The sequence below is a fragment of the Pseudomonas syringae KCTC 12500 genome (assembly GCF_000507185.2).
GTDB classification, from domain to species: Bacteria; Pseudomonadota; Gammaproteobacteria; order Pseudomonadales; family Pseudomonadaceae; genus Aquipseudomonas; species Aquipseudomonas syringae.
This window is the reverse complement of record NZ_AYTM02000002.1, coordinates 4138016-4368701: the sequence shown is the minus strand read 5'-3', so window position 1 is coordinate 4368701 and position 230686 is coordinate 4138016. Positions and strand designations below refer to the sequence as shown.

The window sequence follows — 230686 nt, the reverse complement described above, 5'->3', positions numbered from 1 at the left end:
GTTGTAGTTGATGCCCAGCACGTTGTTCAGCGTGTAACCCAGCAAGCCGATATCACCACGGCCGAAGATCTGCCAGATAGTGCCGACTACGTTCCACGGGATCAGCAGTGGAATGGTCATCACGATCAGGCACAACGACGACCAGCGCCCCTTGGTCGGCATGGTCAGGGCAATCGCGATGCCCAGCGGAATCTCGATCAGCAGCACGCATCCCGAATAGATGAACTGGCGCAACAGCGAGTCGTGCAGTCGCGGGTCCTGCAAGACCTGCCGGAACCAGTCGGTGCCGACGAAATAACGGCTGGACTGGTCGAAAATGTCCTGCACCGAATAGTTGACCACGGTCATCATCGGGATAATCGCGCTGAATGCCACCAGCAGAAACACCGGCATCACCAGCCACCAGGCCTTGTTGTTCTGAACCTTACGCATGGGACACCTCACTGGCAGGGCCGGCTTCGATCAGGTAATCATCTGCATAGAGCATCAGCCATTGCCCCGGAAAGCTGATCCAGGCCTGGCCTTGCGGCACCGGTTTGTCTTCCTGCAGACGCACCTTCAGCAGTTGTCCGGCCAGTTTCAGGGTGATGATCTTGTAAGTGCCGAGGTCTTCCACATAGGTCACGTCGGCGCACATCGCATCGTCGTAAGGCCCGTCCCAGACATGCACGAACTCAGGACGAATACCCACTTTCAGCGTTTTCCACGGCGTATTGGCGAGCTTCTGCTGCAACGACTCAGGCAGCGGCAGGTGAATATCGGCAAAACCGACGCCGCCCGGCTGCGGCGTGACATCAATCAGATTCATCCCCGGGCTACCGATGAAATAGCCGACAAAGGTGTGCGACGGCTTCTCGAACAGCTCCCGCGGCGTGCCGAACTGGACGATCTGTCCGCCATACATCACGGCGATCTTGTCGGCGAAGGTCGACGCCTCCAGTTGATCGTGGGTGACGTAGACCATGGTGATATTGAACTGCTCGTGGATCTGCTTGAGCTTGCGCCGCAGTTTCCACTTCAGGTGCGGGTCGATAACGGTCAGTGGTTCGTCGAAGAGGATCGCCGACACGTCATCGCGCACCAGCCCGCGGCCCATGGAGACCTTCTGCTTTTCGTCCGCGCTTAGGTTGCGCGCCTTCTTTTTCAGCAGCGGCTGCAGGTCCAGGACATCGGCAATTTCGTTGACCTTGATGAGAATCCGCGCCTCGTCCATGCCCTGATTGCGCAATGGAAAGGCCAGATTATCGAACACCGTCATGGTGTCGTAGATCACCGGAAACTGGAAAACCTGAGCGATGTTACGGCGCTCAGGAGGCAGCTCATTGACCACTTTCGAGTCAAAAAGCACCTGCCCCTGCGACGGACTGAGCAGGCCGGAAATGATATTGAGCAGGGTTGACTTGCCACACCCGGAAGGCCCGAGCAGCGCATAAGCACCGCCCTGCTCCCAGACGTGACTCATCTCGCGAATTGCATAGTCGTCAGGACCAGGCTTGGTGCTGTAGCTGTGCGCGAGGTTCTGCAAGCGGATCTCGGCCATCAGGCAACCCTCGCCATACGCAGGCCCGGCGCCTGAATCAGGCCGCCCTGCTGATCGAATACAAACAATTTGTGGGTCGGGATGTACACCCGGATCGCCGCATCGACGTCGTAGGCATGCACGCCCGGCAGATGCAGGACCAGTGAGAACAGCTCGTTGCGCACATGCAGGAAGGTTTCCGAACCACTGATTTCCGCCAGCTCGACAGTAACCGCCAGCTCCAGATCGTCATCGTTGGACGGCACCAGGCTTAAATGGCTGGGGCGCACACCGAAACGATACTCGCCATCGCCGACGGCACGCAGGTCGACGTTGAGCGGGAAGTGCACGAAATTGGCGAAGCTGACTTCATTGCCCTCTATACGGCCCGGCATTAGGTTGATCGGCGGTTCGGAGAACAGCTCGGCGGCCAGCACAGTCGCAGGTCGATGATAGACCTCGGGGGTCTTGCCGCTCTGCACCACCCGCCCTTCATGCAGGATAGTGGTGGTGCCGCCCAGCGCCAGCGCTTCATTGGGCTCGGTGGTGGCGTAGATGGCGATGGTATGGCGAGCGGCAAACAGCTCGCGCATTTCCTGACGCAGCTCTTCGCGCAGCTTGTAGTCGAGGTTGACCAGCGGTTCGTCGAAGAGGATCAGCTCGGCGTCCTTGACCAGCGCCCTGGCCATCGCGGTGCGCTGCTGCTGCCCACCGGACAGTTCGAGGGGATGGCGTTGCAGGAATTTTTCGATGCGTAGCATCTTCGCGGTTTCCTGCACCCGGCTGTGGATCACGTCTTTGGAAAGACCCGCCTGGCGCAGCGGCGAAGCGATGTTTTCGAACACCGTCATGCTCGGGTAATTGATGAACTGCTGATAAACCATCGAGACGTTGCGCAGGCGAACCGGACGATTGGTGACATCGACTCCGTTCATCAGCACTCGCCCGCTGTCCGGCTTGTCCAGCCCGGCCATCAGGCGCATGAGGCTGGTTTTGCCGGACAGGGTGCGCCCCAGCAGAACGTTGAATGATCCCGGCTCAAAGCTCAGGGAAGCGTCGTCGATCCAGACCTGGCCATCGACGGCGCGACTGACATGCTCCAGCGTGAGTGACATGGCGTGCCCTTTGTTGTTTTTTTCTTAAGGGTGAATGCGTGACTGTTTGCAGATAGCGACATTCGTGCCAGCTCAGGCAGATTGCCGGTGAGGCCCGAAACAGAGGGTTCGCCCCTATTCAGGGGACGAAACGGCTTTCACAGCTGAACAATAATGAACAGAAAATACTGAACACTTGAACAAAATGAACATTGACTTTGAACAAAACTGAACGACACTGGACGGACGTTGCGGGCAAGGATGGTCACGCCGACGGGACCTAAAAACAAAAACAATACGTCATATTCGCAGGCATCCTCATGTCTCAAACCAGCGCTTCGCTTGCTCACGACATCATCGTTCAGGATTCATGGACCCGTTGCCGGGACTTCGGCCTCAGTCATCAGACGCGCCCGTCATTCGGCCAATTACCGGGGGCGGAGGTTTCCAGGTTGCTGGAGCGCCATAACGGACTGGTACAGACCACCCATCAGGAGGTCCTGCCGGTCTACGAAAACATTCTCAGCAACTCCAGCTGTCTGATTCTGCTGGCCGACCCTCAAGGTCAGTTGCTCAAGTCATGGGGTGCGCAGCGCTTCGTCGAATCGTCCCAGGCTCAGGGCTTCATGCCAGGTGCCAGCTGGAGCGAGCGCGGCACGGGCACCAATGCCATCGGCACAGCGCTGGCGTGCGAGCAGGCCATTCATATCGAACCGGACGAGCATTTCCTCAAGGCCAACCGCTTCATGACCGGTTCGGCCTCACCGATCTTCGATGCTGATAGGCGCATCATTGCCGTGCTGGATGTGTCCAGTGACAGCTTCCTGCCACCCTCGCACACGCTGGGCATGGTCAAGATGATGAGCCAGTCGGTGGAAAACCGCCTGATCCTCGACCAGTTTCGCGACTCCCACTTCCAGCTGATCTTCAATACCGGTCTGAACAACCTCGACAGCCAGTGGGCCGGCCTGCTGATTTTTGACGAAAGTGGCCAGATCCTGTGCGCCAATCGGCGTGCCGACACTTTGCTGGGGACGGCTCCGGCCGGTGCCAGCATCGAGACGCTGTTCAAATGTCCGATCCTGCAATTGCTCAGCGAAACCGAAGCGCGTCCGTTTGCGCTGCATGCATTTGGCAACAATCGCTTTCAATGCCTGCTCAAGCGCCCGACTCGCAAACCACTGAAGCTGCATTGCGTCCAGGCTGCGCAGGTGCCTGCTGCACCACGAAACCTTGATCTGCAGGCGATCAGCCTGGGCGATGCGAAGGTCGAGAAGGCTGTGCGTCAGGCGCAGCGGCTGCTGGAAAAAGACATCCCGCTGCTCATTCATGGTGAAACCGGGGTCGGCAAGGAAGTCTTTGTCAAAGCCCTGCATCAGGCCAGTGCGCGCGCCAGCCAGCCGCTGATCGCGGTCAATTGTGCGGCGATCCCGGCCGAACTGGTCGAGGCCGAGCTGTTTGGCTATGAAAGAGGCGCCTTCACCGGGGCCAACCAGAAAGGCAGCATCGGCCTGATCCGCAAGGCCGACAAAGGCACGCTGTTTCTGGATGAGGTGGGCGACATGCCGATGCCGGTGCAGGCGCGACTGCTGCGTGTGCTGCAAGAGCGCTGCGTTCAGCCATTGGGCAGCAGCGAGTTGTATCCGGTCGATATTCGCCTGATTTCAGCCACCAACCGAGGCCTGCGCGATCAGGTCCAGGCGGGGCTTTTTCGCCAGGATCTTTATTACCGGATCAGCGGCCTGAGCATCGAACTCCCGCCCCTGCGCGAGCGGACGGACAAACATGCGCTTGTCCAGCGAATCTGGGAGCGGCACCGTGATGCTCATCAGCGCGCGGGCTTCTCCAGAGAAGTGCTTGAGTTGTTCGAGCGTCACCCCTGGCCGGGCAACCTGCGCCAGCTCAACAGTGTGATTCAGGTAGCACTGGCACTGGCCGACGAACAGCCGATCGGCACTGACCATCTGCCCGAGGACTTTCTGCTCGATGCTCACGCGGATGAGGAATGCCGTGCCCCGGTCAGGACTCAGGAGTCGGCCACGCGCCTTCACTCGAGCGAAGACCTCGGCCAATTGTTTCAAGCGGCAGGCGGGAATATTTCACGGCTGGCCAAACGTCTGGGCGTCAGCCGCAACACGCTGTACAAGCGGTTGCGGGAGCAGCGGATCGTTTAGTGTTTGACGCTCGGCAGGCAGCACATCATCGAGGACAGGACGCGGAGCGTCCAGAACAGCATGCCCACGCGGAGTGGGCACGATAGTGTTTCAGGAATAGTCCTTGATCAGTCCGCCAGACGCCAGGTGGTGCCGCCCTTGCCGTCTTCCAGCAGAACGCCCATGGCGGTGATCTGGTCGCGGATACGGTCGGACTCAGCCCAGTCTTTCGCGGCACGCGCAGCCAGACGCGCCTGAATCAGCGCCTCCACTTCAGCCGCATCGACCCGCCCTTCCGCGCCAGCGCGCAAAAAGTCGTCGGCTTCGAGTTGCAGGACACCCAGCACGCTGGCCAGTTGCTTCAAGCGCGCCGCCAGACCCGCCGCTGCTGCGATATCGGATTCGCGCAGACGATTGATCTCGCGAACCATCTCGAACAGCACGGCGCAGGCTTCAGGCGTACCGAAGTCATCGTTCATCGCCGTGCTGAAACGCTCGACGAACGCCTCGCCACCCGCAGGTTCGGCGACCGGCAGGCCCTTGAGCGCGTGATAGAACCGCTCCAGTGCCGCCTTCGACTCACGCAGGCTGTCTTCGGAATAGTTGATCGCGCTGCGGTAGTGGCTCGACACCAGCAGGTAACGCACCACTTCCGGGTGATATTTTTCCAGCACGTCGCGAATGGTGAAGAAGTTGTTCAGGGACTTGGACATCTTCTCGCCATTGATGCGAATCATGCCGCAGTGCAACCAGGCATTGGCGTAGGTCTTGCCGGTGGCCGCTTCGCTCTGGGCGATTTCGTTTTCATGGTGCGGAAACTCGAGGTCGCTGCCGCCGCCATGAATATCGAAGGTCTCGCCCAGGCAGCAGGTCGACATCACCGAGCACTCGATATGCCAGCCTGGACGTCCTGCACCCCAGGGCGACTCCCAGCTCGGCTCGCCCGGCTTGACGCCTTTCCAGAGGACGAAGTCCAGCGGATCTTCCTTGGACTCGTCCACTTCGATGCGAGCACCGATGCGCAGGTCTTCGATCTTCTTGCGCGACAGCTTGCCGTAACCCTGAAACTTGCCGACCCGATAATACACATCGCCATTACCCGGCGCGTAGGCATAGCCCTTGTCGATAAGGGCCTGGATCATGGCGTGCATGCCAGGGATATGATCGGTGGCACGCGGCTCCATGTCCGGCTTGAGGATATTGAGGCGCGCCTCGTCCTCGTGCATGGCATAGATCATGCGCGCGGTCAGTGCGTCGAACGACTCACCGTTTTCCCGCGCCCGGTTGATGATCTTGTCGTCGATATCGGTGATGTTGCGCACATAGGTCAGTTCATAACCACTGAAACGCAGCCAGCGCGTCACCAGATCGAACGCAACCATGCTGCGGCCATGGCCCAGGTGGCAGTAGTCGTACACGGTCATCCCGCAGACGTACATGCGTACCTTGTTGCCATCCAGCGGCTTGAAAACTTCTTTGCTCTTGGTGAGCGTGTTGTAGATAGAAAGCACGTGCTCCCCCTCAAACGTACAGCATCAGGTCCAGGAATCCCGCAACGTCACGGTGCGGTTGAAGACAGGTCGACCAGGTTTGGAGTCCTTGATGTCCGCGCAGAAATAACCTTCGCGTTCGAACTGGAAACGGTCTTCCGGTTGCGCTTGGCCCAACGAGGGCTCGGCGCGACAACCGGTCAGTACTTGCAGGGAGTCCGGGTTGATGTTGTCCAGAAAGCTTGCGCCCTCTTCGGCTTTTTCCGGGTTCGGCGAACGGAACAGGCGATCGTACAGACGCACTTCGCACTCTACGCTCTCGGCGGCTGGCACCCAGTGCACGACGCCCTTGACCTTGCGGCCTTCTGGGTTCTTGCCCAACGTTTCCGGGTCGTAGGAGCAATGCAGCTCGACGATGTTGCCGTCGGCATCCTTGATCGCTTCATCTGCGCGGATCACATAGCTGCCACGCAAACGCACTTCACCGTTCGGCTCCAGACGCTTGTAGCCTTTCGGCGGCTCTTCCATGTAATCGTCGCGGTCGATGTAGAGCTCCCGCGAGAACGGCAGCTCGCGCATGCCCAGGTCTTCTTTGGGGTGGCGCGGCAACTCCAGCTTCTCGATCTGGCCTTCCGGATAATTGGTGATGACCACTTTCAGCGGGCGCAGTACACACATGGCGCGCGGCGCGCTGTGGTCCAGGTCGTCGCGGATGCTGAATTCGAGCATGCCGAAATCGACCACGCCGTCAGAGCGGTTGGTGCCGATCATTTCGCAGAAATTGCGAATCGATTTCGGCGTGTAGCCACGGCGACGGAAGCCCGACAGCGTCGACATGCGCGGGTCGTCCCAACCACTGACGTGCTTCTCGTCGACCAGTTGCTTGAGCTTGCGCTTGCTGGTGATGGTGTAGTTCAGGTTCAGACGCGAGAACTCATACTGACGCGGTTTGCACGGCACCGGCAGGTTGTCGAGGAACCAGTCGTACAGCGGGCGATGGCTCTCGAACTCCAGGGTGCAGATCGAGTGGGTGATGCCTTCGAGGGCATCCGACTGACCGTGGGTGAAGTCATAGATCGGATAGATGCACCACTTGTCGCCGGTCTGATGGTGATGCGCATGACGAATGCGGTAGATGATCGGATCACGCAGGTTCATGTTCGGCGAGGCCATGTCGATCTTGGCGCGCAGTACACGCGCGCCATCCTCGAATTCGCCGGCTTTCATGCGCGCGAACAGGTCGAGGTTTTCCTCGACGCCACGCTCGCGGAACGGACTGTTCTTGCCCGGCTCGGTCAGGGTGCCGCGATATTCGCGCGCCTGCTCGGGGGTCAGATCGTCCACATAGGCCTTGCCTGCCTTGATCAGCTCGACCGCCCAGTCGTGCAACTGGTCGAAATACTGCGAGGCGTAGCGCACTTCGCCCGCCCACTCGAAGCCCAGCCACTTGACGTCACTCATGATGGCGTCGATGTATTCCTGGTCTTCCTTGGCCGGGTTGGTGTCATCGAAACGCAGGTGCGTATCGCCACCGAACTCCTTGGCCAGACCGAAGTTCACGCAGATCGACTTGGCGTGACCGATGTGCAGGTAGCCATTGGGCTCCGGCGGAAAGCGGGTCACGATTTTGCTGTGCTTGCCCGAGTCCAGGTCTGCCTGCACGATAGGACGCAGGAAATTGGTCGGTACGGCTGGACCTGCCTTTGAATGGGCAGCGGGTTCTGGAGTGGGCTTGCTCATAGGATCCTTGGACATACGTGCGCGGCCAGGGTAGGCCGACTAAATCAAAGCGCTTATCATAGCCGAAGCTGTCAAGTCCCTGACAACAGACTGCGTATTTGAAGGCATAAAAGCTGCAAAAGCGCTGAAAAATGTAACCTCGTCTGTAAACTGCGCGTCAGGGTCATAATCTGCCCATTCATGCATGACTAGAGAGCGACTTCCCAAATGCCTAATGTAAAGCTGACTACCAACCACGGCGACATCGTGCTGCAACTGAACGAAGAAAAAGCGCCGCTGACCGTTGCCAACTTCATCGAATACGTTAAAGCCGGCCACTACGAGAACACGGTTTTCCACCGCGTGATCGGCAACTTCATGGTTCAGGGCGGCGGTTTCGAGCCTGGCATGAAAGAAAAGAAAGACAAGCGCCCGAGCATTCAGAACGAAGCCGACAACGGTCTGCCGAACAAGAAGTACAGCGTCGCCATGGCCCGTACCATGGAACCGCATTCGGCCTCTGCGCAGTTCTTCATCAACGTCGCTGACAACGCCTTCCTGAACCACAGCGCCAAGACCGTTCAGGGCTGGGGTTACGCTGTATTCGGTGAAGTGATCGAAGGCACTGACGTGGTCGACAAGATCAAAGGCGTGGCGACTTCCAGCAAGGCCGGCCATCAGGACGTCCCGGTAGAAGACGTGATCATCGAGAAAGCCGAGATTGTTGAGTGATACTGCTGATCTCCGATCTGCACCTTGAACAGGAGCGCCCGGACATTACCCGGGCGTTTCTGGATCTGCTCGCAGGACGCGCTCGCGAAGCCGAGTCGCTGTACATCCTCGGGGATTTCTTTGAAGTCTGGATCGGTGACGATGCGATGTCGCCGTTCCAGCTTTCGATCTGCAAGGCCCTGCGCGAATTGAGCGACAGCGGCACACGAATTTTTCTGATGCACGGCAACCGTGATTTCATGCTCGGCAAGGGTTTCTGCAAGGCAGCGGGCTGCACGCTGCTGAGTGACCCCAGCGTCGTGCAGTTAAACGGTGAGCCGGTGCTGCTGATGCACGGCGACAGTCTGTGCACGCGCGATGAAGGCTATATCCGGATGCGTCGCTATCTGCGCCATCCGCTGACGCTGTTCATTCTGCGCCATTTGCCGCTGGGCACTCGGCACAAGCTGGCGCGCAAGTTGCGTAATGAGAGCCGTGCGCAAACCCGTATGAAAGCCAATGATATTGTCGATGTGACGCCGGACGAGGTGCCGCGGATCATGCAGCAGTTCGGTGTGCGTACGTTGGTCCACGGCCACACTCATCGTCCGGCGATTCATAAGTTGCAGATTGGCGATCAGGCGGCCAGACGCATTGTGTTGGGTGACTGGGATCGTCAGGGCTGGGTGTTGCAGGTGGATGAGCAGGGTTTCAATCTGAGTTCGTTCGACTTTGTGCCCGAGACGCTTGCGCTGTTGAATTGATGATGCGGGATCGCGTGAACTGACCCCGAAAAGCTGGATGGTTGACTATCGTTCCCATGCTCCGCGTGGGAATGCAGTTCGTGACGCTCTGCGTCACACAGCGGTTCTGCGTCGTCAGTGCAATCGCGGTTGAAAAAGCACTTTAGAGCAGTTTGGCCAAAGGCACGGTTCAGATAAGCGCACAAGAAACTAGTGCCCGCCCCCTGCCGCAGGCCCGGCCTTGGCGGCGAATGGGGGTTTGGCCAGCCAGACGAGCAGGATCAGTCCTGCGAATATCCAGCCCAGCAGGTAGAAGTAATCCACGGTGGACATCATGTAGGCCTGGGCGTTGAGGGTGCGTTCCAGTTGCGCGTAGGCTTGTGGGCTGGCGCCGCCCAGGCTGTCGAGGGCGTGGCGGGTGGCGGGGTCGAAGGTGCTGATGTTTTCGCTCAGGTAGGCATGATGCTGGTTGGCGCGGCGGATCCAGATCCAGGTGGTCAGCGAGGCTGCGAAGCTGCCGCCCAGGGTGCGCAGGAAGGTTGCCAGTCCAGATCCATCGGCGATCTGATTGGGCGGCAGGTCGGACAGCAGAATACTCAGAGTGGGCATGAAGAACAGCGCCACGCCGATGCCCATGAACAGTTGCACCATCGCCACGTGTTCGAAATCCACGTCGGTGTTGAAGCCTGCACGCATGAAGCAGCTCAGCCCCATCGCCAGGAACGCCAGCCCGGCCAGTAGACGCAAGTCGAACTTGTGCGCGTACTTGCCGACAAAGGGCGACATCAGCACCGGCAGGATGCCAATCGGTGCGACGGCCAGCCCCGCCCAGGTCGCGGTATAGCCCATCTGGGTCTGCAACCACTGCGGCAAGATCAGGTTGATGCCGAAGAAGCCGGAATAGCCGCCGATCATGACCAGCGTGCCGATGCGGAAATTGCGGTAGGCAAACAGGCGCAGGTTGACGATCGGGTGCTTGTCGGTCATTTCCCAGATGACGAAAAAGACTAGCGCGATCAGCGAAATCAGCGAGCCGAAGATGATGAAGTTCGACTCGAACCAGTCCAGATCATTACCCTTGTCGAGCACTATCTGCAGCGCGCCCACACCGATAATCAGCGCCAGCAGGCCAATGTAGTCCAGCGGTTGGCGGGCTGTGCTGACCGGCCTTTTGGCCATCTGGCTACGTACCACCAACACAGCGAACAGGCCGATGGGGATGTTGATGAAGAAGATCCACGGCCAGCTATAGCTGTCGGTGATCCAGCCACCGAGGATCGGCCCGGCAATGGGCGCCACCACCGTCACCATCGCCAGCAATGCCAGGGCCATGCCCCTTTTGGCGGGCGGGTACACCGCAATCAGCAGGGTCTGGCTCATCGGATACAGCGGGCCGGCGACCATCCCCTGCAGCGCCCGGAAGCCCACCAGTTCCGGCATGGACTGGGAAATGCCGCACAGAAACGAAGCGATCACGAACAGAATGGTGGCCCACAGGAACAGCTTGACCTCACCGAAGCGACGACTGAGCCAGCCGGTCAGCGGCAAGGCAATCGCGTTGCTGACCGCAAACGAGGTGATCACCCAGGTACTCTGCTCCGAACTGACCCCCAGGTTGCCGGCGATGGTCGGCAGCGCCACGTTGGCAATCGTGGTATCGAGCACCTGCATGAAGGTCGCTAGCGACAGACCGATGGTGCACAGCAACAGGCTTGGCGGGGTAAAAGAAGCGGGGGCGTTGTTGCTCATCGCGAATCCCTGAAGACGAATGCGACACCCCGACCGGAAGGCGGGGGCTCACGGATTAGCGGTTCAGCGCTGAACGGCAGTCTTGCCACCGGGCGCACTGTTCTCGTGAATCAGGCGGGCGATCAGCGCGTCGGCGTCAGCCAGCTGCTCGGTGTACACCTGAGTGCTGAAAGCGGCCTGCTTGCGCGGCTGTTGCGCCAGGACCGGGCCGCTCTGGTCGTGCAGGTTGACCTCAACCGTGGTCGACAGGCCGATGCGCAACGGGTACTTCGCCAGCTCTTCAGGGTTGATGTGCACCCGCACTGGCACACGCTGGACAATCTTGATCCAGTTGCCAGTGGCGTTCTGCGCAGGCAGCAATGCAAAGGCACTGCCGGTGCCGGCCCCCAGGCTGTCGATGGTGCCGTTGTACTTCACATCGCTGCCATACAGGTCGGAGCTGATCTCCACCGGCTGACCAATGCGCATCTTGCCCAGTTGGGTTTCCTTGAAGTTGGCATCGATCCACAACTGGTCCAGCGGAATGACCGCCATGGTTGCAGTGCCCGGTTGAATGCGCTGCCCCAACTGCACGGTGCGCTTGGCGACGTAACCGGTGACCGGTGCCACCAGCGTCGAACGCGCGTTGGCCAGGTAGGCCTGACGCAACTGCGCGGCGGCGGCCTTGACGTCCGGGTGCGAGGACACCACGGTGTCATCGACCAGTGCCACGCTAGTGCTCAACTGCTGCTGAATGTTGTTCAGAGCGCTCTGCGCGCTGGTCAGGCTGTCTCTGGCGTGCGACAGCTCTTCCTGGGAAATCGCCCCGCCGGCTGCGAGACTGCGACGACGGTTGTAGTTGTCCTGAGCGGTCTGCACCGCAGCACGCTGTGCGGCCAGCTGCGCTTTCATGCCATCGACGTTGCTGTAGAGGCCGCGCACCTGGCGCACAACCTTGCCCAGATTGGCCTCGGCGCTTTGCAGCGAAACTTCGGCATCGCTCGGGTCGAACTTGAGCAGAACCTGCCCTGCGTGCACCAGATCACCATCGTCCGCACCAATACTGATGACGGTTCCGGTGACCAGCGGGGTGATTTCGACCACATTGCCATTGACATAGGCGTCGTCGGTCTCTTCGCTCCATTGGCCGTAGATCTCGTACCAGGCCCAGATGCCCAGTGCGAGGATCACCACGACAATGGCAAGCCCGATCAGCATGAACTTGCGCTTGCCGGACTTCGGTTCCTGTTCAGGAGCCGGGGCAGATGTGTTTTCAGCGGCAGCAGTGGCCATGGCAGTTACCTTTAATCAGCGAAGCGACGGAACGACGGCGATCAGGCTCACGCCTGCCAATGCGTCGGCCGCTCAGCGTTTAGCTTTGGGGTTGAAGCTCAAACGAGTCAGGGTGATGTGGTCATCAGCCGCCACCAGCACCTTGGTGAGAATTCTTTTCAGGCTCTCGACCTCGTCACTGTCGAGCGCCGCGAACGTGTCGTTCATCGCGTCCGCGCCAATCTGCGGCAGCAGATCGCAGAGCGCCTGCCCCTGCTCGGTCAGTGCCAGACGCACCTGACGACGATCGGTCGCGGAGCGCTGGCGCACCACCAGCCCTTTCTGTTCCAGGCGATCGAGCATGCGGGTCATCGAACCGCTGTCCAGCGACAGGTGCCGACACAATTCCACCGGGGTATCGGTAGAAAACTGGGCAATGATGATCAGCACCTTGAACTGCGCGAACGTCACGTCATAGGGCAGCAGGTACTTGTCGAGCATGCGGTCTTTGAGCGCATTGGTACGACCGACCAGCAGCCCGATAAGGCTGGATTCAAAATTGTCGGGGCTGAAATGTTTCATGAACTGACCCAGATAGCTGCCTAAGCAGTGATTGCAAAATATTACTGCCTAGGCAGCCGTTGTCAAAGCATTTATTAGCTTGCTTACTAAATGCCCATAAAAAAACGACCGCTGGCAAGACGGTCGTTTTTGGAGGGAACGCGAGAGGAATCAGGCGGCGACAGGTACGCCACTGTGAAAACGGAACTCTTCGTCAGGGCTTTCGATCAGCTCACGCTCGGCCAGACGGATCTCCTCGATCTTGGCATCGACATCAGCCTTGTCGCCGTAGCTGTAAGCCAGCTTGAGGTAGTCCTGAAAGTGCCGCGCTTCGGACTTCAGCAAACCGCCATAGAATTTGGCCAATTCTTCGTCCAGATGCGGCACCAGCGCGGCAAAGCGCTCACAGGAACGAGCCTCGACAATGGCACCGACGATCAGCGCATCGGTCAGCCGGTACGGGTTGTGATTGCGCACCAGCTTGCGCAGCGCTCCGGCATAGCGGGCCGAGCTGATGTTGGCCATGGGGATCTGGCGCTTTCTGATGATGCTGATGACTTGCTCGAAATGGCGCAGCTCTTCCCGGGCCAGACGTGACATCTTGCTCAACAGGTCGAACTTGTCGTTGTACTGAAACATGAACTGGAACGCAGCCCCGGCGGCCTTCTTCTCGTTGTTCGCATGGTCGATCAGCAGGATGTCCAGATTGCGCAGCGCGGCCTGGACCCAGCTGTCGGGTGTGCGGCAAAGCAGAAAGGCTTCGATTTCAGGGATCGGGTACATAGGCTCACAGAATGACGGAGAGGCACGGCCGCGCATTATACGAGCAGCAACGATGCCTCGCGACACAAAAGCATGCCGGGTTTGTCAGGCGCCGAATGCGTCGCGCAGAAACCCTGGCGCGATATAGCGCTGATAGTGCGCCTCGGACAGCAGGAAAAACTCGCGGTCGATCGCATCGCGCAGTTCCGGCAGCGTCCAGTCGCGAAACTCCGGCAACAGCACGAAACCGTAAGCCTCGACCTGGCTGATGACCCGCGCGCCACGGGCGATCAACTGGTAAGCCCAGCAATATTCGGACTGGTGCGGCACAAAGCGGATCTTGCGCTGGGTGAGCTGCGCACGCAGCTTGTCGGCATCGAAGACTTCGAGCTTGGCAGTCATCACCTGGACCAGCAGTTGCTCCAGGCGCAGCCAGACGGCTCTTTTTTCGTCTTCGTTATAGCCGTTCCAGTGGATGACCTCGTGGTGGAAGCGCTTGCAGCCACGGCACACCAGATCCCCGTAAACAGTGGAGCAAAGGCCGACGCAGGGGGTTTTGATAATGTAATCGGGCATGTCAGGCAGGACTGGGGAAGGCGAAACAAGGGCTCATGTTAGCCCTTTGTCTAAGCAAGTTCACCCCCGAAGATGTAGGGGCTAACTTACCTTTGGCAAAGTTTTGGCGTAGAATCAGCGAGCCTTTTAAGGCGCCAATGTCCGTTGGAAGCTGTTTTCAAAGCGTCACGAGCACAGTCAAGTTAATCCCGCAGTGCGGCGTCGACAGGCCATTCCCTCATCACGAATGGCCGTGTCGACCGCTACTCCCCCCGCCCTGCAGGCGTAAAACTTTGAAAACAGCTTCTGTTAGGAATCACCGACACCCTGCCAACAAGGCTCAATAAGCCTTGCGTGGGTACGGGCGATTTCTGGATGAGCGTCCCGGACACCCATTTGGGACCACTGATGAGGGTTAATACTGTGCTTGAAGCCTACCGTAAACATATCGAAGAGCGTGCCGCCCAGGGCATCGTGCCCCAGCCGCTTAACGCCGAACAAACTGCAGGCCTGGTCGAGCTGCTGAAGAATCCTCCGGCTGGCGAAGAAGCTTTCCTTGTCGATCTGATCACCAATCGCGTTCCGCCAGGCGTTGACGAAGCTGCCTACGTCAAGGCCGGTTTCCTGTCTGCCCTGGCCAAGGGCGAAGCCACTTCTCCCCTGATCGACAGAAAACGCGCCACCGAACTACTCGGCACCATGCAAGGTGGCTACAACATCGTCACCCTGGTTGAACTGCTCGACGACGCCACCCTCGCGCCGGTCGCAGCCGAACAACTCAAGCACACCCTGCTGATGTTCGATGCCTTCCACGACGTGGCCGAAAAAGCCAAGAACGGCAATGCGCACGCCAAGGCTGTTCTGCAGTCCTGGGCTGACGGCGAGTGGTTCAAGAAGCGCCCGACGCTGGCCGACAAGATCAGCCTGCGCGTCTTCAAGGTCACCGGCGAAACCAACACCGACGACCTGTCGCCTGCCCCTGATGCCTGGTCGCGCCCGGACATCCCGCTGCACGCGCTGGCCATGCTGAAAATGGCCCGTGAAGGCATCATCCCTGACGTACAGGGCGCCATCGGCCCGATGAAGCAGATCGAAGAAATGCGCGGTCAGGGCTTCCCGATTGCCTACGTCGGTGACGTGGTCGGTACCGGTTCCTCGCGTAAATCGGCAACCAACTCGGTACTCTGGTTCTTCGGCGACGACGTCCCTTACGTCCCGAACAAGCGTGCCGGCGGTTTCTGCTTCGGCAGCAAAATTGCTCCGATCTTCTACAACACCATGGAAGATGCTGGCGCTCTGCCAATCGAATTCGATGTCTCGAACATCAACATGGGTGACGTGATCGACGTCTATCCCTACGCTGGAAAGGTCTGCAAGCACGACAGCGACGAAGTCATCACCACCTTCGAAATGAAGACCCCGGTGCTGCTCGACGAAGTCCGCGCTGGCGGCCGTATTCCACTGATCATCGGCCGTGGCCTGACCAGCAAGGCGCGCGCCGAACTGGGCCTGCCGGAGTTCGACCTGTTCAAGACACCTGACCAGCCAGCCGAAAGCACCAAGGGTTACACCCTGGCGCAGAAGATGGTCGGCAAGGCATGCGGCGTAGCGGGCGTTCGCCCGGGCACCTACTGCGAACCGAAGATGACTACCGTCGGCTCCCAGGACACCACTGGCCCGATGACTCGCGACGAACTGAAAGACCTGGCGTGCCTGGGCTTCTCGACCGATCTGGTCATGCAGTCGTTCTGCCACACCGCGGCCTATCCGAAGCCGATCGACGTCAAGACGCACCACACGCTGCCTGACTTCATCATGACCCGCGGCGGCGTTTCCCTGCGTCCGGGCGACGGCATCATCCACAGCTGGCTGAACCGCATGCTGCTGCCGGACACCGTCGGCACCGGTGGCGACTCGCACACCCGCTTCCCGATCGGTATCTCCTTCCCGGCCGGTTCCGGCCTGGTGGCGTTCGCTGCTGCAACGGGCGTCATGCCGCTGGACATGCCTGAATCGATCCTGGTTCGCTTCAAGGGCAAGATGCAACCTGGCATCACCCTGCGCGACCTGGTACACGCCATTCCTTACTACGCGATTCAGGCTGGCCTGCTGACCGTAGAGAAGAAAGGCAAGAAGAACGCATTCTCCGGTCGTATTCTGGAGATCGAAGGCCTCGACAACCTGAGCATCGAACAGGCTTTCGAGCTGTCCGACGCCTCTGCCGAACGTTCGGCTGCCGGTTGCACCATCAAGCTGGCCAAAGAGCCAATCATCGAATACCTGAATTCGAACATCACCCTGCTGCGCTGGATGATCGAACAGGGTTACGGTGATCCTCGCACCCTGGAGCGTCGTGCTCAGGCGATGGAAGCCTGGGTTGCCAATCCAGAGCTGCTGGAAGCCGACAAGGACGCCGAGTACGCCGAAATCATCGAAATCGATCTGGCCGACGTCAAGGAGCCTGTGCTCTGCGCGCCGAACGATCCGGACGATGCACGCCTGCTGTCTTCGGTACAGGGCGAGAAGATCGACGAAGTGTTCATCGGCTCCTGCATGACCAACATCGGCCACTTCCGCGCTGCGGGCAAGTTGCTGGATCAGGTCAAGGGCCAGCTGCCGACGCGTCTGTGGCTGTCGCCGCCGACCAAGATGGACGCTCACCAGTTGACCGAGGAAGGCTACTACGGCATCTACGGCAAGGCTGGCGCACGCATGGAAATGCCGGGCTGCTCGCTGTGCATGGGTAACCAGGCACGCGTGGAACCGAACGCGACCGTGGTGTCGACGTCGACCCGTAACTTCCCGAACCGTCTGGGTGACGGCGCGAACGTCTACCTGGCCTCGGCCGAGCTGGCGTCCGTTGCCTCTATTCTGGGTCGTCTGCCGACGGTTGAAGAGTACATGGGCTACGCCAACCAGATCGACACCATGGCAGCGGACGTGTACCGCTACCTGAGCTTCGATCAGATCGCCGAGTTCCGTGAAGCCGCTGCGAACGCCAACATCCCGGCTGTTCAAGTGTAAGCACGAAAGCAGGCATCAGAAGAACCCCATCCTCGTGATGGGGTTTTTTTTGCCCTCACTCGGCCTCGTACATATATTTTTCACATTCACATGGCTATAGTGGCGGCCCTTGTTGGGGAGTAGCCTGCTCGTGACTCCGGTCACAGAGCGTTCGTATCAACATTCTCGGCAGCATGCCGTGGTGCGAACACCTTCTGGTTGGCGAGACCAACGATGCATCCATGCCTAAAGTCGGGCGTGTGGTTGCGTCGTTGACTCATAGCCCGACTGGATATAACCGTGAACCCGATTTCCCTCCTCTTTCTCGCGCTTGCCATGTCCACGGACGCCTTTGCTGCGGCCCTTGGCAAAGGAGCAAGCCTGCATAAACCGCGCTTTCTCGAAGCGTTGCGCACGGGCCTTATATTCGGCGCCATCGAAACCATCACGCCGGTCATCGGCTGGGGCATTGGCCAGGTGGCTGCGCGCTTCGCCGAGAGCTGGGACCACTGGATCGCCTTCACCCTGTTGCTGGTGCTCGGCCTGCACATGATCTACAACGGCATCAAGCACGACGATGACGAAGAGCAGGAAAAGCCGGGGCAGCATTCTTTCTGGATTCTCGCCGTTACCGCATTCGCCACCAGTATCGATGCACTGGCAGTCGGCGTAGGCCTGGCGTTTGTCGACGTCAATATCGTGGTTGCCGCCCTGGCCATAGGCCTGGCGACCACGGTCATGGTCACCATCGGCGTGATGCTGGGCCGGGTGCTGGGCACCATGGTCGGCAAACGCGCTGAAATCATTGGCGGTATCGTGTTGATCGTGGTGGGGGCGACGATTCTTTACGAGCACCTGTCGGCGGCGCAGTAAGCGGCTGATCGAACCTATCAGTCACACATAAAAAAACCCGCATCTTTCGATGCGGGTTTTTTATGGGTACAGCTTTACAGCCTGGTTACACGGTAATGCCCTGCCCACTCATGGCCAGGTCCAGCAGTTCGCGGTTGGCAACGGCGTACATCGCGTAATCCGTGCCGCTTGCCGCACGCAGCTCGACCAGCATGGCACGCCAGCGCTCGACCATCAGCGTGTGCTGCTCCAGCCACAGGGCCAGACGCGCATCGATTTCCGAAGGACCGTCGGCCATTTGCAGAACCGACACGGTGATCGCCCGCTGTTGCCAGTCGACATCATCACGGAACGCTTCACGCGCCAGCGCCTGCCAGTTGTTTTCCACCGGCAGACTGCTGATCTGCTGCAGGTACCAGGTAATGTCCAGCGCACTGCCGACGGCGAAGTATGCCTTGGCGACGTCGGCAGCATTCTGCCCGGTCACGTCGGAGGCTTCGATGATCGGCAACAGTGTGTACAGATGCGTCGTACCGGCGACCATGCGCGCCAGCAGTTCCGGCACACCGGCTTCGACATACGCCTGATAACGCGTTTGCCAGATCTCGCGGGTCGGACCTTCCAGCAGCTCGTCAAGCTTGAGGCCCAGTGCAGCGAGGTGCGGACCAAAGTGTGCCACGTCACGACCGGCGTCCAGCTCATTGCGACGGCTACGCAGGAACCAGCGCGTTGCACGACGCCCCAGACGCATCAACTCGTCCATCAGCGCCAGCTGGACTTCGGCCGAAACCTTGTAGTCCAGTGCCTCGATCTGACGGAACCAGTGCGGCAGATGGAAGATGTCACGCACGATCACGTAGGCACCGGCCACCGCAGCAGCGCTCATGCCGGTCGACTCTTTGAGCCGCTGCACGAAGGTGATGCCCATGTGGTTGACCAGATCGTTGGCGATCTGCGTGCTGACGATCTCGCGCTTCAGGCGATGGCCGCGCATGGCCGTGGAAAACTTGGCGCCCAGCGAAGGCGGGAACGCGGTTTCCATATCACGCGCCAGATAGTCGTCATCCGGCACACGGGATTCCAGCAACGCTTCCTTGAGGTCGATCTTGCTGTACGAGATCAACACCGACAGCTCGGCACGACTCAAGCCCTGCTTGGCCGCAATCCGCTCGGCAATCTGCTCTTCAGCAGGCAGGAACTCGATGGCACGATCAAGCTTGCCACGCGCCTCCAGGTCACTCATCAGGCGCTTGTATTCGGCAATCCGCTCGTAAGCGCGACGGGCTGCCAGCGACAACGCCTGGGTCTGCTTGTAGTTGTTGCCCAGCACCAGGTGGCCGACTTCGTCGGTCATGCTTTCGAGCAGCTGATTGCGCTGCTTCTCGGTCATGTCACCGGCCTGCACCACTTCGTTGAGCAGGATCTTGATGTTCACTTCGTGGTCGGAGCAGTCCACACCGCCCGCGTTGTCGATGAAGTCGGTGTTGGTCGCGCCGCCATTGAGGCCGAACTCGACACGGCCCAGCTGGGTCATGCCCAGGTTGCCGCCCTCGCCCACCACCTTGCAACGCAGCTCGTTGCCGTCGACGCGCAGCGCATCGTTGGCCTTGTCGCCGACATCAGCGTGCGACTCATCGCTGGACTTCACGTAGGTGCCGATACCGCCGTTCCACAACAGATCGACCGGTGCCTTGAGCAGCGCATGCAGCAGTTCGGTCGGGGTCAGCTTGTCAGCCTTGATGTCGAAGCGCGCCTTCATCTGTTCGGTGATGGCGATACTTTTCAGGCTGCGCGGGAAGATCCCGCCGCCAGCGGACATGATGCTGGTGTCGTAGTCGGTCCAGGACGAGCGCGGCAGATTGAACAGGCGCTGACGCTCTGCAAAGCTGGTGGCCGGGTCCGGATTCGGATCGATGAAGATGTGCAGGTGATTGAACGCTGCGACCAGTTGCAGCTTGTCAGACATCAGCAGGCCGTTGCCGAACACGTCACCGGCCATGTCGCCGATACCGATCACGCTGATGCTGTCCTGCTGCACATTGATGTCGCGTTCACGGAAGTGACGCTGCACGCCAACCCATGCGCCCTTGGCGGTGATGCCCATCTTCTTGTGATCGTAACCGGCAGAACCACCGGAAGCGAAGGCGTCGCCCAGCCAGAAGCCGTAGTCGATGGCAATGCCGTTGGCGATGTCGGAGAACGTTGCCGTGCCCTTGTCGGCGGCCACCACCAGATAAGGGTCATCATCGTCATGACGCACGACGTTGACCGGCGGCACCAGCGCGCCTTCCTTAAGGTTGTCGGTGATGTCCAGCAGCCCGGAGATGAAGATGCGGTAGCAAGCGATTGCCTCGGCCTGCACTTCGTCGCGGTTGCCGGTGGTCGGCAGGCGACGCGGCACGAAGCCGCCCTTGGCACCTACCGGCACAATGACCGAGTTCTTAACCTGCTGGGCTTTTACCAGGCCCAGCACTTCGGTACGGAAGTCTTCCTCGCGGTCCGACCAGCGCAGGCCGCCACGCGCCACGTTGCCGAAGCGCAGATGCACGCCTTCGACACGCGGCGAATAAACGAAGATTTCAAACTTGGGCACCGGCTTGGGCAGTTCGGGAATCAGGCGCGGGTTGAACTTGAAGCTGAAATAGCTCTTGCTCTGCCCGTTGGCATCGGCCTGATAGAAGTTGGTCCGCAGCGTGGCTTTGATCAGGTCCAGATAACGACGCAGGATGCGGTCTTCGTTGAGCACCTGCACGTCGTCCAGCGCAGTCAGAATCGCCTGTTCCAGACGCAGCTGCTTGTCGTCGAGATCGTCGGAACCCAGCTTGCGCGCCAGATAGAAGCGGGTCTTGAACAGACGCGTCAGCTCGCGGGCGATGTCGGTGTGGTTGTTCAGCGTGGTGGCGATGTAACCCAGGTCAAAGCCCAGACGAATCTGCTTCAGATAACGCGCATAGGCACGCAGCAGCGCCACATCGCGCCACGGCAGGCCGGCGGTGAGCACCAGACGGTTGAACGCATCGTTTTCGGCATCGCCGCGCACGATGTGCACGAACGCATCCTGAAGGGTGTCATTGAGCTGCTGGATATCGAGGTTCAGTCCTTCGCCGTAGGTGAAGGCGAAATCGTGAATCCAGAACTCGCGACCGTTGGCATGGTGCAGGCGGTACGGGAACTCGCCCAGCACGCGCAGGCCAAGGTTTTCCAGAATCGGCAACACGTCGGACAACGCCAGCGGTGTGTCGGCGTGATACAGCTTGCAATGCAATTGCTGGCGGCCACCGGCCAGCGGCTGGTAGAAGCTCATCACCAGCGGATTGGCTTCGCTGAGGCTCAGTACGTGCTGCATGTCGACGACTGCTGAATGCGCCGCAAAGCGCTCGCGGTAGCCCGCCGGGAAGCCTTTCGGGAAGTCGGCCAGCACGTTGGTGCCGTGGGCTTCACCGAAGCTTTCGACCACCAGACTGGCGTAGTCGTCCTTCCACGAACGGCACGCCTGAATAACTTCGTTTTCCAGTTGAGCGACGTCGATGTCCAGGTTGATCTTCGGGTCTACGCGCAGAATCAACTGCACACGCGCCAGCACCGATTCAGAGAAGAACGTCCAGAACTCGCAATCGCTGGCCTTGAGGCGGTCCATCAGGACCTGCTGGATCTTCTGGCGTACTTCGGTGGAATACACGTCGCGCGGCACATAAGCCAGGCAGTAGCAGAAACGGCCGTACGGGTCCTTGCGCAGGAACACGCGAATCTTGTTGCGCTCCTGAATCTGCACGATGGACATGACCGTGGTGAACAATTCGTCCACCGGCGTCTGGAAAAGGTCGTCACGCGGCAGTACTTCGACCACCTGCGCCAGTTCCTTGCCCAGGTGCGCCTTGGCGTCGAAACCGGAGCGACGCTCGACCTCGGCGACCTTGCGACGGATGTACGGAATCTGCCGCACGCTCTCGCCATACACCGACGAGGTGTACAGGCCCATGAAACGACATTCCTTGATGACCTTGCCCGACGCGTCGATCTGCCGGATCGAAACGTAATCCGGGTACGCCGGACGGTGCACGCGGCTTGGATGCGCCGCCTTGGCAAACGACAGCAACACCGGTTCCTGCAGGTATTTCACCGCGTAATCTTCGATGTGCAGTTCTTCGCGGGTCAGGCCGGGGCGCAGCAGGCGGGTCAGCCCGAGGAAGGACGACTCGTCGTAGACCAACTGGCCGCCTTCGGCGTCGTTGCGCACTTCGAACTCTTCGTAACCGAGGAAGGTGAAGTGGTTGTCCACCAGCCATTGCAGGAAGACCTTGATCTCGGCCTTTTCCTCGACATCGGTGTTGGACTCGTTGGCATCGATACTGGCCAGCAACTCATGCAGACGCGCTTTCATCGGCCCGAAATCTTCGACGACGGCGCGTACTTCGCCAAGTACCTGCTCCAGCTCGCGCGCCAGCACGTTCAACTCGCTGACGTTGGCGCAGCGGTCGATCTCCAGGTACATCAGCGATTCCTGCAGCACGTCGTCGCCAGTGGTGCCCTTGGGCAGCAGCTCAAGCAATTCGCCAGCAGCCCCGCGACGCACGCTCAGCACGGTGGTCTGCAGGGTGTGGATGCTATAGCCGCGGCGGTTCAGCTCGGTACGTACGGAGTCGACCAGAAACGGAAGATCATGATGCAGCACTTCAACGGCAGTATGAGTCGATTGCCAGCCGTGGCGCTCGTAATCGGGGTTGTAGACCCGGACCTGCGGGTGAGCATGTTCGAAACGCTCCAGCAGGCGCCACGCGGACAAGGTGCAGCCTGCCAGGTCGGAAAGCCGCCGCTGGGTGAGTTCGTCGAGAGAAATGATGCCGAAGAATTGCTCGGCGAACAGCGCCACTTGTGGCAGTGCCTGTTCGCTGATGTGCTGAGCCAGTGCCGCTTGCAGTTGATGCTGGAAGTCGGCCTTGCTGGCTGCGGTGAAGAACGCCATCTGTGGTACTCCGCTTTGGCTTTTATTGGGGAGGCTTGAAGAAGGTGTTGAAACCAGGGTGCCCTTGCAGTCAATCGCGTGGGCATCACCTGATCGAGTGTAAAGCTAAAGTAGTAACGCGCGCTGTGTCAGGGTAGTCACATTTGTATAGCGCGGTGAAAAAACGCTACGCGCACCCGACACCGTACACCACTTGTCCGTCATGCAGCTTAACGAGAGCTGAGCGCACACTGCTTACGAGGCTGCGACATATTCGGTCATCAGGTCGCGATACACTGCGTACGATGGTGCCAATATCGCCCGACATTATTTGCCCGGGACTGGCAAAATTCACTCACGCCTTACCTGGACAGACCCGGAGCCACCCATGCAAATTAAGACCGCCAGCCTCATCGCCAACCCGTGCGACGACGAATACGACGACATGGCGCTGCTCTGCTGCCACGCAGAAAACGGCATGCTGTTTTCCCTGACCCGTTTCCCGGACGAGAACGAAGTGGAAATCACCGTCAGCGACGACAAGTCACTGAACGTGTCCAGCCTGAAGGTCAGCTTCAGTGCCGAGCGCCTGTTGGTGGAAATCGACACGCAGGACGCCAGGCAGCTCGATGGCCACCATCAGTATGAAATTCTCCACGCCACCGATGCAGGCGAGTTGCAGGACGTTCACCAGACGTTACAGATCATTCTCGAAAACGTCGGTGAGTACACCAGCACAATCAGCTGATGATCAAAAAAGCACTAGAGTGAGCACTTCGCCGAACAGGAGTCCGTCATGAACCGCATTTTCGACGCCCACTGCCACATCATCGACCCGCATTTCCCGCTGATCGCCAATAACGGCTATCTGCCGGAGCCGTTCGGTGTCGCTGACTACCTTGCGACGGTCCAGCCGCTGGGCGTTCACGGCGGTGCGGTGGTGTCCGGCTCCTTTCAGGGCTTTGATCAAGGCTATCTGCTTCAGGCGCTGCGCCTGTTGGGGCCTGGCTTCGTCGGTGTCACGCAATTGCCCGCCAGCGTCACCGATGCAGAGCTGGACACCCTGAACGCGGCAGGCGTGCGTGCGTTGCGCTTCAACCTCAAGCGCGGCGGCTCGGAGCAGCTCGACCAGCTGGAGGCACTGGCCGTGCGTGTCCATGAACGCGCAGGCTGGCACTCAGAGCTGTACATCGACTCGCGGGAACTGGCACCCATCGAAACACGCCTGCGCAAACTCCCGGCCATCAGCATCGATCACCTGGGGCTGAGTGCCGAAGGGCTGCCCGTGGTCCTGCGCCTTGCCGAGCGCGGTGTACGGATCAAGGCCTGTGGTTTCGGGCGAGTGGACTTTCCGGTGCGCGAGGCCCTCAGGGATATCCACGCCGCCAACCCGAATGCCCTGATGTTCGGCACCGACCTGCCGTCGACCCGCGCCCCCCGCCCCTTCCGGCCCGACGATATCGAGCTGTTGATCGACGCACTGGGCGAAAGCGGCGCTCGTCAGGCGCTGTGGGAGAACGCGGCGAGCTTCTATCGACTCTGACGCCTTGGCTCCGGGAGCCAGAGCCAACCTTCCTACATGCCCCCCCATAGATCACGTAGGACAATACCTGCATAAATGACAGGCACTTCTCTAAATGCAATAAAAAACGCGGGAGTCGTTAGTCGATACCTGCCTGGATGGATTAAAGTATCGCCCCCAGCTCAGCAGTCGTCAGACACAGCTGTTCGCCCTGCCAGGAACCGTCACCGATGGAACATCGTGAAGCGCTGATTGCGCTGCGAACTTTTCTTTCAACGCAGATCCTTGGCCAGGAAAAGCTGATCGAACGTCTGCTCATCGCCCTGCTTGCCGATGGCCACATGCTGGTCGAAGGCGCTCCCGGCCTGGCCAAGACCAAGGCCATCAAGGAGCTGGCAGAAGGTATCGAAGCCCAGTTCCACCGCATTCAGTTCACCCCCGACCTGCTGCCTGCCGACATCACCGGTACGGAAATCTATCGCCCGGAAACCGGCAGCTTCGTGTTCCAGCAAGGGCCGATCTTCCACAATCTGGTGCTGGCCGACGAAATCAACCGTGCGCCGGCCAAGGTCCAGTCGGCGTTGCTCGAAGCCATGGCCGAGCGCCAGGTCAGTGTCGGGCGCAGCACCTACGACCTGTCGCCGCTGTTTCTGGTCATGGCGACCCAGAACCCTATCGAGCAGGAAGGCACCTACCCGCTGCCAGAAGCCCAGCTCGACCGTTTTCTGATGCACGTCAAGATCGGCTTCCCGGATGCCGCCGTCGAACGCAAGATCCTTCAACAGGCGCGTGGCGAAGCCCTGAATGGCGAAACCAAGCCGGAGCGCCGCGTCAGCCAGCAGGCGATTTTTGCCGCACGCAAGGAAATCCTTGGCCTGTACATGGCCGATGCGGTCGAGGAATACCTGGTGCAACTGGTCATGGCCACCCGTACCCCGGCCAAGTTCGACCCGGAACTGGCCGAATGGATTGCCTACGGTGCCAGCCCGCGGGGCTCCATCTCGCTGGACCGCTGCGCCCGTGCGCATGCCTGGCTGGCCGGACGCGACTTCGTCAGCCCCGAAGACATTCAGGCAGTGCTGTTCGATGTCTTGCGCCACCGGGTCATTCTGTCGTTCGAGGCCGAAGCTGCCGGTATCGATCAGGATCGCGTGATTCAGCGCATCCTCGACGTCGTGGCCGTCGCCTGACCCCATGCAACCCTACCTGATCCCCCAGCCGGGCATCCGCGTCAGCCTCAGCGAGCTGATCGAGATGCGTCATCGGGTGCGGGAAGTGCAGCTGTTTTCCACCCCAAGCCAGCGCAGCCCGCTGATCGGCCTGCACCACTCCAAGCTGCGCGGACGTGGCGTGGACTTCGATCAGGTAAGGGTCTATCAGGCCGGTGACGACGTGCGCAGCATCGACTGGCGCGTGACGGCACGCACGCAGGAGCCGCACACCAAACTGTTCCATGAGGAACGCGAGCGGCCCATTTTCATTCTGGTGGAACAGAGCCGACGGCTGTTCTTCGGCTCCGGCCTGATGTTCAAGTCGGTACTCGCGGCTCAGGCGGCCGCGCTGATCGGCTGGGCGGCGCTGGAACACAACGACCGGGTCGGCGGGTTGGTGTTCGGCGATAACGAACACTACGAGATCAAGCCGCGACGCAGCAAACAAAGCCTGCTGCAGTTGCTCAACCGGCTGGTACGGGTCAATCAGTCGCTGCATACCGAGATTCCGCCAGACCGCGATGCGTTCGGTACTGCGCTGCGTCGCGCGCGGGAAGTGCTGCGCCCCGGCAGTCTGGTCATCGTCCTGTGCGACGAGCGCGCCCTGTCCGATGCCGCAGAACAACAACTGAGCCTGCTGTCTCGCCACAGCGACCTGCTGTTGCTGCCGCTGTCCGACCCGCTGGACCGGGCTCTGCCCGCTGCCGGTTTGCTGCGTTTTGCCGAACGCGGAGCGCAACTGGAGATCGACACCCTCAACCCCGAACTGCGCCGCGCCTACCGGCAACAGGGCGAGGAGCGCACGGCGCGTTGGGAGTTGCTGGCGCAGAAGCTGCGGGTATTGCTCATGCCATTGAGCACCCAGGCGGAGCTCGTCGAACAACTGCGCGAATACCTCAATGCGCGTCGTCCGGTGAAGCGCAAATGAATCCCCTCGATCAGCTGGAGCCGCTGATTGCGCCCGACGCCGTCGGCTTCTGGCCGCTTGCGCCGGGCTGGTGGCTGCTGCTGTTGCTAATCCCCGTGGCAGGCTGGGGCCTGTGGCGCTTGCGTAAACTGTTGCCGGTCAAGGCCCGCAAAGTGCGCAGCGAACAGCCGCTGGACCCGGTTCGCCTCGCCGCGCTGGCGGAACTGGCCAGCCTGCCGAAACCCTACGACGGCGCGCCGGCCGGTGCCTGGCTGCAGCAGATCAACGGCCTGCTCAAACGCCTGTGCCGTAACCATTACCCGCACAGCCAGAGCCATACCCTCAACGGCCGCAAATGGCTGGCGTTCCTCGACAACCGCTGCCCGGCTGCCGGCCTGACGCGCTGGATGATTCTGGTCGAAGGCGCGTACAAGCCCGAGTGCAAACTGGACGACAAGGCCATCACCGGCCTGACTCAGGCGGTCGATACCTGGATCCGCAAACATGTTTGAGTTCGCCTGGCCGTGGGTCTTCGCCCTGCTGCCATTGCCATGGCTGATGCGCGCCCTGCTGCCCATGGCCGACAGTGGCGAGCCGGCGCTCAAGGTCAGCTTTCTCAGTGAACTCGAAGGCCTGAGCGGTCGCCGCGCCAAAGCCAACCTACCGGTGTGGAGACAGCGTGCGCCGTTTCTGTTGATCTGGCTGTTGCTGCTGATCGCCACAGCGCGACCGCAATGGCTGGGCGAGCCACTGCCGGTAGCTGCCAGTGGCCGCGACCTGCTGGTGGCGGTCGACGTGTCCGGCTCTATGGACTACCCGGACATGCAATGGAAAAGCGATGAGGTCAGCCGGCTGGTGCTGGTGCAACAACTGCTCGGTGACTTTCTCGAAGGCCGCAAGGGCGACAGGGTCGGCCTGATCCTGTTCGGCACCCAGGCGTTTGTCCAGGCGCCACTGACCTATGACCGCCGCACTGTGCGGGTCTGGCTCGACGAGGCGAGGATAGGCATTGCCGGCAAGAACACCGCACTGGGCGATGCCATCGGCCTGGCCCTGAAACGTCTGCGTATGCGTCCGGCCACCAGTCGTGCGCTGGTGCTGGTCACCGATGGCGCCAACAACGCCGGTCAGATCGATCCGATCACCGCCGCACGGCTGGCTGCCGAAGAAGGCGTAAAAATCTACCCCATCGGCATCGGCTCGGACCCGGACAAGGACGCGCTGCAAAGCGTGCTGGGCCTCAACCCCAGCCTTGATCTGGACGAACCGACGCTCAAGGAAATCGCCAGCCTCAGCGGTGGCCAGTATTTCCGCGCGCGCGATGGCGACCAGCTGGAAAAAATCCGCGCCACCCTCGATGCCCTAGAGCCGGTCGCACAGCAGCCCACCCAGGCGCGCCCGGCGCAAGCACTTTATCAATGGCCACTGGCGACAGCGCTGCTATTGAGTGTGCTGCTGGTGCTGCGTGAGTTGTGGCCGAACAACGCAGTACAACGCCTCCTGACGGCGGTGCGTTCTATTAACTGGCGAGAGCGCTGCAAAAGCCTGTGGAGGTCGCGATGATCAGCGGGCTCTGGCCGCACTGGTTTCGCCCGGAATGGCTGCTGATCACGCCCTTGCTGGCGCTGCTTATCTGGCGACTCTGGCACCGGCAGAAACGCGCCGGACGCTGGCAAATGCTGCTGCCCACTCACTTTCATGAGGTGTTGCTCAACGGTGGGCGCGGCAGCAACAGCAAACTGCCATGGGTCGCGCTGGGGCTCGCCTGGTTGCTGGCCCTTTTCGCCTTGCTGGGCCCCAGTTGGCAGCGCGTCGAACAGATCAGCCAGAAGCCGGTCGATCCGCTGGTGGTCATTCTCGAACTCACCCCGCAGATGCTCGCCACCGATACGCCCCCTACCCGCCTGGAACAGGCTAGACGCAAGCTGCTGGACCTGTTGCAAAAACGCAGCGATGCGCAGACCGCCATCGTTGTCTATGCAGGCAGCGCACACACGCTGGTGCCGCTGTCCGATGATCTGGTCACCAGCCACAACCTGCTGGAAGCCATCAGACCGTCGATCATGCCGGTGACCGGCCAGCGCGCCGATCTGGCTGTGCAGAAAGCGCTGCACCTGCTCAAACAGGGCGCATTGGGTCAGGGGCGGATACTGTTGATCACCTCGTCGCTGAGCGAACAGGAACGTCAGGGCATCCGCGCCGCATTGCGCGGAAAATCGCCGCCGCTGTTGATTCTCGGGGTCGGCACGGCCGAAGGCGCGCCGGTCACGCAGGAAAACGGCAGCCTGCTCAAGGATGATCAGGGTGCGATTCTGGTGCCGCGTCTGGACAGTACCAGCCTCAACGACTTCGCCGATCAGGTCGGCGGCAGCTATCGTCAGGCACGCGGCGATGAAGAAGACTTGCGCAGCCTCGGTCTGCTGGCCAGCCCTCGACACATGAGCCGCGACGGCCAGGTCGTGCAACTCGACACCTGGGCTGACCAGGGCCACTGGTTGCTGCTGCCGCTTTTGCTGATCGCGGCACTGGCCGGTCGGCGCGGCTGGCTGTTCTGCCTGCCGCTGATGTTCATGTTTCCGCAGAACAGCCAGGCGTTCGAGTTTCAGGACCTGTGGCTGCGTCCCGATCAACAGGGCCAGCGGCTGCTGGAACAGCATCGGCCAGCCGAGGCAGCGCAGCGCTTCGAAGACTCGCGCTGGAAAGGCGTGGCGTTGTACCAGGCGCAAGACTACGCCAGCGCCGCCCGGCAGTTTGCCGAAGGCAACAGCGCCGCCGACCACTACAATCGTGGCAATGCCCTGGCCCGCAGCGGCGAGCTGGCAGCGGCACTGGATGCCTACGAGCAGGCCCTGGACCGACAGCCCGATTTCCCTGCGGCGCAAACCAATCGGGCGCTGGTGCAAAGCCTGCTGGATCAGGCCAATGAGCAGAAGCCTGCCCAAGACGAACAGAACAAGGCCGATCAGGGCGAAGAAGGTCAGCAGGCGTCGCAAGACCCCAATAGCAGCGCATCGCCTGCCGAGCAGAACCCGTCCCGATCGGATCAACCCGGCACCAGCGAAAGCCTGCCGCCGGACAACAGCGGCAAGGCCGCCTCGGGCGAGTCGACCGACGACGAACAGACTACCCGACCTGCGCTGCAGTCCGCCGACAGCCCCATGACCGGTGAGCGACGTCAGGAACTGGAGCAGTGGTTGAGGCAGATTCCGGATGACCCGGGCGAACTGTTGCGGCGCAAATTTCGCTACGAACAGCAACATCAGGAAAAGAACCGATGAGTCGCGTGTACACCTTATTGATCGGCCTGCTGCTGAGCCTGATCACCTTGTCGCTGCAGGCTGCGCAACTGACCGCCAGCGTTGACCGCACGCGCCTCAACGCCGGGGAGACCGTCGAGCTGACGCTGGAAACCGACGATGTGACGCAGTTCGGCAAGCCGGACATGAGCGCGCTGGAAAGCAGTTTCGAGGTGCGTGATACGCGTCAGCTCAACAGCCTGAAAACCCTGGATGGCAGCAGCCAGGCCACCACGCGCTGGATCGTGACCCTGCTGCCCCGCGAGACCGGAAGCGTGTTGATTCCGTCGCTGCAACTGGGCGAGCTGAAAAGCCAGCCGCTGACCCTGCAGGTCCTGCAGAGCGAGCCCCAGGAACAAAGCAACCATCTGGCATCGATCTTCATCGAAGCGAGCCTGGATCAGGACAGCGTGTATGTTCAGGCTCAGGCCGTGCTGACCCTGCGCGTTTACCACTCGGTGTCACTGTTCGACGACAGTAGCCTGAGCCCGCTGCAAGTGCCGGACGCGCGGGTCGAAAAACTGGGTGATTCGCGCACCTACGAAAAGCTGATCAACGGCGTGCGCCACGGGGTGATCGAGACACGCTACGCGATCTACCCGCAGCAGAGCGGCGTGCTGAAGATACCGGCGCAAGTGTTCAGTGCAACGCTGGTGCAGACGCCTGCCGAGGGTTCGCAAGCCCAGGACGCCAATCCGTTCGGCCCGCAGCCGGGCCGGTCGGTGCGGGTCAAGTCCGCCGAAGTGCCGTTGACCGTCAAGCCCAAGCCTGCCGACTACCCGGCCGATGTCGCCTGGCTGCCGGCACGCAGTATCAATCTGGAAGAAAACTGGAGCCCGGAGCCCGGCACTACGCAGGTCGGCGATTCGCTGACCCGCACCCTGACGCTCAAGGCCGAAGGGCTGGCCGGCGCGCAGCTGCCCCCCTTGCCGCCCACAGAAGTACCCGGCCTGCGGCGTTACCCGGATCAGCCACAACTGCGCAACCTGCCCAGCGAACGCGGCCTGATCGGCACGCGCGAAGAACGCGAGGCCCTAGTGCCCGCCCGCGCCGGCGCAATCGACCTGCCTGCGGTTGAAGTGACCTGGTGGAATACCCGCGAAGATCATCTGGAGCACAGCAGCCTGCCCGCGCGCACCCTGCTGATCAGCGTCAACCCAGGTCTGGCGGTGGACACGCCGGTGAACAACGACACAAACGGCGTGACCGTAATCGGCCCGCCAGTCTGGCCGTGGCAGATGAGCACCTTGCTGCTGGTCTGCACAACATTGCTCGGTTTCGGCCTGTGGTGGCGCGCCCGTGGACAGCCGGCAATCGCCCGGGCCGTGCAGACCGGGCCCAGCCCGCGTACCGTACTCGATGACCTCAAGCGCGCCTGCCTGGCCAACGACCCGCAGGGCACCCGTCAGGCGCTCGACGCCTGGGCACGTCAGCAGCCGGAAACCCTGGCCGAAATGGCCGCGCGTTTCGTGCCGCTGTCCGATGCTCTGGACGGTCTCAACGGTGCGTTGTACAGCGAAACCGGCAAGCTGTGGCTGGGCGAGGACCTCTGGCGCGCGGTGCGCAAGCTGCCCGCCGCCGAACATATTCAGGACCCGGCAGGTGATGCCGGGTTGCCGCCGCTGTATCCCAAATGATGCAGCTCAGGCAACACCCCTATACGACAAGGTAAACCAATGCGTCTGTTTCACACCTCTGACTGGCACCTGGGTCAGAACCTGCACGGCCAGGAGCGGGATTTCGAACACGCCTGCTTTCTGACCTGGCTGCTGGCCCGTCTGGCCGACCGTAAACCGGATGTACTGTTGATCGCGGGCGACATCTTCGACACCGTCAACCCGCCGGTCAAAGCGCAGGAGCGCCTGTACGACTTCATCGTCAACGCCCACGAACAGCAGCCGCTGCTGACCATCGTGATGATCGCGGGCAACCACGACTCCGGCTCGCGTATCGAACTTCCCGCCCCCCTGATGCGCCGCTTGCGCACCCACGCGCTGGGCCGGGTGATGTGGCTGGACGATGGCGTGCTGGATGCCGAACGCCTGCTGTTGCCATTGCCGGACGCCAATGGCGACATCAAGGCCTGGTGCCTGGCGCTGCCCTTTCTGCGTCCCGCCGAAGTCACCGGCCCGACCCTGGGCGATGACTACCTGCGTGGCATCGGCCGGGTGCATGAGTTACTGATCGCGGCGGCTGACCTCAAGCGCCAGCCCGGTCAGGCATTGATCGCCATCAGTCACGCCCACATGGCAGGTGGCTCGGTCTCGGAAGACTCCGAGCGCAGCCTGATCATCGGTAACGCCGAAGCGCTGCCGGCCAGCCTGTTCGGGCCGAGCATCACCTATGTTGCGCTGGGCCATCTGCACAAACCGCAGCGGGTCAACGGCGAAGAGCGCATTCGCTACAGCGGCTCGCCGATCCCGCTGTCCTTTTCGGAAATCAGCTATCAGCACCAGATTCTGGAAATCAATTGCGACGGCGAGACGCTGACCAGTGTCGAGCCGTTGCTGATTCCTCGCGCCGTCAACCTGCAACGCCTCGGGCCTGCGCCATTGGCCGACCTGCTGGTGCAGCTCAAGGCGTTGCCGGACATTGACCTGCTTGCCGACCCGGACCGCCAGCCGTGGCTGGAAGTGCGTGTGCGTCTGGATGAACCCCAGCCGGACCTGCGCAACCAGATCGAAAACGCCCTACAGGGCAAGGCCGTGCGGCTGGTGCGCATCGGTGCCGAATACGCCGGCAAAGGCAGCGCGGACGGCAGCGAGGGTGACGCCACGCTGATCGAACTGGACCAACTCACGCCTCAGGAACTGTTCAGCCGTGCCTGGCAGGACAACTTCGGCAGCGAGGTCGACGAACAGACGCTGACCGATTTCGCCACGCTGCTGCGTGAAGTCCAGCAGGAGAGCGAGCAACCATGAAAATCCTCGCCATTCGCCTGAAAAACCTGGCCTCGCTGGCCGGCCCCTTTGAAATCGATTTCACTGCCGAGCCACTGGCCAGCGCCGGACTGTTCGCCATCACCGGCCCAACCGGCGCGGGCAAAAGCACGCTGCTCGATGCCCTGTGCCTGGCGCTGTTCGGCGCGATTCCGCGGCTGAGCAATATCGGTCAGTCCAAGGTCCCGGACATCGACGGCGACATCACCACCAGCGACCCACGTACCCTGCTGCGCCGTGGCACGGGCAGCGGTTACGCCGAGGTGGACTTCATCGGCATTGATCAGCGGCGTTATCGCGCGCGCTGGGAAACCAATCGCGCGCGCGACAATGCCACTAAAAAGCTGCAGGCCAGCCGCCAGACCCTCACCGATCTGGACAGTGAGCAAATCCTCAGCAACCAGAGCAAACGCGAATTCGAGCAACTGATCGAAAACCGCCTGGGCCTGAACTTCGAACAGTTCACCCGCGCCGTGATGCTTGCCCAGAGCGAGTTCAGCGCGTTCCTCAAGGCGGATGACAAGGAACGCAGCGAACTGCTGGAAAAGCTCACCAACACCGCGATCTACAGCCAGCTCGGTCGCCGCGCCTACAGCAAAAGCAAGGAAGCCGAAGACGCCCTGAAAACCCTGACCGCGCAGGCCAGCAACATCATCCCGCTGGCCCCGGAGCTGCTGGCTGAACTGGAACAACGCCTGAGCGACGCGCAGCAGCAGCTCAAGGCCCATCAGACACAGCAACGGCAACTGGAAATCAAACAGCAGTGGCTCACCGAACTGCACCGCCTGCGTGATGAACAGCTCGCTGCCCAGGAAGCCCTGAACAGTGCGCAACAGGCCTGGGACGACCACAGCGGAGCACGCCAGACCCTCGGCCAGCTTGAGCGCCTGGGCCCGCAGCGCCATCGCTTCGCGCGTCGGGTCACGTTGAATGCTCAGCTTGATCCGCTGGCTGAACAGATTCGCCAGTATCAGCAACAGCAGACCTCGCTGCACGACCAGCAGCAACAGCTGGAAAGCCGCCGTACTCAGGCGCAGACCAGTCTGCTGGAAGCCCAGCAAGCGCACGGCAGCGCCAAACCGTTGTTGCTGCAGGCTTTCGAAGCACAGAACACCCTCAATCACCTGGCCCAGGAACTGGCCAAGGCGTCCGACCTGCACCAGCAAAGCGAGCAGCTCTGCGTTCAGGGCCAGACCAGCCTACAAACCCTGCTCGATCAGCAACAGCAGGTAGCGCAACGTCTTGAGCGTATTGCCGGGCAACTGCAGCACAGCAGCGAACTGGCGCCACTGGCTCAGGCCTGGAGCGCGTGGCGTGACCGCCTGAAGTCCCTCACGCTGATCGCCAATCGTCTCAAGCACGGCCACAGTGAGCTGCCTGCGCTGCAGCAACGTGCCAACGCTGCCGATCAGCAGCTGACCGAGCAACGCAGCGCGTTGGAGTTGCTGTACCGCGAAGCCGATTGCGAAGTGGAGGCAGTGACCGAGCAGGTGCAGATTCTCGGCAGCCTGTTGCAGGACAACCGCAAACAGCAGCGTGCCTTCGAGGAACTGGCCCGTCTGTGGGCCAGTCAGCAGGACGTCGACCGGCAGCTTGCCGACCTCACCCAGCAACAGCAGAGCGCCCAGCAGCAACGCGAACAGCTCAACAGCGAAGGCCTTCGCGTTCGTGATGAACTGACCGTCGCCGAGCAGACCCTGACCGTCACCCGGCAACTGCTGGAGCGCCAACGCCTGGCCCGCAGCGCCAGTGTCGAGGAGTTGCGCGTGCAGTTGCAGGACGACCAGCCCTGCCCGGTCTGCGGCAGCATCGAACACCCCTGGCATCAGCCGGAGGCGCTGCTCGAAAGCCTCACGCAACACGACGACAACGAGCAGGCCAACGCGCAGAAAGCCGTGGACCTGCTGACCGAGCAACGCAATCAGTTGCGTGAACAGGTCGGCGGCGTGATCGCCCGGCAGAAAGAGCTGCTGCGCCAGCATGAGCAGCTCACCGCGCGCCATCAGGCTTTGGCACCGGACCTGGAGTCACATCCCCTCACCGCCCAATTGCTCGACCGCGACGCCGACAAGCGCGACGGCTGGTTGAGCCAGCAATTGAGTCAACTGAGCGAAGTCATCAGCCGTGACGAGCAACGTCAGCAAGCCTTGCTGGCCCTGCAAAAAGACGCTGCCCGCCTGCAGCAGCAGCTTCAGGCAGCGACCGAAGCCAGTCAGACCGCTGCGGGCCATGTTGCCGAGCAGCTCAAGCAACTGGAGGCCGATGGGCAGCGACTGGAAGAGGAACTGACGGCATTCACGCCGCTGGTATCGCCGCAGGTGCTTGAAGGGCTGCGCAGTGATGCATCGGCGACCGTGCTGCAGCTCGAACAGCAGGTGACCCAGCGTCTCGATCAACTGGAGCAGCAACACGAAGAGCAGCAGGAGCAAACCGAGCGCCAGCAGAAGATCGAGAAGCAGCAGGTCGAGCAGCAGACTCGCGTGCATCGCCAGACCGAACTGGCGCAGGAAGTCACCCGACTCGGCGAGCAACGGCTGAACAGTCAGCAGACGCTTGCCGGTCTGCTGGGCGAACACGCGAGCGCAGAGCAATGGCAGCAGGCGCTGGAGCAAACCATCGAGCAGGCCAGACAGGCGGAAAGTCTGGCGGCGCAGGCGCTGCAGGACATCCACAATCAACTGATTCAACTGGCTGCCGAACTCAAGTCCGGACAGCAACAGCAGCAGGCCCTGCAACAGGAACTGGCTGAACTTGATGTGCAGATCAGCGAATGGCGCGCTCAGCATCCGCAGCTCGACGACAGCGCGCTGGATACGTTGCTGACCTACGACGATGCGCATGTCGAGCAACTGCGTGTGCAATTGAGCAGCACCGACAAGGCGCTGGAACAGGCAAAAGTATTGTTGCAGGAACGCGATCAGCGCCTGCAACAGCATCAGGCGCAACACAGTGATCTGACCGACAGTGCGCAACTGGAAGCAGCGCTGCAACAGGCCCATGAACAGTCGGCGCTCAGTGAGCAGCACTGCGCCGACTTGCGTGCCGAGCTCAGTGAAGATCAGCGTCGCCGCAACGCCAACAGCGAACTGCAGGCGCGCATCGCCGATGCCAACAGCGAATACCTGCGCTGGGCACGTCTGGCGTCGTTGATCGGCTCGGCAGAAGGCGACAGGTTTCGCAAAATCGCCCAGGCCTACAACCTGGATCTGCTGGTCCACCACGCCAATGCGCAGCTCAGGCAACTGGTGCGCCGTTACCGCCTGAAACGCGGCGGCAGCATGCTCGGCCTGCTGGTCATGGACACGGAAATGGGCGACGAACTGCGCTCGGTTCATTCGCTGTCCGGCGGGGAAACCTTCCTTGTCTCGCTGGCACTGGCGCTGGGCCTCGCCTCGATGGCATCCAGCACCTTGCGCATCGAGTCACTGTTCATCGACGAAGGCTTCGGCAGCCTCGACCCGGAGTCACTGCAACTGGCGATGGACGCCCTCGACGGCCTGCAGGCGCAGGGTCGCAAGGTCGGCGTGATTTCCCACGTGCAGGAAATGCACGAACGAATCCCGGTGCAGATCAAGGTGCGTCGTCAGGGCAACGGATTGAGCACCATCGAGGTGGGGCACTGAGAGACCTGTGACGCGGAACGTGAGGCACGGCAGTTGGTTGTCGTTCCTCACGCTCCGCGTCGGAATGCCGTTCTGGACGCTCTGCGTCCGCTCTTGAATGTTGTGCCACCAGCGCTTTCGCGAACAGGCTCGCCTGGCAGTCTTCAGCTTTTGATTCTGCCCGGGAGGGCGTAGGAGTGGACCGGGCGACGCTTCGCTTGTTCGCGAAAGGGACGTTAAATTCAGAGAAAATGTAGCGCCCGAAGTACCGCCTTCGCGAACAAGTTCGCTCCTACGCCCGCTGGGCAGAAGCCTTGTTTCCAGGCGTGGATATGCCGCCACCAGCGCTTTCGCGAACAGGCTCGCCTGACATTCCGTGCATGGTCTGCCACGCATTGGGCAGTAAGTCGCAGGGACCTGTGTGGGCGAACATGCTCGCGAAAGCGTGACGGCTGATCAATCACTGGGCGGATTTGTGTTCCAGCGCTGCGTAGAAATTAGCGCTTTGTTGCAGGTATTTGGTTGTGTACGTCTGAGTCGCATGAGCTTTCTTGTCGTTCACTTCGACACTGGCGCTGGCCGGGAGAGCGACGCTTGCCGAGATAGCAGATGCAGCGATGATGGAGAAAAGATTGAAATTCATGTCGGTCACCCCTCTTGCTTTACGCTGGTTTGAAGTCCTGACCGTTATGGCCGTGACTCAAACTTACGCCCGAGGGTGGTTCAGCAGAAATCTTTTGTAGCACTAACCCATATCATCAAGAATGATAACGGCTCCAGCCCTTATATCGTAAGGGCTGGAGCCGGGGCGGCTTACTTGTCAGTCAGAAAACGCAGGTAAGAAGGTGCATCTGCGTCGAATTTCTGTACCGTTTCACCGATCTTCCCGCTCTGCGGATCACGGCGAACGGTCACGATCTGGTTGCTCTTCTGATTGGCGAACAGCATGAACTGACCGGTCGGATCGAATGCGAACTCGCGGGGCTCCTTGCCTTCCAGGGAACGACGCTGAATTTCTTCAAGCTTGCCGCTGGCCTGATCGATGCGGAACACCACAACCTGATTCGCGTCACCCCGATTGGTCACGTACAGAAACTTGCCATCCGGTGAAGTGTGCAAGGCGCCACCACCGTTTTTCTCGTCCACGCCCTTGTTCTTCATGTCGACCAGTTGGGTCTGCTTGAAGGCGCCGTCATGGTAGTCGAACACCGCCACCTGAGCCGTCATCTCCAGTACCAGCCAGGCATGTTTGCCATCGCCACTGAAGAGGGTATGACGGGGTCCGGAACCGCCCGGCAACTGCACGAACGGTACCTTGGCTGGCTGCAACGGCTTGGCCTGGCTTGCGTCGTAGTGATACACGAACAGCTTGTCAGCGCCCAGGTCGGCAGTCACCACGTACTTGTCATCCGGGGTCGGTACGGCCAGGTGCACATGCGACGACATCTGCCGCTCACTGTTCACCTTGCTTCCAGGACCCAGCGGCAGCACCTGAACGGCTTCGCTCAACGTGCCGTCCTTGCCCACCGGCACCACGGTCAGCGCGCCGCCCGGGTCAGGGTTTACGGCGTAGTTGGCCACGAACAGGTAGCGGCCGTCGTAGCTAAGGCTGGAGTGCGTCGGTTCTTCACCGCGGCTTTGAACCTGATTGATCGGCGTGATCTGACGGGTTTTCGGGTCGATCGCGAAGCTGCTGACCTTACCGACCGCGTCTTTTTGTCCAGGGCCGTTTTCATTGACCGCGAACAGATAGCGCTGGTCTCTGGAGACGGTCAGCCAGGACGGGTTTTCGGCCTTGACCACTTGCAACGGCTTGGCATCGATCATCCCGGTTTTGCTGTCGAAGGCAAAACGATAGATCCCTTCACTCTTGCCTTGCGTGTAGGAACCTATCAGCAATTCAGTATCGGGCATGGCTTGGGCCTGCAGGGTAAATGCGCTCATGGCACTGGCAATCGCCAGCCACGGCAGAAATTTATGGGGCATGGGGGCATCCCTTGTTATCGAAGTTATTGATGCCTGTTACGGCACTGTCGGGGTCTATGACAGCGCCAGCCCGCATTTACTCAATCCTGCGCGGAATCATCTTCATCGGAGGGGGTAAAGGCATCCAGGCAGATGATCCGGTGATCGGCGTTGCCGTCATTGATCACCCAGCTTTGCAGGGACTCATCGAAGGTCGCAGCCTCGACTTGCGCCTTGGTGAAGCGCCATACCTTGCGCTCGCGGCCGTCCATGCATTCGACGTTCAGTTCCTCGCCCAGAGAGAAATCCCAGGCGTGCAGACCGTCGATTTCCAGCATGGTGGAGGCTTCGAGTGCGGCGAGCAGTGTGGTGGGTGTGGTAGTCATGAAATTCATCCAGCCAGCAAAAGCGCGAATGATAGGGCAAAAGGCAGGCGCAGATACAGTCGGAGCGCAAGTAGAGCCGTACCAGCGCCGAGCGCTGGTACGGTGGGCAATCAAACAGGTACGGCGCGTTTGTGCTTACAGCTTGCCGATGCCGCCCGGCTGGAACACTGGCTCGCTCGGTGCCAGGCCATTGACCAGCGGCTTACCGAACTCGGCCTGACTGATCTCGAAACGATCGCCGGGCTGTGTGCGTACGCCATCGGCAAACGACAGGGTCGCGGTGCCGAAGAAATGCACATGCACGTCACCGGGCCTGAGGAACTGTGCGTACTTGAAGTGGTGGTATTCGAGGTTTTCCAGGCTGTGGCACATGTTCGCTTCGCCACTGAGGAATTCTTTCTCCCACAGCACCTTGCCGTCGCGCCAGACCCGGCTGGTGCCCGACAGGCTTTGCGGCAAGTCGCCCACGCGCAACTCCGGCCCGAACGAACAGGCGCGCAGTTTCGAATGCGCCAGATACAGGTAGTTGCGACGCTCCATGACGTGATCGGAGTATTCGTTACCGATGGCGAAGCCCAGGCGATAAGGCTTGCGGTCATGACCGATGACGTACAGGCCGCTCAGCTCGGGCTCTTCCCCGCCGTCTTCGGCAAAGGGCGGCAACGAAAACGAATGTCCGGGGCGCACGACAATGCTGCCGTCACCCTTGTAGAACCACTCGGGCTGAACACCGGCCTGCCCCGCCGCCGGCTTGCCGCCTTCGACGCCCCATTTGAAGATACGCATGGTATCGGTCATCGAGGCTTCATCGCCGGACTGCTGGTGCATCTTGTCGCGTGCCGACGCACTGCCCAGATGGGTCAGCCCGGTGCCACTGACCAGCAGGTGCGCCGGATCAGGATGGTCGAGCGGCGGCAGGATCCGCAGCTCCTCAAGCAACTGTGAATAGTCATGCGTTTCGCCAACGCCCCGCTGCTCGACCTGATGCGCCAGCGCCGAACCCGCCTCGATCGCCGCCAGCGCCAGCTCGCGAACACTCTCGACGCCCTGGACCTCACGCACCTGGTCACCGTCGACCAGACCGACCCGACGCTGACCGTCGCTCAATTCAAACTGTACTAACCGCATGAAATTCTCCTTTCAGATAATGGGCCGCTGAAAACCTATCTCGCCTTGGCACTCGCCGCGAAGTCGGACACTGGCAGCACATGCTTGCGCTCCAGCACGTGATAAACGATGCCGGTCAGCAGCAGCCCGAAGACCATCACGCCCGACAGGAAATAGAGGCCCGATGCCAGGCTGCCGGTGATTTCTTTCAACGCACCGATCACGAACGGCCCAATGTAGCCGCCCAGGTTGCCGACCGAATTGATCAGCGCGATACCGGCTGCGGCACTGGCACCGGCAAAGAACCGTCCTGGCAAGGTCCAGAACACCGCCGTGCAGGAAAACAGTGCGAACGCCACGACGCACAATGCAGCCAGCTGCGCCACCGGCATGGTCAGCCAGGCGCTGCAGAACAGGCCGATGGCGCCCAGTACATACAGCACGGCCAAATGCCCGTAACGATCGTTGAGGCGATCGGAACTGCGCGGCACGATCAGCAGACCGATGATGCCGAAAATGTACGGCACCGACGACACGAAGCCAGTGGTCAGGTCACTCCCGCCAAACTGTTTGATCAGCGTCGGCAGCCACAGGCCCAGACCGTAGATGCTCAAGGTCACCGGCAGGTAGAACAGCGCCAGAAGCAAAACACGCTTGTCTTTCAGGGCATGCAACGGATTGCCGTGACGAGTCTGGCCGTACTCTTCAAGATCCTTTTTCAGCTCACCGGTCAGCCAGTCCTTCTCGGCCTGGTCCATCCATTTGACCTGCTGCGGACCATCCGGCAACCAGCGCAGCACCGGCCAGGTCAGCAGAATCGCCGGCGTGCCGATGACGATGAACAGCCACTGCCAGCCATGCAGGCCGAGTATGCCGTCCATGCCCAGCAAACCACCGGAAACGGGCCCGGTGATCATCATGGCGATGGGTTGCGAGAGGATGAAAAGGCCAAGGATCTTGCCGCGATGGCGCACCGGAAACCACTGGGTGATGTAGTACAGCACACCGGGGAAGAAGCCCGCCTCGGCAGCGCCCAGCAGAAACCGCATCACGTAGAAGCTGTGCGGCCCCTGGACGAAGGCCATGCCGATGGTGATCGCGCCCCAGGTGATCATGATCCGCGCGAACCAGCGGCGTGCGCCGAAACGCTCGAGCATCAGGTTGCTGGGGATCTCCAGCAGGAAGTAACCGATGAAGAACAGTCCGGCACCCAGCCCGTAGGCGGCGTCGCCGATACCGATGTCCGCGCCCATATGCAACTTGGCAAAGCCCACGGCAGAGCGGTCTACATAAGCGATCAGGTACAGCAGGATAAGGAAAGGAATCAGTTTCAGCGTGATGCGGCGTATAAGCCGCAGTTCCTGGCTCATGTAGGCGGTCTCCCATTGTTTTTGTTATGGAACCTGCGGGGATCGCCTCTGTGCCTGGGGGCTGAATAACACTGCACATGCGCCAGGATGATCCCTCGTCTGCGGCTGACTATATAGTAATACTATTTAAACTGACAACTCTTCCAATACGCGTTTTTTAGGCTTACCTTAGCCAGCAGTATCGCCATTAAGTCTTACAATAAGAGAGCCGATCATGTCTGACTCCGATAAAAAACCGACCCTCCGTTCTGCCCAGTGGTTTGGCACTGCCGACAAGAATGGCTTCATGTACCGCAGCTGGATGAAGAATCAGGGCATTGCCGACCACCAGTTTCAGGGCAAGCCGATCATCGGCATCTGCAATACCTGGTCGGAGTTGACCCCCTGCAACGCGCATTTCCGGCAGATCGCCGAGCATGTCAAACGTGGCGTGATCGAAGCAGGCGGCTGGCCGGTGGAGTTTCCGGTGTTCTCCAACGGCGAATCCAACCTGCGCCCTACCGCAATGTTCACCCGCAACCTGGCGAGCATGGACGTTGAAGAAGCGATTCGCGGCAACCCCATCGATGGCGTCGTGCTGTTGACCGGTTGTGACAAGACCACCCCTGCCCTGTTGATGGGGGCTGCCAGTTGCGACATCCCCGCCATCGTCGTTACCGGCGGACCGATGCTCAACGGCAAGCATGAAGGCAAGGACATCGGCGCCGGCACCATCGTCTGGCAGATGCACGAGTCCTACAAGGCCGGGACCATCAGCCTGGATGAATTCCTCTCCGCCGAAGCCGGCATGTCGCGTTCGGCTGGCACCTGCAACACCATGGGCACGGCGTCGACCATGGCCTGCATGGCCGAAGCGCTGGGCACTTCGCTGCCGCACAACGCGGCCATTCCGGCGGTGGATTCGCGGCGTTACGTGCTGGCCCACATGTCCGGCATGCGTGCCGTCGACATGGTCCGCGAAGACCTGCGCCTGTCGAAGATTCTCACCAAGGCAGCTTTCGAAAACGCCATCCGGGTCAACGCGGCCATCGGTGGCTCGACCAACGCCGTCATCCACTTGAAAGCCATCGCCGGACGCATCGGCGTCGATCTGGACCTGGATGACTGGTCACGCATGGGCCGTGGCATGCCGACCATCGTCGACCTGCAACCTTCCGGGCGCTTCCTGATGGAAGAGTTCTATTACGCCGGCGGCCTGCCCGCCGTGCTGCGCCGCATGAACGAAGCCAGGCTGCTGCCCAACCCGGATGCCTTGACCGTCAATGGCAAGAGCATTGGCGAAAACACCTGTAACTCACCGATCTATGGTGAAGATCAGGTGATCCGCGCGCTGGATAACCCGATCCGCGCCGACGGCGGGATTTGCGTGCTGCGCGGCAACCTCGCGCCGCTGGGTGCCGTGCTCAAGCCCTCGGCCGCGACACCGGCACTGATGCAGCACCGTGGCCGCGCAGTGGTGTTCGAGAATTTCGAGATGTACAAATCGCGAATCAACGATCCGGATCTGGACATTGATGCCAACTCGGTCATGGTGCTCAAGAACTGCGGCCCCAAGGGCTATCCGGGCATGGCCGAGGTCGGCAACATGGGCTTGCCAGCCAAGCTGCTGGCGCAGGGCGTGACTGACATGGTGCGCATTTCCGATGCGCGCATGAGCGGCACGGCTTACGGCACAGTGGTTCTGCATGTGGCGCCGGAAGCCGCAGCGGGCGGACCGCTGGCGGTGGTCAAGGAAGGCGACTGGATCGAGCTGGACTGCGCTGGCGGGCGTCTGCATCTGGACATCCCGGAAGCCGAACTGGCCGCGCGCCTCGCCGACTGGCAGGCTCCGCCTCAACTGCTGCTGGGTGGCTATCGCCAGCTGTACGTAGACCGGGTGATGCAGGCGGATCAGGGCTGTGATTTCGACTTCCTGGTCGGTTGCAGAGGCTCCGAAGTGCCCCGCCACTCGCACTGACAAAAGCGGCGGTTTGCCTGACTCAGGCAGCCGCCGCAAGTGTTACGCAATGGTATGATGCCCAGCAATTACCGCCAGGACCGACCAGCGTTCCCATGGATTATCGAAAGCCTTCCGACCGAAAAAGCATGCACGCCCGTATCGTCCAGGAACTGGGCATGCAAATCGTGTCCGGCCGTTTCAAGCCTGACGAAAAGCTGCCTGCCGAAGCGCTGCTCTGCGAAGAGTACGCCGTCAGCCGCCCGGTCCTGCGCGAAGCGACACGGGTTCTGGTGGCCAAGGGTCTGGTTTATTCGCGTCCGCGTGTGGGCACGGTAGTCAAGGCGCGTCGCGAATGGCATCTGCTGGACCCGGACGTGCTGCACTGGGTCATGCAAAGCTCGCCGCAGAATGAGTTCTTCCATCTGCTGACCAGCGTACGCGCGGTCATCGAGCCAGCGGTTGCCGCACTGGCAGCGCAGCATGCCACCGACGCAGAGATCGAGTCGATCCACGAAGCCTATCTGCGCATGGAAGCTGCGCCGACGCCGGAAGACCTGTTGCAACCCGACCTCGACTTCCACAGCCGCATCGCCGACGCCACCCACAACGATCTGCTGGCGCACTTGTGCAACATGCTGTCACTGGCGTTGCGCGAAGCGCTCAAATACTCCAACAAACGCCCTAACCTGCACGAACTGGCCATGCCACGCCACAAGGCGATCCTCACCGCCATCCAGAACCGCGACGCACTGGGCGCACGCCACGCTTCACTGGTGCAACTGGACGATGCACGCAATGCGCTGAGTGTGGTACTCGGCGGAGGCTGATGGGTTGCCAGCGCGAGGATCAACCGTTGCAGGCCGCTGATGTTCTCCCCCTCTGGATGCAGCCTATCGCCAGCACGTACATCAACAGGCTGACTACAAAGGGAGCGCCCAGCCACAGAACATGCTGGCCTGAGCCCAGGTTACCGGCAAATATCAGGGCACCAATCACTGGCGCCAGACCGCCCACCAGACTCAACAGGGACGTCAGCCCGCCTTGCAGCTCGCCCTGGTGCCCCGCCCTGGCATGACGCGAGAGCTCACTGCGCAGTGCCGGCTCGGCAATCAGCCCGACAGCATGGAAACACATCCCTACCACCGTCAGCCAGACGCTTGCAGCGGCCGTATAGAAACCATAACCCAGCAGGCAACAGGCATAACCTGTAACGATGATCCGCTGGTTGGACATGATCGGCGTCAGCTTGCGTACCAGCACGCGCTGCGCGAACGCCATGCCCAGGGCGAGCGCCGCCAATGCGTAAGACACTTCGAGCATGCTCCAGCCATAACGCATCTGATTAGCCAGCACAAAGCAGCTTTGAAATATCCCGTAGGCGAACCACGAGCACGTCGCAGCCAGCAGATACGGCCGCAGGCCTTGCGTACTCCATAGTCCTCGCAGGCTGCCAAACGGGTTGGTTCGCCGCCATTCGAAGGCACGCCGATGCTCGGCCGCAAGGCTCTCCGGTAATCTCATGTAGCCGTACAGCAGATTGATTGCCGCCAGGCCGCCAGCGACCAGAAAGGGCAAGTGCGGTCCATAAGACGCAAGTCCCCCGCCTATCACCGGGCCAAAAACAAGCGCTATGGCGATAACACTGCCCGCGGCACCGTAGAAATGCGTGCGCTGCTCGCCCTCACTGATGTCCGCAATATAGGCCATCGCAGTGGCAATATTGGCGGCAGTGATTCCTGCGATGGCACGGCCTATCAGCAAGACCGTCAGGCTGCCGGCGAAGCCAGCCATCAAATTGCCCAGGCACATGCCGGCCAGCGCCAGAAGCAATATCGGTCGGCGCCCATGGCAATCGCTCAGCGCCCCCAGCAGCGGCGCGCATAGAAACTGCATTGCCGAATAAAGTGTCAGCGCAACGCCCAGCGCCAACGAGACATGCTCGGCAGACGATGGCCAGATAGTCGCGATCAGCGTAGGCATCACAGGGATCGCCAGACCGATGCCAAGCACATCGAGCCCCAATATCAGAAGAATGAATCGCATGGGTGGACGGGTGTCACCTTTTGAGTAACCTCCAGGCATATGTAGACCTCAGACTGATTAATGTAGGCGAGCAGGCGGTGAGCCCGCTCGCCATGTTCGGCAAAGAACGGGTTATCGATCACACTCGGCAAGTTGCTCGATCAATACATCGGCAATTTGCTGGGCGTGGACGGACAGGCAAGTAAAGTGGTCTCCCGAGACATCGACCGTTCTTACCTTCGCCGCACTGAACGACTCCCAGCCCCAGGCATCCGTGTCGCGGATCTCGGGCAGGTTGATGCCGGAGGGCATCGAGTCGACCGCACGAAACAGCACCAGCGAGGCATCAAGCGCAACTTTGGGCGGGTCATAGCGCATACCGAAGGCGGCAGCAGCCTTGTACACGTTGAACAGCCCCCGGATGCTTCCCTCATCGCCACGTGCATCCAGCAACCCGTGACGTTCCAGCGTGTCTTTCAGGTAGCGGATCTTTTCCTCATCATCCAGATGCTCGAGCGCCAGCAACTCCTCGCGGCCAAGCTTGATCGGCTTGTCGAAGTAATGCCCGAAGATACTCAGCAACGAACCCAGTACCTGAGCATCAGTGGGCACCTGCATTTGCGTATACGGAGGTGCCGCCGAGTCGAACAGCGCCAGCAGGCCCACCTGGTCGCCACGCGCTTCAAGACGTCTGGCGATTTCATAAGCTACTTTTCCGCCAAGTGAATGACCTCCCAGCAGATACGGCCCGTGCGCCTGAACCGACTTCATGCAGCGAATATAGTGTTCGGCCATCTCCTCGACGCTGAAGTGAGGCTCAGTCTTGCCATCGAGCCCAAGGCATTGCAGACCGTAGAAAGGCCGCTGCATACCCATGGCCTTGGCCAACCCAAGCACTTGATTGACGTTGCCCCCCATGCCCGGCAGACAGAAGAATGGTCTCCCCTCGCCGTTTCGCTGCACCGGCACCAGACAGTAGCGGACGGCGGCTTCATCGGCATCGACGGGCGTATCGTCGGCGCCACTGCCCAACGAGCGAGCGATTCGCTCGATGGTCGGCTCATCGAGGAACTCGGCCAACGTCAGGCACTGCTGAAAGCGCGAACGAATTCGCGAAATCAGCTGGGAGCCCAACAGCGAATGTCCGCCCAGATCGAAGAAGTTATCCAGCACACCCGGCATATCACCGCCTAGCAGCTCTTGCCACAACTGCGCGACTTCCTGTTCCACAGCATTGCGTGGCGCGACACGCTCGGCCCCAGAGTCGAACAGCGCTGTTGCACGGCCAGCCGATGTCGTGCCGCCGCGCTGCAGTTGATTGATCAGTTGTTGCAGATCCTGCGCCTTGCTCACGACGATCTGGGCCGTGTTCTGCGCCAGGGCCAGCTCGAACAACTGGCAACCTTCTGCGTTGGTCAGCCCGCGCACTTCGTCAATCGGCGCCTGCTCGGGGTGCGCCCTGTCATAGGCAACACGCATACCTGCCTGCGCCCATGCATCCCAGTTGAGCGAAACCACAGGCATGCCCTCCTGACGACACGCATGCGCGCGAGCATCCAGATAAGCGTTGGCGGCGGCGTAATCCGCCTGGCCCAGACCACCCAGCACTGACGCCAATGAAGAACACAGGAATATGAACTCGACAGGTTCCTCGCGCAAAACCTCTATCAGCACATCGGTGCCGACTACCTTGCTGCCCATGACCTGGGCCCATGCATTCGCCTGGCTCAGTTGAATGAGACCGCTGGCTTGCACGCCTGCGGCGTGTATGGCTCCAGAGATACGCCCGTGCTGACGTCTGACCTGGTGCAACGCTGCGGTGAAAACCTCACGATCAGCACAATCGACCGCCATGTGTTGAATCCGCGCACCCTGCTGTTTCAACGCCTGCAGCGCTTGCCCGACCTCATCCGTGACCGTCGCAGAGCGGGACATCAGGACTAACGTGACGGCTTTTACCTTCGCAGCCAGATGACTGGCCAGCGCAAGCCCCATGCCGCCCAGACCACCGGTAACCACATAGGTCCCGCCCTCCTCGAACTGCTGCGGAGGTTGCAAGACTTGCAGCGCTCGCAGGCAAGGCTCATGGAACGTCTGTTTGCGCAACGCCAGGGTCGAAGCAAGCGGAGATGCCTGGTCTGGATCGATGTGCTGGAGTGCCTGAAGCAGCAGCGTCTCGTTCTCCGCCGCATTGGCCAGCGGCAGATCGAAATGACGGCACTGAATCTGTGGCAGCTCCCACGTAAGTGTGCGAACCACGCCAGACAAGGTCGCTACACAGCTGTTGACCGGCTCATCGTCATCCACCTGGCAGGCACCTTCGGTCACCAGTGACAACACTGTGGTGTTTGCGGCATGAGGAATGTACGCCTGTACCAGCGACATAAGATCGGTAAACAGCGTAATCGCAGCGTGTTCGCCTTGCGTCGGTTGCGCCCCACCAGCCATGTAAATGATCTGACTCGGCAAGGCCTCTTGCGCCACCAGTGTATTGAACAGTTGCTCATACGCCTGAGCATCGCCGCGAGCAATTATCGCGACCGCAGTGCCGGAATCACCGGCATCTGCTATGCAGACACTGTCCGGCGGCAGCGAGAAGAGCATGCTGTTATCGGCTGCAACGCCGCGCATCACAACCAGCCAGGGCCCTTGTAATGGCGAGTCGCTCCTTGGCGGCAATGCCGGGCGCCATGCAGGCGCCTGGCACCAGTCAAGGGGCTCAGTGCGCTGTGCCTCCGATGCCACTCGCTCCTCGCGCAAAGTGAAGCCTATGACCTCGGCCAGCAGCGCCCCGACTCCGCCGTCGTTGTCGACTTCGAACAGTTGCACATCATAGACATTCCTGCGGACCCGCCGTGCATGGCTGTAAAGCCGGGAGCGCAGTGGTGCATGAATAGTCAGGCGCTGGTAATGGAACGGCAATCTGCGGGTGCGGTTTTCCATGATCGAGAGAAAACCGGTCGCCATGTCGAGCAACGCCGGATGCAGCGCAAAGCGCTCAACATCATCGGCAAACGCCTGATCGAGCTCCAGGAGCGCCAACCCCTCATCCTCACTAAGCCAGATCGAACGAAAGCACTTCCAGCGAGGCCCGAACAAGCCGAGACGCGTGTTCAATGCCGCATGTTCGACTTCATCGGCAAGACAGTCGGCATGGTCGGCCTGAAGCTGCATCAGCGCTGTTGGTACGGAACGCTCCCGGTCGTGGCGCTTGATGAAGCCTTGGGCGTGCAGCATTGTGTGCTGCTGCGGACTGTTACCCTCGTCCGATACCGACTCGAGGAAAAACTCAGTGCTCTCGGCGTGATCCTTGAATGTAATCAGCACGCGTTGTGAGGCCTGCTCATCTTCCATCACCAGAGGGGTCGGGAAGTAAACATCACTCAGCTCGATCGACTCGATACCTTCCATACGCGCATAGGCATTGCGCACCAGTTCAACGCATCCGGTGCCGGAAAGCACTGGCCTTCCTTCGAAGACCCGATGTTCGTCCACCAGCCAGAGTTGTGGCGACAGGCTCAACCGGAATTGCCGGCGATTACCATGCATACGCTGCCAGTGCAGGAACAACGGTGCCTCGTGCTGCGCAGAAGAAGCCGTCCCGGCAGCCTCGATCCAGTGGCTGTCCCGCGCGAACGGATAGGTCGGCAGCGGCACGCGTGCGCCGTCTGTACACCCTGTGGCCTGCGCCCAACCGAAACGTGCCCCCTGCCTCCACAATGACGCGATGCCTTCCGCCAACGCCGCCTCGTCCGACCGGCTGTCCCGTGCATGCCGAGTGCAACCAAGCACACACAAGGGCTCAGCATAGGATTTCAGTGCACTCTGAAGAGCACGGCCAGGGCCGACTTCGAGAAAAATCGGGTCTTCCAGTTCGTCGGCAAGCAGCGCGATACCGTCAGAAAAGCGCACGGTATCCAGCAGATGAGACGCCCAATAATCACTCTGGCTGCTCGAATCGATCGAGAACCAACCACCGTTGTGGTTGGACACCAGCGCGATAGTCGGGGGCTGAACAGAGAACCCGTTAACAACTGCCTTCAACGCGTGCGCCGCAGGAGCCATCATGCGGGAATGAAAAGCGTGCGAGGTATCCAGTACACGCCCCACGAGCCCTTCATCGGCCAGTTGTCGCTCGACCCGCGCAATGGCATCAAAATCACCCGCCAGGACACATTGCAGCGGCCCATTGACGGCAGCCAGCTCCACGCCGTGCCCCAGAAAACGCGTGCAGTCTGCTTCCGAGAGGCCAACGGCAAGCATTGCACCGGGCGCTTGACGTTGCATCAGGCGGCCCCGTTCGACAACCAGCTTCAAGCTGTCCTCAAGACTGTAGACACCCGCAAAACAGGCAGCCACCAGCTCACCAAGGCTATGGCCTATGAGCGCCTGCGGTTGGATACCGCGGCCTTGCAACAACAGGGCGCACGCGTACTCGACCACAAAAAGTGCCGGCTGCGCGACCTCGGTCCGGCTCAGGGTGTCGCCTGTTTCGCCACCCGCTGGCGGGTACAGACAGGCCAGGATGTCGACGCCATAGCGCTGCAATATGACTGCACAGCGGTCAACTGTCTGCCGAAATACCGCCTCACTGTCGTAGAGGCCCTTGAACATGCCCGTGTACTGGCTGCCCTGCCCGGAAAACATGAACACGATCGGACGATCCTGTCTGCGTTCCATTAGCGCTGTGGACGAAGGCGCCTGCAGCGCGTGCAAGGCTCCGGCAATACTCTGGCTGACGACGCTGTCCCTGAAGGCAAATCGCGTGCGACCCTCTCCCAGCGTGAAGGCGATATCGCGTAGATCGGCTGCGGGATTCTGCAGGCAGGTGATCAGTTGCCGACGCTGATGATCCAGCGCTGCAGCGGAGCGTGCGGAGAACGGCAGTATGTACCAGCGTTCGCTATCGTCATGCGGGCGTACCGACGGCCGAGGAGGTTCCTCGACAATGACGTGCGCATTGGTCCCGCCGATGCCGAAGGAGCTGACGCCTGCCCGACGTGGCGAGGCCGCTGCCGGCCATGGTCTGGAGGTCGTGTTGACATAAAACGGGCTGTCGCTGAAATCGATTTCGGGATTGGCCCGCGTGAAGTTCAGGCTTGCAGGCAGGACGTCGTGTTGCACGGCAAGTATGGCCTTGACCAGCCCGGCGACGCCCGAGGCCGCATCAAGATGACCGATGTTGCTCTTCAATGAACCAAGGGCACAAAAGCCCGGCGTGACATGTGGCAAAGCGCTGGTATAGGCCTGCGTCAACGCACGGACCTCTACCGGGTCACCCAGACGAGTGCCGGTGCCATGCGCCTCGACGTAACCAATGGAATCTGCGCTGATATTCGCTGCATCGAGTGCAGCGCTCACCACTTGGGCCTGCCCATGAACACTGGGCGCGGTGTAACTGACTTTACTGGAGCCATCGTTATTGATCGCCCCGCCCTTTATCAAGGCATGAATATGGTCGCGATCTTCGATTGCCCTGTCAGCCAGTTTGAGGACCAACACTGCACAACCGCTGCCGCCAGTAGTGCCACTGGCCTGGGCATCGAACGGCCGGCAATGGCCATCGGCAGAAATGATGCTGCCCGGTGCCGCCTGGTAACCGTAGTATTGAGCTTCGACCGAAGCACCGCCGACGATCACCATGTCCGACTCGCCACGCAGCAAGCTTTCGCAGGCCATCTGGACTGCTACCAGTGACGAGGAGCAAGCCGTTTCGACGGTAATCGCAGGTCCCGCGAGATTGAGTTTGTAAGCCACACGCGAAGCCATGAAATCGCGGCCATTACCCAACAACCACTGGATGTTCTCCAGTTGCAGCTCCTGGCGCCTCGGGTAAACGTGATCGAGCAGGTAATGGCTGGTGCTCGCGCTTGCAAATACGCCCACGCGCAAATCGTTCAGAGCGCCGCCATAACCGGCGGCTTCCATCGCGGCCCATGCGCATTGAAGGAAGATGCGCTGCTGAGGATCCATCAACTGTGCTTCCCGCGGTGAGAAGCCGAAGAACTCGGCGTCGAACTTGTCGACGTCCTCAAGACGATTGCCACACTTGACAAAATCGTCACGCTCCAGCAGATCAGGGCTTACGCCATGCGCGAGCATGACTTCATCACTGAAGTAAAGAGTCGACTCCACCCCCTCGGTGAGGTTCTGCCAGAACTCGCTCAGGTCAGCGGCGCCCGGAAAGCGCCCGGCCATGCCAACCACCGCCAGCGTGCGGTTCCCAGGATCAATGACAGGTGATGCCTCGCTGGCTTGGCGAACCTCCGGCAAAGGCCCATGCAAGCGTTCCAGATGAGCGACCAGACCACGCAGCGTCGGGTATTCGAAAAGGTCTGTCATGGCCACGGGCGCCTGCAAAAGCTCGCTCAACCGTTTTTGCGTCTCGACAATGCGTAACGAGTGGCCACCGAGATCGAAAAAGTTATCGTCCGAATCGATTTCCTGGCAATCGAGCACTTCCTGCCAGATCTTTCTGACCGTGTTGTGCAGGCGTTTTCCAGCAGGCCTGACCGCGGCAGGAAGGGTCGCCGTCGTCCCGACTGCAGTACCTTCCTGAGCGCGCTGATCAACGCGATTTTCGAGCGACTTGCGATCGACTTTGCCAGTACGGCTAAGCGGTAGCTCGGGCAAGCAGATAAGACGCTCCGGCACCATGTGCGCTGGCAGCACCTTGCCCAGTTCTGCACGCACCTGCGCAACGCTCGGCTTGCCGACGTAATACCCCACCAGAACCTTGTTGCCCTGGTCATCCTGTTTGACGACCACGACCGCCTGCTCCAGCCCGGCTATCGCGTTCAAACGCGTTTCGACATCGCCCAGCTCAATGCGAAAACCGCGAACCTTGACCTGATTATCGATACGCCCGACATAACTCAGGCTTCCATTGAATTGACGCACGACAAAGTCGCCGGTGCGGTACAGACGCGCCTCGGGCAAAACGCCGTATGGGTCGGGAAGAAACACGTGCGCGGTGCGCTCATCCAGATTCAGATAACCCTGTGCCACCCCGCTTCCGCCAATGTAAAGCTCGCCGGGTACACCGCAGGGAAGAGGGTTCAGATACGGGTCCAGGACGTACATTCTGACGTTGTCCAGAGGCCGCAATACCAAGGCACCTCGTTCATCCCAGTAATCCCGGGCAGATGCATACACCGTCGTTTCGGTCGGACCGTAACCATTGAGGAAGCGTCTGCCCGCTGCCCACGTCTGGGCGACGTTGGCCGGACAGGCTTCACCGGCGCTGATGATGACTTTCAGTTCGGCAAGTTCGGCATGGGGGAGCAAGCGCAGGGCCGTCGGCGTGATCTGCAGATGAGTAATATGTTGCTCGCGCAGAAGCGTCACCAGGTCCGGCCCCGGAAGCAGCTGTTCAGACGCTGCAAATACCAGTGTGGCGCCGCTGATCAGCACCGGAAACACCTCGCCACAAACCCCGTCGAAGACTGGCGAAAAGTACTGCAGCTGGCGCGACTGACCAGTCAGTTCCAGTGTTCGCGCAAATGCATTCGCGGTGTTATCGATATTGCGCTGCGAAACCATCACCCCCTTGGGCTGCCCGGTCGAGCCAGAGGTGTAAAGAATATAGGCCAGATCCTGAAGCTCACGCTGGCAGGCCGGAGCAGACCATTCGCCCTGGGCACCTTCGAAGTCGTCGACCAGTAACGTGTCCAGCCCCAGAGCGGCAAGCTCGTGTGCCAATCCTCGATGACCCACCACGCGGTGCAATGCTGCGTCTTTGATCATGTAGCCCAGCGCACCTTCCATCGAATCCTGCGGATTCAAGGGGACAAAGGCACAGCGCGCCTTGAGGATCCCAAGCATGCCTGCCACCAGATAGGGATGCCGTCCAGTGAACAGGCCGATGTGCTCACCGGCTTGCACACCCTTCTTTATCAACGCGTGAGCGATGCCGTTAGCTAATCGGTCCAGCTCGGCATATGTCCAACAGCGTTGCTGCAACTGAAGGGCAATAGCCTGCGGAGTCTGACGTACACGCTGTTCGAAACGGCTGACGACATCGCCATCGCCAAAGTCGCGTGCAGTATCGTTGTACTGGCTAATCAGCCTCTGGTGTTCAGCTGCAGACAGCATCTTCACCTGAGCGACGGTCTGCTCGTCATTAGCCAGCATATTTTCCAGCAGACACTGAAAATGTCCTGCCATTCCCGAGATAACGGAGCGCTCGAACAGCGACGAGCGATATTTGAATACCCCACTCACCCCTTCGCCTTTGACAGCGCGCAACTCCAGCATAAGGTCCAGCTTCACCTCAGTGGAGGCCAGGGAGATTTCTTCCGATTTCACGTGCGGCAAGGCAAGCGGCACAGCCGTCGTGCTCTGCACCACCAGGCCTACCTGGAAAAAAGGATGCTTGCCCGGCAGCCGCTGCGGGTTGAGCACTTGCGCCAGGTAATCGATTGGCACCGAATGATTTTCCTCGGCGGCAAGCAGGGCCTGACGACTCTGCTCGATAACCTGCGCCACACGCAGAGGGCCTCGCAAACGCAGCCGTAACGGAAGCAGGTTAACGAAAAACCCGATCAGGTTCGCACTTTCATCATGGTCCCTTCCCGAGAAGGGCATGCCGATCAGAATGTCGTCCTGCCCGGTGTAGCGATGCAATAGCAGCGCGAACGCGGCATGCATGATCATGGCCGGCGTGCATTGCAGACGCAGGCAAAGCTGATCGAGCCTTGCCGAGCAGTCGGCAGGAAGAGTCAGCGCAACGTAGTCGCCAGCCAACGGATTTCCTTCTCGCGGACTGGAACGTACAGGCAATACCAGAGGCGGCGGCAAGTCCTGCAGCGATGACTTCCAGGCGTCGAGTTGAGTCGCGAAGGCCCCGGTTTCGAGTTGATTTCGTTGCCAGGCAGCATAGTCCTGATACTGAGCCTCCAGTGCGCTCAGTGTGAGGCGTTCACCTTGCGTCAAGTGCCGATAAAACACTGCCAGCTCCTGACGAAGCAAGGCGCTCGACCAGCCATCGTAGGCAATGTGATGCAGCGTCAGGCACAGAACGTACTCATCCGACGCCGTCTGCAGAAGCAACGCGCGTATCGGCAGTTCCTGGTCCAGCACGAACGGCGTGTGCACCTCCCGCTCCAGCGCAGCCGTGAGCGCTTCGCGAGCGATGGTTTGCTGCCTGAACGGTACACGCGCGGTGTCTGCGTGGCTTGTCACGACCAATGGCTCTTTCTGCGTGACGCCCCGAGCGTCTACAAACGTTTCAAGCTCTCGGGTGAAATGCGTGCGCAAGACTTCGTGGCGCTCAAGCAGCAGATTCAACGCACCTTCCAGCGCAGGAATATCCAGTTGGCCGGTCAGCCGGCATATTTCCGGCATGTTGTAGGCAGTGCCCGGCTCACTGTGCTGGGTCAACCATAGTCGGCGTTGGGCAAACGACAGACGTTGACGCTCGATACCGCTGCTGCGACCGATCGCGGCCGGTCTGGAAGCGACACTGGCCCCTTGGGAGATCTGGATCATACTCAGCATGATCTTTTCGGCGACCTGGGCGACGGTGGGCCCTTCGAACAGATTTGCAATGCTGAGCGCCACACCAAAGCGTTTTTTAATCTGCGCGATGACTTGGGTGACCAACAGAGAATGCCCGCCACTCTCGAAAAAGTTATCGTCAATGCCGATACGCGGAATGTTGAGCAGACCTTGCCAGTCTTCGACAAGTTGCTCTTCCAGACTGTTACGCGGTGCGGCATAAGCGCGTGAGTCCTGCGTCCAGTCGGGCTCCGGCAGGCTCTTGCGATCGATCTTGCCGTTTGCGGTCAAGGGCAGTGCCGCCAATACCACCAACAGGCGCGGCACCATATGGCCTGGCAGGCGCTCGCCAAGGTAGGCATTGAGTTGCTGCGCTGTAGCACGGGTTTGCACATAACCGATCAGCTCGGCCTCAGCGCCTGGTGACTGGCGGGTGACCACCGCGCATTCATTCACATCCGGATGGTCGGCAAGTACGCTCTCGACTTCACCCAGCTCAATGCGGAAGCCGCGAATTTTGACTTGGTTGTCACTGCGTCCAAGAAACTCGATGGTGCCGTCGCGCATGTGCCGACACAGATCACCGGTACGATAGAACCGCTGCTCGCCGACGCCAGGTAAAAACCGTCCGCTGGCCGAGAACGAACCTGTCAGGAAGCTCTTCTCGTTCAATTCAGGGCGATTCATGTAACCGGACGCCACTGCACCGCCACCAATCAACAATTCACCGGGGACAGTGCGCGGCACCAGATTCAGCGTTGCGTCGACCAGGTACAGGGACGTGTTAGGCAGCGGACCGCCAATTGGCAAGCTGCGCTCAGGGTCATACCACCCCGCGTCGGGCTCGAACGTAGCGCTTTCGCAAGTTGCCTCGGTGACTCCGTAAACACTGACAACCCTGGTTTGCGGTCCACACAGCGTCTGCATTTTCCGATACTCGTGGACGAACCAGACATCCGCGCCACAGGTCAGCGTACGCAGGGTATCCAGACGCCGTCCCGTCTCTTCCAGGTAACGTATCATCTGCCGCAGGACCGCCGGCACGAATTCGAGCAACGTCACCCGTTCAGCCGTGATCAGCTCATAGAGTTGCTCAGGGTCAGCCAGACTCTGCCGCGGGCACATTATCAACCGTGCGCCAACCGCCAGCGCGCGGACCACATCGCTCATGAATACGTCAAACGTGAAATTGGCCATCTGCAAAATGCCGGTCACACCTGGCTCGGTCTGACCATAGGTCTGCTCCAGCGCCTGGAGCAGACTTACCCAACTGCCGTGAGAGACACTGACGCCTTTGGGACGGCCGGTAGAACCGGAGGTAAAAATAATGTAGGCGATGTCCTCCGGCTGTGTGTTGCGCCCCTCGAATTCGTTCTCGTGCAGTGTGCCGGTGGCCTGCGGCAAATCATCCTGCAGAAGGCATGGATAACCCCTCAGTTGCTCCTGACAGGCGCTCAGTGTGAGCACCAGTCTGGGCTCGATGTCCTTGAGCAGATCAGCATGACGGGCATCGTCGATCGCCAGCGGCACATAAATGCCCCCGACCTGATGCACCGCCAGTAACGCGACGATGACCTCTGGCCCATAGCGCTGCACCACTGCGACCCGGTCACCACGCCGAACGCCGGCAGCATGCAGGTGACCCGCCAGTACCCGGGCCTCTGCATCCAGTTGCGCATAGCTGTAACGACGGTTTTCATAGACCAGCGCATCCGCCTCGCCCCATTGCGCGGCACTGCGTTTGAACCATTGATGAAAAGGTGCAAAGGGCGCTTGCGGCGCTGCTGGCTGATGATTGGCCAGGCGCAACGCCTGCTCCACAGCTTCGCACGTCAATAGCGAAAAATCGCCAATAGCCCCGTCCGGGTTGCGCGACACCTGCTCCATAATGATCAGCAGGCTATCGATCATCCCCTGCACTGCGCGCTCATCCAGCAATGCGGTGTCATACTCGATTGCGCCGCTCATGCCGCGCGCAGTCAGTGCCAGGGTAAGACTCAGGTCATATTTGGCGGTACAGGAGTCGAGCGTATAAACACGAGTGCGCAGGTTTTCCAGCTCGACCGAAAAATCTTCGTTGGCCATATCGAACAGCACCTGAAACACCGGCGCATGGCTCAGGGAACGCGGGGGCTGAATGGCCTCGACAATCTGATCGAAGGGCACATGGGCATGCTCGAACGTATCGAGTACCGAGGCACGAACTCTTTTGAGCAATTCGACGAAAGAGGGAGAACCCGATGCATCGATCCGGTTTGGCAGCGTATTGACGAAGAAACCGATCACGCCTTCCAGGTCATCGGATTGCCGATTCGACATCGGCGACCCGATGACCAGATCCGCCTCTTGCGTATAGCGATACAGCAGCACGGAAAAGGCCGCAAGCCCTACCATATAGGGCGTGACGCGACACTCCTTTGACAGGTTTTTCAGCGCGTCCGAGACGGCTGCAGGCACTTGAAAATGACAACGCTGACCTGCGTAACGCTGAATGGCCGGACGCTTGTTATCCAGCGGTAATGGCAGTACCGGCGGCGCGCCGGCCAATCGCTGCTGCCAGTGAGCGATATCGGGAGCCCGTTCATCGTTCGATGGGCTCTGACTCAAATAATCGCCAAAGTCGAAATTCAACGGCTCCGCGTTTACCTCGCTGCCCCGCACCAGCGCCGAATAGGCTGAGGCCAGTTCGGAGAGGAAAATCTGCATCGACCAACCGTCGAAAACGATGTGATGAACGTTGATCAGCAGAACATGCTCGTCGGTCGCACAGTGCAGCAACGTCACGCGCAGAAGCGCTTCATGCTCAAGATCGAAAACATAACGCGCTTCGCTTTGCTCGAACGCTTTCAGCGCGGCTTCGCTGTCCGGTTCGGCTCGCAGGTCAACCTTGCGAATCAGCAGTTGCTCATCCACAAGGCGAATGACCGGCTGCCCATCAATACAGGGAAAACGATAGCGCAGTGCGCTCTGGCGCTGATAAACGCTGTCCACTGCTCGCTCGAGGGCCGCGCAATCCAGCGCCCCGTCAATACGCAGTGCAAAAGGCACATTGTAAGTGGCGCTGGCATCTTCCATCTGGTGCATGAACCAGAGGCTTTTTTGCGCAGGCGATAAATTCAGGAAACCCCCGGCTGCCGGGGTCGGCATCCTGACAGCGGACTCGGTGGTTGAAGTGACCGGCTTTTTTTGAGACATGACCATCTCCACCTCGACAGCGACCGATGTCGCTGCGAGGAAGGGTAAATTGGGAGGCTGAGAGGTGAGAAAGCGCGTGGGGGTGCTGTTGCTACCCACCACGCGCCTGAAAAACGGTCAGGCCGTCAACGGCTCGGCCGCGCGTTCGATAGCACCTGCAAGCGTCTCGACGCTGGGATACTCGAAGAGCAGGTTCAGCGACAGACGAGTGCCAAATTGCTTGCTCAGCCTCGACATGATCCGCATACCGGCCAACGAGTGCCCGCCGATGGAGAAGAAGTCTTCATTTCTACCCACGTCCGGTACGTTGAGGATGTGCGCCCACACCTCGGCAATGGATTTTTCCAGGGCCGTCGACGGTCGCTCGCTGGTAACCCTTGCACGGCCGTTTTGAGTCGCCAGTTCAAGCAAGGCACGCTTGTCGACCTTGCCGCTCGCATTGACCGGCAGTTGCCCGATCACATGCACTTCGGCAGGCACCATGTAGTCGGGCAGGCACTCTCTCAACGCCACACGAATCTGTTGCTCATCCAGTGCAACACTTCCGTCCAGACTGACGAAGGCGACCAGCTGTTTGTCCAGGTTCAATGTGCGCAGAATCAGTGAGCACGCTGTGACACCCGGCAATTGACGTATCGCCTGCTCGACCTCACCCGGTTCTATGCGCAAGCCACGGATCTTTATCTGACTGTCACTGCGTCCAAGGAACTCGATGCCGCGGCTGGGGGTCCAGCGCGCCAGATCACCGGTGCGGAAGAGTGTTTTGCCGGGGAACCGCTCCAGCGTCACAAACCGCTCCCGGCTCAGTTCCGGACGCTTGAGGTAGGCACCGGTGATCCCTGTGCCGCCGATGAATAACTCCCCAGGAACACCGGGCTCGGCAAGCTGCCCGAAAATATCCACGATGTAGGCATCGGCCTGTGCAATCGGCCATCCGATCAGGGGCTTGTCAGTCACTTGTTCGACCTTGTCCATGCTGTAGGCCGTGGTAAAGACCGTGCCTTCAGTCGGGCCGTAACAGATGGTGAGCGTCCCGGTGGAGCGTGCCAGCAAACTGCGCATGCTTTGCGGCGAAACAACGTCACCGCCGGTCAGTACGTGCCTGACGCCAGCCATCGCCTGAGGATATTGATCGACCATCTCCTGGAACAAGGCGGACGTCAGCCAGAGCACACTGACCTGCTGATTTTCCAGTGTGTGTGCCAGGTCATCCAGTCCGCCGGCTTCGCCAGGCTGAACCACCAACTGCGCGCCGTTCAGCAAGGCGCCCCAGATTTCAAAAGTCGACGCATCGAACGCGAGGGGCGCGAAAAACAGGAAGCGGTCGTCACTCTTGATATCGATATAGTCCGTACCCTTGACCAGACTCACGACCGCGCGGTGGGTACTGGCCGTGGCCTTCGGAGTGCCCGTGGAACCCGATGTAAACATGTAGTAGCAGTGAGCATCCGCGCTGATGACAGGCTTGGCCAGGGGCGACACGCGTGGGTCGTCCTGCTCATTCACCAACTGACCTATCAACAGTGTTGAGGTTGCATCACGTAAAGCCGGAGCACTCTCATCGATCAGTGCCCACTTGACGTCCGCCTCCTCCAGAAGCCAATTACGACGCTCTGCAGGCAATGCACAGTCGATCGAGAGGTAGCATGCACCGGCCTTGAGCACGCCCAATAGCGCCGCAACCAGCAATTCGGAGCGCATCATGCAGATGCCCACGACGTCACCCGGCTGCACGCCCTTGCGAAGCAATGTATCGGCAACTTTGTCGGCGGATTCATTGAGCTGAGCGTACGTCAGCACTGCATCGCCGCACCTTACAGCGATGGCCTCGGGCTGTGTGGCCGCAAAGGCCTCGACGATGGCGTGCAGGGACGTTTCAGGATAGCTCGAGTCAAGCCCTTCACACTGTGTCTGAATGGCAGCCTGGTGCTGGGCCGATAGGCTTTGCGCCAGCGTTTGGTCCAGTGATTCGCTGGCTTTTTCCAGCAAATGGACGTAATGCCCGGCCATTGAAGTCGCTGTTTCCTGAGCGAACAGATCAGCGGCATAGGCGAGTGACAACGAGGCCTTTGTGCTGGAACGGTCCAGGACGAATTCGATGGGAGGGTGCAGACTGCCCGATTCACCTCCCTGCTCTGCACACGCGGAAATGCCGTCGCAGAATACCGACTGTATCAATGACTGCGGCGCTCTTCCCGACGCCGCAACACTGTCATCAAGCGCTTGTTCCAGACCTTGGGCAGAAGATGCGTGCCAGTGACGAGCCTGCTCGCAGTGCTGTTGTGCGCGCAGGAAGACATCGGCAAACGTGTCATGCGCAGCGAGCGTCAACTTGAGTGGCAACGGTGTGGCCAGACGCTGTCCATCGGCAGCAGTACCCAGACCGGCCACGACGGTTTGATGCCCGCCATAACGTGCCATGGTCACGGCATAGAGAGAAAAAAGCGCTGCTTCAGGTTCAATGTTGCGCTGCTCACACGCTTGAAACAGGCGCGCAAGGCTTTCATCCGAAAGAGGGATTTCATGACGCGCAAGCGGCCCGCTGACTGCGCGATTAAGCGCATGGTCAGGCAGAAGCCCCGAAGCTTCGAGGTCGAGTGATTGTTTCCAGAATTCCACACCGGGATTGACAGAAGAACTGCCTGACGGCGCGGCAAGAACAGCAGCCTTGCGTACATTGGCGAGACTTTCTGCAGGTTGCTCGAGCCAGGCGCCAGCCAGGTGAAGAAAATCGGCCATCAGCGCTCTGACATCTGCTTCTTTGGCGACAGCGGTGGAGTACTCAAGCATGAAGCGACCGCCAGCGGCCGGGTTCACTTCGTCATCGAAAACGCAAATGACGTTGAGGTCGAATTTCGCAGAACCGTTTGCCAGCCCTTCCACCACCTCGACATCAATGTCCGCGAAGTCCAGGGTACGGGACATGGAGTTATGAAAGCTGAAAGCAACCTGGATGTACGGCAATTGCTGAGTGACACGATCCGGACTCAGATCGGCAACCATTGTTGAAAACGGCACATGCGACTGCAGGCAAGCCGTGCGGATTTCTTCTTTCACGGCTGCCAGTAGAGGCGCCCAGGACGTATTCGCATCAATGTCGATGCGCAGCGGCAACATGTTGACCAGCATACCGATGGTGTTTTCGATGCCCGGCAAGTCACGGTTGGCGACGGCGGTGCCTATCAGCTGTTGCGTCTGACCCGAACGCGCCGCTACCACGCAGGCAAACAGCGAAAACATGGTCTCGAACAGGGTGGATTTATTTTCCGACCCATACGCCTGCAGTGCGCTGATCAACTTACCCGGCAGCGGCACCCACACCGAACTTCCGACAAAATCCAATGCGGCTTGCGCGTCCTTCTCTGCCGGAAACGGCGAATGCGTGTAGGCCGGCCAGGTTTCAAGACGTCCGTACCAGAAGTCTCGGCCTTGACGGCCTTCAGCAGAATCCAGCCAGTCGCGCTCCCATTGGCAGTAATCGATAAACTGGATCACCGGCTCAAGGGGCTCCTGATTCACGCGGCCCTTTTCTTCATTGTAAAAATGATTCAGCTCTTTGAGAAACAGCCGGAATGACCAGCCGTCATGAATGAGGTGGTGTTCGATATGCAGCAATACGTGGAATTGATCGCTGAATTTGAACAGTACCCAGCGAATCAGCGGAAGCTTCGCCACTTCGATCTTCTGGGCAATTTCAGCTTTCACAATAGAATTCATGTAGGTCTGCCGTACCGCTTCACTGCTGGCAGACAGGTCAACGATCGGAATATTCACGGGCCAGGCGTCCTGGATAGTTTGCCGCGGTTCTCCGTCAACCTCATCAAAAACAGTGGACAGTGACTGATGGCGTTCAACCACCCTGCTCAGCGCACGTTCAAGCACTTTGATATCAAGGTTGCCGCGAATGTTCAGCATGGCCTGAAAGTTATAAGCAATACTCTCTGGTACTAACGTCTCAAGAAACCAGGCCTGTTCCTGAGACATGGAGAGTGGCCCTTCGGTACCGGTTATATGCTGTGCGCCGGCCCGCATAGCGAGATCTTGAGAGCGTGACGGTGCGGTATTATCTTTCTCAAAACTGTTCATGACGGCCTCAGATAACATATTGATCAGGTGACATCAACCTCGTAAAAAAACCGGTGTATCCGTTTTTATTAGCGGTGATTGACTTCTTTAAAAAGACCACACGCCACTGCGAACTGTCTACCTGTAAAAAATATCAGCTTACGCTGCTCCCCGACCCTCTCTAGTCTATATAACGCCCTAATTACCAACGCATTGCAGAGCACAACCTGTCGAGGTAAACGATGCAGACCGTCCAAAGATTTCACTGTACAAATGCACTAAAACTTGAACTGACGTGTCTTTATAAAAAGAATAACTGGCGATGGCTACTGGGTTGGTCGGGGGATGTTCTTGTCATTGTTTGCGCTGTCGCACTCACCCAATGGTCATTGTATGCTTACCCCCTCAGTGTGCTGATTATCGGTTCACGGCAACGCGCCTTAGCCTCTCTCGTTCATGAAGCAGCCCATTTAACCCTGACCCAAAGCCGCCGCCTCAGTTATGCCATTGGCCACTACCTGACCGGATTACCCATCTTTCAGGATTACGAGGCTTATCGACATTCGCATGTGCACATGCATCACCATCATCTCGGTGACGCCGACAAGGACCCGGACTATCGTTACTATATTGAATCCGGGCTGCAGGCGACCGAAGATCGATTCGACTTCATGTTCAACCACCTGCTTAGAACCGTGCTGTTTCTGAATATATTCAGCTACCTGCGCTACCTCGTCATTCATCGGTTGGGCGCACTGTTGAAATCCCCTCGCAAAGCCCTGACACTGATCGCGGTACACGCTGTTTTATTCTCGCTTTTCTATGCCACCACGGGCGTGTACGGTTACCTGATGTTCTGGCTCGTTCCTTATCTGACGGCCTTTCAGGTCATCGGCTGGCTGTCGGAAGTTTCTGAACATTTTGGATTATTCGGCAGGGAGCAGGAGGCCTTGCGGATCACCCGCAACCGTTTTCCCTCCTGGTGGGAGAGGCTGTTTATCGGCATGCACGGGGACAACCTGCACCTGACCCATCACCTGTTCGCAGGCATCCCCTACTGGAACCTGCACAAGGCACACTCCATTCTCCTGCAAGACCCTGACTATGCCGAAGCCAATCTGGCCAAGGGTGGCATCATCTCGGGTCGTCGCGATACGCAATCGGTCATGCGCCAGATACTGAGTATTTATCGCCTGCAAAACAGACGTCATTCGCCGTACGGCACCGCACCGCAGACACTGTGCGAACAGTCGGCACGCGAAGGTACGCAGACCACGAATGGCGATGACCGATAGCCATCGCGCGGGCATCCAGATGGGGTCAATGAGCATTCCGATCGGCCTCGCGCTGTGTCGGAATCGCACAAGAAGAACCCAGGCTCACTCAACGCGTTGACTGCCTTGGCGCCCGCCACTCAACCCAGTCGTCATGGGTTCCAAAAACCCCTTACAAAATCCCCATCTTGGTCAGTTGTATGCAGGCCTGGAGTTTGGTTCTGACACCCAACTTCGAGATGACATTGGAAATATGAAAATCTACCGTTCTTTTGGATATATTTAGAATGACGGCAATTTCATTACAGGTCTTGCCGATGGCTGTCCATATGTACACCTCCTTTTCACGGTCCGTAATAGTGAAGTTTTCGTCCGACTCATTGACGCCCATGACCAGGCCCGTCAACTTATGATGAAACTCACGAACCAGCGACTTCACCTCTGCCGCAAGACTGTACTCGCCTTGCGTACTTCCTGTTCCGGTTTCTTTATTTGCAAACCGCAGTAAACTGAATGCCTTCTCTTCGCCGAGGTAGAACGCCCTCATCCCGTCAGAGGTGGTACCGGCGTCGATCATTTCGCCGCGGTCATTTGATGATGCCGGCCTGTTCAGTAAACCGGTAAATAGTGGCTCAGAGCAGGCAACGTCCCAAATCGCATCCGCGACGTCCTGCCGCTCTGCGCAATGACTATTATTTTTCCCTGCCTCCGGACCGCTGACCAGAACAAAGCCATGTTGCTGTAACGCTGGCGCGTGATGATAAAAAAAATAGGTATACTGATGAACACCCCGCTCACTTGCACTCTGTTCGAACTCCCATTCCAGCTTTTGTCTGCCGGTGCTTTTTTCATGGCCAAACGTATCACCGCGCAATGAAAGTGCCATCATTCTACTCCATGAACTACTTGAAATGGCTAACTCTCACGTGAGAAGCCCATGCAAATTATGATAACTATGCACCACCCTTCACGCAACTTAAGTAACTCTCAGACTTTAAATACCGGCCTATTGCCCGCACACTGACACTCGCTTTGCGCGATCATAGTATTTCTTACGACATCTTATTAAGCCGCACACTAACAGCCCCGCCCGACAGAACAATAGCCTGATATTTCTGATAGGCGTCTCATAAAAACCTTAACTCTATCACCCTAAAAACTCTATTTTTCGCCCTTTTTTTCACCCCGTTGTCCCCCTTTTACAGTGCAAGACAACCTTGACCTGCCACAAGCCGTTCAACAAAGCAACCGCGCGCTGCGAAACGTTCAGCACAGAGCGAAGACACGTCACCAAGAAGAGGATGGATAACCTCATGTGTGTCTCAATGCGAAAACAACGAGTTCCCCACCTTCCCCGCCATCTTCTCCGGCTTGATCAGAAACCGCGCCAGCGCGGGCAGCAGCCACAGTGCGCCGAACATGTTCCACAGCAGCATGAAGGTCAGCATCAGACCCATGTCGGCCTGGAACTTGATCGCCGAGAAGATCCAGGTGCACACACCGATGGCCAGACACAGGCCGGTGAACAGCACGGCCTTGCCGGTGGATTTGAGGGTTTCGTAATAGGCTTCCTGCAATGGCAGTCCGGCGCGCAGGAAGCTTTCCAGACGGCTGTAGATGTAGATGCCGTAATCGACGCCGATGCCCACGCCCAGCGCCACCACCGGCAAGGTCGCGACCTTGACGCCGATCCCCATGAACGCCATCAGGGCGTTGCCCAGCACCGAGGTCAGTACCAGCGGCAGGACGATGCACAGCGTGGCGGCCCATGAGCGGAAGGTGATCATGCACATCGCGGCCACGCAGAGGTAGACCAGCACCAGAATCACCAGCTCGGACTGCTTGATTACTTCGTTGGTCGCGGCCTCGATACCAGCGTTGCCGGCGGCCAGCAGAAATTGCAGGTCCGGCGTGCTGTTCTGTTTAGCGAAGTCCTGCACTGCGTGCACCGCACGGTCGAGAGTCTCGGCCTTATGGTCGTTGAGGAACACCAGCAGGGGCACCAGCGAACAGGTGTTGTTGTAAAGGCCGTCGGCGCGGGCGATGGAGTTGTTCAGCACGTCCTTGTTACGCGACAGGCTCTCCCATTTCAGGTTGCCCTCGTTCATGCCCTTGATCATCTGTCTCGACACCGTCACCAGCGAAATGGCCGACTGCACGCCCTGGGTGTTTTCCATCTTCCAGGCCAGCTCGTTGATCGCTGACATGGTTGGATAAGCCGAGCAACCTTCTGGTGGCGTCTTGACCATCACCACCAGCACGTCCGAACTGGTGGAGTAATGATTGATAATGAACGCGTTGTCCTTGTTGTAGCGTGAATCGGGACGCAGCTCCGGCGCGCCCTGGTCCAGGTCGCCGATCTTGAGGTTCTGGCTGTACCAGAGGCCGCCACCGAAGGCCAGCAGCGCCAGCACAATCGAGACAGGTGCAACCTTTGGGCTGGCAAAGTTGGACAGCAAGCGCCAGAACGGATGCTCGGAGACCGCATCCTGCTTGCTGCGATTGATCGCCCGCTTGCTGATGCCCACGTAGGAAATCGCCACCGGCAGCAGGATCAGGTTGGTGAACACGATCACTGCCACACCAATGGAAGCGCCGATGGCCAGCTCGCGGATCACCCCGATGTCGATAATCAGCAGCGTAATAAAGCCGACCGCATCGGCCAGAATCGCGATCATGCCGGGCAGGAATAACTGACGGAAGGTACGCTTCGCAGCCATCAATGCGTTTTCGGCCTCGCTGGATTGCAAGGCGATACCGTTGATTTTCTGCACGCCATGGGAAATGCCGATGGCAAAGATCAGGAACGGCACCAGCATCGAGTACGGGTCAATACCGAACCCCACGACGTGCATCAGCCCCAATTGCCAGATCACCGCAATCAACGTGGTGATCAGCACGGCGATGGTGCTGCGAAGACAGCGGGTGAACCAGATCAGCAGCACCAGCGTGATCAGAAAGGCGATGCCGAAGAACATCACCACCATGAACAGACCGTCGATCAGATCACCGACCTTCTTGGCGAAACCGACGATATGAATCTTGATGTTGGGGTTCTGTGCTTCGTACTTGTCGCGGATCTTCTCTTCAAGCTGGTGCGAGAACTGCTGATAGTCCAGCGCCAGCAACTTGCCCTGATCTGCCGGGTCGGGGTAGGACTCCTGCAACGGCACATCAATGATGCTGGATTTGAAATCGTTGGCCACCAACCGTCCGACCTGTCCGGACTTGAGTATGTTGTTGCGCAACAGATCCAGACTCTCATCCGAACCGTTGTAACTCTGCGGAATCACTTCGCCTCCGGCAAAGCCCTCCTCCGTCACTTCGGTCCAGCGTACGCTCGGGCTCCACAGCGATTTCAGGCCAGACCGGTCGACGCCGGGAATATAGAACACCTCGTCGCTGATCTGACGCAGCGTCTCCATGTACTGTCTGGAAAAGATATCACCATCCTCGGCCTCCACCGAGATACGAACGGTGTTACCCAGATTCGCCAGATCGTTGCGGTGTTCCATCATGTTCTGAATGAACGGATGAGACAGCGGGATCATCTTCTCGAAACTGGTGGACGGGCGAACCAGCGTGGCCTGCCAGAACAGAACAATACTGGCCAGCAGGCACAAAATGATCACGGCCGGGCGGTTGTTGAAGATCAGGCGTTCGAGAAAAGTCTCTTTTGCGCCAGAGTGCTGGGTGTGTTGAAGATTGCTCATGCCTGAATGTCCCCGCCCTGAAAGGTCTTATTGTTGGGTCGTCTCGGCGCCCGTTGGCGAGGCGATGCGAACACCGCCCTGCCCGACCAGAATCAGATTGCCCTGAGGGTTGCCGGTGACCCCGGCCAACGAGATGCGATCAGGTCGATTGAAGACCGCGAATGTTTCCCCGTCATCGGTGCTGCGCATGACACTGCCGCCATTGCCGACCAGCACCAGCGAGTCATCGGCCAGCAGCGTGGCGCTGGCGAGACCGAACTCGAGCGGCCCGCGCGCGCCCTTCAGTTCGATGGGCTGCCAGCTGTCACCAAAATCGCTGGAGCGAAACAAATTGCCGCGCAGACCATAGGCCAGCAGCGTGGACGGCTGAGCCGTGCCGATCACGCCGAATAACGAGCCTTGATACGGGCCGGCGATTTTCTCCCAGGTCTGTCCCTCGTCGCGGGAGCGAAACATGCTGCCCGCTTCGCCGACAATGAACAGGCCGGCGTCCTTAACTTGAGTGATGCCGTTCAGGTGGTATTGGTCTTCGTTGTCCAGCCGGTCGCTGACATCTTCCCAGTGCTGCCCGCCATCGGCGGTACTCAGCAGCAGGCCGTAGGCGCCGATGGCCAAGCCGTTGTCGAGGTCATTGAACCAGACGTCCAGCAGCGGAGCCTCGCGCTTGAGGTCCTCGAACTGCTTGTTCCAGCTCTTGCCCCCATCGCTGCTGGCCAGTACCTGCGCGTCGTGACCGACCGCCCAACCGTGCTGTTCATCCACAAAAAACACGGCCGTCAACAACTGCCGGGTAGGCACGCGGGCCTGACTCCAGGTGCTGCCCTGATCATCGGAAAACAGAATATGCCCATGGTCGCCCACTACGACCAACCGCGCACCCGCATGGGCGACGCCCAGTAATAACGTGCGTGAGGCTTTGGCCGACTCGATGGCATAAACAGGCGTGTCGGCAGCGGTGGCCATGGGTACCGCCTCGGAGCCAGCCATCGCAGGCAGCGCAAACAGAGATGAAGCAACGACAGCCAGGGACATGCCCGCGCATAACCGGCTGAGGCGATGGAAAGACTCATGCATGGACTTTTCCGCTCTTATTATTATCAGGTGGCTGTTATCGGGTGCGGGTGCCGGACAACTCATATCGATGTCGACGCCCGCAGCGCTATGGCGTTACCTGTCTGGAAGCTCGGCCATCCTAGGCAGCTTTGCAAATGCCTGACAATCGACATGTCGTTATCTTTTGTTAAGCGCGCGGGATGTGATTGATGAAACATAACGACGGTTGATCGGGCGGATTCACCAGGCGCCGGTCAGCGAATGCTCCTGCGTCGCAAGGCCGCTGGTTTGAAGGCGTTCACGCTGGGTACCGGCTGAGAGAAGTCACTGGTGCCAGGCTCCTGATTGTCGAGGTTCTGTACGTGATAACGCCGCGCCTGCAGGTCATGGAAAACGTCCAGTGCGGACCAGGTCGTCGGCAGTTCGTAATAGTTCTTCAGGTACGCCATGGAGACGCGCCACAACTGCCCCCGAGCGTCGTACTGATCGACGATTGCGGCCTGCCAACTGTCCTCGTCCAGGTACAGCGTGCGTCTTGAGTAGACATGACGCGCGGTCGGTTTGAGCGTGCCCTCCACCACCCATACACGATGTAGTTCATGGCGCGTATAAGCCGGGTTGAGATGACCCGCCTGCAATAATTGCCGATAGGTAATGTCGGGGCTGGAAATCCGGTAGTTGTTGTAGGGAATATAAATCTCGCGCTTGCCCAGCAACGCCCAGTCGTAACGATCCGGCGAGCCATTGAACATGTCGGTGTCGTCGGCCGTGCGCAAGCCTTCAGAGGCCGGAATAGGCATATCGTAAGCCAGACTCGGCGCGCGGCGTACCCGACGTTGCCGCACACTGTAGGCCCACGCCTGCCGCGGCTCCTGAATCTGGTCCAGTGTTTCATGGACCAGCACGGCAGAACCGGCCATGCGCGTCGGGCACTGGATAAACGACAGGTAATAGAACAGCACATTATCCAGACTGGCAAAGCTGCCCGCAGGATCGTAGAAGCGAAACAGCACTTCCTGACGCGAAGTGTTCAGTTTGAAACTGCCGTCGCGCTTTATAGCGACTTCCGAAGTGCGCCGCACCGCATAATGGCCGCGATACCGGACAATGTGATTCCACACGGCCTGAATGCCCTTTTCCGGAAGCGGAAATGGAATGCCGCCGTAGGCATCGACAAAACCGTTGCCGCCGCCGATCAATCGGGCTTTCTGCGCATTGCGGCGGGTGTTGTCGTACACCCATTGCGGTGCCGATCCGGAACGTCGCGTGGGGTATACCGACATCCGGTAGCTGTCGGGGTAGGTTTCGAACATCGCCACCTGCCCTGGCGTCAGGCGCGTGCGGTAGTGCTGCATGTTGGCGTGAGTGATGGTGAACAGGGGCTTGTCAGCCGCATACGGGTCGACATGCCGAGTGCCCGACCCCTTGTATCCGGACGGCGGTCGGGTGATTCCGCCCGTCCAGGGCGGAATGGTCCCCGTGGCATTACCTGCCATCTCGCCTCCCAGCGGGGTCAAACGACTCCCGAGTAACGTGGTATCGACTGCCTGGCAGGTGTTGATCGTGAACAGCAGCGCCAGCGCGCTGCCCAGCCGTTGTTTCATGAGCATGTGGGCTCTCCTTGCATGGCCACGTCGGGACGCATGTATGGCGTCCAGGCCGGGATTGGTTCCGTGTAAACGGCAGGTTATGAGGGCGAGACGGTTATTGACGCTCGGCCAATAACCGTATGTTGAACAGGCGAACTGAATTGCCCACGTATTCTTACCGCGAACAGGTTATCTATCGGGTATACGTCTGTAGGAAACTTCACAGAACAAGAAGAATGGACAACACGCTGTTAAACACCAATAAAACAGGCACCCGTAATAGCCCACAGTAATGCAACGCGAATGCCAATACGCGATAAAGAACAGATCACTACTTATATAAGGTACAGATCTGAACTATCGCGCACCCGCGTTATGACCAGCATTAAAAACAACGACAGCGTCTGTTTGATTGTCAGACACCGCACTCACAAGGCAACTCATTACGGCGACTTATTGGCGGGTATATGAACAGAGGGTAACAACAAGAGTGTTACGTGCTTGAGGCCAGTAACACCGGGTGACGACAGGCAAGGCTCAGTCGATGACAACGTGTGGCAGAAAGCGACTGGTATCCTTGGTGATCAGGCTGTCGTCTTCACGAATACCGATCCCTGACGCAAGATCGCCGATGACCCAGGAGCCGATCAGCGTGTAGCTGTCGCCGAATCGCGGAAGCGGCGAGTAGGCCTGCAGAATGTAGGGCGCATCAGTGTACGGCCCATCGACCGAGATGACCTGATCGCCGGGCGTGCGCATTTCAATGTTGGCGCCCTCACGGGAAAAGTACGGTTTGCGTACCCAGCCTTTGGGGACCGCTTTGTTCGGGTCCTGGTCGACGTGCGCAGGCAGCAGATTCGGATGGCCTTCGTTGAACTGCCACAACAACGGCAGAATCCCCTTATTGCTGAGAATCGCCTTCCACGCGGGTTCGACGAACTGGGTGCCAGCGGCTGACACGTGCTGGCCGAACTCCTCGTGAAAGATGTGCTCCCACGCATGCAGCTTGAACAAGCGCTCGATCCAGCGCCCGTCCAGATCGACAAAACGCCCGTCAGCGCCGAGCCCGATGTCTTCGATATCGATATGCCTCGCATCAATGCCGACGTGTGCTGCCATACGCCGCAGGAAATCGGTGGTGCCCCGGTCTTCGATGGAACCGGACATCGCCGAAAAGTAGAAGGGAGTCGTGCCGGGAAACTCGGCAAAGGCCCGAACCAGGTCCTCGGCAATTGAGTTGAACTGGGTGGCATGCGCAGGCAACACGCCGCGTGCCATCTGCTCTTCCAGCCAGAGCAGCTGCACCGCCCCCGCTTCCATCAGACTGGTCGGCGTATCGGCATTGATTTCGTACATCTTTGCCGGGCCCGTACCGTCGTAGGCAAAATCGAAGCGCCCGTACAGATGCGGATGTCCCTCCTTCCACGAGGTCTGGATCAGGTCGAAGAACGCTTCCGGAATCGCCAGTTGATGGAGCAGCGCTTCGCTGTCCACCACTCGCGCCACGGCGTCCATGCACATCTGGTGAAGCTCCTGGGTGGGCGCTTCAAGATCGCGGGTAATCTGCTGTTCGCTGAACAGGTAATACCCGCGCTCGTCCCAGTAACGCTCGCCGTCGATGGTGTGAAAGTTGAACCCTTCACGTTCGGCGGTCGTGCGCCAGTCCGGACGTTCCTCGATGCTGATCTTTTTCATGCCGCGAACCGTCAGCCTCCGAAACTGCCGCTGCCACTGCTGCTCTTGCCGCCCCAGCCACTGCGTGCCGAAGCCTGGCTGCCGAAGCCGCCGCGCGAGATGGTCGATGACACCGAGGACGAGCCGGAACCCGAGCTGCCCAGGTTGCGCCCCAAGGTGCTCCTGCCGTAGCTGCGATCCGGGCTGGATTGTGCCTGGGTCGAGCGCCCGAAGGTCTTGCCGCGATCGATCTGACTGGGCAGGGACGAGCTGTAATAACCGCCCCGGTCATCACGCGTCTGATAGATGGGCTGCGAGTAATAGCGGTTATTGCCGAAGCCGTTGCTGAGCAGATTGCCGATCAGCAAGCCGGCCATCAGCCCGGTGGTGCCACTCATGCCTGCCGAAGCAGACTGGTTGACTTCCTGATTGGCCCGGTCCAGCGCCTCTTTCGGCACTTGCCCGGAAAAGCCCAGTTCGAAGCCGCCGAGCTTGGGCATGTACTTGCCGTCAGAGGTGACCTGGCAATAATCCGGTACGAAGTCCGCGTCGCAAGAGGCCTTGTCGTCATAGGTCGGCGCAATGCGGCGATGATCGGACAGCGCCTGCATGTAGGCATCCGAACAGATATTAACCGGCACCTTGGCATCGGCGCATTCCTGCACCGAACTGAAGTTGGCCTTGGCGTTGACGGTGTCCTTTTGCTCGGACGGACCGCACCCGGCAAGGGCCAGCGGCAGCGCACCGGCGAGTACCAGTTTTACTGAACTACGTCTCATCGTGAGTCTCCTTGTTCAAGGCTGCCGTCAGACCGACGGGGTCATGCAGGCGGCGTTGAGAAGACCGACGCTGATCGCGACGCTGGCCGAATAGATGGCCGCCGCCATTTCACCCTTGGCGATACGCGTCGACAGGCCCTTGAGCACCAGGCTGGTAACGCCGAACGCCAGCAGTTGCACGACGGCGGCAATCACTGCCCAGACGACCACATCCAGGATGCTGATGCTGTAGCTGATGATGTTACTGGCCGGCAGCGCGAAACCGATCAGCGAACCACCGAGGGCAACTGCCGCTGCACTGTTATTCTCGCGAATCAGCGCAAATTCCTTGTGTGGCGTGATCCGGCTGTAGATGAACTGGAACAGCGCGAACAGAATCGCCGCCACCAGGATGTACAGGACGAAGCCGAACACAGCAGTGGCATTGAGCGACATACGCAGCGCGTCGATCATGAGGATTTCCTTGTCAAAGAACGTTGATATCAGTGGATTGCAGCGTGATGCCGACTGCCGTGGTGAGCGTGATGCTGCCCTCCTCGTCTTCCTCTACGGAAAACAGCAGAAACTCACGGCGGTTAATCAGTCCCGTCTCGCGGGCGTACAGCATGCTCAAGTGCTTGACGCGATAAGTCGCGTCAGGACTGACGATGTCTTCATCGAGTGGCGTCAGCTCGGTCTGGCCGGGTGAAGTCCCCCATTGCCGCTCGAAGACCTCGCCATCGTGCTCGTAGGTCGGCAGGCCGATCTTCGACGACGGGCCGGTCAGGCGCAGCAATTCATCCTTGCTGGTGATCGGCTCGGCACTGTAATAGCCGAACAGGATGATGTCCTGCACGTCTTCCGGGTTGGGGCCGTCGCTGACCACTTGCAGAAAGTAGTCCTCGTTATCGAGGTAGAAACGATGCAGCGCCATGGATTGGCCGAGATCGATATGCCCTACGGACCAGACCTTTTCATCGCCCGGGACGACCACTTCCGAGTGACCGTCGAGCAACAGTTTCAGTGAACTGTCCAGGCACAGCATGCGTCCGGACGCCAGCCCCAGCGGACTCACCTTGCTGACCGGTTGTGTGCTGTCACGGCCTGATGCCTTGGGCGCTTCCAGGCCCATTGCCCGTTTGAACCAACTCATAATCCATTTCCTTGCAGTGACGGGTGACGATATATAACGCTCTTCAAGCGCAACAGGCGCACTGCCTCCGCGCGTGAGACTGACTCACTTCTGCGCCAGCAACGCCCTGGAGTGCATCAACCAAGCCACACAAACGCCCGCAAATGCGCCAGCGATATGTGATTCGAACGACACGCCGGCCACCGGAACGAAGCCCAATACCAGCCCGCTGTAAGCAGCCAGCACCAGCAGCGCGATCAGCACGCTGGCGATACTGCGCTGATACCACGCCCGTGCCAGCAGATAAGCCCACAAACCAAAAATCAGACCGCTTGCGCCGACATGGACATTGCTGCGACCGAAGCTCCAGACCAGAAGCCCGCCCAGCAGGCAGATCAGCCCGGCGACCCATGCATAACGCCTGACACCCTCGGTCGCCACCAGCCAGCTCAGCACAATGAACGGCAACAGATTGCTGAGCAAGTGCTGAATGGACCCGTGCAGGAAGGGGGCAAACACAATGCCGCGCAACCCGATGAGGCTGCGCGGCATGATACCGAAATGGAGCAGACTATTGCCGGTGATCGAGTTGATTGCCTGTACCGCAATCAACACGGCCGACAGGACGAGGATGACCTTGAGTCGTCGGGAAAACGCCATGCACCACCCTCGCCTGCCTTGTTGCAGCGCTTACTGAGCCGGCGTCTGACTTTTGGCTTTCAGGCGCGCCAATACATCCTGCGCACCGCCGCTTTTGGCACCGATTCCGGCATCCTGCAGACGACGCTCCAGATCGCTGCCGCTGGACTGGCTGGCCAGGTCTTCAGCCGCTTCGAGCTTGGCGTCCTGTTCATCCTGACGCTGCTTGAGGCGTGCCAGCGAGCCAACTGCGGTTTCTACAGCGCCGCTGGCGCCACCGGTTGCAGTGGCCGTTGCAACGCGGGCCTTTTGCACGGTTTCACGGGCCTTGGCCATCTCGACCTGCTGCTTGAGGCTCTTGATTCGCGATTCGGCCTTGATCACCTGATCCTGCAACAAGTTGACCTGCTTGCTGAACTGATCGGCCAGCTCCTGCTCCTGATCACGCAGGGCTTCGATTTCGGCGATCTTGTTCGCGCATTCTACGGCCAGGGCTTCTTCACCCTTGTTCAGGGCCTGCATGGCGCGACCTTCCCAGTTGGCAATGCTGGTGGCGTGCTCTTCAAGACGCTGTGCCGAGAGTTTGTGCTTGGCCTTGATAGTGATCAGCCCGTCGCGGGCCTTGACCAGCGCGTTCTCGGCGTCACGAATTTCCTGGTCCAGGATGCGGATGGCATTGGCGTCGGCAATCGACTCGCCCACTTCGGAAGCACCACCACGAACGGCGGTGACCAGTTTTTTCCAGATACTCGTAGTCATGAATGTTCTCCGCCTGACAGCGCTGTTCAGTAGATGAAATGATCTTCAAAAGCATCGGCCGCACGGATCACGTTGTCCGCGAGGGTGAGGATTTCCTGCACGATTACGGTGAGCGACGAGGCAGCGCTCAGTGCGCCGAACAGGCAGTAGACTTCCTGATCGCCGCCCAGCTTTTCGATGCCGATCGAGGACAGTGGAAACAGGTCGCGACTGCGCAGCACAACGTCGTTGAAGGCCTGCACGTTCTTGATCTTGTTCACTTCGATCAAAGTCGCGTCGGCGAGAATCTGCTCGCCTTCCACGGCGATATAGATCGGCAGGTCGCCGTAGTCAGCCATGGTCAGCCTGATCCCCGAGGCATCGCCCTCGGTCACGTCGAGCTCGATCTTGCCGTTCGTCACCAGCTCCAGTTCGCTGAGTGCCTTCTGCAGAGAGCTGATGGTCCAGTGGGTATTCTCGGTCATGAAGTCCTCCAGTTTTATTCTGTCGCCCAAAAAGGGCTGTCTTAAGGCTTTTTCGATACCCCGCAGGGCATCGACATTTTCGGGCCGGATCCAGAACTCGCGCTTCACCAGCCCCGCCTCCTTGAGCCGTAGACGCATTTCACGCATGTAATCGGTGGAACTCTTGGAAACCTTGGCCGGGACCGCTGCGTTATCGCCCTGGGTTTTACGAGGCATTGGCGCTTCCCTCTGTTGCTGGCCGTGGATCAGGTGAGCAACGTAGCAGATGTTTCTGAAGATAGATATGTATCACATGTGAGATTTTTTATAGGAAGGACCGCCCTTTTTGGACAGCACTACGCCGCAGCGCTCTTTACGTGCTGATTGATCGCGAGGAGGTAAAGCCCTGACCGTGCAGCTGCTGACCGCAGGCACCCGTATTGGCGACTTATTTCAGCGCCAACGTCACTTGAAAACGCCCGAGCGGGCGGAATGTTCGAACAAGGTTAGAGACAGGAAGGCGGGGAAGAAAAGACCTTCCTGTCGATGGTGTGACGCAGCCTGGTCGTTAACGGACTTGGGGTATCCAGTCGTTGATAGCGGCATTCTTATTGTGAACCTGCATACCTACCGATTCGCCACGAATAAGAAATGCCTCGGCCCCCATAAGCGAGACGATATTATTCTTGAACGTGTTCAGTGCCTGCTGCCTCTCGTTGATGGAAGTGTTGGCTTTATCAAGAAAACCGCCGAGGTACATTTCAATATTACTCACGTACATTCCGGATACGCCATGCGGGGCCAGCCCGGCCAACTCTGTTGCGCTGTCACTGGCCATATCTGCCCGGACGAGGCTGACGCCTCCGCGATGCAGGCGCTGCTTTAACGAGTCGAATGACAGATGCTCCTGATTGCGTTGTATCAATAGTTCAAGATGATCTGCATAGCCGGACTTATGCTGGCGTTTCACCTCTCTCAACCACGCCTCTTGACTGCCAGATGATTGAGCAATTGCGAGGACTGATTGCACGCCGGCAAGGTGTGCCTTATCCAGGTCGGCGACAATAACATTACCGTGCCCTTGCCCCATCGCAGCAAGGACCGCCATTGAGTTTGCTACGGATATAACGTCGCCCTGGAACGTCGCGTTGCTTAGAAGGCAAGGAATCTGATTGGCGGCCTTGGTACCCACATAATCAGTGACCTTTGTGGTGTTGGCCCTTACATTTAAATTATCATGCAAACCATACGACTTTACGCCCTCAGAACCTTCAGAGGATGCGGAACTTTGAACGTTATATGACGACGATCCGGTATTGATCCTGAACACGTTTCACCTTATTTAAAGTTAGTTTAACGGGAGTGGGCGAACGTACTTTTTCCGCACCAGGCACCGCTGAAAACAGACCTCCGTGATCTTGATTACTTCCAAGACAGGACGGCCTCTACCGCGTTGCCAACACTGTGTGGCCGTGTCCCGAAGACGGTTCCATTACCTAAATTTCATCTAAAAAGACTTATATTTTTTGTCCATGAGCCATAAGAACTTTAGCGAGTGCAGAATAAGGTGTGATGCGCGGATAGCAGACAATCGCCCCCCCATCAACGGGACGCAAAAAAGGCGCTGTCCGCATCAGCAGACAGCGCCTTTATCACCCATGCAGCTCAGGCAACAGGCACAGCACAAACCCTTATTCAGCCAGGCTTTTGCTCACCACTTCATACACATCCGCCGACAGCTTGCCGGAGGCGAGGATGCGTTCCAGCTCGGCTTTCATCAACGCCTGACGGGCGCTGTCGTATTTGCGCCAGCGGGTCAGTGGTGCCAATTGACGCGAAGCGATCTGCGGGTTCAGCGCGTTCAGCTCGATGACCAGGTCCGCCAGGAAGCGATAGCCGGAGCCATCTGCCGCGTGGAAGTTGACCAGATTCTGCCCGGCGAAGGCACCGATCAAGGCACGCACCTTGTTCGGGTTCCTGATGCTGAAGGCCGGGTGTTTCATCAATTCCTGCACACGCTGCAGGCCGCCCGGCAGAGTGCTCGCGGCCTGGACGCTGAACCACTGATCCATGACCAGTGCATTGCTCTTGAAGTTCTCGGCAAACACGGCGAGCGCCTTGTCACGCTCGGCAGTGAACGGCGAATTCACCAGCACGGCCAGCGCAGTCAGGCGCTCGGTCATGTTGTCGCTGGTGTCGAACTGGTCGATAGTGGCCGCCAGTACCTCCGGCTTGCCGCTGAGCATCAGGTACGACAACGCGATGTTCTGCAGCGCGCGACGGGCAAAGTGAGCGGCTTCGGCCACATAAGGCGTGACCTTCGACACTTCACGGTTGGCCTGATAGCGCGCCAGCAGCCCATCGAACAACCCCTCTGCCAACTGCTGACGGGCAAAATCGCGAGCGGCGTGAATGGCATCGACATCGGCCACTTCGCTGATTTCGGCCAGATAAGCTTCGCCCGGCAACGAAAGCATTTCCGCGACCATCGCCTGATCAAGACCATCGTCCGCCAGCACGCTGCCCAGTGCAGTGATCAGACGCTGATCCATGACCAATGGCTGACCTTGCTGATGCTGGCCGATCAGTTCCTGCAATACCTGAACCGACAACTGCTGACCGGCATCCCAGCGATTGAAACCATCGCTGTCGTGCTGCATCAGGAACATCAACTGGTCGCGGTCATACGGGAAGCTCAGCTTGACCGGCGCAGAGAAACCGCGCAGCAGCGAAGGCAGCGGCTTTTCGGCGACATCGACGAAGGTGAAGGTCTGCTCGGCTTCGGTAACCGACAATACCCGCATGGTGCCGATCGCCGTCGTTTCGTTCGCCAGACGCAGGGCAATCTCGCTACCCTTGCTATCCAGCAGCCCCAGTTCGACGGGGATCACAAAGGGTTGCTTCTGATCGCCAGGCTGGCCCGGTGTGGTCGGGCAGCTCTGGCGGAAGGTCAGACTGTAGGTCTTGGCCGCAGCGTCGTACGACTCGCTGACCGCCAGACGCGGCGTGCCCGCCTGGCTGTACCAGCGCTTGAACTGGATCAGATCGACGCCATTGGCGTCTTCCATGGCCTTGATGAAGTCGTCGCAGGTCACGGCCTGGCCGTCGTGGCGCGCGAAATACAGATCGCTGCCCTGGCGGAAGCCTTCAGCGCCCAGCAGGGTGTGAAGCATGCCGACCACTTCCGAGCCTTTTTCGTACACGGTCAGGGTGTAGAAGTTGGAGATTTCGATGAAGCTGTCCGGGCGTACGGCGTGCGCCATCGGGCCTGCGTCTTCGGCAAACTGGTGGGTACGCAGGTAGGCAACGTCCTGAATACGCTTGACCGTGGCCGAGTTCATGTCGGCCGAGAAACCGGCGTCGCGGTACACCGTGAAGCCTTCCTTGAGCGACAGCTGGAACCAGTCACGGCAGGTCACGCGGTTGCCTGACCAGTTGTGGAAGTATTCGTGGGCGACGATCGCTTCGACACGCTGGTGTGCCGCGTCGGTCGCCGTCTCGGCACGCGCCAGCACGGCACTGGAGTTGAAGATATTGAGGCCCTTGTTTTCCATCGCGCCCATGTTGAAGTCGTTGACCGCGACAATCATGAAGATGTCCAGGTCGTACTCGCGACCGTAGGTCTCTTCGTCCCAGCGCATGGACTTTTTCAGACTGGTCATGGCGTGCTGGCACTTGTCGACGTTTTCCGGTTCGACGTAGATACGCAGGGTCACGTTCCGCTCATTCATGGTGGTGAACGTGTCTTCGATACACCACAGATCACCGGCCACCAGTGCAAACAGGTAAGCCGGCTTCATGAACGGGTCTTCCCAGGTCGCCCAGTGCCGGCCACCCTCTTCTTCGCCGCTAGCCACCGGGTTGCCGTTGGACAGCAGGATCGGGAAACCCTGCTTGTCAGCGCTGACGGTGGTGGTGAACTTGCTCATCACGTCAGGACGGTCAAGGTAATAGGTGATCTTGCGGAAGCCTTCGGCCTCGCACTGTGTGCAGAACATGCCACTGGATTTGTACAGCCCTTCCAGCGCGGTGTTGGATTCCGGATGGATGCGCACGGTGCTGTCGACCGTAAAGGTGTCAGCCTTTGGGTGCAGGGTCAGGTGGTCGTCGGTCAGTTGATAATCCGCAGCGCTCAGCTCGACATCGCTCAGCTTGACCGAGACCAGTTCCAGATTCTGGCCGTCGAGCACCAGCGCTGGCAGGCCTGCGCCACGCTCAGGGTTGCGGCGCATGACCAGCTGCGCGTGGACCAGCGAGTGGTCGTCGAACAGTTCGAAGGTCAGGTTCGTCTCATCAATGAGGTACTCGGGAGCCTGGTAATCCTTCAGGTAGATCATTTTCGGTTGTTCGGTGCGCATGCTGGAATCCTTCTACTGATGCACGGCCAGCTGATAGGCCGTGTACTTGCGGATATTGATCACGCCCGTGTCGAAAATCAGGTATTGGCCCTTGATCCCCAGCAGCGTGCCTTCGGCAATCGGGTTCTTGTCCAGATTGAAGCTGACAATCTTGGTCGGATACGCCTCGACCGGGTAACGAAACTCGACAGGCTCGGCGTCATGTAGCAATTGGATGGCCTGCAGCCCGAATCGTTCTTGCAATCCCTGCAGCCCTGCGCCGCAACTGTCGAACAGCGCCTGGCGAATGGCCTTGAGGTCGACAGGCTGAGCGTCACCCTTGAGCAAGGCACGCCAGTTGGTACGATCGGCCACCTGGCTGCGCAGCAGGTCTTCGACGAAGCCGGACTGCTGACGGGTTGCCACGCGCAGGATCGGCAGGGCCTGGCTTGCGCCCTGGTCAAGCCAGCGGGTCGGCAATTGCGTTGAGCGGGTAATACCGACCTTCACGCCTGAGGAATTGGCCAGGTAAACAATGTGATCGGTCATGCAGAACTGCTCGCCCCACGCCGGATCACGGCAGGTACCCTGATCGTGATGGCATTTCTCCGGGCTCATGATGCACAGGTCGCACTGCGCCAGCTTGAGCATGCACGGGTAGCAGTAACCCTGGCTGTAGCTGGACTTGGTCTTGCGCCCGCAATGACTGCAATGAATGGCGCCGAGAAACTCCAGACGCAGCGTCTTGCCGATCAGCGGGTTGACCGCGATCTCGGTCTCACCGAGGCGAAAAGCGTATTGCACACACGACGTGTCATCCTGACGCGCCGACATTTTGTTGACTGCTCCGCGACCAATTTCGATCAATGAATAGCATCCGATTTGAACAGGATATTGGGCACTGGGGCCGATTTAGAGGCGCATTCCTGCGGCCCCATGTAGCCGGTGCGCTGGTCTTCCGGCAGGTTCTGCACTTCCCAGGCGATCAGCGCCTGCAGCGACAGCTCACGTTGTTCCTGAGTGAGCTTGCGACCGTCGGACCATTTGCCGATTTCCACAGCCAGTTTCAGGCTCTCGTAGATATCCGGGGTGATGTTTTCGATCATTTCTATAAAAGACGACATGGCGCACTCCAGAAAATAGCGGGTAATTCTAGGCCTTGCGGCGCGCAATCGCACCACCCAGCAGCCCGGTGACACAACCGATGATCAGCCCGCCGACATGCGCACCGTTGGCGATTTCGCCGAAACCGAGCATGCTCACCAGCCCGGACAGGCACAGCACCAGCCAGACCAGCATCATGATCAACACGCCGCGCGGCAGGCGATAGACCGGGTTGGGCGCCAGCATCTGGAAAATCCAGCAATGCCCGAGCAAGCCATACAACACGCCGGACAGTCCGCCAAACAGGCTTGGGCCGCTGAACAGGTATTGCACGTAATTTGAAACCGACGAAAACAGCAAGGTCAGCAACAGCAGCGACAGGCTACCCTGACGAATTTCAATCCGCCGCCCCAGCTCCCAGAACCACATGCCGTTCATGGCCAGGTGCAGGATGCCGAAGTGGATCAGCATGGGCGAGATGATCCGCCACCACTGTCCGGACGCGAGGCTTTCGGACAACGGCAGAAACGTTGCGTACTCGCCATTGATGCGGAAATCCTGAAAGGTCAGCCAGCGGACGGCTTCGAGGTTATCGCCCAGCAGCGTCAGGCCGGCGACCAGCAAGGTGACCAGTAACACCAGGGCCGTCACCGGACTGCTGCGTAACTGCTCGATCAGGCCGGGCGGCTTGTAGGTGGCGCTTCCGGTGTCTTGCGTCAGTTGCACGTGCTCGTCACCTTCGGGGAAGCGCGTGTACAACTCGCGTACTTCTTCGACCAGTCGCGGCGCGTCCGGCACCCACAGGACTTGCTCGCCAGCCTCTTCACTGACCCGGTGAGGGATCTGCAAGCGCAGCAACAGCCTGACAAAACCGCTCAGGTCGGTGGTCAGCGGCAAACGCAGGACAGCTACAGGACTCATTCTCAAACCTCGGGACGCTGCACGTCGACCCAGACGAATTTGTCCGGATCGATTTGTGTTTCCTGGTCCAGCCGATAGGCGACCAGTTTGCCGTAGAGCACGGCGCTGTAATCCAGACAGGCCAGGTTAGGCCGGATAGGCGCAGGGATGCCGCTGCGCCAGTAATGACCGACAAACAGCAGCGGCTCATTGATGCCATACCGCAGCAACGCGTTCTTTTCCGACGTGGACAATGGCGTCTTGGCGACCCCTTCGGGCAAGGCGTCCGGCTGAAAGACCACGTCGCCATAGGTCTGCGGATCATCCTCCCAGAACTTGGTGCGGAAGAATTCGCGGGTCAGTCCATCACCGCCAGTCAGGGTCAGGCCATGCGGCAGGCGCATGTCGGTGCCACGCAGCAGACGGTTGAAGACATTACTGGCGAAGCTGCCGGGCACTGCCGACGCCTGGACGAAATGCTGGTCGATACACCCCGTACCATGCAGGCCACGCAGCGGATCGATCAGCGTCGCATCCCAGCAGGCATGCACGACCCTGAAGCGACCGGCATCGAGGTACAGCGGTAGCTCGTAGAACCAGTTGACGAACTCGCTCCACTCATCCGGATACGGCTCGAACTGTACCAGGGTTTCGCCGATCAGCCGCGCATGACGCGGGGTGTGCTCGCGCACGAACTGGTGACCGCTTTCGGACAGGGCCGGTGTCACCCAGCCCAGCGCATTGAACTCATGGTTGCCCATGATGCACAACGCCTGACCGGCCTGAACCATGTCGCGCACGATGTGCAGCGATTCGCGAATACGCGGGCCGCGGTCGATGATGTCGCCGAGGAAAATAACGATACGCTCGGGATGACGCCACACGCCAGCCTGCAGACGGTAACCGAGAAGCTCCAGCAAGTGCTCGAGGGTATGGGCACACCCGTGCACGTCACCGATCAGATCATAGCCACGCGCCGGATCGAGCATTAATCGCCCCCGCCGCCGAGCTTGCTGCCCCAGCCGAGCTTGGTGCGGCAGACCTCGTAATAGTTGTGATCCAGCGGATGGATCAGACGCAGTTTCTGCGGTTTCTTGCTGACCGTAATGGTGTCACCTGGCGCACAGGTGAAGTGATTCTGACCGTCGCACGACACTTGCGGGTAAATGGTCATGTCCTTGGACACCACGATTTTCAGCTCGCTGTTGCCGTCGACCACGATGGGCCGCCCCGACAAGGTATGCGGGTACATCGGCACGATGACGATGGCGTCGAGCTTGGGGTGCATGATCGGCCCGCCTGCCGACAACGCGTAGGCCGTCGATCCGGTCGGCGTGGCGACGATCAGGCCGTCGGCCTTCTGACTGCACACGAACTGACCGTCGATGTAGATCTCGAATTCGATCATGCGCGTGGACTTGCCGGGGTGCAGCACCACGTCGTTGAGCGCATCGCCCTGACCGATGGCCTCGCCATGGCGACGCACTTCGGCCTGGAGCAGGAAACGGTTTTCAACCAGGTAATGCCCGTCGAGCACTTCGGCACATTTGACCTCCAACTCGTCGGGACGGATGTCGGTCAGAAAGCCCAGGCTGCCTCGGTTGATGCCCAGCACCGGAACGTTATGCCGGGCCAGTGCCCGCGCCGCGCCCAGCAGGCTGCCGTCGCCGCCGACCACAATGACCATGTCGCAGACCTCGCCGAGCATCTTGCGCGATGAGGTCTGCAGGCCATGACCGGGCAGGACCTCAGCGATCGTCTCTTCGAGAATGACGTGCAGGTGGCGGTCCAACAGGAATCTCTTGAGTCGGCGAACGGTCTCGAGCACCTGAACACTGCCCAGGCGACCGATGATGCCGATATTGCGAAATTGCTCCATGAGGCTCCTGCTGCGGGTTCGAGACGACTTTAAAAACGTGATTATGGGCGAAAGGGCCTGATCGCAGCAAACCGGGGTTTAAAAAGGGTTTCGCGGACCTTGCAACAAGGTACGGGCAGCGCGATAAAGTCCGATGCCCGCCTACCGTGTCAGGGCGCGGGTTTTATCGCATTCCACACTGATGCCGCCCGCCTGATGGCCGCCTATCTGCGCACCTCGCCAGAATGCCCGGTCCTTGCCGCCCCGCTTGGCCTGATACAGATTGATGTCGGCGGTCTTGAGCACTTCCGAGCTGTCCGCTGCCGCAGGGATGTCGGCCAGCCCGGCACTGCAGGTCAACGGGCTGACAGCGAGGGATTTTCTGATGCACTCCAACAGGTTCAGCACATAATCCCGAGCGTCATCTTCACTGCACATTGGCAGGATCACGCCGAACTCCTCTCCGCCCATGCGTCCGAAGGCGAGACTGCCTACGGTCTTTTGCAGGCAGCCTGCCATAACACGAAGTGCCTGATCACCGGCGTCGTGACCGAATTGATCATTGATCGTTTTGAAGTCATCAATGTCGAGCATCAGAAAATAACCGGCCGAGTTATTCAGCACATGATTGTCCAGTGCCTGCATCAATGCCCGGCGATTCAATATAGCGGTCAGGTCATCGGTCAGCGACAGTTCGCGAAACTGATGTTCCAGACTCAATACCGTACGAAGTGTGCGCGTGTAAGTATGATTCATCACACTGCCCAGACTGACCGACGTGATAAAGAACAGCGTCATGAACACAGCCGCGACACTGTCGGTATCGCCCCCCTGAGCGGGAGAGAGAATACACCAGGCGAGTATCGCCACCACCAGATAATCCCGGGTATACACCACTAACAATGTCGAACACAGGATAATCATCACGGCGACCGAGAGTGACCAGTTGATGTCCGTGCCGGTGCGCAAATGCCCCGCCCTTGAAAAGCACAGTGCCACAATGATCACGAATGCCATGCCCACGCAGCGCCAGACTCTGAAGTCGACTGCGCGATATTGCCAGGCGCACGCCCCCAGCAGGCCAAGGGTCAGCAGTATTTCCGGCAGACCGAATTGCAGATACGGCGTGACCGAAAGAACAACCAGCCAACAAACGATGGCAATACATTGCACGCGCGCAATGGCGGGTGAGAGCAGTTGTTTTATACGGGTCTGCATGTCACCGTTCATAGAAAACTCCAGGCATCCGACTGGCCGAGTCAAATATCCGCCGCCTGAAGACCACCTATAATTAAGCAGCCCAAGCGTCGACCGACTGATTGAATGACGTTCACCACAAGGTGACCACAATTGAGACAGACCGGCCAATGAACATAATTGAGCAGTGCCTGAATTGTTTGACGCAAACAATATACTGGATATGAATGACCGTTTGCACAAAGAGAAGGCCACTGATAGTTTTCGATAACCTTTCGTTACTCGATGAACATCCTGTCGCACGTCATACGTCATACGTTGTCTTTGAAGCAGAAACACCAGCGCGAATATGCCGCTTGCCAAACATGCTGTCTGTCGGCGGCGACTCACGCTATCCTCGGCGCATGACTCTATTCCCCGGCCTGATCGATCTCCCCCACCAATTGCGGCATTCCGAAGTGCGCGACCTTGCCTGGGTGATCCTCGCGCCCCCCATGCTTGAAATCGCGCCTTGGCCGCAGCGCCATCCACTGGCGGGCAGCGACTGGGTAAAAGCCCCGCAGCAACTGACGGATTTTCTCCAGCAACTTGACCGCGACAGCCGCCCGCTCGAAGACTGGCTCGCGCAGGCCAGCACACGAAGACTGGGCCGCTATTACGAACGGCTCTGGCAATTCGCCGTGCAGCATGCCCCAGGGGTGGAAATAATCGCCGCCAACCTGCCGATCAGGCTTGGCAACCAGACCCTGGGCGAGCTGGATATGCTGCTCCGTGATGGTGACGGCGTGCACCACGTCGAACTGGCGATCAAGCTCTACCTGGGGCCGCAGGACGGCGATGGCCGCGATCCGGCGCACTGGCTGGGGCCGGGCTGCCAGGATCGGCTGGACCGCAAGCTGACTCATCTGAGCCAGCATCAGTTGCCGATGTCGGCACGTCCGGAAAGCCGTGCGACGCTGGCAGCGCTGGGGGTCGAGGCGTTCAGTGCGCGGTTGTGGCTGGGCGGCTACCTGCTGTATCCGTGGCCAGGCTCATGCCAATCGCCCGCCGGCGTTCATCCGCAGCACCTTAAGGGTCGCTGGCTGCATCAGCGTGACTGGAAGTCGTTTCAGGCGCAAAGCCACCCGGGACGCTGGCAGCCCCTGCCGCGCCATGCCTGGCTGGCGCCGGCACTCTACAACCAGGCCTGGAGCGATCAGCAGTTGCACGAATGGCTGAGTGAACTCGACCCGCTGGCCCCGGCGCAGCTATTAGTGCGCCTCAGGGAGAATGCCGAAGGCCACTGGGAGGAATCCGAGCGGCTGTTTCTGGTGTCGGACATGTGGCCGAACCTGGCCCAGGGTGTGTAAAAACGTCACGAGCGAAGGCAAGACAAGGCAAAAACAGGCGAAAAAGCGGAGTTTAGGTGTTCTAAATGAGCATTTTTCGCCTGTTTTTAACGCAGTATTGCCAAGCGCAGTAGTTTTTACACAGCCTGGGCCGACACCAGTCATCCGCTCAACTCAACCGCAATGCCAGCGCAGCCAGTGTGACCAGCAGTACAGGCACGGTCAGCACGATACCGACCTTGAAGTAGTAGCCCCAACTGATAGTGATGCCCTTGCGCTGCAGCACGTGCAGCCAAAGCAGCGTGGCCAGGCTGCCGATTGGAGTGATTTTCGGGCCGAGGTCGCTGCCGATCACGTTGGCGTAGATCATCGCTTCCTGGATGGCGCCGCTGGCATGACTTGCGTCGATGGACAGCAGCCCGATGAGTACCGTGGGCATGTTGTTCATGATCGAAGACAGGAACGCCGTCATCAGGCCGGTGCCCATCGCCGCGCCCCAGATGCCATAGCCCGCGAACCAGTCCAGCAGATTGGCCAGGTAATCGGTCAGCCCGGCGTTACGCAGGCCATACACCACCAGGTACATGCCCAGCGAAAAGACCACGATGTGCCACGGCGCTTCTTTCATCACCTTGCGCGTCTTGATCGTATGCCCTTTGGCAGCGATGCCCAGCAGCAACACTGCGCACACCGACGAGATCGCACTGATCGGGATACCCAGCGGCTCAAGGGCGAAACAGCCCACCAGCAGAATCAGCAGTACCGCCCAACCGGCCAGAAACGTGGCCCGGTCATGGATAACCGTTTCCGGCTTGTCCAGCTGCTCGGGCTCGAACTCGGCGGGAATATCCCGACGGAAGTACCACATCAGCACGGCCAGGGTGGCGGCGACACTGGCCAGATTCACCGGCACCATGACCGCTGCGTAACGGTTGAAACCGATCTTGAAGTAATCCGCCGACACGATGTTCACCAGATTCGAGACCACCAGCGGCAGGCTGGCCGTATCGGCGATGAAACCGGCCGCCATGACGAACGCCAGTGTCGAGGCAGGCGAGAAGCGCAACGCCAGCATCATGGCAATGACGATCGGGGTGAGGATCAGCACGGCACCATCGTTGGCGAACAAGGCGGATACCAGCGCGCCGAACAGCACGAACAGGGCAAACAGACGGCGTCCGTTGCCCTTGCCCCAGCGCGCCACATGCAGCGCTGCCCAGGCAAAGAAACCGGCTTCATCGAGCAGCAGCGTGATGATGATCAGCGAAATGAACGTTGCCGTGGCATTCCAGATGATGCCCCACACCACAGCGATGTCACTGACGTGCACGACGCCTGTCAGCAGCGCCAGGATCGCCCCAAGTACGGCGCTCCAGCCTACGCCCAGACCCTTGGGTTGCCAGATGACCAGCGTGATGGTGAACAGGAAAATCAGCGTTGCTATCAGCATTATTGGGTCCGAGGCAGAAGAATCGCGAGGATGCCGAGCAGCGGCAGGTAAGAGCACAGCGTGTAGACGAACAGGATGCCGTGGCTGTCAGCCAGATAGCCGAGCAAGGCAGCGCCAATGCCGCCGAAGCCGAACATCAGGCCGAAAAACAGCCCGGCGATCATGCCCACGTTGCCAGGCACCAGCTCCTGGGCGTAGACCACGATGGCGGAAAACGCCGAGGCCAGGACAAAGCCGATGATCACACTGAGTACGCTGGTCCAGAACAGATCGGCATAGGGCAGCGCCAGGGTGAACGGCGCAGCACCAAGAATCGAGAACCAGATCACTGCCTTGCGGCCAATGCGATCACCGATCGGCCCGCCGAAAAAGGTCCCCGCCGCCACGGCGCCCAGAAACAGGAACAGGTGCAACTGCGAGCTGGCAACCGACAGGTCAAATTTCTCGATCAGGTAGAAGGTGAAATAGCTGGTCAGGCTGGTCATGTAGAAGAACTTGGAAAACACCAGAAACGCCAGCACTGCCAACGAGGCGATCACGCGCTTTCTGGACAGACCATGTGTGGCGGCCTGACCGGCCTTGAGCTTGAACAGGTTGAGGTGCGCGCGATACCAGCGGCTGATTGCGTACAGCAGCCCCAGCGAGAACAATGCAAACAGGCCAATCCAGGCGACATTGCCCTGGCCGAACGGGATGATGATCGCCGCCGCCAGCAACGGCCCGAACGCCGTGCCTGTGTTGCCACCGACCTGAAAGGTCGATTGCGCGAGCCCGTAGCGACCACCGGAGGCCAGTCGCGCGATACGCGAGGCTTCCGGGTGGAACGTCGAAGAGCCGATGCCGATCAACGCGGCGGCCAGCAGGATCAAGGGGAAGCTGCCGACCATCGACATCATCACGATGCCGATCAGCGTGCAGATCGATCCGACGGGCAGTACCAGCGGGTTGGGATGGCGATCAGTGTAATAACCGACCCAGGGCTGCAGCAGCGAGGCTGTGATCTGAAATGTCAGGGTAATCAGGCCGATCTGGGTGAAGCTCAGGTCGTAGCTGGCCTTGAGCATGGGGTAGATCGACGGGAGGATGGCTTGAATCAGGTCATTGACCAGGTGCGCGAGGGCAACGGCGCCGATGATGCGCATCACCAGCGGGCTGGCTTGAGGGGTGGTCGAGGCCTTCGCCGTCGCGGGCGGAGCACTGGTCGCCATGGTATTTATCCGTAAAAAGGTTCGCGGGTCGCCCGGTACGGATGATTACAAGATGTGTCACGCGTACCGGGGCGCGCCAATGTGCCATTTTTCGGGGCGACTGTGCCACGTTTTGTTGCGTTTTTGCTGACGGGTCGGAAAGTGCTCTGCCGGGCATGGTTCTTTCCTGTTTCTGACTATCGTGCCGATGCTCCGCGCTCAGCGTTACACACACATCTGTTTTTGATTCTGGCCGAAGGCCGTGGGAGCGAACTTGTTCGCGAAAGCGCCGGTACAGTCACCGGAAATACATCGTCTGAACCGACGCCTTCGCGAACAAGCAAAGCGTCGCCCGGTCTGCTCCCATGCTCTGCGGGCAGGAGCCTGAAAGCGCCGTCCTCCCGGTTCTTCAGCACTTAAGTATAAAGATGAGCGTTCCGCGTGGTAATGCAGTTCGTGACGCTCCGCGTCACACAGCGTTCTGCGATGTGAGCGATGTTGTGGCCCTAGTCTTCAGGCAATTGACCCCACCACCGGCTCCTCGCTTGCAACAGGTACATCATGCAGCGAGATTTTCGAGGTTTCCGGCAGGGCCATGCCGCCGGCCATTGCCAGTGCTGCCACGGCGATGAGGTAGAACGCGGGCGACAGGTTGCTGCCGGTCATGCTGATCAGCCAGGTCGCCATCAGCGGCGCGGTGCCGCCGAACAGGGTGTAGGCCATGTTGTAGGTGATCGCCGAGGCGGTGTAGCGGGTACGGGTGGGGAAGGTTTCGGACAGCAGTGCCGCTGTTACCACGCCGCATAGCACTGCGCCCACGGCGAGCAGCATGACGCCGATAATCGAGGCGATGAAAGAGCCGGAGCTGGCCATCAGGAATGACGGAAACACCACGACCATTAACAGGATGCAGGCCGTTGCCATGGTGGCGCGGCGCCCTACCCGGTCCGAATAGGCACCGGCCAGTGGGCAGAGGGCGGCGGCGAAGGCCAGAGCGATCAACGAGACCAGCAGCGCCGTTGCCCTGCTCAGTCCACCGGCCACTTGCAGGTAGGTCGCGAAATAGGTGGTGAACATGTAGAACGACAACGCCGTTAATGACACGAATGCACCCAGACAGCACATCGCGGCGGCATGATGGCGCAAGGTGTCCTTGAGTGGCGAGTGAGCAACAGCGTGCTCTTGAGCCACCGCCTGAAACGCCGGGGTCTCATCGAGCTTCCAGCGCAGATACAGCCCGACCAACCCAAGCGGTGCAGCAATCAGAAACGGCAGACGCCAGCCCCAGTTACCCATGGCCTCAGTCGACAAAAACGACTCCAGCGCATAGGCCACCACTGCAGCGGCAGCGAACGCGGAGAACGTCGAAACCGGAACGAAGCTGCCATACCAGGCACGTTGCGTGCGTGGTGCGTGTTCCATGAGGTAGGCGCAGGCACCGGCATACTCCCCGCCGGCGGAGAAACCCTGCGCACAGCGAATGATGGTCAGCAGCACCGGCGCCATCACACCGATCGCGGCATAGGTCGGTAACAGGCCGATCAGTGTGGTTGCACCGGCCATCAGCAGGATGGTCATCGCCAGGGTTTTCTTGCGCCCGATCCGGTCACCCAGCATGCCGAAGAAAATCCCGCCCAGCGGTCTGAATGCGAAGGCCACGGCGAACACGGCAAAGGTTTTCAACAACGCTGCACTGCTGTCGCCGGTGGGGAAAAACTGCAATGCGATCGTCGTCGCCAGAAAGCCATACACGGCAAAATCGAACCACTCGACGAAGTTGCCGATGGCCGCAGCAACGATGACTTTTTTCAGCGTGGCAGGATCGACTTGCTCTACGGTAGTAGTTGTCATGGCGGGCCTCGGCGTCTTGATCTGGAATGGATCGATTATCGAGACAGCGACCCGGATGCCCCTCTCCAGAAGTGTCATCCACGTAGTCAGGGCCGACGTCTTGTCATCGAACTGCGCAGGATTCATGCCAAAGGCTCTGCCACGTGGCTTACAGGCACATGGCGCGTCGTCCCTGGAGGCCTCCGGTGTGAACGAAGACCAGGCGCGTGCCGGGCGCGAAACGACCGGCCAGCACCTCATCATGCAGGGCCAGCAACGCCTTGCCGGTGTACAGCGGTTCCAGAGGTATGCCGCTCTGTGCCTCACTGCCGGCAATGAAGTCGAGCAGCGCCGCGTCGGTTCTGGCGAAACCGCCGCGGCTGGCATCGAGCAGAACACAACCGGGGGGCAAGCACGGCTTGACATCGGCCTGAGCCTGCGCAGCGTCATTCAGCACCGCGATAATGTTTGGCGCGACCCCGTGATCCTCGGGCACAGCCATCGCTCCGTACACCGGACGGGCGCCCGCCTCTGCCAACAGCAAGCCAGCCAGCGTGGTGCCGGTGCCTGCCGCCAACCACCATCCGTGGTAATCGTCCCAGCCCAGATGCGCGAGCTGCGCGTCGAGCATTACCCGCAGCCGACCGCACCCCAACGCACCGGCAAACCCGCCACCGCCTTCGGCAATCGGATAAAGACCGGGATAGCGGGCCTGCCAGGGCGACCAGAAGCCCGCAGCATGCCGCTCACGATAACCGGCGTAACCCAGCCAGTGCAGTTGCATGCCGAAAGCCTGCAGATCGAGCACCGTCGGCGTCAGCTGCGCATGACCGCGCAACAGGCCGACCGTCGGGAAACCGAAGCGCTTGCCTGCTGCGGCAAGAGCATGCAGATGATTGGAGTGCGCACCACCGAGGCTGATCAATCCCTCGGCACCCGCGTCGACAGCCAGGCTCAGGTGCTCGCTGAGTTTGAACCATTTGTTGCCGCTGATCAGCGCGTCGATGAGGTCCAGGCGCAGAATCGCAACCTCGACCCCGGCTTTTTGCAGCCAGGGCAGGTTCAAGCGTTCCAGGGGAGCAGTGGGTTGCCAGCCAAGGGCATCGAGCATCATGCGCCGCAGTTTACAGCCAAGCCGTTTCCGGGTCTTCGCCGGTCAGCAGGCTGCGTTGCGAAACCCTTGATCAGGCGCTGTCTGTCACAGGGTGGCGGCCAGACGTGAGCCTTGGTCGATGGCCCGTTTGGCGTCCAGCTCTGCGGCAACATCCGCGCCGCCGATCAGGTGCACGCTTTGCCCGGCATTGAGCAGATCGTCATACAGTTCGCGTAACGGGTCCTGCCCGGCACAGATCACCACGTTATCCACCGCCAGCAGCTTTTCCTCGCCATCTTCGCCAATGCGAATATGCAGCCCTGCGTCGTCGATTTTCAGGTACTGCACAGCATTGAGCATTTGCACCTGTTTGTTCTTGAGCCCCGTGCGGTGAATCCAGCCGGTGGTCTTGCCCAGGCCGTCGCCGACCTTGGAACTCTTGCGCTGCAACAGAAACACCTGGCGTGCCGGCGCGTGGACTTCGGGCTTGACCCCGGCGACACCGCCGCGAGCCTGCAAGGTCGTGTCGATGCCCCACTCTTTCCAGAAAGCCTCGCGATCCAGACTGGTGGCCACGCCCTGATGCACAAGAAATTCAGACACATCGAAACCGATGCCACCCGCGCCTATTACTGCCACGCGGCGCCCGACCGGCTTGCGCTGCAATATGACGTCCAGATAGCTCAACACCATGGGGTTATCGATGCCGGGGATGGCCGGCGTGCGCGGCGCGATGCCGGTCGCCAGAATCACCTCGTCAAAGCCTGCGCCCAGCAAGTCTGCGGCCTTTACCCGATTGCCAAGACGTAACTGAACACCCGTCTCCTGCACTTTGTTGCGGAAGTAACGCAGGGTTTCGGCGAACTCCTCCTTGCCCGGCACGCGCTTGGCGATATTGAACTGGCCGCCGATTTCGCTGGCCGACTCGAACAGCGTCACCTCATGACCGCGCTGTGCGGCAACGGTTGCCGCGGCCAGACCGGCAGGACCGGCACCCACTACGGCAATTTTCCTGACCTGCAGGGTGGGCAGGTAATTAAGCTCAGTCTCGTGGCAGGCACGCGGATTGACCAGACAGCTGGTCAGCTTGCCGCCGAAGGTGTGGTCGAGGCAGGCCTGATTGCAGCCGATGCAGGTGTTGATGCGTTCGGCATGGCCCGCAGCAGCCTTGTTGACGAACTCGGGATCGGCCAGAAACGGACGAGCCATCGAGACCATGTCTGCATCACCTTCGCTGAGAATGCGCTCGGCGACTTCCGGGGTGTTGATCCGGTTGGTGGTAATCAGCGGGATGCTCACCGAGCCGCGCAGTTTGGCAGTGACCTTGCTGAACGCGGCGCGCGGCACCTTGGTGGCGATGGTCGGAATGCGCGCTTCATGCCAGCCGATGCCGGTGTTGATCAGCGTCGCACCGGCCTGTTCGACCGCCTTGGCCAGCTCGACGATTTCTTCCCAACTGCTGCCGCCTTCCACAAGGTCGAGCATCGACAGGCGAAAGATGATGATGAACTGCGCACCGACTGCCTCACGCACGCGCCTGACGATCTCGACCGCCAGACGCATGCGGTTTTCATAGCTGCCGCCCCAACGGTCGGTCCGGTGGTTGGTATGCGCGGCCAGGAACTGATTGATGAAGTAGCCTTCAGAGCCCATGATTTCGACACCGTCATAACCGGCGCTGCGGGCCAGTGCCGAACAGTTCACAAAGTCAGCGATCTGCTTTTCGATGCCTTCTTCGTCCAGCTCTCGCGGCATGAACGGGTTGATCGGCGCCTGAATGGCGCTCGGCGCGACCTGCTTGCGGCTGTAGGCGTAGCGACCGGCGTGGAGGATCTGCAGGCAAATCTTGCCACCAGCCTCGTGAACCGCGCGCGTCACGAGGCGATGGCGATCCGCTTCTTCGACGTTGGTGAGCTTTGCCGCGCCGTCATACACACCGCCCTCTTCATTGGGCGCGATGCCGCCGGTGACCATCAGCCCGACACCACCACGGGCGCGCTCGGCAAAGTAGGTCGCCATGCGCTCGAAACCGCCCGGCCGCTCTTCAAGACCGGTGTGCATCGAGCCCATCAGGGTGCGGTTGCGCAAGGTCGTGAAGCCCAGGTCCAGCGGGGCCAGCAGGTGCGGATAATGAGCAGCAGTCATGGCAAAGCTCCATCGAGTCAATCACGCAATAGCAAGGACCTCTGCGGGTCCTCTGGTTCATTGGTCACCAGTAAAGACGCATCCCGCCACACACTCAATGACCGAAAGTGACAAGTTATTGATCCAAACGCGCAGTGGCACTTGGCAAGCGCCCGACGCCGCCCTACCCTAGTCGACAATTTCCCGATGGCCGTCATTCGATCCTTTTTATGCGCAAACTCTTCGCCATCTGCCTGGTTCTGCTCAGCGTTGCCAGCCTCGTCAGCTACGCAATCTGGACCGATCAACGTCCGGCGGGTCACTACCTGTCCGATCTGCGCATTCGTCTGGCCATCAATGAAGGCCAGCCCGGTGAACGCGGCAACCTGCTGGGGATCGAGCCCGAACTGTTTCCGACTGATTACCAGAACATCGAGCGACTGCACCGCAAGCTCGCCGCTTATCTGCAACAGGCACGTGACAAAGGGCTGATCAACCCACGCACGGTGGTGGTACTGCCGGAACATATCGGCACCTGGCTGTTCGCCAGTGGCGAGAAGGATCAACTCTATCAGGCTGCCACGCTGGATGACGCCATGGACTGGCTGTCGTGGAGCAATCCGCTGCAGTTCATCAAGGCGATGCTCGATGCTGAAGGCAGGGGCCGTCTGGATGATGCCCACCTGCGGATCAAGGCACGATCGATGGCGCGGGACTATCAGACACTGTTTGGCGGCCTGGCCAGAGAGTTCGGCGTCACACTGGTGGCAGGCTCGATTGTGCTGCCCGATCCCAGCGTTGAAGGCGGTCAGCTGAAAGTCGGCAGCGGCGCCCTGTATAACAGCAGCCTGACATTTGGCAGCGATGGCCTGCCACTCGGTCAGCCGCAACGTCAGTTGTACCCCGAGCGCTATCAGAAGCGTTATGTGCGCACGGCAAGCGAGGCGCCGTTGAATGTGATCGACACCCCGGCCGGGCGTCTGGGTGTGCTGATTGGCAGCGACAGTTGGTACCCGGAGAATTACGCACGCCTGAACCAGAGCGGTGCGCAACTGATTGCGGTGCCGGCCTTTGTGATCGGCAAGACAGCCTGGTCCGAAGCGTGGCGCAAGCCCCGGCATTCAGACATCGACGTACCGACTGACACGCCTAGCGAGGGCGAAGCCTGGCATCACCTGACGTTGACCGGACGTGCTCCGCAAAGCACTGCGCAGTCAGGGATCAGTGTGTTCATGCGCGGGCAGTTCTGGAATCAGGGTGTGGCCGGACAAAGTTTTGCCAGCCACGCAGGACAAACGATCGCCGAGCCGCAGCAGGAAAATGCTGCCGCTGGCGGTGCGCGCCTGATCAACCTCTGGCTTTGACGATGCCGACCCTGACGCTGCGCCTCGGTGATCTGTCGGTGGGTTTCATCCAGAGCCTGACTGATGCGGTCAACAGTTTCGACAGGAACCCTGACGCGCTGCTGGAGCAGTACGGTCTTGACCCGATTCGCCTGAGCCAGGCGCGAGCGCGGCTGTCGATCCCGCGCTACATGCGCTTGGGGCATGCTGCCATCCAGCTGACCGGCCAGCCAGGGCTGGGTTTGCGCATGGGCCAGCTCAGTCGTTTCGCGCAGGCAGGTCTGGCCGGTATCACCGCGGCCCAGGCACCCAACGTGCGCGAGGCGGCACGTACCCTGATCCGCTTCGAACCCTTGTATGGCTCCAATTATCGCGGTCAGTCGAGCTTCCACGAGGACGCGGCCGGCGCCTGGATGCGCTTCTATTCAATCAGCCCCTATAACGCTTACAACAGGTTTGTGGTGGACTCGATTTTAGCTGGCTGGCTGGCTCAGCTTTCGACGCTGGCAGGAACAGAACTGCGCGCACAACGCGTCGAGATCGAATTCGAAGCACCTGACTATGCCGCGCAATACGCCGTGCTAAGTGATAACCCGGTGGTGTTTGGCGCGGCGACCAACCAACTGCGTCTGGACCAGACCAGCCTGGCATTGCGCAACCCGGACCATTGCCCAAGTACCTGGCGGCACCTGTTGCAGCTGTGCGAAGGTGAACTGGAGCAACAGACCCGCACCCGCAGCCTGCGTGAACGCATCATTCAATTGCTGGGGCCGTTATTGAACGGCGGAAGTGAACCGGATCTGGAGGAAGTGGCGGCAAGGCTCAAACTGCCGACCTGGACGTTACGCCGCAAGCTGGCCGAGGAAGGCACCTGCTTTCGCGCAGTGCTCAATGACACGCGGCGCGACTTGGCGATGACTTATATTCGCGACACTGAACTGGCGTTCGGGGAGATCGCCTACCTGCTGGGATTCGCTTCTGCCGAAGCCTTTCAACGCGCCTTCAAACGCTGGAACGGTCAGACTCCGGGAGAGTTCCGCCGCAGCCAGCGTCAAAGCGCTTGAAGCCGTTCACAGTTCGGTAGCGTCGTCGGCAGACTCTACCGGGTCCAGTTCCGATGCACGGTATTCAAGTAGTTCTTCCTGGTATTCGTCCATTTCTTCGCCCTCTTGGCTGAGTGAGTGGGGGTGATAATCAAAGCTGAAATAACTGACCGCAAGATCAACATTAAAGTGCCAATGTGAAATAAAAATGTTGATTCCTGTCAAACAGACGAAAAAGACCGTGGCTGATTCAGTATCCCTTCACCCCTGTAGCGGACGGGCGCTATTGACTTGCATGCCAGTGTCGACCTAATCTCGTGCTCATGAACCTCATCAAGCACAACTTCGGCCAAATTATTATTACCGTCATTCCAGTCATGGCGGGTTAGCCGACGTTTGCAAAAAAACCCGCCCTGGAGGCGGGTTTCTTCTGTCTCCCGGGCAACAATTGCCGAATCAGGAGTCAGACATGATCGCCATCCCTCGCTCTATCGCCCTTCTCGCCGCTCTGGACCTGATTATCGATCTGCCGCGCGCGTTCGCCAGGTATCCAGACACGACGTACGAAGAGGCGATGCGATGAGCCAGGACCCGCACGCTCTGCTCAACGACTACGCGCGCAAAATCCTCACCTCGCGCGTCTACGACGTTGCCATCGAAACGCCGCTGCAAGGCGCTCGCCAGCTGTCCGAACGGCTGGGCAATCAGGTGCTGCTCAAGCGCGAAGATCTGCAGCCGGTGTTCTCGTTCAAGATTCGTGGCGCGTACAACAAGCTCGCGCAATTGCCCGCAGAGCAGACCGCACGTGGCGTAGTGACGGCATCGGCGGGCAATCATGCTCAGGGCCTGGCGCTGGCGGCGCGTGAGTTGGGGATCAAAGCGACCATCGTCATGCCGCGCACCACGCCGGAGATCAAGGTCGAGGGTGTGCGCTCCCGAGGAGCAACAGTGGTGCTGCACGGCGATTCCTTCCCGGAAGCGCTGGCTTACTCACTGAAGCTGGTCGACGAACAAGGCTTCGTCTACATCCATCCATATGACGACCCTGACACCATCGCCGGGCAAGGCACGGTGGCGATGGAGATTCTTCGTCAGCAACCGGGCCAGCTGGATGCGATCTTCGTCCCGGTCGGGGGCGGCGGTTTGATTGCCGGTATCGCGGCCTACGTGAAGTACCTGCGCCCGGAGATCAAGATCATTGGCGTCGAGCCGGACGACTCCAACTGCCTGCAGGCGGCGATGGCCGCCGGGGAACGCGTGGTGCTGAGCCAGGTCGGGCTGTTTGCCGATGGCGTGGCGGTCGCACAGATCGGCCATCACACCTTTGAGGTGTGCCGGCATTATGTCGATGAAGTGATCACCGTCAGCACCGACGAAATCTGCGCGGCGATCAAGGACATCTACGACGATACTCGCTCGATCACCGAGCCGTCCGGTGCGCTGGGCGTGGCCGGGATCAAGAAGTATGTCGAGCAACGCGGCGTCAGCGGCCAGACGCTGGTGGCGATCGATTCAGGGGCCAACGTCAACTTCGACCGTTTGCGCCACGTGGCCGAACGTGCAGAGCTGGGCGAAGGTCGCGAGGCGATCATTGCCGTGACCATCCCCGAACAACCGGGCAGCTTCAAGGCATTCTGCGAGGCCATCGGCAAGCGGCAGATCACCGAATTCAACTACCGCTACCACACCGATCGCGAGGCGCACATCTTCGTCGGCGTGCAGACCCATCCCGAGAACGACCCACGCAGTGCGCTGATCGCCAGCCTGACCGGGCAAGGCTTCCCGGTGCTGGACCTGACCGACAACGAACTGGCCAAACTGCACATTCGCCACATGGTTGGCGGGCATGCCGAGCGGGTCAATGATGAAGTGGTGCTGCGCTTCGAGTTCCCGGAACGACCGGGCGCGCTGTTCAACTTCCTCAACCGCCTGGGCGGTCGCTGGACCATCTCGATGTTCCACTACCGCAACCACGGCGCTGCCGACGGCCGGGTGGTTGCCGGGCTGGTGGTGCCGGAGGATGAGCGGCATCTGGTCGGCGCTGCGCTGGATGAGATTGGTTACCGGTATTGGGACGAAAGCGAGAACCCGGCGTACAGACTGTTTCTGGGCTGAGGCCGTGGATATCTCTCGTTCCTCACGCTCCGCGTCACAAGAGGACGCAGAGCGTCCAGACCGGCATGCCCACCGGAGCATGGGCACGATAGGCTTCGTTACCGACGCTCCGCGCCACTCCTTACTGCGCCGGGGCGGGCTCGACTGGCGTGGGCGCGGTGCTTTCTGCAGGTTCTGCGGCCGGTGTTTCGACCGTTTCTGCCTTGAATGAAGCAGGTTCGGACGGCGCAGGCACAGGTTCGCTTGCAGCAGGCGTGACCGGTTCGGCAGCATGCTCGGCCTTAGGCGCGTTTTCTGACGACGCAGGCGCCAGCTTCGCAGGCTCGGCAGCCTTGGCGGGAGCCGCCGGGGCTACGGGAGCTATGTCAGGCACACCGAGATCGGCCTTGGGCTTCTCGACAATATGCGCAGCCTTTTTCACTTCAGGCGGCAGGAAGTTTTCCACCAGACCGAAAAAGCGCTCGTAGAACTTCGCTGACGAGACGGTCTCGCTGGCGACCTTGACCATCGAGTCGTCAGTCGAGCCTATCGGCATCGACACGGAGCCCAGCACGCCTACGCCGAGGCTGGCCGAGTTGTTGGTCTTCTTCAGCGCGTAACGGTCCTGCAGGGCGTTGGCAAACATGGTGGAATTGCCATCTTTAGCATCGGCGGCACACACCAGATTGAAGCTGATTTCGATATGCGTATCGCCGGTCTGCTGGAAGCTCTTGCGACCGGCAATCATCTTCGGGTCGCTGCTGGTGATGATATAGCCCTGACTCAGCAAGGCACGTCGCCCTGCCTCGCAGTAGGCCATGTCGGTCGCAGGGTAGCTTCGGGAGAAGGTCCCGGCGTCGTCGAAGTGTTCATGGTCATACACCGCCTGCTTGGGCGACGATGAGCAGCCGGCCGCCATCAGCACGGCGGAGATCCAGAAGGCGGTACGAACGTTCAGTAGCTTAAACATCGAAAATCCTGAGGAAGGAAAAGACTGCCAGCAAGACTGCGAACTGGGAAATGGCGGTAAGTCTGCAACAAGGCCGACGCTGGATCAACGTACAGTTCAAAAGGATTTGAATACAGTCCATGCTCAAGCGAACCCAATCTACCCGCAAGCACACAAAAACGCAGACAACAAAAAAGCGACCCTAGGGCCGCTTTCTTGTTTGCTTCAAGGAGTTCAAGGGCCTTGAAGCGGTGTATGGCGCAGCGGACGGGACTCGAACCCGCGACCCCCGGCGTGACAGGCCGGTATTCTAACCGACTGAACTACCGCTGCGTATCGCTGTAAACCTTTGAAACAAACTTTCGGTAGTTTGCTTCCTGTACACGTGACTGAAAGACCCTTGGGCTTTTCAATCGCAGACCCGGCGAACCCGATCTGTACAAATATGGCGCAGCGGACGGGACTCGAACCCGCGACCCCCGGCGTGACAGGCCGGTATTCTAACCGACTGAACTACCGCTGCGCATTGTGGACTTGCGTCCGTATAAGCTTTGTAAAATCACTTTTGAAAGCCCTCGTACTTCAGCTTTCAAACTCAACGATGGTGGGTGATGACGGGATCGAACCGCCGACCCGCTGCTTGTAAGGCAGCTGCTCTCCCAGCTGAGCTAATCACCCTTTGCTTCGTTGAGGCCGCGAAATTTACGCACCTAACGAACCTAAGTCAATAGCCTGATTGAAGTTTTTTTAAAAACCGCCTCAATCACAAACCCTCACCACACACCAAAAGCACAAGCAATAGCTCAATCGAAGCTCGCCCGCACAAACTACTCGGCGTACACCATCTTGCGTGTCATGCCACCGTCGACCACGAACTCCTGCCCGGTCACGAAACCGGCGTTTCTGGACAACAGCCAGGCAACCATCGCCGCAACGTCCTCCACCGTCCCTACCCTGCCCGCCGGGTGCTGGGCATGATCGGTCTCGGACAACGGCTCGGCTCTGCGCAACGAGGGGTCGCGCGCGTCGATCCAGCCAGGGCTGACAGCGTTGACACGAATCTCCGGCCCCAGGCTGATCGCCAGCGCATGCGTCAGCGCCATCAGACCACCCTTGCTGGCTGCATAAGCCTCGGTGTCGGCCTCAGACTGACGGGCGCGTGTGGAGGTCAGGTTGACGATGCTGCCGCAATGCGCACGCAGATAAGGCGCGCAATGCTTGGCCAGCAGCATCGGACCGCCGAGGTTGACTGCCAGCACACGGTTCCAGTGCGACAGCTCAAGGCTTTCCAGCGTAGTGTTGTGCGGATCGGCGACCGCGGCGTTGCACACCAGCGCATCAAGACGACCGAACTGCCGAAGCACCTCGGCCACGCCCGCTGCGACTTGTTCTTCACTGGCAACGTCCATGGCAATGAACAGGGCATTTTCACCCAGCGCACTGGCCACTTTCGAGCCACGCGCACGGTCCAGATCGGTCAGCACCACTTGCCAGCCTTCGGCAATCAGCCACGCTGCGATACCGAGCCCGATACCGCGAGCGGCACCGGTCACCAGGGCGACACGACCATTGTGGACGCTGGCAAATTTCAACGCCCACTCCTCGCCCGGCTTGCCGCTGGCCGGATTGCTGGCCTCGCTACTCACAACGCCGCCAGACCACGAGCCAGGTCAGCCTGCAGGTCAGCCACGTCTTCCAGCCCCACTGCAACCCGAATCAGGCTGTCGCGAATACCTGCGGCTTCACGCTCCTGAGGTGCCAGACGACCGTGAGAGGTGGTGCTCGGGTGAGTGATCGTGGTTTTGCTATCACCCAGGTTGGCAGTGATCGAAATCAGTCGTGTGGCATCGATGAAGCGCCATGCGCCGTCCTTGCCACCCTTGACCTCGAAGCTCACTACAGCGCCAAAACCCTTTTGCTGACGCTGGGCCAACTCGTGCTGCGGGTGACTCTTCAGTCCGGCGTAATGGACTTTTTCGATGCCGTCCTGCTGCTCGAGCCACTCGGCCAGTGCCTGAGCATTGGCACAGTGAGCGCGCATCCGCAGGTTCAGGGTTTCGAGGCCCTTGAGGAATATCCACGCGTTGAACGGGCTGAGTGTCGGCCCGGCAGTACGCAGGAAACCGACCACTTCTTTCATCTGCTCGCTGCGCCCGGCAACCACGCCGCCCATGCAACGGCCCTGGCCGTCGATGAACTTGGTGGCCGAATGCACAACAATGTCAGCGCCCAGCAACAGCGGCTGCTGCAAGGCCGGCGTACAGAAACAGTTGTCGACGATCAGCATCGCGCCCTTGGCGTGGGCGATCTCGGCCAGCGCCGCGATGTCGACCAGCTCAGCCAGGGGATTGGACGGCGATTCGACGAAGAGCATTTTGGTGTTGGGCCTGATAGCCGCGTCCCAGCCGCTCAGATCGGCGAGAGGAACGTAATCCACCTCGACACCAAAGCGCTTGAAATACTTGTCGAACAGGCTGATAGTCGAGCCGAAAACGCTGCGTGACACCAGCACATGATCACCGGCGCTGCACAGGCTCATCACCACTGCCAGGGTTGCCGCCATGCCGGTCGCCGTAGCGACGGCCTGCTCGGCACCTTCCAGTGCGGCAATGCGCTCTTCGAACGAACGCACCGTCGGGTTGGTGTAACGCGAGTAGACGTTGCCCGGCACTTCACCGGAGAAACGCGCAGCCGCGTCGGCGGCTGTGCGAAATACGTAACTGGAGGTAAAGAACATGGGTTCGCCATGCTCTCCTTCCGGTGTGCGGTGATGCCCGGCACGTACGGCTAGGGTATCGAAACCTACGCCTTCAAGGTCGCTGTCCAGCCGACCTGCATCCCATTCCTGAGTCATGCCGCCCACTCCTTGCCCAATTAGTTGTTGTACAGATCGATGATCGCGCTCACTGCCTGAGTCTTGATCTTGGAGGCGTCATTACGCGCGCTCTCGATCCGGTTCAAATAATGCTCGTCGATATCGCCGGTCACGTACTTGCCGTCGAAAACCGAGCAATCGAAGTTGTCGATCTTGATTTTCTTGCTGCCGCTGACCGCTTCGATCAGGTCATTCAGATCCTGATAGACCAGCCAGTCGGCACCGATGAGGTCGGCCACGTCCTGAGTGGTGCGGTTGTGGGCAATCAGTTCGTGAGCACTCGGCATGTCGATGCCGTAGACGTTGGGGTAGCGCACAGCCGGGGCTGCAGAACAGAAGTAGACATTCTTGGCACCGGCTTCGCGGGCCATCTGGATGATCTGCTTGCAGGTCGTGCCACGTACGATGGAGTCATCCACCAGCATCACGTTCTTGCCGCGGAACTCCAGCTCGATGGCGTTGAGCTTCTGGCGTACGGATTTCTTGCGCGCAGCCTGGCCCGGCATGATGAAGGTCCGACCGATGTAACGGTTCTTGACGAAGCCTTCGCGGAACTTGACGCCCAGATGGTTGGCCAGCTCCAGCGCCGCAGTACGGCTGGTGTCCGGAATCGGGATGACCACGTCGATATCGTGATCAGGGCGCTCGCGCAGGATCTTGTCGGCCAGCTTCTCACCCATGCGCAGGCGCGCCTTGTAGACCGAGATGCCGTCGATGATCGAGTCCGGGCGCGCCAGATAGACGTGTTCGAAGATGCATGGTGCGTATTTGGGGTTGGCCGCGCACTGACGGGTATGCAGCTTGCCGTCTTCAGTGATGTAGACCGCTTCGCCCGGCGCCAGGTCGCGAATCAGGGTAAAGCCCAGCACGTCCAGCGATACGCTTTCCGAGGCGATCATGTACTCGACGCCTTCGTCGGTGTGACGCTGGCCGAACACGATAGGACGAATGGCGTCCGGGTCACGGAAGCCGACGATACCGTAGCCAGTGATCATGGCCACGACCGCGTAACCACCACGGCAGCGATTGTGCACGTCGGTCACTGCCGCGAAGATATCCTCTTCGGTCGGCTGCAACTTGCCACGCACGGCCAGCTCATGGGCGAACACGTTGAGCAGCACTTCCGAATCGGAATTGGTGTTCACATGGCGCAGGTCGGATTCGTAAATTTCCTTGGCCAACTGCTCGACGTTGGTGAGGTTGCCGTTGTGCGCCAGCGTGATGCCGTAAGGCGAGTTGACGTAGAACGGCTGAGCCTCGGCCGACGTCGAGCTGCCCGCGGTGGGGTAACGCACGTGACCGATGCCCATATGCCCGACCAGACGCTGCATATGACGTTGATGAAATACATCGCGCACCAATCCGTTGTCCTTGCGCAGGAATAACCGGCCATCGTGGCTGGTTACGATACCGGCAGCGTCCTGGCCGCGGTGCTGGAGGACGGTAAGCGCGTCATACAGCGCCTGATTGACGTTCGACTTGCCGACGATACCGACGATGCCACACATGCGACACAACCCCTACTTAGTGGAACTGGATTTACCGAGCACATCCTGCGGCATTGTAGACGGCAGGATCTGCTCCTTGAACGGCATGTCAGCGGGTACGCTGATGCCGCTGGCGAGCCACTTGCTGGACATCCCGAGAATCAGGTTTTTCGACCAGTCAGCGACCATGAGAAATTGCGGCACCAGCCTGGACTGCTGCCACCATTGATCCTGTTGCACCGGCCCCAGGCTCAACAGCCCTACCGCCACAACGACAAGCAGGCCTCCGCGCGCTGCGCCGAAGACCATGCCGAGAAAACGATCGGTCCCGGAAAGCCCGGTGACGCGAATCAGCTCGCCTATCAGAAAATTGACCATGGCGCCTACCAGCAGGGTGGCGACAAAAAGAATGGTACAGCTCGCGATCACGCGGGCCGAAGGTGTTTCTATGTAGTTGACCAGATACTGCGACAGCCCTGCGCCAAACATCCAGGCCACAACACCTGCAATGATCCACGTCGTCAACGACAGTGCTTCTTTTACGAAGCCGCGCTTCAGACTGATCAGGGCGGAGATGGCGACAATTCCGAGAATTGCCCAGTCAACCGGAGTAAATGGCACGTTGCAGCCTGCAGACGGATAAGGCGGCGCATTTTAGCAGAGCGCCCGCCTGCCGGTAAGCAGCGATTACCGGCGCGAGGCATTTTCCTTTGTGCCAGGGGCACGAGGTGCCGAACGGTCAGCCACCCTGGGGCTGAAAGCGCACCACAATACCCTTGAGCTTTTGCTGTTTGTCGAGCTGATCGCGCAGGCGATCGGCCTCGGCACGCTCGATGAGCGGGCCGACAAACACCCGGTTCACGCCATCAGCGGTGCGAATGTAGGCGTTGTAGCCCTGGGTGCGCAGCGTCTTTTGCAGATTGTCGGCATTGGCACGATTGGACATGCTCGCCAATTGCACCGACCAACTGATCGACAGGCCGTTGGCGTCGACGCCAGCAGGTGCCGCAGGTTTGGCAGGCGCCGGTGTCGCTGCTGGTGCAGCAGCTGTCGCTGGCGCTGGCGCCGGAGCAGGTGCCGGCTTGGCAGCAGGTTTGGAGGCCGGAGCGGCAGGTGCGGTCTGAGCGGTCGGCGCAGGCGCTATCGGCATGGCAGGCGGCTGGTTGCTGCTCATGTCATCATCACCTGGCACAGGCTCCTGAGGCAGAACCTGAGGCTCCGGAACAGGTACCGGATCGACCCGCACCTGCGCAACTGCAGGCGCCTGAGGCGCGGCTGGGGCCTCGACCTGCACCTGACGTGTTTCATCTTCACGCGTGAAAAGCATGGGCAGGAAAATGACCGCCATGGCGATCAGTACCAATGCTCCAACCATTCGCTGCTTGAATACGTTATCCAGCAAAGCCATTTGCAGCGTCCTCGTCGGTGTACCGGGCCAACCATTCAAGGGCCTCGGCAACACAGTAAAATGAACCGAACAGCAGAATCTCGTCATCGGGCGTGGCATGCGCGCACTGAGCTTCCAGCGCCAACGCGATACTCTGATAGGACGTCACGCGGGCCCCAAGGTTCTGCAAGGCCGCCTGCAACTCTTCTGCCGGCCGGCTGCGCGAGGTCGGAAGCGGCGCAACGGCCCACTCTTCAATGACCGGCGCCAGGTGCGCGACCACACCGTCGAGATCCTTGTCGCTGAGCAGGCCAAACACCGCACGACGCTTGCCGCCAAATGGCTGCCGCGCCAGGCGTTGCCCGAGAAACCGGGCGGCGTGGGGGTTATGGCCTACATCCAGAAGCAGGTTGAGCGACTTGCCGTGCCACTTGACGACCCTGCGATCGAGACGACCGGCGAGCCGGGTTTCGGCAAGCACCTTGCCTGTCGTATCCGGTTGCAATGGATACCCCAGCAGGGCGAAGGCCTGAAGCGCCAGCGCTGCATTCTGCATGGGCAGGTCGAGCAGCGGCAGACCGCGCAGCTCGATCTGTTCGCCGTGAGCGATACCGCGCCAGTCCCAGCTGTCGTCACCTATGGAAAGGTCGAAATCCCGGCCACGCAACAATAACGGACAGTCCAGCTCGCGGGCTTTGGCCAGCAGCGGCTCAGGGGGTGCCGGGTCACCGCACAGCGCAGGACAACCGGCGCGAAAGATCCCGGCTTTCTCGAAAGCGACCGACTCACGGGTGTCACCCAGGTACTCGGCGTGATCGACCCCGATACTGGTGACCAGCGCCAGATCCGCATCCACGAGATTGACCGCGTCCAGACGACCACCCAGACCGACTTCCAGCACCACCGCATCAAGCCGGGCCTGCTCGAACAGCCAGAACGCCGCCAGCGTGCCCATTTCGAAATAAGTCAGGGTGACATCGCCGCGCGCCGCTTCGACCGCAGCGAAGGCATCGCACAGTTCCAGATCGGTTGCCTCGACGCCCTGCACTTTCACCCGCTCGTTATAGCGAAGCAGATGCGGGGAGCTGTAGACACCGACCTTCAAGCCCTGAGCCTGCAACAAGGCGGCGACAAAGGCGCAGGTCGAGCCCTTGCCGTTGGTGCCCGTCACCGTGATCACCTGGCGCGCCGGGCGTGTAAGCCCCAGTTGCAGCGCCACCTGTCGAGACCGGTCCAGGCCCATATCGATGGCCGACGGATGCAGTTGCTCCAGGTAGGCGAGCCAGTCGCTCAGGGACGTAGGGGTCATATCGTCGCAGGTGCCGGCGGGACGACGATTGGCTCGATAACGGGTGCGACAAAGCGAGGGGTTGGCAGGTTCATCATCTGTGCCAGCAGGTTACCCAGACGCGGACGAAGTTCGCTGCGCGAGACGATCATGTCGATAGCGCCGTGATCCAGCAGGAATTCGCTGCGCTGGAAGCCTTCAGGCAGCTTCTCACGAACGGTTTGCTCGATGACCCGCGGACCAGCGAAACCGATCAGTGCTTTTGGCTCGGCGACGATGACGTCGCCCAGCATGGCCAGGCTGGCGGAAACGCCACCGTAGACCGGGTCGGTCAGCACCGAGATGAACGGCAGCCCTTCTTCGCGAAGGCGCGCCAGAACAGCCGAGGTCTTGGCCATCTGCATCAGCGAGATCAGCGCTTCCTGCATGCGCGCACCACCGGAAGCGGCGAAGCAGACGAACGGGCAGCGATTTTCCAGCGCGTAGTTGGCGGCACGTACGAAACGCTCGCCGACAATGGCACCCATCGAACCCCCCATGAACGAGAATTCGAATGCCGAGGCCACCACCGGCATACCCAGCAAAGTGCCACTCATGGAAATCAGCGCATCCTTTTCACCGGTCTGCTTCTGCGCAGCGGTCAGACGATCCTTGTACTTCTTGCCGTCGCGGAATTTCAGACGATCGACCGGCTCAAGGTCGGCACCCAGCTCTTCGCGCCCTTCGACGTCCAGAAAAATGTTCAGGCGTGCACGTGCACCGATACGCATGTGGTGGTTGCACTTGGGGCAGACGTCCAGGGTCTTTTCCAGCTCAGGGCGATACAGCACCGCCTCACAGGACGGGCATTTGTGCCAGAGGCCTTCGGGAACCGAGCTCTTCTTGACCTCGGAACGCATGATCGATGGGATCAGTTTGTCTACCAACCAGTTGCTCATGCTTTATATCTCCAGTACCGGTGTGGCTCGAACGACTGACAAATCAAACACCAGTCGCATGCCCTCAGATAAATTCGTATATGGACGACGATGAAAGGATAACGATCGACTCACGGCCGGACCTGCACACCCCTCACCCCGATTTTTCACAACGACGGCGTTGCACAGTGGCCCCGCCGCTTACTTGATTCGACCCGCGTGCCTCTTGGCGCGGACAGGCTTATGGACGGCGGCCGATCAATAGCCGTCACATCAGGTGCCGTGCACCGCACTCATGAACGCCCGGATCTTCTCCCGATCCTTGATACCCTTGCTCTTTTCAACGCCGCCGCTGACATCCACGGCATAGGGCCGTACCTGAGCGATGGCCTGCGCCACGTTGGCCGACGTCAGCCCGCCCGCCAGAATGACGGGCTTGTCCAGGTCGTCCGGAATCAAGGCCCAATCGAAGGTTTCTCCGGTACCGCCCGGCACACCTTCGACGTAGGTATCGAGCAGCACGCCGCGTGCATTGCGATAGGTCCGGCAGACCCCGGCAATATCATCACCGGCCTTGACCCTCAGCGCCTTGATGTAAGGACGATGATACCCGTCGCATTCCTCAGGTGTTTCATCGCCATGAAACTGCAGCATGTCCAGCGCGACCGCATCCAGCGTCTCGTTGAGCTCGCAGCGACTGGCGTTGACGAACAGGCCCACCGTGGTGATGAACGGCGGCAGCGCGGCAATAATGGCACGCGCCTGCAATACCGTCACCGCGCGCGGGCTTTTCGGGTAGAACACCAGGCCAATAGCGTCGGCACCCGCCTCGGCGGCAGCCAGTGCATCTTCTATGCGGGTAATCCCGCAGATCTTGCTGCGAACGGCTGACATGTCGTGAGTAACCTCCGGTTTTTCGGAAAGTCCCGGATGTTAGCAAATGCTGCCAGGATCGTCAGCCGTCCAATTCCGCAAAGCCCGTAAGAAAATGAGGACCGATATAACGCTCTGGCAACGGGAATTCATCACGGTACTCGACGCCGACCAGGTAAAGCCCATAAGGATGGGCCGTGACACCGCCGGTGCGCCGAATCCGGCTTTCCAGCACCTCGCGCGCCCACTCCACAGGACGCTCGCCGGTACCGATGGTCATCAGCACACCGGCGATATTGCGCACCATATGATGAAGAAAGGCATTGGCGCGCACATCGATCACGATCATCTTGCCGTGGCGGGTCACGCGCAGATGGTGTAACTGCTTGACCGGCGACTTGGCCTGACACTGACCGGCGCGAAACGCGCTGAAATCGTGAGTACCCACCAGATATTCGGCAGCCTGCGCCATGCGCTCGACATCCAGCGGGCGGTGGTTCCAGGTAATTTCCTGGTTCAGGTGGGCCGGGCGGATCTGATCGTTGTAGATCACGTAACGATAACGCCGGGCAATGGCCTTAAAGCGTGCATGAAAGGTGGCCGGCATGACCCTGGCCCAAGTGACGCTGACATCGTGGGGCAGATTGATATTGGCGCCCATGACCCAGGCCTTCAGGGTGCGTTCGGCCTGGGTGTCGAAATGCACCACCTGACCGCAGGCATGCACGCCGGCGTCCGTGCGACCGGCACACATCAGTGAAACCGGTGACGCGGCCACTTTTGACAACGCGTCTTCAAGGGTCTCCTGCACGGTCAGCACGCCGGACGCCTGACGTTGCCAGCCGCAATAGCGCGAGCCCTTGTATTCAACGCCCAGCGCGATTCGGGAAAAGCCCTCGGCCGCCATCTCGGCGGCCGGGTTATCTATATTCGCCAAAGTGGTACAGCCTGTCGGTTCGCGAAAAGTCGGCCATTATACGGCCGCAAAAAAAACACGCTACTCAAGCCGGACATCTGAAATGCAAACGGCCGCATAAGCGGCCGTGTGCAGGTTGCCGGGGTTGAGTCAGGCCAGCCGCGAAAGCATTTCCCGCGCTTCGCTTTTCTGACCGTCATCGCCCTCGGTGACGACCTCATCAAGAATATCCCGAGCGCCGTCCGCATCGCCCATGTCGATGTAGGCACGCGCCAGATCAAGCTTGGTCGCCGCCTCGTCAGTACCGGACATGAAGTCGAAGTCCGGCTCGTCATCCAGCGCTGCCGCATCCTCCGCGGTGAATCTCGGCTCATCGAGCGGCGGATGCTCGAGATTTTGCGAAAGACGCTCAAGCTCGGCATTGACGTCATCGATTTCAGTCGCGAACGCCTGACTTGCCTGATCGGTTTCAATCTCGTCCGCCAGCGACAGGTCGAAATCCTCTGGAAGCTCCAGATCATCACTGACCGGCGGTACAGCAGAGGTTTCACCCAAATCCAGCGGATCCTCGCCAAGCCCAAGCAGGAAGTCATCTTCGCTCTTGAGCGCCGGGTCTTCCTCGGACAAATCGAGGTCGAAGTCGGCGAGGTCCTGCGGCGTTGTCGCTGCACGGGCCTCTTCCTGCTGCTGCATGACCGACTCGAAGCTCAGCTCTTCGTCATCCGCTACCGCCGAAACCTTGGGCTCGTCGAGCATCAGGTCATCGAGGTCGTTCACAGTAGAGACTTCAGGCACAGAAGGTTCTTCGAACTCGTCCAGGCTCAAGTCAAAATCGTTATCGAACGGGTCTGCCTCTTCAACAGGCTCTGCGGCCAGCGGCGCGGTTACTTCCGGCTCAGGTTCAGGTGTAGCAACAATTTCGGGCTCAGGCTCGGCCTCCTGCTCTGCCGCATCATCGGCCAGCAGCTCTTCAAGATATTTGGCATCGAGCTCTGCAACCAGTGCGGCTGTTGTAGCCGCCGCGGCGGCTGCAGCTACCGCTGGAGCAGCCGATGCAGTGGAGGTTTCCGAAGCCAGCGGCGCAGCAACAGGTGCCACCGGCTTCAGGGTCGAGTTAAGTTCTTCCCGCTGCTCGACCTCAGCTTCAAGCTTTCCCGCTGCCACCAGTTTACGTTCGTGGGCGGCATAGGCTTTGTTGTTACCCTGCTCGGCGTAGATTTCCATCAGTTTCAGACGGATATCGTCGCGCTTCGGGTCTTCGTTAACAGCTTCTTCCAGCAACTCTATCGCCTGATTCATACGACCGTAAGCGATATGGATCTCGGCCTGAACCAGCGGATCGGCAGGACGTTCACGACCGCCAGCGCCTGCTGCTGCGGCGCCTCCCATGCGCACATTGGGCGGCGGCACATCAAGCCCGTCGAAGCTGGCAGGCGGTGCATTCATGTCCATGTCCGAGACGAAATCCGACTCCTCGGCCAGCGCACGCGCCATGCGCTTGTGCTTCTCGGCCTCGGCCTTCGCCGCGCGACGACGCGCCAGGAACAACAGCAGCAAGGCCAGAATCAGCAATACCGCACCGCCGATCAGACCAAGCAACACAGGGTTGTTGATGATTTTCTGCAGCGCGTCCTCGTCTTCGTCTGCTGCAGCAACCGGCTCTACCGCCAGCGGCTGCTCTGGCGCCGGCGTTGCAACTTCGGCAGCTCCGGCAGGCAGCGCATCTTCAGGCGCGATCTCGCCGGCCGGTTTGACCGGGGCACCGTTGGCGTCGACCAGCGAGGCAGGCACCGCCGCGTTGGCAGGCGTCGCCGCTTCCGGGGTGGCGGCAGGAGGAGGCACAGCTGCGCCAGCGGCCTGCATCTTGGCCAGTTGACCGTTTTTCAGCTCGACCAGACGCTGCAACTTGTCGAGCTGGCTTTGCAGGTCGTTCATGCGGCTTTTCAGCTCGGCATTGTCGCGACGCGTAGTGTCCAGGGCTTCCTGAGCCACGGCCAGCTTGTTGCCGACATCGCTGTCGCCCGCCGCACCTTTAGCCGCAGGCTTGCCACTTGCCGACACCAGACTGAGGTTATCGGAGGTATCGACTTTGGAGGGCGCCGCGCCCGCACGGTCACGACGGGTAGCATCGACCTGACGTGTACCGGCCGGCAGACGGCGACCTTCACGCCAGGCGCTGTATTGCCGGGAAACTTCTGCCACTGCCTGTGATTGCGGCAGCGCGGTGGTCTGTTGCGGTGTTGGAAGGCGCAGCACCTGCCCTTTCTTCAGGCGGTTGATGTTGCCACCAATGAACGCATCCGGATTCAACGCCTGAATCGCCAGCATGGTTTGCTGGACAGTCCCGCCAGTGCGCACCTTCGCAGCGATTTCCCACAGGGTGTCGTTATTGGCGGTGACGTACTGCGACTGCTTGTCCGCGGCTGGCGGCGGCACTGCGGCTGGGTTGGCAGACGGTGCCGGTGCTGGTGCCTCGGCTGCCGGCGCTTCAGCCGACGGGGCTACCGTTGCCAGTTGCGCAGGCGCCGCGGGCGCTGCAGCGGGGGCCGGGGCAGCAGCCGCAGCGGCAGCCTCGGGAGAGAATTTCGGCGGATCGAGCAGAAGGCTGTATTCACGCAGCAACCGGCCATTGGGCCAGAGCACCTGAACCAGGAACTTCACATAAGGCTCGCGCACCGGCTTGCTGGATGTAATGCGCAGGACACTTTTACCGCTGGCATTGATAACCGGGGTAAAGGTGAGATCGTTGAGAAATGCCTGACGGGTCACGCCCGCCTGCGCGAAGTCGGCCGTGGTGGCCAGGCTGGGCACAACTTGCGTTGCGTTGAGTCCCTGAGCCTCGGTCAACTCGATTTCCGCTACCAATGGCTGATTCAGGGTCGACTTGACCGACAATTCCCCGAGCCCCAGCGCCTGCGCCATACCCGATGACAGCGCTGATGCCGCAGCGATTGCTAATACCAGTTTACGAACCTGAACCATAGCCCATCCCTTGTTTAAAGATTCCCCAAGATCCGGGGAGGTAGTCCTGCATTTGGGTGTAAGGCGTATCGCCGCTAAAACAATTATTCAAATTGTTGCCAAGTATCTTTTACACATAGTCTTTTATCAACAATTCGCCAACCTGCACAGCGTTGAGCGCCGCGCCTTTGCGCACATTATCTGAGGTCAGCCACAGATTGAGCTGCTCGGAATCGTCGGTTCCCGCCCTGACGCGTCCCACATAAACCACGTCCTGACCCACCGCATCGCCCACCGGTGTAGGGTAATCACCCGCATCGACCAGCTCGATCCCCTCTGCAGACTCGAGTGCAGCATTGACCGCTGCCACGTCGACCGCCCCGGCCGTGCGCAGCGCGACAGTGAAGCTGTCACCAAAGAACACCGGTACCTGAATGCAAGTCGCAGACACTTTGAGCGATGGCAGCGCAAGCAGTTCGCGCAATTCTTCGACCAGACGCCTTTCCAGCGGCAGGTGCCCCGACGCGTCTGGTGTACCCACTTGCGCCAGCAGGTTGAACGCCATCTGGCGATCAAAAAAACGTGCTTCCAGCGGGCGGACATTCAACAGTTCGGTGGTCTGACGTGCCAGCTCGCTGACGCCTTCACGCCCCAGTGCCGATACCGCCAGACACGCCGTTACCATCACCGACTGAATATCGATCAGGCCGCGCAACGGCGCCAGAGCCAGGGCAACCGCAGTGGCAGAAGCGCTGGGGCTGGCAACCAGACAAGGCGCGATACCACGGCTGTGCAAAAGCGTAGCATTTATTTCCGGCACCACATTCGGCGCCTGGGCTGACGTAAATGCGCCCGACAAGTCGATGACCGTGCAACCCGCTGCTACCGCTTTTTCGGCGTGACTGCGACTGACCGCAGGCCCCGCAGCGAAAAACGCCATGCGCACCGTGCTGAAATCGAACTCGTCGACTTCGCGTACGCGCACATTCTTGCCTCGAAACGGCACCGAGTGGCCTGCGGACTCGATGCTGGCCAGCAGGTACAGATTGCCCACCGGAAAATTGCGCTCCTCCAGAACCTGCACAACGGTTTCGCCGACAGTACCGGTTGCGCCGACTACGGCGATATCAAAGGACTGGCTCATGCAAAAACCTCAGGAAAATCAGGGAGCGGCACTTTAACCGCCGCACTGCCTACAGGCAATTCAAGCCGGCAATCAGGTGTGCATTTCAAGGCTCGAGCCCTATCGGGAAGAACACGCCATGGCTCCAGACGCCCAGCCAGCGCTGTCCGTCTATGTCGCGGGAGACGGCCAGCTCGACCAACTGATAGAAAACATTGCGGTGAATCAGCGCCTCAAGATTGGTTCGCACGTGAATGTACGGCGCCGGTTCCTGGGTGTCAGGGTCGGTTACAACCCGCAAAAGGTGTTCCGGTCCCGCTTCGCTTTGATCCTCTACATTGGTCAGAAAGCGCAATACCTGACCCTCGCCCTCCCCCAGCACCTCGAGGCTGACAGCGACAAAAGGCGCGTCATCAACTGTGATGCCGACCTTCTCGACGGGCGTGATCAGGAAATAGTCATCGCCATCGCGGCGCATGATGGTAGAGAACAGCCGGACCATCGGTTTGCGGCCGATCGGCGTGCCCAGGTAATACCAGGTACCGTCGCGAGCGATACGCATGTCGATATCGCCGCAGAAGTCCGGATTCCACAAATGAACAGGCGGTAGCCCTTTGGTTTTGGGGATCTGCGCGAACAGATCACCCGCCTTGTTTGAATCGGTCACTCAACTCTCCTGACACGGCTTCTAGCGTTCGACACCCAATAAGGTACGAGCGTAGTCCTCAAGAGGCGGACCCAGCAAATCCTCGGGGCTTTTGTCGTAAAGCGTCAGCAATCCGCCACGGCTGCGAATGCGTGCGCTGTCGATGAGGTAGCGGGTGCCGGTCTCGATCAGCATCAGCTGAATGACGCCGCTGTCGACGCCCAGACGATCCACCGCTTCCTGATCGGCCCATTGATCGCCATTGCCGATGCGGTCGTCAGCCTTGGCGAAACGCGCATAGAGCAAATAATGTGCGCCCGCAGCACGCGCCTCGACCATGGCTTCATCCAGCCCCAATGGGCCTCGGGCACGACGGACCATCGGGAAGTACTCGATAAAGCCCTTGAAAGCTTCTTCAGCCACCACGTTGGGCCGCGGATAGGCGTTGCCTGGCGGCACAAAGGCGCCCTGAGCGATGTAAATGAACGAGTCAGGCTGCACGCGCCAGTTGGCAGTACGCCGGGTTTCGCTATGGTCGAGCAGACCTGCGTCGCTGAATTGCTCGCGAACACCCTCGCCCATGTCACTGACTTTCATGCAGCCACTCAACGCCAGAAGCGCGAGCAGCATAACCAGGCTACGCATTATCCCCTCCCAAATACCGGTGACGGAAAACCGGCGAATGGTCGTCGGATGCAGCTTCCGCGCCATCTCTGACGCAGCCGGCGCCAAAGCCTTGAAGCTGATGCTCAAGGCCAGGCCGGCGCGTTATTCGGCGGCAGGATCTGGCGTGGGTTCGGCGTTGACTTCGCCGTCGCGCTTGCGCTTGTTGCCCATGCGTACGCCGATGTCCATGAGGAAGTGGAAGAAGCCCTCCTGGTCTTCCAGCACGTTGCTCCAGAATGGCGAGTGATACAGCGCAACGGCGCCATGCACCAGCGCCCAGGCAGCGCAGTAATGGTAGTAAGGCGGGACATCTTCAAGCTTGCCTTCGCTGATGCGGCCTTTGATCAGCAGCGTCAGGTGTTCGAAGTTGGAAGCGCGAATCTTGTGCAGTTCTTCGACCAGCTCAGGCACCTGATTGCCCTTGACCACCTTCTCTTCCAGGCGGTCGAACAGGCGATAGCGCTGCGGGTCACGCATGCGGAATTCGAAGTAGGCGCGCGAGAGCGATTCCTTGTCCTTGTCGACATCGGCCGAATGCAGCAGCTCGTTCAGATCCCGCTCGTAGTCGAGCATAAGGCGCAGGTAGATTTCCGCCTTGGACTTGAAGTGCTTGTAGATGGTGCCTTTGCCAATGCCGACGGCGTCCGCGATCATCTCGACAGTGACGCTGTCTTCGCCTTGCTCGAGAAACAGCTTTAGCGCGGTGTCGAGAATTTCCTGCTCACGGCGGCGAAATTCACGGACCTTACGAGGTTCTTTCTGCATAGAGAGGTCTGTCAGGATCGAAATCGAAGCCGGGTATTATGCCCAATCGGCGCTAAATTGCACGGTTCATCCATATTTGTCGACCTGCACGAATGATTCGGGCGGGAAATCCGCATCGGTCAGCCCGGGCGCCCGATACCGTTCCACTGCGGTGGCAACCTAGTGCGCTGGCAACGCTGGAGAGGCAACGACAAACTCCAGATAACCCGTGATCACCACATACAACGTGAAGTAGGCAAAGATCAGCGCCGAGGCAATGTACGACCAGCGCAACATTCGTTCGCCCATGAAACGCCCACCCTGATGAGCCAGCGCGCACAGCGAGATCGACCAGACCACGCCCGCAGCGACAAACCCGGCGAGAAAGGTCGAAGCGCTGACAAGATCAGAGCCTTGCCGGGCAATCAGCGCTCCGCCGACTGCGGCAAACCAGAGGATGGCGCTGGGTGAGGACATCGCCAGAAAGATCCCGCGCAGGAACAGCGCCAGGCTGGATTTTTCCGATTCAACCGCCTGACTGTCGAGACCGTTGCTGACGGTGGTAGCACTCATGATCATTCTGAAGCAGAACCAGGCCAGCACCGCCGTGCCGCCAATCCAGAGCACGTAGCGCACGGCTTCATATTGCAGCAGCACGGCCATGCCGAGCATCGCCAGGATTGCGTAGGCCAGATCACCGACGCAGGTTCCCAGCCCGAGCCACAGCCCTCTGGAAAAACCGCGCTGCATGGACAGCGTGATCATGGCGATGTTTGCCAGACCAATGTCCAGGCACAAGGACAGACTCAGCAGAAAACCGTTGGAAAACTCCACCCCACCACTCCACTACTGCAGCGCACCCGCATTTCGCCCGATACAAAGTGTTCATCGAGCACTCAAGGAGCGCTTTAGTATTCCAAAACTGTTTAAAAAACGATCAAAAGGCACTGGACGCTGCGCCGTCCTGAACAATACTTAAGCTGCTGCCGCGTCATCATTCCCCAAATGACTCGGCAGTAGAGGCGCCAAAGGACTAGCGCGCCTTTGTTTTACTCCTAATGGTCTTAACCCGGCTTCACCCCCCAGAATCCGGGTTTTTTTTGCCTGCGATTTGTCTGCCCGTGAACGTGTGCATCCGTCAGCGCTGAACGTGCGCCAGCGGAAACAGGCGAGCGAAATTGGCCGTGGTCTGCTCGGCAAAGCGCTCGTAGGACTCGCCTCGCAGCATTGCCAGAAACTCGGCCACCTCACGTACGTACTGGGGCAGATTCGGCTTGCCCCGATACGGGATGGGCGCGAGGTACGGGGAGTCGGTCTCGACCAGCAGACGATCGGCGGGCACCTGCCTTGCAACGTCGCGCAGGGCATCGGCGTTGCGAAAGGTCACGATACCGGACAGCGAAATGTAGTAACCCAGGTCAAGCGCGGCCTTGGCCATCTCCCAGTCTTCGGTGAAACAGTGCAGGACACCGGCGTGGGGCAAGGCCGCTTCATGCAGCAGGCTGAGGGTATCGGCACGTGCGCCCCGAGTGTGGATGACCACTGGTTTTTCAGTGATTCTGGCCGCCTCGAGGTGAACCCGGAAAGACGCCTGTTGCAGCTCGGCCGCTTCAGGTTCGTAGTGATAGTCCAGACCGGTCTCACCAATCGCTACCACCCGCGGGTGATCCAGCTCCTTGAGCAACCAGTCCAGGGGCGGCATTTCGCCGGGCTTCATGTCCAGCGGATGAATGCCCACCGAGCAATCGACATCCGCATAGCGTTCGGCGAGTGCCTTGACCGCACCCGCATTGTCGGCGCTGACACCGATGCAGAGAAAATGCCCGACCCCTCTGCCGCGGGCGGCGTCGAGTGCGGCATCCAGAGAGCCGTCGTGCTGGGCAAGGTCAAGGCGATCGAGGTGACAATGGGAATCTACAAGCATGGGTTAAAACACAACTACATCGTATGGGTTGGACGATCGGACTTGAGAGCGCCGACCAGGTGAGTTTCGATCAGATTGCGGGCGGTGTTGTCGCCGTCATTGAACTGCACGCCAACGCCGGCAGTGCGATTGCCCTGCGCGCCTTTCGGCGTGATCCAGGCAACACGACCGGCCACCGGAACCTTCTCCGGTTCGTCCATCAGATTGAGAAGCATGAACACTTCATCGCCCAGTTTGTAGCTTTTGCTGGTCGGAATGAACAGCCCGCCGTTTCTGATGAACGGCATATAAGCAGCGTAAAGAACGGACTTGTCCTTGATGGTCAGGGACAGAATGCCATTACGTGGACCTGTGCTCGGCGGCAGATTCATGACAACACCTCAACGGTTCCGGATAACGCAGAGTCTACGCCTGTCCCGGCAGGCCTGCCCACTGCACCAACAACGCTTCAAGCAGCAAAACCCGATTGAGGTTGGCCTTGGACATGACTTTCTGGCGCTGCGCCAGAATCCAATCCTGAATATCCAGCACTTTGGCGCGAGAAGACTTCTGCGCCAGGTATTGAATCACCTTGCGCATGTCACCCAGGCCAAGGCCCTCCTCGTCCTGCGTCATCTGATAGCGCAGGATCAAGTGCGACCAGTCACAGAACCAGTCGAACAGCAGTAACAGCGGAATATCCTTCCAGCCCTCGGCCAGCTGGGTAGCCGACTGTTGTTGCTTGAGCAGCTTCTTGACGCCGTCGACCACCAGCGCGCGCTGTTCGCGAACACCCTGCGTGTGCAGCGCCACCGCAGCCAGCGGCGACCCGGCGGCCAGCGTCAGCAACTCGAAGCGCTCGTCCTGCGTGCAATCGGGCAATGCGCCGCTCAGCCAGTCGAGACTCATCTGCTCGCCGGGCAACGGGCAGGCCTGCTGCACACAGCGGCTCTTGACCGTTGGCAGCAAGCGGCTCGGTTGATGGCTGACCAACAACAGAACGGTATTGCCTGAAGGCTCTTCCAGACTTTTCAGCAAGGCATTGGCCGCGTTGGCATTCATCGCTTCCACCGGCTCGACGAGCACCACCTTGCGCCCGCCCATCTGGGCGGTCTGCACTACGAAACTGACCAGATCACGCACCTGATCGACCTTGATCGGCTTGTCCGCCTCTTCCGGCTCGAGCACGTAATGGTCGGGATGGCTGCCAGCCGCCAACAGCAGACAGGACTTGCAGTGCCCGCAGGCATCAAGCCCGTCAGGCGTCTTGCACAACAAGCTGGCCATCAGCCGTTCAGCCAGGGCGCGCTTACCGATACCCGCAGGCCCGTGCAGCAGATAGGCGTGAGCGTGCTGGGCGCGACCGGCCATCTGCTGCCAGAGCGAAGCCTGCCAGGGATAGGCTTCAGCCACGTTGCAGCTCCAGCAACTGAGGCAGCAAGGTGTCGAGGGAAGCCTGCACATCGGCCAGGGTCTGTCCGGCGTCTACCAGGCGATAGCGCGCAGGTTCAGCCTCGGCGCGCTCCAGATAGGTGCTACGCACGGCGTCGAAGAAAGCCCGGCCTTCCTGCTCGAACCGATCCAGCCGACCGCGTGCAGCGGCGCGTGACAGGCCGATCTCTACCGGCAGGTCGAACACCAGCGTCAGGTCAGGGCGCAGGTCGCCTTGAACGAACTGTTCCAGCGCTGCGATACGCTCATGGGACAGGCCGCGACCGCCGCCCTGATAGGCGTAGGTGGCATCGGTAAACCGATCACAGAGCACCACCTCGCCACGCGCCAGCGCGGGACGAATGACTTCGGTCAAATGCTGGGCACGCGCGGCAAACACCAGCAGCAGTTCGGTGTCGGCGCTCATGGCCTCGTCGCTGGGCGCCAGCAACAACTCGCGAATACGCTCGGCCAGCGGAGTGCCACCTGGCTCGCGAGTCAGCAGTACCTGAACCCCCTGCGCACGCAATTGTGCCGCCAGGTAGTCGCGGTTGGTACTTTTACCTGCACCTTCCGGGCCTTCAAGGGTGATAAACAAGCCAGTCACAGGTCATCCTTAATCGTCATCATTGCGCATTCGGCTCGGACTGCGGGGCATCCGGAACATCCGCAGGCACGGCTTCCGAAGAGGGCGAGTCAGTTGCCGGTGCCGGTGCCGGTGTGGCAGGTGCCGGGCTGGAGCGATAATCCGTGCGGCGCTTGAGCTGATAGTCACGCACGGCAGCGTTATGGGCATCCAGATCGTCCGAGAACACATGGCTACCGTCACCCTTGGCCACGAAATACAGGCTGCTGCCGTCTACTGGATTGAGCGCAGCGTGAATCGCTTCGCGCCCCACCAGCGAAATGGGCGTCGGCGGCAGGCCGGCGATCACGTAGGTGTTATAGGGCGTCGCTTCCTTGAGGTTGGCGCGGGTCAGCTTGCCGTTGTAGCGCTCGCCCATGCCGTAGATCACGGTCGGATCGGTCTGCAACTGCATGCCCAGCTTCAGGCGACGCACGAACACGCCGGCTATCTGGCCGCGCTCCTGAGGCACACCGGTCTCCTTCTCGACCAAAGACGCCATGATCAGCGCCTGGTAAGGATTTGAGTAGGGAGCCTCTGACGAACGCGCATTCCATTCCTCGTCGAGTACTTCTTCCAGGCGGCTGTAGGCCTGCTTGAGCAATTCGACGTCGGTCATGCCGCGCACGTAGCGGTAAGTGTCCGGAAAGAAACGGCCTTCAGGAAAAACGTCGGGGTGGCCAATTTTCGCCATCAGCTCGCTGTCGGACAGACCTGCCAGCGTTTGATCGAGCTTGGGCTGTTTGGCAAGCGCGGCACGCACCTGGCGGAAATTCCAGCCTTCGACCAGCGTCAGGCTGTATTGCACGACTTCCTTGCGCTTCCAGACGTCGAACAGGCCCTTGACGTTCATGCCCGGCACCATGCGGTATTCACCGCTGTGCAGCGCCTGTCCGGACAGGTTGAAACGCCAGTAAAGACGCAGCCAGAAAGCGTCCTTGATCACGCCATCGGCCTGCAATCGATTGAGTACGCCGGTCGGCGTCGAACCGGCCGGAACGTCCAGCAGTTGCTCCTGAGCCACCTCAAGCGGTTGGTTCAGCGCCTGATACTGCTGCCAGAACGCAAAGCCGAGCAGCAAACCTGCCAGGACAACCGCTGTTTCCAGCAACACCAATATTTTTCGGATCAAAATCAGATATCCAGAAGGCTGCGGGCAATACCTTGCAGTTTACGGGTCAGCGGCCCGACCGGCCAGTTCAACGCTGCAAAGCTGCGAACCGGCCAGACGCCGTAAACGCTATTGCATAGAAACACTTCGTCTGCCGATTCCAGGTCAGACATGTGCAGGTCACGGATATCGACAGCCAACCCCAGCTTTGGTGCTTGGTCCAGCAGCTCGGCACGCATCACACCTGCGACCCCGCAGCGGCTGAGATCAGCAGTCAGCAAACGGCCCTGACTGACCAGAAACAGGTTGCTGTAGACACCCTCTATCAGTCGCCCGGACATATCACGCATCAAACCCTCGGCGTGCTCGCTGTCACTCCACTCGGAGCGGGCCAGTACCTGCTCCAGACGATTGAGGTGTTTGAGTCCAGCCAGAAGCGGCTGTTCCGCCAGTCGCGTCTGGCAGGCAAACAGGCGCACGCCCTGCTCCGCATGCGCACCGGGATAGGCTGGTGCAGGGCCGCCCTGCAGGATTCGACGCGATTGGGCATTGGGGGCCGGGGCGTAGCCGCGCTGGCTGTCGCCACGGGTAAGGATGAGCTTCATGACCCCATCACCAAGCTCTGCAGCGAAGCGGGTTATTTCTGCACGGATCAGCGCGTGATCGGTTGCGATCGACAAGCGTGCGCAGCCGCTTTCGAGACGCTGCAGATGGCGCTCCAGGAGCAAAGGCTGCCCGGCCTTGACGACGATGGTTTCAAACAGTCCATCGCCGTAAGCCAGCCCTCGATCCTTGAGGGACAAGGCGTCTGCGGGGCAGCCATCGACCCAGTCGGGCATTACTCGGCGAACCGACGGAATACCAGCGAGCCGTTGGTGCCACCGAAGCCGAAGGAGTTCGACAGAACGACGTCGATCGGCATGCGGCGCGCTTCGTGAGGCACGAAGTCCAGATCGCAGCCTTCACTTGGCTCATCCAGGTTGATGGTCGGCGGAGCCACCTGATCAACCATTGCCAGGACGCTGAAGATCGCTTCGACAGCACCAGCGGCGCCCAGCAGGTGGCCGGTCATCGACTTGGTCGAACTGACTGCCAGCTTGTAGGCGTGATCACCGAATACCGACTTGATCGCGGAAGCCTCGGCCAGATCGCCTGCAGTCGTCGACGTACCGTGTGCGTTGATGTACTGCACCTGATCGGGATTGACCTTGGCATCACGCAACGCATTGACGATGCAGCGTGCAGCACCGGCGCCGTCATCAGGAGGCGAAGTCATGTGATAAGCATCGCCGCTCATGCCGAACCCGACCAGCTCTGCATAAATGGTGGCACCACGCGCCTTTGCGTGCTCGAGCTCTTCGAGCACCATGGCACCGGCACCGTCGGACAGGACGAAGCCATCACGGCCCTTGTCCCAGGGGCGACTGGCGCGGGTCGGGTCATCGTTGCGGGTCGACAGTGCACGCGCTGCACCGAAGCCACCCAGACCGAGCCCACAGGCGGCCATTTCAGCGCCGCCGGCGATCATCACGTCCGCTTCGTCATAGGCGATGTTGCGAGCCGCCATGCCGATGCAGTGGGTTGCAGTCGTGCAAGCCGTCGCGATGGAGTAATTGGGTCCCTGTGCGCCCAGATGGATCGACAGGAAACCGGAAATCATATTGATGATCGAGCCAGGAACGAAGAACGGTGAAATCCGCCCCGGACCCTGCTCGTGCAGCAGACGACTGCTGTTTTCGATATTGGTCAGACCACCGATGCCCGAACCCATGGCAACGCCGATGCGCTCACGGTTTGCATCAGTGACTTCAAGGCCTGCATTACGCACAGCCTGAAAGCTGGCCGCGAGGCCATACTGAATAAAGAGATCGAGGCGACGCGCTTCTTTGGGCGCGAGGTATTCTTCGACGTTGAAACCCTTGACCGAGCCGCCGAAGCGGGTGGTGAAGGCTGACAAGTCCGTGTGCTCGATAAGGCCAATGCCACTGCGGCCCGCCAGAATGCCTTGCCAACTGCTGGGCACGTCATTGCCCAGTGGCGAAAGCATGCCCATCCCGGTGACCACGACGCGTCTACGCGACACAGGACTCTCCTTCTCTCTTGTTTACGGAACAATCACAGCGTTTTTTAAAGAAAAAACCGCACGCCGGTTAAAGCAGTGCGGTTTTCCCGTGACAGCAGTCAGCGATTACAAATCTTAAGCCTGATGGCTAGTGACGTAGTCGATTGCTGCTTGAACGGTAGTGATCTTTTCCGCTTCTTCGTCCGGGATTTCGGTCTCGAATTCCTCTTCCAGAGCCATTACCAGCTCGACGGTGTCCAGGGAGTCAGCGCCCAGGTCCTCAACGAAAGAAGCAGTGTTGACAACCTCTTCTTGTTTGACGCCAAGTTGCTCTGCAACGATTTTCTTGACGCGCTCTTCGATGGTGCTCATACCTAGTTTTAACTCCTAGTGGAAATGTTCAGGCATCTGGCCAGTGGGTAAGTGTATAGAAGAGGTTTTGCGAATTTCAAGCTTAACGCTCTCCCCTTATGCCCAACCGTACCTTTGCCCATTCATAGATTGCAGCTTTATAACGGATTTTAGACAGCTCGTATGACATTTTTTTGAAACAGGTCGTCACATTAGCTCATGTACATGCCGCCGTTAACAGGGATTGTGGCCCCGGTAACGTAGCCTGCGCCTTCGGACGCAAGAAAAGCGACTACGTGCGCAATCTCTTCGGCTTGTCCCAAACGGCCCAGGGGTATCTGGGTAATCAGTGACTCACGCTGAGCCTCAGGCAGCTCACGCGTCATGTCGGTATCGATAAAACCCGGTGCCACCGAATTCACGGTGACCGCCCGCGAGCCCACTTCACGGGCCAGAGCCCGACTGAAGCCTTCCAGACCGGCCTTCGCGGAAGCATAGTTTACTTGACCGGCGTTGCCCATGGCACCCACAACCGAACCAATGCTGATAATACGCCCCCAACGCGCTTTGGTCATGCCACGCAGAACGCCCTTGGAAAGACGGAAAAGGCTGTTCAGATTGGTGTTGACGACGTCATACCATTCGTCATCTTTCATGCGCATCATCAGGTTATCACGGGTGATACCGGCGTTATTGACCAGAATCAACGGTGCGCCGACGCGCTCCTGAATGGTGGACAGAACCGAATTCACAGACTCGGCATCGCAGACATCCAGCATCAGGCCAAAGCCTTCGATGCCGTTTTCCTTGAACGTCGCGCTGATGCGCTCGGCACCGGACTCTGACGTCGCGGTACCCACGACAACAGCACCGTTGCGTCCCAATTCCAGAGCAATGGCTTGACCAATGCCGCGACTTGCACCGGTTACCAGTGCCACTTTACCTTGAAGGCTCATGCAGGCTTCTCCTAATCAGGCCAGTGCCGCGCGCGCGGCGGCAAAGGCGTCCGGGGTATCAAGGTTGTAGGTCATCACGCCGTCGGCGCAACGCTTGTTCAGACCGGCCAGCACTTTGCCCGGACCGCACTCCACAAGCTGGGTCGCACCGCGACTGGCCAGGCATTGAATGGATTCGACCCAGCGTACCGGCTTGTACAACTGCTCCAGCAAATCACGCTTGAGCGTCGCCAGATCACTGACGGCACTGGCGCTGACGTTCTGTACCAGCGCAATTTCCGGCGCTTGCCATTCGATGGCTTCAACGGCCTCGGCGAAACGCTCGGCGGCCGGGCGCATCAGTTCGCAGTGCGATGGCACGCTGACCGGCAATGGCAAAGCGCGCTTGGCGCCACGGGCCTTGCACAGCTCCATGGCACGCTTGACAGCCTCGGCGGAACCGGCAATCACCACCTGGCCCGGCGAGTTGAAATTCACAGCACTGACGACCTCACCCTGTGCCGCTTCGGCGCAGGCTGCAATAACGTCGGCATCATCGAGCCCGAGAATGGCGGCCATGCCACCCTGACCCGCTGGTACCGCTTCCTGCATCAACTGGCCGCGACGCTCGACAAGCTTTACGGCGTCGGCCAGGCTCAGGCTTTGCGCGGCTACCAGTGCGCTGTATTCACCCAGACTGTGACCGGCGACGAATGCAGGAACCGCACCGCCCTCGGCCAGCCACACATGCCACAAGGCAACCGAAGCGGTCAAAATGGCCGGTTGGGTCTTGTCGGTCTGATTGAGCAGCTCGGCAGGACCGTTCTGAGTCAATGCCCACAGGTCATAGCCGAGGGCTTCGGAAGCCTGCTCGAAAGTGTCGAGGATCAGCGGATGTTGCGCGCCTTGTTCGGCGAGCATACCGAGCGATTGCGATCCTTGACCCGGAAAGACGAATGCGAGGGATGCAGACATTTGACAAGCCTCTGAATTATTGTCGCCAAAATGGGCGTCCGGACAGGCCGAACGCGGGAATTCTAATGTATATGACTGATCGGTTGGATGACTGACCAGTCTGATGCGTCACATTTTCAGCTTCGGTCGTCCTGGAACATCGTTTCAAGCCGCCCCTTCAAACGCTGTGGCAGGTTTTCACGGGACTCGACGAGCGCTCGCTGAATCGCACTCTGAAAGCCTGAAACACTTGCAGAGCCATGGCTTTTCACCACGACCCCCTGCAACCCGAGCAGGCTCGCGCCATTATGACGGGCGGGCGCCAGGTCGGTCTGCAAGCGCTTCAGCAAGGGCAACGCCAGCGCGCCGACCGCCCTGCTGAGCAGATTGCGCTGGAACAGCGTCTCGATCCTGGCCGCAATCATGGTCGCCAGCCCCTCACTCGACTTGAGCAATACGTTGCCGACGAAACCATCACACACCACTACGTCAGCTTCCCCCCTGTACAACCCGTCACCTTCGACATAGCCAATGTAGTTAAGCCCCGAGGCAGACTGCAAAAGACCGGCAGCACGCTTGACCTGCTGATTGCCCTTGATGTCCTCAGTGCCCACATTGAGCAAGGCCACTCTGGGCGTTGCGACACCGAGGATCTCGGCAAGCACCGAGCCCATTACTGCAAACTGATAAAGCGCCTCGGCACTGCAATCAACGTTCGCCCCGAGGTCCAGCAACTGGCAATGACCTGAGCGAGTGGGAATGGCTGCGATCATTGCCGGGCGATCAATCCCTGGCAAGGTCTTGAGCACAAACCGGGAAAGCGCCATCAGCGCACCGGTATTGCCGGCACTGACACATGCCTGGGCCTGACCGCTGGCCACCAGCTCGAGAGCTACGCGCATGGAGGAGTCAGGCTTGCCACGCAACGCCTGAGACGGACGCTCGTCCATCGCAATCGCTTCACTGGCATGAATGACACGCAGGCGCGAACGGTCCACAGCTTCATGAGCAGAGACGAGTTCTTCAATAAGGGAGGCTTGACCGACAAGGGCCAGGTGAAGCGAGGGAGTAGCTGTCAGGCACGCGAGGCTTGCCTGAACAATGTTGCGGGGACCGAAGTCCCCGCCCATTGCGTCGATCGCGATGATCGGAGCGGACAAGAAATTACTCGTCAGCGCCCTTGTCGATCACTTTACGACCACGGTATACGCCTTCTGGCGATACGTGGTGACGCAGGTGAATTTCACCAGTGGTCTTTTCTACCGACAGAGTGCTTGCCTCAAGAGCGTCGTGCGAACGACGCATGTCACGGGCAGAGCGGGATTTTTTGTTCTGCTGAACAGCCATAATTGATTAACTCCTAAACGTTTGGGTCACGCTTTAACTGCGCCAATACACTGAACGGGTTGGACCGCGTTACCTCGTCCACGCTCGGTTCGGGCTCATCGAGACCCGCCGGTTGCTGGCATTCTTCAGGATGATGAGCAGGCACAATGGGCAAGGCGAGCAAAAGCTCCTCCTCGATCAATGCCAGCAGATCCAAAGGATCTTCGCCCAGTTCCAGCACGTCATAACCTTTCGGTAACGACTGGGTATTCGCACCCTCCTTCACCACAACGTAACTGCATTCGCTGTGGATCGGCAGGGTCACCAGCTCAAGACAACGCTGGCAAACCATCTTGACCGGGACGTCTATCGAACTGTGGATAACCACAGAACGGCGTTCGTCACGCTCAAAAACGAATTTCGCCTGCACCGTACCGACAGTGTCGGCAAGCGGGTCGCAGAGTCTCTTCAGATCGCCCAGCAGCACTTCACCCTGAAGGGTAGTGCCGCGATCGGACAATTTGCGCGGGTCAACGTGAGATGGAATCGGGTCATTCAACATAGGCGCAGCATTCTAGGGATGCCCCCCGGGCATGTCAAAGGAAATTCAGGCCTGTTCGTCACTCCGGCCACTCTTTAGAATCAACGCTCAGCCTACGGAGAACCGCATGCCATCCCTGCTCCTCGCTTCCAGCTCCTCATACCGCCGCGACCTGCTCGCCCGCCTGCGCCTGCCATTCACTTGCAGGTCTCCGGATATCGATGAAAGCCGGCGACCGAACGAGGCCGCATTCGACCTCGTACAGCGCCTTGCCCGAGAGAAAGCCCAAGCGCTCGCCGCCGAGTATCCACACCACCTGATCATCGGCTCCGACCAGGTCGCCGTCCTTGACGAACAGGTCTTGGGCAAGCCACACAGCTTCGAGCGCGCACGGGAACAGCTGACGACAGCGAGCGGCAAAAGCGTGACCTTCCTGACCGGCCTGGCCCTGCTCAATAGCTCGACCGGCGAGTGCCAGGTCGACTGCGTGCCTTTTACAGTGCACATGCGCGAACTCGACCGGGCCAACATCGAACGCTACCTGCATGCCGAACAGCCCTATGACTGCGCTGGCAGCTTCAAGGCAGAAGGCCTTGGCGTCAGCCTGTTTCGCAGCACCGAAGGCAGTGACGCGACCAGCCTGATCGGCCTGCCGCTGATACGCCTGGTGGACATGCTTATAAAGGAAGGCGTCAGCGTACCCTGACCCTTACATATAAAGAACCCGGCCATTGGCCGGGTTCTTTATGTCTACATCAAGCCATCAACGCAGGCTTGGGCCGTTGAAACCGACCAGCATGGCAATTCGCTCGGCGATACTGGTGCCCAGCTTTTTCGAAAAGCGATCGAAAGGCGACTCTTCGACGGTGTACTCGACGATGTCCTTTTCCTTGATCACGTCACGCGCAACATAACTTGCACTGCCCAGACCATCCACCAGACCCAGCGCAACAGCCTGCTCGCCGGTCCAGATCAGCCCGGAGAACAGCTCTGGGTGCTCTTTGTCCTTCAATCGATCGCCGCGACCTTGTTTGACACTGGCGATGAACTGACGATGAGTCGTGTCCAGCACGCCCTGCCAGAACTGCGTTTCATCAGCCTTCTGCGGCTGGAACGGGTCAAGGAAGGCCTTGTGCTCGCCGGAGGTATAGGTACGACGATCAACACCGAGCTTGCCCATGGCACCGACAAAACCGAAACCTGCTGCCGTGACACCGATCGACCCCACCAGACTGGCTTTGTCGGCATAGATCTGGTCAGCGGCGCTGGCGATGTAATAAGCACCCGAAGCACCGAGATCGGTAATGACCGCATACACCTTGATGTCCGGCTTCGTCGCGCGCAAACGTCGAATTTCGTCGTAGACATAGCCCGACTGCACCGGACTGCCGCCCGGGCTGTTGATACGCAGAATCACACCCTTGGTCTTTTCATCCTCGAAGGCCTTCTGCAGCGCAGTGACAATGTTCTCGGCACTGGCCGCTTCCTTGTCGGCAATCACGCCCTGCACATCGATCAGCGCAGTGTGGCTGGAACGGCGCGAAGTGCCGCCCTCGAAATCCAGCATCGGTACGATCACTGCAACAAACAGGAACGCGAACGTCAGCAGTTTGAAAAAGATTCCCCAGCGACGTGCCCTGCGCTGCTCCTGAACACTGGCCAGCAGCGTCTTTTCAAGAAGCTTCCAGCTTTTTGCCTCTTCCCTGCCATTGATGCCCTCGTCCGCGCTTTGCGAAACGGGTGCCTTCCATTCGTCAGACATGTTCCAATCACTCCAACCCGAAAACTAGACGCCGCGCCCGTTCAACCAGGTGCGCAGCTCGGAAAAATGCTCGATAGCCAGCCGCGGCTCGAACCGACGCAGAGACTCCAGCGGCTGAGCGCCATAGCCCACCGCAACCGAATCCATACCCGCATTGCGAGCCATCAGCAGATCGAACGAAGCATCGCCAATCATCAGCGAACGCTGCGGGGTAACCTCACAATGCGCCATGATCTCGTTCAACATCAGCGGATCAGGCTTGCTGGCGGTCTCGTCGGCCGCCCGGGTGGCATCGAAGTAATCCTGCCAGCCATTGGCCTTCAGCACACGGTCGAGCCCGCGACGCGCCTTGCCGGTAGCGACCGCCAGACGATAGCCATCCTCGCGAAACGCCTGCATCGACTCTACAACACCGTCGAACAGCGGCGACGGCACGTTATCCATTGCCATATAACTGTCTGCGTAGCGCTGGCGAAAATCGATTAGCTGATTGCCGCTGATCTGCGGATACAGGGTTCGAATCGCCTCAGGCAGCCCCAGGCCGATAATCCCCTTGATCGCGGTATCGTCGCGAATTTCAAGGTCAGTCTCGATGGCCGCCGTACGCATGGACAGGATGATGCGCCCGATCGAGTCGGCCAGCGTGCCGTCCCAGTCGAAAATCAACAGGTCGTAATCACGGCGCACTCAAACGCTCCACTGTTTTGGCCCACATGTCATCGACAGGCGCCTGCACATTAAGTTTGCTGCCATCGGGCATCGGCACCGTGAGCATGTAGGCGTGCAAAAACAGACGCTTGCCGCCCAGATCGCGAATTTCGCGACTGAAATTCTCGTCACCGTACTTGGTGTCACCTGCAATGGCATGCCCTGCGTGCAAGGTGTGCACACGGATCTGGTGAGTACGCCCGGTGACCGGCTTGGCTTCGACCATGGTGGCAAAATCGCCGAAACGACGCAGCACCTTGAAAATCGTCAGGGCCTCCTTGCCCTCTTCATTCACTTCGACCATGCGTTCGCCGGAGCGCAGGTTGCTTTTCATCAGCGGTGCACGAACCTGCTTCAACGCTGTTGCCCAGTTACCGCGGACCAGCGCCATGTAGCGCTTGTCTACGCCGTCGCCGCGCAGGGCTTCATGCAGATGACGCAGCATGCTGCGTTTCTTGGCGATCATCAGCAAACCGGACGTGTCGCGATCGAGACGGTGCACCAGCTCGAGCTCCTTGGCATCAGGGCGCAACTGGCGGAACGCTTCGATCACGCCAAAGCTCAGGCCACTGCCGCCATGCACGGCGATACCTGCAGGCTTGTTGAGCACGATAAGCGCCTTGTCTTCGTAGACGATCGCAGCTTCGAGACGTTGCAACAATGCCTGCGCGACCGGCACAGGCTCGTCGCGTTCAGGCACGCGCACAGGAGGAATGCGCACGATATCGCCTGCCTGCAACTTGTACTCCGGCTTGATCCGCCCCTTGTTCACACGCACTTCGCCTTTGCGCAAAATGCGGTAAATCAAGGTTTTGGGCACACCCTTGAGATAAGTGATCAGAAAGTTATCGATGCGTTGACCGGCAAGTTCCGGGGCAACCTCAACCAGCTGGACGCCGGGGGTTGGAGGGGCAATATTCGTCATGCCGCAAATGATAACAATTTTTTATGGATTTGAAGCACTTAATGATTGCTGCTATAGTCGCGAACGCCGCCAAAAGCGGCCGGACAGCGGACCAACGGTTGACAACCGGCCCTGACCAACGCAATTCACAAGGACGGGAGGCCGTCCTACGCAGTGTTCGGTGACAACGGAGCACGCTGAAAACGTAACAAGCGCAGGTGACATGAGGCCGGAAACACGCCTGACAGCAGAGCAGACAGCTCGCGGCCAGTGCGGACAGTTCATGGCCAGTTCACAAAGTGCAGTCGCTTTCAGACGCTACGAGCGAATGCTTCGGGAACAACGCCTCAAGCCATGATGCGCGACCTTCCCTATCGAAGGTCGCGGTAAATGCCAACCCGCTGCGGATTCTGCGCGCGGCAGCACCCGAATTATCAGGGATACGTGTAGGGTGGAGACGCACAACCATCGGACTGTGTAGCACAAGGCTTGTTCTAGACGCTTCATCTCGTCCGCTACCGATGGTCGATTCCTCCTCCTGACAAAGCTTTTGCTGAAAGGGGTGTCTTATGCCACCACAGCAAGCAGGAAACGTCGTCGCGACCCTCCGCCCCCTCTGGGCGAGGACCTCGCTAGACACTGGAGTGTCCAACCACTCCTGACGTGCCCTGACACCGACCGTGAGAAGTCGTGTGTGCCGAACGCCGTTTCCGGCAGCCCGGAAACCGACGGTACTACATGAAAAGAATGCTGATTAACGCAACTCAACCCGAAGAGTTGCGTGTTGCACTGGTAGACGGCCAGCGCCTCTACGACCTGGACATCGAGTCAGGTGCACGCGAGCAGAAGAAGGCCAACATCTATAAAGGCCGAATCACTCGCATCGAACCCAGCCTCGAGGCTGCCTTTGTCGATTTCGGCTCTGAGCGCCACGGCTTCCTGCCACTCAAGGAAATCTCCCGCGAGTACTTCAAGAAAGCCCCCGAAGGCCGCGTCAACATCAAGGACGTCCTGAGCGAAGGCCAGGAAGTCATCGTTCAGGTCGAGAAAGAAGAACGTGGCAACAAGGGCGCAGCCCTGACCACCTTCATCAGCCTCGCTGGCCGCTATCTGGTTCTGATGCCCAACAACCCTCGTGCCGGCGGCATCTCGCGTCGTATCGAAGGTGAAGAGCGCAACGAACTGCGTGAAGCCCTCAACGGCCTGATCGCGCCAGCCGACATGGGTCTGATCGTTCGTACTGCCGGCCTGGGCCGCAGCAGCGAAGAAATGCAGTGGGACCTCGATTACCTGCTGCAACTGTGGACCGCTATCAAGGAAGCGTCCCTCGATCGCTCCGCCCCTTTCCTGATCTACCAGGAAAGCAACGTCATCATCCGCGCCATCCGTGACTACCTGCGCCAGGATATCGGTGAAGTCCTGATCGACAGCATCGAAGCCCAGGAAGAAGCACTGACCTTCATCCGTCAGGTGATGCCGCAGTACGCCAGCAAGATCAAGCTGTACGAAGACAGCGTTCCGCTGTTCAACCGCTTCCAGATCGAAAGCCAGATCGAAACCGCCTTTCAGCGTGTTGTCGAACTGCCTTCCGGCGGCTCCATCGTCATCGATCCGACCGAAGCCCTGGTGTCCATCGACATCAACTCGGCGCGCGCCACCAAAGGCAGCGACATCGAAGAAACCGCCCTGCAGACCAACCTTGAAGCGGCTGAGGAAATCGCCCGTCAACTGCGTCTGCGTGACATCGGCGGCCTGATCGTCATCGACTTCATCGACATGACGCCGGCCAAGAACCAGCGCGCCGTGGAAGAGAAAGTCCGTGAAAGCCTGGAAGCCGACCGTGCCCGCGTGCAGATCGGTCGTATTTCGCGCTTTGGCCTGCTGGAAATGTCCCGTCAGCGCCTGCGTCCATCGCTGGGCGAAAGCAGCGGCATTGTTTGCCCTCGCTGCAACGGCACCGGCATCATCCGTGATGTTGAATCGCTGTCGCTGGCCATCCTGCGCCTGATCGAAGAAGAAGCCCTGAAAGACCGTACTGCCGAAGTGCGCGCTCAGGTGCCGATTCCGGTCGCGGCCTTCCTGCTCAACGAAAAACGCAACTCGATCACCAAGATCGAACTGCGCACCCGTGCCCGCATCATCATTCTGCCGAACGATCAGCTGGAAACTCCGCACTTCGAAGTTCAGCGCCTGCGTGATGACAGCCCTGAAGCGCACAGCAGCCAGACCAGCTACGAAATTGCTGCTGCCGCTGCCGAAGTGGAAGAAATTGCACCACTGGCCGCCGCAACCCGCACCCTGGTTCGTCAGGAAGCAGCCGTCAAGACTGCCCCGGCTCGCGCCAATGCGCCGGTCCCGGTAGAAGCCGTAGCCCCTGCACCAACGCCTGCACCGGCACCTGTCGCTCATGAGCCAAGCCTGTTCAAGGGTCTGGTGAAATCCCTGGTCAGCCTGTTCGCGACCAAGGAAGAGCCTGTCGCTCCGGTCGTGGTCGAGAAGCCAGTTGCAGAACAGCGTCCAGCCCGCAACGAGGAACGCCGCAACGGTCGCCAGCAGAGCCGTGGCCGCAACAATCGCCGCGACGAAGAGCGCAAGCCTCGTGAAGAACGCGCCCCGCGCGAAGAACGTGCAGAGCGCGCACCGCGTGAAGAGCGTGCTCCACGTGAGGAACGTGCACCTCGTGAAGAGCGCACCGTTCGCGAACCGCGTGAAGCCCGCGAGGAGTCGGCTCCGCGCGAAGAGCGTCCAGCCCGTACCACCCGCGAGCGCAAGCCACGTGAAGCGCGCGAAGATCGCCCGGTTCGCGAACTGCGCGAGCCTCTGGATGCAGCCCCGGCGGTGAGCCTCGCTCGTGAGGAGCGCCCTGAACGCGCACCGCGCGAAGAGCGCCAGCCGCGCGCACCTCGTGAAGAACGTCAACCACGCGCCGAACAGGCCGCGGCTGCCGTGAGCGAAGAAGAGGAAGTGCTGCTCAACGAAGAGCAGACACATGACGAGAACCAGGAAGGCAACGACGGTAGCGAAGGCGACCGCCCTCGCCGCCGCTCGCGTGGCCAGCGTCGTCGCAGCAATCGTCGTGAGCGTCAGCGCGATGCCAATGGCAACGTGATCGAAGGCTCCGAAGAGAACGGCAACGAAGAAGAAGGCAGCGCCACCGACCTGTCGGCGGGTCTGGGCTTCACCGCCGCAGCTTCCGCTGCCAGCAGCGTGATCAGCGCGCCTGCCGAAGCCGACGCGCATCAGCAGGCCGAACGTGCCAACAGCAACGCAGCCGCTGCAGACGCCGAGCCTGTGCATCAGGAAACTGCTGCCGAAGCGCCTGTGACTGAAACGCCAGTAGCTGAAACGTCAGCCACCGAAGCACCGGTTGCCGAAAAAGCACCGACCGTTGCCGAACCGACTGTCGAAGCACCTGCCGTTGAAGCCCCTGTGGCAGACGATGCTCCTGTAGCACAGCCTGCTCCAGAGGTTGAAGTTCAGCCGGCAGCGGTCGAAGCACCTGCGATTGCTGCACAGTCCGAACTGTTCGAAGCACCTCACGCAGAACGCGTAGTACCGTTCAAGCCGACGCCAGAGCCAGCACCACAGGCGCCGGTCGAAGCAGCGGCTCATGAGGAAGTGCCAGCCACTGAATCATCCGAACTGCCAACGCCTGCGCCTACTGCTGTTGTCGAGCCGGTAGCGCTGAAAGAAGAGCCTGCTCCTTACGTCGCGCCTCAGCCGGTCGTTGAAGAACAGGCACCTGCCCCACAAGAGCAGGCACCTGCGGCTGAAGAAGCAGCGCCTGCACCAGTGGTCAGCAGCACGGGCCGCGCACCGAACGATCCTCGTGAAGTTCGTCGTCGCAAGCGTGAAGAAGAAGCACGTCGTCAACAGGAAGCCGCTGCTGCCAGCGCTCCAGTCGTCGAAGCAGCGCCTGCTGCCACTGAAGCAGACTCGGCCCAGCCTTCACCGGCAGCCGAGGAAAAGACCGAAGAAGCGGCAACTGAGCAACCAGCAGTTAAACCGCAACATGAAGCCGAGAAAGAAAACGAGCCTAAACCCCTCGTCTAACCCCGGCCCATGAAAAAGCCCCGCCTGTGCAAACAGGCGGGGCTTTTTCATGTCCGTTGGTTGAGGATTGCACCGCGTTCATCTTCAATACGCGGCGCTTGATCTGATCTCTTCGCGAGCGAGCCCCCACAAGAGCCCCTTTCCAGGCTATCAGTAGAGGTTCGGCTCCATCTCCAGCTCGATACCGAAACGTTCGGCGATATCGGTCTGGATACGGCGCGCCAGACTTAGCAACTGCAAGCCACTGGCCTGCCCATAGTTGACCAGCACCAGCGACTGCAGCTTGTGCACGCCAGCATCACCATCGCGATACCCCTTCCAGCCCGCTTGCTCGATCAGCCACCCGGCCGCCAGCTTCACCCGGCCATCGTCCTGCGGGTAGCCGACGACGCCTGGGTGCTGCTGTTTGATCGTTGCGTACAATTCGGCAGCGATTATCGGGTTTTTGAAGAAACTGCCGGCATTGCCCAGCACAGCGGGGTCAGGCAGCTTTTCACTGCGAATGGCGCAGATCGCACGGCTGACATCGAACGGCGTCGGCTGATCGATACCCTGCTCGTCGAGACGCTGACGAACCGGGCCATATTCGAGGTGCAAGCGAGCGACGCGACTGAGCTTGAAACGTACACGCAGGATCAACCAGCGCGCGACCTGATGCTTGAACACGCTGTCGCGGTAGCCGAACGCACAATCCTGCAGAGAAAACTCGCGCAATTCGCCCGTTTCACGATCCAGCGCCGTCAGGCTATGGAAAACATCTTTGATCTCGACGCCATAAGCGCCGATGTTCTGCATGGGTGCCGCGCCAACGGTGCCTGGAATCAGACTGAGGTTTTCCAACCCCGCCAGCCCCAGCTCCAGACAGGACTGCACGAACGGATGCCAGGGCTCGCCGGCCTCTGCCTCGACAATCGACTCGAGACAGTCCTCGTGCACGATGCGAATGCCGCGGCTGACCATGCGCACCACCAGTGACTGCACGTCAGCGCTGAGCAGCAGGTTGCTGCCACCGCCAATCACCAGCACTGGCACATCGTGCTCGGCCGAATAGGCCAGCGCCTCGCGAACGTCATCATCGCTACGCGCTTCGGCAAATAACCGGGCTTGCACATCAACACCGAACGTATTGAACGGCTTGAGGGAAATCGCGGACTGCACCTGCAAGGTCATACCCTCGCCTTCCCGAACCACTGGACGAAGCGCATCAACCCTCCAGCAAGCGCCTTACGCGCTCCAGGTCTTCAGGCGTATCGACGCCACCAGGTGGCGCCTCAAGGGCATCGGCGACGTGGATCCGCACGCCATTCCACAGCGCACGCAATTGTTCCAGGCTTTCGGTGTTTTCCAGCCAGCACGGCCCCCAACTGACGAAGTCATGCAGGAAGCCCGCACGGTAGGCGTAGATACCGATGTGCCGACGATAAGGCACGCCGGCAGGCAACTGGTCGCGGTTTGCTGCGAGCGCATCGCGCGCCCACGGCAAGGGAGCCCGGCTGAACGTCAGCGCCAGGCCGTTGATGTCCGTAGCTACCTTGACGATGTTGGGGTTGAACAACGCGGCCACGTCGTCGATAGGCTCGGCCAGCGTAGACATGCCGGCTTCGGGATGGGCGGCCAGATTGGACGCCACCTGGTCGATCACCGCTGGCGGGATCATCGGCTCGTCGCCCTGCACATTGACCACAATCGCGTCAGCCGCCAGGCCAAGTTGCGCGGCCACCTCGGCCAGACGATCGGTGCCGGAGTTGTGATCGTCGCGCGTCAGCAGCACTTCGGCACCAAAAGCCTGACAGGCTTCGACAATGCGTGCATCGTCGGTGGCAATCACCACACGCTCGGCGCTGCTCTTGCACGCCTGCTCCCAGACCAGCTGAACCATGGGTTTGCCGGCAATGGTTTTCAGCGGTTTGCCCGGAAAGCGGCTGGAGCCGTAGCGCGCGGGAATGACAACGGTAAACGCTGCGGTCATTTTTCCAGCCGCTCGTCGGTGCTCAGGGTGCGAGCTTCGCTTTCGAGCATCACAGGGATGCCGTCACGCACCGGATAGGCAAGACCTGCGCCCTTGCTGATCAGCTCGGTCTTGTCGGCGCTGAGCTTCAATGGTCCCTTGCAGACGGGGCAAGCGAGGATATCGAGTAGTTTGGTGTCCATAGGAGATCCTGAAGCAATCATGGAGAAAGACGTAGCAGTTGCTGGTCGAACCAACCGACAAAGGCATCGGAAGGTAGTGCATCCACTGCCAGATACCACCAGTCATCAGCGGCAAAGGCACGACATTTCACCGCATCCTTCTCGGTCATGACCAAAGGCAGCGCGGGTGTAAATGTCAGCGCCTCGGCACTGTAGACAGCATGGTCGGCGAATGCGTGAGTCACCGGCCGCCAGTGTAATCCTTCGAGGGTATTGAAGAAACGTTGGGGATTGCCGATTCCGGCGACCGCATGCAGCGCCTGACCGGCAGGGAAATAATCCACCGGCTGACGTTCGCCACTGCGCAGATTGATCAGTGCCGAAGGCTTGAGCCTGAAGGCATAGCCGTCGTCCCTGTCAGCTGTCGCGCCGTTATAAAGCAAGGCGTCGACACTGCTCAGCCGCTCGACCGGTTCGCGTAACGGCCCGGCAGGCAGACAACGGCGATTGCCCAGACCACGGGCGGCATCGATCAGCACCAGCTCCAGGTCGCGGGCCAGCCGGTAATGCTGCAAGCCGTCGTCGGAAAGAATCACATCCAGCGGTTCGGCAGCGAGCAAGGCCTGCACGGCGCGACTGCGATCCGGATCGATCATCAGCGGCACGCCGCAGCGCTGCACGATGAGCAGGGGCTCGTCCCCTGCCTCGCTGGCACTTTGTTCAGGCAGGACGCGCCACGGCAGGCTTGGCGGCGTGGCGCCGTAACCGCGGCTGACCACACCGACACGCAGGCCGCGACGGCGGCAGTGCTCGATCATCCAGAGAATCAACGGCGTCTTGCCAGTGCCACCGACGGTGATATTACCCACCACGATGACCGGCACCGGCGCGCGATAGATATCACCCTCGCCCGCCAGAAACCGCGCACGCTTGCGTTCTACGACACGCCGGTAAAGACCTTCGAGCGGGCGCAATAGCGCCAGCGCAGGGTGGCCGTTGTACCAGGCATCGAGCAAACGGTCAGTGAATGCCATCAGTTAGCCGGTGTGGCCTCGACGGTGGTCATGCGCAAATGACTGAAGCCCAGCTTGCCCGCCGCATCCATGGCCGTGATGACCGACTGGTGCGGGGTCTTGCCGTCGGCGCTGATCGACAGCGGCAGGCTGGTATCGCCCCCCGACTCGCGCTGAAGCGCCTCGATCAGCGTCGCCAGATCGTTTTTCGGCAACAACTGATTGTTCAGCGAGAAAATCCCGTCGGCGTTGATGGCAATGTCCAGCTGTTTGGCGCTGGCGTCCACGTCCGGCGTTCCGGTAACGGCCTGTGGCAGATCGACCCGCAACTGGGTTTCGCGAGTGAAGGTGGTCGTCACAATGAAGAACAGCAGCAGGATGAACACCACGTCAATCAGAGAGACCAGATTGATGTCGATGTTTTCCCGGGGTCTGCGACGGCGAAATTTCACTTCTTCTTGCCCCCGCCCGCTCTGGCCAGCGACTTGAGATCAATCTTGGCGTCGATCAGATCGACATCGCGGTCGCCCTGCACCACTTCAACCAGACGAATGGCCTGTTGTTCCATGCCGACCACCAACTCATCGACGCGGCTCTGCAGGAAGCGATGAAAGAAAATCGCCGGGATCGCGACGATAAGACCCGACGCCGTACAGATCAGCGCCTTGGAAATACCACCTGCCAGCACGCCGGCATTGGCGGTGGCCCCGGAACTGTTGAACGAGCCGAAGATATCGATCATGCCCAGCACGGTGCCCAGCAAACCAAGCAGCGGCGCCATGGCAGCGATCGAGCCCAGTGCGCTGAGGTAGCGCTCCAGCTCATGAATGACCCGGGCAGCGGCTTCTTCAATGCACTCCTTCATGATCTCGCGACCATGCCTGGAATTGGCCAGACCTGCGGCAAGGATTTCGCCCAGCGGCGAGTCAGCGCGCAGCTGCTTGAGTTTTTCGCCGTCCAGCTTCTTTTCCTGAATCCACTGCCAGACCTGCCCGAGCAGGTGCGGTGGCGTGATACGGCTGGCACGCAACGTCCACAGGCGCTCGATGATGATGCCGGCGGCGGCGATGGAGCTCAGAATAATCGGCAGCATCATCCAGCCGCCAGATTTGACCAGTTCCCACACAGTGATCACTCCCTCGAAAAATTGGCGCCACTCTACCATAGGGTCGCCAAGTGCCGAACGCCGAGATCGATATCCATTCACTCAATCACGCCAGAAGCGCCGTTGCGCACGCTCGGCCTGCGGCGCTCCGAACGTACCCAGTTGCAGACGCACAGCGCCCAGCTCGGCACTGTCGTAACTGGCGATGCCCAAGCCGCGATAGCGCGCCATGACCAACGGGTGTGGGTGACCGAACGCATTGTTGCGACCACGGGAAATCAGCACGCCGACCGGTGCGACGGCGCGAAGAAACGCTTTGGACGATGAGGTCCGGCTGCCGTGATGCGGCGACTGCAACCAGTGGGCACGCAGGTCGAACCCGCTGTCGATTGCCGCGCGCTCGGCGCTCACGTCGATATCGCCCGCCAGCAGCAGACGCTCGCCCCCGGCGTCAACGCTGAGGATGCAGGAGGCGGGGTTGCCGTCAGGCCCCTGCTCCCAGCGCCACGTGGAAAACACCACGCCATCCCACTCCCAGCGCGCACCGCTCTCGCACAATCGGGCGTCGAGTTGCGGGGCGAGTCTGGCCAGCTCGCCACCCAGCACCCGGCTCACCGGAAAGGCCTGATGAACCGCCGCCGCACCGCCGGCATGGTCTGCGTCGGAATGGCTGATCAACATCAGGTCAAGATGGCGGACGCCTGCCTTGCGCATGGCGGGCACGACCACGCGCTGACCGATATCGAACTCACCGAAACGCGGACCTGCGTCATACAGAAGTGTGTGATTGCGAGTGCGCAGGAGAATCGCCAGGCCCTGCCCCACATCCAGTTGCAACACGTCTACCTGGCCTTCAGGCACTGATTCGAGCGGCGGAAAAACGCACAGCAACAGCAACGGCCAGCCCAGCGGACGCATGGGCACGCCCTTGGGCAGTAACAAGAGCAAGGCCCCGAGCAGACTCGACCACCATGCCCAGACCGGCACCGCACTGGGCAACCAGGCCGGCAACGCTGCCGCCACCGCGTCGAGGAACACGAACAACCACTGCAGCGCCCCGCCAGCCAGCCATAGCAGACCTTCCCCGACCACAGGGACTGGCAGCAACAGCGTTCCGAGCAATGCCGGAGGCAGGACGATCACGCTGACCCAAGGCACGGCAAGCAAGTTGGCGAACGGCCCACTGAGGCTGATCGGCAAGTTCAGCGCCAGCAGAATCGGCAACAAGCCGACGGCGATCAACCACTGCGCCCGTGTCCAGCTTTGCCACCAGCGCCAGGCGCCGAGACGCCCACTGAAAATCAGGATCAGAATGCCGACCGCCGCGAAGGACAGCCAGAAACCCGGCTGCAGCGTCACCAGCGGCTCGAAGATCAGCACCGCGTTGAAGGACAGCAACAAGGGCCAGACCACGCCCAGATGGCGAAAACGCAAGCGCCACAGCAGCACCATCGCGACCATCACACAGGCGCGCCGGACTGGCACCTCGAAACCGGCCAGCAGCCCGTAGCCCAGTGCAGCGCTGAACGCCAGTGCACATGCCCACGGCAGCCAGGGCAAAGAGCGTGGCCACAGCCCCCAGCGCGCCAAGCCTGCGACCAAAGCGTAAATCACCCCGGCCAGCAAACCGATGTGCTGGCCGGAAATGACCAGCAGATGCACAGTGCCGGTATCCTGCAACACCTGCCAGTCGGTACTCGACAATCCTGAGCCATCGCCCAGCACCAGCGCTGCCAGACCGCCCTCCCGGCCCTGCGCATCGACCGCCAGCAGGCGCTGACGAAGGGCATCGCGCCAGGCGGCACGCGCGGGTGCCAACCGCTCACCATCCACCACCGTGCCGGTCGCACCGATGCGCTGCGCCAGCAGCCAGGCCTCATAGTCGAAAGCATCGGGATTGACCAGCCCGGCCGGCCGCTTGAGTTTGACCGCCATGCGCCATCGCTCCCCGCTGTTCACGGGCTGGCCGCCGTACCAGGCCACCCGTATTCGCGCGGGCAGTTTGGTACGTCGTGACCAGGCGCCTTCCAGCTCGAAACGCACCACACCTTCGGCGACACTCGGCAAACCGACCACCTTGCCCTGTACCCACAGCGTCTGACCATCGAGATGCGGCGCCAACCGGTCACTCAGCGCCCACTGCGCCGACACGCACGCCCACGTGAACCCGAGCAGGAACAACGCCAGTGGATAGGTACGAAACGGCAGCAGCATCAACGCCAGTGTCGGCATCAGCAGCAATAGCCAGGTCGGCGGCAGCGCCGGTAGAAAACGCAGGGCAAGCAGCCCGAGCGCGAGCGCGATCATCCCTGTGCGCATGACGGTTCCTTGCAGCGGAAAGCCTCAAGAATCAGCGCACTGGGGAAATGTCGGAAGAGGTGGTGTGTTGCAGAATCTGAACGGCCGGTCCCGGCCATCGCTCAACCCGCCAGCCTGGCGGGTCGAAGCCAATGTGTTACTGACGCATACCGCGACCGCTCACCAGCAACCTGGCGCAGCCGATATACAGCACGAAGGTCGCTACGATCATGAACGCCAGGGCGATGCTGATCTTGATGTCGGAGACGCCCAGAATGCCGTAACGGAAGGCATTGACCATGTGCAGGACCGGGTTGGCCAGCGACACGGTCTGCCAGAACGGCGGCAGCAGGTTGATCGAGTAGAACACGCCGCCCAGGTAGGTCAGCGGGGTGAGCACGAACGTCGGGATGATCGAGATATCGTCGAAGTTACGCGCAAACACTGCGTTGATGAAACCCAGCAACGAGAAGATCGTCGCCGTCAGCACGACCACGATGATGGTCACGCCCAAGTGGTGCACTTGCAGGTCGGTGAAAAACATCGACAGCATGGTGACGATGAAACCGACCATCAGCCCACGCAACACACCGCCCAGGGTGTAGCCGACCAGGATGGTGTGCGGCGAGACTGGCGACACCATCAGCTCTTCGATGGAGTGCTGAAACTTGGCACCGAAGAAGCTCGATACCACGTTGCCGTAGGAGTTGGTGATCACCGACATCATGATCAGGCCCGGCACGATGTACTGCATGTAGGTAAAGCCGCCCATGTCACCGATCTGGCGACCGATCAGGTTACCGAAGATGACGAAGTACAGAACCATGGTGATGGCTGGCGGCAGCAGGGTCTGCGGCCAGATCCGCATGAAGCGGTGCACTTCACGGTAGACGATGGTTTTCAGGGCAATCAGGTTGGGGCGCAACTCGCCGTTGGGTACGGTCATACCGCCACCTTCGCGAGGTTTTTTTCCACCAGGGACACAAACAACTCCTCAAGGCGATTGGATTTGTTACGCAGGCTCAAGACTTCGATGTTCTGGAAGGCCAACTGGCTGAACAGCGCCGTGATGCCGACGTTCTTGTCGACCTGCACTTCCAGCGTGTGGCTGTCGAGCAGGCGGCAAGGGAAACCGGGCAATTGTGGCGCGGTCTGCCAGGACGCCTTGAGATCGAGCACGAACGTCTCGACGGTCAACGTGCTGAGCAGTTGCTTCATGCCGGTGTTCTGCACGATCACCCCGTGGTCGATGATGCCGATGTTGCGGCACAGCTGTTCGGCTTCTTCCAGGTAGTGCGTGGTGAGGATGATGGTGATGCCTTTGCTGTTCAACTCGGTCAGAAAGGTCCACATTGAACGGCGCAACTCGATGTCCACGCCTGCGGTGGGTTCGTCGAGGATCAGCAAGCGCGGCTCGTGAATCAGCGCACGGGCGATCATCAGACGCCGCTTCATGCCGCCGGACAGCGAACGTGAAGGCACATCGCGCTTTTCCCACAGTCCCAGCTGCGTCAGGTACTGCTCAGCTCGCTCCTTGGCGATTTTCGCCGGGATGCCGTAGTAGCCCGCCTGAGTGACGACGATGTCCAGGGTCTTCTCGAACTGGTTGAAGTTGAACTCCTGCGGCACGACACCGATGCATCGCTTGAGCGCAGCAGGCTCGCGATCCAGGTCGTGGCCAAAGATGTTCACCGTACCGCTGGTCTTGTTGACCAGTGTCGAGATGATCCCGATGGTGGTGGATTTGCCAGCGCCGTTGGGGCCCAGCAAGGCGAAGAAATCACCTTCGGCGACGTCCAGATCGATGCCATTCAAGGCCTGGAAACCGTTGCCGTAGGTTTTGGTTAACTGCCGAATGGACAGAGCGGAAGACATATCGGGAAAGGTACTCATCAGAAAAAGGAATTGAAGATGACTGTCACCAGCCGCCTGCCGTGACGACCCAGCCGCGCAATGGTGCTCGGCTGCGCCGTTCAAGTACAGACACATCTGTTAATAGTAAATATCGAGCACCGGACATGCACCCGATCAGCCCTTTCTCCTGCTCACATCACATGCTCAGGTCAAAGGGGTCATGACCGCCTTGCGATAAGCCGGGCGCATCTTGAGACGCTCATACCAGGCTTGGAGGTGAGGCAGCGGCGGACGTTCAATCGGCATTTCAAACCAGCCGTAGGCGAAGCATCCCAAGGGAATATCGCCCATACCGAACGCATTGCCAGACAGATAGGGCTGTCGCGACAGCGCCTCGTCGGCCACCAGCAGCAGGCTGTGCAGCGTCTTGATGCCTTGCTCGATGGCCGGCCAGTCCTGTTTCTCGGCCGGCGTGCGTACTACGCCCCAGAACACCGGGCTAAACGGCGCGGCGATGGTCGAGGTGGTCCAGTCCATCCACTTGTCTGCATTGGCGCGGGCCTGCAGATCTGCGGGGTATAAATCAGAATCGGGGGCATGGCGGGCGGCCAGATAGCGCACGATGGCGTTGGACTCCCACATCACGAAGTCGCCGTCTTCGATCATCGGAATCCGGCCGTTAGGGTTTTTCGCGCGATAGGCCGCTTCGTTGACCAGGCCGAATGCACCACCGGCGTCCTGCGTCTCGTAGGGCACGCCCACTTCCTCGGCAATCCAGAGTGCCTTGCGCACATTACTGGAATTCTTCCGCCCCCAGATCTTGAGCATTGCGTTCCCCTCGCAGTCGCTGATAAATAAAGGCTCACAGTCTACCCCGAAGCGGCGGCAACTTACTCGTCAACCAGGGGTCACTATCGATGTCGCCCCACCACTGCCTGGCGACCAGTTCTTGATCGCTGCCACGGCGGCGGTCATCACGGAGGAATACTTATGCTGTTGTTGTGGATTGTTGTGCTGGTCGTCGGCATTGCCTGGCTGGCTCATCGGCGAACCGCCCCGCTCCCGGCGCTTGGCGTGGTAGCTGTCTACCTGCTGGCCATGGGTATTTTCAGTCACGCGCCAGGATGGCTGCTGACGGTGTTCTGGTTGCTCTGGCTGGCAGTGTTCATACCGGTAATGCTGCCCGATCTGCGCCGCAAGCATTTCACTGCGCCGATGTTCAGCTGGTTTCAAAAAGTCCTGCCGCCGATGTCGCAAACCGAGCGTGATGCGATCGATGCCGGCACGGTCTGGTGGGATGGCGAGCTGTTCAGCGGTCGCCCGGACTGGGACAAGCTGCTGGCCTACCCTAAAGTCCAGTTGACCGAAGAGGAACAGGCCTTTATCGACGGGCCGACCGAAGAACTCTGCGCGATGGTCAGCGACTGGGAAATCGGCCAGGCCATGGACCTGCCGCCGCAAGCCTGGGCGCACATGAAAGCGCACGGCTTCTTCGCGCTGATCATCCCCAAGGAGTTCGGTGGCAAGGGCTTCTCTGCCTATGCCCACTCACAAGTGGCCATGAAGCTGGCCACCCGCAGCGGCGACCTGGCCTCCACAGTGATGGTGCCCAACTCCCTTGGCCCGGCTGAATTGCTGCTGCATTACGGCACCGACGAGCAACGCAATCATTACCTGCCACGTCTGGCACGCGGTGAAGACATTCCCTGCTTTGCGCTGACCGGTCCGCTGGCCGGTTCCGATGCAGGTGCGATGACCGACACCGGGATCATCTGCAAAGGCCAGTGGCAGGGTGAAGAAGTCATCGGCCTGCGCCTGACCTGGGAAAAACGCTACATCACCCTCGGCCCGGTCGCGACCCTGCTCGGTCTGGCTTTCAAGGCCCACGACCCTGAGCACCTGCTCGGCGAAAAAGAAGATCTGGGCATCAGCCTCGCGCTGATTCCGACCGAGACGCCCGGCGTGGAAATCGGCCGCCGTCACCTGCCTCTGGGCGCGGCGTTCATGAACGGCCCCAACTCGGGCAAGGACGTGTTCATCCCGCTGAGCTACCTGATCGGTGGTCAACCGATGCTGGGCAAGGGCTGGATGATGCTGATGAACTGCCTGTCGGTGGGTCGTTCGATCTCGCTGCCGGCCGTCGGCACCGGCGCTGCGAAGTACACCAGCCTGGTCACCGGCCAGTATGCGAAGGTGCGTGAGCAATTCAATGTGCCTATCTCCGCATTCGAAGGCATCCAGGAAGCGTTGGCGCGTATCGGCGGCAACGCCTGGCTGATGGACAGTGCGCGCATGCTGACGGCCAATGCCGTCGACCTGGGCGAGAAGCCATCGGTGCTCTCGGCGATCCTCAAGTACCACCTGACCGAGCGTGGCCGCGAGTGTATCGGTCACGCCATGGACGTGCATGGCGGCAAGGGCATCATCATGGGCCCGAACAATTACCTGGGTCGCAACTGGCAAGGCGCGCCGATCTTCATCACTGTCGAGGGCGCCAACATCCTTTCGCGCAACCTGATGATCTTCGGCCAGGGCGCGATTCGCTGCCATCCGTTCGTGCTCAAGGAAATGGCCCTGGCCGGGCGTGAGGACAAACAGCAAGCGCTGATCGAGTTTGACAGCCTGTTGCTCAAACACATCGGCTTTGCGGTGAGCAATGCCGCCAGCACCTTCATCCTCAACCTGGGCTTCGGTCATTTCGAAAGAGCGCCGGGCAACGGCCTCAGCCAGAGCTACTTCCGCGCGCTTAACCGTCAGGCAGCCGCGTTCGCAATGCTCGCTGACTTGAGCATGATGCTGCTGGGTGGCGAACTGAAACGCCGCGAACGCCTGTCGGCGCGCCTGGGTGACGTGCTCAGCCATATGTACCTGGCCTCGGCAGCGCTCAAGCGTTATCACGACCTCGGATCACCGGACCACATGAGCCCGTTGTTCCGTTGGGCCATGGAAGAAAGCCTGGGGCATTCGGAACGTGCGATGGACGAGATCCTCAGCAACTTCCCCAACCGCATACTGGGCGGGGTGCTGCGTGCCGTAGTGTTCCCGTTCGGTCGCCGGCACAAGGGGCCGTCGGACAAACTGGATGCCGAAGTTGCTCAGGTACTGGGCCGCGCCAAGGGCGATCCGACGCTGGAAGAGCTGCTGGCAGGCTGCTATCGCCCGCAATCGGCAGACGATCCGGTCGGCGCGCTGCAACAAGCCATCGATCTGCTCAGCGCTGCGTATCCGCTGCACAAGAAGCTGCAAGTGGCAATCAAGAGTGGTCAGGTCAAGCCGGACGCTGGTGAGCCTGTCATCGACGCCGCGCTGCGCATCGGTGTTTTGCAGGCCGACGAAGCGCAGACCCTGCGTACCGCCGAGGCAGCGCGCCGCAAGGTGATCGATGTGGATGATTTCGACAAGGAAGAACTGACCCTGGCAGCCGGCAAGATTCGCTGATAGTCAGGTCGCACCACACAGCAGGCGCGTAGAGCTTTATACTCTCGCGCCTGTTTTTGTATTTGAGGATTACCCAATGGCCGACGCCACTCTCGATCACCAACTTGGCCTGCTGGCACACCTGCGCAGCATTCTGGTCGCGCTGGGCGAGGCCGAGCAGGTTCCGGAAGAAAGCCACGCGCTGTTCATGGAGCGTTTCGACGAACTGGTCGAGCTGTTGCCGCAGGATCCCATCGAAAGCCAGTACCTGGGTCAGGACATCCTCTGTCAGGTCATCCAGCGCTACCCGCAAATCGCGCACCTGGTACCGCGCGACCTGCTGTGGTTCTTCGCCGGTGACTGCCTGCATTTCATGCCGGATGATGAAATCGAGCTGTATCAGGCGCTGGAAGAACGCCGTTACGAAGCCGAGCAGAACGAAGAACCGTTCGACTGGAATCAGGAGAAACAGCTGCTGAGCATGTCGACACAGGGCAGCAAGCACTGAGCATCCCTGGCTCCAAGCCTGCCCCGGAGGTCATTCCGGGCAGGTGGCCAGTCAACCCGCGCCAATACGCCACACCGTGCCAACCATCGATTAATACGATAATTCTGTCCTGCCATTCGAATAAATTTATCGAATAAACAGGTATACCATGACACTTCGTATCACCTGATAAGGAGTGCTCTCTCTCCCATGACTCAATTTCGTAAAGTCCTGTCCATTCAAACGGGTCAACCAGCTTCCGATGGCGCGGGCGTCAAACTGACGCGTGTCTTCGGCGGGCGTGGCGTGGAGCAGTTCGATCCGTTTCTGATGCTGGACGAGTTCGGATCGGACAAGCCGGATGACTACATCGCCGGCTTTCCACCTCACCCGCACCGGGGCTTCGAAACGGTGACCTACATGCTTGAGGGCCGTATGCGTCACGAAGACCATATGGGCAATGTCGGCCTTCTGCAGGGCGGCGGTGTGCAGTGGATGACTGCGGCACGCGGGATCATTCACAGCGAAATGCCTGAACAGGAAGAAGGCACCATGCGCGGCTTTCAGCTTTGGCTGAACCTGCCGGGCAAGAACAAGCTGAGCGATGCCAGCTACCAGGACATCCAGCCGGAAAACGTTCCGAGTGTCACCACTCAGGCCGGTGTGCAGGTGGTGGTATTGGCCGGTCATTTCGACGATGGCCAGGTTCGCCAGGCCGGGGCGGTACAGCGCCCGGACACCGAGCCGTTGTACTTTGACTTTGACATGCCTGCCGGCAGCTGTATCAGCCCGCACGTACCCGAAGGGCACCTTGTGCTGCTGTACGTCTATGAAGGCAGTGTCGAGCTGGAAGGCAGCACCCAGCCGATCGGTAAACGCCAAATGGCACGCCTGTCCGACAGCGGTGAAGTGCAGATCAGCAGCGCCGCCGGTGCGCGGCTGTTACTGATTGCAGGCAAGCCGTTACGTGAGCCGATCGTGCAATACGGCCCCTTCGTGATGAACACCAAGGAAGAGATCGAGCAGGCGATTCGTGACTTCCGGGAAGATCGTCTGACGGCGTGACGACGTCGGTCACTGGGCCCTGCGCCCGCCGATCAACAGACAGGGGCCCCGCCTCTGTCTGGCCGCGTTAATCCAGACGCAAAAAGCGCTTAAGTTCGGCACCCTGAGCAATCGCATCGTGACGCCCCAGTTCGATCAATTCGCTGCAATAACCTGACTCGAACAGCAGATAGCTCAGCACACTGGCCCCGCTGCTCTTGGTCGCACCCGGCCCGCGCAGAAAGGTGCGCAGTGCGGGGGGCAGCTCGCGGCGGTGACGGGCGGCGATTTCATCCAGCGGACGGCTCGGCGAAATCACCAGCACTTCCACCGGCTCCATGCCCGGCTGCCGGGCCTGATCCTCGGGCAGCAACGCACTGGCGGTGTTCAAGCGTTCCAGCAGTTCGATATCGCTTTCCAGATTGTCGATGAAGGTGCTGTTGAGCATGTGGCCGCTGATCTGCGCCAGGCTTGGCTGAGCGCCGCGTGGCGCGCGGGGGGCCGGTCTTTCGGCCTTGAGGCCGCGCGGGTTGCCGCTGACGCCGACCACCAGCACACGATTGGCGCCCAGATGCAGCGCCGGGCTGATCGGTGCCGACTGGCGCACAGCCCCGTCGCCAAAGTATTCCTCGTCCAGCATCACGGGGGCGAACAGCAAGGGAATGGCTGAGCTGGCGAGCAAGTGATCCACGGTCAGTTGCGTCGGACGGCCAATGCGGCGATGTCTCAGCCAGGGTTCAATCGTACCGCGGCCCTGATAGAACGTGACCGCCTGACCCGATTCGTAACCGAAGGCCGTCACCGCCACTGCACGCAGATGATGAGCATCGATGGCCGCTTCGATTCCGGACAGGTCCAGACGATCATTGAGCAGGTCACGCAGGGGCGAACTGTTGAGCAAGGCGACCGGGATATTGCGTCCGAAACCCAACAGGCTGCGACCGAAAAAACGGCTGGCCTGATGAATCACCCCGGACCAGTCGCTGCGCAGCACCTGATGGCTGCGAAATGACTGCCAGAACTCGGTCAATTGATGGATGGCGATTCGAAAATGCAGCGCGCCACTGGCCAGTTTGACGGCATTGATCGCGCCAGCCGACGTACCGACGATGACCGGAAAGGGATTGGGCGAACCGGGAGGCAGCAGATCGGCAATGCCTGCCAGTACGCCGACCTGATAGGCCGCACGCGCCCCGCCACCCGATAAAATCAGCCCGGTTACAGGCTCGACACCGCTTACTGCACTGCTCGTTACTGCGCGATCCTGCATCTACGACTGACCTCGGTGATCAACGACGCTTTTTATCTATGCTTCTCGTATAGCTTCTGTTCACCGGCTGGTCGACTTTTAAAGCGTCGATGGGCCCAAAGATACTGTTCCGGACATTCAGTGACAGCCCTTTCTACCCATTGATTTATGCGCAGGCAATCGGCTTCGTCGCTCTCACCCGGAAAGTTGTCCAGCGGCGGATGAATCACCAGCCGGTAACCGCTGCCGTCTGCCAGACGCCGCTGAGTGAAGGGCACGACCTGCGCACGGCCCAGGCGGGCGAACTTGCTGGTGGCGGTCACGGTCGCGGCCTGGATGCCGAACAGCGGCACAAAAATGCTCTGCTTGGCGCCATAGTCCTGATCCGGCGCATACCAGATCGCCCGGCCAGCACGCAGTAACTTGAGCATGCCGCGCACGTCATCGCGCTCCACAGCCAGCGAATCAAGATTATGGCGCTCACGCCCGCGACGCTGGACGAAGTCGAACAACGGGCTCTTGTGTTCGCGATACATGCCATCGATGGTGTGCTGCTGGCCCAAAAGCGCAGCGCCGATTTCCAGCGTGGTGAAATGCAGCGCCATCAGAATCACGCCCTCGCCTTTTTCCTGGGCATTCTGCAAATGCTCGAGCCCTTCGACGTGGGCAAGCCTGGCCAGACGTTTTTTCGACCACCACCAGCTCATGGCCATCTCGAAGAAGGCAATCCCGGTGGAGGCGAAGTTTTCCTTGAGCAGACGCTTGCGCTCGGCCGCGGACAAATGCGGGAAGCACAGCTCCAGATTGCGTGACGCGATTTTTTTTCGATCAGTGGCCACACGGTACATGATGGCGCCCAGTGCCCGACCGATGACCAGCAGAACGCGAAATGGCAATTGGACAATCAGCCACAAGAGCCCCAGTCCCAGCCATAGCGGCCAGAAACGGGGGTGAAGGAAACTGGCTTTAAAGCGCGGGCGATCCATTTGGGCTTCCGTCAGAACAAAGGCCGCGCATTCTACAACGGTTCTAGCCGCTTGCGGCTCGCGGGCGTTCTCGCTATAAGTCTCGGCACTTTTAGCGACAAGCTGTTGTGTATATCAACCATGAGCCAGATTGAATCGCAAAACCCGGAACCTGTATTTCAGCTCAAGGGCAGCATGCTCGCCATCACCGTGATGGAGCTGGCCCGAACCAACCTTGAAGCGCTCGACAGGCAGTTGGCGGCCAAGGTTGCACAAGCCCCCAACTTCTTCAGCAATACGCCGTTGATCCTGGCTCTGGACAAACTCGCACCGCACGAGGGTCCGGTGGACCTCCCGGGCCTGGTGCGTATCTGTCGCCAGCACGGCCTGCGAACCCTGGCGATCCGCGCCAACCGTATCGAAGACATTGCTGCGGCGATTGCCGTCGACCTCCCGGTCCTGCCACCGTCCGGCGCACGTGAACGCGTGATCGAACCGGTTGAAGCCGAAGCACCGAAAAAAATTCCGGAAAAACCGCCCGAACCCCTGATCAAGCCGACCCGCGTGATAACCGCTCCAGTACGCGGCGGTCAGCAGATATACGCCCAGGGCGGCGACCTGGTGGTAGTCGCTCCGGTCAGTCCCGGTGCGGAACTTCTCGCTGATGGAAACATCCATGTCTACGGCCCGATGCGTGGCAGGGCACTGGCGGGAATAAAGGGCGATACCAAGGCACGGATCTTCTGTCAGCAGTTGAGTGCCGAGCTGATTTCGATTGCCGGGCAATACAAGGTGTCCGAGGACTTGCGCAGGGACCCGTTATGGGGCTCGCCGGTCCAGATCAGCTTGTCAGGTGATGTGTTGAACATCATTCGTCTTTAACGGATACTGCCGCAATTTTCAAAGCATCTCTGATTCGTCGCGAAATTGTCGTGAAGGCGGCAGGAAGTTCTAGAAAGCACTGCTTTTCAGCGGGTATATGAGTCGAAAGTAATAGCTTAGTGCTAGCTTTCCGGAATCAGACCCCAGGATTTCCAGAATGCTTCGGCGGGCGCGGCGTCAAGAGATGCCTTTCAGGGACTCAATGTCCTTTTCCTCTAGGGGTGATACACCTTGGCCAAGATTCTCGTTGTTACATCCGGCAAGGGTGGTGTGGGCAAGACCACCACCAGCGCCGCCATCGGTACCGGTCTCGCACTGCGCGGCCACAAGACAGTCATCGTCGACTTCGACGTCGGCCTGCGTAACCTCGACCTGATCATGGGTTGCGAACGTCGTGTCGTGTATGACTTCGTCAACGTGGTCAATGGCGAAGCCAACCTGCAACAGGCGCTGATCAAGGACAAGAAGATCGAAGGCCTGTTCGTGCTGGCCGCCAGCCAGACCCGCGACAAGGAAGCGCTGACCAAGGAGGGCGTTGAAAAAGTCCTCATGGAACTGAAGGAATCCTTCGAATACATCGTCTGCGATTCGCCGGCCGGTATCGAAACCGGTGCTCACCTGGCCATGTACTTCGCCGACGAAGCCATCGTCGTGACCAACCCTGAAGTCTCGTCGGTGCGCGACTCCGACCGCATGCTGGGCCTGTTGGCCAGCAAATCGCGTCGCGCCGAACGTGGCGAAGACCCGATCAAGGAACACTTGCTGCTGACCCGCTACAACCCTGAGCGCGTCAGCAAGGGCGAAATGCTCGGTGTGGAAGACGTCAAGGAAATCCTTGCCGTCACCCTGCTCGGCGTGATTCCCGAATCCCAGGCTGTACTGAAAGCTTCCAACCAGGGCGTGCCGGTCATTCTCGATGACCAGAGCGACGCGGGTCAGGCCTACAGCGATGCGGTTGACCGCCTGCTGGGCAAAACACTTGAGCACCGGTTTCTGGATGTGCATAAGAAAGGATTCTTTGAACGCCTGTTCGGGGGTAATTAATGAATATTTTTGACTTCTTTCGTGACCGCAAAAAAGGAAGCACGGCCTCGGTAGCGAAAGAGCGTCTACAGATCATCGTTGCTCACGAACGCGGCCAACGCAGTACTCCGGACTACCTTCCTGCGCTGCAGAAAGAGCTGGTGGAAGTGATCCGTAAATACGTCAATATCGAGTCTGACCAGGTACAGGTCGCTCTGGAAAGCCAGGGCAGCTGTTCGATTCTGGAACTCAATATCACCCTGCCCGATCGCTGATCAGGCAGTCGCTCGCGGCGGTATCGGTGTACTTCTACGGAAGCTGCGCCCTTGCCGCCGTTGGCGTTTTTAGCGTTTCGAGGCCGTTGCATGCCGTTGTCGAACATCCGCATCATTCATCAGGACGCCGCCGTTCTGGTGATCGATAAGCCTACCCTGCTGCTTTCCGTTCCCGGCCGTGCCGACGATAACAAGGATTGCCTGATTACCCGCCTGCAGGAAAACGGTTACCCCGAAGCGCGTATCGTCCATCGCCTGGACTGGGAAACCTCGGGCATCATTCTGCTGGCCCGTGATGCCGATACGCATCGCGAGCTGTCGCGTCAGTTTCATGACCGCGAAACCGAGAAAGCCTACACCGCGCTGTGCTGGGGCCAACCGTCACTGGACAGTGGCAGTATCGATCTGCCATTGCGCTATGACCCGCCTACCAAGCCCCGGCATGTGGTGGATCACGAGGGTGGAAAGCACGCGCTGACGTTCTGGAAGGTTGTCGAGCGGCATGATGCTCACTGTCGTGTCGAGCTCACACCGATCACCGGCCGCTCGCATCAGTTGCGGGTGCATATGCTGTCGATCGGGCATCCGCTGTTGGGTGATGGTCTGTACGCGCATCCGGAAGCGCTGGCGGCCTATCCGCGTCTGTGTCTGCATGCCAGCATGCTGAGCTTCACGCATCCTGGGACTGGCGAGCGAATGACCTTCGAGTGTGCTGCGCCGTTCTGATCTGAATGATGCGCTGACTATCTTGCAGATGCTCCGCGTCACGAAATGCATGCAACATAGAGCGTCGGCACGAGAGCCCGTCGGGCTTGTGTATCGCGATAAGCGCAACCCAAGGCAGCAAATCATCCAATACGGTAAACTCGCGCCATTGTTGTCTGGAGCTATTTATGCGCGCAGAGTTGAACAAAGGCCTCATTGATTTCCTGAAGGCCTCTCCTACCCCCTTCCACGCCACTGCCACACTCGTGCAACACTTCGAAGCCGCAGGTTTTCAGCGGCTGGACGAACGTGACACGTGGGCGGTAGAAACCGGCGGTCGTTACTTCGTTACCCGTAATGACTCTTCTATCGTCGCTTTCCGGATGGGTCGTCAGTCGCCACTCACTGGCGGCATCCGCATGGTCGGCGCACACACCGACAGCCCGTGCCTGCGGGTCAAGCCGCAACCGGAACTGCAACGTCAGGGTTTTTGGCAATTGGGCGTCGAAGTCTACGGCGGCGCTTTGCTGGCTCCCTGGTTCGATCGTGATCTGTCGCTGGCCGGTCGTGTCACTTTCCGCCGTGATGGCAAGGTGGAAAGCCAACTGATCGACTTCAAGCTGCCGATCGCCGTGATTCCCAATCTGGCGATTCACCTGAACCGCACGGCCAACGAAGGCTGGGCGATCAACGCGCAAAACGAACTGCCCCCCATTCTGGCGCAGGTTGCCGGTGACGAGCGAGCGGACTTCCGGGCGCTGCTGACCGACCAACTGGCCCGCGAACACGGACTCAATGCCGATGTGGTGCTCGATTACGAGCTGAGTTTCTACGACACTCAGGGCGCCGCCGTGGTCGGCCTCAACGGGGACTTCCTGGCAGGTGCACGCCTGGACAACCTGTTGTCGTGTTTCGCCGGGATGCAGGCACTGCTCAACACCGAGAGCGACGAAACCGCCCTGCTGGTGTGCACCGATCACGAAGAGGTCGGCTCGTCTTCTGCCTGTGGCGCAGACGGTGCGATGCTCGAGCAGATCGTCCAGCGCCTGTTGCCAAGCAGCGAAGACTACGTGCGCACGATTCAGAAGTCGCTGCTGATCTCAGCCGATAACGCCCACGGCATTCATCCCAACTACGCTGACAAGCACGACGCCAATCATGGTCCCAAGCTCAACGCCGGGCCGGTGATCAAGGTCAACAGCAACCAGCGTTACGCCACCAACAGCGAAACCGCCGGTTTCTTCCGCCATCTGTGCATGGCCGAAGAAGTCCCGGTGCAGAGCTTTGTGGTGCGCAGTGACATGGGTTGCGGCTCGACCATCGGACCGATCACTGCCAGTCATCTGGGTATTCGCACGGTAGACATCGGCTTGCCGACGTTCGCCATGCACTCTATTCGCGAACTGGCCGGCAGCCATGACCTGGCGCACCTGGTCAAGGTATTGAGCGCGTTCTATGCCAGCCACGAGTTGCCATAACGGCTGAGGCGATCACCGATAACGTGGGAGCGGCCTGCTGCTCCCGCATATTGGTGTTGACGCCCGCTAAAATGCCCATGGAAAGAAATAAAACGTTCTCTAATCACGACGATAAAAAAGATGCGTTTGCCTGCGTCATTTATAACCACCTGGTACGCAACAACAAGTCGTTAGTTTATAAAGGGACTTCATGTCCCGAATTCCATCGACGCACCCTGTCGATGATTCAGTCGTGGAGTGCTGGAATAACGCGGGCTACTCGACCTCTATCCAGTCGTCGTCCTCGTCGGGTTTATCGACAATATCGTCATCTTCGTTCACGTAATACGGTATGTCGGCTTCAACACCGTTCTCACCCGTTCTGGCAACCAGTTGCCTGTACCTCTTCCCGTCCCAGAGCCTGAAAATAAGGGTGGAGTCTTCTCCCGCCGAGAGCGTCGAGCCTTCACTGCCAATAAGCTTGCTACGCGCGCCTGCCGTCAAGATACTGTTCTTTCCAGCGGTCAATCTGCTTTGGTCTCCCGCCATCAAGGTGCAGTCATGTCCGCCGGTCAGTTTGCTTCGATCGCCGGCAGTCAGATAACTGTTATTACCGGCCAGTAGTTTGCTGCGGTCACCCGCGGTCTGATTACTGTCTGCACCGGCAATCAACCTGCTGCGATCACCCGCCAGTTGTACGCTGCCCGCACCGGCAATCAGCGTGCTGCGAAAACCTGCTGTCTGCGAGCTGCCCTTGCCGGCGATCAGCATGCTTTTATTTCCGGCGACCTGAATGCTTTCATGGCCTGCAATCAACGAGCTGCCGTAACTTGCAATCTGGTTACTGCCATAACCCGCAGTCAATGTGCTGCGAATGCCCGATGTAAGACTACTGCCATAACCGGCGATCAAAACGCTGCGAAGTCCGGCGATCAGCGTGCTGCCATAGCCTGCGGTCAGAAAACTCCTGATTCCGCTGGTCAGGGAGCTGCCATAACCGGCTATCAATGAACTGTCCTGCCCGGCCGTTGCAGTGCTGCCGTAGCCCGCAGTAAGCGAGCTTCCGTACTCTGCGGTCTGAGTACTGCCGTAACCGGCCGTAAGGGTACTTTTATAGCCGGCTGTCTGCGTACTGCCATAACCGGCGATCAGCGAGCTGGCAAAGCCGGCAGTGGAAGTACTTCCGTAGCCGGTGGTGAGCGAGCTGTTTTCCTGTGCGGTTTGCGTACTGCCGTAACCGGCGGTCAAGGTGCTCTCGTACCCCGCAGTCTGCGTACTGCCATAACCCGCAATCAACGAACTCGCGTAGCCAGCAGTGGAAGTACTGCCATAACCTGTCACCAGGTCACTGCGCTCCTGCGCGGTTTGCGTACTGCCGTAACCGGCGGTCAACGTGCTCTCGTAGCCTGCCGTCTGGGTACTGCCGTAACCTGCGATCAGCGAGCTGGAATAGCCCGCAGTAGAGGTACTTCCGTAACCTGTGGTGAGCGAGCTGTTTTCCTGAGCGGTTTGCGTACTGCCATAACCGGTCGTCAAGGTGCTCCCGTAGCCTGCCGTCTGCGTGCTGCCATAGCCGGCGATCAAGGAACTGGAATAGCCCGCAGTCGACGTGCTGCCGTAGCCGGCGATCAAGGAACTGGAATAGCCCGCAGTCGACGTGCTGCCGTAGCCTGCGACCAGGTCGCTGCGCTCCTGTGCTGTCTGTGTACTGCCATAACCTGCGGTCAGTATGCTTTTGAAACCCGCCGTCTGAGTGCTGCCGTAGCCGGCGATCAGCGAACTGTTTGACCCTGCCGTCGAAGTGCTGCCATAGCCTGTGACAAGGTCACTGTGTTCTCTGGCGGTCTGGGTACTGCCATAACCGGCGGTCAGCATGCTTCTGTAGCTCGCGGTCTGGGTGCTGCCATAACCTGCGATCAGCGAACTGCCTGAGCCTGCGGTCCCCGTACTGCCATAGCCCGCAATCAGGTCGCTACCGTCCCTGGCCGTCTGGGTACTACCATAACCAGCGGTCAGGATACTTTTGTGGCCCGCTGTCTGTGTACTCCCGTAACCCGCGATGATGAAGCTTTCATGCCCTGCGGTGCCTGTACTTCCGTAGCCGGTGGTGAGGTTACTGGCAGCCCCGGCCGTTTGCGTACTGCCATAGCCTGAGGTGAGTACGCTGCCCTGCTGTGCGGTCTGGGTACTGCCATAACCTGCCGTGAGCGAGCTTTCACTGCCCGAGGTTTGGGTGCTGCCGTAACCGGCGATCAACGAGCTGTCAGCGCCAGCTGTTCCCGTACTGCCATACCCGGCCGTCAGGGTGCTGCCTTCACGGGCAGTCTGGGTACTGCCATAGCCTGCGGTGAGCGAACTTTCGCTGCCTGATGTCTGCGTGCTGCCATATCCTGCGATCAGCGAACTGTCGGCGCCTGCCGTTCCAGTACTGCCGTAGCCCGCAGTCAGGTTGCTGCCCTCCTGGGCGGTCTGTGTACTGCCGTAACCTGCTGTCAGCGCACTGTCACTTCCCGAGGTCTGCGTGCTGCCGTATCCCGCGATCAGCGAACTGTCGGCACCTGCTGTGCCAGTGCTGCCGTAGCCCGCAGTCAGGTTGCTGCCTTCCTGAGCCGTCTGTGTACTGCCGTAACCTGCTGTCAGCGCACTGTCACTTCCCGAGGTCTGCGTGCTGCCGTATCCCGCGATCAGAGAGCTGTCGACACCTGCTGTACTCGTGCTGCCGTACCCCGCCGTCAGATTGCTGCCCTCCTGGGCCGTCTGCGTACTGCCGTAACCCGCCGTGAGCGAACTGTCGCTGCCCGAGGTTTGCGTGCTGCCGTAACCGGCGATCAGCGAGCTGTCGGAACCTGCCGTGCCGGTGCTGCCATACCCAGCAGTGAGATTGCTGCCTTCCTGAGCCGTTTGCGTGCTGCCGTAACCTGCGGTCAGGGCGCTGTCGCTTCCCGAAGTCTGTGTGCTGCCATAGCCGGCGATCAACGAGCTGTCGGCACCTGCGGTACCAGTGCTGCCGTACCCGGAGGTCAGGTTGCTGCCTTCCTGAGCAGTCTGCGTGCTGCCGTAGCCTGCGGTCAGCGAACTGTCGCCGCCCGAAGTTTGGGTACTGCCGTAACCGGCGATCAACGAGCTATCCGAGCCCGCAGTGCCGGTACTGCCATACCCTGCGGTGAGATTGCTGCCTTCCTGAGCCGTTTGCGTGCTGCCGTAACCCGCCGTGAGCGAGCTGTCTTCTCCGGAAGTCTGAGTACTGCCGTAACCGGCGATCAACGAACTGTCCGAGCCCGCCGTGCCGGTGCTGCCGTACCCGGCCGTCAGGTTGCTGCCTTCCTGGGCCGTTTGCGTGCTGCCGTAACCCGCTGTGAGCGAGCTGTCTTCTCCGGAAGTCTGAGTACTGCCGTAACCGGCGATCAACGAACTATCCGAGCCAGCTGTTCCCGTACTGCCATACCCTGCCGTCAGGTTGCTGCCTTCGCGGGCGGTCTGGGTGCTGCCGTAACCCGCCGTCAGCGCGCTGTCCCCTCCGGCGGTCTGGGTGCTTCCATAGCCTGCTACCAGCGAGCTGTCGGAGCCGGCGGTGCCCGTACTTCCATAACCGGCAATCAGATCACTGTGGTTGCCAGCAGTCTCGTTACTGCCATAACCGGCAATGAGTCGACTGTGGTTGTCGCCGCTCAACGTGCTGCCGTAAGTGGCGGTCTGCAAATTCTGCGGCGTCGTCACCGGCAGGGTATTTACCGGGGGGGCAGCCGCGCTGACCAACGCCACATCGAACACTTCATGACTGGCCTGTTCGGCCACCGGTAACGTGACATTTGCTGTCGCGGGCGTGGGTGGGGGCGTGGCCGCGGTCATTGGCGTTGGCGTTGATGCAGGGTCGGCCTGACGTGCCGAAATAAAGTGTGACGCGCTGATCCTGTCGCCGACATGAACCACCTCGGCCCGCGGAAACTTGACCATTCCCGGTTCTTCCAGACTGATGATGTCGGCAACGGCGACTTCACAGACAATCCATCGCGCATCGGCATGCACGCTTAGAAAAGCGCTGGTTCCAGCGCCCCACAGTAAACCGACCAGACCATTCTCATGCCGCCTGGTTGACTGCCAGTATTTGGATTCCACCGTGCCAGAAGCGGGCCATATAAGGCCGCAATGATCGGCCATGTTATTTGCACAGGTACGCAGCACCAACGCCTTGTCGAGATTCATTACAGCATCCTCATAGATCCTTTAAATAAAAGCAGCTGCACTTATCAAGCATTGCTTTACAGGACAACCGCCATGTCAGCCCTAATCCTAAAGTGGAACGATGGTACACATAACACCAACTAAGCAGTGCACCCCCTTCCACACTAAAAACCTACCACACCCTATTAAGAAGTATTAATTAAGATTGAGATTTTTCTTACAGCCCGCTAAAAATTAGAATAATTACTCTGGAAAATCTCATGAAAAAAACCAACTAATTTAACCCTGCACCGCCAGCAGCAATAGAATAACTCTCATTGATTTTTTTTGTTAATCAAACGCAGACCTTATACAAAACCTATTAAAGAGGCGGTGGACTGCGCAAGTTTTTATCAACGAGACGAGTATTTACTTATAAAAAACAGTCAACTAACGAGTTGCAGGTCAGCGCCCACAAAGCCGGTTTGCCACACCGGCATTCAGTCGCCATGCACCTCGGCGCGCACATGAATAGCATCATGACGCCAGTATTCGAGGTCACAGTCGATCAACCGATCTTTGCGATCGTAATTGACACGTGCAATGCGCAGGCCCGGGCTGCCAAGCGAAACCTTCAGGGCGGCAGCCGCGTCGGCATGCAACGCGGTCGGCACCATGTCGAAACGCACCTGCCCGTAATGCACGTCATAACTGCGAGCATAAAGTTCGGTGAGTGATTCGTTCAGATCATGCTCGAGAATGCCGGGGAACAACTCCGGTCTCAGGTAATGCTCGACGTAGAGCACTAGGCGCTGATCGATACGACGCGCACGGCAGATCTGGATCACGCTCGACAGCGCCGGCAGTTCCAGCATTTCGCAGATCAGCGCTGAAGCAGGTTGCAGGCGTGCTGACAAAAGCTGGGTGTGCGGCACCCGTCCCTGAGCACAGACCATTGCGTGGAAATGGCTGCGCCTGATCAGGTCATAGGCCAGTCGCGGCGGGGAGATGAACCAGCCACGCCGCTCTTCCCGATAGATCAGCCCCTGCGCCTCGAGCTGCAACAGCGCTTCACGCAAGGTGATGCGGGTGGTGGCGAATACCTCGCTGAGCTTGCGCTCTGCGGGCAACTTGCTGCCATGCGGCAACAGGCCATGTTCGATCTGCTCCTGCAGCGCATGGCAAATCGTTGTTACCGCCCGTGGCACATCTTCGCGCATTCCGGTATCCATCTGGACTAGACCAGCCCTGTTACGAGGCATACATCAGTGCGGCCGACGCCGTTGGCTCCTTTGCGATGAGCCTAGGCCGGGTAGATGACTGTCCTGTTACAGGACAAATCACGTTCCATGCCAACTGCGCCGAAAACAGCCCTGAAACCCCTGCTCAGCGGGCACGTTGCGATGGTCTACGCTTAGCGCCAGGCACTGCCGGAGCCCGTGAAAAACGGTTTTGTCCGCGTAACACGACACGAAAATGTCATGCAAAACGCCTAACTTGGCTCAGGTATTGCTGATCTAGACCAAACAATCCGCAACGAACACTTCTCTCAAGAAGTGCACTAGGAGCTCCGAATGAAACATCTTTTGTTGGCATCACTCCTCGGTTCAGCCATGGCAATGAGTTCTCTGGTCATGGCTGCGGACACAGATCTTAAAACGCTGGAGGCTGCTGCCAAGGCTGAAGGCGCGGTCAACAGCCTCGGCATGCCGGATGACTGGGCAAACTGGGGCGGCATCTGGAAAGACCTGGAAGCCAAATATGGCCTCAAGCACATGGACACCGACATGAGTTCGGCCCAGGAGATCGCCAAGTTTGAGGCGGAGAAAGACAACGCCAGCGGTGATATTGGCGACGTAGGCGCAGCGTTCGGCCCTATCGCCACAGCAAAAGGCGTTACCCAGCCTTACAAGCCAACCACCTGGGATCAGATCCCGACCTGGGCCAAGGACAAGGACGGCCACTGGGCGCTGGCCTACACCGGCACCATCGCCTTCATCGTCAACAAAAACCTGCTGCACGGCTCTGAAATCCCGAAAAGCTGGGCTGACCTGAAAACCGGCAAATACAAGGTTTCCATCGGCGACGTGAGCACTGCGGCTCAGGCTGCCAATGGTGTACTGGCAGCAGCCATCGCCATGAAAGGGGACGAAACCAACATCGCACCGGGCCTGGCACTGTTCACCGATCTGGCCAAACAGAAGCGTCTGTCACTGGCCAACCCGACCATTCAGACCATCGAGAAAGGCGAAATCGAAGTCGGTGTGGTCTGGGACTTCAATGGCCTGAGCTACAAAGCCAAGATGACCAAACCCGATGATTACGTGGTGCTGATCCCGTCGGATGGCTCGGTGATTTCCGGCTACACCACCATCATCAACAAATACGCCAAGCACCCGAACGCCGCCAAGCTGGCGCGTGAGTACACCTTCAGCGATGCGGGTCAGATCAGGCTGGCAGAAGGCAATGCACGCCCGATTCGCGTAGAGCACATCAAACTGCCTGAAGACGTTCAAGCCAAACTGCTGCCGCAAGACCAGTACAAGAATGCCAAGCCGATCAAAGAAGCGGATAAGTGGGAGGCAACCTCCAAAGCGCTGCCTCAGAAGTGGCAAGAACAAGTCATCATCGAGATGAACTGATCGCCACTGCGACTCAGGAATGGAGTCGTATGAAGCGGGCGAGTCACTCTCGCCCGCACTCTTTCGCCCGAGCGAGTCGCCCATGAAGCACAACGTCATCCTGATCGTCCTAGACGGCCTCAATTACGAAGTCGCCCGCCATGCGATGGGCCACCTGCAAGCCTGGCACGCTGCAGGCCGGGCCGCGCTCTACAAGATGGAATGCGAACTGCCCGCCCTCTCCCGCCCGCTTTACGAATGCATACTGACCGGTGTCGCGCCCATCGACAGCGGCATCGTGCATAACAACGTCTCGCGCCTGTCGAATCAGCGCAGCATCTTTCACTATGCTCGCGACGCCGGGCTGAGCACGGCAGCGGCGGCCTATCACTGGGTCAGCGAGCTGTACAACCGCACGCCGTTCGACCCGGCACGCGATCGCCACACCGAGGCCGCGGATCTGCCGATTCAGCACGGGCTGTTCTACTGGGCCGATCACTACCCTGATTCGCACCTGTTCGCCGACGCCGAAAGTCTGCGCCTTAGGCACGCCCCGAACTTTCTACTGATCCACCCCATGAACATTGACGACGCCGGGCACAAGCACGGCCTCGACACTGCGCAATACCGCAACAGCGCCCGCAGCGCCGACATCATTCTGGCTGACTACCTGCAACGCTGGCTGGACGCGGATTATCAAGTGCTGGTGACAGCCGACCACGGCATGAACAGTGACCGCTCGCACAACGGGCTGCTGCCGGAAGAGCGTGAAGTACCGCTGTTCGTCATCGGCGATGCCTTCAGCCTGAATGTCGACGCCGCGCCGCGCCAGACCGATCTGTGCGGCACCGTTTGCGAGCTGCTGGGTATCCCTCACGACAAACCGGTCTGCCGGGAGATTCTCAGTTGACGACCTTTTCCCGAGGCAAGTGGCTGGGGCTTTTGTGCCTGCTGCCGTTCGCCGTATTTTTCATCGTGTTTCAGATCGCACCGCTGCTGTGGGTCGCGATTCACAGCCTGCAAAGCGACGCCGGCTGGGGCTGGGAAAACTTCATCCGGGCGTTCAGCTCGAAGTTCTATCGGCAGGCCATTCAGTACAGCCTGGAGATCAGCTTCTGGTCGAGCCTGTTCGGCATCATCATCTCCGTTCTGGGCGCCTATTCACTGCGCAAGGTGGATTCGCGGCTGCGCGATTTCGTCAACTCGTTCGCCAACATGACCAGCAATTTTGCCGGCGTTCCACTGGCGTTCGCGTTCATTATCCTGCTGGGGTTCAACGGCGCGCTGACCCTGATCCTCAAGCAGACCGGGATCATCGATGACTTCAACCTGTATTCCAAGACCGGACTGATCATCCTTTATACCTACTTCCAGATCCCCCTCGGCGTGCTGCTGCTCTACCCCGCATTCGATGCCGTCCGCGAAGACTGGAACGAGTCGGCAGCGCTGCTGGGGGCCAGCAGCTATCAGTTCTGGCGCTACATCGGCCTGCCGGTGCTGACCCCGGCGCTGCTCGGCACTTTCGTCATTCTGCTGGCCAATGCGCTAGGCGCGTATGCCACGGTTTACGCGCTGACCACCGGCAATTTCAACGTATTGCCCATCCGTATCGCGGCGATGGTCGCGGGCGATATCACGCTGGATCCGAACATGGCCAGCGCGCTGGCGATGATTCTGGTGGGGCTCATGACCCTGGTCACCGTGGTCCATCAGTGGTTGTTGAGAAGGAGCTACCATGTCACGCGTTGAACGAGGGCCTGCGAGCATTTATCACAAGACGGTGGTCTACCTGCTGTTCCTGATCCTGTTGCTGCCGCTGGCCGGCACTTTCCTGTACTCGATCGCGACCAGTTGGTCGGCGACCATTCTGCCCAGCGGCCTGACCTTCAAATGGTACGTGGCGCTGTGGAGCGACCCACGCTTTCTGACGGCATTCGGCCAGTCATTGCTGGTCTGCATCGGCGCACTGGTTCTTTCGGTGGTGCTGATTCTGCCCCTGCTGTTCGTCGTGCATTACTACTTTCCGCGCCTCGACGGGCTGATGAACATCCTCATCCTGCTGCCGTTCGCCGTGCCGCCTGTGGTCTCCTCGGTCGGCCTGCTACAGCTGTATGGCTCAGGTCCCATGGCGATGGTCGGCACACCGTGGATTCTGATCGGCTGTTACTTCACGGTCGCCCTGCCCTTCATGTACCGCGCCATCACCAACAACCTGCAGGCCATCAACCTGACAGACCTGATGGACGCCGCCCAGTTGCTCGGCGCCAGCACCTGGCAGGCGGCGTTCATGGTCGTGCTGCCCAACCTGCGCAAAGGTCTGATGATTGCCCTGCTGCTGTCGTTCTCGTTCCTGTTCGGCGAATTCGTGTTCGCCAACCTGCTGGTCGGTACGCGTTATGAAACCCTGCAGGTCTACCTCAACAACATGCGCAACAGCAGCGGTCACTTCAACAGTGCGCTGGTGATTTCCTATTTCCTCTTCGTGCTGGTGCTGACCTGGGCCGCCAATCGACTGAACAAGGACAAAGACTGAGATGAGTTTTGTCAGCATTGAAAACCTGCAGAAAAGCTACGCCAGCACGTCAGTGTTCAGCGACATCAACTGCAGCATCGCGAAGGGCGAATTCGTTACCTTGCTGGGCCCGTCGGGCTGCGGAAAATCCACCTTATTGCGCTGCATCGCCGGGCTGACCCCGGTCAACAGCGGGCGCATTCTGCTCGATGGCAGCGACCTTGTGCCGCTCACGCCGCAAAAGCGCAACATCGGCATGGTGTTCCAGAGCTATGCGCTGTTTCCCAACATGACCGTCGAGCAAAACGTTGCCTTCGGGCTGCGCATTCAGAAAGTCAGTGCCGACGAGAGCGCAAGGCGCGTTGCCGAGATTCTGCGCATGGTCGAGCTGCACGATTTTGCCACGCGTTACCCACATCAACTGTCCGGTGGGCAATGCCAGCGGGTGGCGCTGGCGCGCTCACTGGTCACTCGCCCGCGTCTACTGCTGCTCGATGAGCCGCTGTCAGCGCTGGATGCGCGGATTCGCAAGAACCTGCGCGAACAGATCCGCGCCATTCAGCGCGAGCTGAGCCTGACCACTATTTTCGTGACCCACGACCAAGAAGAAGCGCTGACCATGTCAGACCGTATCTTCCTGATGAACCAGGGCCGGATCGTGCAGAGCGGCGACGCCGAAACCCTCTATACCGCGCCTGTGGACGTGTTCGCCGCAGGCTTCATCGGCAACTACAACCTGTTGGAAGCCGACGATGCCACTCGCCTGATGCAGCGCCCGATCAACAGCCGTGTGGCGATCCGCCCTGAGTCGATCCAATTGAGCCTGACGGGCGAACTGGAAGGCGAAGTACGCAGTCACAGTCTGCTCGGCAACGTCATCCGCTACCGGGTGCAGGCCCGTGGCGTAGACCTTGTGGTCGACGTACTGAACCGCAGCGCCGACGACCTGCACCCGGACGGAAGGCGTGTAACACTGAACATCGAACCGTCGGCGCTGTGCGCGCTTGACTGACGCAACCGCCGAGCTTTCGCTTGAAGCTTGAAGCTAACGTAACCAACACTGAGGATAAGCACACATGCCCCTGGCAATTTTCGACCTGGACGAAACCCTGATCGGTGGTGACTGCGCCACGCTCTGGAGCGAGCAGATGGGTCGCCTGGGCTGGGTTGACTCGACGTCGTTCATGCAACGCAACGACGAACTGATGGCCGCCTACAGCGCGGGCGAGCTCGCGATGGAAGACTACATGGCCTTCAGCCTGGAACCCATGGCTGGCCGTACCCCCGAAGAAATCGATCATCTGGTCGGCCCTTGGGTCGAGGACGTCATCGAGCCGATTATCTACAGCGACGCCTGCACGTGCATTGCAAAGCACCGCGCCAAGGGTGACCGCATTCTGGTGATCTCGGCGTCGGGCGTGCATCTGGTCAAGCCGATCGCCGAACGCCTCGGCATCGACGAGGTGCTGGGTATCGAACTGGACGTGCAGCATGGCGTCTACAGCGGTGCCACCGTCGGCGTGCTGACCTATCGGGAAGGCAAGATCACGCGCCTGATGGAGTGGCTGGATGCCGAGGGGGAAAATCTCGAGGGTGCGAGTTTCTATTCAGATTCGCGCAATGACCTGCCGCTGCTGCTCAAGGTTGACCACCCTAACGTGGTCAACCCCGATGCCGTGTTACTGGAACACGCGCAGAAAGCTGGCTGGCCGGTGCACGACTGGAGCTGAGTCCAGAGGCACCGCCTGATCAGACCAGGCTTTCGTCGATGACCAGCACGATCTTGCCGGACACCGTGTTGGTCGCCAGCTCTTCGAACGCCGCTTCGGCATCCTTGATCGCAAAGGATTTCGCCAGTTGCGGCTTGAGGCGACCTTCGGTGAACAGCGGCCAGACGTGCTGACCCAGATCGCTGAGCAGGTCGGCCTTGAACGTGTCGTCGCGGCTGCGCAAGGTCGAACCCATCAACTGGATACGCTTGCCCAGTACGTGAGCCAGGTCCACCTGCGCCTCGCGGCCGCTCATGATGCCGATCAGCACCCAGCGACCGTCCAGGGCCAGCAGTTTGACGTTGAGCTCGGCGTAGCTCGCCCCCACCGGGTCGAGAATGACGTTGAACGGTGCAAAATCGCTCAGCCCTTCAAGACTTTCGCTGCGTACCACACCGCCCTGCGCACCCAGTTCGACGCAATAGGCCAGCCGTTCGGCCGAGCCGACGCTGACCCACACCGGGTTGCCAAACGCCTTGCAAAGCTGAATCCCGGCTGAACCAACCCCACTTGCGCCAGCGTGCAGCAAAACCTTCTCGCCAGGCTTGAGCCCGGCGAGTTCGAACAGGTTCAACCACGCCGTGGCATAGACCTCAGGAATGGCCGCCGCCTCGTGCAGCGAAAGACCTTCCGGGACCGGCAGCACGTGTCGCCCATCGACCACCACTTCTTCGGCCATCGCCCCGCCCGCCAACAGCGCACAGACGCGGTCTCCGACCACCCAGGACGAACCCGGACCGACTTCGGCGATCACGCCGGAGCACTCCAGACCCAGTGTCTGAGTGACTCCAGGCGGCGGCGGATACTTGCCTTCGCGCTGTAACAGATCGGCACGATTCAAACCTGCAGCTGCCACTTTGATACGTACCTGCCCCACATCAAGGGCCGGACTCGGCTCCTCGACCCATTCCACATGTCCTTCAACGCCTTGCAATGCCTTCACGGTGCCTCCATAGTGAGTCCAGACTGAGCCCGTGGCTGTTTTGCCCGGGCTTTTGCATTATGCGGCCGGGTCCAAAGGAACCGGCGACCTCAAAGACGGCCTAATATGCGTTATCAATTGTCCTCGCGTCGAATCAGCATGAAGCAATTATTCCCCAGCACTGCCCTCGCACTGTTTGTCGGCCTTAGCGTTTTGCCGATGTCAGCCAGTACCTTTGCCGCCAACAGCTGGGATAATCTTCAGCCGGACCGCGACGAAGTGATTGCCAGCCTCAACATGGTTGAGCTGCTCAAACGACATCACTACAGCAAGCCGCCCCTCGACGACAAGCGTTCGGCGATTATTTACCAGAGCTACATCAAGCAACTGGACCCCTCGCGCAGCTATTTCATGGCCAGCGACATTGCCGATTTCGATAAATGGCAGTTCCAGTTCGACGACTTTCTGAAAAGTGGCGACCTGAACGCCGGCTTCATCATCTACAAGCGCTATCTGGACCGCGTCAACGCGCGTCTGAATTTTGCGCTGGGCGAGTTGGGCAAGGGCGTCGACAAGCTCGACTTCAACACCAAGGAAACCCTGCTGGTCGACCGCAAGGACGCCGCATGGCCCAAGGATACAGCCGAGCTCGACGAACTGTGGCGCAAGCGCATCAAGGATGAAGTCCTGCGTTTGAAGATTGCAGGCAAGGACCCGGCGAAGATTCAGGAAACCCTGACCAAGCGCTACAAGAATCAGCAGGCGCGTCTGAACCAGACCCGTGCCGAAGATATCTTCCAGGCCTACATCAACACATTCGCCATGTCCTACGACCCGCACACCAACTACCTGTCACCTGACAGCGCGGAGAACTTCGACATCAACATGAGCCTGTCGCTGGAAGGCATCGGCGCCGTGTTGCAGAGCGATAACGACAACGTCAAGATCGTGCGTCTGGTCCCGGCAGGTCCGGCGGCCAAGACCAAACAGGTCGCGCCGGCCGACAAGATCGTGGCCGTTGCCCAGGGCGACAAGGAAATGGTCGACGTGATCGGCTGGCGCCTGGATGAAGTGGTCAAGCTGATCCGCGGTCCGAAGGGCTCGGTGGTACGCCTGGAGATCATCCCGGCCAGCAATGCGCCGAATGACCAGACCAGCAAGATCGTTGCCATCACCCGTGAAGCGGTGAAACTTGAAGAACAGGCGGCCAAGAAGTCGATCCTGCACATCAAGCAGGATGGCAAGGACTACAAGCTCGGCGTCATCGACATTCCGGCCTTTTATCTGGACTTCAAGGCCTACCGTGCCGGCGATCCGGAATACAAGAGCACCACCCGTGACGTGAAGAAACTGCTCACCGAATTGCAGGCCGAGAAGGTCGACGGTGTGGTACTGGATCTGCGCAACAACGGTGGCGGTTCGTTGCAGGAAGCCACCGAACTGACCAGCCTGTTCATCGACAAGGGCCCGACCGTGCTGGTGCGTAATGCCGACGGCAAGGTCGATGTGCTTGAAGACGAAGCCAAGGGCGCGTTCTACAAAGGCCCGATGGCATTGCTGGTCAACCGTCTGTCTGCGTCGGCTTCGGAGATTTTCGCCGGGGCGATGCAGGACTATCACCGCGCGCTGGTGATCGGTGGTCAGACCTTCGGTAAAGGCACGGTGCAGACCATTCAGCCGCTCAACCACGGCGAACTGAAACTGACGCTGGCCAAGTTCTACAGGGTTTCCGGTCAGAGCACCCAGCATCAGGGCGTGGTACCGGACATCACTTACCCGTCGCTGATCGACACCAAGGAAATCGGCGAGAGCGCCCTGCCCGAGGCCATGCCGTGGGACAGCATCAAACCGGCGATCAAGCCGGCCATTGATCCGTTCAAGCCGTTCCTTGCCCAGCTGCAGGCACGTCACGAAGCACGCTCGGCCAAAGACGCCGAGTTCGTGTTCATCGAGGATCGTCTGGCATTGGCCAAGAAGCTGATGAACGAGAAGACCGTCAGCCTCAATGAAGCCGACCGTCGTGCCGAGCATGCCTCGATCGAAAGCAAGCAACTTGCGCTGGAAAACACCCGCCGCAAGGCCAAGGGTGAGGAGCCGCTCAAAGAGCTGAAGAAGGAAGACGAAGACGCGCTGCCGGTGGAAGACGAGAAGACCAAACCCGAGGACGATGCCTATCTGGCAGAGACCGGACGCATTCTCATCGACTACCTGGGCCTGAGTGCCGCTGTCGCGAAAAAGTAACGCAGGCTCATTGATGGCTATTTAGCTTCAACGTCATCAAACAGTCATGAAGCTGTCGTGAAATACGGGGCTGAACGCGAAATCGTTCAGCCCTTTTTCATTCTCTCCGAGACGACCATGACCATAACAGAGCAGCTGAGCGCACTGAGTTCCATTCTGGCTCGTGGTGATTTGCACAGTTTGTTCCAGCCCATCGTCTCGCTGTCGGAGCACCGGATTCTGGGCTATGAAGCCCTGACCCGCGGCCCCTCCAACAGCGCCCTGCACTCACCCTTGAACCTGTTCGCCATCGCCCGCCAGGCCGGTCGCCTGAGCGAGCTGGAGTTGAGTTGCCGGGACAGCGCCTGCCGACGTTTCAGTCAGCAGAAGTTACCGGGCAAGCTGTTTCTCAACGTTTCCCCCGAATCGCTGCTCGAAACCTCTCACCCTCCGGGCCGGACCCTGGAAATGCTGCGTCGCTACCAGATCGCGCCCAAGGACGTAGTCATCGAACTGACCGAGCAGATGCCCACCGATGATTTCGACCTGCTATACAACGCCTTGCACCACTATCGCGACATGGGTTTTTCCATCGCGCTGGACGATCTGGGCGCCGGTTATTCGAGCTTGCGACTCTGGTCGGAGCTGCGTCCGGACTACGTGAAAATCGATCGGCACTTCATCGACGGCATTCACCAGGATGCGGTGAAGCGCGAGTTCGTCGGCTCCATGCTGCAGATGGCCAAGGCCTCCAGGGCGACGGTGATTGCCGAAGGCATCGAATTGCCGGAAGAGCTGGCGACCCTGAAAGACATGGGCGTGAACCTGGTTCAAGGCTATCTGCTGGCGCGTCCTCAGGAGCGCCCGCCGCGCGACACCCGCGCCATGTTGCCAAAAACAGAGATCACAGTGGTGCCGCTCAACGAAGAAGCGGCCGATCTGTCTGCGCTGCTCAACCCACAGCCATCGGTCAGCCAGTCCACCCCCACGGCTGAAGTGCTGGAAGCGTTTCGCAGGCAGGCCAACCTCAACTCGCTGGCGGTGCTGGATGACGACGCCCGACCGTGTGGCATCGTCCACCGGCACTCGTTGTCCGAGGCGCTGCTCAAGCCCTTCGGCACCGAGCTGTTTGCCCGCAAACCAATCAGCCGCCTGATGAGCAGTGACTTTTTGGCCGTGGAAGTCAGCCAGTCGCTGCAACAGGTCAGCCGGCTGTTGACCAGCCGTGCCCGGCAGCGCATCGAGGAGGATTTCATCATCACCTCGAACGGCACCTATCTGGGGCTGGGCCGGGTGATCGACGTGCTCAAGCTGATCACCGAAATGAAGATCCAGCAGGCACGTTACGCCAATCCGCTGACCCTGCTGCCCGGCAATGTTCCGATTCAGCAATGCCTGACTCGGCTGCTGCAGCAAGGCCGTGCGTCGATGATCTGCTACGTGGATATCGACAGCTTCAAGCCCTTCAACGACATCTACGGTTATGCGCGTGGCGACGAGGTGCTGCTGTGTCTGGCGCAATGCCTGAACGACCGCATCGATCCGGCCAGAGACTTTGTCGGGCACATCGGCGGGGATGATTTTCTGATGGTGCTGGGCTTTGATGACTGGGAACGACGCCTGAAAACCCTGCTGGATGATTTTCCGAATCAATGCCGCCGTTTCTACCGCGCAGAACACCTGGAAGCCGGTTGCTTCATCGCCCTCAACCGACAGGGCCAACGCCAGGAATTCCCCCTGCTGTCGCTGTCGATTGGCGTGGTGCACTTGCATGAAGAAAGCTGCACGCTGGTCGATGCCAGCCAGTTGGCCGACCTCGCTTCACAGGCCAAGCACTTCGCCAAGGATGTCGCCGGCGCCAGCATTCACGTCATCGATTCGACGCGGCTGGATTTGTTGATGCAGGCGTGAGGGCCGGCGCCATACGCTTACTGCGCTTCAGCTTCAGGATAACTGTACTCAAAGACCCGAACCACTTCCGAGGCGTGCCATGAGGCTGCCGCGACGCCGTCCGAAGGTCCGGTGAAGCGGCCCAGCCGTTCAGCGCACTCGAAAAAACCGGGACGCGGCAGGCGGCTTGCGCCCTGGCTGATGACCAGCGAACTGCGCAAGGGCTGTTCAGCGCGGGCATCCATGGCGGCGAGGTGCTCAAGGGCGGCGGTCAGGGTCTGCATGGCCGGGCTGGGCAGTTGCAGGCGTTCCACCAGAGCGCGATAGGTCAGCAGATGCCGTTGGCGACGGGCCAGATCGAGCTCATTGAGCAGCCCATCCCAATGCTGACGACTGATGCGCACGCTCACGACTCACCTCGCCAGCCCGACACCCCAAGCTCCCACGCCAGGCTGCGCTTGATGGCACCGTCCGGCTCACGAGTACCGTTCTCGATCAGCTCCAGGTAGGACGGGCTGATGCCGACGGTACGCGCCAGGCTCGCCGCTTCAAGGCCTTTGGCCTCGCGCAGGGCACGCAATTCATCGAAGCCGGGAAGCTCACTGGCGGTGGTGCCGGAAGTCGATGCAGCCGGCTCGCTGGAAGGCTTGCCGGCCAGTCCGGCAGCCTTGAGCAGGGCTTGATACTGCGCCCAGGGCAGCACTGCGTATTCAGGCTCCCCGTCACGGGATATCACTTGAAGATCCATAGAGTCACCTTGTACTACACGACTGCAGACTGATCAGGCTTGATCCATAGGCAGGCATCTTAACAGCGGAACGCCAGGGCTTGTGTTCAATCCGTGAGACTTACACCTTGCCTCGCTCTTGCTCCAGCAGTGCCTGAGTCTTCGGCAGTTGCTCGACCACGATGAGTTTCTCGGGCGATTGCTGCGCGCGCCATGCACGAAAGGCGTCCAGCTCATTGCTCAGGTGCTTGGTAACCCACGCCAGCACGGCGATGTCATCGAGCATGCCGAGGCCGGGTATCCAGTCGGGGATCGCATCCAGCGGGCTGAGGAAGTACATCAGACCGGCGACGATGGACAGGATCGCTTTAGGGCTGATGGCGCGGTATTCGCCCCGCCAGTAAGCCAGGCACAAGGCCTGCAGCAAACGCAGGTCTTCCTTGAGTTTGCCCAGACGACTGCCTTCACTGTTGCCTTTACGCGCGACAGCGAACAGCAATCCTGGCAATCGTCCAGCGGCCAGCAGACGCCGGGCTCCGGGCAGATAACGGATAAAGTTCCACGGTGCTTTCATACCCACTCCCGTTCAGCAAAATGTCGTTCGATAAAGCAGATTCGCTGAACCTGCCTGGCCAGCGCCACAAGGTTATCCACAATAATTGTGGATAACCTTGTGAACAGTGGCTTTTTTCCAGCCTCAACACCCCGTTTTCGGGGGACCATAGTCAGATCGGGCGTTTTTTACTCACAAAAAAACTACAAACGTGTGAACCCGCCACCCTCGATGAAACGAGTGCCTTGATCTTGCCGGACTGTCGGACAATTCTTTTGCATGCATCCATGATAGTGGGACTGCCCGAATGGCCAAGCGTTCGGGAAATAAGCCGGACACAAAAACGCCCCGTCGAGACAGGGCGTTTTCTGTAGCCAGGTGGTGCGTTACTTCTTGGCCGGAGCCGAAGCGGCAGGAGCTGCCTCTTCTTCGTCGGCATCAGCACCAGGCGTTGGTGCCGCTGCAGGGTCCTTGATACCCAGCAGTTCAAGATCGAACACCAGTACCGAGTTGGCCGGGATCGCCGGGCTCGGGCTCTGTGCGCCGTAAGCCAGATCACTCGGGATGAAGAGTTTGATCTTCTCGCCGACGTGCATCAGTTGCAGACCTTCGACCCAACCCGGAATCACACCGCCAACAGGCAGGTCGATCGGGCTGCCGCGCTCAACGGAACTGTCGAAGACCTTGCCGTCGATCAGCTTGCCTTCGTAGTGAACAGTCACAACATCGGTAGGCTTGGGCTGAGCGCCATCGGCTTTCTTGATGATCTGATACTGCAGGCCGGAAGCGGTGGTGACCACGCCGTCCTTTTTACCGTTCTCTTCGAGGAATTTCTTGCCAGCGGCAGAAGCTTCTTCGCTCATCTTCGCCAGACGCTCTTCGGAACGCTTTTGCAGCGCGGAGAAGGCTTCAACCAGCTCTTCGTCCTTGAGTTTCTGATCTTTCTTGCCAACAGCGTCTTCGATACCCAGGGCTACAGCCTTGGAATCCAGATCATCCATACCTTCCTGAGCCAGGCTTTTGCCCATGTTCAGACCGATGCCATAAGACGCTTTTTGTGCTGGGGTTTTCAGCTCTACGGTGCTGGCTTGCTTGTCACAACCTGCGAGTACCAGACCGACCAGGGCAATCGCCGCTGCCAACCGATGCTGTTTCATGCTAATTCCTTGTTCATGCGCCAAAAGGGCAAACGAGTAAAGCCGCGAGCTTATCAGGCCGCCGCGATCAATGGCTACCGGCATGAGAGGCAGAAAACGCCGATAAGTTCAGGTATCCAAAGGTTTTCCCGGATCTGTACCGCATTGTTCAGTTGCAGTTCAGTTTGTGATTCGCACAGGCAAGGCGCTGGCTCGCTGCACAGGGCTCAGGCTACGGGACTGATCACACCGGCATCAGGCCAGCGCGCACTGGTCTGTAGCACGCGCAGAAGCCCGGCCCGCGCCACCCGACGGACGAAATCCTGCACGCTGAGGGTACCGGCTTCGAGTTGCGCCTGAATGGACTCGGCCCCGGAGTACACGCGCGATACGCTTTGCAATAGTTGAAACTCCTCGGCGGACTGGCTGGGGGTGTAACAGAGCAGCGCGCCGTCGGCTGCCGAGAAATAGACGGCGGACATCTCGAAACCATAGCGAATCGGCAAGCCTTTGCGGCGCTGTGCCGGTTTGTGCCGATAGCTGAACATCCGGTGCAGGTCATCCGGCTCGAAGAAATCGTTCATCACTTCACGCCCACCCTCGACGGCCAGATTGGCTGAACAGAAATACATACCGTCCACACGATAGCCGTCAGGCAATGCAGGCCGGTAATACGCATCGGGATGGAATGCCGAACACGGCGCGTACACCGGCATGCCGTCATCGAGAATCGGCTCGGCAATCCGATAGGCTCGCTCGACCGGATTGAACAGAAGAAAACCGATGATCTGCGAATGAATACGACTGCCGATACGGCCATGAGCATAACGTGCAGCCTCATCGGCGCTGTCGAACGGCGCGCTGAGACTCAGGGGTCGGGGTGGCCATTGCGCGTCGCAGCTTGCAGGCGATTTGGCGGGAGGTGTACGAGCGGCAGCGTCGTCCGGGTAAGGCTGCCAGTCGGCCGGCACTTTGCCTGACCGCCCCCACAGTCGGCTGGGCACTATCACGTGCAGATCCCCGGCTCCGGCCAGCAGGCGGACCACATCACTGGGCATCATGCTGAGGTTCTGCAACGCCTTGTGGATCTGGCTGAGTTCACACAAGTGCGGCATGCTCCGCGGACCAGAAACGCGCGCAAACAAAGCGTCTTCGGCAGCAGAGCGGGACAGCGTGTATTTGATCAGGGAGCCGTCAGGCCCGGAAAGATAGGTCGCCGCACACACCTCCTGATCGTCGATCACCGCATAAATGTCGCCGACAGAAAAACTGTTCGGGTAAGTGACCTTTTCACTGTCCGGCCACTCGTCGAGCCCGGCCTGCAGTGACGGGTGAGAATGGTAGACCGCATAGTCCTCATGCCCTTGCGGGTAGAGCACATAACCTTCCTGCTCGTTGCGCGGGAAAACCTCGTTGGGATCGAAGCTGAACTGGCTGCCGTTCATGGGCTCGGTCGCAATGTACTTGCCATCCTTGCGAACCAGGATGAAACCGCCGTATTCGCGATCACGCCGGTCGCCGATCCGCTCATGGGCATAACGCGCAGCATCGTCAGGATGATCGAATGGCGCGCTGAGCTCAGGCATGTCGGGGTGCTGATCGATGGATCGTTTGTAGAGTCTTTTTCTCGGGTACATCCGGGGCTCCTTGAAAGCCTGACTGATTGAGTCATGAGCGTAAGGAAACCCGACACGGCAAGTGACATAGATGAATATGACCTTACGTAAGTCTGCCGGCGCCGGACAACATGAAATTAAAGATAATTTTTAAGCATTTCGGGATGTGCTTCGATCCGCGGCGTGGGCGAGTCTGCCCAGCCCCTGCGTCGACCATCGCGACTGGCGATCAGGGCTCATGCAGTTTGTCGTGTTCAGGAACGTTTTATGCAATCGACCACTCGTTTTCGTTCAAAGCGCACGACAGCCCGCCAGTTGGCAAGCCTGGCCGTGATCGCCGCAGCAGCCATGTTGCCGGTCAGCGCAGCCTATGCCGCCAAGAAACCGCCTCTGGTTGTCACTGAGGGCATCAAGGCCTACCGCCTGTGCACAGGCTCCGACAAGCTTTCACACGTCATCGAAGGCTCGATCGATCAACAGGCCATGACCGATGTCAGCGCCCTGCACTTCAAGGAGACCCCGGCGCACTCGACCTTTGACTGGCATCCGGCACCCGAAGAGCAGTACGTGATCACCCTGTCCGGCACGCTGGAATTTTCCACCACTGGAGGCGAAAACTTTGTCTTGCACCCCGGGGAAGTGTTGCTGGCGCAGGACACCACAGGCCCCGGCCATCGCTGGAAGCTGATCGACGATCAGCCTTGGCGACGTGCGTACGTCATCACCAAGCCAGGCGACAAGGGCGCGTTCGTGCCGAAGGACGGAGCGTCTGCGAAGGGCTGCTGATGCAGTGATGCAGCCGCCTCCATCGACCGTGATTACATCGACGCATCAGCCGCTGGCTCGGAAATTTCGATCAGGTTCAGATCCGGATCACGCACATATACCGACCAGATCGGCCCGGTAGCACCGGTGCGCTCGACTGGACCTTCGACGATCGGCCAGTCCTGCTCCTGCAGGTGCACAATCACCTGCTCGAGCGGGATGGTGGCGATGAAACACAGATCCAGCGCACCTGGCACCGGCAAATGAGCCTTGGGCTCGAATTCCTTGCCGCGTTCATGGACGTTGATTTTCTGATTGCCGAAGCGGAATGCCAGACGTCCCTGACGAAAGCGTTCAGGGGTCATACCCAGAACGCGTACGTAAAAGTCCTTGCAGGCGTCGATATCGACAGTGGTCAGTACCAGGTGGTCCAGATGATCAATCACGGGATCAGCTCCGTTTGGAATAGAGTTCTGTTTACGACAACGGCCACGTTTCGGATCAGATAATGCCAAGCCGACGCCACTCGGCACGTGTGCCAGCATCGATACCATGGGCTTCAAGCACGGCATCGGTGTGTTGGCCGAGTGTCGGCGCAGACGATCGTACCTGACCCGGCGTGTCTTGAAGTTTAGGCACAATCCCCGGAAGGGTGACGGGTTTTCCGTCGTCCAGCGTGCCCTGCAACAGCATGTCTCGCGCCTGATAATGCGGGTCACTGGCGATGTCGGCAGCGTCGTAGATCTTGCCTGCCGGGATACGTGCTTCGTTGAGCGCCGCAAGGACTTCGTCCATCGAGCGCTCGGCGGTCCAGGTCGAAATGGCCGCATCGATGCGGGCCACGTGTCTGACCCGCCCGTCGTTGTGCTGAAGCTCGGGGTCGCTGGCCAGATCCATGCGACCGATCTTTTCCATCAGGCGCCGGAAGATACTGTCGCCATTGCCCGCGATCAGCGCGTACTTGCCGTCATTGCAGCGGTAGGCATTGCTCGGAGCGATGCCAGGCAGACTGCTGCCAGCCGGCTCGCGGACAGTGTCGAACACCGAATACTCGGGAATCAGGCTTTCCATCATGTTGAACACTGACTCGTACAACGCGACATCTATTTGCTGCCCCTCGCCGCCATTCTGCTCACGGTGACGAAGCGCCAGCAGAACGCCGATCACACCGTGCAACGCAGACAGCGAATCGCCAATCGATACGCCGACACGCACTGGCGTGCGCCCTGCCTCGCCCGACAGATGACGCAAACCGCCCATGGCCTCGCCGATCACGCCAAACCCCGGCCGGTCGCGATACGGCCCGGTCTGCCCGTAGCCAGAGACACGCAGCATGATCAGTTTAGGATTGAGGGCGTGCAGCGCTTCCCAGCTCAACCCCCAGCCTTCAAGCGTGCCGGGGCGAAAGTTCTCGACCAGTACATCGGCATCCCGGATCAACCGTCGTGCCATTTCCTGCGCTTGAGGCTGGCGCAGATCAAGGGTCACCGACTGTTTGTTGCGGGACTGCACCGCCCACCAGACGGACGTGCCGTTATGCAGCAAACGCCATTTGCGCAGGGGATCCCCGGTCAGCGGCGGCTCGACCTTGATGACCTCGGCACCGAACTCGGCGAGGATCTTCGCCGCGAACGGACCGGCAATGAGCTGGCCCAGCTCCACCACCTTGATGCCCTGAAGAGGTAGGCTCATGACACGTCCTTTCTTGTTTGGGAGGTGGAGGAATGATCTGCGCAAATGCGCTGGATGGAAAGCCGGACGGTGCGCTGCCAGACCAGACCGCCGTAAAAACCCCGCACCAGGCGGGGTTCATTGAATCAATTGCTGCACGCCAACTGGAAACTCATCGAGGAATCACCCGAGCCCCCCCGTTTACCGACCATAAGCCCCAATACATTGACCTGCTCCGTAGTTGCAGCGCCGCCCAACTTGGCGTGCCCATAGAACAGCCGCTCATGATCACTGGTATCAATGGAAGACACCGAGCAGAAACCTGGAGAGTTCTTAAACTGTCCTTCCTTGAAGAACACTTTATAGGTCGCGAAGTAGTCTTTCTGGCTGCTGTAACTTACAGACTTGATCCAGGGGGACGACTGAGCAACAACATTACCGTGCTGGTCGATGGTCGCGGTGTGCAGCACTGGCTTGGCCAGCGCGCTCGCAGACAGGATCAAAGCCGTAGTGCCTATAAACAGTTTAAAACGATTTTTCATAGTCATCCCTTTACTCACTGAAGTATCAGACCGCCTCGATTCTGCGGTCGGTCCGGATTAATTATTTGGGGTCATCAAGAGAACTTCTGATGACTGAATACCCCATCAACCCATTCAGCTAATACCAGCAAAGAGAATAAATCAAGCGTTCACCAAGGCTAACTAACAGGCCTGGTTTAAACTTCAATAATTAAGGATGTTACTTACGTCCGCGCCGAATAATTCTTACAAAACTTCAATAGAACTGCAGCGGGGGCATTGCACGTTGCACGAGGAGGGGCGGGATTTCCAGACGACAGAAAGCAAAAAGCCCGCACTAGGCGGGCTTTCTGTTTGCTTCAAGGAGTTCAAGGGCCTTGAAGCGGAATATGGCGCAGCGGACGGGACTCGAACCCGCGACCCCCGGCGTGACAGGCCGGTATTCTAACCGACTGAACTACCGCTGCGCGTAACACTAAAAGCGAGTTTGGTGGGTGATGACGGGATCGAACCGCCGACCCGCTGCTTGTAAGGCAGCTGCTCTCCCAGCTGAGCTAATCACCCTTCACTCTCGGTGTGGCGCGCATTCTACGGAGCGACCTGTACTCTGGCAAGCACTTTTTTAAATAATTTTTATAATCCTTCCAAAGGCTTACAAACGCTCTGTACAGGGTTGGCCCCAGCGGCTGAGGAGCGAATAATGCCCGCCTTTGTATAGAAAGAGAGATTCACCTCATGTGGTTCAAAAACCTGCTTGTCTATCGCCTGACCCAGGACGTGCCTTTTGATGCCGAAGCGCTGGAGACAGCACTGGCGACCAAGCCGGCGCGCGCCTGCGCCAGCCAGGAGGTAGCCACCTATGGTTTCGTCGCTCCTTTCGGCAAGGGCGAAGACGCTCCATTGGTACACATCAGTCAGGACTTCATGCTGATCGCTGCACGCAAGGAAGAGCGCATTCTGCCGGGCAGCGTCGTGCGTGACGCGCTCAAGGAAAAGGTCGACGAGATCGAAGCCGAGCAGATGCGCAAGGTCTACAAGAAGGAACGCGATCAGCTCAAGGATGAAATCATCCAGGCCTTCCTGCCGCGCGCCTTTATCCGCCGCTCCGCCACCTTCGCCGCCATCGCGCCGAAACAGGGCCTGATCCTGGTCAATGCCTCCAGCCCGAAACGCGCCGAAGACCTGTTGTCCACCCTGCGCGAGGTCATCGGCTCGCTGCCGGTACGTCCGCTGACGGTCAAGGTTTCACCGAGTGCGACCATGACTGACTGGGTCAAGACTCAGAAAGCAGCCGACAACTTCTTCGTGCTGGACGAGTGCGAGCTGCGCGACACCCATGAAGATGGCGGCATCGTGCGCTGCAAGCGTCAGGACCTGACCGGCGACGAAATCCAGCTGCACCTGAGCACAGGCAAGGTCGTGACCCAGCTGTCGCTGGCCTGGCAGGACAAGCTGTCGTTCGTGCTGGACGATAAGCTGGTGGTCAAGCGTCTGAAGTTCGAGGACCTGCTGCAGGATCAGGCCGAACAGGACGGTGGTGACGAAGCGTTGGGGCAACTGGACGCCAGCTTCACGCTGATGATGCTGACCTTCGGCGAGTTCCTGCCGGAGCTGTTCGAGGCATTGGGCGGCGAAGAGATTCCGCAAGGCATCTGATACGCGCTTTTGCAACACTGCCGCTCGAAACACCGCGCCGTCTCGTCAGACGGCGCATTCATTTCATCCCGGTTATTCAACAATAAGGAACAGGCCATGCGTGCGTTGGCAGCCTTGAGTCGTTTTGTCGGCAACACGTTTGCCTACTGGGTGTTGTTGTTCGCCATTCTGGCATTTCTGTTTCCGCAGGCATTCATTGGCCTTAAGAGCTGGATCGTGCCGCTACTCGGGCTGGTCATGTTCGGCATGGGCCTGACCCTGAAACTCGACGATTTTTCCGAAGTGGCGCGTAACCCGTGGCGAGTGGCGCTGGGTGTGATTGCGCACTTCGTGATCATGCCCGGTGTGGCCTGGTTGCTGTGCCAGGTGTTTCAACTGCCGCCGGAGATTGCCGTGGGCGTGATTCTGGTCGGCTGCTGTCCGAGCGGCACTTCATCCAACGTCATGGCCTGGCTGGCAAAGGGTGATCTGGCGCTGGCGGTGGCGATCGCTGCGGTCACTACCCTGCTCGCCCCGCTGCTGACCCCGACCTTGATCTGGTTCCTCGCTTCGGCGTGGCTGCCGGTGTCTTTCCTCGATATGTTCTGGTCGATCCTGCAACTGGTCATGCTGCCGATTGTGTTGGGCGTGGTTGCCCAGCGTCTGTTGGGCGCGCGGGTCAGCTATGCGGTAGACGTGCTGCCGCTGGTGTCGGTGGTCAGTATTGTGATGATCGTCTGCGCTGTGGTCGCGGCCAGTCAGGCGAAAATCGCTGAATCCGGCCTGCTGATCATGGCGGTGGTGATTCTGCATAACACGTTCGGTTTTCTGTTGGGTTATTTCACTGGCAAGGTTTTCAAGCTGCCATTAGCGCAACGCAAGTCGCTGGCGCTGGAGGTCGGTATGCAGAACTCGGGGCTGGGCGCTGCGCTGGCCAGTGCGCATTTCTCGCCGCTGGCGGCGGTGCCAAGTGCGCTGTTCAGTGTCTGGCACAATATTTCCGGGGCGTTGCTATCGACGTATTTCAGGAAGATGCCGGAGGAAGAGAATACGTCCGTCCGTTGATGCCTGTTGACTGTCGTCCCCCGCGTGGGAATGCAGTTCGTGACGCTCCGCGTCACACGGCGGTTCTGCGAGGTCAGGTGGATGTGGGTTCCAGCTCAGGTCACCTTTGGCCATCGTGCCAATCCGAAGTGATTGGCACGTCAGTTGTACAGAGCGTAAACGCTACTGCACTTTCCCTCTCAGCGCTTTCACTTCTTCGCGCACGTCCACGGGGGTTGCCACGTCGGCGGCAATGGGCGAACCCGCAACCAGTACCACGCGAGACCAGAGGCGGCGAAACAGGGTCTTGCTCGGGTCGCGGCTGAAGAAGCTGCCCCACAGGCCTTGCAGTGCCAGTGGAATGACCGGTACCGGGGTTTCCTGGATGATGCGGCTCATGCCGTTCTTGAAGCCGTTGATTTCGCCGTCGGTGGTCAGTTTGCCTTCCGGGAAGATGCACACCAGTTCGCCTTCCGCGAGGTACTGGGCGATGCGCTTGAACGATTTCTCGTAGATGTCCATGTCTTCGTTACGCCCGGCAATGGGGATGGTCCCGGCCGTGCGAAAGATGAAGTTGAGCACGGGCAGCTGGTAGATCTTGTAGTACATGACAAAGCGGATCGGGCGCCTCACTGCACCGGCAATCAGCAATGCATCGACAAAGGACACATGGTTGCAGACCAACAGCGCCGCGCCTTCGTCCGGGATCCGATCCAGATTGCGGTGTTCGACGCGGTACATGGAATGGCCAAGCAGCCAGATCATGAAGCGCATGGTGAACTCGGGGACGATCTTGAAGATGTAGATGTTGACCGCGATGTTCATCACCGACACGGCCAGAAACAGCTGCGGAATCGACAGTTTGGCAACGCTCAGCAGCAGGATCGAGACAAGCGCCGAGACCACCATGAACAGCGCGTTGAGAATGTTGTTGGCGGCGATGACGCGCGAGCGCTCTTTCAGCGGCGTGCGCGACTGGATCAAGGCGTACAGCGGCACGATGTAAAAGCCACCGAATACGCCGATACCCAGAATATCGAACAGCACCAGCCAGCCCTGCCCTGAGGACAGCACCGCCAGCCAGTCGTTGGCCTGCACGTTCTGTGGGAAACCGCCCGAATGCCACCACAGCAGCAGGCCAAAAATCGTCAGGCCCATCGAGCCGAACGGCACCAGCCCGATCTCGACCTTATGCCCGGACAAGCGCTCGCAGAGCAACGAGCCCAGCGCGATGCCGATGGAGAATACGGCCAGAATCAGCGTAACGACCGTTTCGTCGCCGTACATCCATTCCTTTGCATAGGCCGGGATCTGCGTCAGGTAGATAGCGCCCACGAACCAGAACCACGAGTTGCCGACAATCGAGCGCGAAACCGCGGGCGTCTGCCCAAGCCCCATGCGCAAGGTCGCCCACGACTGGGTAAAGATGTTCCAGTTGAGCTTCATCTCCGGCGAGGCAGCATCGGCGCGCGGGATACCGAAGCTGGCCAGGAACCCCAGGCAGGCGACCAGCACGATGGCAGCCGCCACCACCCAGGCATAGTGCGAAGAAGACATCATCACACCCGCGCTGATGGTGCCGGCCAGAATCGCCAGAAAAGTGCCCATCTCGACCAGCGCGTTGCCGCCGACCAGTTCGCTCTCGCGCAGGTGCTGGGGCAGGATCGAATACTTGACCGGCCCGAACAGCGCCGAATGCGTACCCATGGCGAACAGCGCGGCCAGCATCAACTCCAGATGATTGAACAGAAAGCCTGCGGCGCCGACCACCATGATGACAATCTCGCCGAACTTGATGATCCGGATCAACTTGTCCTTGGGGTACTTCTCGCCGAACTGCCCGGCCAGCGCCGAGAACAGAAAGAACGGCAGGATGAACAGCAAGGCGCACAGATTGACGTAGATCGAGCGATCCCCGTCGATGCTCAGCTTGTAAAGGATGGCAAGGATCAATGACTGCTTGAAGATGTTGTCATTGAATGCCCCGAGGGACTGCGTGATGAAAAACGGCAGGAAACGGCGTTTCCCGAGCAGGCTGAATTGTGACTGTTGGCTCATCGTCCGTGGTCCTGAGAGGCTGGGGAGAACTGACGCAGCGGCCAATCCGAGGCACATTGAAGACGTAACGCCGCCGAATGTCGATAGGACATTTTCTTTTACAAAACCTGTGTCGCTATTTTTATCACTTCGGGCTTGGCCGGGACCGCTGCGACACCGCGCCACGCTCGACCTTGGTCGACAAAGACGAAGCGCGGCCATCGTGCGAGACTGCGCGTTATCGATACAGTGTGGAATTTGATATGTCGCTGTCCAGCGGGCTGATTGCGGCCGTTGCTCTTACCTATATGGCCATCATGTTCGCCATCGCCTTCTACGGCGACCGATACAGCGCGTCGCTGCGCCCGACCATGCGCGCCTGGGTCTACAGCCTGTCGCTGGCGGTGTACTGCACCAGTTGGACATTTTTCGGCGCAGTGGGTCAGGCCGCAGAGCAGTTGTGGTCGTTTCTGCCGATTTATCTGGGGCCCATCGTGCTGATGGTACTGGCGCCCTGGGTACTGCAAAAAATGGTGCTGATCAGCAAGCAGGAAAATATCACTTCAATTGCCGACTTCATCGCAGCGCGCTATGGCAAGTCCCAGTCACTGGCGGTGATGGTGGCGCTGATTTGCCTGATCGGCATGCTGCCGTACATCGCGTTGCAGCTCAAAGGCATCGTGCTTGGGGTGAATATCCTGATCGGTGCCGTGGCTGACTCCACCGGCACCCGCGCGCAGGACACCGCGCTGGTGGTGTCGCTGATTCTCGCGCTGTTCACCATCGTCTTCGGCGCACGCAATCTGGATGTCACCGAACACCATCGCGGCATGGTGCTGGCCATTGCTTTCGAGGCGCTGGTCAAGCTGTTTGCGTTCATGGCGGTCGGCGTATTCGTCACGTTCGGCCTGTATGACGGATTCGACGACCTGTTCAATCAGGCCAAACTCGCGCCACGTCTCGAGGAATACTGGAAAGACACGATCAACTGGCCGTCGATGTTCGTGCAGACCGGCGTGGCGATGATGGCGATTGTCTGCCTGCCCCGCCAGTTCCACGTGACGGTGGTCGAGAACATCGAGCCTCAAGACCTGAATCTCGCCAAATGGGTGTTCCCGGCGTATCTGGCGCTGGCTGCACTGTTCGTGGTGCCGATTGCACTGGCCGGACAAATGCTCCTGCCGGGCTCCATGCTGCCCGACTCGTTCGTGATCAGCCTGCCGCTGGCTCACGCTCACCCTTCACTCGCGCTGCTGGCCTTCATTGGCGGAGCATCGGCGGCAACCGGCATGGTGATCGTCGCTTGCGTAGCGCTGTCGACGATGATTTCCAACGACATGCTGCTGCCGTGGCTGTTAAGACGCAAAAACACCGAACGGCCGTTCGAAGCGTTTCGTCACTGGATGCTTTCCGTCAGACGCATCAGCATCGTGATGATTCTTCTGCTGGCCTACGTCAGCTACCGGATGCTCGGGTCGACGGCCAGTCTGGCGACCATCGGCCAGATCGCCTTTGCCGCGATCACCCAGCTGGCTCCCGCCATGTTCGGTGCGTTGTACTGGAAGCAGGCCAATCGGCGTGGTGTATTTGCAGGCCTGGCGGCCGGTATCTTCATTTGGTTCTACACCCTCGTGCTGCCGGTGACGGCGCATGGCATGGGCTGGTCTTTGAGCACGTTCCCACTGCTCTCCTGGCTGCACAGCAACCCGTTCGACCTGCCTATCTCGCCGATGACCCAGGGCGTGGTGCTGTCGATGGCCGGCAATTGCACGCTGTTCGCCTGGGTGTCGATGCTGTCGCGCACGCGAGTGGCCGAGCACTGGCAGGCGGGTCGTTTCATCGGTCAGGAAACCCAAGGACGCGACTTCAGTCGCCCGCTGCTTGCGGTACAGATCGAGGACCTGCTCAGCCTGTCGGCACGCTTCGTCGGTGAGGACCGCGCGCGGCAGAGCTTCATCCGCTTCGCCCAACGACAGGGCAAGGGTTTCAACCCCAGCCTGAATGCCGACGGAGAATGGATCGCGCATACCGAGCGACTGCTGGCCGGCGTGCTCGGCACCTCTTCGACCCGCGCGGTGGTCAAGGCTGCTATCGAAGGTCGCGACATGCAGCTGGAAGACGTCGTACGCATCGCCGACGAAGCCTCCGAAGTACTGCAGTTCAACCGCGCGCTGCTGCAGGGTGCTATCGAAAACATTACCCAGGGCATCAGCGTGGTCGACCAGTCCTTGCGTCTAGTCGCCTGGAATCGTCGCTACCTTGAGCTGTTCAATTACCCTGAAGGCCTGATCGGCGTTGGCCGGCCGATTGCCGACATCATCCGTTACAACGCCGAGCGCGGACTCTGCGGACCGGGCGAGGCAGAAGTTCACGTTGCGCGCCGTCTGCACTGGATGCGCCAAGGCCGCGCTCACACCTCGGAGCGGTTGTTTCCCAATGGCCAGGTGATCGAGCTGATTGGCAACCCGATGCCGGGCGGCGGCTTCGTCATGAGTTTCACCGACATCACCGAGTTCCGCGCCGCCGAGCACGCCCTCAAAGGCGTCAATGAAAGCCTTGAGCAACGGGTAGCCGCACGTACCCACGAATTGTCCCAGCTCAACCAGGCGCTGACCGAAGCCAAAGGCACCGCTGAAGCCGCCAACGAATCGAAAACCCGTTTCCTGGCCGCGGTGAGTCATGACCTGATGCAGCCGTTGAACGCTGCACGACTGTTCTCCGCCGCGCTGTCACATCAGCAGGAAGGGATTTCCAGCGACGCCCAGCAACTGGTTCGGCACCTGGACAGCTCGCTGCGCTCTGCCGAAGACCTGATCAGCGACCTGCTGGATATTTCTCGCATCGAAAACGGCAAGATCACCCCGGACCGTCAGCCGTTCCCGCTCAGCGCGCTGTTTGACACCCTGGGTGCCGAATTCAAGGCGCTGGCTCAGGAGCAAGGCCTGAGTTTTCGTGTGAGGGGCAGTTCACTGCGCGTCGACAGCGATATCAAGCTGTTGCGCCGGGTGCTGCAGAACTTTTTGACCAACGCTTTCCGCTATGCCAAAGGCCCTATTCTGCTGGGTGTCAGGCGCTACGGTGACAGCCTGAGCCTGGAAGTCTGGGACCGCGGTCCGGGCATTCCCGAAGACAAGCGCAAGGTGATCTTCGAAGAATTCAAACGCCTCGACAGCCACAAGACTCACGCGGCCAAGGGGCTGGGCCTGGGGCTGGCGATCGCCGATGGTTTGTGCCGCATCCTCGAGCATCCTTTGCAAGTGCGCTCATGGACCGGCAAAGGCAGCGTATTCAGCGTCCAGGTACCGCTGGCCGCGCCCCAGGCTGCACTCCCCGCAACACTGCCTGAAGTCAGCCGCCCCGCACTGAACGGTACGCAGGTGCTGTGTGTCGACAACGAAGACAGCATCCTGATCGGTATGCACAGCCTGCTGTCACGCTGGGGCTGTCAGGTCTGGACCGCGCGCAATCGACAGGAATGCGAAGCGCTGCTGAACAATGGCATCCGGCCGCAGATTGCCCTGGTGGATTACCATCTTGATGAAGGCGAAACCGGTACTGAACTCATGGCCTGGCTGCGTACCCGACTGGGTCAACCGGTGCCGGGCGTGCTTATCAGTGCCGATGGGCGTGCGGAGTTGATCGCTCAGGTGCACGCGGCGGGGCTCGATTACCTGCCCAAGCCGGTCAAGCCTGCAGCGCTGCGCGCACTGTTGAGCCGGCATGTGAGTCTGGACGGGTAACGGAATGCCGGTTGTTCGCAGAGGCCACGAACAACCGGATCAGGGGAAAACCGGAAACACTGTCGCTTAACCAAACAACCAGTAGCCCAGCAGCGTCAGTACCGCCACGGCCAGAACAGGGCGCAATATGCGATAAGCCTTGGGGTTGGCGCGCTTGAACTGCTTGACCTTGCCACTGAAGCCATCACTGAAACGCTTGCTGAACGCATACGCCTGGTTGATTCCACCGACGCGCTCGTCGTCGAGGTTCTGCGGAGCGGTGGCGCGACCCAGAAACGCGCTGACACTGCGGTTCATACGGGTCATGAAGCGGTTGGTCAACGGACGCTCGATGTCACAGAAAAGAATCACCCGGGTCTGGTCGGTCTCGTTCTTGACCCAGTGAACATAGGTCTCATCGAACATGACGTCCTGACCGTCACGCCAGGCGTACTCCTTGCCATCGACGAAGATCCGGCAATCATCGGAGTTGGGTGTCGACAGGCCCAGGTGATAACGCAGCGAGCCGGCAAACGGATCGCGGTGCGGATTGAGGTGACTGCCACCCGGCAACAGCGCGAACATCGCGCCCTTGACGTTGGGAATGCTGTTGACCAGTTCGACGGTTTTCGGGCACAGCGCCTCGGCAGACGGCAGGGCCTTGTCGTACCACTTCAGGTAAAAGCGCTTCCAGCCCTTCTTGAAGAACGAGCCAAAACCGGCGTCGTTGTTTTTCTCCGCCGCACGAATATAGCCTTCGTCGAACAGGTGCATGGCTTCGTCGCGAATGGTTTCCCAGTTGTCCTTGAGGATGTCCAGTTCAGGGAATTTGCTGCGGTCCAGATACGGCTCGGACGGCACGCGGGAAAACAGGTACATCAGTGCGTTGTACGGTGCGAACAATGCAGAATGGTTGACGAACTGCCGCAACAGAGGCAATCGGGCACGACCGCGCAAATGAACGTACAGCGTGCTGCCCAGAAACAGCATCAGGATCGATGCCTTGGCAACAAATGAAAGGGTCATGAAGCTCTCCTTGAAGCGGGCAGATAACGCCAAACGTCACGCGGGCAGTGCTAATGCATGATTCTGAATAATGACTGGAGCGCCGGGCGGACAGCGCTGATCGTCCGGCGAGTCGTAAGCTGGCCATCATAAACCCTTGCGTTGCCCGCATGAAGTGCGCACTTGCGAAGATGTGTTACTGGGAAAGCTCCTGATCGGTGAACAGATCGCTGAACAGCATGCTCGACAGGTAACGTTCGCCGGAGTCTGGCAGGACCACTACGATCGTCTTGCCTTGCATCTCTGGCTTTTCAGCCAGACGGACGGCGGCCGCCATTGCCGCGCCGCACGAAATACCGCACAGAATGCCCTCCTCCTGCATCAGACGCCGCGCCATGGCCTTGGACTCTTCATCGGTGACACGCTCTACCCGATCGACAATCGACAGGTCGAGGTTTTTCGGGATGAAGCCGGCGCCGATGCCCTGAATCTTGTGCGGGCTGGGGGTGATCGTTTCACCGGCCATCGCCTGGGTGATGATCGGCGAACCGTCCGGCTCGACGGCGACCGACAGGATCGGTTTGCCTTCGGTGTGCTTGATATACCGGGAGATACCGGTGATAGTCCCGCCAGTCCCTACGCCTGCCACCAAGACGTCGATGGCACCGTCGGTGTCTGCCCAGATTTCCGGGCCAGTGGTTTTTTCATGGATGGCCGGGTTGGCCGGGTTCTCGAACTGCGCTGGCATGAAATAGTGCTCGGGGTTACCTGCCAGCAGCTCTTCGGCCTTGGCAATCGCACCTTTCATCCCCTTGGCCGCTTCGGTCAGCACCAGTTCTGCGCCCAGGGCCTTGAGTACCTTACGACGTTCTATGCTCATGGAAGCAGGCATGGTGAGCATCAGCTTGTAGCCACGGGCAGCGGCAACAAAGGCCAGACCGATGCCGGTGTTGCCCGAGGTTGGCTCGACGATGGTCATGCCCGGCTTGAGCCTGCCGCTGCTTTCGGCGTCCCAGATCATGTTGGCGCCGATACGGCATTTGACGGAATAACCCGGATTACGCCCTTCGATCTTGGCCAGAATGGTGACACCGCGTGGCGCGATACGATTGATCTGCACCAGCGGCGTATTACCGATGGAATGGGCGTTATCAGCGTAGATACGGCTCATGAGGGTGTCCTTGTGCACATCGGTTAAAGACCCAAAGCCTATGCCGCCAACTGTGGGGCGTCCAGTCTGACCGAACGGATGACGGCGCGAGCAGTCAATCCATCATTGAAACAGGAGACTCATGTCATGAAACGTCGCTACAGCTGGCCGCTATGGACCCTGGCCGCTCTGATAGTCCTGCTGGTCGCTGTCAATATCGCCCTGCCATACCTGGTGCGTGACTATCTGAACGACAAACTGGCCGACATGGGTGACTACCGAGGCGAGATCACCGATGTGGACCTGGCACTGTGGCGAGGGGCGTACCGGATCAAGGGGCTGAAGATCGTCAAGACCGACGGCAAGGTCCCGGTGCCCTTCTTCGACGCACCGATGATCGAACTGGCAGTCAGCTGGCATTCACTCTGGTATGACCATGCGGTGGTCGCGAAAGCCCTGTTCACCGATCCGCAAATCAACTTCGTGGACGGCGGCAGCAAGCAGGACTCGCAGACCGGTCAGGGCACTGACTGGCGTACCCAGATGAACAAGCTGCTGCCTATCACCCTCAACGAATTGCGCATCGACAACGGGCGTATCACATTCAATAACTTCAACTCCAAGCCCAAGGTAAAAATCGAGGCGGACCAGGTCAATGCCAGCATCTACAACCTGACCAACGTGGTCGACGTGGAAGGCAATCGCGATGCCGAGTTCAAGGGCAAGGCGCGTCTGCTGGGCCACGCCGATCTGGAAAGCTCAGCCAGATTCGACCCGTTCAGCAACTTTGAAGACTTCGACTTCAAACTGCGCGCCACCGGCATCCAGCTCAAGAAACTCAACGATTTCTCGTCGGCCTACGGCAAGTTCGATTTCAACGCTGGCGATGGCGACGTGGTGATTGAAGCGCAGGCCGATAAAGGCCAGCTCAAGGGCTACATAAAACCGCTGCTGCGCAACGTGGACGTATTCAACTGGCAGCAGGATGTCGAGAACAAGGACAAAGGCGTTTTCCGTTCAATCTGGGAAGCGCTGGTCGGCACCAGCGAAACCGTGTTGAAAAACCAGCGGGAAAACCAGTTCGCCACACGCGTCGACCTCAGCGGCAGCGTTCATCAGCAGGACATCAGCGGCTTCCAGGCGTTTCTGCAGATCCTGCGCAATGCTTTCGTGCAGGCATTCAATGCGCGCTATGAGAGTAGCAAGGGTTCCTGACGTACTTGTTTATCCACGGCATGCACGCCCCGCTTTTCTGCGACGCATGCCGGATGAACAGGTGGCGGTGGGTGCTCTCTCAACTGAGTCCTGTATTCAGACGACAGTAAGCAGCGGTATGGGCAAATCAGCCCTACCAGAAGCAGCGTTACAATTCAGACCCGGTCACAGCGTGACGCGCCATTCAAGAACTAAACAAGGGATACGATGGAAAGCCTTATAAAACGGGGCTTTCAGCGGTGTTACGGGCCGTTGATGTTGGCGTGCGCCCATGACTTGTGCCCCATCAGAGCCGAAGCAGACAGCCGCCGTAGTGGCGACACGCCATTGCAAGCATTTACCGCAATAGTTACATTAGTTAAGCCAATCGTGCATCTGTGAAGGGACTACGCATGCGCATCACCGGATGGATAATCACTGTCATAGGATACGTAATAGCCTTATCTGGCGTAACCAGGTGTTTTGCAGGCGGTATGCATGCAATGCCACGCGATAATGGTACACATATGGTTTTGGGTGCCCTGACGGTGGGGGTCGCTTGGTTGCTGATTAAAGGCGGCGGCAAGCTACGTGCGAAAGCGAATAAGGCATCGGCCTAATCACGCTGCTTGTCCAGACTCTCCGTGGTTGGTGAACTCCCTGTGCAGGGCCTCGCGGGTGTTGCGTAGCCAGTGTATCGCCTCGGCCTTCTGGTCAGCGGGGAATGACCGGGTAGCCCGTCTCCCATTGACACCTATTTCACAGCGCCAACGGTTCCGTACAGCCCAGTAGCTCAAGCCCTTTACGCCGCTACGGTTGTGCCGGGCAAGCGTCTGGTTCTGCGTGTTCTGCGCAACACTGCAAAGGCGCAAGTTCAGTGGGTCATTATTCGCCCTGTTGCCGTCGCGGTGGTCCACCAGCGCCGGGCCAGGGTCCACGCCGTAGTGAAGGGCATACGCTATCCGGCTCGCCCGCAGAGACACGCCACGGCAGCGAACTTGGTAGTAACCCCGGCCATTAGAACTGCCTGCTACTGCCCCCACTTTTCGGCTATTGGTCGGACGCTCAACCCACCGCAAGCCGGTAGGTGACGTACAGTCTATGGCAAGGTGCTTGTGAATCCAGTCCAGCGGTATTGGATGATGGTTCATGGATAAACCTGTATTGCAGGCAGCCGCGTACCGCCCTACATGTAGGGTGATGGCGGCTGCAATGGTGCTAGATAGTGCTTCGACGTGCTGTATCCAGGCTACTGGAGCCATCGTGTACAGCGTTATGAAAGCGGTGCGGAGTACCTGCCAGCTCGCCGTCAATCACTGCCTGAGCAGCTAGCAGCGCCACCTCAGATGCTGCCACAAGGGCCTTGCACGGCAACAGGGTGGTGCCCTGTTGTGGTGTGGTCGCTTCGCCGTAGAGGACTGCGGCTTGGGTATCGACCTGTACTACGCTGTTCCCGACACGGATGCTCAGCGGGGCGTGTCGCTGACCGAAACTCTTTAGGCCTTCGGGATAGATAGCAAATCCTGCAAGTGCAGCCACTTGTTCAAGGTCCTGCTGCTGCAGGTCAGCAGGGGCAATTCCTGCCTGTGCCAAGGTCATCAGACCACGACCGGCAGCAACGGTATTCAACTCTGATGCAGCGGCGGCATTGATCGTTTCTCTGATCATCAAATCCAGCGCGACTGCCGCCAATGTCTTGTTGCTGGCCTCGGCAGCGTCTTTCACTACACCAACGCCAACGACATCACGGATGGCAAGTACGTCTAGGAGGTCTTGGAGCCACTCACGGACCTGCGCCACTAAGCGCTCAGCCTTCTTGGTACTGTGGCTTACATATGCGTCTTGCATGCTGCGTGCACGGTCACGCTCTTTACGATACGCCAGCACTTTTGCAAGCTCACTGAAATTGAATCCTGCATCTTGCGCATTAGTGAATACCTGCAACAACTCCTGCTCTACATCGTCGGCACTTGTACGTCGGCCCTCTGCTCTCGCCGGGTCAATGAACTGAGCTGTCATGCGTTCAACACCGCGCTGTACTTCTAGATAGGACTCGGGCATTTCAGGGACAACAATCTCCGGCGCGCTCTCACGGGTCAGCTCGACAGTGGTAGACATCAAGGCCAACAAAGCACGGGCACGCTCGTTATCAATTGCAGTTACAGTGGAATTTACAACGTTCTTTTTAACAGTCATGAACTTAATCTCTTTGGTGCGCAACATGCGCGGAATGGTGTAATACGTTTTACATCGGGGAGTACAGCGTTTACGTCAATGCTGAGGCCGAAGTAGCGGCAAGTCATCAAAGGTACGGCCTCTGGCTACCCATTTGTTTGCACTCTTCAATGTGTAGTGCATTGAGCGGGATGGTTTTACCGCCGCAGCGTGATGGGCAAATGCAACCCGAAGTTTTTGTTCGGGGGTCAGACATGGATACTGGTGGCTCATGTTATTTCCTTTTGCTGCACCCACGGCGGAGTCTCCCTAGGCGGGTGGCTGTACAGTGGTTTGATATAGGGTGTACCCGAATAATGGGTACAGTGGGTACAGCAGATTTAGCAGAATTCCCCTACCCTAAAGGGTAATAAACCTACTTCATTTGGCGCAGCAGGTACTTGCTAACAGTACTTCTCCCCTGGCCCGTGACAGCGGCAATCTGCCCGTAGGAAGCCCCCTCTGCTCGCATACGGGTAGCTATGTCATGCCAGTGCCCACCGGCCTCGGTTACTTCATGGCGCTTCTCAGACGCCGCTGTAAGGGCTTGGAGTTCGCACACTTGGGCTTGCAGCTTGGCGACCTGCTGCGCCAACTCGTCCTGCTGCTCCAACCGCTTTGCTACGTCAGCCCGCATGTACAGCTCAGCGACGCTACCCGCCATAGTGGACCCCGCTATGCTTGAGATATCACGGGCAGTGCGCATACATTGCTTGTCCAGTCGCTTGGAGGTCGGGTGATCCTGCAATTCGCCCAAGGCCCGGCGTGTATGCTTCTTGGGCACTCGCTTCGCAAAGGTTACTACCACTTCCTTATCAGGATGAAGGCCCCGTAGGATGTCCCGTCCGCTTGGTCGATCTTCCTTCGCGTCGAAGGCCCTTTCGTGAGCCTCTAATAGCATCTCTTTGACGTTGCGATAAGTCGGCCAAATTGACCGGTGCCCCATAGCTTCAAGCTCCTGCCGTGCCTGCTTACGGCTGGCCTGATCACGCTTGAAGTGTTCGCGGTAAATTGCCTGGGCACTGCCGCCTCCGTTGGGGAGCCAGCCCGACAACGAGCCATGCTTGAGTTTGTACTGCTCGGCCACCGCTGTATATCTGGGCAGATCGTTTGGGGATATGCCCGCACCCTTCAATACACGGAGAACCGTCCACATGTCGGTGTCAGTCCACTCAGATGATACTTTTACGCTTGCGGGTACAGGTGTTGCGGCGTGGGCTTGCTGCTGCAAGTCTGATAACTTCGTCATTGATTAATCCATCAGTTGTTGCCTTTATACAAAGCTGCAATGTCTTCGGGTGTGTGCTTAGTTTGAGTTGGCTTGCGATCATTGAATGCCTGACGCTGGGCAGCTAGATCACCTGCTTTGTCATCATCAGTAAGTGAACCTTTTGCCTCAACCATTTTTAGTAACGCTACGGACGCGGAGATAAGAGCGGCTTCACACGGATAATCGTCCTTGATTGCGTCCGCGAACCGCTTATTTGTGGCCTGTAGAGTTAGGTCCAAAAGTTCAAGCGCACTCGCTTTTACTGTCTCGGTTGTCACCTTGCGTTTACGCGCCATGTGCAATTGCCGCCTTAGCTTGTTCATGTTCGGAAAGCATCAGAAGTGCAGCGTTCTCCATTCTGGTGTAATACCGAAGGTCTGTTTCACTCAGATTAACGCCAGCTCGATGGGAATACGTAGCCAGGGTGTAGGTGTTAATTGATGGGGCACCCTCAAGCGGCTTCGGTATTAACCCAGCAGTGCGGACTAGTGACGCTAAGCCTGCCATCAATGTACTGCGGGACAGACTAGGTTCCTGACGACGGATTGCGCCTGCGGTAGCGGGTTCCTGACGAGCGTTTAATGCTCGCAGCGCCCTGATAATCATGGCTTGGCCGACAGGTTTGCGTCCGCCAGCGAGGTAGTTTGATTTCATCTTGCTGTACTCCTTGGAATACGTGAGGTGCCAAAACGGCAAAAGGAAACACCAGACACGCCGAGGCCTCCGGACTAGTGGTGATGGGTTTAATGCAAGTTGTCCACAGGACAAAGGTGATTGCCGTGGTAGTACAGGAACGGGCGTAAAGCGGGGAAGTGCGGCGATTAATGCTGGTGCTTTCGCGGGATGCTTGAACGAGCTTGCGAATGCAGAGGGTGCGCTGATCGGGTTCTAATATGAAACGTGATCGGGCTTTGGTCTAGGTGGTGCCGTGGTATCCAGAACGTCCAACTAGACACCACTCGCCCTGCCATGACTCAGGTGCACCGGTACGACGCAGAGGCAGAGGCAGAGGCAGAGAGATAGGGTTCTCTCTTCATCAGTATGTGATATCTACCAATCAGCCCGAACCGGGAGGAACTTCCGTTAGGCCATCCGGCCCAGTTCATAGCCTTTGCGTTCTTACCTATGTATGTCACTTCAAACCGGACATGGTGTGCGGAGTGCCAATGACTGGTCAGACTGCAGCACAGGCGCGCTTAACCGACGCAATCGAGATGCTGAAATGCTCGGCAGTCGCCTTGATACTGGCACCTTGGGCAACGCGCCACGCGCTAACCTGTGCATCGTCTATCACCTTCTCGCGGCCTAGAGCCTTACCCTCGGCCTTGGCGCGCTCAATACCTGCCATCTGCCGCGCCTTGATATTTGAACGCTCCAGCTCAGCCACAGCAGCCAGCATGGTGAGCATCGCTTTGCCCATAGGCGTACCCAGGTCGAAGCCCTCGCGCTTGGAAATGATGCTTACGCCCTTCGCCTGCAATACCTCTACAGTGTTCAGCACGTCCAGTGTATCGCGCCCCAAGCGGTCTACAGCGCTCACCACTAGCGTATCCCCACGACGTACGTACGCTACAAGGGCAGCAAAGCCTGGACGATCCAAGGCCTTCACAGCGCCAGATACACCACTGTCCTCGTACCACTCCTCCACGTTGTATGTATCGGACAGGCCGTGCTTTTGGGCATCGACACTTTGGTCGTGAGTGGAGACGCGCACATATCCGATGGTAGCCATGATGTGAATCCTGAGTGGGCGGCCTGAGTAGCTCAGAACCTATGGCTCACATACTGACTACTAGCTCAATAAATGTCAACACCTTTGAGCCACCTAATCACCCCCGATGGCGCATAGCTCACAGCGTGTACCATTTGAGCTAGCTGGAAGCATGCAGCGCCTGTAGACATAGCCCATCACACATTGATAGCGTTAGGTCGTCATCACATGAGTGGTGGCTTTCTAAGGAGAGAACACGATGGCTGAGGTAGCGTACTTCTACATTTATAAAGACGAAAAGAAGGAATGGCGCTGGAGATTCAAGGCCAAGAACGCAAAGATCATCGCAGTAAGCTCTGAGAGTTATCACAACCTGAAAGACTGTGAATACTCTATCACCCTCCTAAATGACCAGGGTCCGACTGCGCCAGTCATAGGTGATGACGACTACGATGCAGCCAGAAAGTAATTAGGTACAGGCCCATCACCAGTAGATGGGCCATCGCTAATCAAACTCCCGGTGATTGAGAGGATGCTCGCTGGCTGTAGTGCCCCACGGGGTAAGACGGCGTGACCGAATTGGAGAAGCCCTAGCGCACGAAGGCAGCATTTTTAGGCCGTGTATAGAACTCCGCATCCTGATTCAGCCCAGTAGGTTGCGTACCGCTGCCAGCAATGCCCTAGGTCGGTCGAGCGGTGCGCTCCCGCCGTATATACTCGTTGCCCTTGAGCCTTTGCTCGTATGTCCAAGCACTGCTCCCACCTCTTCGCCTGACGCACCAACTGCACGTAACAGGTCAGCGCAAGTATGCCGGAGGCTGTACAGGCTCAATCCCTCGGGATGTCCCCGTAATCCAATACGAACAGCTGCGCTTAGTCGCGTAACACGTTGCCTACCGCGCCGCTCCCTCTGGTGCTTTGTAGCATTCTCAGGCAAGTCTACTGCGGCCAGGACGAGCTTGAATGCTGAGATGTCATCATTGTGCACCGGCAAGTCTCTCCGACTGGCGGAGTTCTTGGCACCTGACAACCCAGCACGGAACACCAGCTCACGCTTGCCGAGAATGTCTACACGTTCTGATAGCGCGTCTAAACCCTCCTGCAACAGCTCTATCGGGCGTAGGCCATACCGAACAAGCAACCGCGCTGCTGTCGCATCCACTTCATCGCCGCGAGCAGCCAGGCTCTTGTGCACATTGTCGAGAACATCCAGCGGCATGGGGTCCCTCGCCTCTTTGGAAAGGCCAGCCCCTGCCCTGACAGCTCTTGCGACTGCACCAGTCCTAGGCAAAGAGATGCCACTCCACCCCGGCAGCTCACGCAGGATTGTGATCAACCCCGCTGCTTGTGTATGCACTGAACTTGCCTTACCACCGCTGGCGAGCTTTCCCTCGGCGTACTGCATGATGCGCTGCACTTGTTCCGCCTGGGTACTGGGCCAGCTGAGAACATCGCTACACAGCTTACGCATGATGGATGCACGACCGGAGCTGACACGCTGGCAGTATCCGTCGAGAGCTTCTGCGAACTCTCCCCCTGTCCGGTGATCGCCCTCAACTGCGCGCTGCTGCTGAGGCGCACGAACTTCCGCAGCCACGGGAGGCGCAGCTAGCGGCATAGGGGAGCCGTCACGCACTGCGCGTATTGCCTTGAGTGCGGCCATAGCTTCCAACGGGTGGTATTTAGCTGCGTCCATATGCGTACCATCTGCAACCGCCTGCCACGCCCTCTCCTGCCACTCCAGCTCAGCCTGCCAACTTTTAGCTAAGCGCTGTCCTCTTGGGTGCATTGCCTGCACTGCGGCCAATGTGACGCGCTCTACAACAGCCTGTAAGCCACTCAGAACTGCATTGGCATCTACGCCCGGTAACTCGTCGCCTATCGGTCTGACATCGCCACAGTGCCCCTGCACTGCCTGAGCACATATCTTGTCGAACTCTACTGACACCTGTCGTGCAAGCCTCAGCGCCTCTGCCCTATCAGCAGTGCCAAGCGCCTTACGAAACTCAGCACGTCCAACAATGAGAGCCACATCAGCAGGAAACCTGCGTCGGTAGTGATACCGTCCGTCGCGTCGGGACAAGTAGGACATTCGTCTTTCTCCGGGGCACGTGTCACGGTCGTGTGTTGGCGGCTTGTGGACCATGCGGAACCTGAATATCGGGGCATGTGTCACAATCCGAATTCGCTATAAGCCTTATTCTACAAGGCTTGGAGCCGACCGAATGGTTTTTAAGTGTACCCATGAGTCAAGAACTGAATGAGGCGTCTTCGTTCACAGCACTCGGGCAGCCACGTTATAGTCAAGGCATTGCTTGCCCCTCTTAAGGCGTGCGTGCCGACCGGTTACGCGCGCCCATGCGAAAAAGGATGGATCAATGAAGTTCGAAGGTACGCCGGCCTACGTTGCCACTGACGATCTCAAGCTGGCGGTCAACGCGGCCATCACGCTGGAGCGTCCACTGCTGGTCAAGGGCGAGCCCGGCACCGGCAAGACCATGCTCGCCGAGCAACTGGCCGAGTCCTTCGGCGCGAAACTGATTACCTGGCATATCAAGTCCACGACCAAGGCCCATCAGGGCCTGTACGAATACGATGCGGTGAGTCGTCTGCGCGACTCGCAACTGGGCGTCGACAAGGTCCACGACGTACGCAATTACCTGAAAAAGGGCAAGCTCTGGGAAGCCTTCGAGTCCGAGGAGCGTGTGATTCTGCTGATCGACGAAATCGACAAGGCCGATATCGAGTTCCCCAACGACCTGTTGCAGGAACTCGACAAGATGGAGTTCTACGTTTACGAGATCGATGAAACCATCAAGGCCAAAAAGCGACCGATCATCATCATTACCTCCAACAACGAGAAGGAGCTGCCGGACGCCTTTCTGCGTCGCTGCTTCTTTCACTACATTGCCTTTCCGGATCGGGCCACGCTGCAACGCATCGTCGATGTGCATTACCCGGACATCAAGAAAGACCTGGTGAGCGAAGCGCTGGATGTATTCTTTGACGTGCGCAAGGTGCCGGGGCTGAAGAAGAAGCCCTCCACATCCGAGCTGGTCGACTGGCTGAAGCTGCTGATGGCCGACAACATCGGTGAAGCCGTGCTGCGCGAACGCGATCCGACCAAGGCGATTCCGCCACTGGCCGGCGCGCTGGTCAAGAACGAGCAGGACGTGCACTTACTGGAACGTCTGGCGTTCATGAGCCGTCGCGGCAATCGCTGATCGTGTCTATCCAACCTGCCATGTAAAAGGGCGACAGCCATGCTGCTCAACCTGTTCAACGAAATGCGCGCGGCCAAAGTGCCGGTGTCTCTGCGTGAACTGCTGGACCTGATCAATGCGCTGAAACAGCGGGTCGTCTTCGCCGACATCGATGAGTTCTACTTTCTGGCGCGCACGATTCTGGTCAAGGACGAGCGCCATTTCGACAAGTTCGACCGGGCCTTCGGCGCATATTTCAATGGCCTGGAAAATCTCGACGAGCATTTGCAGGCGTTGATCCCGGAAGACTGGCTGCGCAAAGAGTTCGAGCGTTCGCTGACGGACGAGGAACGCGCGCAGATTCAGTCGCTGGGCGGCCTCGACAAACTGATCGAGGAGTTCAAGAAACGCCTGGAAGAACAGAAGGAACGCCATGCCGGTGGCAACAAATGGATCGGCACCGGTGGCACCAGCCCGTTCGGTTCGGGTGGCTATAACCCGGAGGGCATCCGCGTCGGCGATGCAGGCGAGCGCAAAGGCAAGGCCGTCAAAGTCTGGGACCAGCGCGAATATAAAAACCTGGACGATCAGGTTGAACTGGGGACACGCAATATCAAGGTGGCCCTGCGTCGCCTGCGCAAGTTCGCTCGTCAGGGAGCTGCGGATGAACTGGACATCGACAGCACCATCGATCACACCGCACGCGATGCGGGCCTGCTGAACATTCAGATGCGCCCGGAGCGGCGCAACACCATCAAGTTATTGCTGTTGTTCGACATCGGCGGCTCGATGGATTCGCACATCAAGGTCTGTGAAGAGCTGTTCTCCGCGTGCAAGACCGAGTTCAAGCATATGGAGTATTTCTACTTCCATAACTTCATCTATGAATCGGTGTGGAAGAACAACCAGCGCAGAAGCTCGGAGCGGACCGCCACCCAGGACCTGCTGCACAAGTATGGCGAGGACTACAAAGTGATTTTCATAGGCGACGCCTCGATGGCGCCCTATGAAATCACCCAGCCCGGCGGCAGTGTCGAACACTGGAATGAAGAGGCGGGCTATGTATGGATGCAGCGCTTCATGGCCAAATTCAAGAAGATCATCTGGATCAACCCCTACCCGAAAGATGCCTGGGACTACACCACTTCGACGCATATCGTGCGTGATTTGATCGAGGGGCAAATGTATCCGCTAACCCTGAGCGGTCTGGAAGAAGGCATGCGCTACCTGGCGAAATGAAATAAGGATGCTGCCAATACGGTATAAGCCGGTCCTCGACCGGCTGGCACAATCCGATCAGCAGCATGATCATTTTGCCACCCTGAACTACACTGGCAGCTCCACACAACCGATCAGACGGAAAAGCGCTGATTGAGTAGATCGTTATGCAGTTACTCCATCGTTTTGCCTGAGCAGCCGTCGCGACGTCGCGGGTTACTTATGAACGAAACGCTCGGGATCATGCAGCCTTACTTTTTCCCCTACATCGGTTACTTCCAGCTCATTGCGGCGGTCCAGCGCGGGCTGGTCTTCGACATCGTCAAATACAAACGCAAAAGCTGGATGAACCGCAATCGGGTACTGGGCAGCAAAGGCGACTGGCAATACATCAATGTTCCGGTCTGTGTCAGCGAGGGCGCACTGATCAAGGACGCGACCATCATCGACCTTGCCTGTGCCCACCGACGAATCACGAATCAGCTCGAACACTATCGAAGCAAGGCACCCTACTTTCGGGAAACCTTGCAGGTGGTCGAGCAGACATTCGGCACACCTGCCACCCACCTGTGTGAACTCAATACACGCGCGCTGAAAGTGGTCTGCGAGTATTTAGGCATGAGCTTTGACTGGGAAAGCTGTGCAGCGATGAACCTTGATCTGCCGCCCATTGAACATGCGGGCCAATGGGCGCTGGAAATAAGCACCGTGTTGAAAGCGCGCCAGTACATCAATGCCACAGGTGGACGCGAAATCTTCATACCCGGCGAGTGGCAGGAAAGAGGCATAGAACTGAGGTTTCTCGAGCCCGCTTCATTCAGTTATTCCACGGGACCTATGAATTTCGTCGAAAACCTTTCAATCATCGACGTGCTGATGTGGAACGCACCTGAAACAGTACTCGCCTATCTACGTAATGAAACACGGGCAGTCATATGAACTGCCCACCGATGTTTCGCTACGCCCCGCCCCAGAGTCAATTCCAGTCGCGTTCGAGCTGAGGCTTGCGTCGTCCGCCGTGGACCACCCAGCCAAGCAACAGCACGAAGCTTTCGATCACCAGCGCCAGCAGCAATGCGCTGATGATGCCCCAGGCAATCACTTCCGGGGCCAGCAGAACTTGCCACGTATAACCATTGAAGGTCTCGCGACGGATATCCGGATCGGAAGAGGTAGCCACGAAGATGGCTTTGGAATACCAAGGTCCCTGAAGCCCGAGCCACTGACGCTCAAGGATGTGCGTGCGGTTCATCAGGGTGTCGATGGTGTCCGCATCACTGCGAAAAACCGGGTCTTCACTGCTGCGATAGTGCTGGATCAGCGCCTGGATATCGCCCTTGAAGAACTGCTGTGCGGTGGCGGTATAGCCCTTCACGGCTTGCTGCGCCTCGATCAGATGCGCTTCGACACGCTTGCTGTAATCACTGATGAAGCCGGGAATCTGTACCCCGAACAGCAGGCCTATGGTGAACAGGACCAATCGCAGATAACTTCGCAGCATTAATATCCCTCTTCTTCTTTATCCATTAAGCCGATGTGATGGTGTCTTACGACCTGGCCGTCTCGGTGACGGTCCCGACCGAACCTTGCGCCACGCTCTCGCCCTTGCGCCACAGACTCCACTGGCCCGGTTCATAGCGGTTCCAGTTTTCGTTCTCGGTCAAGGGTTCGGTCGCGATGACCGTGACCACGTCGTGCGGTGTGGTTTCAGCCTGAAAATCGACAATCACGTCGACATCTTTCAACCTTGCCGGACCGAACGGAGCTCGGCGGGTGATCTGAACCAGTTTGGTACTGCAAAAGCAAAACAGCCAGTCACCGTCGCTCAACAGGCAGTTGAACACGCCCTTACTGCGGTATTCAGCACACGCCTGGATCAGCGTGGGCAGCAATTCCTCGACGTCGACGGGTTCGGGAAAGGCTTCGCGGACGCGATTGAGCAAGTCGCAGAATGCCGCTTCGCTGTCGGTATCGCCCACCGGCCGGTAAAAAGTAACGCCCGGGGTGAAATCCGCCAATTGGCCGTTATGGGCAAAGCACCAGTTACGGCCCCAGAGCTCACGCACGAAAGGATGGGTATTGGACAGGCAGACCTTGCCGACGTTGGCCTGACGAATATGGCCAATCACGACTTCACTCTTGATGGGATAACGCTGCACCAGTTGGGCGACTTCCGATTCACTGCTGGCTGCCGGGTCCTGAAACAGGCGCAGTCCACGGCCCTCGTAGAAGGCAATGCCCCAGCCATCGCGATGCGGACCGGTGCGGCCGCCCCGCTGCATCAGCCCGGTAAAGCTGAAGACTATGTCGGTCGGGACATTGGCGCTCATGCCCAGTAGTTCACACATGCTCAGGTTCTCGCTTCAAGACGTTTTGCAGCAGGTCGCGCGCCGCAGGTAGCGGCGCTTGCCAACGAAGCGGGAGCTACAGCCGCGGCTCGACCCGCGCAGCCCTGGTCGGCGCAAGAGGCGCAGCGTTCTTGCGAGCGTAGTGATCGTCTTCGGCGAAAGGTTCGTCAGCAGGGTCTGTTTCGACAGGCTGGGCGGCAGGCTTGGGCTGGCGGGCCTTGCGGCTGCGTTCGATCGGCCAGCGGATCAGCACGAACAGCAGGTACGCGGCGAAGGCGAACATGCCATACATGGCCAGGTCCGACACGGCGGTCCAGACGTTGCTGCCGACCTTGAACATCAGGTCAAGCGCGGTGATCGCCACGGCTGGCGCCATCGCATCCTTGGCAGGGTCGACCATGGTCGGCGTAAACAGCAGCACCGCGACCGCCACCAGCAAAGGCTCCTTGAGATACCGCCACATCCAGCGGGTCATCAGAAACCATACAAGCAGGCAACCCAACGCGGCGAAGGCGTAGACGCTCCAGGCGATCAGATAGTCGTTTTCGGTCATGACGTCCGTGGTAAGCCAGGTAAAGAGGCGCTTATGATAACGGCTTTTGCCTGACGCGGCTTGCCTCGCTTCAGTATTCGGTTCAGCGTGTACCGATATTTTCCTGATTGATGCCTTAACAGAGAGCCCAGCATGTCCTTCTCGAATGCAACCTCCAGCGCCCCGATCGCTCGCAAGGCCGACGGTCCCGACCCTTATGCCTGGCTGCAGAACCGCGACACCGACGAAGTGCTCGACTACCTCAAGGCCGAAAACGCCTGGCAGGAGCAGCAACTGGCAGAGCAGGCCGGGTTGCGCGAAAGCCTGTTCGAGGAAATCAAGGGCCGCATCCTCGAAACCGACCTGTCGCTGCCCTCCCCCTGGGGGCCGTACCTTTATTACACCCGCACCACACAAGGCGACGAATACGCCCGTCACTACCGCTGCCCGCGCCCGGTCGACGACAGCAACACGGTGGATGAAAGCGCCGAGGAATTGTTGCTCGACCCTAACGAGATGGCCGATGGCGGCTTTTTCTCGCTGGGTGCATTCAGCATCAGCCCTGACCACCAGCGTCTGGCCTACAGCCTGGACACCAGTGGCGACGAGGTGTACGAGCTTTACGTCAAGGAGCTGAGCACCGGTCAGATCAGCAGCCTGCCCTTCGAAAACTGCGACGGCAGCATGACCTGGGCCAACGACAGCCAGACCCTGTTTTTCGGCGAGCTGGACGACACCCATCGCCCAGGCAAGCTGCATCGCCATACCCTGGGCACGGCATCGGCCGAGCTGGTTTTCGACGAGCCGGACGGCCGCTTCTTCCTGCACTGCTTCCGCAGCAGTTCCGAGCGCCAACTGATCATTCTGCTCAACAGCAAAACCACCAGCGAAGCCTGGGTGCTGGACGCCGATCATCCGCAACAGGCCTTCACCTGCCTCGCACCGCGCAGCGAAGGTCACGAATACTACCCGGACCACGGACTGCTCGATGGCGTCTGGACCTGGTTCATCCGCAGCAATCAGAGCGGCATCAACTTCGCGCTGTATCAAGCAGCGCAACAAGCCAGTGGCGTACCGGTGCGCGAGGACTGGCAGACGCTGGTCGCGCACGACGACAAGGTCATGCTCGAAGGCGTCAGCCTCAACGCCAAAGGCATCAGCCTGAGCCTGCGCGAGGGCGGCCTGCCGATCATCGAAGTACGTCCTCAGGCGCTGCCGACCTATCGCGTCCAGCTGCCTGATGCCGCCTACAGCCTGTATGTGCAGGACACGCTGGAATTCGACAGCGACAAAATCCGCCTGCGCTACCAGTCGCTGAACCGTCCGGCCCAGGTCCGTCAACTGACCCTGGCCAGCGGCGAGCAGGTGGTGCTCAAGGAAACCCCGGTACTGGGCACCTTCGACGCCGATGCCTATGTCAGCCAGCGTTTGTGGGCCACGGCCAGCGATGGCACCCAGGTGCCGATCAGCCTGGTGGTCAAGCGCGAACTGGCCGGACAGGCCACCCCGCTGTATCTGTACGGCTACGGCGCCTATGGCGAGAGCCTCGACCCGTGGTTTTCCCACGCCCGTCTGAGCCTGCTCGACCGTGGCGTAGCGTTCGCCATTGCCCATGTGCGCGGCGGCGGCGAGCTGGGCGAGGCCTGGTATCGCAACGGCAAGCAGGAACACAAACAGAACACCTTCGGCGATTTCATTGCCTGCGCCGAACACCTTGTCGCCCAGGGTCTGACCAGCGCCGAACAGCTGGTGATCAGCGGTGGCAGCGCCGGTGGCCTGTTGATCGGTGCAGTCCTCAACCAGCGCCCCGAGCTGTTCAAGGCAGCGATTGCCGAAGTGCCGTTCGTCGACGTGCTGAACACCATGCTCGACCCGGACCTGCCGCTGACCGTCACCGAATACGACGAATGGGGCAACCCGCAGGAGCCCGAGGTCTACGCGCGCATCAAGGCTTACGCGCCCTACGAAAACGTCACCGCCCAGGCCTACCCGGCCATGCTGGTCATCGCCGGTTACAACGACAGCCGCGTGCAGTATTGGGAAGCCGCCAAATGGGTCGCGAAGTTGCGCGCCACCAAGACCGACGACAATCCATTGCTGCTCAAGACCGAATTGGGTGCCGGGCACGGTGGCATGAGCGGTCGCTATCAGGGCTTGCGTGATGTGGCGCTGGAGTACGCGTTTATCTTCAAGGTATTGCAGATCGCTGAATGAACTTGGTGTGAAACACCTGTCTTGCTAGGATCGGGGGCAGCGGAGTTGCCCCTTTGTCAGGATTACCAGACCTCACATGTCAGAACCACTGTCCAACCTGAACAACGCCATACGCGACATGCTGCTGGATTGCGGCCTGTTCGACACGCTGCTGCCGGGCGATTTCTTTACCGTAGCCGGCTATTTCAGCATTACCGATATCGATAAGGGCGAGACTATTTTCGCCGAGGGCGATGCCGGAACCTTCATGTGCATCATCCATCAGGGCACCGTGTCTGTGCAGAAGCTTGCTGCAGACGGCCAACAGGTGGAAATCGCCGTTCTGCGGCGCGGACGCGCCTTTGGGGAAATGGCAGTGCTGGATGGCGAGCGCCGTTCGGCCAGTTGTATCGCAGCCACCAGTTGCCAGCTATTGAACCTGGGCCGTGATTCACTGGACAAGATGCTTGAGGACGCGCCGAAAATCGCCGCCAAGATCATTCGCGCCTTGGCCATCTCGTTGTCCAAGCGCCTGCGCATGGTCGATGGTCAATTACTCTCCCAGCAGGTGTGAGTTTGCCCATCTGGCGCTAAACTTGCCGACATTCCGCTTTCAATGCGCACACGCACAGGTGACACCATGAGCACGGCCAATCCCCCTTCCCATACTGCCAAGCTGGACCGCATCCTGGCCGACGCCCAGCGCGATCGCGAGATGGGCTACCGCGACAAGGCGCTGCGCATGTACCCGCATGTTTGCGGCCGCTGCGCGCGCGAGTTCGCAGGCAAACGCCTCAGCGAACTGACCGTACACCATCGCGACCACAACCATGACAACAACCCGCAGGACGGCTCCAACTGGGAGCTGCTGTGCCTGTATTGCCACGATAACGAGCACTCGCGCTACACCGATCAGCAGTACTTCGCCGATGGCTCTCTGGGCAGTCCGAAAACCGCCAAGGCCACCCACAACCCGTTCGCTGCACTGGCCGGGCTGATGAAAAAGGACGAGTGACCCCCGTACCTCCGACCAGCCACGCTCCCCCGCCCGACCCGCACTTCCCCTAGCCTGCGGCCACCCGACCGACCGGATACTTTGTCATGCCCACCCGAACCTCAAGACGAACCTTTGTGAAAGGGCTGGCCGCCAGTGGCCTGCTCGGCGGCCTCGGGCTGTGGCGCAGCCCGGCGTGGGCAGTGGCCAATCCGGGGCAGCCCAACGGGTTGTCCGGCACCGAGTTCGATCTGTATATCGGCGAAACCCAGGTCAACATCACCGGCAATGCCAGGACCGCGCAGACCATCAACGGTGGCATCCCTGGCCCGCTGCTGCGCTGGCGCGAAGGCGACACCGTGACGCTGAGGGTCAAGAACCGGCTCGACGAAGCCACATCCATCCACTGGCACGGCATCATCCTGCCGGCCAACATGGACGGCGTGCCGGGGTTGAGCTTTGACGGCATCGCGCCGGATGGCCTGTATGTCTACCGCTTCAAGGTCAGGCAGCACGGCACTTACTGGTATCACAGCCACTCCGGCTTCCAGGAACAGTCGGGGGTCTACGGGCCGCTGGTGATCGATGCGAAAGAGCCGGAGCCGTTCGAATATGAACGCGAACACGTGATCATGCTCAGCGACTGGACCGACGAAGAGCCGGTCCAACTGATGAAAACGCTCAAGAAACAGTCCGATTACTACAACAATAACCAGCGCACCGTCGGTGACTTCATCAACGATGTTGGTGAAAAAGGCTGGAGCGAGACCACCAAGGATCGCTGGATGTGGGCGAAGATGAGGATGGACCCGACCGATCTGGCGGATGTCAGCGGTGCGACCTACACCTACCTGATGAACGGTCAGGCGCCGAACATGAACTGGACCGGGCTGTTCAAGCCTGGCGAGCGGATCCGACTGCGGCTGATCAACGGCTCGGCAATGACGTACTTCGACGTGCGCATTCCGGGCCTGAAGATGACCGTGGTGGCCAGCGACGGCCAGCACGTCAAGCCGGTGACCGTCGACGAGTTGCGCATCGCAGTGGCGGAAACCTTCGACGTGATTGTCGAACCGGCGGAAGGTGCCTATACCCTGTTCGCCCAGTCGATGGACCGCACCGGTTATGCCCGTGGCACCCTGGCCAGCAGGCCCGGCCTGCTGGCTGTCGTGCCGCCTCTCGATCCACGCCCGCTGTTGAGCATGGACGATATGGGTATGGCGGGCATGGAGCATGGCAGCATGAACCACGCCGCAGCCCCGGCAAAGCACGACATGTCAGGCATGGACCACAGCAAGATGGGCCACGACGCGATGCCCGCAATGGACCACGCGCAGATGCCTGCCTACAAAACGCCGACCCCGCAATCGCACCCAGAAAGCGAAAACAACAACCCGCTGGTCGACATGCAAGCCATGAGCACCTCGCCCAAGCTCGACGATCCGGGCATCGGCCTCCGGGGCAATGGCCGCAGAGTCCTGACCTACGCTGACCTGCGCAGCACCTTCGAAGACCCGGACGGCCGTGAGCCGAGCCGCACGATAGAGCTGCACCTGACCGGGCACATGGAAAAATTCGCCTGGTCGTTCGACGGTGTGAAGTTCTCGGACGCCAAACCGCTGATGCTCAAATACGGTGAGCGGGTGCGTGTCGTGCTGGTCAACGACACGATGATGACCCACCCCATCCATCTGCATGGCATGTGGAGCGACCTCGAAGATGAAAACGGCCGGTTCATGGTGCGCAAACACACCATCGACATGCCACCGGGGTCACGCCGCAGCTATCGGGTGACCGCCGATGCGCTGGGCCGTTGGGCTTATCACTGTCACATGCTGTACCACATGGAAATGGGCATGTTCCGCGAAGTGCGGGTGGAAGAATGAGGACCTTGATGTTGAGCAGAACGCTGAATTCGCCCCGCCTGCCGATGCTGTTGCTGGCCGCCGGGCTGACCGCTGCACCGTGGACCTCGAGCATGGCCGCCGGAATGGAAGGCATGGACCACGGCAGCCATGCGATGCACATGGACGCCAGCGACAGCGAGGACGCGACCTCGACGCAGACTGCGCCCACCCAGAGCCGAACCCCGATCCCGCCGATCACTGATGCGGACCGGGCTGCGGTGTACACCAGCCACGCGGGCCATCAGGTCCATGACAGCGCCATCAACAGTTACTTTCTGGCCGACAAGCTGGAATGGCAAGACGCCAATGATGGCAGCGCGCTGGCCTGGGACCTGTCCGGCTGGATTGGCGGTGATATCGACCGCCTGCTGCTGCGCTCCGAAGGTGAGCAAACCAACGGCAAGACCGAAGAAGCGGAAATCCAGGCGTTGTGGGGCCACTCGATCAGCCCTTGGTGGGACGTGGTCGCCGGAGCACGTCAGGATTTCAAGCCGGGCGCACCGCAAACCTGGGCCGCCTTCGGCCTGCAGGGCCAAGCCATTTCGGATCTGGATATCGAGGCCACCGCGTTCATCGGCGAAGCCGGGCAGACCGCCGCTCGCCTGGAAGCCGACTACGACCTCCAGCTGACCAGCAATGTGGTGCTGCAACCCACCGCTGAGCTGAACTTCTACGGCAAGAACGACCCGCAACGCGGCAACGGTTCGGGCCTGTCGACCAGCGAGTTCGGCCTCAGACTGCGTTACGAAATCACCCCGCAATTCGCCCCTTATGTCGGGGTGAGCTGGGACCGCTCCTACGGCAAGACCGCCGATTACGCACGCGAAGACGACGAAGACACCCAGGACGCGCGACTGGTGGTCGGCGTGCGCATGTGGTTCTGAACACAGTCAATGGCATTGCTCTGAGGCTGCCGTATAATCCCCGGTTTTCTTCAGAGCACCCTCCCCGTGGCCAACAAACGGTACGCCTGCATCGGTCTTTACAACCCCAAGTCCCCGGAAAACGTCGGCTCCGTCATGCGTGCCGCCGGCTGTTACGGCGTGGCGTCGGTGTTCTATACCGGTAAACGCTATGAGCGCGCGCGGGACTTCATCACCGACACCAAGAAAATCCATCAGGACATCCCGCTGATCGGCATCGAAGACCTCAAAAGCATTCTGCCGCTGGGTTGCATTCCGGTGGCTGTCGAACTGGTCGACGGCGCCCGTGCGCTGCCCGAATACACGCACCCTGATCGCGCACTGTATATCTTCGGCCCGGAAGATGGCTCGCTGGATCAGGAGATTCGCGACTGGTGTGAAGACGTGGTCTATATCCCGACCGAGGGCTGCATGAATCTGGCGGCGACCGTCAATGTGGTCCTCTATGACCGCATGGCCAAAGGTATCAATACCCGTTCGGGCCCGCAGTTCGGTCGCGAGAAAATTGATCCGGCCAGCGACCGCTGACGGAAAAGCATTGAACCTGTGTCGCGCACGGGCAGTCAGTTTCTCTGAATCGAGCAACTGCTTCCAATTTGCCAACTCCGACCTACTACCTCATGGAGAGCCATCATGCGCGACACACCAATCATCGAACGCATCGACACACCTGAACTGCTTCAACGCACCCCCGAGCAGAACGTAAACGGCTGGGAGCGTATCGGCTCGCTGGCTGGCGGCGTACTGCTGATGGGTAAAGGCGTCCGTCGTGGCGGCTTTCTGGGCCTGATCCAATTGGCCATCGGCGGCGCGGCTCTGGCGCGCGGCATCAGTGGCCACTGCTCGGCCAAGAGCCTGATGGAAAAAGGCCGCAGCGATCTGCAAAGCGCACGCTCGACCATCGAACGTGCCGGTGCGCAACTGAATAACCTCAAGGACGACGCTGAAGATGCCGTGAAGACGGCGGCTGCCAAAGGCATGGACGCGCTGACCGAGCCAAAGCCGGTCATTTAAGCGTTCACCCCGCGCGAAAAATCAGGTAATCCTCCCAGTCGTCCTCGGCCACAGTGTTCTCGCTGAGCATGCGGCCTGACTGGGAGATGCGTTCGTGATGCACGGCCGTGCGATCACCGCACACCAGATGGTGCCAGAGCGGCAAATCCTTGCCCTCGCTGACCAGACGATAGCCGCAGGTCGGTGGCAGCCATTTGAATTCATCTGCCTGACCAGGCGTCAGCTGAATGCAATCGGGCACCGAGGCACGACGGTTTGCATAGTCGGAGCACTGACAGGTTTTCAGATCCAGCAGCTTGCAGGCAATTCGCGTGTAATAAACCGCGTTGTCTTCCTCATCCTCAAGCTTCTGCAGGCAGCACAGGCCACAGCCATCGCACAACGACTCCCACTCTTGGGTGTCGAGCTGGTCAAGGGTCTTGCGAATCCAGAAGGGTTCAACTTTAGCGGCCATGGTTCGGATAACGGTATCGATAATGAAAAGGCCGCCAGTCTAGAGGTACACGAGGTGCGGGCCAAGCATTTGCGACTGCCGGTAGCCGGGACTTGTCAGCGACGGGGCAAAACAGTAGCGTTAACGGGTTTTCAGTGCGTTCAAGCGATGCCTGCCGACCACGGCCCATCAAGCCACGCTCGTTTTCAACCTTCGCTATCAAGGACTCTCATGAGCACGAACCCTCGCATCGCCGATCACCCTATCGACCCGCAATTCACCGAACGCTGGTCGCCACGTGCCTTCAGCGGCGAAAGCATCGACCAGGAAACCCTGCTGAGCTTTTTCGAAGCCGCACGCTGGGCGCCCTCAGCGTATAACTCGCAGCCCTGGCGCTTTCTCTATGCACGTCGCGATACGCCGAACTGGGAGCGTTACCTCGGCTTGCTGAACGAGTTCAACCGCAGCTGGGCACAACACGCAGCGGCCTTGGTGATCGTCATTTCCAAAACCACCTTCGTCGCCCCCGGCGCAAGCGAAGAGAGCCCTGCCCTGTGGCACACCTTCGACACGGGTTCGGCATGGGGTTACCTGGCACTGCAGGCCAGCCTGAGCGGCTGGCACACCCACGGCATGGCCGGTTTCGATCAGGATCTGACCCGCAAGGAGTTGAATATTCCCGAAGGCTACGCAGTGCATGCGGCCATCGCGATTGGCAAGCTGGGGGACAAATCGACCTTGCCGGACTACCTGCAAGGCCGCGAAGTGCCAAGCCCGCGCAAGCCGCTGGCAGAACTGGCCGCCGAAGGTGATTTTTCGCTATAACCGACTGTCTGCCGTCATCAATGCCTGCGAGCCGACGCCTGAAACGTCGGCTCGTTGGCAAGGGCGTCAGTAACCTCGCGAAAAATCGACCTCTCCGCGCAGCGCTTCTCCTGCCTGAAAAGCGTTCAGGTTATGCACGAAAAGCTCGGTCATGGCCACTGGCGAGGTAGGCGCCGAGCTGTGACCGGTCAACAGCAGACCGTAGGCAGTCCAGAACGGATGCCGCTGCGGCAAAGGCTCCTGACGGCAGACGTCAATCACCGCGCCAGCCAGATGCCCTTCCTTCAACGCCTCGACCAGATCCGCATCGACAACAGCCACCCCGCGTCCGACGTTGATGAACAGCGCCGTGGGCTTGAAGCTGGCGAACAACTTGGCGTCGTACAGGTCGTGCGTCTCGGACGTGTTGGGCAGCAGGTTGATGACGTAATCCATGTCGCCGAGGAGGCGCGTCATGTCTGACAACGCTGTCACTTCAATGAACGGTTCCTGAGTGCGTGCACTGGAGGCCACACCGTACACCTGCACGCCGAACGGCAGGAGGAACTCGGCAACGCGCTGACCGATATCACCGGCACCGACGATCAATGCCTTGCGGCCCGCCAGGCTCTGCCCGGTTCGGTTGTCCCACTTGCGCTCGACCTGACTCATCAGGCGCGCCAGCACCTCACGCTCATGGCCGAGCATGTAGGTCAAAACGAACTCAGCCATGACCTGGCCGAAAATCCCGACTGCACGGGTCAGGCGATAATCCCGCGACAGGCTGTCAGCCAGCAGCGGCGTGATGCCCGCCCAGGTGGATTGCAGCCATTGCGGCGTGTGCCCCTGCCGCAGCAGATTGGCCATCAGGTCGGGCTGTCCCAGCCAGACCGGGCAGTCGCTGGCCATGCGCGACAACTCGGCAGAATCGCCAGTGCTGAAAACTTCCAGATCAGGCGCAGCCTTGCGCAACAATTGGGTGTAAACGTGGTAATCGTGCTCGGCAATCAGAACGCGCATGTTTCAAAAACCTTAAAAACAGGACAGGCAACCCACGTCGATGTGGGCCGCTTTACAACGTGAGCAACGATTACATGGGATCGTTGCGGCGCAGCAGCTCTTCGGGCAAGTGCTCGATGTAATCGTCTTCAGCCGGCGGCATCTGCAAGTGATAGCCCTGGCTGTCGAGGTTCTCCAGCACCACATTGATATCTTCGCGCGACAGCGCCCGCTCGGGACTCAGCACCAGATCGAACGCATGAACCGGCTTGCCGAAGGCCACCATCAGCTCGGGCGGCACACGCTTGAGGACGTCGCTCTTCAGGACGTAAAGGTACATCTCGTTTCTTTTCGGGCTGCGATAAATCGAGCAGATGCGCTTCAAGACGGTTCTCCGGGGGTGGCCAGGCTGTCCAGCAGCGCCTGACCCATCAACTCGCGACGCCAGCCACGCAGCGAGTCGGGTAATTGGTAAGGACCGTCGGGGTAGCCGCTCTTGAGCAGGGCTTCGAGGGTCTTCTTGCGCAGCATCAGCTCCGGGGCCATGTCCAGTCGCTCGGCGTACTGCTGACCGATGGCACGCAGACGCTTGATCGACCCGGCCGCATCGATGGGCAACGGCTCGGGCAACGCAGGTGGCCACTCTTCCGGAGGCAGCACGCTCGCGGTCTTGATCAGCTCGAGCAGAAACTCGCCGTCATGGCGGACCGTCCGCGGGTGCATGTCTTCGATCCGTGCCAGTGCGCCGAGGTTGTCCGGCTGGGTTTTGGCCAATGGCCAGAGCGAGTGCTCACGCACTATACGGTTGCGCGGCAGGTTGCGGGCACGCGCCTCGCGCTCGCGCCAGGCACACAACTCGCGCAGCACGGCTAGCTGGGCGCGGGACAACTTCCAGGCCAGCTTGGCGTCGCGATACACCTCGTACGGGTCCACCTCACGGCGCAGGTTGGCGACCAGTTCGGCGCCGTCATCCAGCAGCCAGGCGTATTTGTCGTCGGACAAGCGCGGGCGCAGGATGGTGAACAGCTCGGCCAGGTGCACGGCATCTTCGGCCGCGTAGCTGATCTGCGTTTCCGACAGCGGGCGTTGCAGCCAGTCGGAGCGGGTTTCGCCCTTGGGCAGGTCGATGTCGAGGACCTCCTGAACCAGACGCGAGTAACCCATGGAAAAACCCAGGTTCAGGTAGGCAGCTGCCAACTGGGTGTCAAACAGCGGAACCGGCAGGCTGCCGGTCAGGCGCAGCAGCACCTCGAGGTCTTCGCTGCACGCATGCACCACCTTGATGACGTCGGGGTTTTCGAGCAACGCAGACAGCGGCCGCCAGTCGTTGATCAGCAACGGATCAATCAGCCAGGCGCTCTGCCCGTCGCCGATCTGCAGCAGCGCAGCGATCGGATAAAAAGTGTCGACCCGCATAAACTCGGTGTCGAGCGCCACAAAAGGCAGTGACTGCCATTGTGCGCAATGCCGGGCGAGGCTGTCGTCGTCGCGAATCCAGTGAATATCGATGGCCACACGGCTCTCCCTTCAACAATGGCGCGCAGTATATATCGTCATGGGAGATTATCGCGCGTCTGTCGTCCGGGTCTGGCGCATCTTCATGCAAATGACGGACAGGAGGAGCTATTGCCGGGCAGACGCGCTGCCGATGATCGTCCCCATAACGTGAGAGGACGATCAATACCCGGAACGCCGCGCACGTGGTTACTTGTCGGTGGCCGCCAACTCGCTGCGGCACCCGGCAAACATATCGAGGCTGGGGTCATAAACCTTGGTATCGACTTTTAACAGGCCGAGCATGGAATGGAAAAGGTTGTCCTGGCTCAAGGGGGCATTACGCTGTTTGGCCAGACACTCCGGCGTGACGGCAAAGGACTTCTGATAGTTATCGGACAACCAGACCATCATCGGCACATGCTTTTGCTGATCAGGCGCCAGCACATAAGGCGTGCCGTGCAGGAACAGATTGTACTCGCCCAGCGACTCGCCATGGTCAGACAGATACACCATGGCGGTATCGACCTTATTTTGATTGGCGCGTAAAAGATCAATCAGCGTGGCCAGTACATGGTCGGTGTACAACAACGTATTGTCGTACGCATTGACGATGCTGTCCCGGCTGCAATTGTTCAACGCATTGCTTTCACACACCGGGGTAAACTTTTCAAACTCTTTTGGGTAACGTTTGTAGTATTCAGGCCCGTGGCTGCCCATCTGGTGCAGAACAAGCACGGTGTCCTTGTCGAGGCTGTCGATAAAGGTCTGCAGGTTTTGCAAGAGTATCTCGTCCCGGCATTCATGGTTGTTGCACAACAGCGGGTCCTTGAGATTGCTCACGTCCTGAAAGGTCACTCGATCGCAGGTGCCTTTGCAGCCAGCCTGATTGTCACGCCATATCACGTCTATGCCCGCGCGCTTCAGTACATCCAGCAAGCCTTCCTGATTGCGCGCCTGGGTAGCGTTGTAATTCTTGCGTCCCATATTGGAAAACATGCAAGGCACCGACACGGCGGTTTCAGTGCCGCAGGAATACACATCGGTAAACGCCACCAGCCCGCTTTCCTTGTTCAGGTTGGGCGTGGTGTTACGACCGTAGCCAAGGATTCCGAAGTTCTCGGCCCGGGCACTTTCGCCGACCACCAGCACGGTCAAGGATTTGCGGGCATGCGTGGCCCAGTCCGCAGAACGTTTGGCGTCCTCGCCGATCTTGACGAACGGGCGCCTTGCGGAGATCACCTGTTCACTCAGGTAGCCCAGCGACGCACCAATGTAATTGCTTGGCACCACCATCAGGCGCAATTCATGGTGATTGCGGAACAATGACGACAGTCCTTGGTAATTGGCCAGTGCAACGCCGCCGATTGCCACGCAGCACGCCACCGTCACCAACAGTTTGCTGAACAGTTCAAGGTGCCAGCGACGGTAGCTGATCGGCAGTTTCCAGAGTATCAACGAGGGCACTACGCCCAGCAGAAGGATATACAAGGCCAGTTTTAAAGACAGCAGCCCCTGCACTTCCGTCACGTTGGTTTCGGCGAAGTTTCGAAACATGCCGGCGTCGATCATGACCCCGTATTCGGTCATGAAATAAACCACCCCCGCGCTGATCATAAACAGACTGATCAACACCGGTTTAAACACACGACGGAATGCCAACAGCGTCAAAACGATATTGAACACGCAGAAAATCATCAAGCCAAACGCAAAGCGCATGGCCAACCCTTTGCTATCGGCGCTGGTAATCGAGAAAAGATGCTGCCAGAGATTGATATTGAAACCCAGTAACAGAAACGCACTGGCAAGTAGGGTTACAACCTCTGGACGAACAGTTCTGGGTGTCGGCATCGTGGTCTGCTTATCGAATTAATATGCATCGGGCATTCAGGAGCCAGTGAACGCCCCGATGGCGCGCACTGTAGGCAGCGCATCATCAATTTTATGTGAAAACGGTGAGAGGATTGGGTTGAATGAAGCTTATTTCACTGTAAAGAAATGCGTTGCAGCATTAACGCATTTGCGAGCAGCGTGTCTCCGCAAGCAAGCTTGCGGAGACATCAGCCGTTCAAACGCGCCTGATCAGACCGAGCGACGACGATAGGCCCGATAGCCCGGCAACCAGAAATTGCGCTCGATGGCCTCAAGCAGCGCCTCTTCGGTGGTTTCCAGTGCCAGCCCTTCGGCTTGCGCTTCCCTGGCCACAGCCAGGGCGATCTTGCGGCTGACCTGCTGGATTTCCTTGAGCGGCGGCAACACCGCATCACCCTTCCCTGTCACCATCGGCGAGCACTCGGCCAGCGCATTGGACGCCGCCATGAGCATCCGGTCAGTGATGCGCGATGCCTTACAGGCCACCACGCCGAGGCCGATGCCCGGAAAGATGTAGGAGTTGTTGCACTGCGCGATGTGCACCGTGCGACCGTTGATTTCCACTGGCGCAAACGGACTCCCGGTGGCTACCAGTGCATTGCCGTCGGTCCAGCGCAGGATTTCTTCCGGAGTGGCTTCCACTTTGGACGTCGGATTGGACAGCGGCATTACCAGGGGTTTGGCGCAATGCTTGTGCAGTTCGCGAATCACTTGCTCGGTGAACAGACCGCGCTGCCCGGACACACCGATCATCACGGTGGCCCCGGCGTGGGTGACTACATCGAGCAATTGCGGGAAGGCTTCCGAGCCGGCAGTCCAGCCAGACACGTCGGCAGTCTTTTGCGCCAGTCGTTTCTGGAAGTCGAGCAGATTGTCCATGCTTTCGGTCAACAGGCCGAAACGATCAACCATGAAGATGCGTTTGCGCGCTTCGCTTTCGCTCAGGCCTTCGATGCGCATCGCTGCGATGATGTGCTCGGCGATCCCGCAGCCTGCCGAACCGGCACCGACAAACACCACCTTCTGCTGGCCGAGGGTTTCATTCTTGGCCTTGCAGGCTGCCAGCAACGTACCCACAGCGACCGACGCGGTGCCCTGGATGTCATCGTTGAAGCAGCACAGTTCGTCGCGGTACTTTTCGAGCAACGGCATGGCGTTGGACTGGGCGAAATCTTCGAACTGCAGCAACACGTCAGGCCAGCGACGCTGCACCGCGTCGATGAACAGCGCGATGAAGTCTTCGTATTCCTTGCCCGATACCCGCTCGTGACGCCAGCCCATGTACATCGGGTCGTCCAGCAGCTCACGGTTGTTGGTGCCGACATCCAGCACGATCGGCAGCGTGTACGCCGGGCTGATCCCGCCACAAGCGGTGTACAGCGACAGTTTGCCGATCGGGATGCCCATGCCGCCGATGCCCTGATCGCCCAGACCGAGAATTCGCTCGCTGTCGGTCACGACAATGATCTTGATCCGGTCCTTGGTCGCGCTGCGCAAAATGTCATCGATGCGGTCGCGCTCAGGGTAGGAAATGAACAGGCCGCGATGCGTGCGGTAGATCTTGGAGAATTCCTGACAGGCCTGCCCCACCGTCGGCGTGTAGATGATCGGCAGCATCTCGTCCAGGTGGGAGTCGAGCAGGCGGAAAAACAGGGTTTCGTTGTTGTCCTGGATCGAGCGCAGGTAGATATGCTTGTCCAGGTCGCTGGCACACTGTTTGTACTGGCTGTAGACCCGGGTGACTTGCTCTTCGATCGTCTCTACGTTCTGCGGCAGGAGCCCGATCAGATTGAATTCGACCCGCTCTTGCGGGGTGAAGGCACTGCCTTTGTTCAGCAGGGGCATTTCCAGCAGTGAGGGTCCTGCGTAGGAAATGTACAAAGGTCGCGAAGTTTTGGTCATTTTCTCTAATCGCCTTTTTCGTCTACTCATTAATTCTTTATGTCGACCGGGGCGGGCAGCCTGGCTCAGTTCTTGTTGTTTTTTCTTGTCGCCAGCTCTCTATCAGGCCATGCCGAAAACCATTCGGCAGATAAGGTCAGGGCGAACATATTACTCGCCTGACCTCGGCTTGCGACATTTTGTCGCGCAAAGAGTGGCTAAGTGACGCTATTACAGACGCAGCGTCCCATGACCAGCCAGTGCATTCAGCACTCCGGAAGCGATCATGAGACTGAGTGAAAAAGCCCCGACGGACGTCGAGGCTTCAAAGGGTCAGGCTGCGTCAGGCTTTTCGGCGATAAGCCCGATGGTGAACCCATCGACGGCCGAGATCCGGCCCCGCCACAGCACACCGGCATCACAAATCGGGTTGCCGTCAGTAGAGTAGGTGCGGCAGTCCTTCAAGTGAAGGAAATGGAAGGCCGGGGTGTCTTCAGACGACTCACCGGGCTTGAAGGACAGGATCATCTCTTTCATGGTCGCGTCAGTACCGTTGGCGAACGAGCTGAACGGTGCCGAGATATCGTCGGCCAACTGCTCGAAATACGCATCGTGAGAAATCAGATGCCCGGAAACCAGATTCCCGCCCACCGACAGCGTCACGCCCATCTCAACCTTGGTGTTGGCAACAAACTTGACCAGCCATTGCAGCAACCAGTCGATCTGCTTGCCCTGCCACTTGAACTGAGCAATCACGTCATCGTGGCTCTGGCTGGGAGAAGGTTGCGACTTTTGTACCTGATCTGCGTCTGACATCTGAAAGCTCCTCGCCTCACAAAACGTTGAACCCAAGGTATAGATCAGATCGGGCGAAAGCGAAACCGGGAGGCAAGATTAGTTTGCGAATCGCCAAGGGGGACGTGTGAAACCAGGCGATTTCGCGGGAAGATGATGACAGTGTTTCTACTCTGCACGGGATGCCAGTGGCTCGGTTAAGTGTTGCAGACCGAATATTGGTGATTTTTTTTCACAATGACTGATCCAAAAGATCGGAGATCCGCCTAAAGGTCATCTATAGAATCGAATGATCGATTTCCGAAACGGAGTAAAACGATGACTCAGAACAATCAATCGCTCGGCCTGGAGAACCATACGGTGTTCAGCAGTACATTCCAGCCCGATCAGTTGACCATCGGATTCATCTCGCCCGCGCGCGGCTATCCTGACGGCCCTTTTCCCAGCCTGGAGGACCAGGCCGAGATCGTGCAGCGCCTCGATCAGAGCGATGCTGCGGCACTGTGGCTGCGCGATGTGCCGTTTTACGATCCGTCATTTGGCGACACCGGCCAGGTCCTCGATCCGCTGGTGTACGCGGGCTGGCTGGCAGCGCTCACTCATAGAATCGCCATCGGCACTGCCGGCATCGTCAGCCCGTTGCGAGAGCCGGTCATCACCGCCAAGCAGATCGCTACGGCGGACCAACTCTTGGGAGGCCGCTTTCTCGCTGGCATGGCTTCGGGTGACCGGGCAACAGAGTACCCAGCTTTCGGGGTCGACTTTGCCAGCCGAGCGGAACGCTATCGGGAAGCGCTAACGCTGATCAAAACGCTGATTTCAGAGTCATTTCCGCGCCTGAAGACACAGCATTTCGGCCAGTTGCGGGGCGATATCGATCTGGTACCCAAACCCGCAGCTCAACGGGTCCCTATCATCGCCATCGGTCGTGCTGGACAGAGCCTGGAGTGGCTTGCAGCCAATGTAGATGCCTGGATCTGGCATGGCGACGCGCTGCGCATGTCGGAGGCTGTGCCGCATTGGCGTGAGGCAACCGCTTCCAGAGGATTCGTCCCTTTCGGCTATGGCGCGATGTTCGACCTCGACGCCAATCCTGACGCGCCGCTACAAACGGGTCGAGTGCTAAAGGGCGGTCGAAAGGCGTTGAAAGACTTCTTCTCACGGCAACGCGAAGCCGGGATCAATCATGTCGCATTGAACCTCAAGCCCACGCGACGTCCCTCTGTGGAGGTGATCGATGAACTTCAGGAGCACATCCTCCCCGAATTTTCCATTACGTCAGGCTGAGGAGACAGGGACGGCTTCGCGCTTCTGTGTTGTAAGCGGCTTTGCGATCATCCCCGATTCAATGATTATTCAAGCCCGCTCAACACGCCCGGCAGGCGTGAGATTGGCTCCCAGGTAGGCGACCAACGCGCTGACTTTTGGCAGCGCCTCGCGACTTCGAAGCCAGACAAGATTCATCGGAAGGCCTTCGGTAGCAAGATCCGGCAGCACCTCCACCAGCCTGCCGCTGTTCAGATGCACCTGGACCAGCCAGGTCGGTAGCTGAGCGATGCCTAGCCCCGCCAGCACCGCCATCACCTCACCCTCTCCGTCTCCCACGGCAATGTGCGGATGCATGATCCTGCGCTCCATATCCCCCGGTTGGCGACCCTTGAAATACCAGGGGATCGCCATACCGTCATTTTGCCCATAGCCGATGCACTGGTGATCATCAAGGTCCGACACCGTTTTGGGCTGCCCATATTGATTTACATACTCGGGCGACGCGCAAAAAATCAGCTTCTGCGTTCCAAAAAACTGATGAGCCATGGCGGCTGGCCAGGCATCTGAACCACCGATCCTGACGACGATATCGATGCCCTCGTGCACCGGGTCGACGTACCGATCGGAAAAAGACACATGGGGCTGCAACCTGGGGTGCTGCTTCATGAAATCAAGAATCAACGGCAGGACATGTAAACGCCCATACGAAGCAGGCAAATCAATATGCACCTTGCCCTGTGGCTCGGTCTGAGTTGAGGTCAGCGCAATCTCGACTTCCTCCAGATCCGAAAGGACCGTTGTGCAGGTACGGTAGAAGGTTTCCCCTGCCTCGGTGAGCGACAGCCGACGCGTGGTGCGCTGAAACAACCGGGTGCGCAGACGCCCTTCCAATCGCGCAATGCTCTTGCTGATCGCCGAGTTGGTCAGGTTCAACCGTTCAGCTGCGGCCGTGAAGCTGCCCATGTCGGCGACGATGACGAACACATCGATACCCTTGAGTCGCTCAGACGAAAACATAAACGCTCCGATTATTGAATTCCATTCCACTCACTTGATAGAAACCAGCAAAAATAAAACGCCATTTCTCCAATAGACTATGTCAAAACCTGTTCGGAGTTAAGCCTCATACAGCGCTGCACTGGCCCCGGACAACACCTAACGCTCGGACTATCAGTCCTGATGATGGCGTTCGCAACATCCCTGCTGGGCAAATTGGCGGGTGGCTAACGGGCTTCGGAGTGATCGTTGCGCTGCTGCTGACGCGTCGCCAGTCATCCCCTGACAGCCGCCTTCCCCAAGGCTGCTGCCGTCATTGTCCTTTTGATTCCCCCTCCACAGGAGAGACTGCCTTGACTCTGTTCAATGAATTCAAACTCGGCAACACGACCCTCAGCAACCGCGTCGTCATGGCGCCCATGACCCGCTCGCGTGCCCCCGAGGACATCGCCACCGAACAGATCGCGCTGCACTACACCCAGCGCGGCACTGCCGGCCTGATCGTGTCGGAAGGTACACCGATCTCCCGTGAAGGCCAGGGCTACCTGTTCAATCCAGGCATCTATACACCGGAGCAGATCAAGGGTTGGAAGCTGGTGACCGACTCGGTCCACAGCGTCGGCGGTCGCATGTTCGCTCAGCTCTGGCACGTCGGCCGCGTATCCCACACCTCGATCCAGATCGACGGCCAAGCACCGGTCAGCGCCACCACCAAACAAGCACAGGGCGCAGTCGCATTCGCTTATGGCGAAGACGGCGAACCCGGCTTCGTGCCCACCTCCGTGCCGCGCCCGCTCACCACCGAAGAAGTGGCGCGAGTCGTCGAGGATTTCGCCCAGGCCGCGCAGAATGCGATCGACGCCGGTTTCGACGGCGTGGAAATTCACGGCGCCAATGGCTACCTGTTGGAGCAATTCCTCAACCCGCAGGTCAACGACCGCGCCGATCAGTACGGTGCGAGCAACCTGCAAGATCGCCTGCGCTTTGTCTTCGAAGTGATCGATGCTGCCTGCGCCAGAATCGGTGCCGACCGCGTTGGTATTCGCATCTCGCCCTATGGCCAGTTGTTCGATATGCCGCTCTACCCGGAGATCGACGAAACCTACTCAGCGCTGTGTGCAGGCATGCGCGAACGCGGCATCGCCTATGTACACGTCATGGACCAGACGCACTTCTTCATGGCCGGCGAAAGCTCGGCCGCTCAGGAACAGGCACTGCGTAAACTGCTCAAGCACTGCAAGGCCGAACTGGGCAACACCGCGCTGATCCTCGCCGGCGACATGACCCGCGAGCGCGCGGATGCACTGCTGGAAGAAAACCTGATCGACCTGGCTGCGTTTGGCCAGCCCTTCATCGGCAACCCCGACCTGGTCGCCCGGCTGAAAAACGGCTGGCCCCTGACGACCCCGGACCGTGACACCTACTACGGTGGCGATGCGCAGGGCTACATCGACTACACGCCCTACCGCGCTTGACCTACTGGCCGGGACGCCGCGTTGGAGCGGTGTCTCGGCTGGTCTCGCGGTGAAAGCTGACTTTCAGCCGGGCACCGGCAACTGTGTCAGCGCAGCCATATCCTTGCCGTGGGCAGTTGGGTCTGAATGACGACGAGTTGGAAGTCCTCAGGGATAGGCTTGTACGGCATCTGACTGAACCGCTAGACGGATGAGAAGCCGATAAAAGTAAACTCTCAGTAAAATCTGTTTTGACTGAACATTGACAGACCCCGTGCGTGAGCAAGTACACTGAGTATACCGTTTGATTTTTTGTATACATTGTTTACAGCTAGCAGCCGTGGAGGCCAATATGGCATCGCCTGTTCTGTCATTCCGAGTAGAAGAAGGCTTGGTCGAAATGCTCGACCAGCTTGCCCTTGCCACGGACCGTGATCGTCAGTACCACCTGAAACGTGCTCTGTCTCGCTACGTTGAAGCAGAAGCGTGGCATTTGAAAGCCATTGATGAAGGCTTGGCCGACATCGATGCAGGGAAGACGATCGATCTGGAAACCGTTAAAGCCAAGTGGGTAGCACGTGCCGCAAATCGAGTTAAGTGAAAAAGCCGATAGCGATCTGGAAGCGATTCATGAGCATTACGCGGGGCTGATGGGCCACCAGAGAGCTGACGAAGTCGTAAATACCATTCTGGAATCCATTGAGCAGCTCGCGACGTTTACGGGGATGGGACGCCCTTCCCAAACCCCGGACGTGCGCGAGCTGGTACTTACCCGCTACCCCTTCGTAGTGAGCTATGTGGTTCGCACCCAGGTCGTATTCATTGTTCGTGTACTGCATGAGCGGAACGAGCGCCTGAACATTGCAAAAATCCCGGATCAATTCCGCTAGGCCCCGCGCCTGTAGCCCTGCCATTTACATCCCCCATCAGCTGCGTTTATGCCCGTACCACCGCGCCAAAGGCCGCATGAACGACTTGATGACCCTCGCCAGCCTGATAGAAAAACCTCATCCGCTTCGGTCATTACTGGCATTTACTGCGATGCGCTCCCGGCCAACGGCGAAAGAGCGGGTCTGCACCGACGCACCTGTGGTCATCTAATGCCACTGCATTGCCTATCGACTACGGGCGCATTTACCGGAAGGCGGGACCACTGAACTGATCAGCTGCGCGGCATTCACCTAGCGGGGCCAATCCCCATTAAGGCGACCAAACCCAGCAGTGCAAGCACACGCAAACAGGCAGCTTCAGTCAGACCGAAGACCAGAGTGCGACCGGCTCAGTTACCGTCAGTGCGGACGTGGTCGCTGCAGGCATCTGCAGTCGAGTCGGCCAGAAAGCAAGGTGACATTCAACCAAACGCCCGGACCAATGCGTTCCAATTGAGAGACATACGACCCAGACTGCGAGCAAGAACGACAATCTGAATCCTGTCAGCGGGCTGCAGGGACATGAAAGAAAGACTTACGCAGCACGTGTATCGCGTGCGGAAGAGGTCGTAAATCCGACCGAATGAGGCAGGGATGCGGGACCAATTTCCAGAAGCCCTGGAATGATGGTTATTTTGGCCACAAAAAAACCCGCAGCTGAATCAGCTACGGGTCTTTATTTGTATGGCGGAGAGATAGGGATTCGAACCCTAGGTACCGGTGAAGGTACAACGGATTTCGAATCCGTCCCATTCGGCCACTCTGGCATCTCTCCAACGGCGCGCATCATAACAGCATCAACGCAGAAGGCGAAGCCCTTCTGCTGTTTTTTTTCGTGCTATCAAGCGCTTGCGTGTTTTTTCCGCTTACAGCGGCACGCCCAGACGGTTTGCGACTTCTTCGTAGGCTTCGATGACGTCGCCCAGACCCTGGCGGAAGCGGTCCTTGTCCATTTTCTTGCGGGTGTCCTTGTCCCAGAGGCGGCAGCCGTCCGGGCTGAATTCGTCGCCGAGGACGATTTCACCGTGGAATACGCCGAATTCGAGTTTGAAGTCGACCAGCAGCAGGCCGGCGTCGTCAAACAGTCTGGTCAGCACGTCATTGACCTTGATCGACAGCTCTTTCATGCGAACCAGTTGCTCGGCGGTGCCCCAGCCGAACGCCACAACGTGGGATTCGTTGATGAACGGGTCGCCCTTGGCGTCGTCCTTGAGGAACAGTTCGAAGGTGTACGGATTGAGCTTGGTGCCCTCTTCGATGCCCAGACGCTTGACCAGGCTGCCAGCAGCGTAGTTACGCACGACGCATTCGACCGGGATCATGTCGAGCTTCTTGACCAGGCACTCGTTGTCGCCCAGCAGCTTGTCGAACTGGGTGGGAATACCCGCTTCTTCAAGCTTCTGCATGATGAAGGCGTTGAACTTGTTGTTCACCATGCCTTTACGGTCGAGCTGTTCGATGCGCTTGCCGTCGAACGCCGAGGTGTCGTTGCGGAACAGCAGGATCAAGCGGTCAGCGTCGTCGGTCTTGTAAACCGATTTGGCTTTGCCGCGGTAGAGTTCTTCACGTTTTTCCATGATGGGCTCCGCTTGCTAAGTAGTTGGGCTAGGCGATATGTCGCCAGTCGAGCCCTGAATCTTGATCGGCCAGTTGCAGCCAGTCCGGGTCGCACCCGAGGGTGTCGACGAAACATTGCCGGGCCAGGTGCGGCAGGTTGTTCTTGCTGCTGAGATGCGCCAGCACCAAGTGCTGAAGGTCCTGCCATCCCAGTTCGCTCACCAGGCTGGCAGCCTGATGGTTGTTCAAATGACCGGTTTCACAGCCAACGCGTTGCTTGAGAAAGACCGGATACTGGCCTCGGGCAAGCATGTCGCGACAGTGATTGGCCTCGATCATCAAGGCATCCAGGCCTTGATAACGCTGTAATACGTTGGAGCAGTAAGAGCCAAGGTCGGTCAGCAGGCCAAAGCGGCGCTTGCCGTCACTGAAGACGAACTGCGTCGGTTCCAGTGCATCGTGAGCGACCGACACCACGTCGATGTCCAGTGCGCCGATCTGCAGACTCTCCCCGCCTGCCAGCAGGCCGGCAATTTCCACCGGTTTGCGCATTCCGCGCAATGTCCCGCTGCTGAGGTAGACCGGCACATTGTAGCGCCGCGACAGCAAACCCACGCCATGCACATGATCGGCATGTTCGTGGGTCACCAGTATGGCGCTCAGCTGGCTTGCCGAGACGCCCAGCCGAGCCAGGCGCCGTTCGGTTTCCCGCAGGGAGAAACCGCAATCGACCAGTACGTACGTATCGTTGCTTGCGACCAGCGTGCCGTTGCCACGACTGCCGCTGCCGAGAACCGCGAAACGCACTTAACCCAGGTTGTCTTGAATAACGCTCAACACCCGACGTGCGATATCCGCAGGTGCGACGGTGTTGATGTTCTTCTCGACGGTCACTTGAACGTTGTCACCGACCTTGCTCAGGCGGACCTGATAGCGCTCGGCGCGGGCATCGATCTCTTCCTTGGTCGACTTGCTGCCAAACATGCGGCCGAAGAAACCAGGCTCGTTTTCAGGCGTCTTGGCTTTTTCAGCCAGGTTGATGTAGTACAGGCCCAGGCTGCGGTTGATGTCCTCGACACGCCAGTCGCCCTGATCCAGCGCACGACCAACGCTCGACCATGCGCGGTCCAGATCGGCACCGAGGTTCAAGACCGGGTTGGCGCTGCCGTCTTCGCTCAAGGCAACACGGCTTGGGGTGTCGTAGTCACGTGCCGCCAGCAGGGAAATCGAACCGCCCTTCTCGGCGTTGCGGCCCATGCTGGCCAGCAGATCGTCGGTCAGTGCGGCATCAAGGCCCAGGTTGGTGGTGCGCGTCGGGAAGGCCACGTCGGCAGTGCTGCCGGCAGGACGCTCGACGCTGACCACGTAGACTTCACTGGTATTGCGCTGCACGCCCGGCTCGATGCGAACCCGTACACGGGTTTCCGAGTCGGCCGAGACGCCGGCAGCGCTCAGACGCTTGGCCACCGAAGCGGACAGCTCATCGAGGCGCTGCCACGAGGAGCTGAATTCGCCCGTCTGTGGACGCTCTTCGGCGATACGGAAACCGTTGTCTTCGAAATACTGGTGGGCCACCGGCCAGACTTCGGCTGGCTGACGCTGAGCCAGGATCCAGTGCGCATCACCACTCTTCTGCAGGCTGAAGTCGCTCGACTCGGAAGTCGTGCCCAGCGGCTGAGGACGGGGCACGATGTACTCGCCGTCTTTCTGGGTGCTGTCAGCCACGTTACGCGGGATCGGCAGCAAAGGATCCAGACGCTTGACGCCGGTAACATCGGCAGGCAACTGCATGGGTGGGGTCTGGGTCGCCTGGAGGTAATCACTGCCGCGATCACGGAAGTAACCATCTTCGCCCCAGAGCCAACCGCAACCGCTGGTGCTGGAGATAATAAGAGCAAGTGCGGAAAGTCCGGCCAATCGCTTCATTGCGTGATACTTCCTCAATTAAACCAGGACGCCGGACTGGCGCATGGCCTGACGCAGCGGTTCATGACAGGCTTCGCTGAGCCAGGTAAGCGGCAGACGGATACCGTCTGGCATCAAACCCATTTCATGCAATGCCCACTTCACGGGGATAGGGTTGGATTCGATGAACAGGGTGTTGTTGAGCGGCATGAGCTTTTCGTGAATCGCCCGGGCCGTTTGCGCATCGCCACGCATGGCCGCTGCGCACAGATCGCTCATGGCGCGCGGTGCAACGTTGGCGGTCACGGAAATATTGCCCTTGCCGCCCAGCAGCATCAATTCGACTGCTGTAGCGTCGTCGCCGGAGTACACCAGAAAATCGCTGCTGACGCTGGCCAGGATGTCCTTGGCGCGTTGCAGGTTGCCGGTGGCTTCCTTGATACCAACGATGTTTTTTACCGTCGACAGACGCGCAACGGTCTCTGGCAGCATGTCGCAGGCCGTACGGCCCGGTACGTTGTAGAGGATCTGCGGGATGTCGACAGCATTGGCGATGTGGCTGAAATGCTGGAACAGGCCTTCCTGAGTCGGCTTGTTGTAGTAAGGCGTCACCAGCAGGCACGCGTCGGCACCCGCATTTTTGGCGTTGGTGGTCAGTTCGACGGCTTCACGCGTCGAATTGGCGCCTGTACCGGCGATGACCGGAATGCGACCTGCAACCTGAGTGACCACCCGGCGGATGACTTCGATGTGTTCGTTCACATCCAGCGTCGCCGATTCACCGGTGGTGCCTACGGCAACAATGGCGTGGGTGCCCTCTTGCAAGTGGAAGTCAACCAGTTTGCTCAGGCTGTCCCAGTCCAGACGACCTTGTGCATCCATTGGTGTGACCAGTGCCACCATACTGCCCGCAATCATGCAACCGCTCCTGCCGGAAAAAGAGAGCCGTAATGGTACTGGCGCTATCAGCCTTGTACAAGCGAAGTACCGCGCTCTGAGCATTCCCCTGAGCGATGGTTTTCGCTACCCTTCGTCCTTTGATCGGTACTGGTCACCTGCGCACCTCGCTCAATCGGTCGAATTTGTCGCCAGAAGCCCCGCCCCAGCGCACTCCAGCCCAGTCATGGTATATCCATGCGAGCCAGGCGCCGAGGGACCCGGCAAGTAATCTTGCGCCATCGATTGTCGAAACAGCCCCGCAAGTCCGAAAAAGTACCGACCGCTCATCGTCTAGGAATGCTGCATGTCGTCCACCCCCACAGTTCGCGAACAATTCCTTGTCATCAGTGCCCTTGGCGCAAACCCCATGGAGCTGACCAACGTCCTGTGCCGCGCCAGCCATGAAAACCGCTGCTCGGTCGTCACCTCGCGTCTCACCCGCCACGGCGAGTGCAGTGCGCTGATTCTTCAGGTGTCGGGCAGTTGGGACGCTCTGGCGCGCCTTGAAACCGGTCTGTCGAGCCTCTCCAAGAAGCATGCGTTCACGACCAGCGTCGTGCGCAGCGCCACTCTGGAGAACCGCCCTGAAGCCCTGCCCTACGTGGCCTACGTCAGCTCGGCGTACCGCCCGGACATCATCAATGAGCTGTGCCAGTTCTTCATCGACCACAACGTCGAGCTGGAGAACCTGATCTGCGACACCTATCAGGCCCCGCAGACCGGCGGCACCATGCTCAATGCCACGTTTACGGTGACACTGCCTGCCGGGACACAGATCAGTTGGTTGCGTGATCAATTCCTCGATTTCGCCGACGCGTTGAATCTGGACGCACTGATCGAACCCTGGCGCCCACAAGCCCCAATGTAAGGAGTCCTCATGACTGTCACAGTAGATCATCCGGTTCCCGATTTTCAGGCACCCGCTACCAGCGGACAGACTGTCGAGCTGTCTGCGCTCAAAGGTCAGCAGGTGGTGATTTATTTCTATCCGAAAGACAACACGCCCGGCTGCACCACGCAGGGCCAGGACTTTCGTGACCATATCGCGCAGTTTCAGGCAGCCAACACGGTTGTCCTCGGTGTTTCGCGCGACAGCCTGAAGACCCACGAAAACTTCAAGGCCAAGCAGTCTTTCCCGTTCGAGCTGATTTCGGACAAGGACGAAGCCGTCTGCCAGCTGTTCGACGTCATCAAGCTCAAGAAGCTCTACGGTAAGGAATACCTGGGCGTAGACCGCAGCACCTTCCTGATCGACAAGGAAGGCGTACTGCGTCAGGAATGGCGCGGCGTGAAAGTGCCTGGCCATGTGGCTGAAGTATTGGCACAGGCCGAAGCCCTGAACAAAGGCTGAGCAACGTGCTCCGCTGCGGCGCGCAAGGTGCCGCAGCGATTCAGCGCTGCGGCTGTGACTATCGCGTCAAAGCAGCGGAGCTACCGTCGGCTCATTGCGAGGCCAGGCGTCGAGCACGGCTTTGAACAGCGTGGCCAGCGGAATCGCAAAGAAAATCCCCCAGAACCCCCACAGCCCCCCGAACAGCAGCACGGCGCAGATGATTGCGACCGGGTGCAGATTGACAGCCTCGGAAAACAGCAGCGGCACCAGCACGTTGCCATCCAGCGCCTGAATGATCCCGTGAGCGATCATCAGGTAGATGAACTGATCGCCCCAGCCCCACTGGAACAGACCGATCAACGCCACAGGCACGGTGACCACTACCGCGCCGACATAAGGCACGACCACCGATATACCGACCAGCATTGCCAGCAGCGCCGCGTAATTGAGCCCGAGCGCGGCAAAAGCGATGTAGGTCACGCCGCCACAGATGAAAATCTCGATGACCTTGCCGCGAATGTAATTGGCAATCTGGCGCTTCATCTCATCCGCCACCCGGTTGATAAGGGCACGCTCACGGGGCAGATAGCCGCGCGCCCAGCGGCCGATCATGTGCCGATCCTTGAGGAAGAAGAACACCAGAATCGGCACCAGCACCAGATAGATCATCAGGTTGACCAGCAACGGCAGGCTGGAAATCGAGAACGTCAGCGCCAACTGGCCGATCTTGCCCACTTCACCACGGGCAACCTCGATGGCCAGCAGCACTTGCTCGTCGGACACCAGATGCGGGTAACGCTCGGGCAGCAACAGCAGCACCGATTGCCATTTGGCAAGCATGCCCGGGGCTTCGTTGAACAAGGTGATCAGCTGGTGCCAGAGCAGCGGCACCAATACCAGCAGGAACACCAGCAATACGCCGATGAACAGGGTGAACACCAGACCGACGGCGGCCATTTCGGGCATGCGCAGGCGTTCCAGAACACTGACCAGGCCGTGCATCAGGAATGCCAGCACCAGACCGGCGATGACCGGCGCCAGCATGCCGCCCAGCGTCAGGACAAGGGTGAACGCCAGAAACAGCAAAACCGCCAGGACCACCGCCTCCTCGTCAGAGAAGTAGCGTTGCACCCAATTGCGAAGCACATTGAACATCAAACATCCTTTTCGGAAAAAAACGCTGCAGTGGGTCAGGCCTTGCGCAGCCAGTAACGATAAATGCCGGCATCGAACTCTTCATGCAGCAACTCGTGCCCGGCGAGCCTGGCAAAAGTTCGAAAATCGCGCTGCGAACCGGCATCGGTGGCAATTACTTTCAGCACCGCGCCGCTGGCCAGGCGGTTGAGCTCCATCTTGGCTTTCAGCAGGGGCAGCGGACAGTTGAGACCACTGGCATCCAGTTCGGCGTCACAGGCCTCGGGGCGCTCTACAGCGTCAGACATCGTTTATCTCCAGGCGGACACATCGAATTACAAAGCAGGTCCGAAAAGGCAGGACGAACAAGGCGGCAAGAATACCTCACTCTGGTCAGCACGCCATCGAGCCAGCTACAGTACAGGTTCTTCTGACCAGAGCTTCGTGCATGAATTTTTTGCGTCCTACACTGCTCACCCTAGCCTGCCTGTTCGCTACACACGGCATGGCGGATGACCTCCCCTCGCTTGGTGACGCCAGCTCCTCGATTGTCTCCCCCGAACAAGAGCACCGTCTGGGCCGTGCGTGGCTGGGGTTGCTGCGCGGCCAAGTGGCGCAGCTGTCGGACCCGCAGCTCAAGGACTACGTCGAAACTTCGGTCTACAGCCTGGCCGAGACCAGTCAGGTTCAGGACCGGCGGCTTGAATTCATCCTGATCAACAGCCCGCAACTCAACGCCTTTGCCGCACCCGGCGGCATCATCGGCGTCAACGGTGGTCTGTTTCTCAATGCTCAGACCGAGGGTGAGTACGCTTCGGTACTGGCTCACGAGCTGGCTCACTTGTCGCAGCGCCACTTCGCCAGGGGCATCGAGGCCCAGCAGCGCATGCAAGTGCCGGTCATGGCCGCGATGCTGGCGGGTATCGTCATGGCAGCCGCAGGCGCCGGTGATGCGGGTATTGCCACCATCGCCGGCTCACAGGCTGCCGCGATCCAGGAGCAACGGCGCTTTTCGCGCCAGAACGAGCAGGAGGCCGACCGCATCGGCATTCTCAACCTGGAGAAGGCCGGTTATGACCCGCGCAACATGCCAACCATGTTCGAACGCCTCATGCGCCAATATCGATTCGACGCCAGGCCTCCGGAGTTTTTGCTGACTCACCCGGTCAGCGAGTCGCGGATCGCCGATACACGCAACCGTGCCGAGCAGGCCAAACCGGGCGGCAAGGAAGACAGCCTGCTGTATCAACTGATGCGCGCCCGTGTGGCACTGATCTATGAAGAAACCCCAGGCATCGCCGCCAAGCGCTTCCGTGCGCAACTGGTTGAAAACCCGAAATCCGATCCGGCGCGCTATGGCCTGGCCATCGCGCAGATCAAGGGCGGACAACTGAACGAGGCCAGGGAAACCCTCAAGCCACTGCTCGAAAAAGCGCCGAACGACATTACCTATAACCTGACGCAGATCGACCTGGACATCACCAATAACCGGCTGGCCGATGCGCAGCAGCGTGTCGATCGCATGCTGACGCTGTACCCCGGCAATTATCCGCTCAATGACGTGCGTATCGACGTGCTGCTCAAGCAGAACCGCACCGCCGAAGCCGAGAAAAGCCTTGAAGCGCTGCTCAAGACCCGTCCGGATGATCCGGACATCTGGTACGTCGTGGCGGAAACCCGCGGCCTGAACGGCAACACCATCGGCCTGCATCAGGCGCGCGCCGAATACTTTGCGCTGGTCGGCGATTTCCGTCAGGCGATCCAGCAACTGGACTTCGCTAAACGCCGTGCGGCCAATAATTTTCAGCTGGCATCACGTATCGATGCGCGGCAAAAGGATTTGATCGAGCAGGAGCGGATGGTCAAGGACATGATGAACTGATCGTCCGGCGCCGCGAGGCGCCCGATACGACCGGCAATGAAAAAGCCCGACACTTTAGTCGGGCTTTTTCATCACTGCTGTCAGGCGTTGCCTGCCTGTCGCAAGCGCGCAGCCTGGGTGAAGTCCAGCATGCGCTGCAATGGACGCACGGCATTGGGGATCAGCGCCGGGTCGACGACTATCTCGTTACTGCCCTCACGCAGGCACTGCAAGGTACGCTCAAGCGTATTCATCGCCATCCACGGGCAATGTGCACAACTCCGGCACGCCGCGCCGTTGCCGGCCGTAGGCGCCTCGATGAAGATCTTGTCCGGGCACAGCTGCTGCATCTTGTAGAAGATGCCTCGGTCAGTGGCCACGATGAACGTCTTGTTGGGCAAGCGTTGCGCTGCGGCAATCATCTGGCTGGTGGAGCCGACCACGTCAGCCAACTCGATGACTGCTTCCGGCGACTCCGGGTGAACCAGAATCGCCGCCTCGGGGTACAGGGCTTTCATGTCTTCGAGCTGCTTGGATTTGAACTCTTCGTGGACGATGCAGGCACCGTCCCACAGCAGCATATCGGCACCGGTTTCACGCTGAATGTAACGACCCAGGTGCTTATCTGGCGCCCAGATGATTTTCTCACCGTTGTCCATCAGGCTCTCGACGATCTCCAGCGCGCAGCCAGAGGTCACCACCCAGTCCGCACGGGCTTTGACGGCTGCCGAGGTGTTGGCATACACCACCACGGTACGCTCCGGGTGCTGGTCGCAAAAAGCGGAGAACTCGTCGACCGGGCACCCCACATCGAGCGAGCAGGTGGCTTCGAGCGTCGGCATGAACACGCGTTTTTCCGGGTTGAGAATTTTCGCGGTTTCGCCCATGAAACGTACACCCGCCACCAGCACAGTGCTGGCTGCATGGTTATTGCTGAAGCGCGCCATTTCCAGAGAGTCGGCCACGCAACCACCGGTTTCCTCGGCCAGCGCCTGGATAACCGGATCACAATAATAGTGAGCGACCAGCACGGCGTCCTGCTTCTTGAGTTCCTCTGCAATGTCGGCACGGTAATGCGCCTGCTCTGCCGGGCTCAACGTCCTGGGCTGTTTGGCATCGAGATGCGCCTGCACCAGGAAACGTTCGGAGATCTGTGTCATGTTCACGGGACCTGAAAGCGCCAG

Annotated in this window: 190 protein-coding genes and 6 tRNA genes (1 of these 196 only partly in view); 64 read left to right on the top strand and 132 right to left on the bottom strand. The window is 59.5% G+C overall.

What is annotated here, in order from left to right:
- The 3 genes in view from V476_RS19830 to V476_RS19820 are tightly spaced (each overlapping or abutting the next) and all read right to left on the bottom strand, a layout consistent with a single transcriptional unit that may run on beyond the window.
- Positions 1 to 432, bottom strand: the 5' portion of a protein-coding gene (locus V476_RS19830) for a carbohydrate ABC transporter permease (RefSeq protein ID WP_002552729.1). It extends 435 nt beyond the left edge of the window; 432 of the gene's 867 nt are visible here — the first part of the coding sequence; its start codon is at positions 430 to 432; its stop codon lies off the left edge, out of view.
- Positions 425 to 1540 (bottom strand): ABC transporter ATP-binding protein, encoded by a 1116-nt coding sequence (locus V476_RS19825; RefSeq protein WP_024639688.1) that lies wholly within the window; start codon positions 1538 to 1540, stop codon positions 425 to 427. The genes V476_RS19830 and V476_RS19825 overlap by 8 nt, the downstream gene beginning before the upstream one ends.
- Positions 1540 to 2634, bottom strand: a complete 1095-nt coding sequence (locus tag V476_RS19820) for an ABC transporter ATP-binding protein (RefSeq protein WP_003315283.1) — start codon at positions 2632 to 2634, stop codon at positions 1540 to 1542. Before V476_RS19820 ends, V476_RS19825 begins: the two co-directional genes overlap by 1 nt.
- 299 nt (positions 2635 to 2933) lie before the next feature.
- Here V476_RS19820 and V476_RS19815 point away from each other — a divergent pair, with 299 nt between their 5' ends.
- Positions 2934 to 4787, top strand: a complete 1854-nt coding sequence (locus tag V476_RS19815; protein WP_024959166.1) for a sigma-54-dependent Fis family transcriptional regulator — start codon at positions 2934 to 2936, stop codon at positions 4785 to 4787.
- A gap of 107 nt (positions 4788 to 4894) precedes the next feature.
- Here V476_RS19815 and cysS read toward each other — a convergent pair whose 3' ends face one another.
- Together cysS and V476_RS19805 are read right to left on the bottom strand one after the other, a co-directional pair.
- Complete coding sequence (cysS, locus tag V476_RS19810) at positions 4895 to 6277, bottom strand: cysteine--tRNA ligase (RefSeq protein WP_024959165.1); 1383 nt, start codon at positions 6275 to 6277, stop codon at positions 4895 to 4897.
- Between the two features lie 24 nt (positions 6278 to 6301).
- Positions 6302 to 7996 (bottom strand): glutamine--tRNA ligase/YqeY domain fusion protein, encoded by a 1695-nt coding sequence (locus tag V476_RS19805; RefSeq protein WP_024959164.1) that lies wholly within the window; start codon positions 7994 to 7996, stop codon positions 6302 to 6304.
- A gap of 207 nt (positions 7997 to 8203) precedes the next feature.
- On the opposite strand from V476_RS19805, the gene V476_RS19800 reads away from it, so the two are divergent.
- Both V476_RS19800 and lpxH read left to right on the top strand, forming a co-directional pair.
- Positions 8204 to 8707, top strand: a complete 504-nt coding sequence (locus V476_RS19800; RefSeq protein WP_003404493.1) for a peptidylprolyl isomerase — start codon at positions 8204 to 8206, stop codon at positions 8705 to 8707.
- Positions 8704 to 9450, top strand: a complete 747-nt coding sequence (gene lpxH, locus V476_RS19795) for a UDP-2,3-diacylglucosamine diphosphatase (protein WP_003390679.1) — start codon at positions 8704 to 8706, stop codon at positions 9448 to 9450. The genes V476_RS19800 and lpxH overlap by 4 nt, the downstream gene beginning before the upstream one ends.
- A gap of 189 nt (positions 9451 to 9639) precedes the next feature.
- On the opposite strand, the gene V476_RS19790 is transcribed toward lpxH, so the two are convergent.
- From V476_RS19790 to V476_RS19770, 5 genes are all read right to left on the bottom strand, one after another.
- Entirely contained in the window at positions 9640 to 11199 is a 1560-nt protein-coding gene (locus tag V476_RS19790) for a DHA2 family efflux MFS transporter permease subunit (RefSeq protein ID WP_227443053.1), read from the bottom strand.
- 42 nt (positions 11200 to 11241) lie between these two features.
- Positions 11242 to 12450: an HlyD/EmrA/EmrK family protein gene (locus V476_RS19785; protein WP_003390683.1), complete on the bottom strand. Its 1209-nt coding sequence runs from the start codon at positions 12448 to 12450 to the stop codon at positions 11242 to 11244.
- Between the two features lie 72 nt (positions 12451 to 12522).
- Positions 12523 to 13011: a MarR family winged helix-turn-helix transcriptional regulator gene (locus tag V476_RS19780; protein WP_003318886.1), complete on the bottom strand. Its 489-nt coding sequence runs from the start codon at positions 13009 to 13011 to the stop codon at positions 12523 to 12525.
- A 150-nt stretch (positions 13012 to 13161) separates the two neighbouring features.
- On the bottom strand, positions 13162 to 13773 hold the full coding sequence (locus V476_RS19775) for a MiaE family protein (RefSeq protein ID WP_003368536.1): 612 nt from the start codon (positions 13771 to 13773) through the stop codon (positions 13162 to 13164).
- Between the two features lie 84 nt (positions 13774 to 13857).
- Complete coding sequence (locus V476_RS19770; protein WP_002554470.1) at positions 13858 to 14328, bottom strand: DUF1289 domain-containing protein; 471 nt, start codon at positions 14326 to 14328, stop codon at positions 13858 to 13860.
- A 402-nt stretch (positions 14329 to 14730) separates the two neighbouring features.
- Between V476_RS19770 and acnB the strand changes: the two genes are divergently transcribed.
- Positions 14731 to 17331, top strand: a complete 2601-nt coding sequence (gene acnB / locus V476_RS19765) for a bifunctional aconitate hydratase 2/2-methylisocitrate dehydratase (protein WP_024959163.1) — start codon at positions 14731 to 14733, stop codon at positions 17329 to 17331.
- A gap of 279 nt (positions 17332 to 17610) precedes the next feature.
- On the top strand, positions 17611 to 18183 hold the full coding sequence (mntP, locus tag V476_RS19760) for a manganese efflux pump MntP (protein WP_003318883.1): 573 nt from the start codon (positions 17611 to 17613) through the stop codon (positions 18181 to 18183).
- Positions 18184 to 18268: 85 nt separating this feature from the next.
- Here mntP and V476_RS19755 read toward each other — a convergent pair whose 3' ends face one another.
- Positions 18269 to 23125, bottom strand: coding sequence for an NAD-glutamate dehydrogenase (locus tag V476_RS19755; protein ID WP_024959162.1), 4857 nt, complete (start codon positions 23123 to 23125; stop codon positions 18269 to 18271).
- Positions 23126 to 23492: 367 nt separating this feature from the next.
- Between V476_RS19755 and V476_RS19750 the strand changes: the two genes are divergently transcribed.
- The 10 genes from V476_RS19750 (at position 23493) to V476_RS19705 (ending at position 36602) form a co-directional block, all read left to right on the top strand.
- A complete protein-coding gene (locus V476_RS19750) occupies positions 23493 to 23852 on the top strand; it encodes a hypothetical protein (protein WP_024959161.1) in 360 nt (119 codons plus the stop codon).
- 48 nt (positions 23853 to 23900) lie between these two features.
- Entirely contained in the window at positions 23901 to 24647 is a 747-nt protein-coding gene (locus tag V476_RS19745) for an amidohydrolase family protein (RefSeq protein WP_003318879.1), read from the top strand.
- Between the two features lie 209 nt (positions 24648 to 24856).
- Positions 24857 to 25816 (top strand): AAA family ATPase, encoded by a 960-nt coding sequence (locus V476_RS19740; protein ID WP_003342804.1) that lies wholly within the window; start codon positions 24857 to 24859, stop codon positions 25814 to 25816.
- A 4-nt stretch (positions 25817 to 25820) separates the two neighbouring features.
- Positions 25821 to 26765, top strand: a complete 945-nt coding sequence (locus V476_RS19735) for a DUF58 domain-containing protein (RefSeq protein WP_003318876.1) — start codon at positions 25821 to 25823, stop codon at positions 26763 to 26765.
- Positions 26762 to 27256, top strand: a complete 495-nt coding sequence (locus V476_RS19730; protein WP_003390705.1) for a DUF4381 domain-containing protein — start codon at positions 26762 to 26764, stop codon at positions 27254 to 27256. Before V476_RS19735 ends, V476_RS19730 begins: the two co-directional genes overlap by 4 nt.
- Complete coding sequence (locus V476_RS19725) at positions 27249 to 28307, top strand: vWA domain-containing protein (protein WP_003390707.1); 1059 nt, start codon at positions 27249 to 27251, stop codon at positions 28305 to 28307. The genes V476_RS19730 and V476_RS19725 overlap by 8 nt, the downstream gene beginning before the upstream one ends.
- Positions 28304 to 30022: a VWA domain-containing protein gene (locus V476_RS19720; protein ID WP_024959160.1), complete on the top strand. Its 1719-nt coding sequence runs from the start codon at positions 28304 to 28306 to the stop codon at positions 30020 to 30022. Before V476_RS19725 ends, V476_RS19720 begins: the two co-directional genes overlap by 4 nt.
- On the top strand, positions 30019 to 31677 hold the full coding sequence (locus tag V476_RS19715; protein WP_024959159.1) for a BatD family protein: 1659 nt from the start codon (positions 30019 to 30021) through the stop codon (positions 31675 to 31677). The genes V476_RS19720 and V476_RS19715 overlap by 4 nt, the downstream gene beginning before the upstream one ends.
- 39 nt (positions 31678 to 31716) lie before the next feature.
- The gene (locus tag V476_RS19710; protein ID WP_003406534.1) at positions 31717 to 32961 is read left to right on the top strand and encodes an exonuclease SbcCD subunit D C-terminal domain-containing protein; all 1245 of its coding nucleotides are present in this window, start codon (positions 31717 to 31719) and stop codon (positions 32959 to 32961) included.
- Positions 32958 to 36602 carry an AAA family ATPase gene (locus tag V476_RS19705; RefSeq protein WP_024959158.1) on the top strand — a complete coding sequence of 1215 codons (3645 nt, stop codon included), beginning with the start codon at positions 32958 to 32960 and terminating at the stop codon, positions 36600 to 36602. The genes V476_RS19710 and V476_RS19705 overlap by 4 nt, the downstream gene beginning before the upstream one ends.
- A 439-nt stretch (positions 36603 to 37041) precedes the next feature.
- Here V476_RS19705 and V476_RS19700 read toward each other — a convergent pair whose 3' ends face one another.
- The 5 genes from V476_RS19700 to V476_RS19680 form a co-directional block, all read right to left on the bottom strand.
- Positions 37042 to 37224, bottom strand: coding sequence for a hypothetical protein (locus tag V476_RS19700; protein WP_024959157.1), 183 nt, complete (start codon positions 37222 to 37224; stop codon positions 37042 to 37044).
- A 170-nt stretch (positions 37225 to 37394) separates the two neighbouring features.
- On the bottom strand, positions 37395 to 38567 hold the full coding sequence (locus V476_RS19695) for a lactonase family protein (protein WP_003423190.1): 1173 nt from the start codon (positions 38565 to 38567) through the stop codon (positions 37395 to 37397).
- Positions 38568 to 38647: 80 nt separating this feature from the next.
- Positions 38648 to 38932: a DUF5629 family protein gene (locus V476_RS19690; RefSeq protein ID WP_003390727.1), complete on the bottom strand. Its 285-nt coding sequence runs from the start codon at positions 38930 to 38932 to the stop codon at positions 38648 to 38650.
- A 135-nt stretch (positions 38933 to 39067) separates the two neighbouring features.
- Positions 39068 to 40060, bottom strand: coding sequence for an AraD1 family protein (araD1, locus tag V476_RS19685; RefSeq protein WP_004418549.1), 993 nt, complete (start codon positions 40058 to 40060; stop codon positions 39068 to 39070).
- A 35-nt stretch (positions 40061 to 40095) separates the two neighbouring features.
- The gene (locus V476_RS19680; RefSeq protein ID WP_024959156.1) at positions 40096 to 41409 is read right to left on the bottom strand and encodes an MFS transporter; all 1314 of its coding nucleotides are present in this window, start codon (positions 41407 to 41409) and stop codon (positions 40096 to 40098) included.
- A 214-nt stretch (positions 41410 to 41623) separates the two neighbouring features.
- Here V476_RS19680 and V476_RS19675 point away from each other — a divergent pair, with 214 nt between their 5' ends.
- Positions 41624 to 43366 carry an IlvD/Edd family dehydratase gene (locus V476_RS19675; RefSeq protein WP_003318618.1) on the top strand — a complete coding sequence of 581 codons (1743 nt, stop codon included), beginning with the start codon at positions 41624 to 41626 and terminating at the stop codon, positions 43364 to 43366.
- A 95-nt stretch (positions 43367 to 43461) separates the two neighbouring features.
- Positions 43462 to 44175 carry a FadR/GntR family transcriptional regulator gene (locus V476_RS19670; RefSeq protein WP_003318617.1) on the top strand — a complete coding sequence of 238 codons (714 nt, stop codon included), beginning with the start codon at positions 43462 to 43464 and terminating at the stop codon, positions 44173 to 44175.
- A gap of 19 nt (positions 44176 to 44194) precedes the next feature.
- Here V476_RS19670 and V476_RS19665 read toward each other — a convergent pair whose 3' ends face one another.
- From V476_RS19665 to V476_RS19655, 3 genes are all read right to left on the bottom strand, one after another.
- Complete coding sequence (locus V476_RS19665; RefSeq protein WP_003423180.1) at positions 44195 to 45391, bottom strand: tetracycline resistance MFS efflux pump; 1197 nt, start codon at positions 45389 to 45391, stop codon at positions 44195 to 44197.
- A 111-nt stretch (positions 45392 to 45502) separates the two neighbouring features.
- Positions 45503 to 58063, bottom strand: a complete 12561-nt coding sequence (locus V476_RS19660; protein WP_024959155.1) for a hybrid non-ribosomal peptide synthetase/type I polyketide synthase — start codon at positions 58061 to 58063, stop codon at positions 45503 to 45505.
- A 117-nt stretch (positions 58064 to 58180) separates the two neighbouring features.
- Positions 58181 to 62047 carry a non-ribosomal peptide synthetase gene (locus V476_RS19655; protein ID WP_024959154.1) on the bottom strand — a complete coding sequence of 1289 codons (3867 nt, stop codon included), beginning with the start codon at positions 62045 to 62047 and terminating at the stop codon, positions 58181 to 58183.
- 323 nt (positions 62048 to 62370) lie between these two features.
- Between V476_RS19655 and gntB the strand changes: the two genes are divergently transcribed.
- Positions 62371 to 63423, top strand: a complete 1053-nt coding sequence (gene gntB, locus V476_RS19650; RefSeq protein ID WP_024959153.1) for a guanitoxin biosynthesis L-arginine gamma (S) hydroxylase — start codon at positions 62371 to 62373, stop codon at positions 63421 to 63423.
- Positions 63424 to 63574: 151 nt separating this feature from the next.
- On the opposite strand, the gene V476_RS28725 is transcribed toward gntB, so the two are convergent.
- The 19 genes from V476_RS28725 to V476_RS19555 all read right to left on the bottom strand — a co-directional run bounded on the left by V476_RS28725 (position 63575) and on the right by V476_RS19555 (position 84591).
- On the bottom strand, positions 63575 to 64291 hold the full coding sequence (locus V476_RS28725; RefSeq protein ID WP_074908280.1) for a LuxR C-terminal-related transcriptional regulator: 717 nt from the start codon (positions 64289 to 64291) through the stop codon (positions 63575 to 63577).
- A gap of 433 nt (positions 64292 to 64724) precedes the next feature.
- Entirely contained in the window at positions 64725 to 67115 is a 2391-nt protein-coding gene (locus V476_RS19640; RefSeq protein ID WP_024959152.1) for an efflux RND transporter permease subunit, read from the bottom strand.
- A gap of 27 nt (positions 67116 to 67142) precedes the next feature.
- Positions 67143 to 68189, bottom strand: a complete 1047-nt coding sequence (locus V476_RS19635; protein ID WP_050428297.1) for a WD40/YVTN/BNR-like repeat-containing protein — start codon at positions 68187 to 68189, stop codon at positions 67143 to 67145.
- A gap of 233 nt (positions 68190 to 68422) precedes the next feature.
- A complete protein-coding gene (locus V476_RS19630; RefSeq protein ID WP_024959150.1) occupies positions 68423 to 69778 on the bottom strand; it encodes a DUF1329 domain-containing protein in 1356 nt (451 codons plus the stop codon).
- 516 nt (positions 69779 to 70294) lie between these two features.
- On the bottom strand, positions 70295 to 71452 hold the full coding sequence (locus V476_RS19625) for a glutathionylspermidine synthase family protein (RefSeq protein ID WP_004418558.1): 1158 nt from the start codon (positions 71450 to 71452) through the stop codon (positions 70295 to 70297).
- An 11-nt stretch (positions 71453 to 71463) separates the two neighbouring features.
- Positions 71464 to 72210: a DUF1190 domain-containing protein gene (locus V476_RS19620; protein ID WP_003390775.1), complete on the bottom strand. Its 747-nt coding sequence runs from the start codon at positions 72208 to 72210 to the stop codon at positions 71464 to 71466.
- A 27-nt stretch (positions 72211 to 72237) separates the two neighbouring features.
- Positions 72238 to 72663 (bottom strand): DUF350 domain-containing protein, encoded by a 426-nt coding sequence (locus V476_RS19615; protein WP_017279595.1) that lies wholly within the window; start codon positions 72661 to 72663, stop codon positions 72238 to 72240.
- 13 nt (positions 72664 to 72676) lie between these two features.
- Positions 72677 to 73342, bottom strand: coding sequence for a DUF2491 family protein (locus V476_RS19610; RefSeq protein ID WP_024959149.1), 666 nt, complete (start codon positions 73340 to 73342; stop codon positions 72677 to 72679).
- An 84-nt stretch (positions 73343 to 73426) separates the two neighbouring features.
- A complete protein-coding gene (locus tag V476_RS19605; RefSeq protein ID WP_024959148.1) occupies positions 73427 to 73981 on the bottom strand; it encodes a rhomboid family intramembrane serine protease in 555 nt (184 codons plus the stop codon).
- Positions 73982 to 74011: 30 nt separating this feature from the next.
- Complete coding sequence (locus V476_RS19600) at positions 74012 to 74719, bottom strand: PspA/IM30 family protein (protein WP_024959147.1); 708 nt, start codon at positions 74717 to 74719, stop codon at positions 74012 to 74014.
- Between the two features lie 26 nt (positions 74720 to 74745).
- A complete protein-coding gene (locus tag V476_RS19595; RefSeq protein WP_010425651.1) occupies positions 74746 to 75399 on the bottom strand; it encodes a YjfI family protein in 654 nt (217 codons plus the stop codon).
- A gap of 331 nt (positions 75400 to 75730) precedes the next feature.
- A complete protein-coding gene (locus tag V476_RS19590; RefSeq protein ID WP_229636543.1) occupies positions 75731 to 76492 on the bottom strand; it encodes a hypothetical protein in 762 nt (253 codons plus the stop codon).
- 361 nt (positions 76493 to 76853) lie between these two features.
- On the bottom strand, positions 76854 to 79520 hold the full coding sequence (gene pepN / locus V476_RS19585; RefSeq protein WP_024959146.1) for an aminopeptidase N: 2667 nt from the start codon (positions 79518 to 79520) through the stop codon (positions 76854 to 76856).
- A 12-nt stretch (positions 79521 to 79532) separates the two neighbouring features.
- On the bottom strand, positions 79533 to 80366 hold the full coding sequence (locus tag V476_RS19580) for a DUF2797 domain-containing protein (protein ID WP_024647953.1): 834 nt from the start codon (positions 80364 to 80366) through the stop codon (positions 79533 to 79535).
- On the bottom strand, positions 80363 to 80623 hold the full coding sequence (locus V476_RS19575; protein ID WP_002554502.1) for a YeaC family protein: 261 nt from the start codon (positions 80621 to 80623) through the stop codon (positions 80363 to 80365). Before V476_RS19575 ends, V476_RS19580 begins: the two co-directional genes overlap by 4 nt.
- 28 nt (positions 80624 to 80651) lie before the next feature.
- Entirely contained in the window at positions 80652 to 81524 is an 873-nt protein-coding gene (locus V476_RS19570) for a rhomboid family intramembrane serine protease (protein WP_004418564.1), read from the bottom strand.
- Between the two features lie 2 nt (positions 81525 to 81526).
- Positions 81527 to 82492 (bottom strand): metallophosphoesterase, encoded by a 966-nt coding sequence (locus V476_RS19565; RefSeq protein ID WP_024959145.1) that lies wholly within the window; start codon positions 82490 to 82492, stop codon positions 81527 to 81529.
- Positions 82492 to 83382, bottom strand: coding sequence for an NAD(+) kinase (locus V476_RS19560; protein WP_003409651.1), 891 nt, complete (start codon positions 83380 to 83382; stop codon positions 82492 to 82494). The genes V476_RS19565 and V476_RS19560 overlap by 1 nt, the downstream gene beginning before the upstream one ends.
- 141 nt (positions 83383 to 83523) lie before the next feature.
- Positions 83524 to 84591, bottom strand: a complete 1068-nt coding sequence (locus V476_RS19555) for a GGDEF domain-containing protein (RefSeq protein WP_024959144.1) — start codon at positions 84589 to 84591, stop codon at positions 83524 to 83526.
- A gap of 371 nt (positions 84592 to 84962) precedes the next feature.
- Between V476_RS19555 and V476_RS19550 the strand changes: the two genes are divergently transcribed.
- A complete protein-coding gene (locus tag V476_RS19550; RefSeq protein WP_024959143.1) occupies positions 84963 to 85907 on the top strand; it encodes a DUF1853 family protein in 945 nt (314 codons plus the stop codon).
- A gap of 148 nt (positions 85908 to 86055) precedes the next feature.
- Here V476_RS19550 and V476_RS19545 read toward each other — a convergent pair whose 3' ends face one another.
- The 5 genes from V476_RS19545 to V476_RS19525 all read right to left on the bottom strand — a co-directional run bounded on the left by V476_RS19545 (position 86056) and on the right by V476_RS19525 (position 93591).
- Entirely contained in the window at positions 86056 to 87336 is a 1281-nt protein-coding gene (locus V476_RS19545) for an arsenic transporter (protein ID WP_003390806.1), read from the bottom strand.
- Positions 87336 to 88544, bottom strand: coding sequence for an MFS transporter (locus tag V476_RS19540; protein WP_024959142.1), 1209 nt, complete (start codon positions 88542 to 88544; stop codon positions 87336 to 87338). Before V476_RS19540 ends, V476_RS19545 begins: the two co-directional genes overlap by 1 nt.
- Before the next feature lie 492 nt (positions 88545 to 89036).
- Positions 89037 to 90374 carry an MFS transporter gene (locus V476_RS19535; RefSeq protein WP_024647948.1) on the bottom strand — a complete coding sequence of 446 codons (1338 nt, stop codon included), beginning with the start codon at positions 90372 to 90374 and terminating at the stop codon, positions 89037 to 89039.
- Positions 90375 to 90522: 148 nt separating this feature from the next.
- Positions 90523 to 91467 carry a 1-aminocyclopropane-1-carboxylate deaminase/D-cysteine desulfhydrase gene (locus V476_RS19530; protein WP_024959141.1) on the bottom strand — a complete coding sequence of 315 codons (945 nt, stop codon included), beginning with the start codon at positions 91465 to 91467 and terminating at the stop codon, positions 90523 to 90525.
- A gap of 84 nt (positions 91468 to 91551) precedes the next feature.
- Entirely contained in the window at positions 91552 to 93591 is a 2040-nt protein-coding gene (locus V476_RS19525) for an NADPH-dependent 2,4-dienoyl-CoA reductase (protein WP_024959140.1), read from the bottom strand.
- A 209-nt stretch (positions 93592 to 93800) separates the two neighbouring features.
- Between V476_RS19525 and V476_RS19520 the strand changes: the two genes are divergently transcribed.
- The 3 genes from V476_RS19520 (at position 93801) to ilvA (ending at position 98071) form a co-directional block, all read left to right on the top strand.
- Entirely contained in the window at positions 93801 to 94934 is a 1134-nt protein-coding gene (locus tag V476_RS19520; protein ID WP_024959139.1) for a carbon-nitrogen hydrolase family protein, read from the top strand.
- Positions 94935 to 94936: 2 nt separating this feature from the next.
- Positions 94937 to 95977 (top strand): AraC family transcriptional regulator, encoded by a 1041-nt coding sequence (locus V476_RS19515; RefSeq protein ID WP_017279755.1) that lies wholly within the window; start codon positions 94937 to 94939, stop codon positions 95975 to 95977.
- 558 nt (positions 95978 to 96535) lie between these two features.
- Positions 96536 to 98071, top strand: a complete 1536-nt coding sequence (ilvA, locus tag V476_RS19510) for a threonine ammonia-lyase, biosynthetic (protein ID WP_080278406.1) — start codon at positions 96536 to 96538, stop codon at positions 98069 to 98071.
- Between the two features lie 121 nt (positions 98072 to 98192).
- Here the strand turns inward: ilvA and V476_RS19505 are convergent, their stop codons facing one another.
- The 32 genes from V476_RS19505 to V476_RS19350 all read right to left on the bottom strand — a co-directional run bounded on the left by V476_RS19505 (position 98193) and on the right by V476_RS19350 (position 126142).
- Positions 98193 to 99020 carry a DUF2242 domain-containing protein gene (locus V476_RS19505; RefSeq protein ID WP_024959137.1) on the bottom strand — a complete coding sequence of 276 codons (828 nt, stop codon included), beginning with the start codon at positions 99018 to 99020 and terminating at the stop codon, positions 98193 to 98195.
- 235 nt (positions 99021 to 99255) lie between these two features.
- Positions 99256 to 99332 (bottom strand) — tRNA-Asp (locus V476_RS19500).
- Positions 99333 to 99445: 113 nt separating this feature from the next.
- Positions 99446 to 99522, bottom strand: a tRNA-Asp gene (locus V476_RS19495).
- A gap of 79 nt (positions 99523 to 99601) precedes the next feature.
- Positions 99602 to 99677 (bottom strand) — tRNA-Val (locus V476_RS19490).
- Positions 99678 to 99826: 149 nt separating this feature from the next.
- Positions 99827 to 100591 (bottom strand): SDR family oxidoreductase, encoded by a 765-nt coding sequence (locus tag V476_RS19485; protein ID WP_161420634.1) that lies wholly within the window; start codon positions 100589 to 100591, stop codon positions 99827 to 99829.
- A 50-nt stretch (positions 100592 to 100641) separates the two neighbouring features.
- Positions 100642 to 101853: an O-succinylhomoserine sulfhydrylase gene (locus tag V476_RS19480; RefSeq protein WP_024959136.1), complete on the bottom strand. Its 1212-nt coding sequence runs from the start codon at positions 101851 to 101853 to the stop codon at positions 100642 to 100644.
- A 20-nt stretch (positions 101854 to 101873) separates the two neighbouring features.
- The gene (gene purF, locus V476_RS19475; RefSeq protein WP_003347797.1) at positions 101874 to 103382 is read right to left on the bottom strand and encodes an amidophosphoribosyltransferase; all 1509 of its coding nucleotides are present in this window, start codon (positions 103380 to 103382) and stop codon (positions 101874 to 101876) included.
- A gap of 12 nt (positions 103383 to 103394) precedes the next feature.
- Positions 103395 to 103982, bottom strand: coding sequence for a CvpA family protein (locus V476_RS19470; protein ID WP_003318487.1), 588 nt, complete (start codon positions 103980 to 103982; stop codon positions 103395 to 103397).
- A gap of 118 nt (positions 103983 to 104100) precedes the next feature.
- Positions 104101 to 104769 carry an SPOR domain-containing protein gene (locus V476_RS19465; protein WP_024959135.1) on the bottom strand — a complete coding sequence of 223 codons (669 nt, stop codon included), beginning with the start codon at positions 104767 to 104769 and terminating at the stop codon, positions 104101 to 104103.
- Positions 104753 to 106057 carry a bifunctional tetrahydrofolate synthase/dihydrofolate synthase gene (gene folC, locus V476_RS19460; protein WP_024959134.1) on the bottom strand — a complete coding sequence of 435 codons (1305 nt, stop codon included), beginning with the start codon at positions 106055 to 106057 and terminating at the stop codon, positions 104753 to 104755. The genes V476_RS19465 and folC overlap by 17 nt, the downstream gene beginning before the upstream one ends.
- Positions 106054 to 106974 (bottom strand): acetyl-CoA carboxylase, carboxyltransferase subunit beta, encoded by a 921-nt coding sequence (accD, locus tag V476_RS19455; protein WP_003318491.1) that lies wholly within the window; start codon positions 106972 to 106974, stop codon positions 106054 to 106056. The genes folC and accD overlap by 4 nt, the downstream gene beginning before the upstream one ends.
- A gap of 252 nt (positions 106975 to 107226) precedes the next feature.
- Complete coding sequence (locus V476_RS19450) at positions 107227 to 107847, bottom strand: phosphoribosylanthranilate isomerase (RefSeq protein ID WP_003318492.1); 621 nt, start codon at positions 107845 to 107847, stop codon at positions 107227 to 107229.
- Positions 107848 to 107908: 61 nt separating this feature from the next.
- The gene (gene truA / locus V476_RS19445; RefSeq protein ID WP_003390841.1) at positions 107909 to 108733 is read right to left on the bottom strand and encodes a tRNA pseudouridine(38-40) synthase TruA; all 825 of its coding nucleotides are present in this window, start codon (positions 108731 to 108733) and stop codon (positions 107909 to 107911) included.
- A 159-nt stretch (positions 108734 to 108892) separates the two neighbouring features.
- A complete protein-coding gene (locus V476_RS19440) occupies positions 108893 to 111724 on the bottom strand; it encodes a motility hub landmark protein FimV (RefSeq protein WP_024959133.1) in 2832 nt (943 codons plus the stop codon).
- A gap of 109 nt (positions 111725 to 111833) precedes the next feature.
- Entirely contained in the window at positions 111834 to 112847 is a 1014-nt protein-coding gene (locus V476_RS19435) for an aspartate-semialdehyde dehydrogenase (RefSeq protein WP_003421348.1), read from the bottom strand.
- Between the two features lie 85 nt (positions 112848 to 112932).
- Complete coding sequence (locus tag V476_RS19430; RefSeq protein ID WP_017279266.1) at positions 112933 to 113493, bottom strand: DUF1285 domain-containing protein; 561 nt, start codon at positions 113491 to 113493, stop codon at positions 112933 to 112935.
- 21 nt (positions 113494 to 113514) lie between these two features.
- Positions 113515 to 114117, bottom strand: a complete 603-nt coding sequence (locus tag V476_RS19425; RefSeq protein WP_003318496.1) for a DUF4823 domain-containing protein — start codon at positions 114115 to 114117, stop codon at positions 113515 to 113517.
- A 123-nt stretch (positions 114118 to 114240) separates the two neighbouring features.
- The gene (locus tag V476_RS19420) at positions 114241 to 114903 is read right to left on the bottom strand and encodes a TetR/AcrR family transcriptional regulator (RefSeq protein ID WP_003347824.1); all 663 of its coding nucleotides are present in this window, start codon (positions 114901 to 114903) and stop codon (positions 114241 to 114243) included.
- A 159-nt stretch (positions 114904 to 115062) separates the two neighbouring features.
- Positions 115063 to 115716, bottom strand: coding sequence for a LysE family translocator (locus V476_RS19415; protein WP_024662238.1), 654 nt, complete (start codon positions 115714 to 115716; stop codon positions 115063 to 115065).
- 304 nt (positions 115717 to 116020) lie between these two features.
- Positions 116021 to 116806: a TatD family hydrolase gene (locus tag V476_RS19410; RefSeq protein WP_024959132.1), complete on the bottom strand. Its 786-nt coding sequence runs from the start codon at positions 116804 to 116806 to the stop codon at positions 116021 to 116023.
- 14 nt (positions 116807 to 116820) lie between these two features.
- A complete protein-coding gene (locus V476_RS19405) occupies positions 116821 to 117177 on the bottom strand; it encodes a PilZ domain-containing protein (protein WP_003318502.1) in 357 nt (118 codons plus the stop codon).
- Between the two features lie 34 nt (positions 117178 to 117211).
- A complete protein-coding gene (locus tag V476_RS19400) occupies positions 117212 to 118198 on the bottom strand; it encodes a DNA polymerase III subunit delta' (RefSeq protein WP_024959131.1) in 987 nt (328 codons plus the stop codon).
- Positions 118191 to 118823 carry a dTMP kinase gene (gene tmk, locus V476_RS19395; protein ID WP_024959130.1) on the bottom strand — a complete coding sequence of 211 codons (633 nt, stop codon included), beginning with the start codon at positions 118821 to 118823 and terminating at the stop codon, positions 118191 to 118193. Before tmk ends, V476_RS19400 begins: the two co-directional genes overlap by 8 nt.
- A gap of 19 nt (positions 118824 to 118842) precedes the next feature.
- A complete protein-coding gene (gene mltG / locus V476_RS19390) occupies positions 118843 to 119973 on the bottom strand; it encodes an endolytic transglycosylase MltG (protein ID WP_024959129.1) in 1131 nt (376 codons plus the stop codon).
- Positions 119974 to 119975: 2 nt separating this feature from the next.
- Positions 119976 to 120791 (bottom strand): aminodeoxychorismate lyase, encoded by an 816-nt coding sequence (gene pabC, locus V476_RS19385; protein ID WP_024959128.1) that lies wholly within the window; start codon positions 120789 to 120791, stop codon positions 119976 to 119978.
- Positions 120791 to 122035, bottom strand: a complete 1245-nt coding sequence (gene fabF / locus V476_RS19380) for a beta-ketoacyl-ACP synthase II (protein WP_024959127.1) — start codon at positions 122033 to 122035, stop codon at positions 120791 to 120793. The genes pabC and fabF overlap by 1 nt, the downstream gene beginning before the upstream one ends.
- Before the next feature lie 114 nt (positions 122036 to 122149).
- A complete protein-coding gene (acpP, locus tag V476_RS19375) occupies positions 122150 to 122386 on the bottom strand; it encodes an acyl carrier protein (protein WP_003227051.1) in 237 nt (78 codons plus the stop codon).
- A gap of 191 nt (positions 122387 to 122577) precedes the next feature.
- Positions 122578 to 123321, bottom strand: coding sequence for a 3-oxoacyl-ACP reductase FabG (gene fabG / locus V476_RS19370; RefSeq protein ID WP_003318510.1), 744 nt, complete (start codon positions 123319 to 123321; stop codon positions 122578 to 122580).
- Between the two features lie 15 nt (positions 123322 to 123336).
- Positions 123337 to 124275 carry an ACP S-malonyltransferase gene (gene fabD / locus V476_RS19365; protein ID WP_004418598.1) on the bottom strand — a complete coding sequence of 313 codons (939 nt, stop codon included), beginning with the start codon at positions 124273 to 124275 and terminating at the stop codon, positions 123337 to 123339.
- A gap of 116 nt (positions 124276 to 124391) precedes the next feature.
- Positions 124392 to 125414: a phosphate acyltransferase PlsX gene (gene plsX, locus V476_RS19360; RefSeq protein ID WP_017279271.1), complete on the bottom strand. Its 1023-nt coding sequence runs from the start codon at positions 125412 to 125414 to the stop codon at positions 124392 to 124394.
- Positions 125415 to 125418: 4 nt separating this feature from the next.
- On the bottom strand, positions 125419 to 125601 hold the full coding sequence (rpmF, locus tag V476_RS19355) for a 50S ribosomal protein L32 (RefSeq protein WP_002552688.1): 183 nt from the start codon (positions 125599 to 125601) through the stop codon (positions 125419 to 125421).
- 13 nt (positions 125602 to 125614) lie between these two features.
- Entirely contained in the window at positions 125615 to 126142 is a 528-nt protein-coding gene (locus V476_RS19350) for a YceD family protein (RefSeq protein WP_003390869.1), read from the bottom strand.
- A 106-nt stretch (positions 126143 to 126248) separates the two neighbouring features.
- Between V476_RS19350 and V476_RS19345 the strand changes: the two genes are divergently transcribed.
- Positions 126249 to 126827 (top strand): Maf family protein, encoded by a 579-nt coding sequence (locus tag V476_RS19345; RefSeq protein WP_024959126.1) that lies wholly within the window; start codon positions 126249 to 126251, stop codon positions 126825 to 126827.
- Positions 126828 to 126884: 57 nt separating this feature from the next.
- On the opposite strand, the gene V476_RS19340 is transcribed toward V476_RS19345, so the two are convergent.
- The 3 genes from V476_RS19340 to rluC are packed head-to-tail and all read right to left on the bottom strand — an operon-like array spanning position 126885 to position 129516.
- Positions 126885 to 127883, bottom strand: a complete 999-nt coding sequence (locus V476_RS19340; RefSeq protein WP_024959125.1) for a S49 family peptidase — start codon at positions 127881 to 127883, stop codon at positions 126885 to 126887.
- Positions 127884 to 127907: 24 nt separating this feature from the next.
- Entirely contained in the window at positions 127908 to 128570 is a 663-nt protein-coding gene (locus V476_RS19335) for an HAD-IA family hydrolase (protein WP_024959124.1), read from the bottom strand.
- Positions 128560 to 129516, bottom strand: coding sequence for a 23S rRNA pseudouridine(955/2504/2580) synthase RluC (gene rluC / locus V476_RS19330; protein ID WP_003317474.1), 957 nt, complete (start codon positions 129514 to 129516; stop codon positions 128560 to 128562). Before rluC ends, V476_RS19335 begins: the two co-directional genes overlap by 11 nt.
- Positions 129517 to 130242: 726 nt before the next feature.
- Here rluC and rne point away from each other — a divergent pair.
- Entirely contained in the window at positions 130243 to 133548 is a 3306-nt protein-coding gene (gene rne / locus V476_RS19325; protein WP_024959123.1) for a ribonuclease E, read from the top strand.
- A gap of 150 nt (positions 133549 to 133698) precedes the next feature.
- Here rne and murB read toward each other — a convergent pair whose 3' ends face one another.
- The 10 genes from murB to V476_RS19275 form a co-directional block, all read right to left on the bottom strand.
- Complete coding sequence (gene murB / locus V476_RS19320) at positions 133699 to 134718, bottom strand: UDP-N-acetylmuramate dehydrogenase (protein WP_024959122.1); 1020 nt, start codon at positions 134716 to 134718, stop codon at positions 133699 to 133701.
- Between the two features lie 34 nt (positions 134719 to 134752).
- Positions 134753 to 135517: a 3-deoxy-manno-octulosonate cytidylyltransferase gene (kdsB, locus tag V476_RS19315; RefSeq protein WP_003317470.1), complete on the bottom strand. Its 765-nt coding sequence runs from the start codon at positions 135515 to 135517 to the stop codon at positions 134753 to 134755.
- The gene (locus V476_RS19310) at positions 135514 to 135699 is read right to left on the bottom strand and encodes a Trm112 family protein (RefSeq protein WP_002552679.1); all 186 of its coding nucleotides are present in this window, start codon (positions 135697 to 135699) and stop codon (positions 135514 to 135516) included. Before V476_RS19310 ends, kdsB begins: the two co-directional genes overlap by 4 nt.
- 17 nt (positions 135700 to 135716) lie before the next feature.
- Positions 135717 to 136712, bottom strand: a complete 996-nt coding sequence (lpxK, locus tag V476_RS19305) for a tetraacyldisaccharide 4'-kinase (RefSeq protein ID WP_024959121.1) — start codon at positions 136710 to 136712, stop codon at positions 135717 to 135719.
- Positions 136712 to 137143, bottom strand: a complete 432-nt coding sequence (locus V476_RS19300; RefSeq protein ID WP_003317468.1) for an ExbD/TolR family protein — start codon at positions 137141 to 137143, stop codon at positions 136712 to 136714. The genes lpxK and V476_RS19300 overlap by 1 nt, the downstream gene beginning before the upstream one ends.
- Complete coding sequence (locus V476_RS19295) at positions 137140 to 137817, bottom strand: MotA/TolQ/ExbB proton channel family protein (RefSeq protein ID WP_002552676.1); 678 nt, start codon at positions 137815 to 137817, stop codon at positions 137140 to 137142. Before V476_RS19295 ends, V476_RS19300 begins: the two co-directional genes overlap by 4 nt.
- 81 nt (positions 137818 to 137898) lie before the next feature.
- Positions 137899 to 140115, bottom strand: coding sequence for a DNA internalization-related competence protein ComEC/Rec2 (locus tag V476_RS19290; RefSeq protein WP_024959120.1), 2217 nt, complete (start codon positions 140113 to 140115; stop codon positions 137899 to 137901).
- A 136-nt stretch (positions 140116 to 140251) separates the two neighbouring features.
- Positions 140252 to 141040 (bottom strand): ABC transporter permease, encoded by a 789-nt coding sequence (locus V476_RS19285; RefSeq protein WP_003421319.1) that lies wholly within the window; start codon positions 141038 to 141040, stop codon positions 140252 to 140254.
- Positions 141037 to 141969 (bottom strand): ABC transporter ATP-binding protein, encoded by a 933-nt coding sequence (locus V476_RS19280; protein ID WP_003317464.1) that lies wholly within the window; start codon positions 141967 to 141969, stop codon positions 141037 to 141039. Before V476_RS19280 ends, V476_RS19285 begins: the two co-directional genes overlap by 4 nt.
- Positions 141970 to 142152: 183 nt before the next feature.
- Positions 142153 to 142776 carry a glutathione S-transferase gene (locus tag V476_RS19275; RefSeq protein WP_003346579.1) on the bottom strand — a complete coding sequence of 208 codons (624 nt, stop codon included), beginning with the start codon at positions 142774 to 142776 and terminating at the stop codon, positions 142153 to 142155.
- A gap of 162 nt (positions 142777 to 142938) precedes the next feature.
- On the opposite strand from V476_RS19275, the gene V476_RS19270 reads away from it, so the two are divergent.
- The 3 genes from V476_RS19270 to V476_RS19260 all read left to right on the top strand — a co-directional run bounded on the left by V476_RS19270 (position 142939) and on the right by V476_RS19260 (position 146917).
- Positions 142939 to 145386 (top strand): acyl-CoA dehydrogenase, encoded by a 2448-nt coding sequence (locus tag V476_RS19270; protein WP_024662228.1) that lies wholly within the window; start codon positions 142939 to 142941, stop codon positions 145384 to 145386.
- A 76-nt stretch (positions 145387 to 145462) separates the two neighbouring features.
- On the top strand, positions 145463 to 145873 hold the full coding sequence (locus V476_RS19265; protein ID WP_003317460.1) for a PA2817 family protein: 411 nt from the start codon (positions 145463 to 145465) through the stop codon (positions 145871 to 145873).
- 189 nt (positions 145874 to 146062) lie between these two features.
- Complete coding sequence (locus V476_RS19260) at positions 146063 to 146917, top strand: pirin family protein (RefSeq protein WP_024959119.1); 855 nt, start codon at positions 146063 to 146065, stop codon at positions 146915 to 146917.
- Positions 146918 to 146984: 67 nt separating this feature from the next.
- On the opposite strand, the gene V476_RS19255 is transcribed toward V476_RS19260, so the two are convergent.
- Both V476_RS19255 and V476_RS19250 read right to left on the bottom strand, forming a co-directional pair.
- Positions 146985 to 148166: a patatin-like phospholipase family protein gene (locus tag V476_RS19255; RefSeq protein ID WP_003421307.1), complete on the bottom strand. Its 1182-nt coding sequence runs from the start codon at positions 148164 to 148166 to the stop codon at positions 146985 to 146987.
- A 32-nt stretch (positions 148167 to 148198) separates the two neighbouring features.
- Positions 148199 to 149131: a lipid A biosynthesis lauroyl acyltransferase gene (locus V476_RS19250; RefSeq protein ID WP_003317456.1), complete on the bottom strand. Its 933-nt coding sequence runs from the start codon at positions 149129 to 149131 to the stop codon at positions 148199 to 148201.
- A gap of 120 nt (positions 149132 to 149251) precedes the next feature.
- Here V476_RS19250 and minC point away from each other — a divergent pair, with 120 nt between their 5' ends.
- The 5 genes from minC to V476_RS19225 all read left to right on the top strand — a co-directional run bounded on the left by minC (position 149252) and on the right by V476_RS19225 (position 153473).
- Positions 149252 to 149992 (top strand): septum site-determining protein MinC, encoded by a 741-nt coding sequence (minC, locus tag V476_RS19245; protein ID WP_003421295.1) that lies wholly within the window; start codon positions 149252 to 149254, stop codon positions 149990 to 149992.
- A gap of 231 nt (positions 149993 to 150223) precedes the next feature.
- Positions 150224 to 151036, top strand: a complete 813-nt coding sequence (minD, locus tag V476_RS19240; protein ID WP_003317454.1) for a septum site-determining protein MinD — start codon at positions 150224 to 150226, stop codon at positions 151034 to 151036.
- Positions 151036 to 151290 (top strand): cell division topological specificity factor MinE, encoded by a 255-nt coding sequence (minE, locus tag V476_RS19235; RefSeq protein WP_003317453.1) that lies wholly within the window; start codon positions 151036 to 151038, stop codon positions 151288 to 151290. The genes minD and minE overlap by 1 nt, the downstream gene beginning before the upstream one ends.
- Before the next feature lie 90 nt (positions 151291 to 151380).
- On the top strand, positions 151381 to 152016 hold the full coding sequence (locus V476_RS19230; protein ID WP_003390888.1) for an RluA family pseudouridine synthase: 636 nt from the start codon (positions 151381 to 151383) through the stop codon (positions 152014 to 152016).
- 167 nt (positions 152017 to 152183) lie between these two features.
- Positions 152184 to 153473, top strand: a complete 1290-nt coding sequence (locus V476_RS19225; protein ID WP_003368366.1) for a M18 family aminopeptidase — start codon at positions 152184 to 152186, stop codon at positions 153471 to 153473.
- 255 nt (positions 153474 to 153728) lie between these two features.
- On the opposite strand, the gene V476_RS19220 is transcribed toward V476_RS19225, so the two are convergent.
- Positions 153729 to 157301: a beta strand repeat-containing protein gene (locus V476_RS19220; protein ID WP_428838814.1), complete on the bottom strand. Its 3573-nt coding sequence runs from the start codon at positions 157299 to 157301 to the stop codon at positions 153729 to 153731.
- A gap of 812 nt (positions 157302 to 158113) precedes the next feature.
- The gene (locus V476_RS19215) at positions 158114 to 158833 is read right to left on the bottom strand and encodes a UTRA domain-containing protein (RefSeq protein WP_003390893.1); all 720 of its coding nucleotides are present in this window, start codon (positions 158831 to 158833) and stop codon (positions 158114 to 158116) included.
- 354 nt (positions 158834 to 159187) lie between these two features.
- Here V476_RS19215 and V476_RS19210 point away from each other — a divergent pair, with 354 nt between their 5' ends.
- The 6 genes from V476_RS19210 to V476_RS19185 all read left to right on the top strand — a co-directional run bounded on the left by V476_RS19210 (position 159188) and on the right by V476_RS19185 (position 164476).
- On the top strand, positions 159188 to 160255 hold the full coding sequence (locus V476_RS19210; RefSeq protein WP_024959870.1) for an ABC transporter substrate-binding protein: 1068 nt from the start codon (positions 159188 to 159190) through the stop codon (positions 160253 to 160255).
- Positions 160256 to 160337: 82 nt separating this feature from the next.
- Positions 160338 to 161144: an alkaline phosphatase family protein gene (locus tag V476_RS19205; RefSeq protein WP_024959869.1), complete on the top strand. Its 807-nt coding sequence runs from the start codon at positions 160338 to 160340 to the stop codon at positions 161142 to 161144.
- Entirely contained in the window at positions 161141 to 161983 is an 843-nt protein-coding gene (locus V476_RS19200; RefSeq protein WP_003390895.1) for an ABC transporter permease, read from the top strand. Before V476_RS19205 ends, V476_RS19200 begins: the two co-directional genes overlap by 4 nt.
- On the top strand, positions 161970 to 162767 hold the full coding sequence (locus V476_RS19195) for an ABC transporter permease (RefSeq protein WP_003346546.1): 798 nt from the start codon (positions 161970 to 161972) through the stop codon (positions 162765 to 162767). The genes V476_RS19200 and V476_RS19195 overlap by 14 nt, the downstream gene beginning before the upstream one ends.
- A gap of 1 nt (position 162768) precedes the next feature.
- Positions 162769 to 163758, top strand: a complete 990-nt coding sequence (locus tag V476_RS19190; RefSeq protein ID WP_003346544.1) for an ABC transporter ATP-binding protein — start codon at positions 162769 to 162771, stop codon at positions 163756 to 163758.
- 64 nt (positions 163759 to 163822) lie between these two features.
- Complete coding sequence (locus V476_RS19185) at positions 163823 to 164476, top strand: HAD family hydrolase (RefSeq protein WP_003409519.1); 654 nt, start codon at positions 163823 to 163825, stop codon at positions 164474 to 164476.
- Between the two features lie 19 nt (positions 164477 to 164495).
- Here V476_RS19185 and V476_RS19180 read toward each other — a convergent pair whose 3' ends face one another.
- Positions 164496 to 165458 (bottom strand): NAD(P)H-quinone oxidoreductase, encoded by a 963-nt coding sequence (locus V476_RS19180; protein ID WP_003409516.1) that lies wholly within the window; start codon positions 165456 to 165458, stop codon positions 164496 to 164498.
- A 138-nt stretch (positions 165459 to 165596) separates the two neighbouring features.
- On the opposite strand from V476_RS19180, the gene V476_RS19175 reads away from it, so the two are divergent.
- Positions 165597 to 167678 (top strand): carboxy terminal-processing peptidase, encoded by a 2082-nt coding sequence (locus V476_RS19175; protein ID WP_174518581.1) that lies wholly within the window; start codon positions 165597 to 165599, stop codon positions 167676 to 167678.
- Between the two features lie 117 nt (positions 167679 to 167795).
- On the top strand, positions 167796 to 169568 hold the full coding sequence (locus V476_RS19170; RefSeq protein ID WP_024665714.1) for a GGDEF domain-containing protein: 1773 nt from the start codon (positions 167796 to 167798) through the stop codon (positions 169566 to 169568).
- A gap of 17 nt (positions 169569 to 169585) precedes the next feature.
- Here V476_RS19170 and V476_RS19165 read toward each other — a convergent pair whose 3' ends face one another.
- The 5 genes from V476_RS19165 to V476_RS19145 all read right to left on the bottom strand — a co-directional run bounded on the left by V476_RS19165 (position 169586) and on the right by V476_RS19145 (position 173600).
- On the bottom strand, positions 169586 to 169957 hold the full coding sequence (locus tag V476_RS19165) for a hypothetical protein (RefSeq protein WP_003317436.1): 372 nt from the start codon (positions 169955 to 169957) through the stop codon (positions 169586 to 169588).
- Entirely contained in the window at positions 169954 to 170295 is a 342-nt protein-coding gene (locus tag V476_RS19160) for a helix-turn-helix domain-containing protein (protein WP_024959867.1), read from the bottom strand. Before V476_RS19160 ends, V476_RS19165 begins: the two co-directional genes overlap by 4 nt.
- A 100-nt stretch (positions 170296 to 170395) precedes the next feature.
- Entirely contained in the window at positions 170396 to 170848 is a 453-nt protein-coding gene (locus tag V476_RS19155) for a YkvA family protein (protein WP_003317434.1), read from the bottom strand.
- 365 nt (positions 170849 to 171213) lie between these two features.
- Positions 171214 to 171984 carry a BamJ family beta-barrel-assembly machinery protein gene (bamJ, locus tag V476_RS19150; protein WP_003346532.1) on the bottom strand — a complete coding sequence of 257 codons (771 nt, stop codon included), beginning with the start codon at positions 171982 to 171984 and terminating at the stop codon, positions 171214 to 171216.
- A 206-nt stretch (positions 171985 to 172190) separates the two neighbouring features.
- Positions 172191 to 173600, bottom strand: a complete 1410-nt coding sequence (locus V476_RS19145; protein ID WP_024959866.1) for a DUF4329 domain-containing protein — start codon at positions 173598 to 173600, stop codon at positions 172191 to 172193.
- 246 nt (positions 173601 to 173846) lie between these two features.
- On the opposite strand from V476_RS19145, the gene V476_RS19140 reads away from it, so the two are divergent.
- Positions 173847 to 174365, top strand: a complete 519-nt coding sequence (locus V476_RS19140) for a cupin domain-containing protein (RefSeq protein ID WP_003390910.1) — start codon at positions 173847 to 173849, stop codon at positions 174363 to 174365.
- Between the two features lie 32 nt (positions 174366 to 174397).
- Here the strand turns inward: V476_RS19140 and V476_RS19135 are convergent, their stop codons facing one another.
- From V476_RS19135 to V476_RS19115, 5 genes are all read right to left on the bottom strand, one after another.
- The gene (locus V476_RS19135; RefSeq protein WP_024959865.1) at positions 174398 to 174790 is read right to left on the bottom strand and encodes a VOC family protein; all 393 of its coding nucleotides are present in this window, start codon (positions 174788 to 174790) and stop codon (positions 174398 to 174400) included.
- Positions 174791 to 174845: 55 nt separating this feature from the next.
- Positions 174846 to 176036 (bottom strand): CaiB/BaiF CoA transferase family protein, encoded by a 1191-nt coding sequence (locus V476_RS19130; protein WP_024959864.1) that lies wholly within the window; start codon positions 176034 to 176036, stop codon positions 174846 to 174848.
- A 125-nt stretch (positions 176037 to 176161) separates the two neighbouring features.
- Complete coding sequence (locus V476_RS19125; RefSeq protein ID WP_024959863.1) at positions 176162 to 176557, bottom strand: hypothetical protein; 396 nt, start codon at positions 176555 to 176557, stop codon at positions 176162 to 176164.
- Between the two features lie 369 nt (positions 176558 to 176926).
- A tRNA-Asp gene (locus V476_RS19120) sits at positions 176927 to 177003 on the bottom strand.
- Positions 177004 to 177024: 21 nt separating this feature from the next.
- Positions 177025 to 177100 (bottom strand) — tRNA-Val (locus tag V476_RS19115).
- Between the two features lie 171 nt (positions 177101 to 177271).
- Here V476_RS19115 and rdgC point away from each other — a divergent pair.
- Together rdgC and V476_RS19105 are read left to right on the top strand one after the other, a co-directional pair.
- Entirely contained in the window at positions 177272 to 178192 is a 921-nt protein-coding gene (rdgC, locus tag V476_RS19110; protein ID WP_003317427.1) for a recombination-associated protein RdgC, read from the top strand.
- 96 nt (positions 178193 to 178288) lie between these two features.
- Positions 178289 to 179236: a bile acid:sodium symporter family protein gene (locus V476_RS19105; RefSeq protein ID WP_003317426.1), complete on the top strand. Its 948-nt coding sequence runs from the start codon at positions 178289 to 178291 to the stop codon at positions 179234 to 179236.
- A gap of 162 nt (positions 179237 to 179398) precedes the next feature.
- On the opposite strand, the gene V476_RS19100 is transcribed toward V476_RS19105, so the two are convergent.
- Entirely contained in the window at positions 179399 to 181273 is a 1875-nt protein-coding gene (locus V476_RS19100; protein ID WP_024959862.1) for an MFS transporter, read from the bottom strand.
- Positions 181274 to 181515: 242 nt separating this feature from the next.
- On the opposite strand from V476_RS19100, the gene V476_RS19095 reads away from it, so the two are divergent.
- Complete coding sequence (locus V476_RS19095) at positions 181516 to 184992, top strand: hybrid sensor histidine kinase/response regulator (protein ID WP_024959861.1); 3477 nt, start codon at positions 181516 to 181518, stop codon at positions 184990 to 184992.
- A gap of 66 nt (positions 184993 to 185058) precedes the next feature.
- Here V476_RS19095 and V476_RS19090 read toward each other — a convergent pair whose 3' ends face one another.
- Positions 185059 to 185997 (bottom strand): aspartyl/asparaginyl beta-hydroxylase domain-containing protein, encoded by a 939-nt coding sequence (locus V476_RS19090; protein ID WP_003317423.1) that lies wholly within the window; start codon positions 185995 to 185997, stop codon positions 185059 to 185061.
- Positions 185998 to 186172: 175 nt separating this feature from the next.
- Positions 186173 to 187147, bottom strand: coding sequence for a cysteine synthase A (cysK, locus tag V476_RS19085; RefSeq protein ID WP_003421272.1), 975 nt, complete (start codon positions 187145 to 187147; stop codon positions 186173 to 186175).
- Between the two features lie 126 nt (positions 187148 to 187273).
- Between cysK and V476_RS19080 the strand changes: the two genes are divergently transcribed.
- Positions 187274 to 188341, top strand: coding sequence for a DUF748 domain-containing protein (locus tag V476_RS19080; RefSeq protein WP_024664562.1), 1068 nt, complete (start codon positions 187274 to 187276; stop codon positions 188339 to 188341).
- A 599-nt stretch (positions 188342 to 188940) separates the two neighbouring features.
- Here V476_RS19080 and V476_RS29415 read toward each other — a convergent pair.
- The 6 genes from V476_RS29415 to V476_RS19055 all read right to left on the bottom strand — a co-directional run bounded on the left by V476_RS29415 (position 188941) and on the right by V476_RS19055 (position 193536).
- Complete coding sequence (locus V476_RS29415) at positions 188941 to 189471, bottom strand: HNH endonuclease (protein ID WP_161780153.1); 531 nt, start codon at positions 189469 to 189471, stop codon at positions 188941 to 188943.
- 67 nt (positions 189472 to 189538) lie between these two features.
- On the bottom strand, positions 189539 to 190516 hold the full coding sequence (locus V476_RS19075; RefSeq protein WP_024959859.1) for a hypothetical protein: 978 nt from the start codon (positions 190514 to 190516) through the stop codon (positions 189539 to 189541).
- Positions 190517 to 190910: 394 nt separating this feature from the next.
- Positions 190911 to 191783 (bottom strand): hypothetical protein, encoded by an 873-nt coding sequence (locus V476_RS19070; RefSeq protein ID WP_024959858.1) that lies wholly within the window; start codon positions 191781 to 191783, stop codon positions 190911 to 190913.
- An 11-nt stretch (positions 191784 to 191794) separates the two neighbouring features.
- Entirely contained in the window at positions 191795 to 192100 is a 306-nt protein-coding gene (locus V476_RS19065) for a hypothetical protein (RefSeq protein WP_024959857.1), read from the bottom strand.
- The gene (locus V476_RS19060; protein WP_024959856.1) at positions 192090 to 192458 is read right to left on the bottom strand and encodes a hypothetical protein; all 369 of its coding nucleotides are present in this window, start codon (positions 192456 to 192458) and stop codon (positions 192090 to 192092) included. The genes V476_RS19065 and V476_RS19060 overlap by 11 nt, the downstream gene beginning before the upstream one ends.
- A gap of 520 nt (positions 192459 to 192978) precedes the next feature.
- Positions 192979 to 193536 carry a recombinase family protein gene (locus V476_RS19055; RefSeq protein WP_024959855.1) on the bottom strand — a complete coding sequence of 186 codons (558 nt, stop codon included), beginning with the start codon at positions 193534 to 193536 and terminating at the stop codon, positions 192979 to 192981.
- Between the two features lie 238 nt (positions 193537 to 193774).
- Between V476_RS19055 and V476_RS19050 the strand changes: the two genes are divergently transcribed.
- Positions 193775 to 193984, top strand: a complete 210-nt coding sequence (locus tag V476_RS19050; protein WP_024959854.1) for a YegP family protein — start codon at positions 193775 to 193777, stop codon at positions 193982 to 193984.
- 174 nt (positions 193985 to 194158) lie between these two features.
- On the opposite strand, the gene V476_RS29190 is transcribed toward V476_RS19050, so the two are convergent.
- The gene (locus V476_RS29190) at positions 194159 to 195607 is read right to left on the bottom strand and encodes a DUF6538 domain-containing protein (RefSeq protein WP_024959853.1); all 1449 of its coding nucleotides are present in this window, start codon (positions 195605 to 195607) and stop codon (positions 194159 to 194161) included.
- A gap of 286 nt (positions 195608 to 195893) precedes the next feature.
- Here V476_RS29190 and V476_RS19040 point away from each other — a divergent pair, with 286 nt between their 5' ends.
- The 3 genes from V476_RS19040 to V476_RS19030 all read left to right on the top strand — a co-directional run bounded on the left by V476_RS19040 (position 195894) and on the right by V476_RS19030 (position 198875).
- A complete protein-coding gene (locus V476_RS19040; protein ID WP_003407249.1) occupies positions 195894 to 196739 on the top strand; it encodes an AAA family ATPase in 846 nt (281 codons plus the stop codon).
- 39 nt (positions 196740 to 196778) lie between these two features.
- Entirely contained in the window at positions 196779 to 197957 is a 1179-nt protein-coding gene (locus V476_RS19035; RefSeq protein WP_003317418.1) for a vWA domain-containing protein, read from the top strand.
- Between the two features lie 201 nt (positions 197958 to 198158).
- Positions 198159 to 198875: a WbqC family protein gene (locus tag V476_RS19030; protein ID WP_024959852.1), complete on the top strand. Its 717-nt coding sequence runs from the start codon at positions 198159 to 198161 to the stop codon at positions 198873 to 198875.
- A 37-nt stretch (positions 198876 to 198912) separates the two neighbouring features.
- On the opposite strand, the gene V476_RS19025 is transcribed toward V476_RS19030, so the two are convergent.
- The 3 genes from V476_RS19025 to V476_RS19015 form a co-directional block, all read right to left on the bottom strand.
- Positions 198913 to 199437: a DUF2937 family protein gene (locus tag V476_RS19025; protein ID WP_024959851.1), complete on the bottom strand. Its 525-nt coding sequence runs from the start codon at positions 199435 to 199437 to the stop codon at positions 198913 to 198915.
- A gap of 46 nt (positions 199438 to 199483) precedes the next feature.
- On the bottom strand, positions 199484 to 200284 hold the full coding sequence (locus tag V476_RS19020; RefSeq protein WP_017279581.1) for a class II glutamine amidotransferase: 801 nt from the start codon (positions 200282 to 200284) through the stop codon (positions 199484 to 199486).
- A 76-nt stretch (positions 200285 to 200360) separates the two neighbouring features.
- Complete coding sequence (locus tag V476_RS19015; protein WP_010420532.1) at positions 200361 to 200837, bottom strand: hypothetical protein; 477 nt, start codon at positions 200835 to 200837, stop codon at positions 200361 to 200363.
- A gap of 132 nt (positions 200838 to 200969) precedes the next feature.
- Here V476_RS19015 and V476_RS19010 point away from each other — a divergent pair, with 132 nt between their 5' ends.
- The 7 genes from V476_RS19010 (at position 200970) to V476_RS18980 (ending at position 207847) form a co-directional block, all read left to right on the top strand.
- Positions 200970 to 203030, top strand: a complete 2061-nt coding sequence (locus V476_RS19010) for a S9 family peptidase (protein ID WP_024959850.1) — start codon at positions 200970 to 200972, stop codon at positions 203028 to 203030.
- A 76-nt stretch (positions 203031 to 203106) separates the two neighbouring features.
- A complete protein-coding gene (locus tag V476_RS19005) occupies positions 203107 to 203583 on the top strand; it encodes a cyclic nucleotide-binding domain-containing protein (RefSeq protein ID WP_003345583.1) in 477 nt (158 codons plus the stop codon).
- A gap of 66 nt (positions 203584 to 203649) precedes the next feature.
- A complete protein-coding gene (locus tag V476_RS19000; RefSeq protein ID WP_003317410.1) occupies positions 203650 to 204024 on the top strand; it encodes a YajD family HNH nuclease in 375 nt (124 codons plus the stop codon).
- 86 nt (positions 204025 to 204110) lie between these two features.
- Entirely contained in the window at positions 204111 to 205889 is a 1779-nt protein-coding gene (locus V476_RS18995) for a copper resistance system multicopper oxidase (protein ID WP_032629266.1), read from the top strand.
- An 8-nt stretch (positions 205890 to 205897) separates the two neighbouring features.
- Complete coding sequence (locus tag V476_RS18990) at positions 205898 to 206794, top strand: copper resistance protein B (RefSeq protein WP_162839174.1); 897 nt, start codon at positions 205898 to 205900, stop codon at positions 206792 to 206794.
- A gap of 66 nt (positions 206795 to 206860) precedes the next feature.
- Positions 206861 to 207361, top strand: coding sequence for an RNA methyltransferase (locus V476_RS18985; RefSeq protein ID WP_003317406.1), 501 nt, complete (start codon positions 206861 to 206863; stop codon positions 207359 to 207361).
- 105 nt (positions 207362 to 207466) lie between these two features.
- Complete coding sequence (locus tag V476_RS18980) at positions 207467 to 207847, top strand: YgaP family membrane protein (RefSeq protein ID WP_024960227.1); 381 nt, start codon at positions 207467 to 207469, stop codon at positions 207845 to 207847.
- Positions 207848 to 207851: 4 nt separating this feature from the next.
- Here the strand turns inward: V476_RS18980 and V476_RS18975 are convergent, their stop codons facing one another.
- Positions 207852 to 208301 (bottom strand): YcgN family cysteine cluster protein, encoded by a 450-nt coding sequence (locus V476_RS18975; protein ID WP_003345577.1) that lies wholly within the window; start codon positions 208299 to 208301, stop codon positions 207852 to 207854.
- A 210-nt stretch (positions 208302 to 208511) separates the two neighbouring features.
- On the opposite strand from V476_RS18975, the gene V476_RS18970 reads away from it, so the two are divergent.
- Positions 208512 to 209105, top strand: coding sequence for a nitroreductase family protein (locus V476_RS18970; protein WP_003317403.1), 594 nt, complete (start codon positions 208512 to 208514; stop codon positions 209103 to 209105).
- 66 nt (positions 209106 to 209171) lie between these two features.
- On the opposite strand, the gene V476_RS18965 is transcribed toward V476_RS18970, so the two are convergent.
- The 6 genes from V476_RS18965 to gvpU form a co-directional block, all read right to left on the bottom strand.
- On the bottom strand, positions 209172 to 210104 hold the full coding sequence (locus V476_RS18965) for a D-2-hydroxyacid dehydrogenase (protein ID WP_024960228.1): 933 nt from the start codon (positions 210102 to 210104) through the stop codon (positions 209172 to 209174).
- 70 nt (positions 210105 to 210174) lie between these two features.
- Positions 210175 to 210468 carry a YcgL domain-containing protein gene (locus V476_RS18960; RefSeq protein WP_003317401.1) on the bottom strand — a complete coding sequence of 98 codons (294 nt, stop codon included), beginning with the start codon at positions 210466 to 210468 and terminating at the stop codon, positions 210175 to 210177.
- Complete coding sequence (gene rnd, locus V476_RS18955) at positions 210465 to 211598, bottom strand: ribonuclease D (RefSeq protein WP_003409453.1); 1134 nt, start codon at positions 211596 to 211598, stop codon at positions 210465 to 210467. Before rnd ends, V476_RS18960 begins: the two co-directional genes overlap by 4 nt.
- Before the next feature lie 189 nt (positions 211599 to 211787).
- Positions 211788 to 213428, bottom strand: coding sequence for a phosphoethanolamine transferase (locus V476_RS18950; RefSeq protein WP_024664569.1), 1641 nt, complete (start codon positions 213426 to 213428; stop codon positions 211788 to 211790).
- Positions 213429 to 213659: 231 nt separating this feature from the next.
- A complete protein-coding gene (locus V476_RS18945; protein WP_003317398.1) occupies positions 213660 to 215351 on the bottom strand; it encodes an NAD-dependent malic enzyme in 1692 nt (563 codons plus the stop codon).
- Positions 215352 to 215663: 312 nt separating this feature from the next.
- Positions 215664 to 216146, bottom strand: coding sequence for a gas vesicle accessory protein GvpU (gvpU, locus tag V476_RS18940; protein WP_003345567.1), 483 nt, complete (start codon positions 216144 to 216146; stop codon positions 215664 to 215666).
- A gap of 297 nt (positions 216147 to 216443) precedes the next feature.
- On the opposite strand from gvpU, the gene V476_RS18935 reads away from it, so the two are divergent.
- Positions 216444 to 217412: an LLM class oxidoreductase gene (locus tag V476_RS18935; protein ID WP_024960229.1), complete on the top strand. Its 969-nt coding sequence runs from the start codon at positions 216444 to 216446 to the stop codon at positions 217410 to 217412.
- Between the two features lie 69 nt (positions 217413 to 217481).
- On the opposite strand, the gene V476_RS18930 is transcribed toward V476_RS18935, so the two are convergent.
- Positions 217482 to 218411, bottom strand: coding sequence for a LysR family transcriptional regulator (locus V476_RS18930; RefSeq protein WP_024960230.1), 930 nt, complete (start codon positions 218409 to 218411; stop codon positions 217482 to 217484).
- 332 nt (positions 218412 to 218743) lie between these two features.
- On the opposite strand from V476_RS18930, the gene V476_RS18925 reads away from it, so the two are divergent.
- The 3 genes from V476_RS18925 to V476_RS27505 all read left to right on the top strand — a co-directional run bounded on the left by V476_RS18925 (position 218744) and on the right by V476_RS27505 (position 220734).
- The gene (locus V476_RS18925; RefSeq protein ID WP_024960231.1) at positions 218744 to 219865 is read left to right on the top strand and encodes an alkene reductase; all 1122 of its coding nucleotides are present in this window, start codon (positions 218744 to 218746) and stop codon (positions 219863 to 219865) included.
- A 331-nt stretch (positions 219866 to 220196) separates the two neighbouring features.
- Entirely contained in the window at positions 220197 to 220445 is a 249-nt protein-coding gene (locus tag V476_RS18920; protein WP_003345556.1) for a CopG family ribbon-helix-helix protein, read from the top strand.
- Positions 220423 to 220734 carry a type II toxin-antitoxin system RelE/ParE family toxin gene (locus V476_RS27505; protein WP_080278522.1) on the top strand — a complete coding sequence of 104 codons (312 nt, stop codon included), beginning with the start codon at positions 220423 to 220425 and terminating at the stop codon, positions 220732 to 220734. The genes V476_RS18920 and V476_RS27505 overlap by 23 nt, the downstream gene beginning before the upstream one ends.
- 724 nt (positions 220735 to 221458) lie before the next feature.
- Here the strand turns inward: V476_RS27505 and V476_RS18910 are convergent.
- The 5 genes from V476_RS18910 to dapA all read right to left on the bottom strand — a co-directional run bounded on the left by V476_RS18910 (position 221459) and on the right by dapA (position 225153).
- Positions 221459 to 221548 (bottom strand) — tRNA-Ser (locus V476_RS18910).
- A gap of 91 nt (positions 221549 to 221639) precedes the next feature.
- Positions 221640 to 222350 carry a phosphoribosylaminoimidazolesuccinocarboxamide synthase gene (purC, locus tag V476_RS18905; protein ID WP_004418654.1) on the bottom strand — a complete coding sequence of 237 codons (711 nt, stop codon included), beginning with the start codon at positions 222348 to 222350 and terminating at the stop codon, positions 221640 to 221642.
- A 28-nt stretch (positions 222351 to 222378) separates the two neighbouring features.
- Complete coding sequence (locus V476_RS18900; RefSeq protein ID WP_011267088.1) at positions 222379 to 223137, bottom strand: MBL fold metallo-hydrolase; 759 nt, start codon at positions 223135 to 223137, stop codon at positions 222379 to 222381.
- Entirely contained in the window at positions 223138 to 224256 is a 1119-nt protein-coding gene (gene bamC, locus V476_RS18895; protein WP_024960233.1) for an NlpB/DapX family lipoprotein, read from the bottom strand.
- Positions 224257 to 224274: 18 nt separating this feature from the next.
- Entirely contained in the window at positions 224275 to 225153 is an 879-nt protein-coding gene (dapA, locus tag V476_RS18890) for a 4-hydroxy-tetrahydrodipicolinate synthase (RefSeq protein WP_003317384.1), read from the bottom strand.
- Between the two features lie 325 nt (positions 225154 to 225478).
- Between dapA and V476_RS18885 the strand changes: the two genes are divergently transcribed.
- Positions 225479 to 226042 carry a glycine cleavage system transcriptional repressor gene (locus V476_RS18885; RefSeq protein ID WP_003317383.1) on the top strand — a complete coding sequence of 188 codons (564 nt, stop codon included), beginning with the start codon at positions 225479 to 225481 and terminating at the stop codon, positions 226040 to 226042.
- Positions 226043 to 226051: 9 nt separating this feature from the next.
- Positions 226052 to 226525, top strand: a complete 474-nt coding sequence (locus V476_RS18880; protein WP_003317382.1) for a peroxiredoxin — start codon at positions 226052 to 226054, stop codon at positions 226523 to 226525.
- Positions 226526 to 226591: 66 nt separating this feature from the next.
- Here the strand turns inward: V476_RS18880 and V476_RS18875 are convergent, their stop codons facing one another.
- Positions 226592 to 227662 (bottom strand): AI-2E family transporter, encoded by a 1071-nt coding sequence (locus V476_RS18875; RefSeq protein WP_004406094.1) that lies wholly within the window; start codon positions 227660 to 227662, stop codon positions 226592 to 226594.
- A gap of 35 nt (positions 227663 to 227697) precedes the next feature.
- A complete protein-coding gene (locus V476_RS18870) occupies positions 227698 to 227949 on the bottom strand; it encodes a sulfurtransferase TusA family protein (protein ID WP_003345538.1) in 252 nt (83 codons plus the stop codon).
- Positions 227950 to 228089: 140 nt separating this feature from the next.
- On the opposite strand from V476_RS18870, the gene V476_RS18865 reads away from it, so the two are divergent.
- Complete coding sequence (locus V476_RS18865) at positions 228090 to 229523, top strand: M48 family metalloprotease (protein WP_003409438.1); 1434 nt, start codon at positions 228090 to 228092, stop codon at positions 229521 to 229523.
- Between the two features lie 80 nt (positions 229524 to 229603).
- Here V476_RS18865 and nadA read toward each other — a convergent pair whose 3' ends face one another.
- Complete coding sequence (gene nadA, locus V476_RS18860; protein WP_024960234.1) at positions 229604 to 230662, bottom strand: quinolinate synthase NadA; 1059 nt, start codon at positions 230660 to 230662, stop codon at positions 229604 to 229606.
- Between the last annotated feature and the right edge of the window lie 24 nt (positions 230663 to 230686).

What these genes read in the sequence shown, in the direction of transcription:
- V476_RS19715 (WP_024959159.1), top strand. Translation starts at nt 30,019, where the DNA reads ATGAGTCGCGTGTACACCTTATTGATCGGCCTGCTGCTGAGCCTGATC.
- V476_RS19010 (WP_024959850.1), top strand. Translation starts at nt 200,970, where the DNA reads ATGTCCTTCTCGAATGCAACCTCCAGCGCCCCGATCGCTCGCAAGGCC.
- V476_RS19035 (WP_003317418.1), top strand. Translation starts at nt 196,779, where the DNA reads ATGCTGCTCAACCTGTTCAACGAAATGCGCGCGGCCAAAGTGCCGGTG.
- minE (WP_003317453.1), top strand. Translation starts at nt 151,036, where the DNA reads ATGAATATTTTTGACTTCTTTCGTGACCGCAAAAAAGGAAGCACGGCC.
- truA (WP_003390841.1), bottom strand. Translation starts at nt 108,733, where the DNA reads ATGGCGGCCGAGGGCTTTTCCCGAATCGCGCTGGGCGTTGAATACAAG.
- V476_RS19555 (WP_024959144.1), bottom strand. Translation starts at nt 84,591, where the DNA reads ATGAACGGTGACATGCAGACCCGTATAAAACAACTGCTCTCACCCGCC.
- V476_RS19665 (WP_003423180.1), bottom strand. Translation starts at nt 45,391, where the DNA reads ATGCGATTCATTCTTCTGATATTGGGGCTCGATGTGCTTGGCATCGGT.
- V476_RS19670 (WP_003318617.1), top strand. Translation starts at nt 43,462, where the DNA reads ATGGATTATCGAAAGCCTTCCGACCGAAAAAGCATGCACGCCCGTATC.
- V476_RS18945 (WP_003317398.1), bottom strand. Translation starts at nt 215,351, where the DNA reads ATGACCAAAACTTCGCGACCTTTGTACATTTCCTACGCAGGACCCTCA.
- V476_RS19725 (WP_003390707.1), top strand. Translation starts at nt 27,249, where the DNA reads ATGTTTGAGTTCGCCTGGCCGTGGGTCTTCGCCCTGCTGCCATTGCCA.
- V476_RS19710 (WP_003406534.1), top strand. Translation starts at nt 31,717, where the DNA reads ATGCGTCTGTTTCACACCTCTGACTGGCACCTGGGTCAGAACCTGCAC.
- V476_RS19275 (WP_003346579.1), bottom strand. Translation starts at nt 142,776, where the DNA reads ATGCTCAAGATCTGGGGGCGGAAGAATTCCAGTAATGTGCGCAAGGCA.
- accD (WP_003318491.1), bottom strand. Translation starts at nt 106,974, where the DNA reads ATGAGCAACTGGTTGGTAGACAAACTGATCCCATCGATCATGCGTTCC.
- V476_RS19145 (WP_024959866.1), bottom strand. Translation starts at nt 173,600, where the DNA reads ATGTACCCGAGAAAAAGACTCTACAAACGATCCATCGATCAGCACCCC.
- rluC (WP_003317474.1), bottom strand. Translation starts at nt 129,516, where the DNA reads ATGACGAATATTGCCCCTCCAACCCCCGGCGTCCAGCTGGTTGAGGTT.
- V476_RS19730 (WP_003390705.1), top strand. Translation starts at nt 26,762, where the DNA reads ATGAATCCCCTCGATCAGCTGGAGCCGCTGATTGCGCCCGACGCCGTC.
- V476_RS19775 (WP_003368536.1), bottom strand. Translation starts at nt 13,773, where the DNA reads ATGTACCCGATCCCTGAAATCGAAGCCTTTCTGCTTTGCCGCACACCC.
- V476_RS19605 (WP_024959148.1), bottom strand. Translation starts at nt 73,981, where the DNA reads ATGGCGTTTTCCCGACGACTCAAGGTCATCCTCGTCCTGTCGGCCGTG.
- V476_RS19755 (WP_024959162.1), bottom strand. Translation starts at nt 23,125, where the DNA reads ATGGCGTTCTTCACCGCAGCCAGCAAGGCCGACTTCCAGCATCAACTG.
- V476_RS19095 (WP_024959861.1), top strand. Translation starts at nt 181,516, where the DNA reads ATGTCGCTGTCCAGCGGGCTGATTGCGGCCGTTGCTCTTACCTATATG.
- V476_RS19465 (WP_024959135.1), bottom strand. Translation starts at nt 104,769, where the DNA reads ATGGCTTTGCTGGATAACGTATTCAAGCAGCGAATGGTTGGAGCATTG.
- V476_RS19265 (WP_003317460.1), top strand. Translation starts at nt 145,463, where the DNA reads ATGGCCGACGCCACTCTCGATCACCAACTTGGCCTGCTGGCACACCTG.
- V476_RS19215 (WP_003390893.1), bottom strand. Translation starts at nt 158,833, where the DNA reads ATGCGCGAAGATGTGCCACGGGCGGTAACAACGATTTGCCATGCGCTG.
- V476_RS19705 (WP_024959158.1), top strand. Translation starts at nt 32,958, where the DNA reads ATGAAAATCCTCGCCATTCGCCTGAAAAACCTGGCCTCGCTGGCCGGC.
- V476_RS19255 (WP_003421307.1), bottom strand. Translation starts at nt 148,166, where the DNA reads ATGCAGGATCGCGCAGTAACGAGCAGTGCAGTAAGCGGTGTCGAGCCT.
- V476_RS19525 (WP_024959140.1), bottom strand. Translation starts at nt 93,591, where the DNA reads ATGACTGCTGCTCATTATCCGCACCTGCTGGCCCCGCTGGACCTGGGC.
- nadA (WP_024960234.1), bottom strand. Translation starts at nt 230,662, where the DNA reads ATGACACAGATCTCCGAACGTTTCCTGGTGCAGGCGCATCTCGATGCC.
- V476_RS19030 (WP_024959852.1), top strand. Translation starts at nt 198,159, where the DNA reads ATGAACGAAACGCTCGGGATCATGCAGCCTTACTTTTTCCCCTACATC.
- V476_RS19450 (WP_003318492.1), bottom strand. Translation starts at nt 107,847, where the DNA reads ATGTCAGCCGTTCGCAGCAAGATCTGCGGGATTACCCGCATAGAAGAT.
- V476_RS18885 (WP_003317383.1), top strand. Translation starts at nt 225,479, where the DNA reads ATGTCGTCCACCCCCACAGTTCGCGAACAATTCCTTGTCATCAGTGCC.
- V476_RS18990 (WP_162839174.1), top strand. Translation starts at nt 205,898, where the DNA reads ATGTTGAGCAGAACGCTGAATTCGCCCCGCCTGCCGATGCTGTTGCTG.
- V476_RS19140 (WP_003390910.1), top strand. Translation starts at nt 173,847, where the DNA reads ATGCAATCGACCACTCGTTTTCGTTCAAAGCGCACGACAGCCCGCCAG.
- V476_RS19405 (WP_003318502.1), bottom strand. Translation starts at nt 117,177, where the DNA reads ATGAATCTGCCGCCGAGCACAGGTCCACGTAATGGCATTCTGTCCCTG.
- V476_RS29190 (WP_024959853.1), bottom strand. Translation starts at nt 195,607, where the DNA reads ATGTCCTACTTGTCCCGACGCGACGGACGGTATCACTACCGACGCAGG.
- V476_RS19535 (WP_024647948.1), bottom strand. Translation starts at nt 90,374, where the DNA reads ATGACAACTACTACCGTAGAGCAAGTCGATCCTGCCACGCTGAAAAAA.
- V476_RS19160 (WP_024959867.1), bottom strand. Translation starts at nt 170,295, where the DNA reads ATGGATCTTCAAGTGATATCCCGTGACGGGGAGCCTGAATACGCAGTG.
- V476_RS19515 (WP_017279755.1), top strand. Translation starts at nt 94,937, where the DNA reads ATGCCGACCCTGACGCTGCGCCTCGGTGATCTGTCGGTGGGTTTCATC.
- V476_RS19000 (WP_003317410.1), top strand. Translation starts at nt 203,650, where the DNA reads ATGAGCACGGCCAATCCCCCTTCCCATACTGCCAAGCTGGACCGCATC.
- V476_RS19350 (WP_003390869.1), bottom strand. Translation starts at nt 126,142, where the DNA reads ATGTTGAATGACCCGATTCCATCTCACGTTGACCCGCGCAAATTGTCC.
- V476_RS19735 (WP_003318876.1), top strand. Translation starts at nt 25,821, where the DNA reads ATGCAACCCTACCTGATCCCCCAGCCGGGCATCCGCGTCAGCCTCAGC.
- V476_RS19005 (WP_003345583.1), top strand. Translation starts at nt 203,107, where the DNA reads ATGTCAGAACCACTGTCCAACCTGAACAACGCCATACGCGACATGCTG.
- V476_RS19620 (WP_003390775.1), bottom strand. Translation starts at nt 72,210, where the DNA reads ATGAGACGTAGTTCAGTAAAACTGGTACTCGCCGGTGCGCTGCCGCTG.
- V476_RS19425 (WP_003318496.1), bottom strand. Translation starts at nt 114,117, where the DNA reads ATGCGTAGCCTGGTTATGCTGCTCGCGCTTCTGGCGTTGAGTGGCTGC.
- V476_RS19815 (WP_024959166.1), top strand. Translation starts at nt 2,934, where the DNA reads ATGTCTCAAACCAGCGCTTCGCTTGCTCACGACATCATCGTTCAGGAT.
- V476_RS19420 (WP_003347824.1), bottom strand. Translation starts at nt 114,903, where the DNA reads ATGCAGAAAGAACCTCGTAAGGTCCGTGAATTTCGCCGCCGTGAGCAG.
- purF (WP_003347797.1), bottom strand. Translation starts at nt 103,382, where the DNA reads ATGTGTGGCATCGTCGGTATCGTCGGCAAGTCGAACGTCAATCAGGCG.
- V476_RS19745 (WP_003318879.1), top strand. Translation starts at nt 23,901, where the DNA reads ATGAACCGCATTTTCGACGCCCACTGCCACATCATCGACCCGCATTTC.
- V476_RS19700 (WP_024959157.1), bottom strand. Translation starts at nt 37,224, where the DNA reads ATGAATTTCAATCTTTTCTCCATCATCGCTGCATCTGCTATCTCGGCA.
- V476_RS19560 (WP_003409651.1), bottom strand. Translation starts at nt 83,382, where the DNA reads ATGGAGCAATTTCGCAATATCGGCATCATCGGTCGCCTGGGCAGTGTT.
- V476_RS19740 (WP_003342804.1), top strand. Translation starts at nt 24,857, where the DNA reads ATGGAACATCGTGAAGCGCTGATTGCGCTGCGAACTTTTCTTTCAACG.
- V476_RS19610 (WP_024959149.1), bottom strand. Translation starts at nt 73,342, where the DNA reads ATGAGTTGGTTCAAACGGGCAATGGGCCTGGAAGCGCCCAAGGCATCA.
- V476_RS19195 (WP_003346546.1), top strand. Translation starts at nt 161,970, where the DNA reads ATGTCACGCGTTGAACGAGGGCCTGCGAGCATTTATCACAAGACGGTG.
- V476_RS19080 (WP_024664562.1), top strand. Translation starts at nt 187,274, where the DNA reads ATGAAACGTCGCTACAGCTGGCCGCTATGGACCCTGGCCGCTCTGATA.
- dapA (WP_003317384.1), bottom strand. Translation starts at nt 225,153, where the DNA reads ATGATTGCGGGCAGTATGGTGGCACTGGTCACACCAATGGATGCACAA.
- V476_RS19530 (WP_024959141.1), bottom strand. Translation starts at nt 91,467, where the DNA reads ATGATGCTCGATGCCCTTGGCTGGCAACCCACTGCTCCCCTGGAACGC.
- pepN (WP_024959146.1), bottom strand. Translation starts at nt 79,520, where the DNA reads ATGCGCACCGAACAACCGAAAATGATCTACCTGAAGGATTACCAGGCT.
- V476_RS19310 (WP_002552679.1), bottom strand. Translation starts at nt 135,699, where the DNA reads ATGGACACCAAACTACTCGATATCCTCGCTTGCCCCGTCTGCAAGGGA.
- V476_RS19505 (WP_024959137.1), bottom strand. Translation starts at nt 99,020, where the DNA reads ATGTTTAAGCTACTGAACGTTCGTACCGCCTTCTGGATCTCCGCCGTG.
- V476_RS19640 (WP_024959152.1), bottom strand. Translation starts at nt 67,115, where the DNA reads ATGAGCAATCTTCAACACACCCAGCACTCTGGCGCAAAAGAGACTTTT.
- V476_RS18930 (WP_024960230.1), bottom strand. Translation starts at nt 218,411, where the DNA reads ATGTTTTCGTCTGAGCGACTCAAGGGTATCGATGTGTTCGTCATCGTC.
- V476_RS19020 (WP_017279581.1), bottom strand. Translation starts at nt 200,284, where the DNA reads ATGTGTGAACTACTGGGCATGAGCGCCAATGTCCCGACCGACATAGTC.
- V476_RS28725 (WP_074908280.1), bottom strand. Translation starts at nt 64,291, where the DNA reads ATGATGGCACTTTCATTGCGCGGTGATACGTTTGGCCATGAAAAAAGC.
- murB (WP_024959122.1), bottom strand. Translation starts at nt 134,718, where the DNA reads ATGACCTTGCAGGTGCAGTCCGCGATTTCCCTCAAGCCGTTCAATACG.
- lpxK (WP_024959121.1), bottom strand. Translation starts at nt 136,712, where the DNA reads ATGGCATTCACTGACCGTTTGCTCGATGCCTGGTACAACGGCCACCCT.
- V476_RS19660 (WP_024959155.1), bottom strand. Translation starts at nt 58,063, where the DNA reads ATGTCTCAAAAAAAGCCGGTCACTTCAACCACCGAGTCCGCTGTCAGG.
- V476_RS19220 (WP_428838814.1), bottom strand. Translation starts at nt 157,301, where the DNA reads ATGACCGCGGCCACGCCCCCACCCACGCCCGCGACAGCAAATGTCACG.
- V476_RS19695 (WP_003423190.1), bottom strand. Translation starts at nt 38,567, where the DNA reads ATGCCCCATAAATTTCTGCCGTGGCTGGCGATTGCCAGTGCCATGAGC.
- purC (WP_004418654.1), bottom strand. Translation starts at nt 222,350, where the DNA reads ATGGAAAAACGTGAAGAACTCTACCGCGGCAAAGCCAAATCGGTTTAC.
- V476_RS19690 (WP_003390727.1), bottom strand. Translation starts at nt 38,932, where the DNA reads ATGACTACCACACCCACCACACTGCTCGCCGCACTCGAAGCCTCCACC.
- V476_RS19125 (WP_024959863.1), bottom strand. Translation starts at nt 176,557, where the DNA reads ATGAAAAATCGTTTTAAACTGTTTATAGGCACTACGGCTTTGATCCTG.
- V476_RS19750 (WP_024959161.1), top strand. Translation starts at nt 23,493, where the DNA reads ATGCAAATTAAGACCGCCAGCCTCATCGCCAACCCGTGCGACGACGAA.
- V476_RS19440 (WP_024959133.1), bottom strand. Translation starts at nt 111,724, where the DNA reads ATGGTTCAGGTTCGTAAACTGGTATTAGCAATCGCTGCGGCATCAGCG.
- rdgC (WP_003317427.1), top strand. Translation starts at nt 177,272, where the DNA reads ATGTGGTTCAAAAACCTGCTTGTCTATCGCCTGACCCAGGACGTGCCT.
- V476_RS19280 (WP_003317464.1), bottom strand. Translation starts at nt 141,969, where the DNA reads ATGTCTTCCGCTCTGTCCATTCGGCAGTTAACCAAAACCTACGGCAAC.
- V476_RS19185 (WP_003409519.1), top strand. Translation starts at nt 163,823, where the DNA reads ATGCCCCTGGCAATTTTCGACCTGGACGAAACCCTGATCGGTGGTGAC.
- V476_RS19345 (WP_024959126.1), top strand. Translation starts at nt 126,249, where the DNA reads ATGCCATCCCTGCTCCTCGCTTCCAGCTCCTCATACCGCCGCGACCTG.
- V476_RS19050 (WP_024959854.1), top strand. Translation starts at nt 193,775, where the DNA reads ATGGCTGAGGTAGCGTACTTCTACATTTATAAAGACGAAAAGAAGGAA.
- V476_RS18975 (WP_003345577.1), bottom strand. Translation starts at nt 208,301, where the DNA reads ATGGCCGCTAAAGTTGAACCCTTCTGGATTCGCAAGACCCTTGACCAG.
- V476_RS19820 (WP_003315283.1), bottom strand. Translation starts at nt 2,634, where the DNA reads ATGTCACTCACGCTGGAGCATGTCAGTCGCGCCGTCGATGGCCAGGTC.
- V476_RS19575 (WP_002554502.1), bottom strand. Translation starts at nt 80,623, where the DNA reads ATGTCGTCTTTTATAGAAATGATCGAAAACATCACCCCGGATATCTAC.
- V476_RS19770 (WP_002554470.1), bottom strand. Translation starts at nt 14,328, where the DNA reads ATGCCCGATTACATTATCAAAACCCCCTGCGTCGGCCTTTGCTCCACT.
- V476_RS19285 (WP_003421319.1), bottom strand. Translation starts at nt 141,040, where the DNA reads ATGACCGTACCCAACGGCGAGTTGCGCCCCAACCTGATTGCCCTGAAA.
- V476_RS19635 (WP_050428297.1), bottom strand. Translation starts at nt 68,189, where the DNA reads ATGCATGAGTCTTTCCATCGCCTCAGCCGGTTATGCGCGGGCATGTCC.
- V476_RS29415 (WP_161780153.1), bottom strand. Translation starts at nt 189,471, where the DNA reads ATGAACCATCATCCAATACCGCTGGACTGGATTCACAAGCACCTTGCC.
- V476_RS19625 (WP_004418558.1), bottom strand. Translation starts at nt 71,452, where the DNA reads ATGAAAAAGATCAGCATCGAGGAACGTCCGGACTGGCGCACGACCGCC.
- ilvA (WP_080278406.1), top strand. Translation starts at nt 96,536, where the DNA reads ATGAGCCAGGACCCGCACGCTCTGCTCAACGACTACGCGCGCAAAATC.
- V476_RS19435 (WP_003421348.1), bottom strand. Translation starts at nt 112,847, where the DNA reads ATGAGCCAGTCCTTTGATATCGCCGTAGTCGGCGCAACCGGTACTGTC.
- V476_RS19600 (WP_024959147.1), bottom strand. Translation starts at nt 74,719, where the DNA reads ATGACTACGAGTATCTGGAAAAAACTGGTCACCGCCGTTCGTGGTGGT.
- V476_RS19205 (WP_024959869.1), top strand. Translation starts at nt 160,338, where the DNA reads ATGAAGCACAACGTCATCCTGATCGTCCTAGACGGCCTCAATTACGAA.
- V476_RS18970 (WP_003317403.1), top strand. Translation starts at nt 208,512, where the DNA reads ATGAGCACGAACCCTCGCATCGCCGATCACCCTATCGACCCGCAATTC.
- bamC (WP_024960233.1), bottom strand. Translation starts at nt 224,256, where the DNA reads ATGAAGCGATTGGCCGGACTTTCCGCACTTGCTCTTATTATCTCCAGC.
- V476_RS19070 (WP_024959858.1), bottom strand. Translation starts at nt 191,783, where the DNA reads ATGACGAAGTTATCAGACTTGCAGCAGCAAGCCCACGCCGCAACACCT.
- V476_RS18935 (WP_024960229.1), top strand. Translation starts at nt 216,444, where the DNA reads ATGACTCAGAACAATCAATCGCTCGGCCTGGAGAACCATACGGTGTTC.
- rpmF (WP_002552688.1), bottom strand. Translation starts at nt 125,601, where the DNA reads ATGGCTGTTCAGCAGAACAAAAAATCCCGCTCTGCCCGTGACATGCGT.
- bamJ (WP_003346532.1), bottom strand. Translation starts at nt 171,984, where the DNA reads ATGAAACAGCATCGGTTGGCAGCGGCGATTGCCCTGGTCGGTCTGGTA.
- V476_RS19680 (WP_024959156.1), bottom strand. Translation starts at nt 41,409, where the DNA reads ATGAGCCAGGAACTGCGGCTTATACGCCGCATCACGCTGAAACTGATT.
- fabG (WP_003318510.1), bottom strand. Translation starts at nt 123,321, where the DNA reads ATGAGCCTTCAAGGTAAAGTGGCACTGGTAACCGGTGCAAGTCGCGGC.
- V476_RS19615 (WP_017279595.1), bottom strand. Translation starts at nt 72,663, where the DNA reads ATGATCGACGCGCTGCGTATGTCGCTCAATGCCACTGCTGTGTTCGGC.
- V476_RS18965 (WP_024960228.1), bottom strand. Translation starts at nt 210,104, where the DNA reads ATGCGCGTTCTGATTGCCGAGCACGATTACCACGTTTACACCCAATTG.
- V476_RS19520 (WP_024959139.1), top strand. Translation starts at nt 93,801, where the DNA reads ATGCGCAAACTCTTCGCCATCTGCCTGGTTCTGCTCAGCGTTGCCAGC.
- V476_RS18880 (WP_003317382.1), top strand. Translation starts at nt 226,052, where the DNA reads ATGACTGTCACAGTAGATCATCCGGTTCCCGATTTTCAGGCACCCGCT.
- V476_RS19290 (WP_024959120.1), bottom strand. Translation starts at nt 140,115, where the DNA reads ATGCGCACAGGGATGATCGCGCTCGCGCTCGGGCTGCTTGCCCTGCGT.
- V476_RS19210 (WP_024959870.1), top strand. Translation starts at nt 159,188, where the DNA reads ATGAAACATCTTTTGTTGGCATCACTCCTCGGTTCAGCCATGGCAATG.
- rne (WP_024959123.1), top strand. Translation starts at nt 130,243, where the DNA reads ATGCTGATTAACGCAACTCAACCCGAAGAGTTGCGTGTTGCACTGGTA.
- V476_RS19015 (WP_010420532.1), bottom strand. Translation starts at nt 200,837, where the DNA reads ATGACCGAAAACGACTATCTGATCGCCTGGAGCGTCTACGCCTTCGCC.
- V476_RS19190 (WP_003346544.1), top strand. Translation starts at nt 162,769, where the DNA reads ATGAGTTTTGTCAGCATTGAAAACCTGCAGAAAAGCTACGCCAGCACG.
- acpP (WP_003227051.1), bottom strand. Translation starts at nt 122,386, where the DNA reads ATGAGCACCATCGAAGAGCGCGTCAAGAAAATCGTTGCAGAGCAACTT.
- V476_RS19065 (WP_024959857.1), bottom strand. Translation starts at nt 192,100, where the DNA reads ATGGCGCGTAAACGCAAGGTGACAACCGAGACAGTAAAAGCGAGTGCG.
- V476_RS18995 (WP_032629266.1), top strand. Translation starts at nt 204,111, where the DNA reads ATGCCCACCCGAACCTCAAGACGAACCTTTGTGAAAGGGCTGGCCGCC.
- folC (WP_024959134.1), bottom strand. Translation starts at nt 106,057, where the DNA reads ATGACCCCTACGTCCCTGAGCGACTGGCTCGCCTACCTGGAGCAACTG.
- V476_RS19130 (WP_024959864.1), bottom strand. Translation starts at nt 176,036, where the DNA reads ATGAGCCTACCTCTTCAGGGCATCAAGGTGGTGGAGCTGGGCCAGCTC.
- V476_RS19545 (WP_003390806.1), bottom strand. Translation starts at nt 87,336, where the DNA reads ATGCTGATAGCAACGCTGATTTTCCTGTTCACCATCACGCTGGTCATC.
- pabC (WP_024959128.1), bottom strand. Translation starts at nt 120,791, where the DNA reads ATGCCCGACTGGGTCGATGGCTGCCCCGCAGACGCCTTGTCCCTCAAG.
- fabD (WP_004418598.1), bottom strand. Translation starts at nt 124,275, where the DNA reads ATGTCTGCATCCCTCGCATTCGTCTTTCCGGGTCAAGGATCGCAATCG.
- V476_RS19540 (WP_024959142.1), bottom strand. Translation starts at nt 88,544, where the DNA reads ATGGCGACCAGTGCTCCGCCCGCGACGGCGAAGGCCTCGACCACCCCT.
- minC (WP_003421295.1), top strand. Translation starts at nt 149,252, where the DNA reads ATGAGCCAGATTGAATCGCAAAACCCGGAACCTGTATTTCAGCTCAAG.
- V476_RS18980 (WP_024960227.1), top strand. Translation starts at nt 207,467, where the DNA reads ATGCGCGACACACCAATCATCGAACGCATCGACACACCTGAACTGCTT.
- V476_RS19060 (WP_024959856.1), bottom strand. Translation starts at nt 192,458, where the DNA reads ATGAAATCAAACTACCTCGCTGGCGGACGCAAACCTGTCGGCCAAGCC.
- V476_RS19170 (WP_024665714.1), top strand. Translation starts at nt 167,796, where the DNA reads ATGACCATAACAGAGCAGCTGAGCGCACTGAGTTCCATTCTGGCTCGT.
- V476_RS19105 (WP_003317426.1), top strand. Translation starts at nt 178,289, where the DNA reads ATGCGTGCGTTGGCAGCCTTGAGTCGTTTTGTCGGCAACACGTTTGCC.
- V476_RS19175 (WP_174518581.1), top strand. Translation starts at nt 165,597, where the DNA reads ATGAAGCAATTATTCCCCAGCACTGCCCTCGCACTGTTTGTCGGCCTT.
- V476_RS19780 (WP_003318886.1), bottom strand. Translation starts at nt 13,011, where the DNA reads ATGAAACATTTCAGCCCCGACAATTTTGAATCCAGCCTTATCGGGCTG.
- V476_RS18950 (WP_024664569.1), bottom strand. Translation starts at nt 213,428, where the DNA reads ATGCCGACACCCAGAACTGTTCGTCCAGAGGTTGTAACCCTACTTGCC.
- V476_RS19630 (WP_024959150.1), bottom strand. Translation starts at nt 69,778, where the DNA reads ATGCTCATGAAACAACGGCTGGGCAGCGCGCTGGCGCTGCTGTTCACG.
- V476_RS19480 (WP_024959136.1), bottom strand. Translation starts at nt 101,853, where the DNA reads ATGACTCAGGAATGGGATGCAGGTCGGCTGGACAGCGACCTTGAAGGC.
- V476_RS19100 (WP_024959862.1), bottom strand. Translation starts at nt 181,273, where the DNA reads ATGAGCCAACAGTCACAATTCAGCCTGCTCGGGAAACGCCGTTTCCTG.
- V476_RS19155 (WP_003317434.1), bottom strand. Translation starts at nt 170,848, where the DNA reads ATGAAAGCACCGTGGAACTTTATCCGTTATCTGCCCGGAGCCCGGCGT.
- V476_RS19655 (WP_024959154.1), bottom strand. Translation starts at nt 62,047, where the DNA reads ATGTCTCAGGAACAGGCCTGGTTTCTTGAGACGTTAGTACCAGAGAGT.
- V476_RS19550 (WP_024959143.1), top strand. Translation starts at nt 84,963, where the DNA reads ATGACTCTATTCCCCGGCCTGATCGATCTCCCCCACCAATTGCGGCAT.
- V476_RS19595 (WP_010425651.1), bottom strand. Translation starts at nt 75,399, where the DNA reads ATGCCTCGTAAAACCCAGGGCGATAACGCAGCGGTCCCGGCCAAGGTT.
- V476_RS19785 (WP_003390683.1), bottom strand. Translation starts at nt 12,450, where the DNA reads ATGGCCACTGCTGCCGCTGAAAACACATCTGCCCCGGCTCCTGAACAG.
- V476_RS19090 (WP_003317423.1), bottom strand. Translation starts at nt 185,997, where the DNA reads ATGACCCTTTCATTTGTTGCCAAGGCATCGATCCTGATGCTGTTTCTG.
- V476_RS19800 (WP_003404493.1), top strand. Translation starts at nt 8,204, where the DNA reads ATGCCTAATGTAAAGCTGACTACCAACCACGGCGACATCGTGCTGCAA.
- V476_RS19250 (WP_003317456.1), bottom strand. Translation starts at nt 149,131, where the DNA reads ATGGATCGCCCGCGCTTTAAAGCCAGTTTCCTTCACCCCCGTTTCTGG.
- V476_RS19565 (WP_024959145.1), bottom strand. Translation starts at nt 82,492, where the DNA reads ATGCTCGATCCGGCGCGTGGCTATGATCTGATCGGTGACGTGCACGGG.
- V476_RS18920 (WP_003345556.1), top strand. Translation starts at nt 220,197, where the DNA reads ATGGCATCGCCTGTTCTGTCATTCCGAGTAGAAGAAGGCTTGGTCGAA.
- V476_RS19720 (WP_024959160.1), top strand. Translation starts at nt 28,304, where the DNA reads ATGATCAGCGGGCTCTGGCCGCACTGGTTTCGCCCGGAATGGCTGCTG.
- V476_RS18875 (WP_004406094.1), bottom strand. Translation starts at nt 227,662, where the DNA reads ATGTTCAATGTGCTTCGCAATTGGGTGCAACGCTACTTCTCTGACGAG.
- V476_RS19270 (WP_024662228.1), top strand. Translation starts at nt 142,939, where the DNA reads ATGCTGTTGTTGTGGATTGTTGTGCTGGTCGTCGGCATTGCCTGGCTG.
- V476_RS19410 (WP_024959132.1), bottom strand. Translation starts at nt 116,806, where the DNA reads ATGCTTGTAGATTCCCATTGTCACCTCGATCGCCTTGACCTTGCCCAG.
- V476_RS19230 (WP_003390888.1), top strand. Translation starts at nt 151,381, where the DNA reads ATGCCGTTGTCGAACATCCGCATCATTCATCAGGACGCCGCCGTTCTG.
- V476_RS19040 (WP_003407249.1), top strand. Translation starts at nt 195,894, where the DNA reads ATGAAGTTCGAAGGTACGCCGGCCTACGTTGCCACTGACGATCTCAAG.
- V476_RS19225 (WP_003368366.1), top strand. Translation starts at nt 152,184, where the DNA reads ATGCGCGCAGAGTTGAACAAAGGCCTCATTGATTTCCTGAAGGCCTCT.
- gntB (WP_024959153.1), top strand. Translation starts at nt 62,371, where the DNA reads ATGCAGACCGTCCAAAGATTTCACTGTACAAATGCACTAAAACTTGAA.
- V476_RS19570 (WP_004418564.1), bottom strand. Translation starts at nt 81,524, where the DNA reads ATGAGTCCTGTAGCTGTCCTGCGTTTGCCGCTGACCACCGACCTGAGC.
- V476_RS19825 (WP_024639688.1), bottom strand. Translation starts at nt 1,540, where the DNA reads ATGGCCGAGATCCGCTTGCAGAACCTCGCGCACAGCTACAGCACCAAG.
- kdsB (WP_003317470.1), bottom strand. Translation starts at nt 135,517, where the DNA reads ATGACCGCAGCGTTTACCGTTGTCATTCCCGCGCGCTACGGCTCCAGC.
- V476_RS18870 (WP_003345538.1), bottom strand. Translation starts at nt 227,949, where the DNA reads ATGTCTGACGCTGTAGAGCGCCCCGAGGCCTGTGACGCCGAACTGGAT.
- V476_RS19340 (WP_024959125.1), bottom strand. Translation starts at nt 127,883, where the DNA reads ATGTCTGACGAATGGAAGGCACCCGTTTCGCAAAGCGCGGACGAGGGC.
- araD1 (WP_004418549.1), bottom strand. Translation starts at nt 40,060, where the DNA reads ATGCGGTTAGTACAGTTTGAATTGAGCGACGGTCAGCGTCGGGTCGGT.
- cysK (WP_003421272.1), bottom strand. Translation starts at nt 187,147, where the DNA reads ATGAGCCGTATCTACGCTGATAACGCCCATTCCATCGGTAATACGCCG.
- V476_RS19075 (WP_024959859.1), bottom strand. Translation starts at nt 190,516, where the DNA reads ATGACTGTTAAAAAGAACGTTGTAAATTCCACTGTAACTGCAATTGAT.
- V476_RS19805 (WP_024959164.1), bottom strand. Translation starts at nt 7,996, where the DNA reads ATGAGCAAGCCCACTCCAGAACCCGCTGCCCATTCAAAGGCAGGTCCA.
- V476_RS19055 (WP_024959855.1), bottom strand. Translation starts at nt 193,536, where the DNA reads ATGGCTACCATCGGATATGTGCGCGTCTCCACTCACGACCAAAGTGTC.
- gvpU (WP_003345567.1), bottom strand. Translation starts at nt 216,146, where the DNA reads ATGTCAGACGCAGATCAGGTACAAAAGTCGCAACCTTCTCCCAGCCAG.
- V476_RS18865 (WP_003409438.1), top strand. Translation starts at nt 228,090, where the DNA reads ATGAATTTTTTGCGTCCTACACTGCTCACCCTAGCCTGCCTGTTCGCT.
- V476_RS19675 (WP_003318618.1), top strand. Translation starts at nt 41,624, where the DNA reads ATGTCTGACTCCGATAAAAAACCGACCCTCCGTTCTGCCCAGTGGTTT.
- V476_RS19025 (WP_024959851.1), bottom strand. Translation starts at nt 199,437, where the DNA reads ATGCTGCGAAGTTATCTGCGATTGGTCCTGTTCACCATAGGCCTGCTG.
- V476_RS19260 (WP_024959119.1), top strand. Translation starts at nt 146,063, where the DNA reads ATGACTCAATTTCGTAAAGTCCTGTCCATTCAAACGGGTCAACCAGCT.